The organism is Mesorhizobium sp. P3_A2 (assembly GCF_056403115.1).
In genome coordinates, this window is sequence record NZ_JBFUGC010000009.1 from 1 (window position 1) to 218539 (window position 218539).

Annotated in this window: 236 protein-coding genes, 2 tRNA genes, 2 pseudogenes and 1 riboswitch (1 of these 241 cut by a window edge); of the genes and pseudogenes, 122 read left to right on the forward strand and 118 right to left on the reverse strand. The window is 63.2% G+C overall.

Translation table 11 applies throughout. The annotated features are described in order from the left end of the window. A partial coding sequence (locus tag AC1DXM_RS20470) for a helix-turn-helix domain-containing protein (RefSeq protein WP_477235635.1) occupies positions 1-243 on the forward strand: 243 nt, incomplete at its 5' end. Positions 244-527: 284 nt separating this feature from the next. Here the strand turns inward: AC1DXM_RS20470 and AC1DXM_RS20475 are convergent. Beyond that, positions 528-1202 carry a peroxiredoxin-like family protein gene (locus tag AC1DXM_RS20475; protein WP_477235637.1) on the reverse strand — a complete coding sequence of 225 codons (675 nt, stop codon included), beginning with the start codon at positions 1200-1202 and terminating at the stop codon, positions 528-530. Between the two features lie 646 nt (positions 1203-1848). Between AC1DXM_RS20475 and AC1DXM_RS20480 the strand changes: the two genes are divergently transcribed. Together AC1DXM_RS20480 and AC1DXM_RS20485 are read left to right on the forward strand one after the other, a co-directional pair. Further along, positions 1849-2406 carry an OsmC family protein gene (locus AC1DXM_RS20480; protein ID WP_023679231.1) on the forward strand — a complete coding sequence of 186 codons (558 nt, stop codon included), beginning with the start codon at positions 1849-1851 and terminating at the stop codon, positions 2404-2406. A gap of 59 nt (positions 2407-2465) precedes the next feature. Continuing rightward, the gene (locus AC1DXM_RS20485) at positions 2466-3695 is read left to right on the forward strand and encodes an NAD(P)-binding domain-containing protein (RefSeq protein WP_477235640.1); all 1230 of its coding nucleotides are present in this window, start codon (positions 2466-2468) and stop codon (positions 3693-3695) included. 72 nt (positions 3696-3767) lie between these two features. Here AC1DXM_RS20485 and AC1DXM_RS20490 read toward each other — a convergent pair whose 3' ends face one another. From AC1DXM_RS20490 to AC1DXM_RS20505, 4 genes are all read right to left on the reverse strand, one after another. Further along, positions 3768-4217, reverse strand: a complete 450-nt coding sequence (locus AC1DXM_RS20490) for a CoA-binding protein (protein ID WP_477236129.1) — start codon at positions 4215-4217, stop codon at positions 3768-3770. Between the two features lie 5 nt (positions 4218-4222). Beyond that, on the reverse strand, positions 4223-4594 hold the full coding sequence (locus AC1DXM_RS20495) for a 2Fe-2S iron-sulfur cluster-binding protein (protein WP_477235642.1): 372 nt from the start codon (positions 4592-4594) through the stop codon (positions 4223-4225). Next, positions 4591-5946, reverse strand: a complete 1356-nt coding sequence (locus AC1DXM_RS20500) for a selenium-binding family protein (RefSeq protein ID WP_477235643.1) — start codon at positions 5944-5946, stop codon at positions 4591-4593. Before AC1DXM_RS20500 ends, AC1DXM_RS20495 begins: the two co-directional genes overlap by 4 nt. 555 nt (positions 5947-6501) lie before the next feature. Further along, positions 6502-7458, reverse strand: a complete 957-nt coding sequence (locus AC1DXM_RS20505) for a GlxA family transcriptional regulator (protein ID WP_477235645.1) — start codon at positions 7456-7458, stop codon at positions 6502-6504. Between the two features lie 398 nt (positions 7459-7856). Here AC1DXM_RS20505 and AC1DXM_RS20510 point away from each other — a divergent pair, with 398 nt between their 5' ends. From AC1DXM_RS20510 to AC1DXM_RS20535, 6 genes and pseudogenes are all read left to right on the forward strand, one after another. Beyond that, positions 7857-8729, forward strand: coding sequence for an alpha/beta fold hydrolase (locus AC1DXM_RS20510; RefSeq protein ID WP_477235647.1), 873 nt, complete (start codon positions 7857-7859; stop codon positions 8727-8729). After that, positions 8726-9169 (forward strand): hypothetical protein, encoded by a 444-nt coding sequence (locus AC1DXM_RS20515; protein WP_477235649.1) that lies wholly within the window; start codon positions 8726-8728, stop codon positions 9167-9169. The genes AC1DXM_RS20510 and AC1DXM_RS20515 overlap by 4 nt, the downstream gene beginning before the upstream one ends. Before the next feature lie 42 nt (positions 9170-9211). Then, on the forward strand, positions 9212-9586 hold the full coding sequence (locus AC1DXM_RS20520) for a hypothetical protein (RefSeq protein ID WP_477235651.1): 375 nt from the start codon (positions 9212-9214) through the stop codon (positions 9584-9586). A gap of 180 nt (positions 9587-9766) precedes the next feature. Beyond that, positions 9767-10777, forward strand: coding sequence for a nitrilase-related carbon-nitrogen hydrolase (locus AC1DXM_RS20525; protein ID WP_477235653.1), 1011 nt, complete (start codon positions 9767-9769; stop codon positions 10775-10777). A gap of 134 nt (positions 10778-10911) precedes the next feature. Beyond that, positions 10912-11733, forward strand: coding sequence for an alpha/beta fold hydrolase (locus AC1DXM_RS20530; protein WP_477235655.1), 822 nt, complete (start codon positions 10912-10914; stop codon positions 11731-11733). Between the two features lie 85 nt (positions 11734-11818). Continuing rightward, positions 11819-11977: pseudogene (locus AC1DXM_RS20535) on the forward strand (NmrA family NAD(P)-binding protein); the annotation flags it as partial. Positions 11978-12080: 103 nt separating this feature from the next. Here the strand turns inward: AC1DXM_RS20535 and AC1DXM_RS20540 are convergent. The 5 genes from AC1DXM_RS20540 to AC1DXM_RS20560 form a co-directional block, all read right to left on the reverse strand. After that, a complete protein-coding gene (locus AC1DXM_RS20540) occupies positions 12081-12326 on the reverse strand; it encodes a MoaD/ThiS family protein (RefSeq protein ID WP_023712829.1) in 246 nt (81 codons plus the stop codon). A 65-nt stretch (positions 12327-12391) separates the two neighbouring features. Then, positions 12392-14662, reverse strand: coding sequence for a xanthine dehydrogenase family protein molybdopterin-binding subunit (locus tag AC1DXM_RS20545; RefSeq protein ID WP_477235657.1), 2271 nt, complete (start codon positions 14660-14662; stop codon positions 12392-12394). Between the two features lie 3 nt (positions 14663-14665). Next, entirely contained in the window at positions 14666-15142 is a 477-nt protein-coding gene (locus tag AC1DXM_RS20550; protein WP_477235659.1) for a (2Fe-2S)-binding protein, read from the reverse strand. Then, positions 15142-16002, reverse strand: coding sequence for an FAD binding domain-containing protein (locus AC1DXM_RS20555; RefSeq protein ID WP_477235661.1), 861 nt, complete (start codon positions 16000-16002; stop codon positions 15142-15144). The genes AC1DXM_RS20550 and AC1DXM_RS20555 overlap by 1 nt, the downstream gene beginning before the upstream one ends. Before the next feature lie 141 nt (positions 16003-16143). Continuing rightward, positions 16144-17100 carry an SDR family oxidoreductase gene (locus AC1DXM_RS20560; protein WP_477235663.1) on the reverse strand — a complete coding sequence of 319 codons (957 nt, stop codon included), beginning with the start codon at positions 17098-17100 and terminating at the stop codon, positions 16144-16146. Positions 17101-17193: 93 nt separating this feature from the next. On the opposite strand from AC1DXM_RS20560, the gene AC1DXM_RS20565 reads away from it, so the two are divergent. Further along, complete coding sequence (locus AC1DXM_RS20565; RefSeq protein WP_477235665.1) at positions 17194-18102, forward strand: LysR family transcriptional regulator; 909 nt, start codon at positions 17194-17196, stop codon at positions 18100-18102. Here AC1DXM_RS20565 and AC1DXM_RS20570 read toward each other — a convergent pair. The 3 genes from AC1DXM_RS20570 to AC1DXM_RS20580 all read right to left on the reverse strand — a co-directional run bounded on the left by AC1DXM_RS20570 (position 18066) and on the right by AC1DXM_RS20580 (position 20791). Next, entirely contained in the window at positions 18066-19241 is a 1176-nt protein-coding gene (locus AC1DXM_RS20570; protein ID WP_477235667.1) for an MFS transporter, read from the reverse strand. The two genes, AC1DXM_RS20565 and AC1DXM_RS20570, sit on opposite strands and share 37 nt — an antisense overlap. A gap of 433 nt (positions 19242-19674) precedes the next feature. Then, on the reverse strand, positions 19675-19983 hold the full coding sequence (locus AC1DXM_RS20575; protein WP_477235669.1) for a DUF1244 domain-containing protein: 309 nt from the start codon (positions 19981-19983) through the stop codon (positions 19675-19677). Positions 19984-19993: 10 nt separating this feature from the next. Beyond that, positions 19994-20791 carry an N-formylglutamate amidohydrolase gene (locus AC1DXM_RS20580; RefSeq protein WP_477235671.1) on the reverse strand — a complete coding sequence of 266 codons (798 nt, stop codon included), beginning with the start codon at positions 20789-20791 and terminating at the stop codon, positions 19994-19996. Positions 20792-21036: 245 nt separating this feature from the next. Here AC1DXM_RS20580 and AC1DXM_RS20585 point away from each other — a divergent pair, with 245 nt between their 5' ends. Beyond that, positions 21037-21525, forward strand: coding sequence for a DUF1036 domain-containing protein (locus tag AC1DXM_RS20585; protein WP_477236131.1), 489 nt, complete (start codon positions 21037-21039; stop codon positions 21523-21525). Further along, positions 21522-22967 carry a pyruvate kinase gene (pyk, locus tag AC1DXM_RS20590; protein ID WP_477235673.1) on the forward strand — a complete coding sequence of 482 codons (1446 nt, stop codon included), beginning with the start codon at positions 21522-21524 and terminating at the stop codon, positions 22965-22967. Before AC1DXM_RS20585 ends, pyk begins: the two co-directional genes overlap by 4 nt. Before the next feature lie 9 nt (positions 22968-22976). On the opposite strand, the gene AC1DXM_RS20595 is transcribed toward pyk, so the two are convergent. The 4 genes from AC1DXM_RS20595 to ykgO all read right to left on the reverse strand — a co-directional run bounded on the left by AC1DXM_RS20595 (position 22977) and on the right by ykgO (position 25459). Beyond that, positions 22977-23441 carry a hypothetical protein gene (locus tag AC1DXM_RS20595; RefSeq protein ID WP_477235675.1) on the reverse strand — a complete coding sequence of 155 codons (465 nt, stop codon included), beginning with the start codon at positions 23439-23441 and terminating at the stop codon, positions 22977-22979. Positions 23442-23448: 7 nt separating this feature from the next. Beyond that, the gene (locus AC1DXM_RS20600; RefSeq protein ID WP_477235677.1) at positions 23449-24516 is read right to left on the reverse strand and encodes an alpha/beta fold hydrolase; all 1068 of its coding nucleotides are present in this window, start codon (positions 24514-24516) and stop codon (positions 23449-23451) included. Between the two features lie 116 nt (positions 24517-24632). Continuing rightward, positions 24633-25220 carry a tetratricopeptide repeat protein gene (locus tag AC1DXM_RS20605; protein WP_477235679.1) on the reverse strand — a complete coding sequence of 196 codons (588 nt, stop codon included), beginning with the start codon at positions 25218-25220 and terminating at the stop codon, positions 24633-24635. Between the two features lie 113 nt (positions 25221-25333). After that, positions 25334-25459 carry a type B 50S ribosomal protein L36 gene (gene ykgO / locus AC1DXM_RS20610; RefSeq protein ID WP_006327841.1) on the reverse strand — a complete coding sequence of 42 codons (126 nt, stop codon included), beginning with the start codon at positions 25457-25459 and terminating at the stop codon, positions 25334-25336. A 240-nt stretch (positions 25460-25699) separates the two neighbouring features. Here ykgO and AC1DXM_RS20615 point away from each other — a divergent pair, with 240 nt between their 5' ends. Next, entirely contained in the window at positions 25700-26128 is a 429-nt protein-coding gene (locus tag AC1DXM_RS20615) for a lysozyme inhibitor LprI family protein (RefSeq protein ID WP_477235681.1), read from the forward strand. Positions 26129-26174: 46 nt separating this feature from the next. Here AC1DXM_RS20615 and AC1DXM_RS20620 read toward each other — a convergent pair whose 3' ends face one another. The 17 genes from AC1DXM_RS20620 to AC1DXM_RS20700 all read right to left on the reverse strand — a co-directional run bounded on the left by AC1DXM_RS20620 (position 26175) and on the right by AC1DXM_RS20700 (position 41053). Beyond that, positions 26175-27251, reverse strand: coding sequence for a 5-(carboxyamino)imidazole ribonucleotide synthase (locus AC1DXM_RS20620; protein ID WP_477235683.1), 1077 nt, complete (start codon positions 27249-27251; stop codon positions 26175-26177). Beyond that, positions 27248-27745 carry a 5-(carboxyamino)imidazole ribonucleotide mutase gene (gene purE, locus AC1DXM_RS20625; RefSeq protein ID WP_112559807.1) on the reverse strand — a complete coding sequence of 166 codons (498 nt, stop codon included), beginning with the start codon at positions 27743-27745 and terminating at the stop codon, positions 27248-27250. Before purE ends, AC1DXM_RS20620 begins: the two co-directional genes overlap by 4 nt. 99 nt (positions 27746-27844) lie before the next feature. Then, entirely contained in the window at positions 27845-28732 is an 888-nt protein-coding gene (locus AC1DXM_RS20630; protein ID WP_477235685.1) for a ribokinase, read from the reverse strand. Then, positions 28729-29604, reverse strand: coding sequence for a MurR/RpiR family transcriptional regulator (locus AC1DXM_RS20635; protein ID WP_477235687.1), 876 nt, complete (start codon positions 29602-29604; stop codon positions 28729-28731). Before AC1DXM_RS20635 ends, AC1DXM_RS20630 begins: the two co-directional genes overlap by 4 nt. After that, a complete protein-coding gene (locus AC1DXM_RS20640; protein ID WP_477235689.1) occupies positions 29601-30578 on the reverse strand; it encodes an ABC transporter permease in 978 nt (325 codons plus the stop codon). Before AC1DXM_RS20640 ends, AC1DXM_RS20635 begins: the two co-directional genes overlap by 4 nt. Then, on the reverse strand, positions 30578-32101 hold the full coding sequence (locus tag AC1DXM_RS20645; protein ID WP_477235691.1) for a sugar ABC transporter ATP-binding protein: 1524 nt from the start codon (positions 32099-32101) through the stop codon (positions 30578-30580). The genes AC1DXM_RS20640 and AC1DXM_RS20645 overlap by 1 nt, the downstream gene beginning before the upstream one ends. Positions 32102-32170: 69 nt before the next feature. Next, a complete protein-coding gene (locus AC1DXM_RS20650; protein WP_477235693.1) occupies positions 32171-33229 on the reverse strand; it encodes a sugar ABC transporter substrate-binding protein in 1059 nt (352 codons plus the stop codon). 45 nt (positions 33230-33274) lie between these two features. Further along, positions 33275-34276, reverse strand: a complete 1002-nt coding sequence (locus tag AC1DXM_RS20655; RefSeq protein ID WP_477235695.1) for a sugar phosphate isomerase/epimerase family protein — start codon at positions 34274-34276, stop codon at positions 33275-33277. Positions 34277-34481: 205 nt separating this feature from the next. Further along, positions 34482-35366, reverse strand: a complete 885-nt coding sequence (locus AC1DXM_RS20660; protein WP_477235697.1) for an anti-sigma factor family protein — start codon at positions 35364-35366, stop codon at positions 34482-34484. Next, the gene (locus tag AC1DXM_RS20665; RefSeq protein ID WP_477235699.1) at positions 35363-35902 is read right to left on the reverse strand and encodes a sigma-70 family RNA polymerase sigma factor; all 540 of its coding nucleotides are present in this window, start codon (positions 35900-35902) and stop codon (positions 35363-35365) included. Before AC1DXM_RS20665 ends, AC1DXM_RS20660 begins: the two co-directional genes overlap by 4 nt. A 46-nt stretch (positions 35903-35948) precedes the next feature. After that, complete coding sequence (locus AC1DXM_RS20670) at positions 35949-36149, reverse strand: hypothetical protein (protein ID WP_477235701.1); 201 nt, start codon at positions 36147-36149, stop codon at positions 35949-35951. Between the two features lie 140 nt (positions 36150-36289). Then, entirely contained in the window at positions 36290-37495 is a 1206-nt protein-coding gene (locus AC1DXM_RS20675; RefSeq protein WP_477235703.1) for an aminotransferase class V-fold PLP-dependent enzyme, read from the reverse strand. Between the two features lie 21 nt (positions 37496-37516). Next, positions 37517-37978 (reverse strand): RidA family protein, encoded by a 462-nt coding sequence (locus AC1DXM_RS20680; RefSeq protein WP_477235705.1) that lies wholly within the window; start codon positions 37976-37978, stop codon positions 37517-37519. 37 nt (positions 37979-38015) lie between these two features. Further along, positions 38016-38810, reverse strand: a complete 795-nt coding sequence (locus AC1DXM_RS20685; protein ID WP_477235707.1) for an amino acid ABC transporter ATP-binding protein — start codon at positions 38808-38810, stop codon at positions 38016-38018. 4 nt (positions 38811-38814) lie between these two features. Beyond that, a complete protein-coding gene (locus AC1DXM_RS20690) occupies positions 38815-39465 on the reverse strand; it encodes an amino acid ABC transporter permease (RefSeq protein WP_477235709.1) in 651 nt (216 codons plus the stop codon). 1 nt (position 39466) lies between these two features. After that, positions 39467-40132 carry an amino acid ABC transporter permease gene (locus AC1DXM_RS20695; RefSeq protein ID WP_477235711.1) on the reverse strand — a complete coding sequence of 222 codons (666 nt, stop codon included), beginning with the start codon at positions 40130-40132 and terminating at the stop codon, positions 39467-39469. A 90-nt stretch (positions 40133-40222) separates the two neighbouring features. Next, positions 40223-41053: a transporter substrate-binding domain-containing protein gene (locus AC1DXM_RS20700; RefSeq protein WP_477236133.1), complete on the reverse strand. Its 831-nt coding sequence runs from the start codon at positions 41051-41053 to the stop codon at positions 40223-40225. A gap of 155 nt (positions 41054-41208) precedes the next feature. Here AC1DXM_RS20700 and AC1DXM_RS20705 point away from each other — a divergent pair, with 155 nt between their 5' ends. After that, the gene (locus AC1DXM_RS20705) at positions 41209-42012 is read left to right on the forward strand and encodes an IclR family transcriptional regulator (protein ID WP_477235713.1); all 804 of its coding nucleotides are present in this window, start codon (positions 41209-41211) and stop codon (positions 42010-42012) included. Positions 42013-42036: 24 nt separating this feature from the next. On the opposite strand, the gene AC1DXM_RS20710 is transcribed toward AC1DXM_RS20705, so the two are convergent. Further along, complete coding sequence (locus AC1DXM_RS20710; RefSeq protein ID WP_112559568.1) at positions 42037-42240, reverse strand: YdcH family protein; 204 nt, start codon at positions 42238-42240, stop codon at positions 42037-42039. A 240-nt stretch (positions 42241-42480) separates the two neighbouring features. On the opposite strand from AC1DXM_RS20710, the gene AC1DXM_RS20715 reads away from it, so the two are divergent. The 5 genes from AC1DXM_RS20715 (at position 42481) to AC1DXM_RS20735 (ending at position 46477) form a co-directional block, all read left to right on the forward strand. After that, positions 42481-42660, forward strand: a complete 180-nt coding sequence (locus tag AC1DXM_RS20715) for a YdcH family protein (RefSeq protein WP_095487303.1) — start codon at positions 42481-42483, stop codon at positions 42658-42660. A 297-nt stretch (positions 42661-42957) separates the two neighbouring features. Beyond that, complete coding sequence (ispG, locus tag AC1DXM_RS20720; RefSeq protein ID WP_477235716.1) at positions 42958-44211, forward strand: flavodoxin-dependent (E)-4-hydroxy-3-methylbut-2-enyl-diphosphate synthase; 1254 nt, start codon at positions 42958-42960, stop codon at positions 44209-44211. A gap of 4 nt (positions 44212-44215) precedes the next feature. Then, entirely contained in the window at positions 44216-45076 is an 861-nt protein-coding gene (locus tag AC1DXM_RS20725; RefSeq protein WP_477235718.1) for a transglycosylase SLT domain-containing protein, read from the forward strand. Between the two features lie 40 nt (positions 45077-45116). Then, the gene (locus tag AC1DXM_RS20730; RefSeq protein WP_477235720.1) at positions 45117-45668 is read left to right on the forward strand and encodes a chloramphenicol phosphotransferase CPT family protein; all 552 of its coding nucleotides are present in this window, start codon (positions 45117-45119) and stop codon (positions 45666-45668) included. A 56-nt stretch (positions 45669-45724) separates the two neighbouring features. After that, entirely contained in the window at positions 45725-46477 is a 753-nt protein-coding gene (locus AC1DXM_RS20735; RefSeq protein ID WP_477235722.1) for a Stf0 family sulfotransferase, read from the forward strand. Here AC1DXM_RS20735 and AC1DXM_RS20740 read toward each other — a convergent pair. Then, on the reverse strand, positions 46474-48816 hold the full coding sequence (locus tag AC1DXM_RS20740) for a response regulator (RefSeq protein ID WP_477235724.1): 2343 nt from the start codon (positions 48814-48816) through the stop codon (positions 46474-46476). The two genes, AC1DXM_RS20735 and AC1DXM_RS20740, sit on opposite strands and share 4 nt — an antisense overlap. Positions 48817-48944: 128 nt before the next feature. Further along, positions 48945-49160, reverse strand: a complete 216-nt coding sequence (locus tag AC1DXM_RS20745; RefSeq protein WP_112559562.1) for a tautomerase family protein — start codon at positions 49158-49160, stop codon at positions 48945-48947. Between the two features lie 110 nt (positions 49161-49270). Between AC1DXM_RS20745 and AC1DXM_RS20750 the strand changes: the two genes are divergently transcribed. The 3 genes from AC1DXM_RS20750 (at position 49271) to AC1DXM_RS20760 (ending at position 51613) form a co-directional block, all read left to right on the forward strand. Beyond that, complete coding sequence (locus AC1DXM_RS20750; protein ID WP_477235726.1) at positions 49271-50164, forward strand: LysR family transcriptional regulator; 894 nt, start codon at positions 49271-49273, stop codon at positions 50162-50164. Positions 50165-50279: 115 nt separating this feature from the next. Further along, a complete protein-coding gene (locus AC1DXM_RS20755; RefSeq protein ID WP_477235728.1) occupies positions 50280-50756 on the forward strand; it encodes a carboxymuconolactone decarboxylase family protein in 477 nt (158 codons plus the stop codon). Continuing rightward, positions 50756-51613, forward strand: a complete 858-nt coding sequence (locus AC1DXM_RS20760; RefSeq protein ID WP_477235730.1) for a sigma-70 family RNA polymerase sigma factor — start codon at positions 50756-50758, stop codon at positions 51611-51613. Before AC1DXM_RS20755 ends, AC1DXM_RS20760 begins: the two co-directional genes overlap by 1 nt. Positions 51614-51635: 22 nt before the next feature. On the opposite strand, the gene AC1DXM_RS20765 is transcribed toward AC1DXM_RS20760, so the two are convergent. After that, a complete protein-coding gene (locus AC1DXM_RS20765; RefSeq protein WP_477235732.1) occupies positions 51636-52592 on the reverse strand; it encodes an AraC family transcriptional regulator in 957 nt (318 codons plus the stop codon). Positions 52593-52706: 114 nt separating this feature from the next. Between AC1DXM_RS20765 and AC1DXM_RS20770 the strand changes: the two genes are divergently transcribed. Next, positions 52707-53756 (forward strand): SDR family oxidoreductase, encoded by a 1050-nt coding sequence (locus AC1DXM_RS20770; protein WP_477235734.1) that lies wholly within the window; start codon positions 52707-52709, stop codon positions 53754-53756. 87 nt (positions 53757-53843) lie between these two features. Here the strand turns inward: AC1DXM_RS20770 and AC1DXM_RS20775 are convergent, their stop codons facing one another. Continuing rightward, complete coding sequence (locus AC1DXM_RS20775; protein ID WP_477235736.1) at positions 53844-54428, reverse strand: TetR/AcrR family transcriptional regulator; 585 nt, start codon at positions 54426-54428, stop codon at positions 53844-53846. A 103-nt stretch (positions 54429-54531) separates the two neighbouring features. Here AC1DXM_RS20775 and AC1DXM_RS20780 point away from each other — a divergent pair, with 103 nt between their 5' ends. Together AC1DXM_RS20780 and AC1DXM_RS20785 are read left to right on the forward strand one after the other, a co-directional pair. Continuing rightward, on the forward strand, positions 54532-55347 hold the full coding sequence (locus AC1DXM_RS20780; protein WP_477235738.1) for an oxidoreductase: 816 nt from the start codon (positions 54532-54534) through the stop codon (positions 55345-55347). A 68-nt stretch (positions 55348-55415) separates the two neighbouring features. Then, a complete protein-coding gene (locus tag AC1DXM_RS20785; protein ID WP_477235740.1) occupies positions 55416-56417 on the forward strand; it encodes an NADP-dependent oxidoreductase in 1002 nt (333 codons plus the stop codon). A 99-nt stretch (positions 56418-56516) separates the two neighbouring features. Here AC1DXM_RS20785 and AC1DXM_RS20790 read toward each other — a convergent pair whose 3' ends face one another. After that, positions 56517-57434, reverse strand: coding sequence for a polyprenyl synthetase family protein (locus AC1DXM_RS20790; RefSeq protein WP_477235742.1), 918 nt, complete (start codon positions 57432-57434; stop codon positions 56517-56519). A gap of 131 nt (positions 57435-57565) precedes the next feature. Here AC1DXM_RS20790 and AC1DXM_RS20795 point away from each other — a divergent pair, with 131 nt between their 5' ends. From AC1DXM_RS20795 to AC1DXM_RS20810, 4 genes are all read left to right on the forward strand, one after another. Further along, positions 57566-58273, forward strand: a complete 708-nt coding sequence (locus tag AC1DXM_RS20795) for a biosynthetic peptidoglycan transglycosylase (RefSeq protein WP_477236135.1) — start codon at positions 57566-57568, stop codon at positions 58271-58273. Positions 58274-58471: 198 nt separating this feature from the next. Further along, on the forward strand, positions 58472-58654 hold the full coding sequence (gene rpmF / locus AC1DXM_RS20800; protein ID WP_008834724.1) for a 50S ribosomal protein L32: 183 nt from the start codon (positions 58472-58474) through the stop codon (positions 58652-58654). Between the two features lie 217 nt (positions 58655-58871). Beyond that, positions 58872-59819 carry an agmatinase gene (locus tag AC1DXM_RS20805; protein ID WP_477235744.1) on the forward strand — a complete coding sequence of 316 codons (948 nt, stop codon included), beginning with the start codon at positions 58872-58874 and terminating at the stop codon, positions 59817-59819. Positions 59820-59981: 162 nt separating this feature from the next. Next, on the forward strand, positions 59982-60383 hold the full coding sequence (locus AC1DXM_RS20810; protein WP_142869343.1) for a hypothetical protein: 402 nt from the start codon (positions 59982-59984) through the stop codon (positions 60381-60383). Between the two features lie 8 nt (positions 60384-60391). On the opposite strand, the gene AC1DXM_RS20815 is transcribed toward AC1DXM_RS20810, so the two are convergent. From AC1DXM_RS20815 to AC1DXM_RS20825, 3 genes are all read right to left on the reverse strand, one after another. Beyond that, entirely contained in the window at positions 60392-60823 is a 432-nt protein-coding gene (locus AC1DXM_RS20815; RefSeq protein WP_192259297.1) for a GlcG/HbpS family heme-binding protein, read from the reverse strand. A 166-nt stretch (positions 60824-60989) separates the two neighbouring features. Beyond that, positions 60990-61229: a hypothetical protein gene (locus AC1DXM_RS20820; RefSeq protein ID WP_477235747.1), complete on the reverse strand. Its 240-nt coding sequence runs from the start codon at positions 61227-61229 to the stop codon at positions 60990-60992. 79 nt (positions 61230-61308) lie between these two features. After that, a complete protein-coding gene (locus AC1DXM_RS20825) occupies positions 61309-61836 on the reverse strand; it encodes a winged helix-turn-helix transcriptional regulator (RefSeq protein ID WP_477235749.1) in 528 nt (175 codons plus the stop codon). A gap of 102 nt (positions 61837-61938) precedes the next feature. Between AC1DXM_RS20825 and AC1DXM_RS20830 the strand changes: the two genes are divergently transcribed. Further along, the gene (locus AC1DXM_RS20830; protein WP_477235751.1) at positions 61939-62772 is read left to right on the forward strand and encodes an alpha/beta fold hydrolase; all 834 of its coding nucleotides are present in this window, start codon (positions 61939-61941) and stop codon (positions 62770-62772) included. A 93-nt stretch (positions 62773-62865) separates the two neighbouring features. Continuing rightward, the gene (locus tag AC1DXM_RS20835) at positions 62866-63522 is read left to right on the forward strand and encodes a glutathione S-transferase family protein (RefSeq protein WP_477235752.1); all 657 of its coding nucleotides are present in this window, start codon (positions 62866-62868) and stop codon (positions 63520-63522) included. A gap of 15 nt (positions 63523-63537) precedes the next feature. Here AC1DXM_RS20835 and AC1DXM_RS20840 read toward each other — a convergent pair whose 3' ends face one another. The 4 genes from AC1DXM_RS20840 to AC1DXM_RS20855 all read right to left on the reverse strand — a co-directional run bounded on the left by AC1DXM_RS20840 (position 63538) and on the right by AC1DXM_RS20855 (position 65835). Continuing rightward, positions 63538-63927 (reverse strand): hypothetical protein, encoded by a 390-nt coding sequence (locus tag AC1DXM_RS20840; protein WP_477235754.1) that lies wholly within the window; start codon positions 63925-63927, stop codon positions 63538-63540. A 65-nt stretch (positions 63928-63992) separates the two neighbouring features. Further along, on the reverse strand, positions 63993-64256 hold the full coding sequence (locus AC1DXM_RS20845) for an ArsR/SmtB family transcription factor (RefSeq protein WP_023706277.1): 264 nt from the start codon (positions 64254-64256) through the stop codon (positions 63993-63995). Positions 64257-64288: 32 nt separating this feature from the next. After that, on the reverse strand, positions 64289-65632 hold the full coding sequence (locus AC1DXM_RS20850) for an MFS transporter (RefSeq protein WP_477235757.1): 1344 nt from the start codon (positions 65630-65632) through the stop codon (positions 64289-64291). An 8-nt stretch (positions 65633-65640) separates the two neighbouring features. Continuing rightward, positions 65641-65835: a DUF1192 domain-containing protein gene (locus AC1DXM_RS20855; RefSeq protein ID WP_477235759.1), complete on the reverse strand. Its 195-nt coding sequence runs from the start codon at positions 65833-65835 to the stop codon at positions 65641-65643. A 143-nt stretch (positions 65836-65978) separates the two neighbouring features. On the opposite strand from AC1DXM_RS20855, the gene AC1DXM_RS20860 reads away from it, so the two are divergent. The 3 genes from AC1DXM_RS20860 (at position 65979) to AC1DXM_RS20870 (ending at position 68443) form a co-directional block, all read left to right on the forward strand. Then, on the forward strand, positions 65979-66989 hold the full coding sequence (locus AC1DXM_RS20860; RefSeq protein ID WP_477235761.1) for an NAD(P)H-quinone oxidoreductase: 1011 nt from the start codon (positions 65979-65981) through the stop codon (positions 66987-66989). Positions 66990-67289: 300 nt separating this feature from the next. Further along, positions 67290-67430: a DUF1127 domain-containing protein gene (locus tag AC1DXM_RS20865; protein ID WP_023670143.1), complete on the forward strand. Its 141-nt coding sequence runs from the start codon at positions 67290-67292 to the stop codon at positions 67428-67430. Between the two features lie 320 nt (positions 67431-67750). Further along, the gene (locus AC1DXM_RS20870) at positions 67751-68443 is read left to right on the forward strand and encodes a DUF1013 domain-containing protein (protein WP_142869980.1); all 693 of its coding nucleotides are present in this window, start codon (positions 67751-67753) and stop codon (positions 68441-68443) included. Positions 68444-68497: 54 nt separating this feature from the next. Here the strand turns inward: AC1DXM_RS20870 and AC1DXM_RS20875 are convergent, their stop codons facing one another. The 4 genes from AC1DXM_RS20875 to AC1DXM_RS20890 all read right to left on the reverse strand — a co-directional run bounded on the left by AC1DXM_RS20875 (position 68498) and on the right by AC1DXM_RS20890 (position 70254). Beyond that, positions 68498-69217 (reverse strand): helix-turn-helix transcriptional regulator, encoded by a 720-nt coding sequence (locus AC1DXM_RS20875; protein WP_112559541.1) that lies wholly within the window; start codon positions 69215-69217, stop codon positions 68498-68500. A gap of 66 nt (positions 69218-69283) precedes the next feature. Next, positions 69284-69694: a hypothetical protein gene (locus tag AC1DXM_RS20880; protein WP_477235764.1), complete on the reverse strand. Its 411-nt coding sequence runs from the start codon at positions 69692-69694 to the stop codon at positions 69284-69286. A gap of 184 nt (positions 69695-69878) precedes the next feature. Further along, positions 69879-70049, reverse strand: coding sequence for a hypothetical protein (locus AC1DXM_RS20885; RefSeq protein ID WP_112559800.1), 171 nt, complete (start codon positions 70047-70049; stop codon positions 69879-69881). A 58-nt stretch (positions 70050-70107) separates the two neighbouring features. Continuing rightward, positions 70108-70254, reverse strand: a complete 147-nt coding sequence (locus AC1DXM_RS20890; RefSeq protein ID WP_477235766.1) for a hypothetical protein — start codon at positions 70252-70254, stop codon at positions 70108-70110. Here AC1DXM_RS20890 and AC1DXM_RS20895 point away from each other — a divergent pair. After that, positions 70253-70414, forward strand: coding sequence for a hypothetical protein (locus AC1DXM_RS20895; RefSeq protein ID WP_023737386.1), 162 nt, complete (start codon positions 70253-70255; stop codon positions 70412-70414). The two genes, AC1DXM_RS20890 and AC1DXM_RS20895, sit on opposite strands and share 2 nt — an antisense overlap. Positions 70415-70445: 31 nt before the next feature. On the opposite strand, the gene AC1DXM_RS20900 is transcribed toward AC1DXM_RS20895, so the two are convergent. The 10 genes from AC1DXM_RS20900 to tkt form a co-directional block, all read right to left on the reverse strand. Further along, complete coding sequence (locus tag AC1DXM_RS20900; RefSeq protein ID WP_477235768.1) at positions 70446-72080, reverse strand: Dyp-type peroxidase; 1635 nt, start codon at positions 72078-72080, stop codon at positions 70446-70448. Then, a complete protein-coding gene (locus AC1DXM_RS20905; protein ID WP_477235770.1) occupies positions 72077-73105 on the reverse strand; it encodes a hypothetical protein in 1029 nt (342 codons plus the stop codon). Before AC1DXM_RS20905 ends, AC1DXM_RS20900 begins: the two co-directional genes overlap by 4 nt. Continuing rightward, on the reverse strand, positions 73092-73766 hold the full coding sequence (locus tag AC1DXM_RS20910; protein ID WP_477235772.1) for a hypothetical protein: 675 nt from the start codon (positions 73764-73766) through the stop codon (positions 73092-73094). Before AC1DXM_RS20910 ends, AC1DXM_RS20905 begins: the two co-directional genes overlap by 14 nt. Positions 73767-73982: 216 nt before the next feature. Then, on the reverse strand, positions 73983-74696 hold the full coding sequence (locus AC1DXM_RS20915) for an SGNH/GDSL hydrolase family protein (RefSeq protein WP_477235774.1): 714 nt from the start codon (positions 74694-74696) through the stop codon (positions 73983-73985). A gap of 60 nt (positions 74697-74756) precedes the next feature. Then, a complete protein-coding gene (locus AC1DXM_RS20920; RefSeq protein WP_477235776.1) occupies positions 74757-75500 on the reverse strand; it encodes a DUF899 domain-containing protein in 744 nt (247 codons plus the stop codon). 175 nt (positions 75501-75675) lie between these two features. Then, a complete protein-coding gene (locus AC1DXM_RS20925; RefSeq protein ID WP_477235778.1) occupies positions 75676-76701 on the reverse strand; it encodes a class I fructose-bisphosphate aldolase in 1026 nt (341 codons plus the stop codon). 120 nt (positions 76702-76821) lie between these two features. Continuing rightward, entirely contained in the window at positions 76822-78024 is a 1203-nt protein-coding gene (locus AC1DXM_RS20930; RefSeq protein WP_477235780.1) for a phosphoglycerate kinase, read from the reverse strand. A gap of 123 nt (positions 78025-78147) precedes the next feature. Further along, on the reverse strand, positions 78148-80040 hold the full coding sequence (locus AC1DXM_RS20935; RefSeq protein ID WP_477235782.1) for a potassium/proton antiporter: 1893 nt from the start codon (positions 80038-80040) through the stop codon (positions 78148-78150). Positions 80041-80246: 206 nt separating this feature from the next. Continuing rightward, the gene (gene gap, locus AC1DXM_RS20940) at positions 80247-81257 is read right to left on the reverse strand and encodes a type I glyceraldehyde-3-phosphate dehydrogenase (protein ID WP_477235784.1); all 1011 of its coding nucleotides are present in this window, start codon (positions 81255-81257) and stop codon (positions 80247-80249) included. A 158-nt stretch (positions 81258-81415) separates the two neighbouring features. Continuing rightward, positions 81416-83407, reverse strand: a complete 1992-nt coding sequence (gene tkt, locus AC1DXM_RS20945) for a transketolase (RefSeq protein WP_477235785.1) — start codon at positions 83405-83407, stop codon at positions 81416-81418. 261 nt (positions 83408-83668) lie between these two features. On the opposite strand from tkt, the gene AC1DXM_RS20950 reads away from it, so the two are divergent. The 4 genes from AC1DXM_RS20950 to AC1DXM_RS20965 all read left to right on the forward strand — a co-directional run bounded on the left by AC1DXM_RS20950 (position 83669) and on the right by AC1DXM_RS20965 (position 86194). Further along, the gene (locus AC1DXM_RS20950; protein WP_477235786.1) at positions 83669-83941 is read left to right on the forward strand and encodes a DUF4164 domain-containing protein; all 273 of its coding nucleotides are present in this window, start codon (positions 83669-83671) and stop codon (positions 83939-83941) included. A 12-nt stretch (positions 83942-83953) separates the two neighbouring features. Continuing rightward, complete coding sequence (locus AC1DXM_RS20955; RefSeq protein WP_477235787.1) at positions 83954-84319, forward strand: cell division protein ZapA; 366 nt, start codon at positions 83954-83956, stop codon at positions 84317-84319. Positions 84320-84517: 198 nt separating this feature from the next. Then, on the forward strand, positions 84518-85177 hold the full coding sequence (locus tag AC1DXM_RS20960) for a peroxiredoxin (RefSeq protein WP_352556588.1): 660 nt from the start codon (positions 84518-84520) through the stop codon (positions 85175-85177). A 144-nt stretch (positions 85178-85321) separates the two neighbouring features. After that, on the forward strand, positions 85322-86194 hold the full coding sequence (locus tag AC1DXM_RS20965; protein ID WP_477235788.1) for an MBL fold metallo-hydrolase: 873 nt from the start codon (positions 85322-85324) through the stop codon (positions 86192-86194). A gap of 279 nt (positions 86195-86473) precedes the next feature. Here AC1DXM_RS20965 and rpoH read toward each other — a convergent pair whose 3' ends face one another. After that, positions 86474-87385, reverse strand: coding sequence for an RNA polymerase sigma factor RpoH (gene rpoH / locus AC1DXM_RS20970; protein WP_477235789.1), 912 nt, complete (start codon positions 87383-87385; stop codon positions 86474-86476). A gap of 188 nt (positions 87386-87573) precedes the next feature. Next, complete coding sequence (locus AC1DXM_RS20975; RefSeq protein ID WP_477235790.1) at positions 87574-88614, reverse strand: RluA family pseudouridine synthase; 1041 nt, start codon at positions 88612-88614, stop codon at positions 87574-87576. Between the two features lie 25 nt (positions 88615-88639). Between AC1DXM_RS20975 and AC1DXM_RS20980 the strand changes: the two genes are divergently transcribed. From AC1DXM_RS20980 to AC1DXM_RS20990, 3 genes are all read left to right on the forward strand, one after another. After that, complete coding sequence (locus AC1DXM_RS20980; RefSeq protein ID WP_477235791.1) at positions 88640-89020, forward strand: fimbrial protein; 381 nt, start codon at positions 88640-88642, stop codon at positions 89018-89020. Between the two features lie 10 nt (positions 89021-89030). Then, complete coding sequence (locus AC1DXM_RS20985) at positions 89031-89438, forward strand: VOC family protein (RefSeq protein WP_477235792.1); 408 nt, start codon at positions 89031-89033, stop codon at positions 89436-89438. A gap of 92 nt (positions 89439-89530) precedes the next feature. Continuing rightward, positions 89531-89605: transfer RNA gene (locus AC1DXM_RS20990), tRNA-Glu, on the forward strand. A gap of 1089 nt (positions 89606-90694) precedes the next feature. Here the strand turns inward: AC1DXM_RS20990 and AC1DXM_RS20995 are convergent. Beyond that, entirely contained in the window at positions 90695-91153 is a 459-nt protein-coding gene (locus AC1DXM_RS20995; RefSeq protein WP_477235793.1) for a hypothetical protein, read from the reverse strand. Positions 91154-91348: 195 nt separating this feature from the next. On the opposite strand from AC1DXM_RS20995, the gene AC1DXM_RS21000 reads away from it, so the two are divergent. Beyond that, positions 91349-91687, forward strand: coding sequence for a c-type cytochrome (locus AC1DXM_RS21000; RefSeq protein WP_477235794.1), 339 nt, complete (start codon positions 91349-91351; stop codon positions 91685-91687). 85 nt (positions 91688-91772) lie between these two features. On the opposite strand, the gene AC1DXM_RS21005 is transcribed toward AC1DXM_RS21000, so the two are convergent. After that, the gene (locus AC1DXM_RS21005; protein WP_477235795.1) at positions 91773-91922 is read right to left on the reverse strand and encodes a hypothetical protein; all 150 of its coding nucleotides are present in this window, start codon (positions 91920-91922) and stop codon (positions 91773-91775) included. A gap of 113 nt (positions 91923-92035) precedes the next feature. On the opposite strand from AC1DXM_RS21005, the gene AC1DXM_RS21010 reads away from it, so the two are divergent. From AC1DXM_RS21010 to AC1DXM_RS21025, 4 genes are all read left to right on the forward strand, one after another. Continuing rightward, on the forward strand, positions 92036-92248 hold the full coding sequence (locus AC1DXM_RS21010; protein WP_477235796.1) for a hypothetical protein: 213 nt from the start codon (positions 92036-92038) through the stop codon (positions 92246-92248). 51 nt (positions 92249-92299) lie between these two features. After that, the gene (locus AC1DXM_RS21015) at positions 92300-92434 is read left to right on the forward strand and encodes a hypothetical protein (protein WP_477235797.1); all 135 of its coding nucleotides are present in this window, start codon (positions 92300-92302) and stop codon (positions 92432-92434) included. Positions 92435-92796: 362 nt separating this feature from the next. Next, entirely contained in the window at positions 92797-93000 is a 204-nt protein-coding gene (locus tag AC1DXM_RS21020) for a hypothetical protein (protein ID WP_477235798.1), read from the forward strand. A 111-nt stretch (positions 93001-93111) separates the two neighbouring features. Next, positions 93112-93297, forward strand: coding sequence for a hypothetical protein (locus tag AC1DXM_RS21025; protein ID WP_477235799.1), 186 nt, complete (start codon positions 93112-93114; stop codon positions 93295-93297). Positions 93298-94202: 905 nt separating this feature from the next. On the opposite strand, the gene AC1DXM_RS21030 is transcribed toward AC1DXM_RS21025, so the two are convergent. Beyond that, a complete protein-coding gene (locus AC1DXM_RS21030; protein ID WP_477235800.1) occupies positions 94203-94355 on the reverse strand; it encodes a hypothetical protein in 153 nt (50 codons plus the stop codon). 98 nt (positions 94356-94453) lie between these two features. Between AC1DXM_RS21030 and AC1DXM_RS21035 the strand changes: the two genes are divergently transcribed. The 3 genes from AC1DXM_RS21035 (at position 94454) to AC1DXM_RS21045 (ending at position 96547) form a co-directional block, all read left to right on the forward strand. Continuing rightward, positions 94454-95035, forward strand: a complete 582-nt coding sequence (locus AC1DXM_RS21035; RefSeq protein WP_477235801.1) for a VOC family protein — start codon at positions 94454-94456, stop codon at positions 95033-95035. Between the two features lie 26 nt (positions 95036-95061). Next, positions 95062-95946 carry a glutathione S-transferase family protein gene (locus AC1DXM_RS21040; RefSeq protein ID WP_477235802.1) on the forward strand — a complete coding sequence of 295 codons (885 nt, stop codon included), beginning with the start codon at positions 95062-95064 and terminating at the stop codon, positions 95944-95946. 232 nt (positions 95947-96178) lie between these two features. After that, complete coding sequence (locus AC1DXM_RS21045; RefSeq protein ID WP_477235803.1) at positions 96179-96547, forward strand: hypothetical protein; 369 nt, start codon at positions 96179-96181, stop codon at positions 96545-96547. Positions 96548-96657: 110 nt separating this feature from the next. Here AC1DXM_RS21045 and AC1DXM_RS21050 read toward each other — a convergent pair whose 3' ends face one another. Beyond that, a complete protein-coding gene (locus tag AC1DXM_RS21050) occupies positions 96658-96873 on the reverse strand; it encodes a hypothetical protein (RefSeq protein WP_142869957.1) in 216 nt (71 codons plus the stop codon). A 290-nt stretch (positions 96874-97163) separates the two neighbouring features. Between AC1DXM_RS21050 and AC1DXM_RS21055 the strand changes: the two genes are divergently transcribed. Continuing rightward, positions 97164-98069: a DUF2865 domain-containing protein gene (locus tag AC1DXM_RS21055; RefSeq protein WP_477235805.1), complete on the forward strand. Its 906-nt coding sequence runs from the start codon at positions 97164-97166 to the stop codon at positions 98067-98069. Between the two features lie 81 nt (positions 98070-98150). On the opposite strand, the gene AC1DXM_RS21060 is transcribed toward AC1DXM_RS21055, so the two are convergent. Further along, complete coding sequence (locus AC1DXM_RS21060; RefSeq protein WP_477235807.1) at positions 98151-98504, reverse strand: hypothetical protein; 354 nt, start codon at positions 98502-98504, stop codon at positions 98151-98153. A gap of 416 nt (positions 98505-98920) precedes the next feature. Between AC1DXM_RS21060 and AC1DXM_RS21065 the strand changes: the two genes are divergently transcribed. The 7 genes from AC1DXM_RS21065 (at position 98921) to phoB (ending at position 110131) form a co-directional block, all read left to right on the forward strand. Further along, positions 98921-103444 carry a PAS domain-containing hybrid sensor histidine kinase/response regulator gene (locus AC1DXM_RS21065; protein WP_477236138.1) on the forward strand — a complete coding sequence of 1508 codons (4524 nt, stop codon included), beginning with the start codon at positions 98921-98923 and terminating at the stop codon, positions 103442-103444. 495 nt (positions 103445-103939) lie between these two features. Beyond that, on the forward strand, positions 103940-104968 hold the full coding sequence (locus tag AC1DXM_RS21070; RefSeq protein ID WP_192259343.1) for a substrate-binding domain-containing protein: 1029 nt from the start codon (positions 103940-103942) through the stop codon (positions 104966-104968). A gap of 95 nt (positions 104969-105063) precedes the next feature. Beyond that, positions 105064-106524, forward strand: coding sequence for a phosphate ABC transporter permease subunit PstC (pstC, locus tag AC1DXM_RS21075; protein WP_192259344.1), 1461 nt, complete (start codon positions 105064-105066; stop codon positions 106522-106524). Beyond that, complete coding sequence (gene pstA, locus AC1DXM_RS21080) at positions 106521-107837, forward strand: phosphate ABC transporter permease PstA (protein ID WP_477235809.1); 1317 nt, start codon at positions 106521-106523, stop codon at positions 107835-107837. The genes pstC and pstA overlap by 4 nt, the downstream gene beginning before the upstream one ends. Before the next feature lie 17 nt (positions 107838-107854). Beyond that, positions 107855-108679, forward strand: a complete 825-nt coding sequence (gene pstB, locus AC1DXM_RS21085; protein WP_112559514.1) for a phosphate ABC transporter ATP-binding protein PstB — start codon at positions 107855-107857, stop codon at positions 108677-108679. 41 nt (positions 108680-108720) lie between these two features. Next, complete coding sequence (gene phoU, locus AC1DXM_RS21090) at positions 108721-109425, forward strand: phosphate signaling complex protein PhoU (RefSeq protein ID WP_192259346.1); 705 nt, start codon at positions 108721-108723, stop codon at positions 109423-109425. A 16-nt stretch (positions 109426-109441) separates the two neighbouring features. Next, on the forward strand, positions 109442-110131 hold the full coding sequence (gene phoB / locus AC1DXM_RS21095) for a phosphate regulon transcriptional regulator PhoB (RefSeq protein ID WP_010911896.1): 690 nt from the start codon (positions 109442-109444) through the stop codon (positions 110129-110131). Between the two features lie 31 nt (positions 110132-110162). Here phoB and AC1DXM_RS21100 read toward each other — a convergent pair whose 3' ends face one another. Then, a complete protein-coding gene (locus AC1DXM_RS21100) occupies positions 110163-111398 on the reverse strand; it encodes an ROK family protein (RefSeq protein WP_477235812.1) in 1236 nt (411 codons plus the stop codon). A gap of 272 nt (positions 111399-111670) precedes the next feature. Here AC1DXM_RS21100 and xylF point away from each other — a divergent pair, with 272 nt between their 5' ends. From xylF to AC1DXM_RS21120, 4 genes are all read left to right on the forward strand, one after another. After that, on the forward strand, positions 111671-112711 hold the full coding sequence (gene xylF / locus AC1DXM_RS21105; protein WP_477235814.1) for a D-xylose ABC transporter substrate-binding protein: 1041 nt from the start codon (positions 111671-111673) through the stop codon (positions 112709-112711). Between the two features lie 150 nt (positions 112712-112861). Further along, positions 112862-114193, forward strand: coding sequence for a sugar ABC transporter permease (locus tag AC1DXM_RS21110; RefSeq protein ID WP_477235816.1), 1332 nt, complete (start codon positions 112862-112864; stop codon positions 114191-114193). A 13-nt stretch (positions 114194-114206) separates the two neighbouring features. Continuing rightward, the gene (locus tag AC1DXM_RS21115; RefSeq protein WP_352557734.1) at positions 114207-115004 is read left to right on the forward strand and encodes an ATP-binding cassette domain-containing protein; all 798 of its coding nucleotides are present in this window, start codon (positions 114207-114209) and stop codon (positions 115002-115004) included. A 165-nt stretch (positions 115005-115169) separates the two neighbouring features. Beyond that, a complete protein-coding gene (locus AC1DXM_RS21120) occupies positions 115170-116816 on the forward strand; it encodes a CHASE domain-containing protein (RefSeq protein ID WP_477235818.1) in 1647 nt (548 codons plus the stop codon). 39 nt (positions 116817-116855) lie between these two features. Here AC1DXM_RS21120 and AC1DXM_RS21125 read toward each other — a convergent pair whose 3' ends face one another. From AC1DXM_RS21125 to AC1DXM_RS21150, 6 genes are all read right to left on the reverse strand, one after another. Then, a complete protein-coding gene (locus tag AC1DXM_RS21125; protein WP_112559509.1) occupies positions 116856-117098 on the reverse strand; it encodes a YMGG-like glycine zipper-containing protein in 243 nt (80 codons plus the stop codon). An 83-nt stretch (positions 117099-117181) separates the two neighbouring features. After that, on the reverse strand, positions 117182-117508 hold the full coding sequence (locus AC1DXM_RS21130; RefSeq protein ID WP_477235820.1) for a hypothetical protein: 327 nt from the start codon (positions 117506-117508) through the stop codon (positions 117182-117184). A 151-nt stretch (positions 117509-117659) separates the two neighbouring features. Continuing rightward, a complete protein-coding gene (locus tag AC1DXM_RS21135; protein WP_477235822.1) occupies positions 117660-117836 on the reverse strand; it encodes a hypothetical protein in 177 nt (58 codons plus the stop codon). 188 nt (positions 117837-118024) lie between these two features. Further along, positions 118025-119065 carry a sensor histidine kinase gene (locus AC1DXM_RS21140; protein WP_477235824.1) on the reverse strand — a complete coding sequence of 347 codons (1041 nt, stop codon included), beginning with the start codon at positions 119063-119065 and terminating at the stop codon, positions 118025-118027. A gap of 138 nt (positions 119066-119203) precedes the next feature. Further along, positions 119204-119371, reverse strand: coding sequence for a DUF1328 domain-containing protein (locus tag AC1DXM_RS21145; protein WP_023670098.1), 168 nt, complete (start codon positions 119369-119371; stop codon positions 119204-119206). A gap of 324 nt (positions 119372-119695) precedes the next feature. Continuing rightward, positions 119696-120490 carry a response regulator gene (locus tag AC1DXM_RS21150; RefSeq protein WP_192259355.1) on the reverse strand — a complete coding sequence of 265 codons (795 nt, stop codon included), beginning with the start codon at positions 120488-120490 and terminating at the stop codon, positions 119696-119698. Between the two features lie 218 nt (positions 120491-120708). Here AC1DXM_RS21150 and AC1DXM_RS21155 point away from each other — a divergent pair, with 218 nt between their 5' ends. Both AC1DXM_RS21155 and AC1DXM_RS21160 read left to right on the forward strand, forming a co-directional pair. Next, positions 120709-120903, forward strand: coding sequence for a NepR family anti-sigma factor (locus tag AC1DXM_RS21155; RefSeq protein WP_142866552.1), 195 nt, complete (start codon positions 120709-120711; stop codon positions 120901-120903). A 3-nt stretch (positions 120904-120906) separates the two neighbouring features. Continuing rightward, complete coding sequence (locus AC1DXM_RS21160; protein ID WP_023670095.1) at positions 120907-121458, forward strand: sigma-70 family RNA polymerase sigma factor; 552 nt, start codon at positions 120907-120909, stop codon at positions 121456-121458. Between the two features lie 51 nt (positions 121459-121509). On the opposite strand, the gene AC1DXM_RS21165 is transcribed toward AC1DXM_RS21160, so the two are convergent. Beyond that, the gene (locus tag AC1DXM_RS21165; protein WP_477235828.1) at positions 121510-121887 is read right to left on the reverse strand and encodes a response regulator; all 378 of its coding nucleotides are present in this window, start codon (positions 121885-121887) and stop codon (positions 121510-121512) included. Between the two features lie 272 nt (positions 121888-122159). Between AC1DXM_RS21165 and AC1DXM_RS21170 the strand changes: the two genes are divergently transcribed. From AC1DXM_RS21170 to AC1DXM_RS21180, 3 genes are all read left to right on the forward strand, one after another. After that, positions 122160-122921 carry a Crp/Fnr family transcriptional regulator gene (locus tag AC1DXM_RS21170; protein WP_477235830.1) on the forward strand — a complete coding sequence of 254 codons (762 nt, stop codon included), beginning with the start codon at positions 122160-122162 and terminating at the stop codon, positions 122919-122921. Between the two features lie 142 nt (positions 122922-123063). Beyond that, on the forward strand, positions 123064-123390 hold the full coding sequence (locus tag AC1DXM_RS21175; protein WP_142866548.1) for an ElaB/YgaM/YqjD family protein: 327 nt from the start codon (positions 123064-123066) through the stop codon (positions 123388-123390). A gap of 12 nt (positions 123391-123402) precedes the next feature. Continuing rightward, a complete protein-coding gene (locus AC1DXM_RS21180) occupies positions 123403-123864 on the forward strand; it encodes a hypothetical protein (RefSeq protein WP_477235833.1) in 462 nt (153 codons plus the stop codon). 20 nt (positions 123865-123884) lie between these two features. Here the strand turns inward: AC1DXM_RS21180 and AC1DXM_RS21185 are convergent, their stop codons facing one another. After that, complete coding sequence (locus AC1DXM_RS21185; protein ID WP_477235835.1) at positions 123885-125411, reverse strand: sensor histidine kinase; 1527 nt, start codon at positions 125409-125411, stop codon at positions 123885-123887. 157 nt (positions 125412-125568) lie between these two features. Between AC1DXM_RS21185 and AC1DXM_RS21190 the strand changes: the two genes are divergently transcribed. Next, a complete protein-coding gene (locus AC1DXM_RS21190; RefSeq protein WP_477235837.1) occupies positions 125569-125745 on the forward strand; it encodes a hypothetical protein in 177 nt (58 codons plus the stop codon). Positions 125746-125771: 26 nt separating this feature from the next. Here the strand turns inward: AC1DXM_RS21190 and AC1DXM_RS21195 are convergent, their stop codons facing one another. Further along, a complete protein-coding gene (locus AC1DXM_RS21195; protein WP_477235838.1) occupies positions 125772-126692 on the reverse strand; it encodes a diacylglycerol/lipid kinase family protein in 921 nt (306 codons plus the stop codon). Between the two features lie 257 nt (positions 126693-126949). On the opposite strand from AC1DXM_RS21195, the gene AC1DXM_RS21200 reads away from it, so the two are divergent. Further along, positions 126950-128263 carry a PRC-barrel domain-containing protein gene (locus tag AC1DXM_RS21200; protein WP_477235840.1) on the forward strand — a complete coding sequence of 438 codons (1314 nt, stop codon included), beginning with the start codon at positions 126950-126952 and terminating at the stop codon, positions 128261-128263. An 83-nt stretch (positions 128264-128346) separates the two neighbouring features. Here the strand turns inward: AC1DXM_RS21200 and AC1DXM_RS21205 are convergent, their stop codons facing one another. Then, positions 128347-129903 carry an alkaline phosphatase family protein gene (locus AC1DXM_RS21205; protein WP_477235842.1) on the reverse strand — a complete coding sequence of 519 codons (1557 nt, stop codon included), beginning with the start codon at positions 129901-129903 and terminating at the stop codon, positions 128347-128349. 220 nt (positions 129904-130123) lie between these two features. Here AC1DXM_RS21205 and AC1DXM_RS21210 point away from each other — a divergent pair, with 220 nt between their 5' ends. The 5 genes from AC1DXM_RS21210 to AC1DXM_RS21230 all read left to right on the forward strand — a co-directional run bounded on the left by AC1DXM_RS21210 (position 130124) and on the right by AC1DXM_RS21230 (position 133696). Then, positions 130124-131056, forward strand: coding sequence for a VOC family protein (locus AC1DXM_RS21210; RefSeq protein ID WP_477235844.1), 933 nt, complete (start codon positions 130124-130126; stop codon positions 131054-131056). 4 nt (positions 131057-131060) lie between these two features. Continuing rightward, positions 131061-131693 carry an alpha/beta hydrolase gene (locus AC1DXM_RS21215; protein ID WP_477235846.1) on the forward strand — a complete coding sequence of 211 codons (633 nt, stop codon included), beginning with the start codon at positions 131061-131063 and terminating at the stop codon, positions 131691-131693. Then, positions 131686-131985 carry a GNAT family N-acetyltransferase gene (locus AC1DXM_RS21220; RefSeq protein ID WP_477235848.1) on the forward strand — a complete coding sequence of 100 codons (300 nt, stop codon included), beginning with the start codon at positions 131686-131688 and terminating at the stop codon, positions 131983-131985. Before AC1DXM_RS21215 ends, AC1DXM_RS21220 begins: the two co-directional genes overlap by 8 nt. A 223-nt stretch (positions 131986-132208) precedes the next feature. After that, positions 132209-133267: a dipeptidase gene (locus AC1DXM_RS21225; protein ID WP_477235850.1), complete on the forward strand. Its 1059-nt coding sequence runs from the start codon at positions 132209-132211 to the stop codon at positions 133265-133267. Positions 133268-133279: 12 nt separating this feature from the next. Further along, positions 133280-133696, forward strand: coding sequence for a VOC family protein (locus AC1DXM_RS21230; protein WP_477235852.1), 417 nt, complete (start codon positions 133280-133282; stop codon positions 133694-133696). Positions 133697-133706: 10 nt separating this feature from the next. On the opposite strand, the gene AC1DXM_RS21235 is transcribed toward AC1DXM_RS21230, so the two are convergent. Genes AC1DXM_RS21235 through AC1DXM_RS21250 form a run of 4 tightly spaced genes read right to left on the reverse strand, consistent with a single transcriptional unit; the run spans position 133707 to position 138395 of the window. Then, positions 133707-133958 (reverse strand): hypothetical protein, encoded by a 252-nt coding sequence (locus AC1DXM_RS21235; RefSeq protein WP_477235854.1) that lies wholly within the window; start codon positions 133956-133958, stop codon positions 133707-133709. 2 nt (positions 133959-133960) lie between these two features. After that, positions 133961-135220: an aminomethyl transferase family protein gene (locus AC1DXM_RS21240; protein ID WP_477235856.1), complete on the reverse strand. Its 1260-nt coding sequence runs from the start codon at positions 135218-135220 to the stop codon at positions 133961-133963. A 3-nt stretch (positions 135221-135223) separates the two neighbouring features. Continuing rightward, the gene (locus tag AC1DXM_RS21245; protein ID WP_477235858.1) at positions 135224-136789 is read right to left on the reverse strand and encodes a phytoene desaturase family protein; all 1566 of its coding nucleotides are present in this window, start codon (positions 136787-136789) and stop codon (positions 135224-135226) included. Then, positions 136776-138395 (reverse strand): phytoene desaturase family protein, encoded by a 1620-nt coding sequence (locus AC1DXM_RS21250; RefSeq protein ID WP_477235860.1) that lies wholly within the window; start codon positions 138393-138395, stop codon positions 136776-136778. Before AC1DXM_RS21250 ends, AC1DXM_RS21245 begins: the two co-directional genes overlap by 14 nt. A gap of 195 nt (positions 138396-138590) precedes the next feature. Here AC1DXM_RS21250 and AC1DXM_RS21255 point away from each other — a divergent pair, with 195 nt between their 5' ends. The 5 genes from AC1DXM_RS21255 (at position 138591) to AC1DXM_RS21275 (ending at position 143937) form a co-directional block, all read left to right on the forward strand. Beyond that, positions 138591-139391 (forward strand): class I SAM-dependent methyltransferase, encoded by an 801-nt coding sequence (locus tag AC1DXM_RS21255; RefSeq protein ID WP_477235862.1) that lies wholly within the window; start codon positions 138591-138593, stop codon positions 139389-139391. A 27-nt stretch (positions 139392-139418) separates the two neighbouring features. Beyond that, complete coding sequence (gene betI / locus AC1DXM_RS21260; protein WP_477235864.1) at positions 139419-140084, forward strand: transcriptional regulator BetI; 666 nt, start codon at positions 139419-139421, stop codon at positions 140082-140084. Between the two features lie 56 nt (positions 140085-140140). Then, entirely contained in the window at positions 140141-141223 is a 1083-nt protein-coding gene (locus AC1DXM_RS21265) for an ABC transporter substrate-binding protein (RefSeq protein ID WP_477235866.1), read from the forward strand. Between the two features lie 330 nt (positions 141224-141553). Continuing rightward, on the forward strand, positions 141554-142630 hold the full coding sequence (locus tag AC1DXM_RS21270; RefSeq protein ID WP_477235868.1) for an extracellular solute-binding protein: 1077 nt from the start codon (positions 141554-141556) through the stop codon (positions 142628-142630). Further along, a complete protein-coding gene (locus AC1DXM_RS21275) occupies positions 142627-143937 on the forward strand; it encodes a flavin monoamine oxidase family protein (RefSeq protein WP_477235870.1) in 1311 nt (436 codons plus the stop codon). Before AC1DXM_RS21270 ends, AC1DXM_RS21275 begins: the two co-directional genes overlap by 4 nt. Here the strand turns inward: AC1DXM_RS21275 and AC1DXM_RS21280 are convergent. The 3 genes from AC1DXM_RS21280 to AC1DXM_RS21290 are packed head-to-tail and all read right to left on the reverse strand — an operon-like array spanning position 143901 to position 146750. Then, entirely contained in the window at positions 143901-144974 is a 1074-nt protein-coding gene (locus AC1DXM_RS21280; RefSeq protein ID WP_477236140.1) for an ABC transporter ATP-binding protein, read from the reverse strand. The genes AC1DXM_RS21275 and AC1DXM_RS21280 overlap by 37 nt on opposite strands. Positions 144975-145011: 37 nt before the next feature. After that, positions 145012-145836 carry an ABC transporter permease gene (locus tag AC1DXM_RS21285; protein WP_477235872.1) on the reverse strand — a complete coding sequence of 275 codons (825 nt, stop codon included), beginning with the start codon at positions 145834-145836 and terminating at the stop codon, positions 145012-145014. Next, entirely contained in the window at positions 145833-146750 is a 918-nt protein-coding gene (locus tag AC1DXM_RS21290; protein ID WP_477235874.1) for an ABC transporter permease, read from the reverse strand. The genes AC1DXM_RS21285 and AC1DXM_RS21290 overlap by 4 nt, the downstream gene beginning before the upstream one ends. A 290-nt stretch (positions 146751-147040) precedes the next feature. Between AC1DXM_RS21290 and AC1DXM_RS21295 the strand changes: the two genes are divergently transcribed. Next, on the forward strand, positions 147041-148453 hold the full coding sequence (locus tag AC1DXM_RS21295) for an aminotransferase (protein ID WP_477235876.1): 1413 nt from the start codon (positions 147041-147043) through the stop codon (positions 148451-148453). A 56-nt stretch (positions 148454-148509) separates the two neighbouring features. Here AC1DXM_RS21295 and AC1DXM_RS21300 read toward each other — a convergent pair whose 3' ends face one another. Next, on the reverse strand, positions 148510-149712 hold the full coding sequence (locus tag AC1DXM_RS21300; protein WP_477235878.1) for an aromatic ring-hydroxylating oxygenase subunit alpha: 1203 nt from the start codon (positions 149710-149712) through the stop codon (positions 148510-148512). 515 nt (positions 149713-150227) lie between these two features. On the opposite strand from AC1DXM_RS21300, the gene AC1DXM_RS21305 reads away from it, so the two are divergent. Further along, complete coding sequence (locus AC1DXM_RS21305; protein ID WP_477235880.1) at positions 150228-150608, forward strand: hypothetical protein; 381 nt, start codon at positions 150228-150230, stop codon at positions 150606-150608. A gap of 200 nt (positions 150609-150808) precedes the next feature. On the opposite strand, the gene AC1DXM_RS21310 is transcribed toward AC1DXM_RS21305, so the two are convergent. Further along, entirely contained in the window at positions 150809-152896 is a 2088-nt protein-coding gene (locus AC1DXM_RS21310; protein ID WP_477235882.1) for a hybrid sensor histidine kinase/response regulator, read from the reverse strand. A gap of 115 nt (positions 152897-153011) precedes the next feature. Further along, positions 153012-153785: a response regulator transcription factor gene (locus AC1DXM_RS21315; RefSeq protein ID WP_477235884.1), complete on the reverse strand. Its 774-nt coding sequence runs from the start codon at positions 153783-153785 to the stop codon at positions 153012-153014. 45 nt (positions 153786-153830) lie between these two features. Here AC1DXM_RS21315 and AC1DXM_RS21320 point away from each other — a divergent pair, with 45 nt between their 5' ends. Then, positions 153831-154535 (forward strand): winged helix-turn-helix domain-containing protein, encoded by a 705-nt coding sequence (locus AC1DXM_RS21320; RefSeq protein WP_112559478.1) that lies wholly within the window; start codon positions 153831-153833, stop codon positions 154533-154535. A 71-nt stretch (positions 154536-154606) separates the two neighbouring features. On the opposite strand, the gene AC1DXM_RS21325 is transcribed toward AC1DXM_RS21320, so the two are convergent. Both AC1DXM_RS21325 and AC1DXM_RS21330 read right to left on the reverse strand, forming a co-directional pair. Further along, positions 154607-154777 (reverse strand): hypothetical protein, encoded by a 171-nt coding sequence (locus tag AC1DXM_RS21325; protein ID WP_185970250.1) that lies wholly within the window; start codon positions 154775-154777, stop codon positions 154607-154609. Positions 154778-154809: 32 nt separating this feature from the next. Next, on the reverse strand, positions 154810-155262 hold the full coding sequence (locus tag AC1DXM_RS21330; protein ID WP_477235887.1) for a hypothetical protein: 453 nt from the start codon (positions 155260-155262) through the stop codon (positions 154810-154812). Positions 155263-155486: 224 nt separating this feature from the next. Between AC1DXM_RS21330 and AC1DXM_RS21335 the strand changes: the two genes are divergently transcribed. After that, positions 155487-155948 carry a L,D-transpeptidase gene (locus tag AC1DXM_RS21335; RefSeq protein ID WP_477235889.1) on the forward strand — a complete coding sequence of 154 codons (462 nt, stop codon included), beginning with the start codon at positions 155487-155489 and terminating at the stop codon, positions 155946-155948. 170 nt (positions 155949-156118) lie between these two features. Here the strand turns inward: AC1DXM_RS21335 and AC1DXM_RS21340 are convergent, their stop codons facing one another. After that, positions 156119-159202: an efflux RND transporter permease subunit gene (locus AC1DXM_RS21340; RefSeq protein ID WP_352585318.1), complete on the reverse strand. Its 3084-nt coding sequence runs from the start codon at positions 159200-159202 to the stop codon at positions 156119-156121. Further along, on the reverse strand, positions 159199-160518 hold the full coding sequence (locus AC1DXM_RS21345) for an efflux RND transporter periplasmic adaptor subunit (protein WP_477235891.1): 1320 nt from the start codon (positions 160516-160518) through the stop codon (positions 159199-159201). Before AC1DXM_RS21345 ends, AC1DXM_RS21340 begins: the two co-directional genes overlap by 4 nt. A 151-nt stretch (positions 160519-160669) precedes the next feature. Here AC1DXM_RS21345 and AC1DXM_RS21350 point away from each other — a divergent pair, with 151 nt between their 5' ends. Beyond that, the gene (locus tag AC1DXM_RS21350; protein WP_477235893.1) at positions 160670-161206 is read left to right on the forward strand and encodes a TetR/AcrR family transcriptional regulator; all 537 of its coding nucleotides are present in this window, start codon (positions 160670-160672) and stop codon (positions 161204-161206) included. 151 nt (positions 161207-161357) lie between these two features. Next, a complete protein-coding gene (locus AC1DXM_RS21355; protein WP_477235895.1) occupies positions 161358-162959 on the forward strand; it encodes an inorganic phosphate transporter in 1602 nt (533 codons plus the stop codon). Between the two features lie 172 nt (positions 162960-163131). Here AC1DXM_RS21355 and AC1DXM_RS21360 read toward each other — a convergent pair whose 3' ends face one another. The 3 genes from AC1DXM_RS21360 to AC1DXM_RS21370 form a co-directional block, all read right to left on the reverse strand. Next, positions 163132-163977: an MFS transporter gene (locus AC1DXM_RS21360; protein WP_477235897.1), complete on the reverse strand. Its 846-nt coding sequence runs from the start codon at positions 163975-163977 to the stop codon at positions 163132-163134. Positions 163978-164334: 357 nt separating this feature from the next. After that, a complete protein-coding gene (locus tag AC1DXM_RS21365) occupies positions 164335-165495 on the reverse strand; it encodes a patatin-like phospholipase family protein (RefSeq protein ID WP_477235899.1) in 1161 nt (386 codons plus the stop codon). Continuing rightward, a complete protein-coding gene (locus AC1DXM_RS21370; protein WP_477236142.1) occupies positions 165488-166270 on the reverse strand; it encodes an acetoacetate decarboxylase in 783 nt (260 codons plus the stop codon). The genes AC1DXM_RS21365 and AC1DXM_RS21370 overlap by 8 nt, the downstream gene beginning before the upstream one ends. Before the next feature lie 220 nt (positions 166271-166490). On the opposite strand from AC1DXM_RS21370, the gene AC1DXM_RS21375 reads away from it, so the two are divergent. The 8 genes from AC1DXM_RS21375 (at position 166491) to AC1DXM_RS21410 (ending at position 173095) form a co-directional block, all read left to right on the forward strand. Next, positions 166491-167279 (forward strand): 3-hydroxybutyrate dehydrogenase, encoded by a 789-nt coding sequence (locus AC1DXM_RS21375; protein WP_477235901.1) that lies wholly within the window; start codon positions 166491-166493, stop codon positions 167277-167279. A gap of 74 nt (positions 167280-167353) precedes the next feature. Continuing rightward, positions 167354-167620, forward strand: coding sequence for a metal-sensing transcriptional repressor (locus tag AC1DXM_RS21380; RefSeq protein WP_477235903.1), 267 nt, complete (start codon positions 167354-167356; stop codon positions 167618-167620). Continuing rightward, the gene (locus AC1DXM_RS21385; RefSeq protein ID WP_477235905.1) at positions 167617-168657 is read left to right on the forward strand and encodes a cation diffusion facilitator family transporter; all 1041 of its coding nucleotides are present in this window, start codon (positions 167617-167619) and stop codon (positions 168655-168657) included. The genes AC1DXM_RS21380 and AC1DXM_RS21385 overlap by 4 nt, the downstream gene beginning before the upstream one ends. 39 nt (positions 168658-168696) lie before the next feature. Beyond that, a complete protein-coding gene (locus AC1DXM_RS21390) occupies positions 168697-169410 on the forward strand; it encodes a HoxN/HupN/NixA family nickel/cobalt transporter (protein ID WP_477235907.1) in 714 nt (237 codons plus the stop codon). Positions 169411-169554: 144 nt separating this feature from the next. Continuing rightward, positions 169555-170370 carry a chromate resistance protein ChrB domain-containing protein gene (locus tag AC1DXM_RS21395; RefSeq protein WP_477235909.1) on the forward strand — a complete coding sequence of 272 codons (816 nt, stop codon included), beginning with the start codon at positions 169555-169557 and terminating at the stop codon, positions 170368-170370. After that, positions 170367-171758, forward strand: coding sequence for a chromate efflux transporter (gene chrA / locus AC1DXM_RS21400; protein WP_477235911.1), 1392 nt, complete (start codon positions 170367-170369; stop codon positions 171756-171758). Before AC1DXM_RS21395 ends, chrA begins: the two co-directional genes overlap by 4 nt. Positions 171759-171913: 155 nt before the next feature. Next, positions 171914-172048 carry a hypothetical protein gene (locus tag AC1DXM_RS21405; protein ID WP_477235913.1) on the forward strand — a complete coding sequence of 45 codons (135 nt, stop codon included), beginning with the start codon at positions 171914-171916 and terminating at the stop codon, positions 172046-172048. Between the two features lie 60 nt (positions 172049-172108). After that, positions 172109-173095, forward strand: coding sequence for a methyltransferase (locus AC1DXM_RS21410; RefSeq protein WP_477235915.1), 987 nt, complete (start codon positions 172109-172111; stop codon positions 173093-173095). A gap of 64 nt (positions 173096-173159) precedes the next feature. On the opposite strand, the gene AC1DXM_RS21415 is transcribed toward AC1DXM_RS21410, so the two are convergent. Continuing rightward, positions 173160-173891, reverse strand: a complete 732-nt coding sequence (locus AC1DXM_RS21415) for a class I SAM-dependent methyltransferase (RefSeq protein ID WP_477235917.1) — start codon at positions 173889-173891, stop codon at positions 173160-173162. Between the two features lie 278 nt (positions 173892-174169). Between AC1DXM_RS21415 and AC1DXM_RS21420 the strand changes: the two genes are divergently transcribed. From AC1DXM_RS21420 to AC1DXM_RS21435, 4 genes are all read left to right on the forward strand, one after another. Next, positions 174170-175387 carry a pilus assembly protein TadG-related protein gene (locus AC1DXM_RS21420; RefSeq protein ID WP_477235919.1) on the forward strand — a complete coding sequence of 406 codons (1218 nt, stop codon included), beginning with the start codon at positions 174170-174172 and terminating at the stop codon, positions 175385-175387. Between the two features lie 4 nt (positions 175388-175391). Further along, the gene (locus tag AC1DXM_RS21425) at positions 175392-175832 is read left to right on the forward strand and encodes a TadE/TadG family type IV pilus assembly protein (RefSeq protein ID WP_477235921.1); all 441 of its coding nucleotides are present in this window, start codon (positions 175392-175394) and stop codon (positions 175830-175832) included. Between the two features lie 58 nt (positions 175833-175890). Then, positions 175891-176232, forward strand: coding sequence for a TadE/TadG family type IV pilus assembly protein (locus tag AC1DXM_RS21430; RefSeq protein ID WP_246501830.1), 342 nt, complete (start codon positions 175891-175893; stop codon positions 176230-176232). A gap of 514 nt (positions 176233-176746) precedes the next feature. Then, positions 176747-177664, forward strand: a complete 918-nt coding sequence (locus AC1DXM_RS21435) for an NADP-dependent oxidoreductase (RefSeq protein ID WP_477235923.1) — start codon at positions 176747-176749, stop codon at positions 177662-177664. Between the two features lie 96 nt (positions 177665-177760). On the opposite strand, the gene AC1DXM_RS21440 is transcribed toward AC1DXM_RS21435, so the two are convergent. The 3 genes from AC1DXM_RS21440 to AC1DXM_RS21450 form a co-directional block, all read right to left on the reverse strand. Next, positions 177761-178048 (reverse strand): hypothetical protein, encoded by a 288-nt coding sequence (locus AC1DXM_RS21440; RefSeq protein WP_477235925.1) that lies wholly within the window; start codon positions 178046-178048, stop codon positions 177761-177763. Between the two features lie 346 nt (positions 178049-178394). Further along, positions 178395-178471: transfer RNA gene (locus tag AC1DXM_RS21445), tRNA-Arg, on the reverse strand. A gap of 107 nt (positions 178472-178578) precedes the next feature. Next, complete coding sequence (locus tag AC1DXM_RS21450) at positions 178579-179742, reverse strand: M20 aminoacylase family protein (protein ID WP_477235927.1); 1164 nt, start codon at positions 179740-179742, stop codon at positions 178579-178581. A gap of 217 nt (positions 179743-179959) precedes the next feature. Between AC1DXM_RS21450 and AC1DXM_RS21455 the strand changes: the two genes are divergently transcribed. Further along, positions 179960-181141, forward strand: a complete 1182-nt coding sequence (locus AC1DXM_RS21455) for a D-alanyl-D-alanine carboxypeptidase family protein (RefSeq protein ID WP_477236144.1) — start codon at positions 179960-179962, stop codon at positions 181139-181141. Between the two features lie 4 nt (positions 181142-181145). After that, entirely contained in the window at positions 181146-182264 is a 1119-nt protein-coding gene (locus AC1DXM_RS21460; RefSeq protein ID WP_477235929.1) for a CobW family GTP-binding protein, read from the forward strand. 15 nt (positions 182265-182279) lie between these two features. On the opposite strand, the gene AC1DXM_RS21465 is transcribed toward AC1DXM_RS21460, so the two are convergent. From AC1DXM_RS21465 to AC1DXM_RS21485, 5 genes are all read right to left on the reverse strand, one after another. Next, positions 182280-182504 (reverse strand): sulfurtransferase TusA family protein, encoded by a 225-nt coding sequence (locus AC1DXM_RS21465; RefSeq protein WP_477235931.1) that lies wholly within the window; start codon positions 182502-182504, stop codon positions 182280-182282. A 9-nt stretch (positions 182505-182513) separates the two neighbouring features. Further along, positions 182514-183809, reverse strand: coding sequence for a L,D-transpeptidase family protein (locus AC1DXM_RS21470; protein ID WP_477235933.1), 1296 nt, complete (start codon positions 183807-183809; stop codon positions 182514-182516). Between the two features lie 236 nt (positions 183810-184045). After that, positions 184046-184996 carry an acetyl-CoA carboxylase carboxyltransferase subunit alpha gene (locus tag AC1DXM_RS21475; RefSeq protein ID WP_192258328.1) on the reverse strand — a complete coding sequence of 317 codons (951 nt, stop codon included), beginning with the start codon at positions 184994-184996 and terminating at the stop codon, positions 184046-184048. Positions 184997-185094: 98 nt separating this feature from the next. Continuing rightward, positions 185095-186006, reverse strand: a complete 912-nt coding sequence (locus AC1DXM_RS21480; protein ID WP_477235935.1) for a site-specific tyrosine recombinase XerD — start codon at positions 186004-186006, stop codon at positions 185095-185097. Between the two features lie 24 nt (positions 186007-186030). Next, positions 186031-186183 (reverse strand): histidine kinase, encoded by a 153-nt coding sequence (locus AC1DXM_RS21485; RefSeq protein ID WP_192258326.1) that lies wholly within the window; start codon positions 186181-186183, stop codon positions 186031-186033. Positions 186184-186398: 215 nt separating this feature from the next. Here AC1DXM_RS21485 and AC1DXM_RS21490 point away from each other — a divergent pair, with 215 nt between their 5' ends. The 5 genes and pseudogenes from AC1DXM_RS21490 to AC1DXM_RS21510 all read left to right on the forward strand — a co-directional run. Continuing rightward, on the forward strand, positions 186399-187010 hold the full coding sequence (locus tag AC1DXM_RS21490) for a shikimate kinase (protein ID WP_477235937.1): 612 nt from the start codon (positions 186399-186401) through the stop codon (positions 187008-187010). After that, positions 187007-188137 (forward strand): 3-dehydroquinate synthase, encoded by a 1131-nt coding sequence (gene aroB / locus AC1DXM_RS21495; protein ID WP_477235939.1) that lies wholly within the window; start codon positions 187007-187009, stop codon positions 188135-188137. Before AC1DXM_RS21490 ends, aroB begins: the two co-directional genes overlap by 4 nt. 1 nt (position 188138) lies before the next feature. Next, positions 188139-189029, forward strand: coding sequence for an HlyC/CorC family transporter (locus tag AC1DXM_RS21500; protein WP_477235941.1), 891 nt, complete (start codon positions 188139-188141; stop codon positions 189027-189029). 342 nt (positions 189030-189371) lie between these two features. Beyond that, entirely contained in the window at positions 189372-190172 is an 801-nt protein-coding gene (locus tag AC1DXM_RS21505) for an alpha/beta hydrolase (RefSeq protein WP_477235943.1), read from the forward strand. A 207-nt stretch (positions 190173-190379) separates the two neighbouring features. Continuing rightward, positions 190380-190613 (forward strand): annotated as a pseudogene (locus AC1DXM_RS21510) (thiamine pyrophosphate-dependent enzyme); the annotation flags it as partial. Positions 190614-190625: 12 nt separating this feature from the next. Here the strand turns inward: AC1DXM_RS21510 and AC1DXM_RS21515 are convergent. After that, the gene (locus AC1DXM_RS21515) at positions 190626-190931 is read right to left on the reverse strand and encodes a BolA family protein (RefSeq protein WP_477235945.1); all 306 of its coding nucleotides are present in this window, start codon (positions 190929-190931) and stop codon (positions 190626-190628) included. Between the two features lie 168 nt (positions 190932-191099). Here AC1DXM_RS21515 and AC1DXM_RS21520 point away from each other — a divergent pair, with 168 nt between their 5' ends. From AC1DXM_RS21520 to AC1DXM_RS21545, 6 genes are all read left to right on the forward strand, one after another. After that, positions 191100-191729: a J domain-containing protein gene (locus tag AC1DXM_RS21520; RefSeq protein WP_142866468.1), complete on the forward strand. Its 630-nt coding sequence runs from the start codon at positions 191100-191102 to the stop codon at positions 191727-191729. A gap of 123 nt (positions 191730-191852) precedes the next feature. Continuing rightward, on the forward strand, positions 191853-192839 hold the full coding sequence (gene cobS / locus AC1DXM_RS21525; RefSeq protein ID WP_112393311.1) for a cobaltochelatase subunit CobS: 987 nt from the start codon (positions 191853-191855) through the stop codon (positions 192837-192839). A 78-nt stretch (positions 192840-192917) separates the two neighbouring features. Continuing rightward, positions 192918-193304, forward strand: coding sequence for a hypothetical protein (locus AC1DXM_RS21530; RefSeq protein ID WP_477235948.1), 387 nt, complete (start codon positions 192918-192920; stop codon positions 193302-193304). Between the two features lie 9 nt (positions 193305-193313). Beyond that, positions 193314-195212: a cobaltochelatase subunit CobT gene (gene cobT, locus AC1DXM_RS21535; RefSeq protein WP_477235950.1), complete on the forward strand. Its 1899-nt coding sequence runs from the start codon at positions 193314-193316 to the stop codon at positions 195210-195212. Next, a complete protein-coding gene (locus AC1DXM_RS21540; RefSeq protein WP_477235952.1) occupies positions 195209-196231 on the forward strand; it encodes an esterase-like activity of phytase family protein in 1023 nt (340 codons plus the stop codon). Before cobT ends, AC1DXM_RS21540 begins: the two co-directional genes overlap by 4 nt. A gap of 131 nt (positions 196232-196362) precedes the next feature. Then, complete coding sequence (locus tag AC1DXM_RS21545) at positions 196363-197667, forward strand: calcium-binding protein (protein WP_477235954.1); 1305 nt, start codon at positions 196363-196365, stop codon at positions 197665-197667. Between the two features lie 53 nt (positions 197668-197720). On the opposite strand, the gene AC1DXM_RS21550 is transcribed toward AC1DXM_RS21545, so the two are convergent. The 3 genes from AC1DXM_RS21550 to rpmB form a co-directional block, all read right to left on the reverse strand. Then, the gene (locus tag AC1DXM_RS21550) at positions 197721-198395 is read right to left on the reverse strand and encodes a polyamine aminopropyltransferase (RefSeq protein WP_477235956.1); all 675 of its coding nucleotides are present in this window, start codon (positions 198393-198395) and stop codon (positions 197721-197723) included. A 4-nt stretch (positions 198396-198399) separates the two neighbouring features. Beyond that, positions 198400-199080: a queuosine precursor transporter gene (locus AC1DXM_RS21555; RefSeq protein ID WP_477235958.1), complete on the reverse strand. Its 681-nt coding sequence runs from the start codon at positions 199078-199080 to the stop codon at positions 198400-198402. A gap of 122 nt (positions 199081-199202) precedes the next feature. Beyond that, on the reverse strand, positions 199203-199499 hold the full coding sequence (rpmB, locus tag AC1DXM_RS21560; RefSeq protein WP_023670682.1) for a 50S ribosomal protein L28: 297 nt from the start codon (positions 199497-199499) through the stop codon (positions 199203-199205). A gap of 261 nt (positions 199500-199760) precedes the next feature. Here rpmB and AC1DXM_RS21565 point away from each other — a divergent pair, with 261 nt between their 5' ends. From AC1DXM_RS21565 to AC1DXM_RS21575, 3 genes are read left to right on the forward strand one after another with little or no spacing between them, the layout of a single operon-like run. Then, positions 199761-200561, forward strand: a complete 801-nt coding sequence (locus AC1DXM_RS21565) for a DUF3108 domain-containing protein (protein WP_477235961.1) — start codon at positions 199761-199763, stop codon at positions 200559-200561. Positions 200562-200606: 45 nt separating this feature from the next. After that, entirely contained in the window at positions 200607-201494 is an 888-nt protein-coding gene (gene yddG, locus AC1DXM_RS21570) for an aromatic amino acid exporter YddG (RefSeq protein ID WP_477235963.1), read from the forward strand. After that, positions 201491-202165: a lysoplasmalogenase gene (locus AC1DXM_RS21575; protein ID WP_477235965.1), complete on the forward strand. Its 675-nt coding sequence runs from the start codon at positions 201491-201493 to the stop codon at positions 202163-202165. The genes yddG and AC1DXM_RS21575 overlap by 4 nt, the downstream gene beginning before the upstream one ends. Here the strand turns inward: AC1DXM_RS21575 and AC1DXM_RS21580 are convergent. Together AC1DXM_RS21580 and gloB are read right to left on the reverse strand one after the other, a co-directional pair. Beyond that, positions 202140-202580, reverse strand: a complete 441-nt coding sequence (locus tag AC1DXM_RS21580; RefSeq protein WP_477235967.1) for a cupin domain-containing protein — start codon at positions 202578-202580, stop codon at positions 202140-202142. The two genes, AC1DXM_RS21575 and AC1DXM_RS21580, sit on opposite strands and share 26 nt — an antisense overlap. Before the next feature lie 25 nt (positions 202581-202605). Further along, complete coding sequence (gloB, locus tag AC1DXM_RS21585) at positions 202606-203373, reverse strand: hydroxyacylglutathione hydrolase (RefSeq protein ID WP_477235969.1); 768 nt, start codon at positions 203371-203373, stop codon at positions 202606-202608. 109 nt (positions 203374-203482) lie between these two features. Between gloB and AC1DXM_RS21590 the strand changes: the two genes are divergently transcribed. The 3 genes from AC1DXM_RS21590 to AC1DXM_RS21600 all read left to right on the forward strand — a co-directional run bounded on the left by AC1DXM_RS21590 (position 203483) and on the right by AC1DXM_RS21600 (position 207081). Then, the gene (locus tag AC1DXM_RS21590; RefSeq protein ID WP_477236146.1) at positions 203483-204265 is read left to right on the forward strand and encodes a class I SAM-dependent methyltransferase; all 783 of its coding nucleotides are present in this window, start codon (positions 203483-203485) and stop codon (positions 204263-204265) included. 129 nt (positions 204266-204394) lie between these two features. Then, positions 204395-206218 carry an ABC transporter ATP-binding protein/permease gene (locus AC1DXM_RS21595; protein ID WP_477235971.1) on the forward strand — a complete coding sequence of 608 codons (1824 nt, stop codon included), beginning with the start codon at positions 204395-204397 and terminating at the stop codon, positions 206216-206218. A 62-nt stretch (positions 206219-206280) separates the two neighbouring features. After that, positions 206281-207081 carry a DUF1194 domain-containing protein gene (locus AC1DXM_RS21600; RefSeq protein ID WP_477235973.1) on the forward strand — a complete coding sequence of 267 codons (801 nt, stop codon included), beginning with the start codon at positions 206281-206283 and terminating at the stop codon, positions 207079-207081. 27 nt (positions 207082-207108) lie between these two features. Here the strand turns inward: AC1DXM_RS21600 and AC1DXM_RS21605 are convergent, their stop codons facing one another. After that, positions 207109-208044 carry a glycosyltransferase family 2 protein gene (locus AC1DXM_RS21605; RefSeq protein ID WP_477235975.1) on the reverse strand — a complete coding sequence of 312 codons (936 nt, stop codon included), beginning with the start codon at positions 208042-208044 and terminating at the stop codon, positions 207109-207111. Positions 208045-208291: 247 nt separating this feature from the next. Between AC1DXM_RS21605 and AC1DXM_RS21610 the strand changes: the two genes are divergently transcribed. Beyond that, complete coding sequence (locus tag AC1DXM_RS21610) at positions 208292-208612, forward strand: DUF1330 domain-containing protein (RefSeq protein ID WP_477235977.1); 321 nt, start codon at positions 208292-208294, stop codon at positions 208610-208612. Between the two features lie 9 nt (positions 208613-208621). Here AC1DXM_RS21610 and metW read toward each other — a convergent pair whose 3' ends face one another. Next, positions 208622-209236, reverse strand: a complete 615-nt coding sequence (gene metW, locus AC1DXM_RS21615; protein ID WP_477235979.1) for a methionine biosynthesis protein MetW — start codon at positions 209234-209236, stop codon at positions 208622-208624. Beyond that, entirely contained in the window at positions 209233-210402 is a 1170-nt protein-coding gene (gene metX / locus AC1DXM_RS21620) for a homoserine O-acetyltransferase MetX (protein WP_477235981.1), read from the reverse strand. Before metX ends, metW begins: the two co-directional genes overlap by 4 nt. A 60-nt stretch (positions 210403-210462) precedes the next feature. Next, a riboswitch (SAM riboswitch) is annotated at positions 210463-210540 on the reverse strand. A gap of 129 nt (positions 210541-210669) precedes the next feature. Here metX and hisC point away from each other — a divergent pair. Together hisC and AC1DXM_RS21630 are read left to right on the forward strand one after the other, a co-directional pair. Next, entirely contained in the window at positions 210670-211779 is a 1110-nt protein-coding gene (hisC, locus tag AC1DXM_RS21625) for a histidinol-phosphate transaminase (RefSeq protein WP_477235983.1), read from the forward strand. Between the two features lie 4 nt (positions 211780-211783). Continuing rightward, complete coding sequence (locus tag AC1DXM_RS21630) at positions 211784-212719, forward strand: prephenate/arogenate dehydrogenase family protein (protein WP_477235985.1); 936 nt, start codon at positions 211784-211786, stop codon at positions 212717-212719. Between the two features lie 7 nt (positions 212720-212726). On the opposite strand, the gene AC1DXM_RS21635 is transcribed toward AC1DXM_RS21630, so the two are convergent. After that, a complete protein-coding gene (locus AC1DXM_RS21635; RefSeq protein ID WP_477235987.1) occupies positions 212727-213650 on the reverse strand; it encodes a sugar kinase in 924 nt (307 codons plus the stop codon). A 65-nt stretch (positions 213651-213715) separates the two neighbouring features. Continuing rightward, complete coding sequence (locus AC1DXM_RS21640) at positions 213716-214714, reverse strand: DUF2125 domain-containing protein (RefSeq protein WP_477235989.1); 999 nt, start codon at positions 214712-214714, stop codon at positions 213716-213718. Between the two features lie 123 nt (positions 214715-214837). Here AC1DXM_RS21640 and AC1DXM_RS21645 point away from each other — a divergent pair, with 123 nt between their 5' ends. The 3 genes from AC1DXM_RS21645 (at position 214838) to AC1DXM_RS21655 (ending at position 217144) form a co-directional block, all read left to right on the forward strand. Further along, positions 214838-215359, forward strand: a complete 522-nt coding sequence (locus tag AC1DXM_RS21645; RefSeq protein ID WP_477235991.1) for a gamma-glutamylcyclotransferase — start codon at positions 214838-214840, stop codon at positions 215357-215359. A gap of 117 nt (positions 215360-215476) precedes the next feature. Continuing rightward, positions 215477-216424 carry an aldo/keto reductase gene (locus tag AC1DXM_RS21650; protein ID WP_477235993.1) on the forward strand — a complete coding sequence of 316 codons (948 nt, stop codon included), beginning with the start codon at positions 215477-215479 and terminating at the stop codon, positions 216422-216424. Between the two features lie 93 nt (positions 216425-216517). Continuing rightward, on the forward strand, positions 216518-217144 hold the full coding sequence (locus tag AC1DXM_RS21655) for a LysE family translocator (protein WP_477235995.1): 627 nt from the start codon (positions 216518-216520) through the stop codon (positions 217142-217144). A gap of 24 nt (positions 217145-217168) precedes the next feature. Here AC1DXM_RS21655 and AC1DXM_RS21660 read toward each other — a convergent pair whose 3' ends face one another. Together AC1DXM_RS21660 and AC1DXM_RS21665 are read right to left on the reverse strand one after the other, a co-directional pair. Beyond that, positions 217169-217966, reverse strand: a complete 798-nt coding sequence (locus tag AC1DXM_RS21660; protein WP_477235997.1) for a lysophospholipid acyltransferase family protein — start codon at positions 217964-217966, stop codon at positions 217169-217171. Between the two features lie 115 nt (positions 217967-218081). Continuing rightward, positions 218082-218539: the 3' portion of a LysR family transcriptional regulator gene (locus AC1DXM_RS21665; RefSeq protein WP_477235999.1), read on the reverse strand. It continues 448 nt past the right edge of the window; only the last 458 of its 906 coding nucleotides appear in the window; its start codon lies off the right edge, out of view; its stop codon occupies positions 218082-218084.

Consider the following 218539-nt stretch of genomic DNA (forward strand, 5'->3'; position numbering starts at 1 on the left):
GTCGGTGAGTCCATGTATCGCTATCTGATCGCACGCCGGATGTCGGAGGCCGCGTTTCTGCTCGAAACCAGCGACGAAGGGATTGCACGGATTGCGACCCGTGTCGGCTACGAGACCGCGGCCGCGTTTTCGAAGCTGTTCCATCGACATCACGGCCTGTCGCCCGGCCGCTATCGAGCAGCTCGCCGGTCTGACGGTGGCCGAAGGCAAGGGGCCGTGCTGGAAGCAGAAGTCGCCGACTGACCTCGACCAAGGTGGCATCTGGAGGGTCTGGCGATGGGCGGCGGGGGCTCCGGCAGGATGAGGCGGAAGAGGCGCTGGAGGTGGATACGGAGCCGACGCTTGGGGGTGTAGAGGCCTCGGCAAAGTGCGCCGTTCGGCCTCATAGTAGCATTCGCCTGCTATTCAGGTCAGGCAGGTACTGCCGGCCGCTTTGCGCTTCATATCGGCCATCGAAGCGAACTCTGCCGCCGCCTGAAAGCAGTCACTAGCGGCAACCACGCTGGACGTCGCAGGTGCGCTGCTCCTTACCTTCCGATTTGCGACGCGACCGACATCATCGCCTCAGAGTTCGGGTGGGCGCCCAAGCCGCCATCGAAAACCTCGGAGAACGTCCAGCGAACGACGCCATTTCGGTCGAGCAGGAATTGGCCGACCAGCTGGCCCACGCCGGTCGCGATGACTTGGTGGTCCGCTTCAGTGATTTCGTAGCCGTCTTTTTTGTTCAGATATTCGAGCGTGGCAAACGGATCCATCGGCTCAGGCATTTCGCCCGGCACGTTGAGCCTCATCGCCTTCACATCGCTCATTGAGACCTTGTGCGGCCATGCGCTCTCGCCCTCGGTGATCTGCATATTGGGGAGCCCAAAAGCGCGGTGAGAAGCCCGCTCAGGATCAGACGCCGCGAGCAGAGCCGGCATCGGATGATAACGGAGATAAAGGCGTGCCCGTTCGATGGGCGTGTTCACCACCGTCAGGGTTTCGATGCCCTTTGCGTTAAGGGCTGGTGTGAGCAGCGAAACCGTCGCGATATGACGCCTGCAAAAAGGACAATGGAGACCTCGATACAATCCGACCAGCACTGGCTTCTCGCCGCGGAAATCGTCGATAGCTATCTTGCCCTCGCGAGTAATCGCGTCGAGCACGAAATTGGGCGCCGTTTCGCCAAGTTGCAGCGGGCCTATGTCGAGACGTTCTGACATGCTCATCCCTCCTCGCGGGCCAATCGACAACAGATGTGCGGGCGGGTGGCTTGAGCCCATGTTGCGGCACATACGTCCTTGGGCATGCTGAAATGGCGGTCGGCCTAGGACGGCGTCGACAATCCATTCATAGCACGGAGGGCCCGCTTTTACACTAGATGGCGCCCCACGAACGCTGCACCTTCTCGGGCATACGATCCCACAGCCAACTGCTGGGCCTCGTCACTCCATAACTCATTTCAAGTGCGCACCCGGCCGATATCCATTCTCACGGCCGCTCTCGCCCCAAAACCCAAATCGCTCCAAAAGGCAAAGTTCGACGACAACGATGACCTCATTGTTCGCATCGCGAATGGCAGCAAACGGTACTAGAGGGCCTGTCAGCTTTGCGCCGCATCTCGGCCATTGAGGCGAACTTTGCCTCCGCCCGGAAGCAGACACTGCAATTGACCACGCTGAAGGTCGTGGTCGCGCCAGAGCCCGCAAAGGCGCAACTCGGTACACGAGGGCGAACATTCTGCTGCGGAAACAACTTGAAGAAACGCTTCGCGACCCATAGCATGCCGCGCCATGGTGAAATCTGATCGGGAGGTCAGTGAGATCGGTCGGGTTTTTGAGCCAGTGCAAGGTAGGGAGGACAATAATTATGGCTTCCGAAGTACAGGCAAACAACGGCGTTAACGTAGAGGCGCTGCTCGGCGCACGCGAAGCGCTTACCAACGCCCCGGAGGCGGCGCAGTTCAAGTGGCGCGCGGCCTGCGAATGGAAGGATGGCACCCACAGCCACTCGTCGGTCGAGAGCTTCTACGGTCTCGGCGAGGATCAGCATCGCAAGACCACCTTCACATTCGACGCAGACCATCCGGAGGTCTTCGCTTCCCAGGACAAGGGCGCCACGCCCGTCGAATACGTGCTGGTCGGACTGGCGAGTTGCCTGACCGCCGGCATCGCCGCGGTTGCCCAGAACCGGAACATCCAGTTGAAGTCGGTGAAGGCGACCATCGAAGGCGACATGGATCTCGCCGGAATACTCGGCATCGACAGCGACGTGCGCAACGGCTTCAGCGGCATCACGGTGAAATACAACATCGACGCCGACGCCAAGCGCGAGGACATCGAGGCTATCGTCGCTCAGTCGCAGAAGCGGTCGGCGGTCTATGACATTGTCACCAATCCGACGAACGTCACGGTCGTGGTGAACTGAAAGGCGCTTCGAACCGTAGACTCTCCTGATGAGAGGGTGCGATTAGTTCCGTCACCACAGTGATCGTCGGCGCGGGGCACGCGGGGCTCGCTATGAGCCGCTGCCTGGCGGAGCGCTCTATCGACCATGTGCTGCTGGAGCGCGGCGAGATCGCCAATAGCTGGCGCACCGAGCGATGGGATTCACTGCGGCTGCTCACCCCGAACTGGCAGAGCCGGCTGCCGGGCTTCCGCTATGACGGTGACGATCCCGACGGCTACCGGACTATGCCTGAGGTGATCGACTTCCTCGGGAACTATGCCAAGGTGATCTCGGCTCCGGTCAGAACCCACACGACCGTTACCTCGGTTCGCAGCGACGGGGCGGGATATCTTGTGCGCACGGACCGCGGCGAGTGGCGGTGTCGGACCGTCGTGCTGGCGTCGGGCGCGTGCAACATCGCGCGCCTGCCCGACGTCGCGAGCCGCGTGCCACCGTCGGTCGCCATGCTGACGGCACAGTCCTACCGCAATCCGCGTCAGGTCGCCGACGGTGGCGTGATGGTGGTGGGCGCGTCGTCGAGCGGCACCCAGATCGCACAGGAGCTGCAGCGTTCGGGGCGTCAAGTGACCCTGTCGGTGGGCGAGCACATCCGGGCGCCCCGCGTCTATCGCGGCAAGGACCTGGAATGGTGGATGGACGCCGCCGGCGTGCTCGACGAGCGTTACGACGAGGTGGACGACATCAGGCGGGCGCGACGGGTTCCTTCGCTGCAGCTTGCCGGCACGCCCGACCGCACCACCCTTGACCTCAATGCGCTCGACGACCTCGGCGTCCGGCTCATCGGTCGTCTTGCCGGCATCACCGAAGACGGCAAGGCTCAGTTTGCGGGGTCGTTGCGCAACATGTGCGCGCTTTCCGACCTCAAGATGGCCCGGCTGCTCGACCTCATCGACGAATGGGCGCGCGCCAACGGCCTGGACGCTACGGTCGGGCCGCCGGATCGCCCGCCGCCGACCCGTGTCGAGGACAACCCGCCGCTCGGCCTCGATCTTGCCGGAGGCGCTATCAGGACGATCATCTGGGCCACCGGCTACCAGCCGGACTACTCCTGGCTGGAGCTGCCGGTCCTCGACCGCAAGGGCCACGTCCGTCACGACGGCGGTGTAGTGGAACATCCGGGCCTGTACCTGATGGGGACGCAATTTCTGCGCCGCCGCAAGTCTGCTCTGATCGACGGCGCTGGCGACGACGCGCGTGATCTCAGCGATCATCTGGCATCGTACCTCGGGCAAAATTCAGTCTGCTAGCAGAATCAACGTCTGAGACTTCAGAGGGGACAGGTTGGTTGCCGTGACAACCCCGAATTCTGCCCCCTGCAATCATATTCCCAAGTGCAACTTCGGCTTCCAGAAGGGACGGAACAACTCGATCTTGGGACAGCGGTTCATCACCACTTTCAGGCCCGCTTCCTCCGCCAACCGGGCGGCGGCGTCATCGCGCACCCCAATCTGACCCCACAGAACCTTGGCATTGATGGCGATAGCCTCCTGTGCAACTTCCAGCAGATCTTCGGAGCGGCGAAAAACCTCAACCATATCCACAGGCCGGTCGATGGCCGCTAGTGACGCGTACACCTTAAGCCCTCGAATTTCATCCAGACCGGGACTAGGGTTGACCGGGATCATGTCATAGCCGGTTTCGTGCAGCACCCTGAGAACACCATAGGAAAACTTGGTCTTGTCGGGGCTGGCCCCAACCATCGCGATGGTTTTGACCGATTTCAGAATGTCTTGCAGATAAGCCTCCGGATAGGGCTCATCATGATTCATATGGGTCATTTCTTTGCTTCCAACGGGGTCGCAATATCGGCTTTCAATTCATGAGCGGCCAGCGGGTCAAGGAAGGGGTTGCGATAGAGCTTGTCGTGGCTCTCAACGCCGACCTCCAGCGTGCAGTCGCTCATAGGGCGGGCGACGCAGAGGATTATATAGCCATTGTTAATCTGGCGGTTGTTCAGCGCCCGCTGCGCTTTTTGATCGACTTTGCCGCTGATTATTTTGGCTGCACAGGTTATGCAGCCGCCATACTTGCACCCATACGGCAGATCCACGCCCTGCTCGCGCAAGCTTTGCAAGAGGGGCTTGCGGTGATCGACCTCAAAGGCCGCACCGCCTTGATTGACGAGAGTGATGGTGAAGCTGGTCATACCCAGATGTCACTCGTGCAATCACCGCCGGGATAACGGGTTTCGTGGCAGCGGCTTGGTCCATTTGGTTCCTTACCAAAATCAACAACGAATAGCGGATCGATTTCCATGCCGCCGTTTTCCGTATCGCAATTGACCATTAGCATGCATCCGCCATTGGTGCGGATTTCCGGATAGAACTGATTATCCCAGGTTGAGAAGAGTGAGGTCGTCACATAGAGGCGCTTGCCGTCGAGGCTGAGCTGTATCATTTGAGGCCCGCCAGTCACTTTCACGCCATTGACCTCAGGCGCACGGCCGAGAAGTCCGCCCATCCACACTTGTCCGGTAAGCTTGGCGTTGTGAGGGTCCGAAATGTCGTATTGACGAATGTCACCATGCAACCAGTTGCACAGATAGAGGTATTTATCGTCCATGCTGAGCAGAATGACCGAGATCACGCCCGGTATTGGTATCGGCCATTCGGGATGCGGCTCATTGCCGACATCGACAATTTTTTCCCATTGCCAGTCACCCGCCGCGTCCTTCCACCAATGGATGATATTTGCAGAAAGGGCCGCGCCAACAAAGCCGTGACTGCTGTCGGGGTTATGATGGAATCGCACTTCCAGTGGGATCAAGCCATCTTCACCGAGATAGAATGTTTGCTTTGGCTCCTTCTTTTCAAAATCCCAGAAATGGATCTCTCGGCCATATTTCAGATGACCAACCTCTTCTAGGTCAAAGCCAGGCATGAAGGTATTGGGCGCGGCCCATTCCGAGCTGACCATTACGTTGTGTCGCGGCTGGTACCAGAAATCATAACCAAACTTGATACTGCCCATGGAATTTTCCCAGCGGCCGACAACCTCGAACTCCTTGCTGAGTTGCAAATAGCCGCCGGGGGCATTGCCCTGGGCGTCACCAAGCATGGAAACGATGATGTCTGAGCCGAGGCAATGCACCGTGTGTGGCGCCGACAGGTTGGTCCTAGCTTTGATTTCAGCGCCGTCTATCACCTTGAACAGTGTCGGGCTGCGCGGATCGGTACCGCAATCGACAATATGCAGATTTGACGAGCGCACACCTGGCACGATCAGATATTTTCGCTCCATGCTCGCATCGCCATGGCACGACGAACAGGCATTCCAGCCCGAGTGATGAAGCTCATCGCCAATGCCCGGCATTTGCAAACGCGAAATCACCTGGCTGTAGGTCGAACTCTCCGGGTCGACATCGATGGTGCACAGATAGTCCGGCTTCTGAATGCCCGTGCCGGTGTAGATGGCAATCGTATAGAGCAGCTTTTCGCGAGGTGCCGTCATCGCCTCGGCTGGAGAAGCATAGCCCGGTCCACAGCAATGATTGGTCATGGGTACTTCCCTTTGAACAGATCACTGGCCAGCCCCAACGGGGTCGAGTTGGAATGTTAGTGCATGCTTGGCATTGGCGCTATGGCCGAGGTGGCTTGTGAAGTGCGCACGTGACGTACAACTTGGCGAAAGAGCCCCCGTGGGACGCCACGTATTGACCGCCCGAGGGTTATTGAGGACCCTTGCAGGGCCCAATCATCATCGGAGCGTATGGCAGCGAACCATAACCAGGTCAGCAACTGGTCAGGTCACGTCAATATACGCACGGCGCTTAAAGGTCCGCTTCTGGCCTTCCGAGCCTCGAAGCCACGCAACGCTCTGAGCTCCACAGCGCATCTATCGCGCAGCCGGCTTCAGCTCGGATCGTAAATTCTCCCAGCCTTGATGTCGATCAAGGGGGCTCGCGGCCCTCTTCGCTATCAAACCGTGATGATCGAGAACTCAGCCTCCCCAACGTGGCACGGCGTGGGCGAGCCCTACTGGCCGCGACCGGATATCGAGGTGCTGCAGGAATGCCGCTCTCGGCCCACCGGGCTGACTTCGAAGGCCCCAAAATCAGGCGGCCGCCACCGCCTCTCGTCGCGCGTTCCTACGCAACATCTCCGCGGGCACACCGAAGGTCCGGAGGAATGCTCGACGCATGCGTTCGCGGTCGGCAAAACCTGTCTCCTGCGCCACAACGTTCACCGTGTGCCGCCCTTCTTCAATCATGAACCTGGCCGCTTCCAGCCGAAGTTGCTCGACGGCTTTTGCCGGTGACTGCCCGGTCTCGGCCAGAAAGGCGCGGCTGAACTGGCGGGGGCTGAGGTTGGCGACCGCCGCAAGCTCCTCGATCGTGAGCGGGTTCCGGAGATTTTGACGAATATGCGCCAGGACCAATTCAATGCGGTCGGATTTCGGCGTCATGTCGAGGAGCGCGGAATGCTGTTTTTGTCCGCCCATCCGACGCTGGTTCATGACCAGAAGCTTGGCGACCATCTTCGCGGTTTCAGGACCAAGATCATTGTCGATCAGCGCCAGAACGAGGTCGATCCCCGCGGTCATGCCAGCCGAGGTCCAAATCGGGCCATCGTTGATGAAGATCCGATCCTCTTCCGTCTTGACGTCGGGAAACCGGACCCTGAAGCTCGCTGCATGGGCCCAGTGCATCGTCGCGCGCCGGCCATTCAGAAGGCCCGCCTCAGCAAGCACAAATGCGCCGCTGCAGATGGAGGCTGTCCGCCTGGAGGCTTTGGCGGCTTCTCGTACGAACGCGATCACGCTCGCGTCTGAGGGCGGCATTTCCATCTCGGTGATCGAACCCACGATGACGGTGTCGAAGGAGGGATCTCCGAATGCCTCGGTTTCCAGCATCATGCCCGAGGAAGATCGAATTGGACCGCCATGTTCAGACAGCAAATGGATGCCGTAGCGCTGGTCAGCCGGAGGCAGGTTCACGATCTCGAACGCCGTTAGCGCCGCAAGGCTCATCAACTGGAATCCGCGCGGCACAATGAAACCAACCCGATGCATATTCACTCCTAGTGTCCGGAATTCACACACTACCCCAAAATAATGACATCCACGAGATGCGTTCAAAAACCGCTCCTCGGAGCCCACGAGGGAACTTCGAAGGCTCGCGCCTTCTATGTCACGAATGGTGGCAAGAACGACCTACGCCGAGACCACCAAAAGCGTTAAGACTTAAGCAACACACAGATCTCGTCCCGACTAACCAAGTTATTGCTCACCACCTGGGTAGTGAAGGGAGCGTCCAGTCCGTCGTCATCAATTCGAGTGATATGGCCACGCTGCCGAGTGCTCGCCGGGCATGGCTATTCCTGGACCTCGCTGGAGACGGATCGTGTTGCGGCACTAGCGACCAATCAAACGCCTACCTCAACCCTTCCGCGAGGAAGAAAGGATGATGCATGTCTTCTGATCACACCCCATTCACCGAGCACCGTATTCCGCGAGTCGAAGGAAGCGTGTACGCTCGAGACTATGCCGGCACCGGGCCAGCTTTCGTGCTCATGCACGGCTTCCCCGACAACCTGCATATCTGGGACGACCTGATCCCGCATTTGGTCGCGAGCGGACGTCGCGTTGTGACGTTCGATTTTCTGGGCTTCGGCGCCTCCGACAAACCCGCCGCCGCTGCGTACAGTTTCAAGCAGCAACTGGGTGACCTTGAAGCGGTTGTAGAGAGTCTAGGCCTGGGGAAGATCGTCCCGGTCGCTCACGATTCCTCCGGTATGGCGACCCTCAACTACGCGCTCACGCATCCGGACGCCCTCGACTCCGCGATCATGCTCAACTCGGCCTATAGCGAGGACTCCACTTTTCTTTGGCCAGAGATGATCACGCTCTTTGCGACCCGGAGCATCCAGCCCTTGGCCATGGCGGTTGCCCAGAGCCCCGAACAGTTTGGCTGGCTGCTGAGATGGCAGCAGAAGAAATTCCTGGACGCTTTGCCCGAGGCGCAAAAGCCCCATTTCAGCGCGTTCATCGGTTCGCTGATCAGCGACAACTTCATCGTCCAACCTGGCGCTGGGCCCGCCTTCGTGCAGTTGGCCGCGGAATTCTTCGAAGAACATGCCCGAAACGCCAAGCATCTGACGGCGCTCAAGGCGTTGGATATTCCGGTCAAACTGATCTGGGGACAGTACGATCCTTACTTCCCCGCCACCATGGCCGAGCGGCGCCAGTCTCAGCTCAAGAATGCGTCCCTCACCGTCATCCCGGCTGGCCATTGGCTGCAGGCCGACGAGCCCGCGCTAGTGGCGAAGGCAATGCTGTCATGAGCCGCGTCCTCGACAAATTTGCCGCGTGCGTGATGCTGGTGGCGTGTTTCAGCGCCCTCGTTGTGGCCCTGACCGCGATCGGCCCGATCGCTTCGTTCGCTCAATCGGCGCCACCGTCATCGAGCCTCGACGTGCCGACTACCAAATTGCTCGCGATCGGCACTTTCACGGCCAAAGGAACACCGGACAAGTGGAAGCCGCTTCTGCCTGCCGAAGTGCGCGACACCGTACGGCTCTATCTCGCTGGGAAAATCGACCAGTGGTACCTCAAGCAGGACCAGAGCGGCGTCGTGTTCATGATGAACGTCACTGACCCGAAGGAGGCTTTGGAGCTGCTGGGCAAGTTTCCCTTCGGCCAAGCGGGACTGATGGAGTTCCAGATAATCCCACTCGGCCCGATCGCCCCACTCCGCGTGCTTTTGACCGAACCTGCGAAGTAATTCGCGGTTCCCCGCACCAATTCAGCAAAAGGAAACAGAAAAATGCCCGACAACAAGAACCCGCGTGTTCATGCCGAGATGCTGCCCGCGCTTGCCGCCGTCGTCGTTCCGACGACCAAGATCCTGGCTATCGGCTCGGTAACAGCCAAGGGAACGCCTGAGGCGATCGCGCCCGTCCTGCCTCACGAAGTCCGCGCCACGGTTCGCAATCATCTCGCCGGCAAGATCGAGCAGTGGTTCTTCCAGACCGAGGGCTACGGCGTCGTCTTCATCGTGAACGCTACCAGCACCGCAGAGGCTCACGAACTCCTGGAAAAACTTCCGCTGGGCGTCGCGGGCATGATGGAATTCGAGTTGATCGCTCTCGGGCCGCTCGCCCCGCTCGCGATGCTCATCGGCGAACCGCCTCGCTCGTAACGTGACGCGCGGGCCTTGATGGTGGAGCTGGGTAGCGCTCCAGCCTTCCGCGACCGCTTTCGTCGACTTCGTGACTGCCCGATCGCCAACCGGTCTCGAAGCGCACTTCGAGACCTGGCGGAGCCATGTCGCAGCAGAGCGACGACGACATCAACAACCCGCCAATAAGGACCCGCCACGATGCCTGTTATCAAAGCCGCGGCCGTGCAGCTTAGCCCCGTTCTCTACAGTCGCGAAGGCACCGTCGGCAAAGTCGTCAAGAAGATCGTCGAGCTAGGCCGGCAAGGCGTCCAGTTCGCGACCTTTCCGGAAACGGTCGTTCCCTACTACCCCTATTTTTCCTTCGTCGAAGCGCCTTACCTGATGGGCGCGCAGCACTACAAGTTGCTCGATCAGGCGGTGACCGTGCCCTCTGACGCCACCAGGGCCATCGGCGAGGCCGCCAAGCAAGCTGGCATGGTCGTCTCCATCGGCGTCAACGAGCGCGATGGCGGCACGATCTATAACGCGCAACTGCTGTTCGATGCAGACGGCGCGCTCATCCAGCACCGTCGCAAGATTTCTCCGACCTATCATGAGCGCATGGTCTGGGGTCAAGGCGATGGCTCTGGGCTGCGCTGTGTGGACAGCGCCGTTGGCCGCATCGGTCAACTGGCCTGCTGGGAGCACTACAATCCGCTGGCCCGCTACGCCTTGATGGCCGATGGCGAGCAAATCCACTCGGCCATGTATCCGGGTTCGTTCGCCGGCGACGGCTTCTCCGAACAGATCGCGGTCAATATCCGTCAGCACGCGCTGGAGGCTGGGTGTTTCGTGGTCTGTGCAACCGCCTGGCTGGATGCCGAGCAGCAAGCCCAGATCATGAAGGACACCGGCTGCAGCATCGAGCCGATCTCCAGCGGCTGCTTCACGGCGATCGTCTCACCAGAGGGAGCGTTAATGGGCGCGCCACTGCGCTCGGGCGAAGGCGAGGTCATCGCCGATCTCGATTTCTGGGTCATCGACAAGCGTAAGCGCCTGATGGACTCGCGCGGCCATTATAGCCGGCCGGAACTGCTCAGCCTGCTGATCGACCGCAGGCCGAAGTCCCACGTCCATGAGCGCGGCGCGCAGCCGGCGCTGGAATCTCTCGACCAGGCCGACCACCTGGAAGAAGCCGGATCGCGTCCGGCAATGGCTGCAATCTCATGACCTCACGCCGGCATCTCCTTCTCGCTGGCGGCGGTCTTGTCGCCGCGCTCGGCCTCCCGAAAACGGCGCTTGCGGACGTGACGAAGGTCCCCAAGCCACCCGCCCACCAACCGGTTCACAAAGGATCGAAGCTCATGACGACCGCGACAATGAAGGACGGCGCGAAGATCTACTTCAAGGACTGGGGCGCCGGTCCAGTCGTGACCTTCTCCCATGGCTGGCCGCTTACCGCGGATGCCTGGGACGCCCAGATGCTGTTCCTGGCGAGCCACGGCTATCGCGTCATTGCCCATGATCGCCGCAGCCATGGTCGATCAGACCAGACGTGGACCGGCAATGACATGGATACCTACGCAGACGATCTTGCCACGCTGCTCGATATGCTCGACGTCAAGGGTGCAACGATGATCGGCCATTCGACCGGTGGAGGCGAGGTCGCGCGCTACATCGGCCGCCACGGCACGTCACGTGTGTCGAAGGCAGTCCTGATTTCCGCAGTGCCTCCCCATATGGCGCAGACGCCGACGAACCCGAACAGCGCGCCTATGAGCGTGTTTGACGGCCTGCGTTCGAGCCTGGTTGCCGATCGGGCGGGGTTCTTCAAGGAGCTGGCGATGCCGTTCTTTGGCTATAACCGTCCCAACGCGAAGGTTTCGCAGGGCCAGATCGACTCCTTCTGGCTTCAGGGCATGATGGGGAGCCTCCAAGGCGAGTATGATTGTATCAAGGCCTTCTCCGAGACCGATTTCACGGATGATCTCAAGAAGATGACGATCCCAACCCTGCTCCTGCAGGGCGAAGATGATCAGATCGTTCCTATCGACATTGCCTCCCGGCGTTCGGTGAAGATCCTGCCGAAGGCGAGCTTGAAGGAATATGCCGGGGCCCCGCATGGCCTGTGCGTCACCCATGCAGACCAAGTGAACGCAGACCTGTTGGCCTTCCTCAAAGGATGACGGGATGAAGCAATTTGCTCGATCGACCTATGGCCGAGGAGCTTCGCAGCGTGACGATGCAAGTTCATTCTGAGCGAGGTGGAAGATGAACGAGGCACAGCATGAGCTTCCGATCCTCGTGACCGGCGCGACCGGCCGGATCGGCTCGGTGGGACGCATGGTCACGGAGCTGCTTCTCGCACGCGGATTCCGGGTACGGGCGCAGGTGCGGGTCGACGACGAGCGGGCTGCCGTGCTGCGGGATCTGGGCGCTGAGGCAGACCTTCGGTTCCTTGAGCCGTCAGTCCGCTCTCGGCCCAACCACGACGTTCGAGGCCTTGATGCTAGCCGATGGCGGGGCGGTCCCGTCACCCCCCCGCCAGCCGCGGCAGCAGAAAAATCTCCGCCCCCTGCGGCAATTCCTTCGACCAGGTATCGCGATAGATCGTCCCGTCGATGGCCACCGCGATGCCCTTCTCGATCCAAGGCTCGATGCCGGGATACTGTTCAGCCAGCTTCCTGAACAGCTCCCTTATGTCCTTGGCCTCGACCTCGACCTTGCTCTGGCCGCCGGCGAGCTGGCCGAGGGCGCCCCAGAGGGTGACTTCGACCATTGCCAGACCTCGCTATTCTTGACCGAGCAGGATGTTATCCGAAAACTGCTTCACACTTTTCGGCATCATGCCCTGCCTTCGCGTTCCGCCTCGATTGCCGCGAGAACGCGTGGCGGCGACATCGGGATGTGGGTCATGCGCACGCCGGCGGCATTTGACATCGCATTGGCGATCGCCGCCAGCGGCGGCACGATCGAGGTTTCGCCGACGCCGCGCACGCCATAGGGGTGGTTGGGGTTGGGTATCTCGAGGATTTGCGTGTCGATCATCGGCAGGTCCGAGCAGACCGGGATGCGGTAGTCGAGGAAGCCGGCGTTCTGGAGACGCCCGTCCTTGCCGTAGATATACTCCTCGTTGAGCGCCCAGCCGATGCCTTGTGCCGCACCGCCCTGGTACTGGCCCTCGACATAGGTCGGGTGCACCGCCTTGCCGGCATCCTGGATCACCGTGTAGCGGATCACGCGCGCGGCACCCGTCTCGGGATCGACCTCGATGTCACAGATATGGGTGGCGAAGGAGACGCCGGCGCCGTCGGCGACGAGCTCGCTGTGGCCGGCGATCGGTCCGCCGGTCTTGCCGGACGCGGCGGCGATCTCCTTCAGCGAGAGTGCTGCAAGGTTGCCGTACTTCTCGCCCCTGGCGATGGCGTGGCCGTTTTCCCAGATCACGTCATCGACCGGGATGTCCCACATCTGGGCGGCGCGGTCGCGCAGGATCTTGATCGCGTTGCGGGCGGCCGAGATGGTCGCCATCGAGGACGAGAAGGTTCCGCGGCTGCCGTCGGTCATGTCGTTGTAGCCGAGCGAGGACGTGTCGGCGACCACCGCTTTGAGCTGGGCATAGTCTATGCCGAGCTCCTCCGCCGCCACCAGCGACAGCGAGGCGCGCGAACCGCCGACGTCCACCGTGCCGACGGCGAGCGACACCGAGCCATCCATGCCGATGTTCAAGTCCACGCAGGTCTGGCCGCCGAAGTTGAACCAGAAGCCGCAGGCCATGCCGCGGCCCTGGTTTTGCTTGAGCGGCGCCTTCATGTGCGGATGGGTCTTCGCCGCCTCCAGCGTCGGGCCGATGCCGATCGGGCCGTAGACCGGGCCGTAAGATGACCTTGTGCCTTCCTGCGCGGCGTTCTTGATGCGGAACTCGACCGGATCCATGCCGAGCTCCTTGGCGAGTTCGTCGACCGCGCTTTCCACCGCGAACGCCGCCATGGGTGCGGAGGGCGCGCGGTAGGCCGCGGTCTTCGGCCGGTTGACCAGCACTTCGAAGCCGACGGTCTTGACGTTATCGAGCTTGTAGCAAGCGAACGCCGTCATGGCGCCGATCTCGGCCCAGGTGCCGGCATAGGGGCCGCTGGAATAGCGCAGCGTCGCCTCTGCGGCGGTGATGGTGCCGTCCTTGCGAGCGCCGATCTTGACGTCGATCGAGGTGGCACTGGTCGGGCCCGAGGCCCGGAACACCTCGTCGCGCGTCATGACGAGTTTTACCGGCCGGCCGGCCTTGCGCGACAGCGCCAGCGCCACCGGTTCTGCCCAGACATGGGTCTTGCCGCCAAAGCCGCCGCCGATCTCCGACGAGGTGACGCGCAGCTTCGAGGCTTCCAGCCCGAGCAGTTGTGCGCAGTGCTGGCGGTAGACGAAATGGCCTTGCGTGCAGACCCACAGGTCCGCGGTGCCGTCGGAGCTGACGCTCGCCACGCAGGCATGCGGCTCGATATAGCCCTGATGCGTCTGCTCGGTCTTGAACGAGCGCTCGACGATGAAATCGGCATGGCCGAAACCCTGATGGACATCGCCATGGCCGAACTGGCTGCGCTTGGTGACATTGGACGGTTTTTTCGGCTTTTCCTCGAGGCCTTCGGTGAAGATCGTGTCGTTGATCAAGGGGGCTGTGTGCTTCATCGCCTCATCGACATCGGTGACATGCGGCAACAGCTCATAGTCGACCTGGATGAGCTTCAGCGCCTGTCTGGCCGTGCGGGCATCGACGGCGGCAACCGCGGCCACGGCATGGCCGTCATAGAGCGCCTTGCTGCGCGCCATGCAATTGTCGAGGACGTCGTACATGGCGGCATCACCATCGGTGAGATCCGGCAGGTCAGCCGCGGTGATCACCGCTTTCACGCCGGCCAGCTTTTCCGCCTTCGAGGTGTCGATCTTGAGGATCTTTGCGTGGGCATGCGGGCTGCGCAGAACACGCCCGACCAGCTGTCCCGCCATGTTGAAGTCGGCGCCGTAGCGGGCGCGCCCGGTCACCTTGTCGACGCCGTCAGGGCGAATGGGACGTGTGCCGACGGATGCGAATTTGCGGCCCGAAAAGCGCGGATCGAAATTCATGGCTTAGGCTCCCTTCATCACGATGGCCGCGTCCTGGACGGCGCGCACGATCTTGTCGTAGCCGGTGCAGCGGCAGAGATTGCCGGCCAGGCCGAAGCGGATTTCCTCTTCGGTCGGATCTGGGTTTTTCGCCAGCAGGTCCTTCGCCGCGATCAAAAAACCCGGCGTGCAGATGCCGCATTGCAGGGCGGCATGTTCGAGGAATTTCTGCTGCAGTGTGTGCAGCTTCTCGCCATGCGCCATGCCCTCGACAGTCTCGACCTGTCGGCCCTCTGCTTCCGCGCCAAGCACCAGGCACGAGCAGACCAGCCGGTTGTCGAGGATGATGCTGCAGGCGCCGCAGTCGCCGGTGCCGCAGCCTTCCTTGGCGCCGGTCAGCCCGAGCCGGTCGCGCAGGACGTCGAGCAATGTCTCGTCGGGTTGGCAAAGGTACTCGACGTGATCGCCGTTGATTGTCGTTGAAACTGCTACACCGGCCATCATTTGCCTCCTGCACGTGCATAGGCGGTCGTCGCGGCTCTCGTAGCCAGCACGCCCGCAACTTTCCGTCTGAACTCGATTGTGCCGCGCTTGTCGTCGATGGGCCGGCAGGCCCCAGCGCAGACCTTGGCGAGCCGCTCGAGCGCTGCTTCGTCGAGCTTCCTGCCGATGAGAGCCTCGGCGGCCTCTTCGACCAGAAGCACGGTCGGGGCCGCGGCGCCCAGCGCCACGCGGGCGGCCGTGATGACGCCATGCGCGTCGAGCATCAGGTTCACGCCGGCGCTGACCACGGCGATGTCCATCTCGGTGCGCGGAATGAAGCGGAGATAGGCATCGCCCGAACGTGGCGCGCGTTTGTCGAGCAGGATCGCCTCGATGATCTCGCCCTTGGCGAGCGAGGTCTTGCCCGGCCCGATCGGCACGGCCTCCACGGCAATGGTGCGCTTGCCCGAGGGACCGACAATCACTGCCCTGGCGCCGGCGGCCACCAAAGCCGGCACGCTGTCGGCGGCCGGCGACGCGTTGCAGAGATTGCCCGTTATGGTGCAGCGGCCCTGCACCTGCTTCGAGCCGATCAGCTTGGCCGCTTCGACGACGCCGGGCCATGCGTTCTTCAAAACCGAACTCTCGCCGAGGACAGCGCAGGGGACGGTGGCGCCGATGCTGAAGCCGTCGGGCGTTTCCCTGATCTCGCTCAGGCCAGCGATCGCCTTGATGTCGACGATCAGGTCGGGTTCGACAAAACCGCCCTTCATCCTGACAAGGAGGTCGCTGCCTCCCGCCAGAATGGCTGATGTGCCGGAAGCGCCGGCCAGCAGGCCAACGGCATCTTCGATTGAAAGCGGACGTATGTAACGCATCGTCTCCCCTTGGTCATCGTGATCTCGCCGACCGTTATAAACAGTCTCCTCATAATGACCATCCGGTTGCTCATTTCCGCGATTAGGCCAGGTGCGAGTTGGGTTCCATACCAGGCGTGGCTGACGCCCTACACTGTATGCCTACGCTGCATCTTTTGCACGAGGGGCGGTGATGCCGATGTCATCGAGCGCCTCTGCCACAGCTTGATCCAGCGGGGTGTGCGGAATCTCGCCGATGATGCCTTCCAGCCGGTCGGACACGAGCCGGTGCGGTTCGAAGCGCAGATAGGACATCGCGACGATCTCGCGCCACATCGCCACGAACGGGCTGCCGGCGCGCAGCACCCACCAGGGCATGAAGGTCAGCTTCAGCGGACGGCCCAGCGCCTTCTCGGCCTCGGCCTTGATGTCCATGTCGGTGACGGCATGGCCGGGGAAGTTGAGCGCCTCGTAGAAACCGAGCTTGCCCTGATTGCGCGCGAGCCCGACGAAGGCCACGGCGAAGTCCGGCAAATACGCCCATTCATGCACGAGGTTGGCCGGGCCGGGCGCGGTATAGACGCCCTTGTTCATCTTGGCGGCGACGACCAGGTCGAACCATGACCCGCTGCCGGTGCCGCCGAAGAAATCGCCGGCCCGCAGAATGATGGTGCGCACGCGGCCGGCATCCGCCTCGCGGCGAAACAGCGCTTCCATGGCGCAGCGGATGCGACCCTTTTCAGTCGTCGGACGGAACGGCGTGTCCTCGGTGACGACCTGAGGCATCGGCGAGCCGTAGTTATAAACGGTGCCGGGGAAGAGATGCAGCGCGCCATTGGCATCGCAGGCGGCCATGACGTTCTCCGCCATCGGCAGGCATTTGCCCCAGTCGGTGTAGATCGGGTTGAGGCCGTTGAAGACGATGTCGACACCCTCGGTCGCACGGATCAGCGACTGGCGGTCCATGGCGTCGCCCGCGACGGCCGTGGCGCCGTTGAGTTCGGCTGGCACCTTGCCGGTGCGGGTGACGGCGCGGACGTCGAAGCCGGCGTCGATGAAGGCCTTGCCAACCACGCGGCCGAGCCGGCCATTGGCACCCAGAATTGCGATCTTGGTCATTTGTCGTCTCCGTGTTGTGTTGCAGGCCGAATATGATGCCTTCACTTGCGAATGAAAATTGACTGAGATTGGCATTCTGATATTCATAAATGAATGAATGAAATCGACTGGAACCTGATCAAAAGCTTCGTCACCGTGGCGGAAACCGGCAGCCTGTCGGCCGCCGCGCGAAAACTGTCGGCCAGCCAGCCGACGCTTGGGCGTCACATCGGCGAACTCGAACAGGCGCTCGGCGTCACCCTGTTTCGGCGCGGGCGGCGCGGCTATGCGCTGACGGAAGCCGGCGCCACGTTGTTCGAGCGTGGCAGAGCGGTGAGCGAGCAGGCGAGTGCCTTTTCGCTGTTGGCGCTGGGCTCGGTCGAGGCGATCGAAGGCACGGTGCGCATTGCCGCCAGCGAGGTGGTGGCGGCCTATGTTCTGCCGCAGATGACGGCGCGGCTTGGCATCGAGGAGCCCGGCATCGAGGTCGAGATCGTTGCCTCGAACCAGGTCGAGAACCTCCTGCGCCGCGATGCCGACATCGCGATCCGTATGGTCAAGCCGGCACAGAACGAGCTGACGGCGCGCAAGGTCTGCGACATTCCGCTCTGCTGCTGCGCCGCCACATCCTATCTCGACCGGCGCGGCCGCCCGCTCAAGCCCGCCGACCTAGTCGATCACCCGCTGATCGGCTTCGACCGCAGCGACGAAATGATCCGCGGCTTTACCCAGTTCGGCATCCCCGTCACTCGCAGCAGCTTCCGCTTCAGGACCGACAACCAGATCGTTCTGTGGGAGGCGCTGCGGGCGGGAAACGGCATCGGTCTCGGCCAGGAGCCGCTGGCCGACAGCGACCCATTGCTGGAGAAACTGCTGTCCGGAATGCCGTTGCCCAGCCTGCCGGTGTGGCTGGCCATGCATCGCGACGTGCGCACCAGCGTGCGCATTCGCCGCGTCGCGGACTTTCTCTACGAGGAGCTGAAGCGTTATTCGGCGGGAGCGGCCGCGAATTCGGCGCGGTGAGCGAGCCCGGCCATCAACAGCACGACGATCAGCAGCCCCGACATGGCGACGAAGATCGGCCCGAAGCTGGAATGCTCCGCGACGAAGCCGATCGCCGACGGCGCCACCAATATGCCGGAATAGCCCATGGTGGTGACGACGCTCATGCCGGTGCCCGACGACATGCCTTCCTGGTTGCCGCCGGCCGAGAAGATGATCGGCACCATGTTGGCGATGCCGAAGCCGCAGAGGGCAAAAGCCGCGATGGCGATCCAGGGCGAAGGCGACAGGCCGGCGATCAACATGCCGGCGGCGGCGACAATGGCCGAGCCGCGCAGCGTCGCCACCGCGCCGAAGCGGTTGCGCACGCCGTCGCCGAAGAAGCGCATGACCGCCATGACACCGGAGAAGGCGGCGTAGGCAAGGCCGGCGATGGCGAGATCGGCGCCGAGCTCCTGTCTCAGATAAAGCGCTGCCCAGTCGAGCACCGCACCCTCGGAAATCATCGTCAGCAGCGCCATCAGCCCGACGAGATAGACCAGCGGGTTGGAGGGCAGCGCGAATTTGTTGTGCTCGGCGGCCTGCGGCTTGTCTTCGGCGATGAGGTAGCCGACCGCCACCGCGATGACGGCAAAAGCGATGACCGTGACGACAGCCGCATGGGCGAGGTGGCGGTAGGTCTGGATGGCGTAACCGCCCAAACCGCCACCGGCGAAACCGCCAAGGCTCCAGAAACCGTGCGAGGACGACATGATGGCGCGGGACAGCCGGCGCTCCACCACCACGGCATTGGCGTTCATGGCGACATCCATGCCGCCGATCGAGCCGCCGAAGATGACCATGGCGATGGCCGCCAGCGGCACGTTGGGCGCCAGCGCCACGACCAGCAGGCCGAGGCTGCCGCACAGACCGAACCAGCGCAGCACGGTGCGCGAGCCATGCTTGGAGATCAGATGGCCGCACCAGCTCATCGCCGCGACCGCGCCGACGCCGAACAACAGGATCAGCAGGCCGAGCGTGAATTTTGTGATGTCGAGCCGGGTCAGGAACACCGGAATCTGCGGCGCCCAGCTGCCGGTCAGGAAGCCGTTGGCGAGGAAGATGCTTGCTACGGCCCATCGCCCGCGAATGGCGCCCTGCATGGTGTTTTGCGCATCCATGGGTTCGAATCCGGTCAAAAATGGCTTTGCGCGGGAAATTAGATCGATTCAACTTTCAGTCAAGCGCTGTGGTTGAGGAAATGCTTGGACCAAAGGGCCAATGGAGTCGGTGCCGTTCGGTGGACCATCAGACGTTGGAGATTGGCGAAAACGCCCCATCCCTTCGTCATCCACGGGCGGAGCAAGGAGCGTAGCGACGCGGCGCAGACCCGAGGATCCATTCCGTGCCTTCTGTGCGATGCTACGGCGCAGAATCAGGCCTGGTGAGCGCGACCATCATTCTGAGCCGCTGTGTCCGTGCCGGCCGTCGCGGCATGGATCCTAGGGTTTCCGCGACGTCGCTGCGCGACTGCTCCACCCTAGGATGACGAAGTCGCGTAGGGCTCCGCCAATCGCGGGCGCGTGGACGCCTATTAGCGTTGCCCGCCGGGCGCTAATGATCCCTCGGCCGCCTCGCCTCGAACTCGGCCTTCTTGGCGTCCGAAGCCTCTGTCTGGTTCAGCGCCTGCCATTCGGCGTAAGGCATGCCGTAGACGATTTCGCGCGACTGATCCTTGCCGAGGTCGACGCCCTCGGCCTCAGCCGCCTCGCGGTACCAGTTGGACAGGCAGTTGCGGCAGAAGCCGGCGAGGTTCATCAGGTCGATGTTCTGCACATCGCTGCGCTCGCGCAGATGGTCGACCAGCCGGCGGAAGGCGGCGGCCTCGAAATCGCGTTTCTGTTCGTCGCTGAGTTCGGTCATGTCTTGATCCTCACAGCGGCCCGGTGCGCGAGCCGAACATCTTCACGTCATGTATATCGGGACGACGATCGATGGCGTCAACGATCGGCGCCAGCCGTTCAGCCCACGCGATCGCGCCCTTCTGATCAGCGATCAGGTCCTGACGGATCTCGATCAGCGCATGGGCAAAGCCGTTGACGATGGCGTGCTTGAACATGGTGTCGCCGCGCAGTGCGCCATCATAGGGTTCGTTGTCGCCGACGACGAGGTCTTTATCCTGCGCCAGCATGTCGATCAGCGGCCGCGCCACGCGGTCGTCGAGGTCCCACAGGATGCCGACATGCCAGGGCCTCGCAATGCCTTGCATGGCCGGGGTGAAGGAGTGCACGGAGAAGATGAAAGGCGCTTTGCCTGAAGCCTGCGCCACCGACGCGATCATGGCGCCGACCGCGTCGTGATAGGGCCGGTAGAAGCCGTCGAGCCGCCTTTCGCGTTCTGCCGGTGCAATCGGGTAGTTTCCCGGCACCACGGTGCCGTCATAGAGCTGACGGATCAGCGTCGGGTCGTCCTCGCCGCGATTGGGATCGATCAGCAGGCGCGAATAATTGGCGATCACCGCCGGCACGTCGAGCGCTGCCGCCAGTTCGCGCGTCACCGTCTCGACGCCGATGTCGTAAGCGATGTGACGCTCGAACTCCGCCGCCGGCAGGCCGAGGCTGCCATACTCCTCCGGCAGGTCGCGCCGGGCATGGTCGGCGACAAGCACGATGCCTCGCTTGCGGTCGCCCTCGACAAGATCGAAAGGCGCGAAAACTGTGGATCGGGTCATTGGCTGAAAAGGTCTGTTCGCTGGCTTCCGGGGAGGGTGCTATCGTCATTCCACGAAGAGGACGCTGGCGCAATGCCGTTGTTTGGCCACGGTTTCTGCGAAAATCCGGTCACGCGCGGCAGATTGCGTGTCGGGGGCCTTTCTAAATCGATTGGAATTGGACAGAACGGCGCGTTGACATGCGCCCGGACTTTTCCGAAAAGGGGCGTTGAGAGATGCAGATGACGTTGTTGAGGGGTTTCGGGATGGGTTCCGCCGGCAGGCCGCGCGCGCGAAGCGCCTTTGCCGTGCCGCTCCTGACCTTGACGGTGGGGCTTGCCGCGCTGGTCGCGGCCTCGCCCGCCCGGGCCGATTTCCGCGTCTGCAACGCCACGCAGAACCTGGTCGGCGTCGGCATCGGCTACCGCGCCAAGGCCGGCTGGATCACCGAGGGCTGGTGGCACATCGAAGGATCGAGCTGCAAGACGCTGATCGAAGGGCCGCTGTCATCAAGGTTTTACTATCTTTATGCAGAAGACGCCGAGCGTGGCGGGCGTTGGGACGGCCCGATCAACATGTGCGTGGCCGAAAAAGAGTTCAAGATCGCCGGCGTTACCGATTGCGTCGCCCGGGGCTTCCAGCGCGCCGGATTCCAGGAATATGACACGGGCGAGCAGGCAAGCTGGATGGTCCAGCTGACCGATGAGTCCACAACGGGAGGCGCACCAGCCGCCCCGGGAACAAACAGTCAATGAGACGTAGCCGCAAGGTCAAGATCCTCGCCACCATCGGCCCGGCCTCCTCGTCCGAGGAGATGCTGCAGAAGCTGTTCGAAGCCGGCGCCGATGTCTTCCGCATCAATATGAGCCACACCGACCATGAGCTGATGCGCACGCTGGTCGGCCGCATCCGCGCCGTCGAGGAAAAGGTTGGCCGTCCGATCGGCATCCTGGCCGATTTGCAGGGGCCGAAACTGCGTGTCGGCAAGTTCGCCAACGGCAAGGAGACGCTGACGGCTGGCCAGACCTTCACGCTCGACAACAATCCCGAGCCCGGCAATTCAACCAGGGTCTACCTGCCGCATCCCGAAATCCTGAGCTCGGTCGAGGCCGGCCACCGTCTGTTGATCGACGACGGCAAGCTGGAGCTGAAGGCTCTGAAGAGCGACGGCAAGTCGATCACCTGCACGGTGGTCGCCGGCACGACGATTTCCGACAAGAAGGGCGTCAGCCTGCCCGACACCGACCTGCCGGTCGGTGCGCTGACCGAGAAGGACCGTAAGGACCTGGATGCGGTGCTGGCGGCAAGCGTCGACTGGGTGGCGCTGTCCTTCGTGCAGCGGCCGGAAGATCTAGCCGAAGCCCGCAAGATCGCGCGCGGCCGGGCGCTGATCATGGCCAAGATCGAAAAGCCGCAGGCGGTCGCCCGGCTGGCGGAAATCATCGAATTGTCCGATGCGCTGATGGTCGCCCGCGGCGATCTCGGGGTCGAGATGCCGCTGGAAGCCGTGCCCGGCATCCAGAAGCAGATCACGCGCGCGGCGCGCCGCGCGGGCAAGCCGGTGGTGGTCGCCACGCAGATGCTGGAATCGATGATCACCGCGCCAGTGCCGACCCGCGCCGAAGTGTCCGACGTGTCGATTGCCGTGTTCGAAGGCGCCGACGCCATCATGCTGTCGGCGGAATCTGCGGCCGGCGCCTATCCGGTCGAGGCGGTGGCAATGATGAACCGCATCGCCACCAAGGTCGAAACCGACCCGACCTATGCCGGCATCATCAACGCGCAGCGCTCGGAACCCGAAGCAACCGGCGCCGACGCCATTTCGCTTGCCGCGCGCGAGATCGCCGAGACGCTGAAACTGTCGGCGATCATCACCTATACGGCGTCGGGCACCACTGGCCTGCGCGCCGCGCGCGAGCGGCCGCAAGTGCCGATCATCGCGCTGTCGCCGATCCTCAACACGGCGCGGCGGCTGTCGCTGCTGTGGGGCACACATTGCGTCGTCTCGCCCGATGCCATCGACCTCGACGACATGGTCGACCGCGCCTGCCGCATTGCTTTCGAAGAGGGGTTTGGGCAGCCGGGCGACAGGGTCATCATCACGGCAGGCGTGCCGCTGAGGACGCCGGGCTCGACCAACATGTTGCGCATCGCCTATGTCGGATCGGACGCGCAGGTCAGCCGCAACATAGGCTGAGAGAAGGCTTCAACGCGTCACAGTTCGCAGCGCTCTTGCCGCGGCTTCGGCGTGATCGATGCGCCGAAGGAACCGGCGAGCCCGGGGAACGGGGTCGTGCAGGTACTGGTCCGGACCCAGCATCTTTCGCTGGTTGAGTTCGACTGTGTCGAGCAGATCGAAATCGACTCTCTCCAGCGCGCGGTGCCATCCGGGGCTGTGCGATGCCCAGCTCCTTCCATGGTGTTCCAGCAGCCGCTGACGGGCTGAATAACCATGGTAGTCGAACGCGATCACGCCGTTGGTCACATAGATATGGTTTCCGGAAAAGCCCTCGCCTGGAATGATCCGTTCGCCATAAAATCCCTCGAGAGGGGGGTGCTCGAGAAAGGCGCCGGCGAGGATGGCGCAGCCGCCATGACCGAAGAAGATGCGGTCCGGCAACGCCCATCGCTTCTCCGGGTTTTTCTTGATGCCGTGCTTCAGGACATACATGCGGCGATCAGGTCGGGGCGAGTTCCGCGTCGGGCACTGTGATATCGGGGCATTGCCCCTCATTGTAGGCGTCGCCGGCGATCCGCGTCTCCACGGTTTTCGCCAGCGCCTGCAGGTCAACGTCCTTGCCGGCGACTTTTTCGATGGCGCCGACGACGAGGTCTGGTGCTATCCAGTCCGGCTTGTGGCCGAGATTGTGGACCCAGATCAGCTCGGCGCCCGGAATGTCCCTGACCAGGCCGACCGAATGGATCGAGGCATAGACCACCTTGTCACGATCACCCGAGATGACGATCGTCGGCGCCCTGATGTCGCGGTAATGCGGCGCGGCCCTGAGCGCATAGTCGTAGAGGCCGGCGACATCGATGGCGTTGGCGCGGAAAGCACCGGGACGCAGCACCATCGGGATCGAGGCGTTGCCGACATAGAAGTCCGGCACCTTGTTGGGAGAAAACACGCAAGCCGTGGCGCCGTTCATCTGCAGCGTGCCAGCCGGATAGGCCAATGTCTCCGAGAACAGCCAGCCAATGATGGGGGTGGCGGTCAGCTTGTAGTACCAGGCGGTCGCGCCGCCCGGCCAGGGGTGGCTGACCGGCGACAGGAAGACCAGGCCGAGCGTCTTGTCAGGATGCTCGCGGCCAAAGGCGGCGGTGATCACGCCGCCGAAGGAATGGCCGACGATGATGGCCCTCTGGATGCCGAGGCGGTCCATCAGCTTGGCGATGGTGTTGGCCTGCGCCGACGGGCTTTCATTGTTGCCGGAGCCGCGTTCCGACCAGCCGAACCCCGGCCGGTCGAGGAACACCATTTCGGCGCGGCCCTCGAGCAAAGGCCTGATCGGCAGCATTTGATCCCTGAGGTTGGCGCTGGCGCCATGGATCAAGACGATCGCCGGCAGCTCGGCATTTCGTGGCGCCGGCACATGGACATAGTGGATGCGGGTGCCGTCGATCTCGGCAAATTCGCCGGTCGGCGGATTGCGCCACTCGATCAGCCACGCGCCGGCGCGGGTGACACCGGCAAGGGCAAAGACGAGCGCGAGGAGAAAGGCACAGGCGGCGTAGATGAGGTTCATGAGGAGAGGTACGGGGGTGGAGGGGGATAAGTTTTGAGGGAATAGGGCAGTAGGGCGCGAGCCATTCCCGGCACTTCACATACTGCCTTACTGCCCTACTGTCTTATTCCCCTAACTTAGATGCCTTCGCCGGCAAGCTCTTCCGAAAGGGTTGCGACCTGGTCCTGGGCGCTGCGCATCATCGGGTAGATGGCCAGCACCTTCTGCCAGGCTTCGAGCGCCGATTGCTTGTGGCCGGTGGCGGCCATGATCTGCGCCAGGCCGGAAAGCGCGCCGAAATGGCGTGGTTCCAGCTGCAGCGTCTGGTCGATGTCGGACATCGATTTCCCGAAATTTCTCATCATGTAGTGCACGGTGGCGCGCCGGTTCCAGCCCTCGGCATATTTGGGCTGCAGGCTGACGACCTGGTCGAGGAAGTCGAGGGCGACGTCGAACTTCTGGTCATCCATCGCCTTTTGCGACCATTGCATCATCAGGTCGATCGAGGCGCTGCCTGACTGGAACCATTCGCCCCAGATGCGCCCGGCGATGCGCTCGGCAGCCTTTTCGTTGCGTTCGCGCTTCAGGTCCGCAAACAGCTGGTCGAGCCGGGCTTCCTTGGTCACGGCAACCGGCGGCGTCGTGGCGGCCGGTGGATCATCCGCTCGCACTGCTGTCGCGCTGAACAGGAAAAAGGCCGAGAAAAATGCAAAAAGAATCCGCATCGCCCGAATCTAACCCCGGACGGCGGATCGTCAAACTGAAATTAGCGTGAAAGTGCCGGATGTCCGGCAAATAACATCACAGGGACGGAGGCAACGAGCCTCCGGCCGAAAACTCAGCCCTGGCGCGCCTTGTAGCGCGGAGCGGTCTTGTTGATGATGTAGACGCGGCCCTTGCGGCGAACCAGCTGGTTGTCGCGGTGACGCGCCTTCAACGCCTTGAGCGAATTCTTGATCTTCATGGTCTTGCCCGTCGGTCTGGGCCCTGTCCGGGCCGAATTATTAAGGCGCGCCAGAAGACGCGCCTTTGAACTTGCGTGGCTCATAAACGAGGAGCCTTGCCCGTGTCAACCGCAAGCGTGCTGCATAGAGGCTGAGAACGGCTTTGGCCATCAAATATCCGCCATCTCGGCTCGACGCCATTGCGCCGCCGAAGGCGGGCTGGAATGGTGCGGCGCCCGCAAGCTGATTTGGAGAGGTCCATGCGCCTGTTGTTTGTGTCCGCCTGCCTTGCCGTTCTGGCGGCGGCCTCCACCGCACAGGCGCAGGAATGCGACCGCAACGACGACAGCCAGCAGATGATGAACATCTGTGCCGGCGAGGACTATCAGGCAGCCGATGCCAAGCTCAACCAGGCCTACAAGGATCTGATCGGCCGTAACGACGACAAGAGCAGGAAGCTGCTGCAGGTCGCGCAACGCGCCTGGATCGCCTTCCGCGACGCCGAATGCGCCTATACCACGACAGACAGCGAAGGCGGCTCCATCCATCCGATGGAGGTTTCGCAATGCCTGACCGAACTGACGGAGCAGCGCACCAAGCAGCTGACGTCCGGCGCCAATTGCCAGGAAGGCGACGCGAGTTGCGCCAGCCCTGACGAAGACGGGGATCTGAACAACGAGCTGCAATAGGATCCACGCCCCTCAGGCAAAGTGCTGCGCGCTTTCCCGGAATTGCTTAGCCGCGACGGCTGATGCGCGTGAAATGGCCCATCTTGCGGCCTGGGCGGGCTTCCGCCTTGCCGTAGAGATGCAGCATCAGATCGGGCTCGGCGAGCAGAGCGGGTACGCGCAGGACGTCGTCGCCGATCAAATTCTCCATGACGCAGGTGGAATGCCGGCCGGGGTTGCCCAGCGGCAGGCCCGCAATGGCGCGGATATGCTGCTCGAACTGTGAAACGATGCAGGCGGCTTCCGTCCAGTGGCCGGAATTGTGCACGCGCGGCGCCATTTCGTTGGCCAGCAGTGAGCCATCAGCAAGAACGAAGAACTCGACGCCGATGACGCCGACATAGTCGAGGGCCGACAGGATCTTTGCCGCCGCCGCTTGCGCCGCCGCTGCCGTTTCCAACCTGATTTGGGCCGGCAGGGTCGAGGTATGCAAGATGCCGTCGCGGTGGATATTCTCGGCCGGATCGTAGGCGGCGACCGCGCTGTCCAACCCGCGCGCGGCGATCACTGAAATCTCGCGCTCGAAAGCGACGAAGGATTCCAGGATCAGCGGCACATTGCCCATGGCCTCGCAGGTGCCAGCAAAGCCACCGGTCTCCATGTTGCGGAAAACCCGCTGGCCCTTGCCGTCATAGCCCATGCGGCGGGTCTTCAAGATGCCGCTGCCGTTGAACTCTCTCAGCGCCGCCGTCAGCTCGCCGTCATTGTCGACGGCGCGGAAATCGGCGGTCTTGATGCCGATGCCGTTGAGAAATTGCTTCTCCGCCACCCGGTCCTGCGCCACTTCCAGCGCACGCGGCGGCGGATAGACCGGCACCTTGGCGGCAAGCGCGCTGGCAGCCGCCACCGGTACGTTCTCGAATTCATATGTGACGACGGCCGTGGCTGCTGCAAGCTCGGCAAGAGCGTCCCCATCGTCATAGGCGGCGGTGATCTGGCGGTTAGCGACCTGAGCCGCCGGGCAATCGGCCTGCGGTTCGAGGATGATTGTGTGGTAGCCGAGGCGCGCTGCGGTAACAGCCAGCATACGGCCGAGCTGGCCGCCGCCGATGATCCCGATGGTCGATCCCGCGGGCAGGCTCACGGCGCGTCCGTCGGTTCGGCGGCGACCTTGGCGGTCTGGGCGGCGCGCCAGGCGTCGAGACGGGCGGCAAGCTTGTCGTCGTTGAGCGCCAGCACGGCGGCCGCGAGAAGGGCGGCGTTGGCCGCACCCGCCTTGCCGATGGCCAGCGTGCCGACCGGAATGCCGGCCGGCATCTGGACGATGGAGAGCAGAGAATCCTGACCGGACAGCGCCTTGGATTCCACCGGCACGCCGAACACCGGCAGCGGCGTCATCGCCGCCGTCATGCCGGGCAGGTGCGCGGCACCGCCGGCTCCGGCGATGATCACCTTGTAGCCGGCCGCCTTGGCGCCCTTGGCGAAATCATAGAGCCGGTCCGGGGTGCGGTGGGCGGAGACGATCAGCCGCTTGTGCGGGATGCCCAGCGCCTCCAGCGTTTCGGCGGCGTGGCGCATTGTCGCCCAGTCGGACTGGCTGCCCATGATGATGGCGACGTCGGCGCGGTGATCGGTCAAGCGCATGCTCCCGGCGGCAAAGGCGCGCCTTAGCGGAATTCGGCATCGACGGCAAGGATGCGCGGCGCCTGGTGTCTTTTGATGATGTCAAAGCGGCCGTCAGATGCGTTCGGCCTCCGGTGTCGAGACCAGCAAGGCCGAAGCGGCGTTGGCGGCGGCCAGGGCCGCCCGCATGGCCTGTCCGCTGGCAAGGGCTGCGGCCAGCGCGCCGACGAATTCGTCGCCCGCGCCATGCGTGCTGACAACCTTGACCGGAATGGCAGGGAGCGCGAAGGCTTCGCCCCTTCGGTCACAACAGGCGACACCTTCGCCGCCCGCCGTGACAATTGCCGTGGGGCAGAGATCGACAAGCCGTCGCGCAGCCTGCGCCGCACCGTCGAGCGTTTCGACCACCGCCATGCCGGCCAGGAATTCGGCCTCGATGGCGTTGACGATGAGGATGTCGACCAGCGCGATCAGATCATCGGAGAGTTTGCGGGCCGGAGCCGCGTTGAGCACGACCCGGCCGCCCCTCGTTTTCACCGCGCGCGCGGCGGCGATGTTGGCGGCCTCAGGCACTTCGTTCTGCAGCAACAGCACCGCCGTCTGGGCCACCACTTCGGGAGCCGAGGCAATGTCGGCCTCACCCAAAGTGACGTTGCTGCCCGAGACGATCACTGCGCCGTAATCGCCTTCCGCGTCGAAGATCGCGACGCTCATGCCGGAGCCTGTATTTCGCGCCACACGCACACAGCTGTGGTTGACGCCGGCGCGCGTGAGATTGGCCAGCAGAGCCGTGCCGAAATCATCGTCGCCGACGGCTCCGATCATCGCCGCACGCACGCCGGCGCGCGCCGCCGAGATCGCTTGATTGCCGCCCTTGCCGCCGCATTTCGGGTGCCAGGCGTGACCGGTTACCGTCTCGCCCTTGCGTGGCCGGTCAGGCGCATCGACCATGATGTCGTAGTGCAAGCTGCCAACCACGGTGACCAGTGGCGGATTGCTCATGAGCCGCGGTCTTTTCGTTTTGATTTCACCGCCGACATGGTGCGGCCAAGATTGCGCTCCGCCGCCTGGTAATCGCGCTGCGCCACCGCCACGAACAGCGCGTCGAGAATATTGAGCTGTGCAATGCGTGCCGCCGCGTTTTCTCCCATCAACGGCGAGCCCTGCGCGGTCGAGCACAGCACGATGTCGGCTAGCCCAGCGAGTGGAGAACTGTCGTAGTTGGTGATGGCGAGCGTGCGCGCGCCATTCTTGCGGGCCAGCTGAATGGCATCGATGACGGCCGACGTGTTGCCCGAATGCGAGAAGCCGACGGCGATGTCGTCGGCGCCGAGCAGCGAGGCCGACATCAGCATCATGTGCGAATCGTCATAGACCGATGCGCGGATGCCGATCCGCAGGAATTTGTGCGAGACGTCGCGTGCGATCTGCGCCGAGCCGCCGACGCCGTAGAAGTCGCGATTTGAAGCGCGGTAGAGCAGATCGGCGGCGCGGTCGAAATCCTCGATGTCGAGGATGGCGAGGGTTTCCTCCAGCGCCTGGATGGAGGTGCGAAACACCTTTTGCACGATCTCGGCCGAACTGTCGTCGACCGACAGTTCCTGGTGCATTTCGGCGGTCGGCAAGCGGCTGTACTCATAGACGGCGGTGCGAAAGTCGCGATAGCCGGAGAAGCCAAGCTTCTTGGCGATCTTGACCACCATCGCCTCCGACACGCCGGCTTCCTCGGCGATCTGCTTCAGCGGAATCGTCTCGTCGAAACCGCGCCGGCCAAAAACGGTTTCCACCACCTTGGCCTCGAGCGGGGTGAGATGCGGCATCATCATGCGGATGCGCGGCCCCACGGCTTTCAGATCGAGATTGCTCAAGGTCATCCACGTCCCCTCGTCACGCGATCGATAAGCATCGCGGCGAGGATTATAAGACCAGTTGCCAAGAGCTGATAGAAGGACTGGACATTCATCAGCGTCAGGCCGTTGCGCATAGTGCCGAGGATGACGGCGCCCAGAATGGTGCCGACGATGCTGCCCTTGCCACCCATCAGCGAAGCGCCGCCGATGGCCGCGGCAGCGATGGCGTCGAGCTCCCACAGATTGCCGAGAATGGGTTCGGCCGCCCCCAGCCGGCCCATCAGGATCTGCGCGGCAAGCGCGGCCAGCAGGCCTGAGATCATGTAGGCGGCGATCTTGGTGCGGGCGATCGGCACGCCGGCGATATAGGCCGCCTCCTCATTGCCGCCGACGGCAAGCAGATATTCGCCGAACGGCGTCTTCTTGAGGATGATCCATGCGATCAGCGCGACGAAGGCGACGATGACGACCGACAATGGCAGCCCGAACAGCGAGCCGTTGAAGATGGCGCGAAAGCTTGCCGGCAGTCCCAGCACCGGATTGCCACCGGTGTAGATCAGCGCCAGCGCGCGGTAGGTGCTGAGCGTTCCCAGCGTGACGATGAAGGGCTGCAGCCCGACATAGGCGACCAGCACGCCATTGAGCAGCCCGCACAAAAGGCCGATGGCGAAGCCGGCGGCGATGGCTAGCAAAAACGGCACGCCGGCGACCAGCATCGAGGCCGAGATGACGGCCGAAAGGGCTGCCGTCGGTCCGACGGAAAGATCGATGCCGCCGGAGATGATGACCAGCGTCATGCCCAGCGCCAGGCAGGCATTGATGCTCGACTGCTGCAGGATGTTGATCAGATTGCGTTCGGCAAAGAAGCCCGGCACGAGCGCGCCGAAGACGGCCAGGATGACGACAAGGCCAATCAGCGTGCCGGCGTCGCGCATGGAAAAGCGGTGCAGGAAATTTGCCCCTGAGCTCACTGTCGCATTTTCAGAAACGTCCGTCATCATTGCCTTGCCTGCGATCCGGTTTTGCCGGCCTGCATTGTCGTTTGCGGGATGGCGTGCGCCGCGATCGCCTGTTCACTGAGGTTTTCCCGGCCGAGTTCGGCGGCGATCGTGCCGTCACGCATGACCAGCACGCTGTCGGCCAGCCGGATCACTTCGGGGAGCTCCGACGAGACGACGATGACGCAATGGCCCTCGGCGGCGAGCTCCTCGATCAGGTGGTAGATCTCCGCCTTGGCGCCCACATCGATGCCGCGTGTCGGCTCGTCGAACAAAAGGATGCGCGTGCCCGCCGCCAGCCAGCGGCCGATGATCGCCTTCTGCTGGTTGCCGCCGCTGAACAGGCGGATCGGCCGGTCGAGCAGGAACGGGCGCAGATTGACGCGGCTCATCTTCTCGGCTGCGACCTTCTTCAGCCGTCGATGGTCTATCACGCCACGCGGCGCGAACACGCCCATCGACGCCAGCGCCATGTTGCTGGAGATCGAGCGCAGCGGCACGATGCCTTCGCGCTTGCGCTCTTCCGGCACAAGGCCGATGCCGGCGGCGATGGCATCGCGCGGACTGGACAATTTTATCGCCTTGCCGTCGATCTCGACCGTGCCTGCCGAGGTGCGGTCGGCGCCGGCCAGCAGCCTCAACAGCTCGGTGCGGCCGGACCCGACCAGGCCGGCAATGCCCAGCACCTCGCCGCGATGCAGGTCGAACGAGACGTCGCGAACCTTGGTCGCCGAGGCGAGACTGCGCACGCGCATCCGGACATCGCCGGTCGCGTGCGAACGGTGTTGTTCCTGCGCCAGTTCGCGGCCGACCATCATGGCGACGACAGCTTTTTCCGATATGTTTGCCAGATCGACTGAATCGACGACGACGCCGTCGCGCATGATGGTGGCGCGCTGGCAGATGCCGAACACCTCGTCCAGCTTGTGCGAGACATAGACGACGGCGACCCCGTCGCGGGCGAGCCCGGCAATGACTTCAGCCAGCCGCTCGAACTCGCTCGGCGTCAGGCTGGACGTCGGCTCGTCCATGGCGACGATTTTCGCACGGTCGAGCAGCGCCCGGGCGATCTCGACGATCTGCCGCTGCGCCACCTTCAGGCTGCCGAGCGGGGCCGCCGGATCGACGGACGGATCTATTGCCGCAAGGGCTTCAGCGGCGCGGCGCTCCTGCTCGCGCCGGGCGACGAAGACACCGCCACGCGTCAGCGGATGGCCGAGAAACATGTTCTGGGCGACGCTGAGCCGCGGCACCTGCTGCAATTCCTGATGGATCATGGCGACACCGGCGGCGCGTGCCGCGACCGGATTGTTCAGCGTCACCGGCCAGCCGTCGATCAGCACGCTTCCCGCGGTCGGCCGGTAAACCCCCGACAGGATGCGCAGCAGCGTCGACTTGCCGGCGCCGTTCTCGCCGAGCAGGCCGTGGATTTCACCGGCGCCGACCGAGAAGGACACGTCGTCGAGCGCCCGCACGGCCGGAAACAGCTTGGAAATGCCAGCGAATTGAAGCCGGGGTGACATTGTCTTTCTCCGGGCGAAGGTGCCGGCCGACCGAGCTGAATGCTCAGGCCGGCACCCGCCTTTTCGGCCTTACTGGCCCGCCGCAGCGTCTTCGAGCAGCGCCTTGCGCACGGCATCGCCCGCGCCGGAATAGCGGTCGGCATTGTCCTTGGTGATCAGCGCCTGCGGCGTGGCGACGACACGCGGCAGCTTCTGCCCGGCGACGAGCCGCAGCGCCGATTCCAGCGCCACCTCGCCGGTCAGCACCGGAAAACTATCGACGGTGCCGGTCAGCTCGCCGGCGCGGATCGAGGCATAGGCGTCGGAGATGCCGTCGGTGCCGAAGACGGCGACCTTGTCCTGCAGGCCGGCGGCCTTGACCGCTTCGACGATGCCCAGCGCCATGCCGTCATTGTTGGCATAGAAACCGATCAGGTCGGGGTGCTGCTGCAGGATGTTGGTAGCCGCGTCGTAGGAGGTCTGGCGGTCCCAGTTGCCGGGAACGCTGGCGACGACCTCGAACTTGCCGGCCTCGGTAATCGTGGTCTTGAAACCGTCGGTGCGCTGCACGGCGGCATAGACGCCGGCCTGGCCTTCGACGATGGCGACCTTGCCGCCATCCGGCCGGTTCTTGATGAACCATTTGGCGACGCGCACGCCATTGTCGCGCTGGACGTTGCCGACATAGTGCTCGGCCTGCGGGATGACGGCGTCATTGACGTTGACGACCGGCACGTTGGCGGCCTTGGCCTGTTCGATGATCGGCTGCAGATTGGAGTCGGTCTGCGGCGAGACGAGCAGCACGTTGTAGCCTTGCGTGACCAGGCCTTCAGCGATGGTCAGTTGTCCCAACTGGTCGCCCTCGCTCTGCGCCGCCTGATAGACGACGGGCACGCCGACGCGATCGCCGAAGGACTTGTAGCCCTCACCCAGCGAGCGCCAGTATTCGTTGGTCAGCGTCTTGGAGACGGCACCCGCCTTGGTGCCGTCGGGCAATTTGGGGAACGCCCCGAACTTGGCTTCCAGTTGCGACCAGTCGATGCGGTCCTTCTCGGTGTCGGAATTCAGCGGCGCGAGGTCGGCCGAGAATGCCGAACCGATGGACAGGGCCATCAGGGCAGCGGCAGCAGTGGCAAGCAGAAGTTTCATGGTCATTCCTCCCTAGTGAAACGGCGTGTGGCGACGCCGGGCGCTTCAGGTATCTCGTGGCGTGTCCGGTCCGAGCATGGCTTCCTGGACGATGGCCTGCGATGTCACGGCGTCCTGGCTGCCCATGGCGGCGGACAGCCGGTTGTCCTTTTCCAGCCGGTCGACGACGCGGAGCATGCGCTTGACGGTGGCGATGTTGACTTCGCATTCGTGCACCGGATCGAGACCGGTCATGTCGGGGAAGGTGTCGAAGTAGATGGCGCCGGCGTAGCCGTCGCGGCGGATCTGGCGCAGCAGTTCGATGGTCTGCAGCGTGTGCACCGCGCCGACCATCAGGCCGTCGTCGCGCTTGGCGTAACCATCGTTGAGATGCACGCCGAGCAGCTTGCTGTGGCGGGCGATCAGCGCCGCGGCGAAGGCCGGCTGTTCGTCGGCGTAAAGCACATGGGCGAAATCCAAGGTGACGCCAAGATTGGGCAGACCGACATCGCGGATCGCCAGCAAGGTGGTCGCCGCATCGGGCATCAGGCTGTAGGAGCGCGGCTCGTTGGGCTTGTATTCCAGGCTGATCTGACAGCCGGGATCATGCGCGGCAACTTCACGAATCCCATCGATTTCGTGTTGCCATAGCGTCGCATAGTCGGCCTGGAAGGCATAGTCGAAGCCATCCTGACCAAGCCACAGCGTCATCAGGCTGGCGCCAGCCTCGCGCGCGGCGTCGATACCAGCCTTGGTTAGGTCGATGGCTTCGCGGCGTACCACTGGGTCCGGGTTGGTGAAGGCGCCGAGCTTGAACGCCGGATTGGAGTAGTAGCGCATGGCGAAGCCATTGATGGAAAGCCCGAGATCACCAAGCTTGCGAGCAATTTCAGGTGGCCTTTCGCCGACATGGTCGGGGAAATTGAGATCAAGATCAGTCAGCCCTGCAACCTTGGCGGCGCGCGCCGCCATCTGCATTAGCGACGGCTTGCCCGAAAGATCGGGCCATTCGGCCTGCGGCCGTGAGGCAAAGGAGTTCAGGCGCGTGGCAAAACGATTGACTGTCATGATTGACCCTTCAAGACTCATAACTTCACATAAATAGAAATATTTGTAAAGTTATCGTTTTAAAGGGCTGCGAGCAGCGGCCAGGCCGTATCCCGGCCAGGTTGAGCCGCGCGAATGCGCGCCGGGAACCGGCTATTCTTAATTGCCGCTGTAGGCTGGAGAACCTGTCAGGGTGGCGGCGGGATCAGTGACGAGACTGGACTCCTCACACCGCCGCCTTGCGGAAGCGGGCAACGAAATCGTCGAGTTCGGGGCGCTCCATGTCGGAGATCGCCCAGTAGGAGAACGCGCCGTCGCTCCAGTGCACCATAGAGAAGCCGCCCGAGGAAACGTCCTTCGGTTCGGTGACGCGGCCGCCTTGCTGTGGCTCCGCGACCAGCGTAATCAGATGCTCGCGGTGGCGGTAGACCAGCGCCGGCACGGGACGGCCCGAGACCACCTCGACCCGACCGCCGATCAGCGCGAAGCCATCCGTGGCAAGATCGGGCGCCGGCGGTGACACGCCGATGCGGGCATCGAGCCATGGTTTCACCGTGTGGCGGTCGGACGAGACGATGTCGATCGGGCTGGCGGCCAGCAGGCTGCGGCGATGGTCGCCGGCGATCTCTGCTGCGACGCTGTCCGATGCGGCATTGAACATCACCCATTGCGTGGCGCCGCTGGCCAGCACTGCGGTCATGACGATCGACGCCGCCATGGCGCGCCAGTCGAACGAGCCGAAGCGGCGCACTCTTGGCGATGGCCTCGCCTGGGACGGCCGCGTATCGGTCGCTGGCCGTTGCTGGGCTGCACCGGCGATCAATCCCGGCAGCGCCGACGGTGCCTCGTCCTGCGGCCGTTGTGCCGATGCCGTACCGATCGCCGCGATGCGGGCCCGAAAGGCATCGCTGACATCGGGGCGCGGCAAGCGGCCGACCGCGCCTTGCAAGGCAAGGATGCGGGCATGTTCGGCGGCAAGTGCCGGATCGGCGGCGATGCGGCGTTCCACGGCAAGTGCGGCGGCCGCATCGAGTTCGCCATCAACCAGAGCGTGGATCATCAGCATGATGCCTTCGGGATCGTTGGGCAGTCCGTCATCATGGGCGGTCATGGTGCTCTCCCCAGTTCAGACGCAAGCAGGCCGCGAGCCCGCGCCAGCCGTGACATCACGGTGCCAATCGGCACGCTGAGCATCGTCCCTATTTCACGGTAGCTGAAGCCGTTGACGTCGCGCAGTACCAGTGTCTCGCGGAACGGCTGCGGCAGCGCGGCGATCGCGGCTTCCAGCGCCGCCGTATCGGCCTTGGCGATCAGGCTCGCCTCCGGGCCGTCCTCGTCCGGCACACTCGTGCCGTGTGCAGCGGCCATTTCGTCGAGATCGCCGAGGTCGCCGACGGCCATCATGGCGCGCGGCCGGTTGCGTGATATCCAGGTGTAGGCGGTGTTGCGCACGATGGTCAGCAGCCACGCGCGTGGGTTACCACCAGCATAGCCCGCCATCCCGGCATGCGCCTTGATGCAGGCATCCTGCACGACATCCTCGGCGTCGGCGGCATTGCCGGTCAGCCAACGGGCAAGCGCAAGCGCGTCGCCGAGATGCGGCAGCACCACTTCGTTGAAGCGTTCGGCCAGAGCCTTCTCGCTCAAAGCAGCACCATGATCGGACACTCCAGGACGAACAGGCCTTGCGCTCTCAGCCAGTGCCGGTCTCGCCCTGCGTGTGCGGGCGAACCCCGCAGAAACAGGCAAAGCCGCCTGCAGTAGCGAAAGTGAATTCATCTGCGTCACCAGTGTCAAGCGCCATGGAAAGGGGACTGGTGACGCTCATGCGGTCCAGTGCATGACGACGGCTGATGCCGTGGCCATGGTGGCTGTCCTCGTGTCGATGCGGCATATCCGTCTCCTCAACGCCAGCGATGGCGTATGCCGAGAAGACCTGTCGCGGCCGGGATTTATTCCCGCAGCGTGCAAATCCGGCTGTTCACAGTCGCGTGATCAGCCGGTTGCATCAGCTTTGTCTGACCTGGTTGGTGCTCAATCCGGCCAGCGCAAGGCGCCGGACGAATCCTTTCGCGGCTGTTTCATCGCATCCGCCGGCCGCTCGGCCGCCGTCAGCACGGCGCGCAGGCGCTCGGCGACGATCTCGGCCTCGCCGGGATGCAGGTTGCAGGGGTCAAGGAAGAAATGGCCGCGCTCGACCTCGTGGTTGCGCACGATGATCGGCGGCGAGCCTGCGGCAAGTGCCGAGGCGAGGCCGGCGGCGGTGAAGCGGCTTTCGGGCGAGATGAAGATCTGCAGCCGGTCGAGCGGGTTGGCGGTAGGGTCGGGAATGATGTGGGCAGCGATGCCCGGTATGCCTTGCAGCGCGCCCTTCCACAGATTGAGCGCCGCTTCCTCGCGCCGGCGGATGCCGGCATGGTCGCGCTTTTCCCAGGCTTCCAGTGCCGCCATGGTGCCGGCGATGCTTTCCTTGCCGACCTTCATGGCGCGGGCGACGCCGCGGTTTTGCAGATAGGCGGCGCGGACAAGATCCTTGCGGCCGGTGACGATGCCGCTGGTCGGCCCCGAGAGGAATTTATGGCCGCTGTAGACGACGATGTCGGCGCCGCGCGCCAGGAAACTGCGCAGATCATATTCGGAAGCCGCGTCGACGATCACCGGCACGCCCCTGGCGTGGCAGATTTCGCAGAATTCCTCGAGGGACAGCATGCCGTATTGCACGGTGTGGTGCGCCACGACGTAGAGTGCCGCCGCTGTGCGCTCGTTGATCGCTTCGCGCACGTGATAATCCTGGGTGACGCTGACAGTGCCCGCCGGAATGACCTTGGCGCCGGCCACACGGATCGACTGGTCGATCGGCGCGCCGTAGTTGACGATATGGCCAAGCTGGATGACGACTTCGGACTTCAGCCCTTCGGTGTCGTCGGGCAGCCGTTCGATCGCCAGCAAATTGGTGCCGGTCATTGCCCCGGCGATCGCCATGGTGATGCCTGAGGCGCAGCAGGCGGTGATGAAGCCGGCCTCGCCGCCGGTCAGGCGGGCGGTGATCACGCTTGCGGCGCGCTGCAGATCGTCCATCTCAACCCATTGGGAGGCGATCTCGGCCATGGCGCTGATCGCCTCGGGAACGATGATCGAGGCGCCGAGTGTCGTCATCGTGCCGGAGACGTTGATGATCGGCCTCAGTCCGAGCCGTTCCCGGATCGTGGTGTTGGAGCCGGTGTCGGAATAGGTTTTCATTTTGAGCAGGTCCCTTGACTGTCAGTCAGCGATCTCGACGACCGCTTCGATTTCGACGGTGATGTTTCCAGGCAGCGAGCCGACGCCGATCGCCGAGCGGGCATGGCCGCCGATCTTGTCGAAGACGTTGGCGAACAGATCCGAGCAGCCGTTGACCACTTTCGGGTGATCGCTGAAAGTCGGCGTCGCGTTGACGAAGCCGAGCAATTTGACGACGCGCACGATGCGGCCGAGATCGCCGGCCGCGGCATGCATGACGGCCAGCAGATTTAGGCCGGTGAGGCGGGCATGCTCGTAGGCCTGCTCGACGGTGACGTCGTCGCCGACCTTGCCGGTGCACAGCGTGCCGTCGGCGCGCAGCGGCCCCTGGCCCGAGAGAAAGATCAACCGGCCGCTTTCGGCATGGGTGACGAAATTGGCGATCGGCGTCGGCGGCTCGGGCAGCGTCAGGCCGAGTTCGGCGAGCCGGATGTAAGGCGTCATGGAAGAATTCTCCCTGGGGCGGCTTCAGCCGCCCATGTCAGAAATGCGAGGCGCGGAACCGCGCCAGGAAAGAGCGCAGGCGCTCATTGGTGGTCTCTTGGGCGAGGATCTCCTTCGGCGGGCCGACAGCGCTGACACCGCCATCGGCCATGAAGACGATGCGGCTCGAAGCGTCGCGGGCAAAGGCCATCTCGTGGGTGACCATCACCATGGTCATGCCGTCTTCGGCGAGGCTGCGCACAACGGCCAGCACCTCGCCGACCAGTTCGGGGTCGAGGGCCGAGGTGATCTCGTCGAGCAGCAGTATTTTGGGCTCCATGGCGACGGCGCGGGCTATGCCGACGCGCTGCTGCTGGCCGCCGGAGAGCTCCGCCGGCAGACTGTCGGCCTTGTGGGCGAGACCAACGCGGCCCAGCCAGTGCTCGGCGATCTGGCGCGCCTCGGCCTTGCTCTTGCCGCGCACCTTGGTGAGGCCGAGCATGATGTTGCCGGCGGCGGTGAGGTGCGGAAACAGGTTGAAGCTCTGGAATACCATGCCGGTCTCGGCGCGCATGGCGGCCAGATCGCGCTCGCTGCGCCGCTGGCGCGCGCCGGCTTCGCGAAAACCGACCTCCTTGCCGTCGATGCGGATCGAGCCCGAGTCGTAGCTTTCGAGGAAGTTGACGCAGCGCAAAAGGGTCGTCTTGCCGCTGCCCGAAGGCCCGATGACGGTGACCACCTCGCCCTTCTCAACCTTGAGGCTGACCGAACGCAGCACCTCGACCGAACCGAAGGCTTTCGAGACCCCGGCAATGTCGAGAAGGGCTGTAGTGTCGTTCGAGCTTGTGGCCATCGTGCTAGTCCCGGATGAAGGCGAAGCGCCGTTCCAGCCGCCGGCTGGCGTAGGAAAGCGCATAGTTGACGGCGAAATAGATCAAGGCGCCGAGGAGATAGAGCGGCATCGCCTCATAGGTGCGGCCGATGACCTGGTTGATCGCCTGCATCAGGTCGGTGATGCCGAGCAGCGAGACCAGCGCGCTGCCCTTGACCGCATCGGTCACGCCGTTGATCCAGGGTGGCAGGAAGCGGCGGAAGGCCTGCGGAAAGATGACGGAGGTGAGCCGTTGGCGAAAGGTCAGGCCGATCGCCATCGCCGCCTCGGACTGGCCTTTGGGAATGGAGCCGACGGCGCCGCGCACATATTCGACGACCTGCGCCGTCTTGAACAAGGTCAGCGCCAGCACGGCGGCCCAGAAGGACTGCAGGTGCAGCCCGGCGGCGGGCAGGCCGTAATAGACGAAGAACATCAGCACCAGGATCGGGATGCCGCGGATGGTGTCGGAGAAGATGCGCACTGCCCAGCGCAGCGGCGCCGGGCCATAGACCAGGCCGACGCCGAGCGCGACGCCGGCAATCAGCGACAGCACGACGACCAGCAGCGACACCCACAAGGTCACGGCGAAACCCTGGGCGAGGAACGGCAAGGCGTAGAGGATCTGGCTAAGCATGTCAGCGCGCCGCCCTGAACCGGCGCTCGACCAGCCGCAGGCCGAAAAGCATGATGTAACCGGTCACCAGATACATCGCCGTCGTCACCAGATAGACCTCGACGATGCGGAAGGTGTTGAAGTTGATCCACTGGGCGCCATAGGTCAGTTCGGGAACCGAGATGACCGAGGCGATGGACGTGTCCTTGAACAGCGAGATGAAGGTGTTGGAGAGTGCCGGCAAGGTGATGCGCAGCATCGTCGGCAGGCGCACGTGCACCAGCCTTTGCCATGGCGTGAGCCCGATCGCCTTGCCGGCATCGAGCTGGCCGCGCGGCACGGCTTCGAGCCCCGAGCGGAAAACCTCGACCAGATAGGCGCCGCTATAGACCGACAGCGTCAGCACGAACGAGGTCGGCGCGCTGTAGGCGAGATCTACCACCGTCGGCACGCCGTAGAAGACGAGATAGACCAGTAGGATCAGCGGTACGTTGCGGATGAATTCGACATAGGCCGCGATGATGGCGCGTACCACGCGACCGGCCGAGACATACCAGACCGCCAGCACCAGGCCGATGATGATGCCGATGGCAATCGAGATCACGGCAAGCTCGAGGCTCAGCAGCAGGCCGCCCCAGAGCTTGTCGAAATGCCGCCAGATCAGGTTGAAATTGAGCGTATAGCCCATGCGTCTCCCGCAATGGCCAAAGAGGCCGCAAACAAGGCAAGGAGTGGAAGGGCGCCGAGCACCCTTCCACCGACTAATGTCAGCTTGTTATCATACAACCGGGAAACCGGGGTGACGGGCCGGCGGCTCCTGGCCGAAATAGTCCTTGAAGGCGGCGTCGTAGAGCGCCGTCTCGTGGCCGAACATGGCGATGGTGAAGGTCTGGTTGACGTAGGTCAGCCAGTCGAGGTCGCCCTGCCTGACCGCCGCGCCGTAAAGCATCGAGTACCAGCTTTTGCCGGCATCGAAATATTTGTCGGGGTTGCGCGAGGCCAGCCAGCGCACGGTCGAAAGATCGACGGCGGCAGCATCGGCGCGCTTCGATTCCAGCGCCTGCAGCACGTTGGCCTGGGTGTCGATTTGCAACACCTGCGCCTCCGGCAACGCGAAATGGACCGAGTTTTCGGCATCGACATTCTGCAGGATCGAGATGCGCGTCGCCGAACCGCCGGCGAGCAGCTTGTCGAAGGTCTTGTTTTCCGCCGTCGGCAGCGTCAGCAGGGCAACACCCTCGACATAGTATGGCCTGGAGAAATGGATCAGCTGCGAGCGCTGCGCGGTCATGGTCATGAACTGGATGGTGATGTCGACCTTGTTGGTGGTGACATTGGGGATGCGCTGCGCCGGATCCTGCATGACGAACTCGACCTTGCTCGGGTCGTCGAACAGGCCCTTGGCCAGGATGCGGCCCATGGTGATGTCCATGCCGACCAGTTCGCCGGCATCGTTCTCGAAATGCCAGGGTGCATTGGTGCTGCCGGTGCCGACGATCAGCTTGCCGCGGTCGAGCGCGGTGCGCAGCACGCTGTCGGATGCGGCTTGTGCTGCCGCCTTCTCGGCGCTGACCGCGGTCATAACGCCGGCCGTTGCCAACCCGGCCATGCCCAGTTTCAGAAAATCTCGCTTGGATGTGTCGTTCACTGCGACCTCCTGTTCGTTTGAGTTCCCCTTACAGGCACATGTGTAGCATGCGATTTGTCTCTTACAAAAGACACATGTATCCTATACAAGACAGATACTAACATTAGGAATCGACAATGCAAGACGGCAATGACGTCACCGATCAGCCAGTTCTTGGCCCAGCCGCGGACAGGACATCAGGCTCGCGCGAAAAGGGTCTCAACCGGGTGCTGGAGATCCTGGAGTTCCTGCATGTCACGCAGCGCGCTATCGGCATTGGTGACCTCGCCAAGGGGGTGAATGCGCCGCGCTCCACCACCTACACGCTGGTGCGCTCGCTGGTCGATGCCGGGCTCCTGGAGATGGAGGGCGATGGCAACAGGGTCTATTTCGGCAAGAAGCTCTACCTCTACGGGATGGACTATGTCCGGGGCAACGACCTGCTCCGCAGGGGCCGGCAGGAGGTCGACAATCTGTCGCGCGAGACCGGCGAGACCTCCGAATTGTGCATGCTGCAAAGCGGCCGCTACACCATCGTCCATTCCAGCCCCGGCACCAGGCCGTTCCGCATCAGTTCGGCCACCGGCCTGCAGATCCCGCTGCCATGGACGGCATCAGGGCGGCTGCTCCTGGCCGGGCTGGAAAGGGCAACCATCCAGGACATGGTGTCGGAGAGCGACCTTTTGCTGCCGGACGGCCGCAGGCTCCAACTCGACGATTTCATCGCCGATATCGCGACGGCCAAGACGACCGGCTATTGCATCACTTCGGGGCTGGTCGACGCCTATACCAAATGCCTGGCCGCCCCGGTGTTTTCCGTCACAGGCAAGGTCGAGGCAACTATATGCCTGGTGGTTCCGATCGACACCGCGAAGGAAAAGACCGACGAGCTTGTTGCGCTGTTACGTGAACGCGCCGCAAGGCTTTCGATCCCGGGATAAGAGGTCGGGCTATGAGGCTACCGCTCAGGCGATGATGTCCGGAATGATCTTGTCTTCCAGCGCCATCAGCCGGTCCTTGAGGAACAGTTTTTTCTTCTTCATGCGCTGGATCTGCAAGGGATCACAACCCATGGCTATCATCGCATTGATGGCCGCGTCGAAATCGGCATGCTCTTGTTTCAGCCGAGAAAATTCGAGGCGGATATCAGCCTGTTCCTGTTCGGACATTATCTACCGTCTGCACGTCTGCGGCGCCCAATGATGGGCCTGATTGGGCGGGACCGGCGGGGTTTTGTAGCCGGCGCGCAGCCCATACCACATTTCACATTGTCGTGGAATGCTACCACGCAGCATTCGACATCTCAGTTGGATGGTGGCAGAGTGTCATGGTGCCGTCACAGATACGACCTGCGGTGGACGTGCCTTTGACGGCTGCAATCGAGGAAACCATGAAAGGGAGAACCAATCATGTCTCTTGCATCCCATCTTGATGAGTTGCAGCGGAAACACGGTGATATCGAGCGCGAGATCGATGATGCCATGAACCATCCATCGGTCGACGACCTCGAAATCGTGAATCTCAAGCGACGCAAGCTGGCACTCAAGGACGAGATTGAAAAACTGAAGGCGAAACCGACGACACACTGAAGCCCTTCCTGGATTAGACGCGCCGCTCTGGCGCGCATCCATCGCTCCGGTGGCGACACGCCGCCGGAGACCTGCTTTTGTTACTGTATCCGATACTGTTGGCCGGTCGACCCCGTCTGTGACGGGTCGCCGCGCCGCCGTGATTTGGCGGTTCTGCTCGCCTGTCGCCATTGACAAGCCATCTTTGCTCCTCCACCTCATGCCCGAACCTCAGCGCAATGCGCTGATAACTGTTTGAGCGTAGGTTTGCGCGTCAACGCAAACGCAGGTCGCTCAGGAGCTCAAGAGGCTGCCGGCATGACCGGATATTTTTCCTCTCCCTTTCCGCGCCGGGCTTCGGTCGGTGTCGATGTCGGCGGCGTGATCGTCGGCGGTGGCGCGCCGGTCGTCGTGCAGTCGATGACCAACACCGACACAGCCGATATCGACCAGACCGTGGCGCAAGTTGCAGCCCTTCACCGCGCCGGCTCCGAGATCGTGCGCATCACCGTCGACCGCGACGAGAGCGCTGCCGCCGTGCCGCGCATCCGCGAGCGGCTCGAACGGCTCGGCATCAATGTGCCGCTGGTCGGCGACTTCCACTATATCGGCCACAAGCTGCTCGCCGATCATCCGGCCTGCGCCGAAGCGCTGGCCAAATACCGCATCAATCCCGGCAATGTCGGCTTCAAGGACAAGAAGGACCGCCAGTTCGCGGCGATCGTCGAAATGGCGATCAGGCACGACAAGCCGGTGCGCATCGGCGTCAACTGGGGTTCGCTCGACCAGGAGCTTTTGACCCGGCTGATGGACGAGAACCAGCGCCAAGGCTTTCCGCTGACGGCGCAAGAGGTCACCCGCGAGGCGATCGTGCAGTCGGCGATCCTGTCGGCCGAAATGGCCGAAGAAATCGGCTTGGCCCGCGAAAAGATCATCCTGTCGGCCAAGGTCAGCGGCGTGCAGGATTTGATTGCCGTCTACACCGAGCTTGCGACGCGCTCCAACCATGCGCTGCATCTCGGCCTCACCGAAGCCGGCATGGGCTCCAAGGGCATTGTCGCCTCGTCGGCCGCGATGGGCATTCTGTTGCAGCAAGGCATTGGCGACACCATCCGCATTTCACTGACGCCGGAGCCGAATGGCGACCGCACGCGCGAGGTGCAGGTGTCGCAGGAGCTCTTGCAGACCATGGGCTTTCGCCAGTTCGTGCCGATCGTCGCCGCTTGCCCCGGCTGCGGCCGCACCACATCGACCGTGTTCCAGGAACTGGCGCAGAACATCCAGGCAGACTTGCGCAAGAACATGCCGGTGTGGCGCGAGAAATACCCGGGCGTCGAGAACCTCAAGGTCGCGGTGATGGGCTGCATCGTCAACGGCCCCGGCGAATCCAAGCATGCCGATATCGGCATTTCGCTGCCCGGCACCGGCGAAACGCCGACCGCACCTGTCTTCGTCGACGGCAAGAAGTCGGCGACGCTGCGCGGCCCGACGATCGCCGCCGATTTCGAGAAGATGGTCGCCGACTATATCGAGCAGCGGTTTGGACAGCACGGCAAAGCCGCGGCCGAATAGGCCGATGCGCGCGTTACTCAAAGCCGGTGTGATCCTGCTCTGCGGGTTGGGTTGCACCGGACAGGCACTCGCCGATCCACCACAATCGCGCTCGGCGGCGAAACGATTGATCGGCCGCGTTTGCGATCTGATCGAGGCGCATGCCGAGCAAAACGGCCTGCCCAAGGACTACTTCGCCAGGCTGATCTGGAAGGAGAGCCGCTTCGACCCCAATGCGGTGAGCCCTGTCGGCGCCGAAGGCATCGCCCAGTTCATGCCGGGCACGGCCAAGATGCGCGGGCTGGCCGACCCCTTCGACATCGACCAAGCAATCCCGGCCTCGGCAAAGTATCTTGGGGAGATGAAGCTCGCCTACGGCAATCTCGGCCTGGCGGCTGCGGCCTACAATGCCGGCGAGAACCGGGTGTCGCGCTGGCTCGGCTCCGGCGGCTTCCTGCCGATGGAAACCGAAAGCTACGTCTTCGACGTCATGGGCGAGCCGGTCGACAAGTTCTCCGACAGCGCTTACGCCGGAACGGTCGAGCCGCTCGATGCCAAGACGAGCTTTCCCGTCGCCTGCCGCAAGCTGCCGGTGATCATGTCCAGAACCGTGGCGATGGCTTCGATCAATGTGAAGCCATGGGGCGTGCAGGTGGCCGGCAATTTCCGCCGCGGTGCTGCGATCAATCAATGGCTGCGAGTACGGAGCCGGTTTCCGGCGCTGCTGGCCAGCCATGATCCGGTGGTCAGCCGGGTGCGCACGCCGATCGGCCGGCGGGGCGTTTATGCGGTCAGGATCGGTGTCGACGACCGCGCTGCGGCCAATGTCATCTGCCAAAAGCTGCAGAGGGTCGGCGGCGCCTGTATCGTCGTGCGCAACCGGTAGGTATGCGCGAGACGCGGCGGCTCTTTGGAAGGTGTGCGACATGATAGCCAGGATTGTCCTGCTCAATGGTGTCGGCAGCGCCGGCAAGAGCTCGATCGCCAAGGCCCTGCAGACGATCACCTCCACGCCCTTCCTGCATGTCCAGATGGATGCCTTCATCGACATGCTGCCGGAGGCGCTTCAGGATCATGCCGACGGGTTTTCTTTTGAGACCGTGCTGGAAGACGGCAAGCCGTCGGTGGTGATCAAGAGCGGGCCGGTCGGCGCGCGAGCCATGCGTGGCATGCGCCACGCCATCGCCGCCATGGCCGGGCAAGGCAGCGATCTTATCGTCGACGACGTGATCTTCAGTGACGGGATAGCGGAGTATCGCGAATTGCTGTCCGCTTTCGACTTACATGTCGTCGGCGTTATGGCGCCGTTGGACGTATTGGAAGCGCGGGAAGCCGCGCGTGCCGACAGGCTGCCCGGCCTGGCGCGCTGGCAATATCCTCGCGTCCACAAGGGCATGGATTACGACCTCGAAGTCGACACCAGCCAACTGACGCCGTTTGAATGCGCCCGTCGCATCCAGCAGGAATTTCAGCTATAGGCCGGCGCTTAAGTGGCCGGGCTTGCCTTGGCTCTGACGAACGACAAGAGCAGTGAATGTTAGACGGCTATATAATCTGCGGTACGCCGAGAACCGGAAGCACTTTGCTGTGCGGCCTGTTGGCATCGACGAAGACAGCGGGCGATCCGCACTCGTTCTACCGGCGGCAGAACATAGCGGAGTGGGCCGAAGAGTGGGGCCTGCCCAGTCGCGATACAATGAGCGCGCATGAATTCGATGTCGCCTATCTCGAAGAGGCAATCCGGGCCGGAACGGGCGGAACAGGCGTCTTCGGCCTGCGTCTGATGCGGGAGAATCTGGATGAACTCTCGGCGATCCTCGACCGGATTTTCCCGGATCTGCCGTCGGACAAAGCGCGCTTTGAAAAGGCCTTCGGCCGCGTTCTCTACATCCACCTTTCGCGCGAAAACAAGCTGGCGCAGGCGGTCTCGCTGATCAAGGCGGAGCAGACCGGTCTCTGGCATATCGCGCCTGACGGAACCGAGATCGAAAGGGTCGCGCCGCCGCAGGAACCCCGATACGATTTCGAGCGGATCCAACATGAGCTCGCCAAACTCGAAGCCTATGACGCGGCCTGGAACACATGGTTTGCGGAGCAGGGGATCGTACCGCTGCGTATCGGCTACGAGCGTCTCTCAGCCGATCCGGCCGCCACGTTGGCGGCCATCTGCGAGGCCCTGGGCGTCCCATCGCCCAATGCCGGCGATGTAAAGCCTGGCGTCGCCAGGCTCTCGGACGAAACCAGTCTCGACTGGATGCGGCGCTTTCGCCTGGACGCGGCCGTCTAAGCCGTCTTCGCCGCCACAGTCTCGCTGAGCCAGGTGCCGATCTTGCTGCCGAGGCGGTCGGGCGAAACGGGCTTGGGCAGATAGTCGTCCATGCCGGCCTCGATGCATTTGTCGCGGTCACCCTTCAGCGCGTGCGCGGTGACGCCGATGATCGGCGTATGGTTGCCGGTCCCCGCCTCCGCCGCCCGAATGGCGCGGGTCGCCTCGTAGCCGTTCATCTCCGGCATGGAGACGTCCATCAGGATCAGCTTCGGCCGCAGCGCCCGGTACATCTCGACGGCGGTGCGGCCATTGCCGGCGATGCGGTAGCTTAGGCCAAGCCCATTGAGGATCTGGCCGAACACCAGCTGGTTCACGTCATTGTCCTCGGCAATCAGGATATCGATCGGGCCGTTCGGCGTGGTCATCGATTCGGGCACTGTGGCCGCAGGCATCACCGGGCCGCGAATGACGGTGAAGGCCGGTGGTGCCACGGGTGCCGCCTGCGCAACAACCGGCTCGCGAACGAAGTGGGCCTTGCCGATCTGGGCCCGCGCCTTCTGGATGACCGAGATGACGGTGCCGAGCAGGATGGCCGAGCGCGCCGGCTTGGTCAGGTGCGCGGCAATACCGAAATCGATGACCATCTTGCCGAAATCGACCTGGTCGACCGAAGTCAGCAGCACCATCGGTATGGCGGAGAGACGGCTATCGGCGGCAATCGCCTTGGCGACATCGGCGCCGTTCATGCCGGGCATCTGGTAGTCGAGGATGATGCAATCAACCCCCGCACCCAGCTGGCTGGCCCGGTCGAGGAAGGCGAGGCCGACCGCGCCGCTTTCGGCGGCCGCGCAGTCGAAGCTCCAGCTTCTGAGCTGTTCCAGCAGGATCTCGCGGTTGACCGGGTTGTCGTCGATGACCAGCACGCGGGCGCCGGTGACGTCGACCGGCACGATCTCGTCGCGTGTATCCTGCTGATGCGCCGGCAGCGGCACGGCGAACCAGAACACCGAGCCGCGGCCGATCTCGCTTTCGACGCCGATCTTGCCGCCCATCAGGTCGACGAGGCGGGCGGCAATGGCAAGGCCGAGGCCCGTGCCTTCATGGCGGCGCGTCGACGAGCCGTCGACCTGGGCGAATTTCTCGAACACGTTCTCCAGCTTCTCGGCCGGAATGCCGATGCCGGTGTCCTCGACGCGAACCTTGAGCTGGACCAGACCGTCGACCACCTCGCCGCCGACATCGATCAGCACATGGCCCTTTTCGGTGAACTTTACCGCATTGCCGAGCAGATTGGTGACGATCTGGCGGAAGCGGCCGGCATCGCCGACGACATGGGCCGGCAGGCGCGGGTCGACACGCACGATCAGCTCGAGGTTCTTTTCGGCGACGCGCGCCGACACCAGCGTCGCCACGTCCTCGACCGCTTCGGCAAGGCGGAAGGGCGCCGGATCGAGCGTCAGCTGGCCGGCATTGATCTTGGAGAAATCGAGGATGTCGTTGATGATGGTGAGCAGCGCATTGCCGGATTTGACGATGACGTCGGTGAAGGTTTTCTGGCGCGCGGTGAGGTCGGTTTTGGCGAGCAGCTCGGCCATGCCCAGCACGCCGTTCATCGGCGTGCGGATCTCGTGGCTCATATTGGCCAGGAATTCCGATTTGGCGCGGTCTGCGGCCTCGGCCTTGAACAAGGATGCGGCGGATTCGGTGAAGGCGCGGCGGATCGCCTTTTCCATCGGCCGGAAGATCCACAAGGCCGCAATGGCAAGAACCGCGAACAAAAGGCCGCTTGCCCACAAAAGCAGCCGGTCGCTGGAGGCGTCGGCCAGATGGCGTTCACTGTCCATGGTGGTGCGCACCCGCACCAGCATCGGCTGGACGAACAGATCGTTCTGGTTGAGGATTTCGCGCGAACTCCATTCGTCGGTCTTTTGCGCCGCCGACATCAGGTTGAAGTTGCGCACCATATCGCGCGACGACCAGAACAGGTCGCCGTTGACGGAAGCAGAGGAGAGTTCGTTGAGGGTCCTGGCCGACAGGCTCGGCTTGATCGCGGCAAGCTGGGCCGAGAGCGTTTCGATCTCACCGGTCAGGCGTTGCGAATGGCCGCGCGCGGCGGCGGCAAGGCCGTCACGGGTTTCCGTGCGCCAGGCGGTGCTGGCGGTTTCGGCAAAACTGGAGGCATTGCGCAGATCGCGGGTGAAGACGACGAGATTGCTGCTCAGCGCGTCGACGTCGTGACGAAAGGAATTGACGCGATTGAGCGCAAACATCACGGCGGCGGAGGCCAGCGCGAAGATCAGCAATCCCGAGATATAGCGGATCCGGATCGAACGGATGAAGGAAGAGTATTCCGGCATGCGCAACCCCAACACATACGCATCATTTTAATGGTCGGGATTACGCTTGATTTACATTAAAATTTCGTTCGCTCCGGATCCGTTGCATTCCTATGTGCCAAGCACGGACTGAATGCGATATCCCGAACTCAGGCGTCCTTGGCCCGGTAGGCATCCGGAATGACGAAGACTTCGTCGGCGCGACCGTAGCCTCCGTCGGCGACTTCCTCGATCAGCACCATTGTGTAGGGGCGAACGCCTTCGCCGAAATACTCGACGAACATTTGCGTGGTCCTGTGAACGAGTTCTTCTTTCTGTGTCTTCGTCAGAGCGGCCTGCGGTGTCTTGAAGTTGGCAAACGGCATTTTCAGTTTCCTTCAGGTTGAATGCTGGAGGAATGGATATAGGTTGCCACGTTGTCCGAATAATCCGCCTCTCCTTGACAGCAGTATTCGGGCAGAGCGAACAATAGGCTATGGATCGACTCGACAGGATGCGGCTGTTCGTTCGCGTGGTGGAACGGCGCAATTTCACAGCGGCGGCGGCCGATCTCGGCTTGCCGCGTTCAACCGCGACCGAAGCAATCAAACACCTCGAGGATCATCTCGGGACGAGGTTGTTGGACAGGACCACGCGCCACGTCGCCACGACGCTTGACGGACAGGCCTATTACGAGCGCTGCCTCTCGATCCTGGGTGAAGTGGAGGATGCCGAGGCGGGATTCCGCAGCGCTGAACCGCGCGGCCTGTTGCGCATCGACGCGCATCCGCTGCTCACGCAGAGATTCCTGTTGCCGGAGTTGCCTGCGTTCCTCGAACGCTATCCCCAGATCGATCTTCATATCGGCCAGGGCGACCGGCTGGTCGATCTGGTGCGCGAAGGGGTGGATTGCGTCATCCGTGCGGGCGAACCACAAGACAGCGGCATGATCATGCGACGGCTGGCGATGATCGGCGAAATCACCTGCGCCAGCCCGATCTATCTGAAGCGCCAGGGGACGCCCGCATCGCCTGACGCCCTGGAAGGCCACCAGGCCGTCGGCTTCGTCTCCTCGCGCACGGGCGAAGTCCTGCCGCTGGAGTTCACGATCGGCACGAGGGTGCATCGGGTCACGCTGCCGGGCCGGGTGAAGGTCAACAATTCGGACACCGCGGCCGCGCTGGCGCGCCTGGGCTTCGGGCTTCTGCAAGCACCACGCTATCGGCTCGAAAAAGATCTGGCGGACGGGACATTGGTCGAGGTGTTGCAGGATTTTCCGCCGACGCCGACGCCATTATCGGCGCTCTATCCGCAGAACCGGCAGCTTGCTCCGCGGCTACGCGCTTTCCTGGAATGGGCGTCCCGCATCTTCGCCGAGGCAAGGCTGTGAAGCTCGGACCGGCGTCGCGTCAATCTCAGTTGTTGCGCAAAAAAATCTGGCCTGATGTCACACCAGCCGATCCTGTCTCGTCATGAGAGCGTACCCAACAACAAGGACTGCAATCATGACTGCCAAACTGGACCTCTTCGCCGCTGCCCCTGCGTTGATCAAGCAATGGCAGCGCGCATCGACCGAACTTTCTGTCGCCGCCGGGCTCGAGCACAGCCTCAACGAGCTGGTCAAGCTTCGGGCGTCGCAGATCAATGGCTGCGCCAACTGCATCAACCTGCATGCGACCGAAGCCCGCGAGAATGGCGAGACCGAGCAGCGCATCTACCTGCTGCCGGCTTGGCGCGAGGCGCCCTGCTACAGCGACCGCGAACGTGCCGCGCTCGGCTGGACCGATGCGCTCACGCGCCTCTCGGAAGGACAGGACCGCGAACGCGCCTATGATGATCTGAAGGCGCATTTCACCGAGGAGGAGCAGGTGAAGCTCACCGTGTTGATCAATATCATCAATGGCTGGAACCGCATCGCCGTCGGCTTCGGGCTTTACACCGATGCGGCAGCGATACGCTCCAGCGCCAAGGCGGCGGCCTGATGACGGAGGCGGCTCCTGAGGATGCTGCGGCGGGCTTCGGCCCGCTGCGGCCGAAGCTGATGCGGGTCGCATACCGCATGCTCGGTTCGGTGACCGACGCCGAGGATGTCGTGCAGGAGGCCTTCATTCGCTGGATGGGAACCGACCGGTCGCAGGTGCGCGAGCCCGAAGCGTTCCTGCGCCGTACCGTGACGCGGCTTTGCCTCGACCAGCTCAAATCCGCGCGGCGCCAGCGCGAGACCTATATCGGCCCTTGGCTGCCCGAGCCGATCGTGGAAGAGGACGACCTGGAAGACGTCACCTTGCCGCTGATGCTGGTGCTGGAGCGGCTTTCGCCGCTGGAGCGGGCGGCCTTTCTGCTGCACGATGTGTTCGGGCTGGAATTCGAGGAGGTCGCGACCGCTATCGAGCGCGACTCCGCAGCTTGCCGCCAACTTGCCGCGCGTGCCCGCGCCCATGTCCGCCAGGCCCGGCCCCGCTTCAAGGTGGAGAAGCAGCGCGGCCTCGAAATCGCCGAGGCCTTTTTCGCGGCGTCGCGCAGCGGCAATATGCAGGCGCTCGGCGCGCTGTTGACGGCCGATGTCAGTTCGCATGCCGATGGCGGCGGCAAGCGTCCGGCAGCCTTGGCGCCGGTGCTGGGTTTCGACGCCGTCATGAAGCAGTACGCGCAGGTGGCGGCCTGGCTGCGTGACAACCGCTCGACGCTGGTTCGCGTCGGTTTCATCAATGGATTGCCGGGGTTCATCACGCTGGAAGCCGATGGCGAACTGCAGACCACCGCCCTCGACATAGAGGACGGCAAGATCGCGGCCATCTATGTCATGCGCAATCCCGACAAGCTCAGGCATCTGCACTAGCCCTTCGGGCATCGGCAGGCTTTCAGGACACCAGGCTTAAGGGCTGGGGTGCGGTGTCCTCCGGGCGCTTGGCTTGCGTCGCGATTCGGTAGCGCTTGGGCGCGCTGCCGGTGACACGCTTGAAGGCATTGCTGAAGGCGCTTTCCGAGGTATAGCCGAGCGAGCGGGCAAGGACCGCCACTGGCGTGTCCTCCTCGCGCAGCGCGCGCTCGGCGAGATGCATGCGCCATTCCGTCAGGTAGGTCAGTGGCGCGACGCCGGCGGTCCGCCTGAAATGGAAGGCAAAGCTGGTGCGCGACATGGCGATCGCGCTGGCGAGTTCCTCAAGATGCCAGTCACGGCCGGGGTCGCCATGCATCAGCCGCAGCGCCGGCGCCAGGCGCTGGTCGGCGAGCGCGCGCAGCCAGCCGGCGGGCATCAGCTCCGATGTTTGTAAATGCGCCCTCAGCACCTGGATGAACAGAAGCTGCGCGAGCTGCGCCGAGGCAAGGCTGGCGCCCGGTTGGCCCTCGGCCTGTTCGCGCACCAACTGGTCAAGAATCCAGCGCAGGATCGCTGCCTGTGGCGAGGCGGCGTGGATGTGGATCCACGGCGGCAAGACATCGGCGAGCAGCCGTCCGCTCGCCTGGTCGAGCAACACATGGCCGCCAATATGCGCGAAGTCGTTGCCGTCACCGAGCTGCGCGATTTTGCAGCCGGAGAACACCGCCATCGCATCGAGCGGCGGTACGGACAAGTCGCTGGCAAGGATGAAGGAGCGCCGCGCAGCAAGCAGCAGCACGTCGCCGGTTTGCGCATGCACCGGCTCGTCCTCGCCCTCCAGGCGAATCCAGCAATTGCCCTTCACAACGGCGAAGAACTTGACTTTTTCAGGTGCCGGAAATCGCAGCGCCCATGGCCCGCCGGCGGTGAAGCCGCCTGTCACCATGGTTTGCGCGCTGGTGAATCTGAGGATGTCCGAGAAAGGGTCGTCGCTCATCTTTGTACTTTCGCGCAATTTATGTGGATTTTCAAGCATTCACAATCCGGCCGAGCGCGCATAGCTGATGGCAACAAACGACGCCGCTCTCGGCGGAGACATCAGGAGACGGACATGAACGAAGAATTGGTGCTGGTTACCGGCGGCTCCGGCTTCATTGCATCGCATTGCATCTTGAAGCTGCTCGACGCCGGCTATCGCGTGCGCACGACCGTGCGTTCGCTCAAGCGCGAAGCCGAGGTGCGCGCAATGCTGAGGGAAGGCGGCGCTGAACCCGGCGACCTGCTATCCTTCGTCGCAGCGGACCTGAATGCGGATGCGGGCTGGGCTGAGGCTGTGGCCGGTTGTGCCTATGTAATGCACGGCGCTTCGCCGACACCCTCCGGCAGCCAGACGCGCGAGGAGGATTGGGTGAGGCCGGCAGTCGACGGCGTGCTACGGGTGCTCAAGGCCGCGCTCAATGCCGGCGTCAAACGCGTGGTGTTGACCTCGGCCATCGGCGCTGTCGCCATGGGCCACAAGCCACAGACGAGACCATTCAACGAGACTGACTGGTCAGACCTCAGCGGCGATATCGCGCCATACCAGAAATCGAAGACGGTTTCGGAGCGCGCCGCCTGGGACTTCATCGCCCGGGAAGGGCGCGGCCTCGAACTCTCCGTCGTCAATCCGGTGGCTGTACTCGGTCCGGTTCTGGCCGCCGACTTCTCGCATTCGATCGGGCTGATCAAGCGGCTGATGGATGGGATGCCGGGCTGCCCGAAAGTCAATTCCGGTTATGTCGATGTGCGCGACCTGGCCGACCTGCACCTGCTGGCGATGACCAACCCTGCTGCAAAGGGCGAGCGGTTCATCGGCATTTCGGGCCATAGCCTGTGGATGGCCGAGGTCGCGAAAGTGCTGCGCCAACGCATGGGAGCCGCTGCCAGCAAGGTGCCGACGCGCGAAATTCCCAACTGGGTGGTCCGCCTGCTGGCGCTGCGCGGTGATCCGACGACAAAGATGCTGGCCAGGCATGTCGGCGTGATGATGGACGCCACCAGCGAAAAGGCGACACGTCTGCTCGGCTGGAACCCGCGCCCGGTCGAGGAAGCTATCGTCGCGACGGCCGAGAGCCTGCTGCGGCTGGGCTTGGTGGGTGGTTCGAAAGCTTCGACGCCATGAAGCAGTACGAGCGATCGCGGCGTGGCTGTGCGAGAACGGCTCGACGCAGGTTCGCGTCGGCTTCATTGCCACTGCCGCCGCCGACTTCTAGAATGCCTTTCCACCCTCACCTGGCTGGATCAGCCTGCGCGCCGCATCTGCTCCTGCGGCAAGGATGCGATCCGACAATTCCGTCCCTGCCACTGCGCGGGCCAGCTCAAGTGCGCCGATGAGGGTCGCAAAGACACCCATGGCGGCGCCTTCCGGATCCCTGGTCTGCGGAAGCGCTGCAGACAACTGGCGCACCAAAACCAGCAAGCGTTCGGTGTAGGCTTCGCGCATTTCAGGCGGCTGGCGCGCGATCTCCGGCAGCAGTGCGGCGGACGCGCAGCCTTTGTCCGGATTGTCCCGGTGCTCGGCCGACAGATACGCCTGAATGGCCATTTCCGGACCGCCCGAAGCCAACAACTCCTGAATTTGCTGCGACTGGGCATCCAGGGCCGCCGCCACGCTTTCGCGGATGAGCTCCGCCTTTGATTGAAAGTGCGGGTAGAAGGCTCCGTTGGTAAGCCCGGCGTCGCCCATGATGGTTGCCAGTCCAGACGCGGCTATGCCGTCCCTCCTAAAACGCTGGGCGGCGACCTCCACGATCCGATCGCGTGACGCGTCCTTTCGGCCCTTCTCGTAGCGCATGGCTGCTATTCCTCTTTGCTATTGCATTATGTTCGTAATTTGATATTATGATCGTAATTCAAACAATGGCAAAAAGCTAGCCCTCATGTCTCCGGAGTATCAAATGAGTACCCTTTCAGGAAGAACCGCGATTGTGACCGGAGCCTCCTCGGGCATCGGCCGCGCCAGCGCCGAGGCCCTGGCGCGGGCAGGATATACCGTCTTCGGGACAAGCCGCAGGGCGATAAGCAACGGCCCGGCGCAGGTATCCATGCTGACGTGCGACGTGACCGATGGCGACTCCGTCAGCGCCCTCGTTTCAACCGTGCTTGCGCAGACCGGCCGGATCGACCTCTTGGTCAACAATGCCGGTGTCGGCCTGCTTGGCGGCGCCGAGGAATCCTCGGTCGCACAGGTGAAAGCCCTGTTCGACGTCAATCTGTTCGGCGTCATCCGCATGACCAATGCGGTGCTGCCGTCGATGCGGCGGCGCGGCGAAGGGCGCATCATCAACATCGGCTCGATTCTGGGATTGGTACCCGCGCCATACTCAGCGCATTACTCGGCGGTCAAGCACGCGCTTGAGGGCTATTCGGAATCGCTCGATCATGAGGTTCGTGCCTTCAATATTCGCGTCTCGGTCATCGAGCCTGCATTCGTGCGCACCGTCTTCGACCAGAACGGCATTGAGCCCGATTCGGTGTTGAAAGAATACGATCAGGCCCGAGCCGGGGTCGAAGCGCTGCTTCGCGATGTCATGCCCAAAGCCGATCGGCCGGAGATGGTGGCGGATGTGGTCGTCAAGGCGGCGACCGATGCCCGTCCGCGACGGCGCTATACCGCAGGGAAGGCAGCGCGCCAGGTCAGCCTGCTGCGCCGCTTCGCCCCCGCAGAGATGTTCGACAAGACCTTGCGCAAGCAGTTCCGCCTGCCGGTCTGAACAACGGTGAGACGGAGAGTTTCACGCACAAACGGTACACCAACAGACATTTTCAGAAAGTCACTGCCATGAAGGCATTCGTTGTCGATAAATATAACAAAAAAGGCATTCTGCGGCTGGCCGAGATGCCGGAGCCGGAGCTGCTGGACAATGATGTCCTGGTCGAGGTCCATGCCGCAGGAGTGAACCTGCTGGATTCCAAGGTCAGGACGGGCGAATTCAAGCTCATCCTGCCCTATCGCCGGCCCTTCATCCTTGGCCACGACGTGGCTGGGAGGGTTGTCAGGGTGGGCTCGAAAGTCCGCAAATTCAAACCCGGCGACGCTGTCTATGCGCGGCCGCGCGACGGTCGGATCGGGACATTTGCCGAATTCATCGCAATCGACGAAGCCGATGTAGCCCTGAAGCCCGCAAACCTCAGCATGGAAGAAGCGGCTTCAATCCCTCTGGTGGGTCTGACCGCCTGGCAGGCTCTCATCGAGAGGGCAGGCCTGAAGAAGGGCCAGAAGATCTTCATCCAGGCTGGCTCCGGCGGCGTGGGGACATTCGCCATCCAACTGGCAAAGCACCTCGGCGCGACCGTTGCGACAACGGCGAGCGCGGCGAGTGCCGACCTGGTCAAGGGGCTCGGCGCCGATGTCGTCGTCGACTACAAGAAAGACGACTTCGAGAACGTCCTGTCGGGTTACGACGTCGTCCTGAACAGCCAGGACGCCAAGACGCTTGAAAAATCCCTGAATGTGCTGAAGCCGGGCGGCAAGCTCATCTCCATTTCCGGTCCGCCGGATCCCGAATTTGCCAGGAAGCAGGGACTGAACGTGGTGCTAAGGCTCCTGCTGGGCCTGCTGAGCCGCGGTATCCGGACCAAAGCCAAGCGCCGAGGCGTGAGATTTTCGTTCCTGTTCATGTGGGCGCAAGGTGAGCAGCTGAGCAAAATCACGTCCCTCATCGAAGATGGGGCGATCCGCCCGGTTGTCGACAGGGTCTTTCCCTTTGAAGCGACCAATGAGGCGCTGGCTTACGTCGAAACAGGACGTGCCAAGGGCAAGGTCGTGGTCAAGGTGAGATAGCGCACCCACTCGCTTCGGGGCAATCAAGTGACCCTGGGCAAAGCGCCGCAAAGCGGACAAATTTCGAGAACGGTGTCAGCTATCCAATTGGCCAAGACGTCAGTTGTTGCGGATTGCCACGAAGCTTGCCGCGGCCTTCAGCAGGGTCGCCTGGTCGCCATAGGGTTCGAGCAGCGCATGCGCCTGGTCGACGAGGCCGTGCAGCTGCTTGCGGGCCCAGGCGGCGCCGTGCAGCGCCACCAGTGTCGCCTTGCCGGCGGCGGCGTCCTTGCCGGTCGCCTTGCCCATCTGGCTGGAATCGGCGGTCAGGTCGAGCAGATCGTCGGCAAGCTGGAAGGCAAGCCCGACAGCCGAGCCGAATTCGGCCAGCCGGTCGCGATCCTGCGGGGCTGCGCCGGCAATGATAGCGCCGGCTTCGCAGGCGAAGCGGATCAGCGCGCCGGTCTTCATCGCCTGCAGCCGGATGATGCCGGCCTCGTCCGGCCGGCTGCGCTCGGCTTCAAGGTCGAGCGTCTGGCCGCCGACCATGCCGCCGGCGCCGGCCGCGCGCGCCAGCGCCAGCACCAGGGCTGCGCGTCGCTCCGCCGGCAAGGCCGTCGCCTCGTCGGCGAGGACGTCGAAAGCAAGCGTCAACAGCGCGTCGCCGGCCAGGATGGCGGTGGCCTCGTCGAAGGCCTTGTGCACGGTCGGCTGGCCGCGGCGCAGATCGTCGTCGTCCATGGACGGCAGGTCGTCATGGATCAGCGAATAGCAATGCACGCATTCGAGTGCGGCCGCCACGCGCGATGCGGCCTCGCCATCGGCGCCGAAAAGGGCGGCACTTTCCATGACCAGGAAGGGGCGCAACCGCTTGCCGCCGTTCAGCACGCCATGGCGCATGGCAGCCATCAGGCGCTCCGGCCGGGCGATTTCGCCGGCAAGTGTGCGGCCGTCGAGCAACAGCCTGAGTTCGGTCTCGATCGCCGCCGCCCGCACCAAAAGTGCGGCTTCAAAGGCCATTTGCTCGTCTTTCGTCATGGCCGGGAGCGGTAGCCGACACTCAGACGTTGCGCAAGAAGCCTCGCGCCATTATGCCGGAGGCGGGAGAGTGGCGCGGGTGGGGCGGCTTGACGGAACCGATCGTCGATCATGAAACCGAAGGGCTGGACATGGCGCGACCGAGGCGCGTGAACCCCGCCGGTCTGAAGCGCCTGGCTCGGCGCTGCCTGGTTGTCGCCGCCGTGCTGGTGGCGATACCCATTGTGCTGACCTTCCTTTATTTGCCGTCCTTCGTGCATCCGATATCGACCTTGATGGTGAAAGACCTCGCGACATTTTCCGGCTACGACCGGCGCTGGGTGTCGATCGACGATGTGTCGCCGGTGCTGGCCAATTCGGTGATCATGTCGGAGGACGGGCAGTTCTGCTTTCATCGCGGCGTCGACCTCGGCGAATTGCGCGGCGTCGTCGACGATGCGCTGGCCGGCGAGGCCACGCGCGGCGCCTCGACCATCACCATGCAGACGGTGAAGAACCTTTTCCTGTGGTCGCGGCCGCTGGGCTCGGTGCGCAAGGTGGTCGAACTGCCGCTGGCCGTTTATTTCGACGCGGTGATGTCGAAACGGCGGATCATGGAGATCTACCTCAACATCGCCGAGTGGGGCCCGGGCATTTATGGCATCGAGGCGGCGGCGCAGCATCATTTCGGCGTTTCGGCCAAACAGCTGTCGCGACGGCAGGCGGCCCTGCTCGCCGTCTCGCTGCCCAATCCGATTGCCCGCAATCCGGCCAAGCCGGGTCCCGGCTTGAGGCGGCTGGCCTCGCTGATCGAGCGCCGCGCCGGCCGCTCCGGCGCCTATGTCGGGTGTTTGGACTAAGCTGCACCGATATTCAGACGAGGCCGGCCTGACCTCAAATCCCGACACACCTTGTGGGGCCGGTAAAAAAATTCGCCGCAGTGCTGGCCAAAACGGCGTAGGGCGTGTATAGGCACCCGACTTTCTCAGATTATGGCCCTGACGCGGCTCTTTCACGAGGGCTATCGGGGCATTTTGACCATGTAGTGGAGCATATCCATGGCCGTTCCGAAACGAAAAACCTCTCCGTCCAAGCGCGGTATGCGCCGCTCGGCCGACGCTCTCAAGGCCCCGACCTATGTCGAGGACAAGAATTCCGGCGAAATGCGCCGCCCGCACCACATCGACCTGAAGACCGGCATGTATCGCGGCCGCCAGGTTTTGACGCCCAAGGAAAGCTGAGACCAGCTTTTCGAAGGTTGAATACCCAAAAGACCGGCCATTGGCCGGTCTTTTTGCGTTTGGTGGCTGCCTGGCTGCTTCGCGCCGTTCTCTATGCCAAAGGCCGGACCGTCGCTGGCGATACACGCAGCCGTCGCGGTGCTGTATTGCGTTGCGTCGCCGCGATTGCGGCTGAGGCACGTGCCTGCACCGTTGGTGGGGCGACAGGGGAAACCGCATGACGAAGCTCACCACAGCGCCGCGCGACGTCTTCCAGACGTTCCTGAACTTCCCGCTGGTCGAGGATCTCGATGCGCTGAAGGCCGATGTCGCCATCATAGGCATGCCCTATGGCGCTCCCTACACGATCGACGAGCTGATCAATGACCAGACCAACGCGCCGACCGCGGTTCGGCGCGCCTCGCAGCGCATCAGTCTCGGGCTCGACCGTTATGATTTCGACATTGGCGGGACCCTGTTCGACGGACAGGACGTCAAGGTGGTCGATGTCGGCGATGTCCCCGGCGATGCCGCCGGCGGCCACTACAGGCGGGCCGAAGCGGCGATCCGCAAGATCCGCGCCGCCGGCGCCTTGCCGATCACCATCGGCGGCGATCACGGCATTCCGATCCCGATCTTCCGGGCGTTTGATGGCGAAGGGCCGATCACCCTGGTGCAGATCGACGCCCATCTCGACTGGCGCGACAACGTCAATGGGGTCAGGGAAGGCTATTCCAGCCCTATCCGCCGCGCTTCGGAGATGGCGCATATCGCCGAGATTTTCCAGCTCGGCATCCGTGGCCAGGGCAGCGCCCGGCTTGAGGAGGTCGAGGCGGCCCGCGCCTACGGCTCCAACATCGTCACCGCCAATGAATGGCAAGACATCGGCACTGCGGCGCTGCTCAAGCGCATCCCGGATGGCGGCCGCTACTACCTGACCATCGACGCCGACGGTCTCGATCCCTCCGTGATGCCGGCGGTCGAAGGGCCGGCGCCTGGCGGCATCAGCTACCGGCAGACGATCGAGCTGATCAAGGGGCTGTTCGCCAAGGGGCGCGTGGTCGGCATGGACATTGTCGAGATCGCGCCGGCGCGCGACGTCAACGAGATCACATCGATGACCGCCGGCATCGTCATCCTCAATGCCATCGGCGCTGCCGTGCGCACCGGGCAGTTTAGGCGCTGAGCCGGGTGACACGGTTGTTGCACCCGGTCTTCGACCGTGTTCAAGGCTGTTAGCGAAAAATCTTGACGGCGTGCCTGCGGAGCATTCTACAGAAGGTGCCCCCATTGTTTACGCAATTCCGGACCGCTCACACTTTCCTGGAATTGCTAGAGGAGACGCCTGATGTTCGGTGCCATCCCGCTGCTGATCGTGCCCTTCGTGGCCTACAATCTCGGACTCCTCGGAATATTCGGCAGCGGCGACGATCCGTGGGCCACCGAAATCTTCTCATTCCGCATGATGTCGGGCGGGGTGTTTTCGATGACGCTCGGCGACCTGATGGTGGTGATCGGGCTGATCTTCCTGTTCCTCGAAATGGTGAAATCGGTGCGCACGACAAACGCCTCGATCATGGACCATCTGTTGTCGACGCTGGTCTTCGTGGCGTTCCTGGTCGAGTTCCTGCTGGTGAAGGGCGCGGCGCACTCCGTCTTCTTCACGCTGATGGTGATCGCCCTGTTCGACGTGCTGGCCGGTTTCTCGGTCTCGATGCGGTCGGCGAGCCGGGATATCAACCTGAACTAGCCGAAGCCTCAGCCCGGATCGGCGGTGAAGCCGGCGGCTTCGATGCCGGCGATGGCGGCAGCCTCGTCATTGTCCGACGTATCGCCCGAAATGCCGACGGCGCCGATGACGGCGCCTGACTTGTCGCGGATCAAAACACCGCCGACGACCGGCAGGACGCGCCCGCCCGAGACATCGGAAATGCCGGCAACGAGATGTGGCCGCTCCTTGGCGAAAGCCTCGACGCGGCGCGAACCCATGCCGATGGCGAGCGCGCCATAGGCCTTGCCGGCCGACATTTGCGGGCGCAGAAACGAGGCGCCGTCCTGACGCTGGAAGGCGACGAGATGAGCCCCGGCATCGAGCACGGAGACGCCGAGCGGCTTGAGCTTCAACTCGGCGCCCTTGGCGAAAGCTGCGTCGATGATGTGCTTGGCCTTTTCGAGGGTCAGTGCGGTCATGGCTGTCTCCTGTTCAAAACGCGTCAATCATCGGCCTGACACGCGAGATGCGAAATCCCGGTTGCGGTTGAAATTGCTTCGCGTGGGAAAGCGGAATGGCAGGCGGTTACAGGGGCGTGGCCGATATGCTCAGCCGCTTCCAGTCTGCCATCGACCATGGGGATCGTCAGGCGATTTTTTTCTTGGCCCGCGCTGGCTTCTTGACCGGGGCGGTGGGGGCATTGGCGAGGTCTTCGGCTTCCTTGGCAAGGCGCAATGCCCGGAGCTTGTTGGTCTTGGCCTGGCGGGCGTCGGCCTCGGCGACATACTCCGCCATCGCCTTTTGCCGCACCGTGGCTGCCTCTTCCTGCTTCTTGAAACGCATATCTGCCCGGGCGCGGGCAGTATCCTTAGAGTTCTCAACCAAGAGCGTTATCCAATCCCATAAATTATGCTTTTCAGCTCCTTGATAGCAGAGCCGCCCCATAAATGGGAAAATAAGTTGGTCAGGAAGCGGCGGCCTGGCCGGCGCTCGACGCCTTGCGAGCCACCACCGCCTCATATCCAGCCTGCAATGTGGCGCGGACGGAAGGCCGCCCCGGCGCTGCAACTGGCGTACCCAGATGGTCGTGGCGCAACTCGTCCATGAACTGCTCCCACATTGGCGGACCGCCCTTCTCCAGCAGTTCGGCGCGGATCGACAGCTCCTCGCTGACCGGCAGCCAGACGCGGCCCCAGGCACCGAGATGCGCCATGATCGGCACCAGCGTGATGGCCATCTCGGTCAGGCTGTAGATCGCCTTCTGCTTGTGCGAGGGATCGTCAGCCTTGGTCAGCATGCCGAGTTCCATCAGCCGCTTCAGCCGGTCGGCCAGGATGTTGGAAGCGATGCCCTCGATCGAGCCGTTGAGCAACTCGCGAAAGTGGCGTTTGCCGCCAAAAATCATGTCGCGCAGGATGATCAGGCTCCAGCGGTCGCCGAATACTTCCAGCGACAGATTGATCGGGCATCCCGAGCGGTGTTCGGTTTTCATCCGACTCTCCCCAAAAAACTGGTTGCATTATCGTATCAGTTTTATTATCGTGCAACCGATTGCAAAATGCAATCAGTTTGAAGCTTAAGCGAGGAGACTCCCATGACAAAGGCCGCAGCACCCGAAATCGTCTCCCAGACGTTTGGCGATCCCCGGGACCCAGCCGTGCTGCTGATCATGGGCGCCATGGCCTCGATGCTGTGGTGGCCGGAGGCGCTTTGCAAAAAACTTGCCGGCGAAGGCCGTTTCGTGATCCGCTATGACAACCGCGACACCGGCCTGTCGACCAAATATGCGCCTGGCGAGCCGCCCTACACGTTCGACGACATGGCGGACGATGCCGTCGGCGTCCTCGACAGCCATGGCATAGGGAAGGCGCATGTGGTCGGGATGTCGATGGGCGGCATGATCGCGCAACGACTGGTGTTGAAACATCCCTCGCGTGTCATCTCGCTGACGGTGATCAGCAGTTCGCCGGTGGGCATCGACACATCGCATCTGCCGGGGACGGCCGAGGCCTATATGGAGCACTCGGCCGACGGCGCCAAGGTCGACTGGTCGGACCGCGACCAGGTGATCGACTTCGTCATCAAGGACGCGCGCGCCATTGCAAGCACACCGCATCCGTTCGACGAGAAGGCGATGAGGGCGTTCATTGAACGGGACTATGACCGATCCGGCGGCTTTTTGAGCGCGACCAACCATTTCATGCTGAAAGGCGGCGAGGATCTGAAAGGGCGCCTGCACGAGATCAAGGCCCCGCTGCTCGTCATCCACGGGACGTCAGATCCGATCTTTCCAGTTGAGCATGGCGCGGCCCTTGCCGATGCCATCGCCGGCGCACGGCTTGTCCGCATCGAAGGCGGTGGCCACGAACTGCATCCCCAGGATTGGGACACGATTGCCGCAGCTGTCATTGCCCATACCAAGCCCTGACAGAGGCTTGACAGGCTCCCCTGCGGAAATAGCCAGGTGACATTTCGGTGTTGTCAGGCAGTGTCAACGAATTCGAAAACAAGCGAGCAAAGCATGTCCCTGACGTTTCATTTCCATCCGCTGGCATCGTTCTGCTGGAAACCGCTGATCGCGTTCTATGAGAACGACACGCCCTTCACGCCGGTCATCGTCGATCTCGGCAACGAGCAGTCGCGCGCGGCGTTCCTGAAGGTGTCGCCGACCGGCAAAATGCCGGCGCTGCGTGACGAAGCGCGCAAGCGCACGGTGCTGGAATCGACCATCGTCATCGAATATCTCGCCGCGCACTATCCAGGTCCGGTCGAGCTCATCCCCACAGACATCGATCGGGCGCTGGCCGTCCGCCAGGCCGACCGTTTCTATGATTTCTACGTCCAGGCGCCGATGCAAAAGATCGTCGGCGACAGGCTGCGGCCGCAGGACAAGACCGATCCGTTCGGGGTCGAGGAGGCGCGCGCGCAACTGCGCAACGCCTACGCGATCGTCGAGGAGGAAATGCGCTCGAAAATCTGGGCGGCCGGCCATAGCTTCACCATGGCCGACTGTGCGGCCTCGCCGGCGCTCTTCTACGCCAACAAGGTCGAGCCGTTCGGCGACAAATATCCGGCCGTGAAACGCTACCACGACCGCCTGCTCAAGCGGCCCTCTTTCGCCAGGGTGATCGAGGAAGCGCAGCCCTATTTCAAGTTCTTCCCCTACAATAACGGCTGATCCGCACGATCTCGCCTAGGGTGCGATCAGCTTCTCGCGTCCTTTCGGCTCCACCATCTTGAGCCGGGTTTCGGGTCCGTCGGCTTCGAGGATGACATAGCTTACATCGTCGCCGCCAACGAAGCTCAGCCCGGAGCTGGCGGTCGAGGCGGCGATCTTGACCGAGGGCTGACCGTTTTCGGGGATCAGCCGGAACAGCACGGTCTCGGCCTCGCCTGCCGTCGCCGGCAGGATCGAAATGCTGGAGCGCAGCCGGCCTTCGCTGTCGACGATCTCAAGCCCGCTGCCGCGCAGGATGCCTGCGCTGTCCTGCGCTTTGGCCGGGAGAATCTGCATCAAACCGGTGGCCGCGAACAAAACCAGATTAACCGCAGTCACGGCACCAAGAAGCGTTTCGCGTCGCATCGGTGGTCCTCCTGTCGTAAGGCAAGGGGGCAAGGACCGGCTGTATTTTCCGCGTCGCGCCCGGCCTATGCTTCCCAGAACTGGTCTAGCCAAATATTGAGCTTGAGGAACCCGGCACTGCTGACCGTATAGACCCGCCTCGTGCCTTCGGCCTTGGCCTGAACCAGACCGGCGTCCAGCAGCACTTTCAAATGCTGGGACACGGCCGGGCGAGAGACTGGCAGGCCCGAAGCCAGTTCGTTGACGGTTTTTGGGCCGCGCCGGAGCTCTTCCAGGAGATAGCGCCGGTTGGGATCGGCAATCGCCATGAAGGCGTCAGAAAAGATCATGCCTATACTTGTGGGGCAAAGCTTTTCAAATCTCAACCGTCAGCTTCCGCTTTTCTGAGCCGCAATGCTTCAGGGGTGACCGAGCGATCGGCCGGCTGGGTCTTGAATGCGTCGCGGTCTTCGATCGGCACCGGCGCGCGGCGGCTGATGCGCAGCAGCGTGTAGGCGGCGAGGCTGAGATGCGCCAGCGCGGTGGCCAGGAAAAGGCCCTCAGGCCGGAACCAGCCCATCAGGGCGGCGGCCAGCAAAGGCCCGATCATGGTGCCGAACCCGTACAGAAGCAGCAGGCCGCCCGAGACCTTGACGAAATCCTCGGCGCGCGCGTGGTCGTTGGCATGCGCCACGGCGATCGAATAGAGCGTGTAGGCAAAGGCGCCATAGGCGGCGGTTAGCACAATGACGAGAACCGAGGAGTGCGGTTCGAACAGGAAGATCAGGATGGCGAAGAGTGCGGCGCCGAAAGCGGCGCCAGCCAGCACGAAACGGCGGTCGGTCTTGTCGGAGAGGCGTCCGGCCGGAAGCTGCATGGCGGCACCGGCAACAACCACAAGGCTCATCATCAGCGCAATCTCGGCCGTGGAAATGCCGATGCGGGCGCCATAGACGGCGCCCAGCGTGCCCCAGGCGCCGTTGGCGATGCCGACCAACAGGCAGGCGACCGCCGACACCGGTGAGTTGGCATAAAGCCCTTTGACGTCGAGCTTGACGTCCTGCAACGGCTTGGGAGACGAGGCCGATGACACCGCAGTCGGGATCAGCGACAGGCAGAACAATATGCCGGTGATCATGAACAGCGATGCCGATTTGACGTCGCCGCCGGCAACGATCATCTGGCCGCCCATGATCGAGGCATAGGTGACCATCATATAGAGACCGAAGACGGTGCCGCGGTTCTCGTTGGTGGCCTTCTCGTTCAGCCAGCTTTCGATGACCATGAAGGCGCCGGCCATGGTGAAGCCGGTGAAGGCGCGCAGCAGGATCCAGACATATTCGTCGATGATCAGGCCGGTGAGCAGGGCGACGATAGCGCCCGACGCGGCAAAGGCGCCGAACGCCCTGACATGGCCGGCGCGGCGCACGAGGCGCGGTGCGAAGAAGCAGCCGGTGACGAAGCCACCGGCCCAGGCGGTGCCCATCAGGCCGAGCGATGCCGTCGAAAACCCTTCGAGCTGGCCACGCAGCGGCAACAGCAGCCCATGCAGTCCCGAAGCCGCGAGCAGGAAGGCGGTGCCGCGAAGCAGCGAGAGGATCGGTCTGTAACTTGCAAACATTGTTTGATCCGGCTGGAGGGGCATGTCAGTTCTGAAGACGGGAGCAGCTCTGAAGACAGGCGCATTCGGGCTTTTCGGCGGCGGATGCTCCGACGCCGAAACCAACGCGAAAACTAGACGCGGCGAAACAGGGCTTCGGCCGCCGATTTGGTGCTGCCCTTGGTCTGCAATTCGGCTTCCAGCCGGGCGATCTCGTCGCGCAATATGCCGATCCGCTCGGTCAGGTCACCGACCGAAAGCAGCGACAGATCCTGTCCGATTTCATGCGGTCTGGATTTCTTTTTGGGTTCGTCGTCGAAGATCGCCATCGTCGCTCCTCCCTGATCAGCATTTGGCCGATCCAACATTGGCCTGATTCAGCATTTGCCTGATCCGGCAATCAGCATACATAGGGCAGGGGTGCTGATGCAAACAGCCGGCGACAGACCGGCAGGATCGGGACGGAAACTTCATGGCGAGCGGACATAAAATTCCGACCAGGATGACGGCCATTGCAATTTCGCATCCGGGCGGCCCACGGGTGCTGAAACCGGAAACGCGCGACGTGCCGGTGCCCGGCCCCGGTGAAATCCTGATCCGGGTGCGCGCCGCCGGCGTCAATCGGCCCGACGTGCAGCAGCGCAAGGGCGCCTATCCGCCGCCGCCCGGCGCCTCGGACCTGCCCGGTCTCGAGGCATCGGGCGAAGTGGCGGCCCTTGGCGACGAGATATCGCGCTGGCGCCTCGGCGACCGGGTCTGCGCGCTGACGCCCGGCGGCGGTTATGCCGAATATGTCAAGGTTCATGCCGGCAGCGTGCTGCCGCTGCCTGCCGGCTTCACCCACACCGAAGCGGCTGCCGTGCCGGAGAACTATTTCACCGTCTGGCACAATGTGTTCGAGCGCGGCGGCCTGAAGAAGGGCGAGACGCTGCTCGTCCATGGCGGCTCGTCGGGCATCGGCACCACGGCGATCCAGCTGGCGTCGGCCTTCGGCGCCTATGTCGTCACCACCGCCGGCTCCAAGGAGAAATGCGACGCCTGTCTGAAGCTCGGCGCCGACCGGGCGATCAACTACCGCGAGGAGGATTTCGTCGCCGCGGTCAAGGATGCCACCGGCGGCAAAGGCGCCGACGTCATTCTCGACATGGTCGGCGGCGACTATGTCCAGCGCAACTACGAGGTGGCGGCGGTCGAGGGCCGGATCGTCCAGATCGCTGTCCAGGCCGGCGCGGTGGCGAGCGCCGATTTTTCAAAAATCATGGTCAAGCGGCTGACCCATACCGGCTCGACGCTGCGGCCCCGCACGGTCGAGTTCAAGGCAGCAATCGCTGCGGCGCTCGAAGCGCAGGTGTGGCCGCTGCTCGGCACACGCAAAGTGTCGCCGGTGATGGACATGATCTTCCCGCTGGCCGACGCCTGGCGGGCGCATGAGCGCATGGAAGAGGGCGAGCATATAGGCAAGATCGTGCTCGACGTCGGCTAGGACGGACGTACCGGTATTCAGGTGAGGCCGGCCTGCAAACGGCGGCTGCCTGCGCTTCCGGTGCTCACGTACCTAAGTACGCTCCGCTCCGGTTCTCGGCAGTCACCGTTTTCGGCTCGGCCTGACCTGAATCTCCGCACGTCCTAAGTGCGCGCGCCCCGCCAATAAGCTGAACAGAACCTTAATGGTGCAATGCAGCATTTGCATTGCGGCTATGCAAAGACGTCTGTTCAATTCGTGGGCAGCACTGCCTATCTAAGCGTCATCGAAACGATTTGATCCAACAACTGGAGGAATACCATGAACCCGATCCGCGCTTTCCGTAACTGGCGTATGTACAACGAAACCGTGCGCGAGCTGAACAAGCTCAACGCCCGTCAGCTCAGCGACCTCGGCATCAGCCGCGGCGACATCGAGCGGATTGCCCGCAAGGCTATCTAATTCGAGGCATGGCCGGCCGTAAGGCCTGGCCATGTGCTGGAAGCAAGAGCCGCAGCAGACGTTTACCGTCGCCGGTTCCGAGCCCGCTGGACCCTGTCCGGCGGGTTTTGTCGTTTTGGACCTTTTTTATGACTCGGCATCAATGATCGCCGAGGCCGAGGCTTTTCCGGCCTCCACGCAGTCTGCGTCCGGCGGGCACCCTGCGCCAAAAACATTGCGAAACGGCAGCGGAGCGGTTATACAGGCCGCGAATTTCCCATTTTGGTGGCTCCAAACCACCGCCCGCGCGGGAACGCGGGCGAACGAGAAGGATTTTTGAAATGGCCAATACGCTGCTGATGCCCAAGGCGACCGCCGTCTGGCTGGTCGACAACACCGCGCTCTCCTTCGAGCAGATTGCGCAGTTCTGCGGACTGCATCCGCTCGAGGTCAAGGCGATCGCCGACGGCGAATCGGCGCAAGGCATCAAGGGCATGGACCCGATCATGACGGGACAGCTGACCCGCGACGAGATTGCGCGCGCCGAGAAGGATCCGAACCAGCGCCTGAAACTGTCCGACCCCAAGGTGCGGGTGCCGGAATCCAAGCGCAAAGGTCCGCGCTACACGCCGCTGTCGAAGCGCCAGGACCGGCCCAATGCCATCCTGTGGCTGGTGCGCAACCACCCGGAATTGAAGGACGCGCAGATTTCGCGCCTGGTCGGTACGACCAAGTCGACGATCGAACAGATCCGCGAGCGCAAGCACTGGAACTCGGCCAATCTGCAGCCAATGGATCCGGTGACGCTGGGTCTCGCCTCGCAGATCGACCTCGACATGGAAGTCAACCGCGCCTCGCGCGGCCGCGAACAGGCGCAGCCTGTCGGTGACACGCTGCTGCCGGCGGCCCTGACCGAGCGCCTGGTGCCGGCGCCGGAGAAGCCGAAGGATGAGGATGCCGAGCTCGACGCCAACGCCGTGTTCGCCAAGCTCTCGGCGCTCAAGTCCAAGAACGAAGACGCCGACGAAGAGTAAGGTCTGCGACAGACCAACAAAAAGCCCGCTTCGCGCGGGCTTTTTTATTGATTGTCAGCTTCGAGCAGCCCGGTCCGGCGTCATGCCGTAATCCTCCGAGCGTTCGACCGCGCGGTAGAAATCGGCAAGCTGCTTGCCGCGTTCCGGCTTGAAGATACGGCCGGCGATGACCACGGAGCCGATGCGATCGATGCGGAAGGCGCGGAAATCGTCGCGCATCTCGCACCAGGCGACCAGCGTCCATACCTTGCCCCAGAACCACAGGCCGAGCGGGCGGATATCGCGCCCGGTGCCGCGGCCGGCCTCGTCGCGATAGTCGATGGTCAGCACCTGGCGCTTCTCGACGGCGCGCTCGATCAGGTCGATAGCCTCGCGGGCGGCGTCGCTCACCACCCACATCGGCGTGTGGATCTCGGTGCGGGCTATGCGGTCTTTCTCGGCGTCGGGCAGCACGGCGCCGATCTTGACCAGCGCCTCGTCGGCGGCACGCGCCATGGCCGCACCACCAAAGGCGCGCACCATGCGCGCGCCGGCGACCAGCGCGACGATCTCGTCACGCGTGAACATCAGCGGCGGAAGGTCGAAACCCTCCCTCATCATATAGCCAACGCCCGCCTCGCCGTCGATCGGCACCCCGGTCGACTGCAGGTCGGCAATGTCGCGGTAGATGGTTCGCTCGGAAACCTCGAGCCAGGTGCCGAGCTTCTGGGCGGTGACCAGCCGGCCACCGCGCAGATGCTGCACGATCTGGAAGAGCCTGTCGGCACGGCGCATCGTATGATCCCTCGGCTGCGTTTCTATGAATGTCGTTGTTCCCAAACCGGTTCCGGACGACATCCATTATGGTTTCAATCCTTCGCGCTTGCGCTGCGCGGCGACGAATTCCGCGCCGAAGGACAGTTTCTTCGTCGTCGGCGCGTTGGTGTCGAGCACGCGCCAGAACGGCGCAATCGCTGACAGTTCCATGCCGCGCTCGAGATCCTCATTGGCGGCTTCTGCAACAGTGCGCAGATGATAGCCGATGGTGACCGGACATGTCACTTGCGCCCCGTGATCGATGGCGAGAGCGGTGCGTAAGGCGCGGACGTCCATCTCGACGCCTTTGGGTATGGAGCGGATGAAATCATCGACCTGGCGCGCCGTCGGCACCAGCATCGGTTGGCCCTCGACGACGTCACCTATCGTGCGCGGCGTCGGCTTGACGCCATTGATGCCCGGCGTGTTCAGCCTGTCGTTCCAGCTTTCCACCATTCATGTCTCCTGACACGGTTATGGCATGGTGCTCCTGACAGCATTCTGTCAGGAGCCTTCAGCATCGTCGGTAGCGAGCACAAAAAAGGCTTTGCGCCAGCCCGGGGCATCGCTGGCCGAGTTCCATGTCAATGATCTGGGCGTTGCGGGGGCCGGATCCAAGCATTGTCATGGAAAAAACGCCTCAGACCTCGCGAATGCGGCTGCGACCCTCATACATATCGGGCCAGCCAATGTCCTTGCGGATGTCTGCCGGCAGAGAGTTCAAGAAGCGCTGGGTACGGACTTCATTGCGCATCGTGCGGATCTTGCCGACATAGTGCTGTACGCTGTTCAAAATACCAAAGCTGTTCATGACCGTCTCCTCTTCTTTGATGGAGACACTATCGCACACCCCTCCTGACAGCAGTCTGTCAGGAGCCTGTCAGGTCGCTGAAGAAAGCTGCGAGGTGCGTTGCGGGCGGCTCGGAAACGAGCCGTTTGTCAGGAATGGCCGGATTGGCAAAGACCATGGAAGAAGCGCTTTGACAGCCGTCCGCGATGCTGGTCAAAGGCAGCATGTCGAAACTGCTCGCCCTTGTCATCATCGGCATGATGGCCATCCAGCTGATCAAGCCGCTCGGCTGGCCGGGTCTAAAGCGGCGCGGCGATTTCTGGAAGCTGGCGCTGCTGGCCATGGCGGCCATCGCGCTGGCCGGCGCGCTGGGACACTGGACATAGCACCGCCCTTGCCGGAGCAGGCAGGCTTGTGTCAGGTCGGATCGACCGTTCCCATGGCGATCATGCGAATTGCGGTGAGGCTGGGGACGAAGAAGTAATCGCCACCGCGCGTCGTCACGAATTCAGGCAGGTTCGCTGCGATGAAGGGCGTGGCATTGGCCGGCCCGGCCGGAATGACGTGCTTGCTGGATTCGGCCCGGTTGCCGGTCAGCGGGCAGGTGTCGTTGCCGGCTTCGAAATCCAGGCCGTAGCTCATCCATTGCTGCTGGATGAATTCGAACTGCCGGAAAATGCTTGAACAGATCGCCATCATGATGACGCCCTGTTCGCCGTCGGGATCGGCATAGGGCAGCCCGCGGCGCAGGATGCGGCGGCGGTTGGTGAGCGTGCTTGCCCCATGCGTGTCGCTCAGCAAGGGGTCCAGCATGTCGCGCGGATTGGCGCGGCGAATATGGGCGCCGAACGGGCATTTGGCGCCGTCGGGGTCATCGCCGTAACGGAAGCCGGTGAGCAGCCGGGCAAACGCCGCCAGCCGTTCCTGGTGCCTGGCGTCGTCGCGCGGCTTGCGCAGCGCGGGGTCGATGCAATCCGCCCATTCGGTCATCAAGCGCTGATGATCGGCCCAACTCGGCGCGGCCAGCAGCGGAATGCCGGACCGCCAGCGGCCGACCAGCTTGGCCGAGACGGTCTCATAGGCCTCCACGTCGTCGGCGATGCCGGTAACCTGCTTCCACAGGGCCGCCTGCCGCCGCATCTCGGCCTCGAACCCAGGCACGTTCTGGCGCAGCTTGCGCCAGACCATGAAGGTGCCGTTTCGGGCAAAGCCGGGCGGCTGCGTGGCGACCGGAAATTCCTGGCCCTCGTCGACCTGGCCGAGGATGAACTCGCCGGTCTCCAGCGCTTTCCAACTGGTCTTGGGATCGTAGGGCCCCTCAGCGATCTTGCCGGCGCCAATCACGGCGCGCGCCTCTGCGTCGGCCTGGAATTGGCCGCGAAAGACCGGATCGCTGATGCCGTCGGTGAAGCCGAAGGGCTCCTTCGGCTGCGGGACCATCGTGCCGTCGGGACCGGGGCACATCAGCGCGGCGGAATCCTGCCAAAGGCCTTCTCCGTCAGATCCGTGTCCTGCAAGGAGAGCCACGCCGCCGTTGGACTTTGCCGCAAGTCCCTGCAGCCATGTCGTCCACTGGGCAAGCTCAGGCAGCGGCGTGCCGTCGGGATTGGCGCCCACATTGAGCGAGACCCAGACATGAACCGGGCGAACGCTGCCGTCGAGATGCGCGTGCCACACCGGGTCCCAATGCCTTGGCGCGCTGCCTTCGACGTCGCCGAGGATGTCGGCGCGGCAGCCCATGCCGTCAATGAACTCGTCGGGCAAAAGGCGCAGCGTGCGGGTCGGCAGATCAAGCGCGCGCAGGCCGAGATAGGTGAAGCCGATGTCGAGCGTGATCGGCGGCTTGCGCAGCAGCGTGGGTGCGGCGCCGCCAGCCTCCGACTTTCCCCATGGCTCGGCGGTGGTGATGCGCGGCCGGATGCCTTGCACGAACAGCCGGCCGGTAGCGGCGTCAGTGATGGTGAAAAACAGATGCCGGCTGTGTGGAAAGCCAAAACGGCCATAGGGGCGATGGATGTTGCCCTGGATGTCGGGAAGGTCGAGTTCGATCATCGCGCCCACTCCGCCGCCGGCGCCCGGATTTCACCGGCCTGCTGTGTAGGTTCCGTCGGATCGTCCGGCTTTATGGCGCTGAGAAAGGCACCGAAGCGGGCGTGAAGTGCTGTGTCGTCAAGGCCCTGCGCCTCAATGGCGAAACGGGTGAAATGCTGCTGGATGAACAGCGACTTCAGGACCGAAGGCAGGTCTGCGCCGGGCGCGGTTGGAAAGGGCGTCATGCCCTGGCGGAAGACCTTGCGATACAACCCCCAGGCCATGAGCAACGTCAGGATGACCAGCAGCGTAACCACGGCGACGCCCCAAGTGGCTGCCGTCGCGATCCATTGCGCAAAAGCACTGTGCACGCCGAAGACAGCGAAGACGCCGTGCAGGAGCAGGACCGCAAGCCAGATTAGGATCGACCCAGCGGCGGCGATGCCAACCGGCTTGAGCGCGCCGAGCGCCAGGGTCTTGTCGTTCACATCGAGCCCGTCCGGCCAGTAGTCGTTGAACGGCATCGTCGTCTCGATCTGGCAGCGCTTGATATAGGCGTGAAAATCCTCGGCCGTCTTGACCCCGTCAAAGCCGACGCAATGGCCGAAGATGACCATCAGATCGCTTTGCATGGTCGCCCACAATTGATCGGTGTAGGCGCGTAGCGCATCGCCGTCGGCCTGTGCGTCGATATCGGCCGCAAACAGCAGAAAGGGCGTGCCCAGCTGGTCGACAGGCTGTGGCGCCAGCGGATTGACGCTGCGTATGGCGCCGACCAGCGCATCGCCCGAAATGCGTCCGTTGAAGGCCGGCCCGTTGATGATGACGAAGCGCGCGAGATGGTTCAGCGTGTTGCGCGAGAAGGGCGACGGCCATGCATCCGGCGGCGATACCGCCGTCTGCTTTCCCGTGGCCATCAGCGCCAGCTTCTGCGCCAGCATCTGCCGGTGCGAGCGCGAACGGCCGATTTCCGGGTCGATCATCACGTCGACCCGGATGGGAGCCAGGACCGTCAGGAAATAGTGGCCGCCGTCAAGGTTTGGCATTGGCCGCCCCATGCTTCTGGTTCAGCATGTCGATGAATTCGTGCCGCGCCTTGTCGGCCTTGCGTGTCGCCACCGAAGCGATCGGGGCGAAGCCTGGCGAGGCCAGCGAATTGGCCACCTTCACAAGCGCCTGCCTGTAAGCCTGCGCGAAGGCCTTCGGTTCGGCGCTGGCATGAAGCCTGGCAAGCGTCAGCACTTCGTTGCGCACCCGCAGCGCCGCCTTGATGTCGCGCTGCGCGGCGCCCGGCGTGGCGTTGTAATAGTAGTTGGTATGAATCTGGTTGGCGCCGATATAGTCCTTGAAACTCGAGATCGGGATCGAGTGGGGATATTTGGTGCTGGCGTACCAGAACATGTCGAGGCCGCTCGGAATGCCGTCGGCGAAGGCGTCGATATACTGGTCCCAGGTGCCGTTGAAATTGGACAGGAACAGCATGTAGTCGTTTTGAATTGCTTGCTTGCCCTGGCCGAGATCAGGCCATTGGTCGCGCCGGATGATCACCCAACGCGCGAAATGAATGAGCTTCAGTCCAAGCAAACCTGACAGCTGCGCAGGCCCGGCGCGCGCCACCATGAAAATCAAGTGCTGGATCCACGTCCGCCAAGGCCGCATCGGCGTCAGCACGTTCATGGCATAAGCTTTGCCGGCAATGTTCGACATGCCACCCCAACCCCCTTGCCCAATGGCAGAATGACCCAGCAGTCGTGAATCCGCAAGGCGGTGTCGCAGAAGTAACGCCTGTTTGGCGCATCCATGTTGTTTTGATTTGAAATATTCTGCTGCCAATCCATTGGAGGAAGCCTGCAATCAGCAGTATTTCGAAATAATCGTGCCAGTTCTCTGGAGCCGACTAGTCCGAGCCGATGACCACTCCGGTCAATCGGCAAGCACCCATCCGACCAGATGTTCGGCCCAGGCGTGGTAGCCTGCTTCCGAGGCATGAAAACCATCGGAGGCAAAACCGGCCTCCGGATTGGTGATCGGCAGCCGCGGGGCGGGTACGGCGCCGCGCTCGAAACAAAGGCGCTCACCCATGCGGTTCATTGCGCCGGCGCGGATCTCGAGGATCTTGCCGAGCAGCGGCGGCATGGCCGGCGCACGGGTAAACTCCAGCACCGGCGACCAGACGACACGCGCCTCCGGCCATTTGGCCCGAAGTGCGTAAAGCAGGCCGCCGAACTCTTTCTTGAAGCGCGGCACCGAGTGGAAATTCTTGGTGTCGTTGGTGCCGATGGCGAGCACAATATGCGTCCATGGATCGGCCGACAGATTGGGCAGCACATGGTCGCGGATCTGCCCCGACGTTGCCGAGTTGAAGCCGGCGGCGCGCCAACGCACGGCGTTGCCGGTACGCTGCGCGATCATGACGGCGAGTTGCGCGGCCAGCCCGTCCTCGGAATTGCCGATGCCGACCGAGGCGGCCGAGGAATCGCCCAGCACCAGCAGCGAGATTGCCGGTGCCTTGCCCGATATCTCATGCATCACCGGCCCTTGTGCCGGCAACATGCGGGTGGTGCGGCGGCGCACGCCGAGCCCCTGCCAGACATAGACGGGGTAGGCGAGCCAGGTGAGGAGGGCCGGGAAGCGCATGGCGATACCGTTATAGATTGGCGGCAGGCTTAGCGCATGTTCGGGCTGAGGTGAACGCCTTCAATCGTCGCAGCAGTTCGGCTTGTCCGCGTGCCTGTCCTGATATTCGTCATGCAGCCGCACCCAGTCCATCAGGTTTTGATAGGGGCCATTTTCGTCGCGGCCCTTCGGCGTCATGTCGAGATAATCGTAAGCGCCGATCTGCGCCTCGCCGCCACGGGCGCGCGACGTGAAGGTGAGGAAAATGTCCCCGTTCTCGTCCTTGTAGAAAACACTGGTGCCGGGAAGATCCTTCGATGTCCGTGGACGTGTCTCGAAATTGTAGGTGGTGTCGCCGGCGGCGATCTGCTTGTCGGTGAACGAGACCTGCATGTCGAAATTGAAATCCGAGGCGTAGGACGACACCCAGTCGAATTTCCAGCCCATGCGCTGCTTGTAAGGCAGCAGCTCCGCCAGTGGCGCGCGCGCAACCACGACCAGAGACACGCCGTGATGCCTCAAATGCTGGTTGGCGCCGTCTATATGGTCGGCAAGGAAGGAGCAGCCTTCGCAGCGATGATCCGACCCTGGCGTCATCATGAAGTGATAGACGATGAGCTGGCTGCGGTTGGCGAACAGCCCGGCCAGGTTCTTCGGACCTTGCTCGGTCTCGAAGACATAGTCCTTGCGGATCTTCAGCCAAGGCAATTCACGCCGCTCGGCTGCGATGCGCTCGCGAAACCGCGTCAGTTCCTTCTCGCGCGCCAGATGCGCCTTGTGCGCCTCGAACCAGTCTTCGCGCGAAACCACCTTGTTGCTAGGCATGAACTTCTCCCTGTCTGTCATCCCAAGGACGTTCGGGATGGGCAGGAACCGACATCGCCGTCAGCTTTTGCCGAAGGGGAGATAAGGATGGACAAGCTCCATCCCAAGCCCGCACGCCACAAACAAAAACCCGGGCGCATCGGCCCGGGTTTGTATGACAACGGGAGGACTGCGCTCAGGCAGCCTGTTCGAGGCTCGCCTGCCATTTTCCCAGCGCCGCCAGATGGTTCATGTGGGCGCGATGGGTGAAGGCGGCCTGGCCGGCGGCGACGTTCGATGCCTTGCCGCTCCAGGCCTTTTGCGGGGCGGCCTGCAGGGCACGGCCGTAGGAGAAGGTCAGCTTCCAAGGATGCGGGCCGATGGCGTTGATGGCGTTGAGATTGGCCGTCGCCTCCTCGTCGGACTGTCCGCCCGAGAGGAAGGCGATGCCCGGCACTGCTGACGGCACCGTCTCGCGGAAAAGCTTGATCGTCTTCTCTGCGATCTCCTCGGGGCTGTTCGTCTTGCCGGATTTCTTGCCGGCAATGACCATGTTGGGCTTCAGGATCGAGCCTTCCAGCACCACGCGCGCCGCATGAAGCTCGTCATAGAGCTTGATCAGCGTGGCCTTCGAGACCGCGTAGCAGGTGTCGATGTCGTGGGCGCCGTCCATCAGCACTTCCGGTTCGACGATCGGCACGATGCCGGCTTCCTGGCACAGCGCGGCATAGCGGGCCAGCGCATGGGCATTGGAGGCGATGGAGTTGGCCGAGGGCACGCCCTTGCCGGTGTCGATGTCGATCACCGCGCGCCATTTGGCGAAGCGAGCGCCGAGCTTGTAATAATCGGCAAGGCGTTCGCGCAGGCCGTCGAGGCCTTCGGTGATGGTATCGCCCGGGAAGCCGGCCAGCGGCTTGGCGCCGGCATCGACCTTGATGCCGGGAATGGCGCCCGCGGCCCTGATGATATCGACCAGCGGCGTGCCGTCGGCGGCCTTCTGGCGAATGGTCTCGTCATAGAGAATGACGCCGGAGATGTATTTGGTCATCGCGTCCTTGGCGCGGAACATCATCTCGCGGTAGTCGCGGCGGCTGTCGGCGGTCGATTCGACGCCGATGACGTCGAAGCGCTTCTTGATGGTGCCGGAGCTTTCATCGGCGGCCAGCAGGCCCTTGCCGCCGGCCACGATCGCGGCGGCAATATCTTCGAGACGTTCGCTCATTTTTGCTTCTCCTGAAGGGTTTCTTCCGCGCTTAACGGAAGTCTACCGCCAAAGGAATGGCATCGGAAAGCTCGAATCGATTGAAAGTTTCCGGCGCGTCATTTGGCGCCGTCGTTCCGGTCAGGCTTGCTTTTTCAGCACGTCGACGCCGGGCAGCGGCTTGCCTTCCATCCATTCCAGGAAAGCGCCGCCGGCGGTCGAGACATAGGTGAAGTCGTCGGCGACGCCGGCATGGTTGAGTGCGGCCACCGTATCGCCGCCACCGGCGACCGAGACCAGCTTGCCGGCGTTGGTGCGGGCTGCCGCGTGCCTGGCCGCTGCCACCGTGGCATGGTCGAAAGGCTCGATCTCGAAGGCGCCGAGCGGGCCGTTCCAGACCAGCGTCGCGGCGCGATCGATCCATTCGCCGATCGCCTTCACGGTCTTTTCGCCGACATCGAGGATCATGCCGTCGGCCGGCACGTCCGAGATGGCGACGGTCTCGCAGGCCGCGCCCGCCTTGAATTCCTTGGCGACGACGCCGTCGACCGGCAGGATGATGGCGCAGCCGGCTTCGGCGGCCTCGATCATGATCTGCTTGGCGGTCGGGGCAAGGTCGTGCTCGCACAGCGACTTCCCGACAGCGGTGCCGCGCGCGGCAAGGAAGGTGTTGGCCATGCCGCCGCCGATCACCAGCGCGTCGACTTTCTTCACCAGGTTCATCAACAGGTCGATCTTGGTCGACACCTTGGCGCCGCCGACAATGGCAACGACAGGGCGGACCGGATTGCCCAGACCTTTCTCCAGTGCCTCGAGTTCGGCCTGCATGGTGCGGCCGGCATAGGCAGGCAACAGCCGCGCCAGGCCTTCGGTCGAGGAGTGCGCCCGATGCGCGGCCGAAAAGGCGTCGTTGACGAAAATGTCGCCATTGGCGGCAAGCCTTTCGGTGAAGGCCGGGTCGTTCTTTTCCTCGGTCTTGTAGAAGCGAGTGTTTTCCAAGAGCAGCACGTCGCCCTTGTTCATGGCGGCGACTGCACTTCCCGCCGTGTCGCCAACGCAATCCGAGGCAAAGCCAACGGGACGGCCGAGCACCTCGGCTGTGGCCTTGGCGATCGGCTCCAGCGAGAATTCGGGCGAGGGACCGTCCTTCGGCCGGCCGAAATGGGCGAGCAGGATGACCTTGGCGCCCTTGCCGGACAGTTCGGCGATGGTCGGCGCGATGCGTTCGATGCGGGTGGCGTCGGTGACCTTGCCGTCGGCGACGGGCACGTTGAGGTCGACCCGCACCAGCACGCGCTTGCCGCTGATATTGCCGATATCGTCGAGTGTCTTGAAGGCGGCCATGCTGGTTCCTTTCCGTGAAAATCGCCGGGACCATACCTCGCATCAATGACGATGCAAGGCTTGAGCCGGGATGGAAGCGAAAATTTGAGGGCTGGATCGAAGGGAGCGTAGACGATCGCCTTGTCAGCTCTCGGTCGTTGCCTTTTCCACCGTCGGCTCCGGGGCGGCGGGCTTCTCATCGGCTCGTACCTCGGCCAGCTGCGTTTCCGTCGGCTTGCGCCAGTTGCGGACGAAGGCGGAGACACGGTCACCGATCTCGCCGGCGCTGAGGAACACCGGGACCCGCGCCACCGGCGCGGTCGGCTCGAAGGACAGGCCGAGGCCTGTGATCTTGCCCTTGTCGTCGACGTCGCGGACGATCAGCTCGATCGGCCCGATCAGCACCCGGTCGGCATATTCGGCGTGGCCGCCGAGCCTTGCCGTCACCAGCGCGCCGACGGTGAGCTTCTGCTCGGCTTCGGTCAGGCCCGGCGTGTAGGCGGCTTCCAACTCGGCGGCGGAGCGCGCCGGATCGACAGCGAAGGCGCCGAAGAAATCGGCATCCTCGGGGTCGACCACGGCGCGGCTGGCGAACAGCTTGTCGAGCAGGCGCGGATAGCGGTCAGGCACGAAGATATAGACCTGGTCGCCGGCAGCGAGCCGGCCCATGTCCTGGAAGCGCATCGAGCGGCCGTCGCGAAGCACCAGCGAGGGCCTGGCCCAGCGCGGGATGCGCTCGCCGCGCGCCACCGGGCTGCCGGGCGCGACGCGATAGGCGAGAAGCTCGTGATGGGCCGAGCCCGGCAGTTCGAGTTCGACCTTGTCGAGAGGCCCGAGCCTCGCCGGCACGATCAGGCCGAGGCGGCGCGCCAGTGGCCCGACCGTCCAGCCCTGCACCACCAGCGAGACCAGCACGATGATGAAGGCGGTGTTGAAGATGACGCGGCCGTTCTCCAGCCCGCCGAGCAGCGGGGTGATGGCAAGCAGGATGGAGACGGCGCCGCGCAGGCCGACCCAGGATACGAAGGCGACCTCGGGACGCGGCAGGCGGAACGGGATCAGGCAGAGCCAGACGGCGACCGGGCGCGCGACAAACATCAGGAACAGGCCAAGCGCGATCGCCGGCAGCATGATGGCTGGGAATTGGGAGGGCGTCGCGAACAGGCCGAGGATCAGGAACATGATGATCTGCGCCAGCCACGACATGCCGTCCTGGAAGCGCTTCAGGATGGTGACGGCGCGGATGTCGGAATTGCCGGCAATCAGACCGGCGATATAGACGGCCAGAAAGCCCGAGCCGCCAATGGCGCCGGCGGCGGCGAACACCATCAGCGACAAGGTCAGCACGAAGATCGGCAGCAGGCCGTGGTCGAGATTGAGCCGATCGACGAGGCGTACGATGGCAAGGCCGCCAAGCACGCCGACAATGGCGCCGAGGCCCATATTGAGCACGAAGCCAAGGACCAGATTGGTGACCAGCACATGGGTCTCGGGATTGGCGTGGGCGGCGATGACCTCGACCAGCGTGATGGTCAGGAAGATGGCGATCGGGTCGTTGGTCCCGGATTCGACTTCCAGCGTGGCGCGCACGCGCTCGCGCAGGTTGATCTCGCCGGCACGCAGGAGGAAGAACACCGCGGCCGCGTCGGTCGAGGCGACGGCAGCCCCGAGCAGGAAGGATTCCAGCCAGCTGAGGTCGAGCAGGTAATAGGCGGCGGCGCCGAACAGGCCGGTGGTCAAAAGCACGCCGAAGGTCGCCAGCGACAGCGCCGGCCCGGCCGCCTGGCGCAGCGCATTGAGCGGCGTGCCGAAACCGGAATCGAACAAGATGACCGCCAGTGCCAGTGAGCCGGCAAAATAAGCCAAGCGCGCATTGTCGAATTCGATGCCAAGACCGTCAGTGCCGGTGGCGAGACCGATGCAGAGGAAGAGCAGCAGCAGGGGAGCGCCGAAGCGGAAGGCGATCAGGCTCGAAAACGCGGCGGCGACGACGAGCGCTGTGCCGACCAGCGTGACGAGATAGATCGCATGCTCCATCCGTGACTTGCCCCTCGAATTCCTCTTTCTCCCGATTTACGGGAGAGTGGGGCGAAGGCATGGCCAGTGCAAGGCGGGAGGGTGGTTTTTTGCCCTATGCCGCTGATTTTCGTGCATTTTGGCTGGTCGGGAAGGCTTGGCACGCGCCCTGACGAAAAACGCCCGGACAAGCCGGGCGCTTCAAAGCTGTGAGACGATGTTTGTGATCAGGCGATGGTCTTGCCGAAGGCGACGGAGGTGTCGGCCATGCGGTTGGAGAAGCCCCACTCATTGTCGTACCAGGACAGCACCGAAACGAAGTTGCCGTCCATGACCTTGGTCTGGTCGAGCGCCATGATCGAGGAGCGCGGATCGTGGTTGAAGTCGATCGACACATTCGGGTGATGGGTGACGCCCAAAATGCCCTTGAGCTTGCCGTTGGAAGCGGCGATCACCGCTTCGTTGATTTCCTGCACGGTGGTGGCGCGCTTGGCGATGAACTTGAAGTCGACGACCGAGACGTTCGGTGTCGGCACGCGGATCGAGATGCCGTCGAGCTTGCCCTTGAGGTCGGGCAGCACGAGGCCGATCGCCTTGGCGGCGCCGGTCGAGGTCGGGATCTGCGACAGCGCGGCGGCGCGGGCGCGGTAGAGGTCCTTGTGCATGGTGTCCAGCGTCGGCTGGTCGCCGGTGTAGGAGTGGATCGTCGTCATCATGCCTTTTTCGATGCCGACGGCCTCGTGCAGCACAGCGGCCAGCGGCGCGAGGCAATTGGTGGTGCAGGATGCGTTCGAGATGACGATATGGTCCTTGGTCAGCTTGTCGTGATTGATGCCGTAGACCACGGTGAGGTCAGCACCTTCGGCAGGCGCCGAGACGACGACGCGCTTGGCGCCGGCGGTCAGATGCGCCGCGGCCTTGTCGCGAGCGGTGAAGATGCCGGTGCATTCGAGCGCGATGTCGACGCCCAGTTCCTTCCACGGCAACTGCGCCGGGTCCTTGATCGCGGTGACCTTGAAGGTCTCCTTGCCGACGGTGATCTGGTCGCCGGACACCGAGACCTCATGCGGGAAGCGGCCGTGCACGCTGTCATAGCGCAGCAGATGGGCGTTGGTCTCGACCGGGCCGAGATCGTTGACGGCGACGACGTCGATGTCCTTGCGGCCGGATTCATGGATGGCGCGCAGGATGTTGCGGCCGATGCGGCCAAATCCGTTGATGGCAACTCTGACGGTCATTTTACTCTCCCTGGGAGCTCGAAAGGCGGCAGATGGGTCCGCAGCTTCATAGCTGCGGATGGCACAAGAATCCAGCCGCAGAAGGCCGAATTTAAATCGATTAGGTTGGTCCAGTCCCGCGAAACCGCCTTGAGCGGATCGCGAGACGGACCCTGATCTTACTTGCTATGCAGGCGGGCTTCAGCCGCCTTGGCCGCGGCTTCGGCGGTGATGCCGAAATGCGGGTAGAGTTGCTCGATGGTGCCGGAGGCGCCGAAGCCGTGCATGCCGACGAAGATGCCGTCGGAGCCGATCAGGTGATCCCAGCCCTGGCGGATGCCGGCCTCGATCGCCATCTTGATTGGCGCGTTACCGATGGTCTTCTTGCGGTAGGCGTCGCTCTGCTGGTCGAACAGTTCGAAGCAAGGCACCGAGACGACGCGGGTCGGATGACCGTGCTTTTCAAGCAGGTCGCGGGCGCCGAGAGCGACCTCGACCTCGGAGCCGGTGGCGAAGATCGTCACCGCGGCGTCACCACTGGCCGCGGCCAGTTCATAGGCGCCCTGGCTGCTCAGGTTCTTGGCCGAGTATTCGGTGCGCACAGTCGGCAGGTTCTGGCGGGTCAGCGCCAGGGTCGACGGCGTCTTTTCCGTCTCAATGGCGATCTGCCAGCATTCGGCCGTTTCCACCGCGTCGGCCGGACGGAAGACATTGTGGTTCGGGATGGCGCGCAGCGCCGCCAGATGCTCGACCGGCTGGTGGGTCGGGCCGTCTTCGCCGAGACCGATGGAATCATGGGTCATGACGAAGATCGAGCGAATGCCCATCAGCGACGCCAGCCGCATCGACGGGCGGGCATAGTCGGAGAAGCACATGAAGGTGCCGCCATAGGCGATGAGGCCGCCATGCAGCGTCAGGCCGTTTAGGGCGGCGGCCATGCCGTGCTCGCGTATGCCGTAGTGGACATAACGCTGGCCGTAATCGTCCGGCGTGATGTTCTTGGTCTGGCTGGTCTTGGTGTTGTTGGAGCCGGTGAGGTCGGCGGAGCCGCCGATGGTTTCGGGCACGGCGCCGTTGATGACTTCCAGCGCCATCTCCGACGATTTGCGGGTGGCGACCTTCGGCTTGTCGGCCGACAGCTTCTTCTTGTAGTCGGCGATGACGGCATCGAAGTTCGACGGCAGCTTGCCGGCGAGGCGGCGCTCGAACTCGGCCTTCAGCTCGGGCTTGGCCTTGGCCAGGCGGCCCTCCCAGTCGGTGCGCGGCTTGGCGCCGGCTTTGCCTGCGGTACGCCAGGCGTCGAGGATGTCGGCCGGAATCTCGAAGGGCGGCGAGTCCCAGTTGAAGAATTTGCGCGCGCCGGCAATTTCGTCGGCGCCGAGCGGCGAGCCATGCGCCTTGTTGGTGCCGGCCTTGGTCGGCGCGCCGAAGCCGATGGTCGTCTTACAAGCGATCATCGTCGGCTTGTCGGAATGGCGGGCGGCTTCAATGGCGTAGGCGATCGCTTCCGGATCGGTGCCGTCAATGTGGCTGGCGTTCCAGCCGGAGGCCTGGAAGCGGGCGACCTGGTCAGTGTTGTCGGCGAGCGAGACCGGGCCGTCGATCGAGATGTTGTTGTTGTCCCAGAAGATGATCAGCTTGTTGAGCTTGAGGTGGCCGGCAAGCGCGATGGCCTCCTGGGAGACGCCTTCCATCAGGCAGCCGTCACCAGCCAGAACGTAGGTGTAGTGGTCGACGAGGTCGTTGCCGAAGGCGGCGTTCATGATGCGCTCACCGAGCGCGAAGCCGACCGAATTGGCAAGACCCTGGCCGAGCGGGCCGGTCGTCGTCTCGATGCCGGTGGCGTGGCCGTATTCGGGATGGCCGGCGGTCTTCGAGCCGAGCTGGCGGAAATGCTTGATCTGGTCGATCGTCATGTCCTCGTAGCCCGTCAGGTGCAGCAGCGAATAGAGCAGCATCGAACCGTGGCCGGCCGACAGGATGAAGCGGTCGCGGTCGGGCCAATGGGGGTTCTTGGGATCATATTTCAGGAACTTCGTGAACAGCACGGTGGCGATGTCGGCGCAGCCCATGGGCAAGCCTGGATGGCCGGACTGGGCCTTTTCGACAGCGTCCATGGCGAGAAAACGGATCGCATTGGCCATCCGGTCATGTTGTTCACGCGACGTCATGGTACCTCCGGGGTGGGGATTTACGGGCTTGGCAGAGCCCTGGAAAGGGTGCGCGACACATAGCAGGCGCGGGCTTTTAGTCAACAAATCGGCTGCATATTTGCCGGTCTTGTGATGCCGGCGGCAGGCCAACATTAGTGTTAGCAGGGGACAGTCGCGAGAGCTTTGTTGACGTTGCCTTCACCCGGTGCCTAATGTTTCCGGTATAACGCGTTCTGAACGCGAGCGATTCGGTGATGGGCAGGGCACAGGACGAAGGCCATGACCGGGGAAACCACACTCAAGGAAGTCATCCACAGGCTGGGCAAGGCCATTGAGGGGCTGGAAAACGCCGTCGCGGCCAAGCTCGAGCACGAGCGCGACTATACCGAAGCCGAGGCTGAAGTGCAGCGCATGAACGCCGACCGTTCCCGGCTGGCGCAGGAACTCGACAATTCCGAAGCCCGCGCCGAAAGGCTGGAAGATGCCAACAAGGAAGTGTCGCGCCGCCTGGTGACCGCCATGGAAACCATCCGCGCGGTGCTGGACAGATAGGAGCTGCAGGCCATGGCACAGGTCACGGTTTCCATCGACGGCAAGCAGTACCGCATGGCTTGCGACGAGGGCCAGGAAGAGCATCTGATCGACCTGGCCGAACGCTTCGACCGTTATGTCTCGCATCTCAAGGATTCGTTCGGCGAGATCGGCGACCAGCGGCTGACGGTGATGGCCGGCATCATGGTGATGGACGAGCTGTCTGAGCTGCAGAAGCGCGTCAAGGGCATGGAGACCGAAGTGCAGACGCTGCGCAAGACGCGCGACGAAGCGCTGACCAAGGCCGACAAGAACGACACCGTGCTGACAAACGCGCTCGGCGCGCTCGCCCAGCGCATGGAAGACCTGGCTACGTCGCTGGCGGTCAACAAGGCCTGAGCGCAGGCTTTTCTCGCGGAAACGAAAGATTGTCGGGCCCAACGTTGGGTCCGTAGCACGAAAGTGCTCGTTCCGCCGCCGACAAGAGTTTCGTATTATCTCACAGCCGCAATTTATGCGCTAAGATGCGGCAATGCCGGAGCGTGGACGCCGCTTTGGTGCCGCTCCTAACGAAATCTGTTGCAGGGGAAATGTGCCATGAGCCTTCGTATCAACGACATCGCGCCCGACTTCACCGCCGAAACCACACAAGGGACGATCAATTTCCATGACTGGATCGGCGACGGCTGGGCGATCCTTTTCAGCCATCCGAAGAACTTCACCCCGGTGTGCACGACCGAGCTCGGCACGATGGCGGGTCTGGCGGGCGAGTTCAAAAAGCGCAACGTCAAGGTCATCGGCATCTCTGTCGACCCTGTTGCGAGCCACGACAAGTGGCAGGCCGACATCAAGACGGCGACCGGTCAGACGGTGAACTACCCGCTGATCGGCGACAAGGACCTCAAAGTGGCCAAGCTCTACGAGATGCTGCCGGCGGGGGCCGGCGAGACGTCTGAAGGCCGCACGCCGGCCGACAACGCCACGGTGCGCTCGGTCTATGTCATCGGGCCGGACAAGAAGATCAAGCTGGTGCTGACCTATCCGATGACCACCGGCCGCAACTTCGACGAGATCCTGCGCGCCGTCGATTCCATGCAGCTGACCGCCAAGCACCAGGTGGCGACACCGGCGAACTGGAAACAGGGCGAGGACGTCATCATCACGGCTGCCGTCTCCAACGAGGATGCGATCAAGCGCTTCGGCGCTTTTGACACGATCCTGCCCTATCTCAGGAAGACCAAACAGCCGTCCGCCTAGGTTTTCGCGACCCGGTCGTTTCGATTTTTGTCTTGTTTCTGGCAGGGTGTGCTTGACGGGTGCGCCTTGCTGGATGACCATGCTCCTGGTTCATTCTGGCAGGGAAAATCATTCCTGCTGGAGCGAGGGGCAGGGGGCCGGAAATTGGACGCAGCTTTGGCCAAGCCGCTGGTCAGCGGCTTCTACGACAAGCCAACCGGAGCCATACAGTATGTCGTCGCCGATCCGGCGACGAAGCGCTGCGCCATTATAGATCCGATCCTCGACTTCGACGAAAGGTCCGGCGCGACGGCGACGAAAAGCGCCGATGCCTTGCTGGATTTCATCCGGGCAAACGGACTGGAACTCGAATGGATCCTGGATACCCATCCGCATGCCGATCATTTCTCGGCGGCACGTTATCTTCATGAGAAGACCGGAGCGCCGACGGCGATCGGCGACAGGGTCGTCGAGGTCCAGAAACTGTGGAAGGCGATCTACAACTGGCCCGATTTTCCCGCCGACGGGTCGCAGTGGGACCGGCTGTTTGGCGAAGGCGAAACGTTCCTGATCGGCAGCCTTCCGGTCAAGGTGGTGTTCTCGCCGGGGCATACGCTCGCCTCGATCACCTATGTCATAGGTGACGCCGCCTTCATCCACGATACGCTGTTCATACCCGACAGCGGCACGGCGCGGGCCGATTTTCCCGGTGGCAGCGCGGCGCGGCTCTGGCGATCGATCCAGGATATCCTGGCGCTGCCGGACGACACGCGCGTATTCGTTGGCCACGACTACCAGGAAGGTGGCCGCGAGCCGCGTTGGGAAAGCACGGTGGCGGAGCAGAGGGAGAAGAATATCCACCTGGTTGCGGCGCACACCGAGGCCGAATTCGTCGCCTTGCGTGAGGGACGCGACAAGACACTGCCGATGCCGCGGCTGATCCTGCATGCGCTGCAGATCAACATGAATGGCGGACGGCTGCCGGAGCCGGAAGCCAATGGAAAGCGATATCTGAAATTTCCGCTGGATGGGCTTTGATAGCACGGTTAGTCCCTTCTCCCCGTCACTATACGGGGAGAAGGTGGCGGCAGCCGGGTGAGGGGCAGCGCCGACGTTTTTGTGATGATCACGCCGCCGGTTGCGGCGCCGGCAAACCCGCAATCTCTGCGCTGCCCCTCATTGTCCTGCCGGACATTTCTCCCCGTATAGTGACGGGGAGAAAGGGCTGTCGCGCCGGTTTCGCCAATCGCCAGCGGACACAAAAAAGGCGGCGCCGGTTTCCCGACGCCGCCTTTTTGTTCCTTGCCGGACCCGGCCTTAAGCCGCGGGCTGCGCCTCAATTGTGCGCAGGGCCTGCATCTGGCGCTTGGCAGCGGCTTTGACCGCGTCCTGCACCTTCTCGAAGGCGCGCACCTCGATCTGGCGCACGCGCTCGCGGCTGATGTCGAACTCGGCCGACAGCTCTTCCAAGGTCAGCGGCTCTTCGGCGAGGCGACGAGCCTCGAAGATGCGCCGTTCGCGATCGTTGAGCACAGCAAGAGCGCCCGACAGCATTCCGCGCCGGTTTTCCAGCTCGTCCTGCTCGATCAGCATGTCTTCCTGGCTTTCGTGGTCATCGACCAGCCAGTCCTGCCATTCGCCGGATTCGCCTTCGCTGGCGCGGATCGGCGCGTTGAGCGAGGCGTCGCCCGACAGGCGACGGTTCATCGACACGACTTCGGCTTCGGAGACGTTCAGCCTGGTGGCGATCTCGGTGATCTGTTCGGGCTTAAGGTCGCCATCGTCCAGCGCCTGGATCTTGCCCTTCACCTTGCGCAGGTTGAAGAACAGGCGTTTCTGATTGGCGGTCGTGCCCATCTTGACCAGGCTCCACGAACGCAGGATGTACTCCTGGATCGAGGCCTTGATCCACCACATGGCGTAGGTCGCGAGACGGAAGCCACGCTCGGGTTCGAATTTCTTGACGGCCTGCATCAGGCCGACATTGCCTTCCGAGATCACTTCGCCGATCGGCAGGCCGTAGCCGCGATAGCCCATGGCGATCTTGGCGACGAGCCGAAGGTGGCTGGTGACGAGCTTATGCGCAGCGGACGTGTCTTCATGCTCGGCGTAACGCTTGGCGAGCATGTACTCTTCCTGCGGCTGAAGCATGGGAAAGCGGCGGATTTCTTCCAGGTAACGGCTGAGGCCGCCTTCGCCGGAAACGATACTGGGTAATGACTGGGCCATGATAGCGCCCCCTCTCTATTGGAGTGATGCCCCCGAAACGCGGCGGGCATGTGACGCGAGCACCAAAAGGCTCGCCCGCGACAACCGATTTATATAGGAACAAAACCAGAAAAGACAGGCATTTGTTCAACACGAAACAGTGTGTCACGCCAAAGTGAACAATGCCGCTCAGGTTTTAGATGGCGGGTTCAGAGTTTGCGAAAACCGCCGACGAGTTCCTCCATGTCCCCCGGTATCGGCGCCTCGAACCTCATCGATAAATGGGTAGTCGGGTGACGAAATGCAAGGAGCCAGGCATGCAAAGCCTGGCGGGAAAATGCCTTGACCTGGCTTTTCAGCGGCTCGGGCAGCCGGTTGGCCTTGGTGCGGAAGGCCTGGCCGTAATCGGGGTCGCCAATGAGGGGATGGCCGATATGAGCCATGTGGACGCGTATCTGGTGGGTGCGGCCGGTTTCCAGCCGGCATTCGACCAGGCTGGCGGTGGCGAATTCCTGCTGGTCCTCGCCGAAACGCTCCTGCACGGTGAAATGGGTGATGGCGTGGCGGGCGTCGTCGCGGCCTTCCGGCACCACGGCGCGACGCACGCGGTCGGCGGCGCGGCCGAGCGGCGCGTCGACCGTTCCGGCCGGCCGGGGCGGGATGCCCCAGACCAACGCCAGATAAGCGCGTTCGAGGTCGCCGGTGCGGCCATGGTCGGCAAAGGCCTCCGACAGCGCCTTGTGGGCGCGGTCGGTCTTGGCCACCACCATGACGCCGCTGGTCTCCTTGTCAAGGCGATGGACGATGCCCGGGCGCCTGACACCGCCAATGCCTGAGAGACTGTCGCCGCAATGATGGATCAGGGCGTTGACCAGCGTGCCGGTCCAGTTGCCGGCGCCGGGATGGACGACGAGGCCGGCCGGCTTGTTGATGACGATCAGCTCGTCGTCCTCATAAAGCACGTCGAGCGCGATGGCCTCGCCTTGCGGCTCGGCCGGTTCGGGTTCGGGCATGACGACCGAGACGCGCTCGCCAGCGCTCATCTTGCGCTTGGTCTCGTCGACCGGTTTGCCGTCGATCGTGACGGCTCCCTGTTTAATCAGCATCTGCACGCGGCTGCGCGACATATCAGGGCCGAGGCTCGCCGCCAGCCACTGGTCGAGGCGCTGGCCGGCCGCTTCCGCGCCGGCTTCGAGCACGGTTGGCGCCGCCTCTATGAATTGTCTGGTCTCTTCGCTATGAGCGCTCATCGAAAAAAGTTCCGGAAGTTCTGCCATGGCCCGGCCCGTTGCCGACGAAGAAGAAAAGCCGCTCGATCCCGAGATCGAAAAGGTGCGCGGCAGGCTCATCCGCTTCATGGCCATCAATCTCGGCCTGCTTTTGCTGGCCCTTATGGTGGTGATCGCGGCCATTGTCTACAAATCGCGCAAAGCGCCGTCCACAACCCCGCCGCTCGCCAACGATATTCCAGTGCCGCCCGGCGAGCCGCTCGCGGCCGACATCGTTCTGCCGGTGGGAGCCAAGGTGATCAGCCAGGCGCTGTCGGGCAATCGCATCTCGATCGACGCCGAGCTTGCCGACGGCAGCCGCACCATCTTCGTCTACGACATCGGCGAGCGCCGCATCATCGGCCGCTTTGCAATCCGCAACAAATGAGCCTGCAGGCATGACCGGGTTTGCCAAGCATCGCCGGGTCGCGACCGTCACGCTCGTTGTCGGCAGTTACGATGAGGCGATCGCCTGGTATGTCGAACGGCTGGGCTTTCTGCTGACCGAAGACGTCGATCTTGGCGGTGGCAAGCGCTGGGTGACGGTGGCGCCGGCGAACGGGCAGGGCGCCAGGCTGCTTCTGGCTGAAGCTGACGGCGAGGCGCAAGAGAAGAGCATCGGCAACCAGACCGGCGGTCGCGTCTTCCTGTTCCTCGAAACCGACGATTTTGCCCGCGACCACAGAGCGATGCTGGAAAAGGGCGTCGGCTTCCGCGAAGCGCCGCGCTTCGAGCCTTACGGCACGGTGGCGGTTTTTGCCGATCTCTACGGCAATCTGTGGGACCTGATCGAGCCGAAAGGCTAGGTCCGCAAACCTACACTCCACAGAAGCGGTCCGGCCGCTCGAAGCCCAGTTGCTTTTTCCAAACCGTCAGCCTATATCGCCGGTTCTTGAACGCGCCCATCGTCTAGCGGTCAGGACACCGCCCTCTCACGGCGGGAACAGGGGTTCGATTCCCCTTGGGCGTACCAAGTAACGGCTCGGCCGTTTCTCCCCTCGACAATTTCAGGTAAGCAGTCCTGCGGATCGCGTTTGACCGCGGGGGTCGGCGGCATCAGCGAAACCCGGCTAGTCCGTATGCCCGATGCACCCAATTTAAGTCAGGCCGCGACGCGAGCGTCCGAGGGAGCAGCGCCGAGTTTGACAAAACAATCTCTGCGGAAGACGTTCCAGTCAATTGAAAGAAAGCCCGCTGCCGAACCTTGAGGGGTTAGACGGCAGCGGGCTCCGATCGTCCACGGAGGTCCGATCTACAGCGGAGGAGAAAGCCATTTCATTCCACTGCCCCATGCCAACATCGCTGCTTGCCCTAGGTTCCCGGCTCAAAGAAAAAAGCCCGCCGGCGCCAGCCAGATGAGCTTACGGAAAGACCCGCCGCTCCATTCACGGCAGCGGCGGGTCCAGACGATGCCTGGGGGTTGAGTGACCCGACGCAAACGAACGGTCGAGACGCTCAGATGTTCCGGCGGCTTCAATTTCCAAGGTGGGTCATTGGCACCTGGCCAAGGCGATGGGCCTAGCTGTCGGCCTAGGCGTCGGCATTGGGATGGCGATCGCCGCTCAGGGGTTAAAGGTACACGGCGTGAACTAAGCGGGCTAACGGAAGCCAGCCCAGGACGCGCGGCGTGGTATACCATCACTATCCGGGGAAGCATTGGATACGCAGCCGCTCAGCGCCATCAAAATCAACACCAAAAATAGTCGCATCTTTCCCTCCGAATTGGGGGCACTTAGCACGGATGTCATGCTGGTGACTGGCCGCCGACCGAAAGCGAGGCCCGTTCAGAAACTTATGGAGACCGACATTCCCCGGATGAACCCGGTTTCTGGCGACACAGTAGGCGTCATGGCCGCCCCAGGCAAGTTTGAGCGCGGTGCCCAGCGCGCGTTCTTGCCGGCCGCTCTCCTACACCGGCGAAGCGTCCCGCGCGTCCTGGCGCCCGTCTGTGGCCTGCAGGAAGCGCGCATTCGACCTTGCCCGGAATAGATCGACAGCGGCTTGTTTCTCCGCTTCGCGCGCCAGCCTATAGACCTCCGGCAACGGTTGCCAGTCGGCCGGCTTAAGCTTCATCGTCCATTTCTCTTGGCGATGTCCCCAATGCCAGATGCCGACGACTTCCGAGCCGTCGAACCATGTCGAGGACGTTCAGCTTGGGAAAATGCAGAACGCGCGCCGCCCACCAGACCTTTTCAATGTCGTAGTCGCCTGGACCCTTCGCCCATGGCGTCCAGCCTTTGCCGGGACGCTCGGTAAGCTCGGCATCGCGCATATTAGCAACCTCTTGACGAACCAGTTGGCCGCACCAGAATCTATGCATGGCGCGGGATATCAACATCGGTGACAAGGTGGCGATCTTCGCCACGGTAGGCAAACGCATCGAGGATCGCGTGATCCTGTACATCCTTACGGCCAACAATCCTATTCGATCGTCGATCCAAAGGCGAAGCCAGGCGACAGGATGAGATTCGAGGGCGATGTCGTCTTTGTCGACGAGGATCTGGGCCGTGTCACTGTCCAAGTGCTCGGCCGTGTCACGGTCGAAGCCAGTACGGTCGAGCTGGTGAGGAAGTTCCGACGGCCGAAGGGTACAGAGTCGCTACTCGACAAGCACTTATAGATGCCGCGAACTGGGAGCAACGATGCCCGAGCGGCGACTGAAATGGCAAAAGACCATTCAGATTGAACATGTTCGTCAACCGATGGGAGGACTTCGATGATCAATAGTATACGTGGTTTGATCCTTGGCTTGGCTGCCCTCGTGGTCACCTCGTCATTTGCGCAGGCAGCAGGCGACATCACCGCCGGCCGGAAAGTCATGGTGCAATGCCAAGCGTGCCACGGCAAGGATGGCCTAGGCAAAATGACTTACACGCCCAATATCGCCGGGCAGAAGTACGAATATCTCGTCCACGCTCTTATGGCTTACAAGGCCGGAGAGCGCAGGAGTCAAATGATGTCGGCGGTCACCAAGAACCTGAGCCAGGAAGACATCGCCAATGCTGCGGCTTACTATGCCGCGATCAAGATTACCGTCGAAGTTCCGCAGGAGTAGGCGCCGCTGCGCAGACAGTGCGTCTAAAACGGCCATGCCAGCGCCAGGACGACGCCAGCGGCGATGGTGAAGGCGAGGAACGGCATCATGCGGCGTCGTCCGGCTGTTTGCCGCCGGGAACGACCGTGAACATCGGCTTACTGCCCTCCAGGATGCTGACACCGATCGTGCCCGCGAATAGGTGCTGGAGGCGCGGCATCACCTGCTCGAGCTTCGGGTCCATCTGCCCGGTCATGCAGCATCCCCGACTAGCAGCTGGCCGTCGCCGTCGCGTTCGCCCGCGGGAACCAAAGCAGTCGACGGGTGTTGGTTTATCGAAGGGACCTCGAACCGGAAGGATTCGGAACGATGGTCGAAATCTATGACTTTGAAGCGGCGAAGGCCCGGCTGCGCGTGAAGCGTGCGGAGCGTTCGCTTGATCAAGCAAATCAGGCTTTGGACGACGATGCCGGCGTTTGTCTCAGCCTCGCGACGCTCTGTAGTCCAATCGGATCCGATCAGCTGCGCCTTAAGGATGATCCAAAGCGACGCCTGGTCACGCTCAATCGCCCGCCCAATTGAGGGGGTACGATGCTCCCGAACTTCCACATTGTGACCGCAAGGACCGGCAGCTTGTTTCGCGAAGCTAGGCTGGCGATGCTGACGCACCGTATGATTTTTCAAATGGATATGACCGAGGCTGCGGCCGACAAGGTCGAGGCCGCGCTGGCGGAATTGCTCGATGCGACTGCGGCCGAGCGACATTAGGCACGGCGCTCTGTGATGGATTACCTCAAATCGGTACTTCGGGAACTGCTGCCGGCCTGGCTGATGCGAAGATCGATCGACGTGGACGTGCGCCCCGTCGAGCAGCAGCCACCAATCCGCGAGCTTGTAGGAGCTGCGCCGCCGCGGCGGTATCGCGGTCCCGTCAGACCGGAATCCAACGATAATCGGGCACACGGCTCGCAAATGTAGCGGTGGCGAGATCATCAGCCGCCCCACGACGCTGGCGCGACATTGCGCCTTGGAACAAAAGTGCTGAGTGACCATTCCGAAAGTATGCGGCGCACGACAGCGCATCGGGAATAAGCTCTACCCCGACAGCGCACTATTGAGGAGCCGTCACCATGCCCAATTTGTTTGAACCGCTCAACTCGGACGGACACAAGCGCAGCGTGATTTACCATGCCGCCCGGTTGACGTTGCTCCACGATCGAATGATCAAGCGTTTCGAAAAGGTCGACGATGCGGCTGACAGAGTTCAGGCAGCGGCGGAAATGCTCGCAGATGTTGTTCGGCCCGCCGGAAGCACACAAACGCTCCGCATGTGATTCCGTCTCCGCGACGACGTGTGACAGGCTGTAGCCAACCGTGACGGAACTTACACAGCCGGGATATGTTTCACCTGCCTGTAGCTCAAACCAGCGCAGCGAGGTTGTCCCGTGATCCCGAACTTTGAGACGATTGCAGATGCCGAGGAGCAGATCCACTCCGCCGAACTCGCACTTCAGCGCACAGAAGAGATGCTGGCCGAAAACATCGCGCTCCGCCGCAAAATGCGGTGTCTGGTCGATGCCGCAGACCAGAAGATCGATCCCCCCAACAACCAAGGACGTCGCGCCGGCTGAACCAGGCCGGCGTCTCATTCGTCCCGGCCTTCCGGAAACCTGCGCCACCACTCGCGCTCGAGCACAGATGCCACCATGTCGACGGCCGGCGAGCGCGGCTCGTCATGCGGCCTGGTGCCTCGCCAAGAAATCGCTCTTCTGGCATGCGCTCGACGGCCTCGGCCAAGCACGCCAGCGATTGCTCAATCCAGACAGCGGCGGAACGGTAGGCCCTACAATCCGACACCATTTTCCCTTTCTGCACAGCTGCGCCCTTTCCGCCTTGAGGTATGGCCCTTGGCCTCCTTCACGCTCCGACGAGGGAGAGGACCGAAGTCCCGCGTACTCACTTTCCCTTCCCCTCCCGCAAGAGGGGACGCGTATTGTCCCTACGCGCTCCGCCAGCAGTTTTTTTCGGCGCTGCTACGTCGCTTGCTGGTCAGGTCGTCATCCCGATGACAGCGAAGCGCCGGTCGATACCGTTCCGGGGATTGCCCGGTCTCAAGGCTGCGGGGTGTAATGGGCACAACAGAGCCCGCATTTTTTTCTGGTTCCGCGTTTCGTCGAAGGCCGCGGCGAGGGTCGGCGGCATCAGCGAAACCCGGCTAGTCCGTATGCCCCGATGCACCCAATTTAAGTCAGGCCGCGACGCTTGAAAGCGTAGCAATCTCTGTTACTTGCGGTGCGGGATAGCATCTGCGGCAACGCGGATTTGGGTCGGGTAGAGCAGGTATGACCTCGGTGAGAATGACGTGCCCGCACTGCCACGGCAGCGGGAAGGTTTTCGATTGCTTGAAATGGTGTGAGTCGAAAGGGCACTGCTGCCCGCAAGGCACGCATCGAGCCGGCTGTCCGGGGCAGACCATGGCGTGCGCCGAATGCGCGGGTCTCGGCACACTGGCGGAAGCCGAGCTCAGAGCCGTCGCTTAGCCAAGGTTTTGCAACCTTACCCCCGGCTCTTTTTCACTGCCACGCAGCGGCGTCGCTTCTGGCGCGTCGGTGCCAATTGCACTAGCATCATTGTAGGACGCCGTTACGGCGCGCAGAACGCCGGGGAACGGATCGGGAAAAGCCGCCATGCATGCACATCCGCCGCGCGCATGGCGTGCGGCGATGCTATGATTTGGCAAGTTCTAAGCTCGCCCAAGAAGGCGAGGAGTCGGCGGGGAGGAGACCGATGCAGAAACTGCAATCGCAGGGCGTCCATCACATCACGCTGGTCGGCGCTGGCCGCCAGACGTCGATCGATTTCTGGGAGGGCGTGCTCGGCATGCCGTTCATCTTCGAGCAGCCGAATCTCGACAAGGCCAGCGAAAGCCATCTCTATTTCGATCCCGGCGACGGCAGGCTGATCACCATCTTCACCGATGAAAGCCGCACGCCGGTCCAGCGGCGCACGCCGACAGAGCCGGGCTGCGTCCACCACATCGCCTTTGCCGTGTCGCGCGTCACCTTCCTGCAGGCGGTCGCCCGGCTCGACGAGCGCGCCATCAAGCACAGCGGCGTCAAGGATCGCGGCTTCATGGACTCGATCTATTTCGAGGATCCGCTCGGCCTTTTGATCGAGCTCGCGTCCTACCGCTTCGAGCCGCCGGCGGGCTTCACCCATGCCGACGTCTTGATGCAGGCACACAAGCTGCGCGTCGCGCGCGGCGACTACGCAATAGCCGAAGTGCATCTCGCCGACGCGATCCAGACGCTGGTCGAATGGTCACGCGCGACCTTGTCGGACGACCGGACGCCCAAGAATCCATACTGACGACCAACAAAAAGGGGAGAACCACGATGGCAAAGACTGCAAAGAGCCCTGGGAAATCTGCGGCCAAGGCCGTGCCGAAAACCGCCGCCAAGCCGGCAGCAAAAGCGGCTGCCAAGCCTGCGGCGAAGGCATCCGCAAAGCCGGCTGCGAAAGCCGCGGCGAAGCCGGCCGCCAAGAAGTCCGCACCGAAGACGGCCAAGGCTGCGAAGAAGCCGGCATTGAAGATCAGCATGCTGAAGCCGAGCGTCAACAACATGACGGTCCGTGTGTTTGCGCGTGCGGCCGGGTTCGACCCCGCCGAGACCGACGCCTGGGGCCACACGCGTTCGCCCGAATATATGGCGCGCAATCCGGCGCATCTGACACCGATGATCGAGGACAAGGGTCTCCCCAGAGGCGTGCTCTGGGAAAGCTGCGCCATCATGCAGTATCTCGCCAACAAGCACGGGTTGGAGAAATTCTACCCGAAGGCGCCGGCCAAGCGGGCGATGGTCGACAGCGCCATGTTCTACCTCATCGGCACGCTCTACCCCTATGTCGCGCGCGCCACCTATCCGGCACTCAACTTCCCGCAGTATGCCGGCGAAGTCGGCCACAGCGACGCCCATCCGGACAAGAAATCCGAAGCGCAGAAGGCTGCGATGGCGGCGATTGCCGAGCCGCTGGAAGTGTTCCACTCCTTCTTCAGGGACGGCAAGCCGTTCATCGGCGGCAAGCACCCGTCGATCGCCGATATCCGCCTGGCATCGACGCTCGAGTTCCTGGCCGTCATCGACTACCCGCTGCCCAAATGGGCGAAGGAGTACATGGCGGCGATCGAGAAGAAACTGGGCAAAGCCTATGCCGAGCCGGCCGGCGATGTCAGAGGCTATATCGCCTATGTGAAATCACAGGCCAGCGCGCAAAGCTAAGGATTCGTTAACCAAAGACCTGTCTATTGAGGGCAATCCACCCCGCGACCACGGATGTACTGGCGCCGAAGTGGAAGGAAAGGTCGGCGCAATGCCGGCCTTTTTGCTTTTCGCCGATGCACTGTCAGGCGCGCCTCCGCGCTCTGCCATAAAGTCTGACATCAGGCATATTGCCATTGCTGGCGTCGACCCTACCATCATCCTTGGCGGCCGAGATACGAGGAGCTTTGCGATGAAGGGCGTGGCGAGATTGTTTGCGATTGCCGGTGTTGTGTTGGCCGGAGGCTACCCGTCAAATGCCGCGCCGCTCGACACCATGAGCGACGTCGGCGATGCGATCCAGGCGTGCTGGACGCCGCCGGCGGATGCTGGAAATGCCAGCGTCACCTTGAGCTTCAGCTTCAAACGCGACGGCACGCTGATCGGTCCGCCGCGGCCGACGGCGATCAAGGTCGATGGCGACGCCAATGCCAAGAAAGCGTTTGTCGACGCCGCGACCACGGCTTTACAGAAATGTCTTCCCCTGAGCTTTTCGCCCAAGCTTGCACAAGGCGTCGCTGGCAATGTCTTCACCATGCAGTTCGCCTCGCCCAAGCAATAGGAGAGCGGTAGAGCGTTTCACCGTTTCACAGAAACGGCGACCCGCTCTCTCGTTGTTTTGACGCAATTCCGGACGAAAAACCGCTCACACTTTTCCTGGAATTGCTCTGATCAGTTGTGCCGGCGCCTGATGTCGACATGCCGCTGCAGGTCGGGTGTCTCGAAGACGTAGTCGGCCCAGGCGGATTCGGGAATCTGCCCGGCCAGATAGCATTCCAAAAGCAGGCTCTGTTCGGGATCGAGCGCTCTCGGCGCCCGCTCATGGTCCAGCCCCAGCGAATGGAACAGGTTCCTGGTCAGGCCAGAGACAGTGAAGTGAATAGACATCTTCGGTCTCCTTTGCCCGATACAACGCGAGACAGCGGAGAAAGGTTTCAACCGCAAGGGCCGATAAAGCGGGATTGATCATGGCGACGCCCAGCCATCGTCGATGCCTGGCTTCGTCTCAATCTTGAAACAAAAGTGTAATAGCGAATTTACAAGAGACGGCCTAATACACTTGGTGTAAATACCTGGCTGTTGCTGGTTTCTTCTGAATTAGACTTGCCTCATATACTGAGGCTCAATCGGCTGGAGCGGCTATCGGCTCCACAGGGTACAAGGACCAGAGGCCGATGATGCGTTTGTGGCCAGTCGTGATCTTTGCACTGGTGATGACGGCGACCGTCCTCGGAAGCTCGGCTGCCCTTGCCGATGCTTGCGCCGCACTCAGGGGCCAGATGGCGTCGTCCGGCCGCGGCGGCGGGATCAGCCCCGAGCTTGCGCAGCTGCGCCGCCAGCTTGCGGCGATCCAGGGCCTGGAGAGGCAACGCCGCTGCACGGCGCAAAGTGCGATGGGCGGCTTCTTCAACGCTTGCGCCGACCTCGCCAAAAGCCGCACCCAGGTGCAACGCCAGATCGCCGGCGCCGCGATTTCGGGCCGGGATACGTCCGGGCTGCAGGCCAGGCTCGTCGCGCTCGGCTGCGCGCCGGCCGCCAGGCAACAGAAACAGCGTCCGGCGGGCACCATGATCGGCAGCAATTCTATGCTGTTTTGTGTTCGCCTGTCCGACGGCTATTTCTTCCCGGCGCCGAAGTCGCAGTTCGTGCAAGGCGACGATGTCAAGGAGATGGTCGATCAGTGCCGCTACATCTGCGACGATGCCGGCGTCGACCTGTACACGCTGGGCGACCCAAGCCTTGAAACCGAAGAGATGGTCGCGCTCGATACGCGCAAACCCTACAAGGATCTGCCGGCGGCCTTCAAATACCGCGACGACGCGACTTTCAAAGCCTGTGACGTCAAGCGCTACTCCAGGCGTGTCGCCGAGCTGAGAGCGCGCACGGTAACCCCGGCCAATATGAGCAACACCATCATTCCCCTGCCGTCGGCAAAGCCGGATCTCGTGACCGTTGCGCAAATCCCCCAGACCGGCGCCGATGTCCCAGACGCCACGGGCGCTGCCCAGCAGCAGTCGGTCGAAGCTTTGGCCGGCTCGCGGCCGGTCAGGATGGTCGGGCCGGCTTTCTTCCCGGCGGACTGAGCCGCGCGGCGCCGAAATACCCTGTTTTATCCATGTCTTGATCCCAAAACCGCGGGCCGCTCTTGGGCGACATGCATCAGGCTATTCGCAGACCATCTTGTAGCGTTTGCCGGGTTGGCTGACATTCTTGCAGGTGAGCGGGTTGGCCGGTTCGGAAGTCATCGCGGGCGGGCTGGACCTGACGTGCCGTCTCGGCGGAGCCGATGTCCTCTGTCGGCGCGCCGTCGGCCGGTACGGCTCCTGCGGCGGCGGCGTCGGAAACACGCCAGCTGCCGCCTGCATCTTGCTGGCCTCGGTCAGCGACGGATCGCGATCCCAGACCCGCCTGATATCGAGCGGCCTCGGGATCACAACCGTGCCGTCATAGCTGCGCGCGCAGCCGCTGCTGGCAAGCAGCGCCACGCCCAGGAAACAAGGCACGATCCAACCAGTCATCCGCAATACCCCTGCCAACTTATAGCCCGGCCGGGGTTCCGCCGACAACCGGCGGAATACCGCAGGGCAATGTGGGCTCTGGTTGGAGTTTGGATGCGTTATGGTTAGCGGATCATTAATGCTTCTCGGGCACATTTCGCCGGCGAACCGCTGAGGGGTTCGGCCTTGGCTTTCGGGGTGGGAACGGAATGGCTGACGGGACTGTTGGAACACGCGGCGGACGCGGTTCCCGAGAGGGGGCTGTGAACGGCGAGGATACGTCCGTCGGGGGTTCACCCGAAGCGCCGCATGAGCCGGTCGAGGCCGGTTTGCATGGCGAGGACGATTCCGCCGGGGCTTCGCCCGAAGCGCTGCGCGCGCTGTTCGAGGCCGCTTTGCGTGGCGAGGACACTCCTGGCGAGGATTCGCCCGAAGCGCTGCGCCGGCTGGTCGAGATTGCTTTGTGTGGCGAGAACGCGTCCGCCGGGGCTTCACCCGAAGCGCTGCGCGAACTGGTCGAGGCCGGTGCTGACTGGGTCTGGGAAACCGACGCGGAACTGCGCTTTTCCTGGCTTTCGGAAAATTACCAGGCCGCCACTGGCATCGATCCCGCCACCATTCTTGGTCGCTTCCGCTTCGATTTCCTCAAGCAGATGGTGCATGGCAATCGACACGCCGCCGCACATCTGGAGGATCTGCAGGCGCATCGGCCATTTCGCGACTTCGTTTACGAATTGAAGGGCGGCCGCCCTGGCTGCCGCTGGGTTTCGATCACCGGCTCTCCCCGTTTCGACAGCGAGGGCGAGTTTACCGGCTATCGCGGCATTGGCCGCAACGTCACGGCGCTGGCCGGTGCGCTGGACGACCTTCGGCAGGTGCCGCCAGCCGCAGACGAGAGCACGCAGCATCTTGCCGATCTCGAGCGGACGATGGATGCCATGCATATGGGCGTCGTGCTGCTCGACGCCAAGCTCGACACGCTCATTGTCAACAAGGCCTATCTCGACCTCTCAAGGATTCCCGACGGCGCCATCACTGTCGGCGCGCCGTTCAGCCTCCTGATGGAGCTCAACCGCCGCAACGGCATCTATGGCGATCTCGACGAACAGCAGTGGCAGCACTACCTCGCCACCCGTATCGAGGAGATCCGCGCCGGCTCGGTTGCGCCACGCGAGTTCACCCATGCCAATGGCCGCACCATGATGTTCTCGGTGACGGCGCTGTCCGGCGGCAAGCGGCTCCTGACCTATTACGACATCACCGAGCTGACGCTTCGCGACGCCGCGATCGAAAGCGCCAACGCCAGGACTGCCGAGACCTTCGCCAATCTGCGCACGATGGTCGATCAGATGCCGATCGGCGTGCTTGTCCTCGATGCGGACATGCGCACGGAGGTGATCAACCGCGCCTTCTATGATTTCTGGGAAATCGATCCCCGACGCGCCGGGATCGGCTGCGGCTTCCGCGAGCTGATGCAGGCCAGCCGCGATATGGACCCCTACGGCGCCGACGACGCCGAATGGCAGCGCCACATCGCCGAGCGCGAAGCAGAAATCTCGGCCGGCGTGGTGGGCTCCAGGCAATTGCCGCGCAATGACGGCCGTACGCTGATTGCATCGCTGGCGCCACTCGCCGGCGGCAAAAGGCTGATCTCCTATGTCGATGTCACCGACATGAAGGACCGCGAGGCCGAGCTTGCCGAGGCGCTGGAAAAATCACGGCTGGCCGAGGCGGTGATCAACGCCGTCGAGGACCCGATCTTCGTCAAGGACGACAATCTGCGCTTCGTCTTCGTCAACGAGGCGTTCTCGGCCCTGTTCGGGCAGACGCCGCAAGCGATGCTGGGCAGGCCTGGCGGTGACTTCATGCCGGGGAAGGATGCCGCACTGTTCGAAGACAGCGAACGCGCCGTGCTGGCGACCGGCACGCCTTACGAGATCGAGGAGAATTTCGAGGTCGAGGGCGCCAGGCGTTCGCGCATCGTGCGCAAGAACCGCGTCGGCATGCCAAGTGGCCGCAACTATGTCGCCGGTTTCCTGTTCGACATCTCCGACATGAAGCGCCGCGAGACGGAAGCCGAGGACGCGCGCAAGAACCTTGCCACGGTGCTGGAATCGCTGCCCGCGGCCGTCATCATCTACGACCGCGACGACAAGTTCGTCTTCGCCAACCGCAAGCTGCAGGACACCCTGCCGGCGCTGGTGCCGGCATGGCAGCCCGGCAGCAGCTTCCGCGACGCGCTGGAACTGGGACACTCGGTCGGCTATTTTCGATCGAGCGGCGATCCCGAGATCGACAGACTCTATGACGGCGACCGCGAGGTCTGGCTCAATGCCATCCTCGCCCGCTATCACTTGCCGAACACCTCCTACGAGCGCCTCAATCCGGACGGCCGCTGGTACCAGGTCTACGACATGCGGACCGAGGACGGTACGTTCATCGGCGTGCGCGTCGACATTTCGGAGATCAAAAGCCGCGAAAAGGCGCTGCAGGAAAGCATGCGTCAGATCGACCTTTTCCGCCACGTCATGGACGAATTGCCGGTCGCCGCCTTCATCAAGGCGCAGGATCTGAGCATGGAATTCGTCAACAAGGCCTGGTGCGCGCTGACCGGCATCCCCAAGGAGGAGGTTATCGGCCGGACCGATCTCCAGCTTTTCAACATAGACGACGCCGAAACCTACACCCATGACGACACCGAGGTCGTCGTCACCGGCCGCGGTCGCGAGATCGAGGAGCCCGTTACCCATCGCGACGGCACGGTGCGGCAATTGATGACGCGCAAGAGCCGGCTGGTGGCGCTCGACGGGTCGGTGCATCTGGTCGGCTCCAGCACCGATATCACCGACGTCAAGGCGCGCGAGCAGGCGCTGGAAGAAAGCATGCGCGAGAACGAGGTGTTCCGCAATCTCATCGACAACGTGCCGGTGTCGATCTACGCCAAGCGCTCAGATCTTCGCCAGTTTTACGTCAACAAGGGCTGGTGCGACCTGACAGGCCTGAGCAAGGAGGAGGCGATCGGCAAGACCGACGTCGAGATTTTCGGCGCGGACGGCGAGGCCTTCGTCGCCGGCGATCTGGCCGTGCTGCGCACAGGCGAGACCCAGGAGATCGAGGAGACGGTGACGCTTGCCGACGGCAATGTGCGTCATCAGTTCGCGCGCAAGGGCGCGATGATCGCCTCCGACGGTTCGCTCTATCTCATCGGATCGACCACCGACATCACCGAATTGAAGATGCGTGAAGCCGAGCTGCGCGAGGCGCGTCAGCGCGCCGTGCTCGCCGACCGCGCCAAGTCGGAATTCCTGGCCAATATGAGCCACGAGATCCGCACGCCGATGAACGGCGTGCTCGGTATGGCCGAGCTGCTCGCCAAATCCGACCTCGATCCCAAGCAGAAGACGTTCACCGACATCATCGTCAAGTCGGGCAACGCGCTTTTGACCATCATCAACGACATCCTCGATTTCTCCAAGATCGATGCCGGCCAGCTCGTGCTCGACCCGGCGCCGTTCAACCTGCCCGAGGCGATCGAGGATGTGGCGACATTGGTGTCGACACGCGCCAAGGAGAAGGATCTCGAACTGATCGTGCGCGTCGAGCCGGGCCTGGAAAGCCAGTTCATCGGCGATGTCGGCCGCTTCAGGCAGATCGTCACCAATCTGCTCGGCAATGCGGTGAAGTTCACCGACGAAGGCCATGTGCTGGTCGATGTCACGGGGACAAGGGTTGCGGCCGGAACCAGGCTCACCATCTCGGTCACCGACACCGGCATCGGCATTCCGGAGGACAAGCTGAAGGCTGTCTTCGAAAAGTTCAATCAGGTCGATACCTCGTCGACCAGGCGCCACGAAGGCACCGGCCTCGGTCTTGCCATCACCTCGCGGCTGGTCGAGCTGATGGACGGCGAGATCGGCGTCGAGAGCGCCGAGGGCAAGGGCTCGACGTTCTGGTTCACCGTCACGCTGCCCAGGGCCGGCCAGCAGACGGTGCAGCGCATCATGCCCGTCGACGTCACTGGCGCACGGGTGCTGATCGTCGACGACAACGCCGTCAACCGCTCGATCCTGACCGAGCAGATGGTGTCGTGGACGTTCGATTCCTGCGCCGCCGAAAGCGGTGCCGAAGGGCTGAAGGTGCTGGTCGCCGCGGCTGCCTATGGCGTGCCTGTCGACTGCGTCGTCCTCGACTATCAGATGCCGGGGATGAGCGGCGCCGAAATGGCGCGCATCGTGCGCAACACCGCAGGGCTGGCCGACACACCGATCATCATGCTGACCTCGGTCGACCAGTCGCTCGCCAACACCAGCTACCGCGACCTCGGCATCGACGCGCAGCTGATCAAGCCTGCGCGCTCCTCGGTGTTGCTGGAGACGCTGGTCGCGACCATCCAGCGCCATCGCCACGGCACGACAGGTCAGGCGCCGGAAGCCGCAAGCGGCGGTTCCGGCGAAGCGATGGTACAGCGGGTGTCGGCGCCGCCGGCACGCGCCGCGTCCGAGCGGGCGCAGTTGCATCCGCCGCCAGTGCGCGCCCGCGCCCGGGCCGGCGGCAACGAACGCGGGCTCGATATCCTCGTTGCCGAGGACAATGAGGTGAACCAGATGGTGTTCACGCAGATCCTCGGTGAAACCGGCTACAGTTTCGAGATCGTTGGCAACGGCCGCAAGGCGCTCGACGCTTTCGGCCGGCTCAATCCGCGCATGATCCTGATGGATGTCTCGATGCCGGAGATGAACGGGCTCGAAGCCACGGCCGCGATTCGCCGGCTGGAGCAAGAGAGCGGCACGCATATCCCGATCGTCGGCGTCACCGCGCATGCCTTGAAGGGCGATCGCGAGCGCTGCCTGGAAGCCGGCATGGACGACTATCTGCCCAAGCCGATTAGTCCCAAGGCGCTGCTCGAAAAGGTCGAGCGCTGGGCCGGCATCGCGAGCGAAGCCCAGCGAGACGCCGGCTAGCTGATATCAGCGCCGGGATTCGGCGGTGCCGCGACGTCCAGGGATATGGTGCGATCGCACCATATCAAAGCTTGCGCCCAGTCGGGAAAATGGCGGCGACTCAACCGCTCATTCAGTTACGGGCGGGAGCAAGCGACCGCCGACAAAGAAACAGCGTCGAAATCTACCCCAACGGACCTGTTTTTGGCGATGGCTCGGCCAAGATACGCTCTGGCCACGGGCAACGCGCTCCCGTCCGGTTTTTCTTTCCCGGCATCGCACTCTGCGATCCGCCGGGACAAATGTCGGCGCAAAATCCCGCAAGCTCATGATTCCAGCGGCAAAGTGCGGCTCTCGCGGAGAGGCCGGACGGTTGCGGTTTTCAGTGCATCCATCCGACGTTACCGGGCTGACACGAAACTGTCATGCGACTGTAATAATCGAAGGCTATTGGCCTCAGCGGGCGCCGGCTGAAGAGGGCGCCGAGAGACCATCTTCCGAACAGGAGCAGGCCACATGAAGAAATTCCTCGTTACGGCATCGGCCGTGGCGGTAGCGTTCGCCGCATCGTCGGGTGTCGCCGCCGCGCGCGACCAGATCCAGGTCGCCGGTTCGTCGACCGTGCTACCTTACGCCAAGATCGTCGCCGAGCAGTTCGGCGAAACCTTCACCAACTTCAAGACCCCGGTTGTCGAGTCCGGCGGCAGTGGCGCCGGCATCAAGGAATTCTGCAAGGGCGTCGGCGAAGACACTATCGACATCGCCAACTCCTCGCGTCCGATCAAGAAGGACGAGCTGAAGTCCTGCGCCGACGCCGGCGTCAAGGAAGTCCAGGAAGTCCGCATCGGCTATGACGGCATCGTCTTCGCCACCGACATCAAGGGCCCGGATTGGGCGCTGGTTCCCGCCGACATCTACAAGGCGCTCGCCGCCAAGCTGGTCGTTGACGGCAAGCTGGTCGACAATCCGAACACCAAGTGGAGCCAGGTCAATCCGAAGCTCCCCGACTGGGATATCGCTGCTTACATCCCCGGTGAAAAGCACGGCACCCGCGAAGTGTTCGAGACCAAGCTTCTCGACGCCGGCTGCGACAAGGCCGCCATCAAGGCCACCGGCATTGCCGACGACAAGGAAATCAGCAAGACCTGCGTCGCCATCCGCAAGGACGGCAAGGCTGTCGACATCGACGGCGACTACACCGAGACGCTTGCCCGCATCGACTCCAACAAGACCGGCGTCGGCGTGTTCGGCCTCGCCTTCTACGAGAACAATGCCGACAAGCTGAAGGTCGCCACCGTGGAAGGCGTCGTGCCTTCGACCGAGACGATCGCGACCGGCAAGTATCCGGTTTCTCGCCCGCTGTTCTTCTACGTCAAGAAGGCGCATCTCGGCGTCGTTCCCGGTCTCAAGGAATATGTCGAGTTCTTCCTTGACGACCAGATGATCGGCCCGGAAAGCCCGCTCGCCCAGTACGGCCTGGTTTCGGCTCCGGATGCCGAACGTCAGGCGCAGCGCGACGCGTTCGCTGCCGGGAAGAGCATGTAATCAACGACTGGATCAGGGCGCGGACCAAATCCGCGCCCTGATTTCGCTGCATGCCGCAACGGCGGCGGCGATCTGAATTTTCCCTGGGGTGGGTGATGTCGTCCTTGCTCGTACTCGCCATAGTCATCGCCATCGGCGTGGTCGCCTTCGTGATCGGCCGCCAGCGCGCCACGGCGCACGAAACCGGCAAGGTAAAGCCGCATTCGCGCGCCCACTATCACGGCTGGTGGGCCTTTCTGCTCGCCGTCCTGCCCGCCGTCCTGCTGCTCGCCGTCTGGGACATCGGATCGTCCTTCTATCTTGACCGGCACATCCACGCCGCTCTGCCCGAGCGCACCGTCGACTCCAAGGTCGCCAGCGAAGCGCTCGACGCCAGCCTGGTGAAGAGCCTCGCCAAGGGCCTGCGCAGGCTCGATGCCGGTACGCCGCTTCCCGCCACCTTCGCTGAATTGCAGCCGTTGCTCATCGCCAAGGGCGTGGCGCTGGCGACGGATACCCAGGACTACATGATCCCGATCGCGGTCGAGGCGAATGCCGTTCAGGACCGGCTTGGGCTGTTCGGCGCCGTCATCACGTTGGCATTGTCGATCGCCGGCGCCTTCTACGCGATCAGGCAAATTGCGCCGCGCGCAAGGGCGCGCAACAATGTCGAGAGGCTGATGCTGTGGGGGCTGCTTGCGGCGTCGACCATCGCCATCCTGACCACGGTCGGCATCGTGCTGTCCATGTTGTTCCAGACGATCACCTTTTTCGAGAGCGTGTCGCCGATGAGCTTCTTCTTCGGCACGGTCTGGGACCCGCGTTTCGCCGCCGCGGGCTCGGGCGGCAGCCAGGGTCAGTTCGGTCTGATCCCGCTTCTGGCCGGAACGCTTTACATAGCATTCATTGCATTGCTGGTCGCGGTGCCGATCGGCCTGCTGTCGGCGGTCTACATGGCCGAATATGCATCGCCCAGGCTGCGCTCGGTGGTCAAACCGGCGCTTGAATTGCTGGCCGGTATCCCGACCATCGTCTACGGCATCTTCGCCGTCGTCACACTGGGGCCGTTCCTGCGCGACCTGTCGGCGGCGCTGACCGGTGGTTCGCCGTTCATCCAGGGCCAGAGCATCTTCACCGCCGGCCTGGTCATGGGCGTAATGCTGATCCCGGTCGTGTCATCGCTGTCCGACGACATCATCACCGCGGTGCCACGCGCCATGCGTGACGGCTCGCTTGGCCTGGGTGCGACGCGCTCGGAGACGATCAAACGGGTGATCCTGCCGGCGGCACTTCCCGGCATCGTCGGCGCCATCCTGCTAACCGCGTCGCGCGCCATCGGCGAAACAATGATTGTCGTGCTGGCGGCGGGTGTCGCCGCCAATCTTACCATCAATCCGTTCGAGGCGATGACGACCATCACCGTCAAGATCGTCAACCAGTTGACCGGCGATCTCGAGTTCAACTCGCCGCAGACGCTGGTCGCCTTCGCGCTCGGCCTGACGTTGTTCGCGCTGACGCTGGTGATGAACATCGTCGCCCTCTACATCGTGCGCAAGTACCGGGAGCAGTACGAATGACCGACATTCCCCTGGATACGATGGCGGGTGCCGTTGCGCGTCCGCGCCGCGACATAGGCCTCAAGGCCCGTTATGCCGCCGAGCGCCGCTTCCGCATCTATGGCATGGTGGCGATCTCCATCGGTCTGGCGTTTCTGGCGATTATCCTGCTCACCATCGTCTCGAAAGGCTATACCGCCTTCTGGCAGACGACGGTGACGCTGCCGATCACTTTCGACGAGAAGGTCATCGACCCTTCCGGCAAGCGCGCGACCGATCCGAGCGTGCTGATCAAGGCAAACTATCCCAAGCTTGCCGATACGGCGCTGATGGCCAAGCTCGGCATCGACCCAAGCAACAAGCCCATGGTCATGAAGCTCAAGGGCTTCCTGTCGGAAGGCGCCCGCGTCCAGCTGCGCGACATCGTCGCCGCCGATCCGTCGGTGATCGGCACGACGCGCGACGTCAACATCCTGGCCGCGGCCAATCTCGACTCCGCCTTCAAGGGCCAGATCGACCTCAGCGTCGATGAAGCGCGCCGCAAGGTGTCCAACCAGCAGATCGACTGGATGAACAAACTCAAGGCCGACGGCGTGATGGCCGAGCATTTCAACACCGGCCTGTTCACCTACGGCGCCTCCAGCCGGCCCGAGACGTCGGGTATGGGCGTGGCGATCATCGGCTCGTTCTACATGATGGTGATCGTGCTGCTTTTGGCGCTGCCGATCGGCGTCGCGGCCTCGATCTATCTCGAGGAGTTCGCCAAGAAGAACCGCTTCACCGACCTGATCGAAGTCAACATCAACAATCTGGCGGCGGTGCCGTCGATCGTCTTCGGCCTGCTCGGCCTTGCCGTGTTCATCAATTTCCTCGGCATGCCGCGTTCCGCCGCTTTCGTCGGCGGTCTGGTGCTGACCCTGATGACGCTGCCGACCATCATCATCGCGACGCGCGCCGCTCTTGCCGCGGTGCCGCCATCGATCCGTTCGGCAGCGCTCGGCCTCGGCGCCTCCAAGATGCAGATGGTGTTCCAGCACATCCTGCCGCTTGCCGCTCCCGGCATCCTGACCGGCACGATCATCGGCCTGGCGCGCGCTCTTGGCGAAACAGCACCGCTGCTTCTGATCGGCATGGTTGCCTTCGTCGCCGACTATCCGAAGACGCCTTTCGATCCCTCGACCGCGCTGCCGGTGCAGATCTATCTGTGGGCGAACGAGGCTGAACGCGCTTTTGTCGAGCGTATGTCGGGCGCCATCATCATTCTGCTCGTCTTCCTCATGGCCATGAACATCACCGCGATCGTGCTTCGGCGCCGGTTCGAGCGGCGCTGGTAGAAAAAAGGCAATTTGGTATGAACATCATGACCGAACAGTCCCTTGAAAACGCAGTGGGCGACAAAATGAACGCCAAATCGAACGAAGTCATCAAGATGCGCGGCGACAAGGTCGGCGTGTTCTACGGCGAGAAGCAGGCGCTGTTCGACGTCAATCTCGACGTCCGCCAGAACCAGGTGACGGCGCTGATCGGCCCGTCCGGCTGCGGCAAGTCGACCTTCCTGCGCTGCCTCAACCGCATGAACGACACCATCGATTCGGCGCGGGTGACCGGCAAGATCACGCTCGACGAGGACGATATCTACGACAAGAACATCGACGTCGTCGAACTCAGGGCTCGCGTCGGCATGGTGTTCCAGAAGCCCAATCCTTTCCCGAAGTCGATCTACGAGAACGTTGCCTACGGCCCGCGCATCCATGGGCTGGCCAAGCGCAAGTCCGACATGGACCAGATCGTCGAGTCGAGCTTGAAGAAGGCGGCGATCTGGAACGAGGTCAAGGACCGCCTGCAGGAGCCCGGCACCGGACTGTCCGGCGGCCAGCAGCAGCGCCTGTGCATCGCGCGCGCCATTGCGGTGTCGCCGGAAGTGATCCTGATGGACGAACCCTGCTCGGCGCTCGACCCGATCGCCACCGCACGTGTCGAGGAGCTGATCGACGAGCTGCGCCAGAATTACACGATCGTCATCGTCACCCACTCGATGCAGCAGGCGGCGCGCGTGTCGCAGCGCACGGCGATGTTCCACCTCGGCTACCTCGTCGAGGAGGGCGCCACCGACAAGATGTTCACCAATCCCGACGACAAGCGCACCCAGGACTACATTACCGGCCGCTTCGGCTGAGCCGTCCAGCGGTTGAATTTTCAGGCACGAGGATCAGGATCATGGGTGAACATACCGTCGCCTCCTTCGATGAAGAGTTGGGCCAGATCAGCAAGCTGATCCGCGACATGGGCGATCTGGCCGGGTCGATGGTCAGCGGCTCGACCAAAGCGTTGCTCAATTCCGACAATGCGCTGGCGCAACGTGTCGTGTCCGACGACGCCATCATGGACGCGCGCCAGCGGGAACTCGACGATCGCGCCATCACGCTCATCGCCAAGCGCCAGCCGATGGCCAACGATCTGCGTGCCGTGGTCGGCTCGATCCGCATGGCCGGAGACCTCGAGCGCATCGGCGATCTCGCCAAGAACATCGCCAAGCGCGTCGGCACCGTGGGCCTCAGCGTCACGCCGCGCGACCTCTCGCATTCCATCGATGCGATGGCGCAGCTGGTGCTGATCCAGGTGCAAGGGGTGGTCGAGGAATATGCCGCCGCGGATGCGGCAGCACTGGCAAAGCTCAGGAATGAGGACGAACGTATCGACGTCAAATACACGTCGGTGTTTCGTGAACTCTTGACCTACATGATGGAAGACCCGCGCAACATCACCGCCTGCACGCATCTCCTGTTCTGCGCCAAGAATCTGGAGCGCATCGGTGATCATGTCACCAACATCGCTGAAAATGCGTATTATGTGCTGACCGGCCAGCAATTGCCCGCCAATCGCCCGAAGCAGGACGAGACGGCGATGGCCACTTCGGCCTGACAAGGGTGAACTGCTGATGATCGCGCCACGCATCATGGTCGTGGAGGACGAGGAGCCGCTGGGCGTGCTTCTCCGCTACAACCTCGAATCCGAAGGCTACCAGGTCGAGGTGGTGACGCGCGGCGACGAGGCCGAAATCCGGCTGCAGGAAAACGTTCCCGACCTGCTGGTGCTCGACTGGATGGTGCCGGCGGTGTCCGGCATCGAGCTCTGCCGGCGGCTGCGCATGCGGCCCGAGACCGAACGGCTGCCGATCATCATGCTGACCGCGCGTGGCGAGGAGAGCGACCGTGTGCGTGGCCTGTCCACCGGCGCCGACGACTATCTGGTCAAGCCGTTTTCCACGCCGGAGTTCATGGCGCGCGTGAAAGCGCTGCTGCGCCGCGCCAAGCCGGAAGTGCTCTCCAGCGTGCTCAAGGTCGGCGACATCGTGCTCGATCGTGAATCGCACCGCGTTTACCGCAAGAAGAGCGAAATCAGGCTCGGACCGACCGAGTTCCGCCTGCTCGAATTCATGATGCGCCATCCCGGCCGCGTGTTCTCGCGCAGCCAGCTGCTCGACAATGTCTGGGGCGAGACGATCTATATCGACGAGCGCACCGTCGACGTGCATGTCGGGCGCCTGCGCAAGGCGGTCAACAATGGTCGCATGCCCGATGTGATCCGCACCATCCGCGGCGCTGGCTACGCAATCCGGGAAGACTAAGGCCCGGCGCGCCGTGCCGTCGCCGGCCCTCTCAGGCGACGTGCTTGCCCGTCTTCGCTTGAATCCCCGGTGCGAAAATCTCTTGGTCGACGAAGCTGAGCGCGCGCATGGCGCAGCCTTCGCGGATCAGCGGCAGTTCGTTGGGCTCGGTGTCGAAGGAGATCGATTTCGAGTGCTGGCCGCCGGCGGTCTGAGCAATCGCTTCGCGCAATGCCGGTTCGATCAGATCGAACGCGGCGGCGCTGACTCCGACCATGGCGACAGGTGCTGGATCGATCAGCGCGAACAGGCTGCCGAGGCCGAAGCCAAGCGCCTCGCCGGCCTTGCGGTAGGCTTCGCGCTCGGGGCCATCGGTCTCGCGGGCACGTGCGGCGAGCGCCCGCATGTCGGCGTCGCCGACATCGACCGGTTCGGCATCCTCGCTCATCATTTTGGCGCTGCGCCAGATGGCGTAGTTGCCGGCATAGGCCTCGACGCAGCCGCGCCGCCCGCAACGGCACAGCGCGCCCCCGGGCCGGTGGATCATGTGGCCGAACTCGCCGCCCGAGGAATGGGTGCCGGTGAACAGCGCGCCCTTCAGCACCAGCCCCATGCCGATGCCATGCGAGAGCAGGATAGCGATGAAATTGTCGCGGTAGCGCTCAGGCTGGCGCCATTGCAGCGCCACTGCCATCATGTTGCAATCGTTTTCCATGGTGGCCGGAATGCCGAATTCCGCTTCCAGTATGTCGGCGAAGGCAATGTCGGTCAGCGGCGTGATCGGCGACCACAGCATGGCGCGCGCCTGCGAATCGGTGATGCCCTGGATGCCCATGGCAATGCGGGCGATGCTCTGAACATCGAGGTCTGGATCCTCGAGCCGCCGCCGCACGATTGCCGTGCATTCGCCGATCAACTCGTCGCGCGGCATGGTCAGCGTATCCAGCCGGCGCTGCTCCTCGGCGACCACCTGGCCGGCATAGTCGATGACGGTGACGGAAAGGAAATTCAGCGACAGCACCACGGTCATCACCGCGGCGGCCTCCGGGTTGAGGCCAAGGCCGACCTGAGGCCGGCCGCGCTTCAGCGCACCGGTCTCGCCAGGCTTGCTCTCGGCCAGGATGCCTTCTTGAATCAGATCAGACGAGATCGCCGATATGGTCGAATGGCTGAGGCCTGTGGTCGCCGCAATCTCGGTCCGCGACGGCTGGCCGGCCCGGCGCACGGCCGAAATCACCATCGCGCGGTTGCGACGACGCAGATCATCGTGGCGGATTCCAACCGACATCGTTTTTGTTTTCCTCCCGGTCCTCCTCGCGCCTCATGATAGTGGAGGCATTTGGTGGTGCCAGCCAAATATTGGCAGAAGCAGGCCGCGCTGTCATTGTTTATTGCGGGTCTCGAAAAAATTCGGCGAAGCCATCAGAATCCATCAGAATCGATGTTGACAGCGCCTCGCCGTTGGACCAGTATTTTTTCGAGGCTCGAAAAAATAGAGCCTCTGTGTGCCGGCCTTCGGGCCAGTTTTGTCGCGCCGCGCGCGGCGCAGGGAGGATTATCATGAACAGATTTGCAGCCGCCATGCTGGCGGGTGTCGCCATGTCGCTGACGCTGGTGTCGGTCGCGCAGGCGAAGGACAAGGTCATCGGCGTGTCGTGGTCGAACTTCCAGGAAGAGCGCTGGAAGACCGACGAAGCGGCGATGAAGGCGGCGATCGAGGCGGCCGGCGACAAGTACATTTCCGCCGACGCGCAGTCCAATCCCGGCAAGCAGTTGACCGACGTCGAGAGCCTGATCTCGCAGGGCGCCAACTCGCTGATCATCCTGGCGCAGGACGCCTCGGCCATCGGCCCGGCGGTGCAGAAGGCGCTGGACGAAGGCATTCCGGTCGTCGGCTATGACCGTCTGATCGAGAACAAGGACGTCTTCTATCTGACCTTCGACAACAAGGAAGTCGGCCGCATGCAGGCCCGCGAAGTGTTCAAGGCCAAGCCGGAAGGCAACTACGTCTTCATCAAGGGCTCGGGTGCCGATCCGAATGCCGATTTCCTGTTCGCCGGCTCGATGGAAGTGCTGAAAGAGGCCATCGACAGCGGCAAGATCAAGAATGTTGGCGAAGCCTATACGGATGGCTGGCTGCCGGCCAATGCCCAGAAGAACATGGAACAGTTCCTGACCGCGAACGACAACAAGGTCGATGCGGTGGTCGCGGCCAATGACGGCACCGCCGGTGGCGTCGTCGCCGCGCTGACGGCGCAGGGTCTTGCCGGCACGGTTCCGGTATCCGGCCAGGACGGCGACCATGCCGCGCTGAACCGCATCGCGCTCGGCACACAAACCGTGTCCGTGTGGAAGGATGCGCGCGAACTCGGCAAGAACGCCGCCGAGATCGCCTCGCAGCTGGCCGACGGCAAGAAGACGAGCGACATTGCCGGCGCCAAGGACTTCACCACACCTGGCGGCAACACCGTCAAGTCGCTGTTCCTGACCCCGGTCGCGATCACCAAGGACAACCTCAACGTCGTCATCGACGCCGGCTGGATCAAGAAGGACGAAGTCTGCGCCGGCGTCACTGCCGGCAGCGTTGCAGCCTGCAACTAAAACCGGACCGCTATCGGTTCGAAATCTCGGCGCCGCGGCCCAAAAGCCGCGGCGTTTCTCCAAGGGCTTTCCGCTTCAAATGACCACGGAAAGCAAATAGCATCCATGTTCCGGCATCCGCGCCAGACGGCAAACCGGTGGGAGGATAGCATGACCGACACGACCTCTAATCAGCCGGTCGCCAGCACTGCCGCGGACCGGGCGCGCGCATCCGAGCTCAGCGCCGTCGGGCGGTTCCTCAAGGCTACCGAACTCGACACGCGCATGCTCGGCATGGTCGGCGCCCTGCTGGTCATCTGGGTCGGCATACACATCCTGTCGGGCGGGCTTTTCCTGACGCCACGCAATCTGTGGAACCTGTCGGTGCAGACCTCCTCGGTCGCGATCATGGCGACCGGCATGGTGCTGGTCATCGTCATGCGCAACATCGACCTTTCGGTTGGCTCCGTCGAAGGCGTGATCGGTATGGTCATGGGCGTGGCGCAGGCCGAATTCCTCATTCGCGTCATCGGCTTCCAGCTCGGAAATCCCTGGCTCTGGATCATCGCGCTGGCCGCCGGCGTGATGCTTGGTCTGCTGATCGGCGCGTTCCAGGGCTTCATCATCGCCTATATGGAGGTTCCGGCTTTCATCGTGACGCTGGGCGGCCTACTGGTGTGGCGCGGCATGGCGTGGCTGATCACCAGCGGGCGCACGGTCGCGCCGCTCGACGCCACCTTCCAGCTGATGGGTGGCGGACCACGCGGCTCGATCGGCGCTACCGCCAGCTGGATCGTCGGCATCGTCGCCTGTGCGGCGGTTGCCTTCGCGCTGCTCAACGGCCGCTCGCAGCGCAAGCGGTTCAGCTTTCCGCTGCGCCCCGTGTGGGCTGAGATCTTGCTTGGCGTGGTCGCTTGCGCGGCCATCCTCGGCGCCGTCTGGATCGCCAATTCCTATCCATGGCCGATCGGCATCGTGCGCCAGTATGCGCTGCAGAACGGCATCACCCTTCCCGAAGGCGGGCTGTTTATCGCGCATGGCATCGCCATACCGGTGCTGATGGCGGTGGCCACGGGCATCATCATGACCTTCATCACCAAGCGCACGCGTTTCGGCCGCTATGTCTTCGCCATCGGTGGCAATCCGGAAGCAGCAGAACTTGCCGGCATCAACACGCGCTGGGTGACCATGAAGGTGTTCATGATCATGGGGGTGCTGGCGGCGATCAGCGCGGCGATCTCGTCGGCCCGCCTCAACGCGTCGACCAACGCGCTGGGCACGCTGGACGAGCTGCTGGTCATCGCCGCCGCCGTCATCGGCGGCACGTCGCTGGCCGGCGGCGCCGGAACGGTGATGGGCGCCATGCTCGGCGCGCTTCTGATGCAGTCGCTGCAATCCGGCATGGTGCTGCTCGGCATCGACTCGCCGCTGCAGAGCATCGTCGTTGGCGCCGTGCTGGTCATCGCCGTGTGGCTCGACACCGTCTACCGCAAGCGGGTCTAGGGGAGGAACGATCATGGAAAAAACTGCTCCCACGGGCACAGCGCTGATCGACATGCGCAACATCTCGATCGCCTTCGGCGGCATCCGCGCCGTCGACGATGCGTCCATCGATCTTTTCCCGGGCGAGGTCGTGGCGCTGCTCGGCCATAACGGCGCCGGCAAGTCGACCCTGATCAAGATTCTGTCGGGCGCCTACAAGCGCGACGCGGGCCAGATCTTCGTCAACGGCCAGGAGGCTTCGATCTCCAACCCCCGCGACGCCAAGAAATACGGCATCGAAACCATCTATCAGACGCTGGCGCTGGCCGACAATGTCGACGCCGCCGCCAACCTCTTCCTCGGCCGCGAGCTGATGACCGGCTGGGGCACGCTCGACGATGTCGCCATGGAAGCCGAGGCGCGCAAGGTCATGGGCCGGCTCAATCCGCGTTTCCAGCGCTTCAAGGAGCCGGTGATCAAGCTGTCGGGCGGCCAGCGCCAATCGGTGGCGATCGCGCGCGCCATCCTGTTCAACGCCCGCATCCTGATCATGGACGAACCGACGGCGGCCCTTGGTCCGCAGGAAACGGCGCAGGTCGGTGAACTGGTCAAGCAACTCAAGGCCGACGGCATCGGCATCTTCCTGATCAGCCACGACATCCACGACGTGTTCGAGCTTGCCGACCGCGTCTGCGTGATGAAGAACGGCCAGGTCGTAGGCACTGCACGCACCACCGACGTCACCCAGGACGAGGTGCTCGGCATGATCATCCTCGGCAAGTGTCCGCCTGGCGCCATTCCCGGGCCGGGCGCGCTGAAGATCGCCGCCTGAGACAAGCGCCATCATCGGCTGACGGTCATCTTCTCCGATGTGCGATCGATAAGCCGGCTAATATCTGGAACGTGATGTGCCAGCTGTCACGATGGTTTGGCCTCGCCATTGTGTTGGCGCGGTGACATGCCATAAAGGTCCCAGACACATGGGCCGCAGCATCCTTTGAAGAAGTTTTTCCCGATCGTCGCCTTCATTGCCGTCGCGCTGATCAGCATGACGATGGCAGGCTTCGCCTACTTCGCCACCCAGGAGGCGGCACGGATCAAATTCGAGGCGACGGCCGACGATGCGCTCAACCGAATCGAAAGCCGCATCGACCTGCATCTGTCGCTGCTGCGCTCGACGCAGGCGCTGTTCGCCGCCCGCAATGGCGAGATTTCGCGAAGCGAATTCAAGGCTTTCTTCAGCGCGCTCGACCTCGACAGCAATTTCGCCGGCCTGCGCGGCATAGGTTATCTGAGGTTGGCAAAAACCGGCGACGAAGCGGCGGTCGAGCGCGACATGTTGCGCGACCGTGGCGTGCCCCACGCTGTCTATCCGGACACGGCACAGTCCTGGCGCACCCCCGTCGTGCTGTTCGAGCCGCTCGATCCTGCCAACGAGTCGACCATCGGCTACGACATGTTCACCGAACCGGCGCGGCGCCAAGCGATCGAAAAGGCGATGGCCGATGACGCACAGCATGCAAGCGGTCTGGTGCAACTCGGCCAGGGCACGGGCGCGGCACAGACCTTTACCGGCTTCCTGGTCTTCGTCAGGCTCAATGTCGAAACCGCGCCGGATGGCATTAACGCCTCCAGGTCGTCGACATCAGGCTTTCTCTACGCCGCTTTCCGCGCCCGCGACCTGTTCCAGACCGCGCTCAGCCGCACGCCGCTGCTGCCGGTCAACACCGAGGTCTATGACGGCAAGGTCGACGCCGGCAATCTTCTGTTCCAGTCGGAAACGCCGCCGGTTGCGAGCTTCGGCGACAGACTGTTGGTGACGCGCAAGATCATCGTCGCCGGCCGGCCGTGGACGGTGCTGTTTCGGCCGACCAGCGCTTTCTCGCAGCCGTCTTCACGCGCTATTCCGGTGATGCTCGGCCTGTTGGGGTTGCTCCTGGCGGGCGCGATCGCGCTGGTGGCGCGCTACCAGGAGCGTGCCTATGACGCCAAGTCGCTGTTGCACGAGACGACGGAAAAGAGCCTGCTCGAAAAGGATCTGATGCTGCAGGAGATGAAGCATCGGATCAAGAATTCGATTACGCGGGTGCTGGCGATCGCGCGCCAGACAGCAGCGCACGCCACCGACGTAAAGGAGTTCTCCTCTTCCTTCTCGGCCCGCCTGCAGGCAATGGCGGCGTCCCAGGACATGCTGACGCGCTCGCGGTGGCAGAAGGCCGACCTTGGCGATCTCTTGCGGATCGAGCTTGGCCAGGTGTTCGGCAAGGAGCTTCCGGAAGGAATATTGTCAGGCCCTCAGGTGCTGCTCAACGAGACGACAACGCAGGCGCTTGGCCTTACCTTCCACGAACTGGCGACCAATGCGCTGAAATATGGCGAGGCCGGCAATTCGGTTGGCGCGCTGAAGGTCGACTGGTCGTTCCAGGGGCGCGGATCCGACAGGATGCTGGTTCTGAATTGGCGCGAAGCCGGGCAAAAGCAACTCGAAGCGCCGGTCAAGACCGGCTTCGGCACCAAGCTGATCGATCTCAATGTCACGCGCGAATTGCGCGGCACGATCAGCAGGGATTTTCGCGCCGACGGGCTTACGGTGGAAATCAGGATTCCGCCGCCCGACACAGGCAAACAAACGGAGACCGGCTAACCGGTCTCCGTCTCGATTGTTTGACGCTTTTGAAGCGGATCAGCAGCGAGCGGTGTAGAGCCGGCCGCGATTGTCGCGATACTGGCAATAACCATTGCGCAGGTTGCGCACCAGCAGACCGGAACCGGCACCAACGGCTGCGCCGATGAGCGCACCCTTGCCACCGCCAACCAGGCCGCCGACGCCGGCGCCAACCAACGTACCGACACCCACGTCCTGCTCGGTCGTGCTGCAGCCGCTGACGGCGACCACGGCAACCATGGCAATAATCAATTTCCGCATAGAGTCTCTCCTCACTTTCGTCCTCACTTTAATAAGCTTCAGCCGCCATTTAGCATGAAATGACGGCCTTTGCCCGCTCGATCTTATTGTTGGCTAAGATAGTCTTTTTCTGGGCGCGATACATTCGACGCGACCGTGACGTTGGAAATCTGCAAGGATGCGTCGAGCGAACCGTCCGGGCGCACGTTCCAGACGATCTGGTCGTAGTCGTCCTCGAGTGCCGGGTCGACGGCAAGACATTTGGAAACGACGTGCTCAGCCTGGCCTTGCACGTCGCCCATGGCGAAAGGCCGCTCGGCGGTGCATGCGTCCGCAGTCTCGAACACGCTGACCGGCACCGGCAGTTCGCGGCATTCGGTCATGCTGTTTGAACAGCCGATAACCAGAAGCAAAGCGGCGATGTGTTCCACGGCGAAAGATCCTCTCGCCATAAGAACGGTCAACAGTCGTCAAAGTTCCTGTGATGCAAGCCGGAGACGTTAATAATCGGCTCGCCAGGAGCCAGACCAGCCTTCAGCTTAGCCAGATTTGGGAGCAGCGTGAACCCGAAGCGAACGTGGCTCAGCCCAGCTGCGACGCCACGATCAGAACGATGGCGGCGACGAGCGCGACAGCGGCGAAGCGAAGCAAGGGATGCCAGGCGTGCGGCGCCGGCGAGGCGGATGCATCAGGATCCTGAAAGCCGCTCATCGAAACGCGGGCGGCCTGCTCCAGCCTGTTCATATCGGCAACCGTCAAGATCCATTCCTCCCATAGTTGGGTCGCAAGCCAGGGCCGAAGCGTCGGTTGAATCGGTCAAGAGCCGGCAATCTCTGGGAGCCTCAGCATCAGACTTTATGGTGAACAGCCGGTTAAGGGATCCGGCGTTCCGGGCTCTCTGTTTGACGCAATTCGGGACGGAATTGCTCTGAGGCACATCCGGCCGCTCACTCGGTTTCGAAATTGCCGTGCGGAACGAGAAGCCGATATTCGAGGCGGTCGCCGGTGATTTCCAGCGTCGCCGTGCCGTTCAGCGATACCGGCACAACGCGTTCGAGAGCAACGCTGCCGAAGCGTTTCTCGGTGCGCCTGTTGTCATTGGCGACAATGGCCTCGACCCAGGTCAGCGACAAAGCCGGCTTCTCAGCGGCCCCTGTGACGCTCGACAGATTGGCGGTTACCTCGACGAAGCCATCCGGCCGCGCCAAGGCGCCGTAACTGAATGAATTGACCGCGAGCTCGTGCATGGCCAGGCCGATATGAAGAGCGGCGTTGGGATTGAGGTAGGGATTGACGCCATTGAAGCGCAGGCTCTGCGCGGGATCGGCGCCGTAGCGCACGACCTGGCCGCGGACAAGCTCGCGCAGCGCGGCACCTCGCCAGTTCGACGACGTCACCAGATCCTGGGAGGAGGCCAGTGACTGCAACCGGCCGCGAAAGCGCGTCAGGAAATCGTCCGATGTCTCGGAATAGCGGCCAGTCTGGGTGGCAATGCTCTGGATGATGGCCAACAGGTTCTTGGAGCGGTGGCTGACCTCGCGCAGCAGCGTCTTCAACGTCTGTTCGCGGCGTTTCTGCTCGGTTGTCTCGACCATTGTGGTGACAACGCCCTGAACATCGCCACCATCGCCACGATCGGCATCGACCCAGACCTGGAACCAGCGGATGCCTTCGGCCGTGGGAACGTTGAGCTCGAGGTGTTCGGGATTGCCGGAAGCTATGACATGGCGTTTGGCGGCATCGATGTGTTCGGCCTGCGCCGGCGGCAGTATGCCGTTGCTGTCCGCGGTGTCGGAAGCCCATGGCTCGCGCATGTTGCGCGCCCACACGGTCTTCATCTCACGGTCCTGGTACAGAACGGAAATGCCGGCATTGTGCAGAGCGTGGAGCAAGGCACGGCCGAGCTGCATGCCGCTTTCAGCGGGATGCAGGGCGAGGACTTCGTCATTCCGCCCGCTTTCGTCTGTCTCTCCGCTTCTGGAACGCATCAGTCACCTGTCCACCCCTCCAGCTGAAATAAGCCCCAAAACAGGTCCGCCGGACGATGTCCCTTGAAGGACACCGCCCGGCGGTGGCTGGAAACCGTTTGAGGGGTGCGGCTTCCAGTGTTGGCTCGCTACCGGGTCTTACGACGCCCGCCTGAACAGGCCGGCCAGAAGCGAGATGACCAGGAAGGCGAGAAAGATGAAGAACAGGATTTGCGCAATGCCGGCCGACGTGCCGGCGATACCGCCGAAACCAAGCGCGCCGGCGATAATCGCCACGACCAGAAATACGAGCGCCCAGTAGAGCATGATCTGTCTCCTTCCGATGCTGAGATAAAAACGTGGGTGGTAGGTGTTTGTTCCACCATTTGCCGAAAAAGACAGGCTTTGGAAGAGGCCCGGACGCGAATTGATTCAGGCACGCGAGCGCGACCCGCAAGCGCGGCATGGAGCGACCGACAACCGGCGATCACCGGGTGAACGATCGCCAGTGCTTGGCAACGCCGGGATGCGGCGACGTTGGAGATTGTGCTAGAGCCGTTCACCGTTTCACGGAAACGGCGACCGCTCTATCTCTCTGTTTTTTTCGCAATTCCGGACGGAAAACCGCTTCACACTTTTCCTGGAATTGCTTTAGGCGGCGGCCTTGGCTTGCCGGTCAAAGAACAGCGCCTGGCTGATCAGCGCCTTGACCATGTCAGGGTTGAACGGCTTGGTGACGAGGAAAGCGGGTTCGGGCCGCTCGCCGGTCAGCAGACGCTCAGGGAAGGCGGTGATGAAGATCACCGGCACCGAGGTCGACGACAGGATTTCGTTGACGGCATCGATGCCCGAGCTGCCGTCGGCAAGCTGGATGTCGGCCAGCACCATCTTCGGCCTTGTCTTGCCGAACATCGCCACCGCCTCGGCATGGGTCCGGGCGGTGCCGACGACACGGTGGCCGAGGCTCTCGACCATTTCCTCGATGTCCATGGCGATCAGCGGCTCGTCCTCGATGATCAGCACGTCGGTCGCCACCTGGCGGGAGATCTCGTTGCTCGCCTGGGCCAGCAGTTCGGAGAATTCCCTGGCGTCGACATCGAGAATTTCAGCCGCCTCGTCCTCGCTAAAGCCTTCGACGGCGACCAGCAGGAAGGCCTGACGTGGCCGTGGCGCAATGGCGTTCAGATTGGCGGCGGCGCGCTGCTCCCATGCCGATTGCGCATGCTCCTGCGGAACGCGGATGGCAATGGAGGTGAACAATTTTGCGAAAACCTTGTAGATCGCGATGCGATCGTTCGACGCTTCGGGGAAGATGTCGACGTCGGCGATGATGGCTTCGAGCATCGCGGCGACCAGCGCATCGCCACTCTCCTGCGATCCCGAAACGGCGCGCGAGAAGCGGCGCAGGAACGGCAGGTGCGGAGCAATGGTTGCGGAAAGGCTCATGATAGACGTCTCCCTCAGATGACGTAATTGCATAGATTCCAGGTCAAGCTGATTGCAAGCCCCGGCAAACAACGCGGGTTTTATGAAAAAGTTCCGAGGGTTGTGGAACGAATCTCCAAGGACGACGTTTGTGGTGCGATGGGCAACCAGACGAGGGGGCCGCTTTGTGTTGTGTGATAGGGCGGCTAGAGCGCTGGAATTAAGGGCGAAATGAGGACATGAATAAAGAAACACTGGCTGGCGCCGCTGACAGGCGCCGGGCCAATTCCGGTGACCCGCTCGGGGCGAATTCGGAAATCGGCCGCAAACTCAAACAATATTATGACGAGCTGGTCTCCGACAATGTGCCGGATCGCTTCGCCCAGTTGCTCAGGCAACTGGAACAGGCCGAACCCGCACAGAAGAAGGACTGAGGCATGGCAGCTGTCTCACAAGGGTTCAAGACCGATCTGCTCGGCTCGATCCCGAGCCTGCGGGCCTTTGCCGTGTCGCTGACGCAGAATGCCGACAAGGCCGACGATCTGGTGCAAGAGACGCTGGTCAAGGCCTGGGACAAGCATGAGAGCTTCCAGCCGGGCACCAATCTCAAGGCATGGTTGTTCACCATCCTGCGCAACGAGTTCTATTCGCAGATGCGCAAGCGCGGCCGCGAGGTGCAGGACAGCGACGGCATCATGACCGCCAGGCTCGCCGTTCATCCGGCCCAGCACGGCCAGCTCGACCTCAAGGATTTTCGCGGCGCGCTCGAGCAACTGCCCGAGGACCAGCGCGAAGCCATCATCCTCATCGGCGCTTCCGGCTTTTCCTATGAGGAGGCCGCCGAGATTTGCGGCTGCGCGGTCGGAACCATCAAGAGCCGGGTCAGTCGGGCTCGCACGCGGTTGCAGGAGATCCTGAAAATCTCCGGCGAAGACGAATACGGGCCGGATGCCATCTCGTCCCAGGTCACGGGCTCAAACGCCGCCTGAGAGTGGAGGCCGTTTGCGCGCTCGGGCTCTCAAGTACCGATCGAAGGCATTTCAGACTGGCGCGCGGCCGCAGGCCACCGCCAGCGCCTCGACGAGATCGTCTCCCGAATATGGCTTGGTTACCAGTCGCACGCCGGGGAAAGACGCCCTGATCTCGTCCGCGTCCGAATAGCCGGAGGCAAAGACGAAGGGCATGCCCGCATGGCGCAGTTGCGCGGCGAAGTCGAGCGTCGACGTCCCACTCAGCATCAGGTCGACGATAACGCCGTCGAACCTGTCGGCGACCGTCTGCTCGTCGATCTCTGCCAGGTCGCGGGCAATCACCACGTCGCCGGCGCCATGGTCGCGGCAAAGCTGCTCGACATCCATGGCGATCAGGAATTCATCCTCTAGGACAAGAATTCGCAATCCCTCGAGCAATGGCGGCACCTCGCAAATTCTCCTCGTTCCGGCAGCACTTCAAATCAACACCACACTGGATCGCAACAATCCACCAGTGGCTTGCATCCTGAATTCGCTTGCCGGGGCTGCTCCAACGTCAGACGAACTGGATTCGTCTCACTGGAGTGGGGCAAGTCATGATCGGTATTCGACACCCTGTCATTTAAAAAAGACATGCCCCAATCGCCGACGCCGGAACCACAGCCCCTGCAAGCCGTTGCAGTCAGTCTGCCACAAAGGCTTTCGAAAGAGGGATCGAAATGTCTGGCCAGAATGGTCGTTCTTTTTCCAGCCGTCAGTACCCCTGCGAGAATTGCCCGCTTCGGCCATTGCCGGTGTTCCGGGAGTTCGAGAAGCAGGAGCTCGACTTCGTCAGTAAGTTCAAGAAGGGCGAACTGGCCGTCGACAAGGGCGCAACGGTGCTGGTCGAAGGCAGCCACAGCGCTCATCTCTATACGGTGCTTTCGGGCTGGGCCTTCCGCTACAAATTGCTGTCGGACGGCAGGCGCCAGATTCTCAACTATTCGATGCCCGGCGATCTCATCGGCCTGCAAGGCAGCGTGATGGGTGAAATGCAGCACTCGATCGAGGCGCTGTCGCCGATGCTGTTGTGCGTCTTCGAGCGCGAAAACCTTCACGAGCTCTACCGCAACCATCCGGGCCTAGCCTACGACATCACCTGGCTGGCATCGCGCGAGGAGCGCATGCTGGACGAGAATTTGCTCAGCATCGGCAGGCGCACGGCGCTCGAGCGCACCGCCTATCTCATCGCTTTCATCGCCAGCCGCGCGGCGATAGTCGGGCTCAACGGCAAGGCGCCGGTGCAAATCCCGATCACGCAGCAACACGTCGCCGATACGCTCGGCCTGTCTCTGGTCCACACCAACAAGACCATCCGCATGCTGATCGACCGCAAGCTGATTGTCTGGCGCGACGGCGGTTGCGAAGTGGTCGACCGGGAGGCGCTGAAGGACCTCGCACGCTGGGAGGGCTTGAGTGAGGGCCGCCGGCCGCTGATCTGATGCAGCTAATCCAGCAGGGAAACCAGTCCAGCCGGGGCTGGACTCGCAGAGGCAAACACCCTTTCATGGATATGGTCTCCGATTTCGGAACCTTGGAGTGTGTGGGGCGTTTGAAACCAAGCAAACGCAAGGAGTTATGGGAATGGCAACTGCCACAGGAAAAACCGCTGGTGAAACCCAGACGAACGCCGATCTCGAAGCCGATATCCGGCAGTTGAAGGCCGACATCGAAAAGCTGACCAAGCAATTGGCCAAGACCGGCGAGCATGGCTACGGAACGGCACGGCGCGCTGCCGCTGAAGGCGTCGAGCAATTGCGCGCCCAGGGTGAGGCTGCCTTCGACAGCCTGCGCGGCAACGCCAAGGACATCGAAGCCCAGATCACCGCCAATGTGCGCGAAAAGCCGGTGACGTCGCTGGCCATCGCAGCCGGCGTTGGCTTTCTGTTCGCGCTTCTCGCCCGGCGCTAGTTTTCGCTAGAGATGGGGACGCTGGCATCGTTGATTTCGGCTTTGGCCTCGGGTGAAGCCATTGCCGCCATGCGCCGCGCGCGCACGGCGGCAATCGTCTATGGGCTCGCCGCGGTTGCGTCTCTGTGCGGGCTCGGATTTCTCCTGGGGGCGGCCTATATCTGGGCCGCCGACCGCTATGGGTCGATGGCGGCCTGCCTGGGCATCGCGGCCGGCTTCCTGGTGCTTGCCGGGCTCATCCTGCTCATCCATCAACTGGCGGCCGGTACGCGCGCCCGTAGACGTGCGCGAAGGCGCAATGCCGACCTCAAGGCACTCGGCATCGCGGCGGCCCTTGCCGTATTGCCCTCGCTGCTCAAGGGGAAAGGCGGCAAGGAACTTGTCCTTGGACCGATCATCGCGCTGGTGGCCTATGCCATCTACAAGGAAAACGTCAAACCGCGGCCGGGCGATCCGGACGACGAGGCCGAGTAGGCCCGAACTCCCCCGACGCTTCAGCTCGGCAAATCTTCCAGCGGCATCGATATTTCCGCGAACACACCTTCCCGACGGAACTCGTGCACAACCTCGCTGGACAAGACCTTGGCGAGGCTGCGGCGGATCAGGATCGAGCCGAATCCCTGGCGTTCCGGCGGCTGGACCTGCGGCCCACCGCTTTCGCGCCAGGTCAGCACAAGGCGGCGTGCGCCCTTCTTGCCCAGCGCCTTCCAGTCGACGCCGACCTTTCCCGAGCCCACCGACAGCGATCCGTATTGCAGCGCGTTGCTGGCCAGTTCGTGCATGATCAGGCCGAGCCCCACCGCCTGGTCGGGCGAAAGCAGCAGATCCGGGCCGGAAATCGCGATGCGCGGCTGTTCGGTTGAATCGAACGGCTTGACCTCGATCTGCATCAGTTCGCGAATGCCGATGCCGCGCCATTCGCGATCGGACAAGAGGTTATGGGCAGCCCCCAGCGCCTGCAGTCTGGCGCCGAAGGCTTCGAGGAATTCGCTTGGGCGGCGGGCGTGGCGAACGGTCTGCGTTGCCAGCGCCTGCACCGTCGCCAGCGTGTTCTTGACCCGGTGGTTCAGCTCGCGCAGCAACAGCCTTTGCCGCTCCTCACCGAGCTTGCGTTCCGATATGTCGTAGTTGACGCCGAAGATCAGCGTCGGCTTTCCCTCGCCGTCGCGCTCGATGACGCGGCCGCGGGTGGCGATCCAGCGCGGCGGATCGAAGCCTTTGACCCGGTATTCGCCGAAATAATCGTCGCTGCCGGTCAGGGCGTCGCGAAAGCGCGTCTCGGTCTGGTATACGTCGCGCGGGTCGATGGCGCCCAATATGTCGCGCGCCCGCAACCGGTTCGAGCGCGGCAGATTGAACAGTTCCGACAGGCGCACATCGCATTCGATCATGTCGGTGCGGATATCCCAGGCCCAGCTGGCAAGCGAGGCGGCATCGAGCGCGATGGCGCGGCGCTTTTCCTCCTGCGCCAAAGCTGCGGCGGCGATGGCGCCGCTGCGGGTGGCGTTTTTGAGCGTAAACAGGCTGGCGGCGAGACTGGCCAACGCCTTCAGTTGATCGAGTGCGGCACGAGAGGGAAAGTCATGCGGTTCCCGGTCGAGTACGCATACGGTGCCAATGCGCGCACCGGCCACCACCATTGGCGCGCCGACATAGAACCGCAGATGATGCTTACCGGTCACGAGCGGATTGGCGGCGAAGCGGGGATCGATGCTGGCATCGGCCACCACCATAGGCTCGTCGCCGGCGGCAATCGCGTGCGCGCAAAACGAGAAGTCGGTGGCGGTCTCGGTCTCGTCCAGACCGACGCAGGACTTGAACCATTGTCGTTCGGTATCGAGCAATGTGACCAGCGCGATTGGCGCCTGCATCACGGCGGCGGCAAGACCGGTGATGTGATCGAAGTCGGGATCGGAGGCCGTGTCGATCGCGTCGAGCCCGTGCAGCATGGCAAGCCGCTCCGGCGCCGCCACGGCGCGTCGAACGTCGGCCGGCAGACCCTTCTCCACCTTCTTATCCACCAAGTCCCCTCGCTTGCAGGTCCCATCCGCGGTGCCGCGCGTTGTGCGCTGCCGTCGGGACCCGGAACTTTTGTAGCAAGCAATCGTTACCCGACCATGTTTCGCCAGACATGGCTTTGTCCGCCACGCCTGCAGTCGCATGATGGGAACGCCGCCAATGACCAAGATCATCCCTGAGAACAAGGCCCGCCAGGGGCGCTGGGGCTGGCATGGGCTGCGCATCCTGATCGCAGCGCTGCTGTTGGCCTTCATCGCCTGGGGCATCGCCGAAATCTATGGTGAAAAGATCGACAACAGCGCGCCCGCCAGTCAGAGCCAGCCGGCCGGCGGCTAAAGCGCTCGTCGTCTTCGGCGCTCGCATCAGGCGGCCTTTGCCTGCGCAGCGCGCGCCGGCACCAGCACGTTCAAAGCGCCGGGATGGATTTTGAATGTCGTTTCGCGCTCCAGCTTGACCAGTTCGCCGTCGATGACGGCGCCGAACTTCTTGCTTCCCGTGTGGATTTTCACGACTGCCTTGTCGGCCTGATGGATCTCGACATGGTCGCTGTCGCGCCATCTGCCGCGTGCCATGTCGAAGAGGGCCCTGGCCAGTTCGCCGCGCCGCCGTGCCACGGTGACATAGATGCCGAGCACGCCGCCGGCAGGATTGTCGGCATAGGGCAGGTGACCCTCGCCGAACAGGTTGTTGGAGATGCCGATGCCGCTGATGCGGGTCACGATCTCGGCGTCGCCGACCGTCAACGTCACCTTCATGGCGGGCGGATTGTTGATCGTCGTCCACGCGGCCTTTGCCGAAGCACGGATCTTTCCCAGGCGCGAGGCGAACTCCATGGTGTCGCGCAGCCTCACCATCCTGGCGTGCAGGCCGATGGAGAACTGATGCACGAAAGGTCGGCCATTGGCGCTGGCGACGTCGATCGCGATGACCTCGCCGTCGGCAAAGGAAGTCAGGGCTCCGTCGAGGGTCTGCGGAATGCCCAGGCCGCGGGCGAATAGGTTCATGGTCCCGGCCGGCAGGACAGCCAGCGCCTTCTTCGTGTTCATCAGCCGCGCCGCCGCGGCCGAAATGGTGCCGTCGCCGCCACCGGCCAGCACCACATCGATGCCGCGCCGCGAGGCGACCTTGTCGAGCGCCGCGACAATGTCCTTGCCTTCGACGATGTCGATATCGACAGTGTGGCCAGCCGCCTCAAGCGTCTGGCGCATCCGGTCCGAAAAAGCGGAAACATCGGTCGTCCGCAAGGTGCCGCCGTCCCGGTTCAGCACCGCCGCAAATCGCATGCCCGCTCCGTATCCATTTTAGCGGCTGGAATGCCCAGCCGCAGGCTGAAACGGCGAAGCCTTACAAAGGTTCCATCGGCCGGCCGGAAATGTCGGGCGATTCCACGGACTTGCCCGAGGTATCCCGATGCCCCCGTTTTTTCGGAACAAGCGCCTTGTCACGACGTTGTGAACGCATTGGAGGCGCCGCTTTCGGCCTCCCGGTAACGGTCTGCCGGTAGCGGCGCGCACGAGATCACGCAAGAGGAGACTTAATCATGATCCGCACTCTTTTCGCGACGACCGCGCTCGCAACGCTTATCGCAACCGGTGCGTTTGCGCAGTCAACGACCGCCCCGGCGACGACCCCGGCACCGGCTGAAGCCCCCGCCACCATCGCGCCGGCCGCGCAGCGGGCCGAGGGCGCCCTGATGACCAATATTATCGGCGAATCCGTCTACAACGGCACCGCCGATGACGCGCAAAAAATAGGCGACGTCAGCGATGTCGTCTTCGATGAAAATGGCCAGGCGAAATCCGCCATCATCGGCGTCGGCGGCTTTCTCGGCATAGGCAGCAAGAATGTCGCTTTCGACTACGGCAAGCTCAAATGGGTCGAAAAGAATGGCGACCGCTGGCTGGTTGCCGAGACGAGCAAGGAAGCGCTCACTGCGCTGCCGAACTTCGACCGCAAACCTTATGATCCGGCGCCGGCGCCCGCCACTACGGACAGCGCGCAGAATGATCCGCAGAAGCCTGTCGATCTGAACGCCGCGCCGTCAGAGCCGGAGGTGAAACGCGCCGACGGCAATCTCGCCACCAACATCATCGGCGAGAGCGTCTATAACGGCACCGCCGACGATGCCCAGAATATCGGCGACGTCAACGACATCGTACTGACCAAGGAGGGCAAGGCGCAATCACTGGTGATTGGCGTCGGTGGCTTCCTCGGCCTGGGCGAAAAGAATGTCACCTACGATTTCGCCAAGGCCGAGTGGGCGCAGAAGAACGGCGATCGCTGGCTGGTGGCGCACACCACGAAGGAGGAACTGCAGGCACAGCCTGATTTCGACCGCAAGGTCTATGATCCGGTGCCGGTGACGACGATGTCCGACGCCGGGACGCCCGCCGCCCCTGCAGCCACCGCTCCGGCTGACACGGCTGCGCCGATGGACAAGACGGCCGAGGCTCCGGCGGCCGAGTCGCCTGATGTGAAGGCCACGGACCCGACCCAGACGGCAGCGATCGACAAATCGACGCTGACCGAAATGCCGGTCGGTGAAATAAGGGGCGACGATCTGAAAGGCACGACCGTCTATGGCGCCAACGACGCCAAAGTCGGCGAGATCGGCGACGTCGTGCTGGCACCCGACAGCAAGCCGGATGCGGTGATTGTCGATGTCGGCGGGTTCCTCGGCATCGGCGCCAAGGAGGTTGCGGTCGGCATGGACAAGCTCAAATTCATGACCGACAAGGACGGCAAGAAGTATCTCTACACCAACTTCACCAAGGAGCAGCTGCAGGCGCAGGCTGCCTACGACAAGGGCAGCTATGCGGAGAAGCGCGATCAGCAGCGGATGATGATGCAGTAAAGGAAAGGAGTAGGGCAGTAAGGCAATAGGGATAAAAATTAGGGAGCGCGGCAGCACCGCCTATCCCATAATTTCCTACTGCCCTACTGCCCTACTGCCCTACCCACATATCCAGCCACCCCATCCTCGGTCAGCTCCGCCAGCGCCAGCGACTGGTCGAGATGTTCGGCGCGCCAGGCAAGCAGACGCTCGGCAAATTCAAGCCGCACGCTGAGATAGGTCGGGTCGGTGGCGACATTGGCCAGCTCGCCCGGATCCTTTTTCAGATCGAACAGTAAGGGCGGCAAACCACCACCGAAATGCACATATTTGAAGTCTTCCGTGCGGATGACGGCGAGGTTGCACTGGCGCGAGCCGATGCCGAAATGCCGTTCTGCTTCACCCTCGGCAATCGAGCGGAAATCGAACTCCCAATGCGCCGCGTCACGCCAATGCTTGGGCGGCTGACCTTCCAGGAACGGTTTCAGCGAGCGGCCGTCGAGATGCGGCTGGGCGTCGGCATCCAGCAGATCGAGCAAGGTCGGGAAGATGTCGACGGCCTCGGTGAAGCGATCGACGGTCGAGCCCGCCGCCTTGCCGCGGCGCGGGTCGCGGACGATCAGCGGGATGTGATAGCTGCCGTCAAAGAAACCGCCTTTGCCGAGCATGAAATGGTCGCCCATCATCTCTGCGTGGTCCGATGTCAGGATGACGATCGTGTCGTCCCAGGCTCCCGCCGCCTTGATCGCCTGCCAGATGCGGCCAAGCTGCGCGTCGACCTCCGAGATCATGCCGTAATAGATCGCGCGGATGGCACCGATGTTGTCGTCCCCCCAGTCGCGCACCTTGCCGTCCGTGCCGGGGCGGAAGTTCTTACGCTTTTGCCGGCCGAGATCGTAGGCCAGATAGGGATGGCTTTCCGCCTCCGCCTGCCAGCTTTCGCCACGAGGGAAGGCCGGGCCGTCCGTGGGATCATACAGCGTGTTGTAAGGTGCCGGCACGATGAAAGGCGGATGTGGGCTGATGAAGGACACATGCGCGAACCAGGGCGCATCCTGTTCGCCCAGCCAGCGGATGAATTCGCCGGCGAGGAAAGCCGTCGGCGTCTCGTCCCTGGAATAGACCGGCGGCGCATTGGTCACGGCGTTGCCGGCTTCCTCGCCCACGGGGCGGTGAATGCCGGGAGAGCCGGCCCTGGTGTCGAGCCCGCGCGCCTTCAGCCATGACAGCCACGGTTTCTGATGCTCGGGCAGGAACTGGCGCACGCTGAAGCCGGGCAGCACGCCCTCATAGGTTTTCAGCCTGGGATCGCCCGGCGCCAACGTGCGCGGATCGGACGAGACGTCGGTGTAGCCGAACAGCGTCGGATCGTAGCCGAGGGCGCGGCCCGAAAGCGCGATATTGCCGTGACGGGCGTCGAGTGGCGTGCCATTGCGGCAGACGCGGTTGTTCATCTGGTAGAGGCCGGTGTAGAGACAGGCGCGAGCCGGAGAGCAGGGCGCCGCGCCGCCGTAATGTCGCTTGAAAAGGACGCCCTCGGCGGCCAGCGCATCGGCGTTCGGTGTCCTCACCGTGGAATGGCCGGCAGCCGACAGGCAGTCGCCGCGCCACTGGTCGCAGGAGATCAATAGGATGTTCGGACGTCTGCTTTTCGCGGCCAATGGCTGTATCCTGTCACGTCGGGAAGACGTTCAATGAACCGGATTCTGGCGGCGGCGCAAGGCCGTCAGCTTTACTGAAATGGTGAACGTAATTTTTCTACTGTTCACGATTGGGATACAGTCCATTCTGAGTTTGCCGCCTTTGCCGTTGCCGGGCGGCCCCTCATATAGGCGTGGACAGCGGCGAGGGCCGCACAAACACCAAGGAAGGAGCAAGAGAATGCTCGACCAGATCAAGGGCTTGCATCACGTCACGTCAATGGCCGGCGATGCGCGCCAGAACAATGATTTCTTTACACACAAGCTCGGTCTGCGCCGGGTCAAGAAGACCGTCAACTTCGACGCGCCCGATGTCTATCACCTCTACTATGGCGACGAGCACGGCACGCCGGGCTCGGTGATGACCTATTTTCCGTTTCCAGACATTGCCAGGGGCCGGCACGGCGTCGGCGAGGTCGGCACCACAGCCTATTCGGTGCCGGCGGGTACACTCGGCTATTGGGAAAAGCGCTTCGCCGATGAGGGCGTTGCGGGTGTTTCCCGTGCAGAGACGTTCGGCGAAAAGCGACTCACTTTTGCTGGCCCCGACGGCGACGGCTTCGCGCTGGTCGAAGACAAGGCGGACAGCCGTGCGCCATGGCTGAAGGGCGGTGTTCCCGCCGACGAGGCGATCCGCGGCTTTCACTCGGTGTCGCTGCGCCTCAAGGATGGTGGTGCCACCGAGGAGCTGTTGAAGTTCATGGGTTACGAGCAAGTCGACAAATCCGGCAATGTCAGCCGGCTCGCGATCAAGAATGGCAACGGCGCCGATGTCGTCGACATCGAATCGCTGCCGACGGCTGGCTTTGCCAATCTCGGCGCCGGCTCGGTGCATCATGTCGCCTTCGCGGTGGAGAACCGTGCCAAGCAGCTCGAAGTGCGCAAGGCGCTGATCGATACGGGCTACGGCGTGACACCGGTGATCGACCGCGACTATTTCTGGGCGATCTACTTCCGCACGCCGGGCGGCGTGCTGTTCGAAGTCGCCACCAATGAGCCGGGATTCGACCGCGACGAGGACACCGCCCATCTCGGCGAGGCGCTGAAGCTGCCGACGCAGCACCAGCATCTCAGGCCCTATCTCGAAGAACATCTGCAGAAGCTGGAAGGCTAAGACAATGAGCAAGGACGCTTACATCCATAAGGCGCTGCCGGGTTCGCCCGGCGGCCCGCTGCTCTTCGTCTTCCACGGCACCGGAGCCGACGAAAGCCAGCTGCTGTCGCTGGGGCGCGACCTCGCGCCTCAGGCGACCATCGTGTCGCCGCGCGGCGATGTCTCTGAATATGGTGCTGCCCGCTTCTTCCGCCGCGCCGGCGAGGGTGTCTACGACATGGACGACCTTGGCCGGGCGACCGCAAAGATGACCGGCTTCATCAAGGCGCAGATCGCGGCGGCAAAGCCGTCTTCGGTGCTCGGCCTGGGCTATTCCAACGGCGCCAACATCCTGGCTTCCGTCATGTTCGCTGCACCTGATCTGTTCGATGCGGCCGTGCTGATGCATCCGCTGATCCCATTCGAACCTGAGGTGAAAGGCAGCCTTGCCGGCCGTCGTATTCTGGTGACCGCCGGCAAGCGCGACCCGATCTGCCCGCCCAATCTGACGTCGCGGCTGGAAGCCTATTTGCGCGCCGATGGCGCCGATGTCACAGTGGAATGGCACGGTGGCGGCCACGAGGTGCAGCCAAACGAGATCGAAGCGGCAAGGCGGCTTTTTGCTGCCGAGCCGGTTGAAGGAGCAAGCAATGCCTGACCAATCGCCTGAAATCGAACTGGAGGACCGCGGCTCGAAGGGCCGCTATGTCCTGCGCGGACCGGGCGGCGCCGAGGCGGAGATGACCTTCACCAAGATCGGCGAGCACCAGATCATCATCGACCACACCGAAGTGCCGGACGTGTTTCGCGGCCAGGGTGCCGGGCTTCGGCTCGTCACCCGCGCCGTCGAGGATGCGCGCGCAGCGGACAAGAAGATCATCCCGCTCTGCCCCTTCGCCAATGCCCAGTTCCGCCGCCATCCGGAATGGGCCGATGTGCTGAAGCAATAGGGTGAGCCGCCGGTTCGCGAAGCGAATTCATCGTGCCGGTGGCACGATGAAAGGCCGGCGAACGCCCGGACGCTGCGAAGCAGCGGGACCCGGCAGGTGGATCGGAGCCGCTCAGCCACAAGAGCGAACACGTCTCTGGCATTTGCGCAGTTCAGCCTTCTTGCCTAAGTACACAGTTCGCTGCGGTTCGTCCGCTCCTGCCAACTGACCGAATGGCTTCCTGATGACCGAATCCGATCTCGTCCCCGTCTTCGACGGCCACAACGACACGCTGCTGCGACTGTACCAGTCGAAGGACACCGACGTCGAAAAGCTGTTCATCGAGGGGACGCAGGGCGGCCATATCGATCTGCCGCGCGCCAAGAAGGGTGGCTTTGCCGGCGGCATGTTTGCGATCTTCCCGCCGCCGGTCGAGAAGGCCAAGCGCTCAGCGGTGCCACCGGCGCCGAGCGACAACGAGCCGTTGCCGCCGGAATTGCCGCGCGCTGACGCGTTGAGGTCCACCATTGGCATGGCTTCGATCCTGTTTCGGCTGGAGCGGGCGGGAGCGCTGACCGTCTGCCGCAGCGCCGGTGACATTCGCGCGGCGATGGCGAAAGAATCGATCGCGGCGGTGTTCCACATCGAAGGCGTCGAGGCGATAGACCCCGAGCTCACGCTGCTCGATGTGCTCCATGAAGCCGGCCTGCGCTCGCTCGGCATCGTCTGGAGCCGTCCCAACGCCTTCGGCCATGGCGTGCCGTTCCGCTTTCCCTCATCGCCCGACACCGGTCCGGGACTGACCGATGCCGGCAAGGCGCTGGTCAAGGCCTGCAATCAGCTGAAGATCATGATCGACCTGTCGCATCTCAACGAAAAAGGCTTTCGCGATGTCGCCGCGCTCAGCGACGCACCGCTGGTCGCTACCCATTCGAACGTGCATGCGCTGTGCACCCATTCGCGCAATCTGACCGACTGGCAGCTCGGCGCCATCCGCGAGACCGGCGGCATGGTCGGGTTGAATTTTGCCACCGGCTTCCTGCGCGAGGACGGGCGGATGAATTCCGACACCAGCCTCGACATCATGGTGCGCCATGTCGATTCGCTGCTGCAGGCGCTGGGCGAGGACGGGGTCGGTCTCGGCTCGGATTTCGACGGCGCCATGATCCCGGCGGTCATCGGCGACGTCGCAGGCCTGCCGAAGCTGATCGATGCGCTCGCCGCGCGCGGTTTCGGCCGCGCGCTGATCGAGAAGATCGCCTATCGGAACTGGCTGAGCGTGCTGGAAAGAACCATAGGGTGAAGTGGGTGCGCCATGCTCACATATGTCTACTTCGGAACAAATGACCTGAAGCGGGCCACAGTGTTCTATGATGCCGCGCTAGTGCCGCTAGGCATGGAACGCTGCATCACCGGCGATCCCGACTGGGACAGCACTTCCGCTGGATGGGGCACCTACGAGGACGGCGGTGTGCGCGAACTGGCGTTCTGGATTGGAAAGCCATTCGACCAACAGGCAGCGACAACAGGAAATGGCAGCATGGTCGCGTTCAGAGCGCGATCATGGAAACAGGTCGACGACTTTTATGTTGCGGCCATCGCCAATGGAGGACGCTGCGAAGGTCCCCCGGGCCTACGATTGCACTACAGTCCGGACTTCTATGCAGCGTATGTGCGCGATCCAGACGGCAACAAGCTCGCCGCAGTCTGTCGCGGCGTGCGGGCGCCCTGATGCGCGGTGCTTATTCAAAACCCACACGCTTCAGCCAGTCCCGGCCGGTGCCGCGATCCCGGATGATGGGCAGTGGGTTCTCCGAATCCAGCCGCGCGCAGATGCGGTAGACCTCGAGCGTCTCGGCGCTCATCTCGCCGCGCTTGTAGAAGTACATGGCGGCGGCATAGCGTGTGCGGCCCGACCATTTTTCGCCCAGCGGCGTGTTCACCAGCTGCCACTGTTCGGCGGCTTCCGCCGCATCATCCGGTTCGTCAGCCATGATCAGAAATCCGCCGGCGGATTGGCGGTGCGGCGGTCGAGCTTGATGAACGGCCGCGCCACCACCTTGGCCCGCTTCATCAGCTTCTGGTATCGCAACTCGCGCATGGCATAGATCTCGACCCAGAGGTCTTCCACCATCGTATCACCGTAGGGCCGCGCCAGCGAGGCGATGGCGATGTTGCGCTTGGCCATCGGCGACCACATGGCGGCGCTGACCAGACCGACCTCCTGGCGTTTCTTGTAGTAGACGATGGCGTGTTCGGCCGGGATATTGCCCTCGATCTCCAGCCCGACCAGCACATGGCGCAGCTTGCGCTTGGCGCGGGCTTCAAGGATGGCGCGGCGGCCGTTGAAATGGCCCTTCTCCAAATCGATCATGAAGCCGAGGCCGATCTCGTCCGGCATCCGCAGACGATCGGCGCGGATGGCATGCTCGGCGGTGGTGAAATCGGCATTGGCGACAATCAGCCCCGCCTCGAGGCGGGCGCGGTTGAGCGCGGTGTAGCCGATGGTGCGGATGCCGCGCAGTTCGCCTGCCGCCATCAACCGGTCCCACAGGCTCAGCGCCTTGTCCGCCGGTACGAATAGTTCGTAGCCGAGATCGCCGGTAAAGCCGGTGCGGGAAATGGTGACGGTGCCGCCATCATGCGGAAACTCGGCGAGGTCGAATATCTTGAGTTTCTCGACACCGGCAAAGCCGGCATCGCGCAGCACGGCAAAGGAGGTCGGGCCTTGCAAGGCAAGACCGGCGACGCTTTCGGTCTCTTCCTCGACCGCGACGTTGAAGCCAATTGCACTGTCGAGCAGCCAAGGCAGATGCCGCTCCTGCGAGCACAGCCTAAAGCGTGTCGGCGACAGGCGGAACAAAGTGCCGTCGTCGAGCACAAAACCTTCGTCGTCGCACCAGGCGGTGTAGTGGACGCGGCCGGGCTTCAGCTTGGTCACATCGCGCAAGGTGACACGATCAAGAAAGGCTTCGGCATCCGGCCCCTCAACGCGGTATTTCGTCATCGGCGAGATGTCGAACAAAGCGGCTTGGCTGCGGATAGCGAAATATTCGAGCTCCTCGTCCCAAAGCGAATGCGGAGCGCGGTAGCCGGCCCAATTGTACCAATCCTGGGTTCTGGCCAGCGCATCGATGCGCGGCTGGAACGGGGTGCCAAGGCGAAGCGTGCGGAAATGCGATTGCGCTGCGATGCGGGGCGGGATGAGCTGGCTTGTCGTTGTCGGGCCGGATTTCTTTTTGGTTGCTTGCGCCATGACCTAGCCCTTCATCGCGATAATGCGCCTGGCCCCGTTCAACCCCGGAGCACCCGAAACGCCGCCGCCGGGATGCGAGCCGGCCCCGGCGAGGAACAGCCCTTCGACCGGCGTATCGTAGCCCGACCAGCCGGAGACCGGCCGCGACATCAGCATCTGGTCAGCCTGCAATTCGCCATGGTGCCAGTGGCCGCCAGGCATGCGGTAGCGCGCCTCGATGTCGGCCGGTGTCAAAAGCTCGGCGTGCAGGACGGATTTGCCGATGCCTGGCGCATAAGGCTCGAGTTGCGCCATGACAGCCCTAAGGAATTTTGGTTTGCCGGCGTCCCAACCTTCTTTCAGTGCATAGGGCGCGTATTGCACCACCGCCGAGAGCACGCAGGCGCCAGCAGGTGCGAGCGACGGGTCGGAGAGCGAGGGCAGAGTGATTTCCATCACCGGTTCGGCTGAGAACTCACCGTATTTCGACGGGTTGAAGGCGCGTTCGACATGGTCGGGCGAGGGCGCGATGACCAGGCGGCCTTTGTGGCTGGCGGCGTCGACCCCGGAAAATTGCGGCGGCCGGTCGAGCGCCAGATGGAGCTTGGCCGCATCGCCCTTCATGCGGATGTTCTTCACCTTGCGCACAAAGCCGGTGTCGATATCGCGCGGCCCGACGAGGTCGAGCATGGTGGTGGCGGGATTGATGGCGGAGACGATGGTTCTGGCGTGCAGCATCTCGCCGCTGTCCAGCGCGATGCCGACAGCGCGCCCTTTCTCGACGATGATCTTGGCCACCGGCGCTGCCGTGCGGATGGTGGCGCCGGCTTTCTCCGCCGCAGACCTGATGGCGGTGATGACCGCGCCCATGCCGCCCTTCGGCAGCATCTGCGCGCCGGCCGCACCGTCGGTCTCGCCTGCCAGCCTATAGTAGAGGCCGAGCAGCGAGGTCGGCGATCGCGGGCCGAGATGGCTGCCCAGCGTGGCGTCGAAGGCGAGCAGGCCCTTCAGCCTGATATCGGCTAGCTGCTCATCGAGCAGGTCGGCGACGTTCATCAGGAGCACGCGCAGGAAATCGCGCATGTCTTCCTTGCCGAGTTTTTTCAACGCCAGAGCGGTCTGGCCGAGCGCCGCTGTCTCCTTGAGCGACATGCCGGCGAGATCGGGCGGGCGGCGGGAGAGGAATGGTTTCAATATGCCGGCATAGCGGAGCAACTGCGCGCGCAATTCCTTCCAGGCGGATTGCTCGGACGGAGTGGAGCCTGTCAGCACCTCACCATAGGCGCCATGCAGGACCAGCGGCGGGCCATCCTTCGATAAGGCAACTGATGGCATGAAGTCGGTGCGCGCGACTTGCAGCCCGTGCTTTTCCAGCTCCAGTGTCTTGATGACATCGGGATGCAGGCGGTTGAGCACATGGGCGATCGAGGAGACGCGAAAGCCCGGCGCGAAGCCTTCGGTGCGCGCGGCGCCGCCGACATCGCCAGCGGCTTCCAGCACCAGCACCTTGCGGCCGGCCTTCGCCAGCGTGGCGGCAGCGACAAGGCCATTATGGCCACCGCCGATGACGATGGCATCAAATGACGTCATGGGCCGGGCTCATATGCGAAGTTGACTTGGCGAGGTCGCGCAGGATTTCAGCTGCCGCATTGCGGCCGGGTGCGCCCATGACGCCGCCGCCGGGATGGGTCGAGGAGCCGCACATATAGAGCCCGCCAACCGGCGAGCGGTACTGTGCGTAGCCCGGTATCGGGCGGTTGAACAGCAACTGGTCGAAGGTCAATTCGCCCTGGAAAATATTGCCTTCGGTGAGGCCGACCTCGGCCTCGATCTCTCGCGGCGTGCGCACCTCCATGTGCACGATGCGATCGCGGAAGCCGGGCGAGTATTCGGCGATCTGCGAAACCACGCTTTCCGCAAAGCCGTCACGGTCGGCGTCGGTCCAGTCTTGGCCGTTCACCTTGGGCGGCGCGTATTGCACGAAGCAGCTCATGAAGTGCTTGCCTGGTGGCGCCATGGTCGGGTCGAGCGTCGTCGGGATGACCATGTCGAGGAACGGATCGGCCGACCAGCGCCCGGCCTTCCAGTCGTCATAGGCGCGCTCCATGCGCTCCATCGAATCGGTGAAATGCATGTCGCCGCGATAGACCGGCGAATCCTTCGGTAAAGCCGGGAATTCCGGCAGCGAATCCAGCGCAATGTTGACCTTGCCGGACGAGCCGCGGATCTTGAAGTTCTTCACCCGACGCAGAAAAATGTCGGGCAGTTCCTTTTCCTCGACCAGTTTCAGGAAGGTGCGTTTGACGTCGGCGTTGGAGACGACGAGCTTGCCGTAAATCTCTTCGCCGCCAGCCAGCACCACGCCCTTCGCCTTGCCCCTGCCAACCAGCACATGGTCGACCTCGGCGCCGGTGCGGATGGTGCCTCCGCTGGCCTTGAACGAGGCGGCGAGCGCCTTGGTGACGGCGCCCATGCCGCCGCGCGCATAGCCCCAGGCGCCGACCGAGCCGTCGACCTCGCCCATATAGTGGTGCAGCAGCACATAGGCCGTGCCGGGCGACATCGGCCCGAGCGCGGTGCCGATGATGCCGGACAGAGCGAAGTTCGCCTTGATGACGTCGGTCTCGAAATATTCGTCGAGGAATTCCGAGATCGACATCGTCCAGAAGCGCAGTGTCAGCGCCATTTCCTCGGCCGACAGGCCGGCGAATTTCTTGCCGAGATAAAGCAGTTCGCCGAGGTCGCGTGGCTTGAGGCTGGTCGGGTCGGGCGCGGTGCGCATCAGCAGCGGCTGGATGAAGCGGCACTGCCGCGTTACGTCGCGGGAATAGCGGTTATAGGCTTCGGCGTCGCGCTTGGAGAAGCGGGCGAATTCGCGCCGGTGCGCATCGTGGTCGCGGTAGTTGGCGAGGTAGTCGCCGTCGCGCGTAAACACCGCGCCGCCTTCATAGGAGATGACCTGCAGGCCGAAACGCGGCAGTTCGAGGTCGCGCATGATCTCGGGGCGAAACAGCGAGCAGACATAGGAGCAGTTGGAGTAGACGAAGCCCGGCGTCAGTTCGCGGCTGGTAGCAGCGCCGCCGACCCAGTCGTTCTTCTCGACGACCAGCACGTCGAGGCCGGCGCGCTGCAGGTAGCAGGCGTTGACCAGGCCATTGTGTCCGCCGCCGATGATGATCGCATCCCAAGCTTTCATTCAGTGTTCCCTTGCGATCCGCGTTCATTTTTGCGCGATCTCGTTCCCGAATGCGCGGAATTTGGCATGGCAGCCGCCATTTTGTCCAGCCATATTGAATGAATGTTCAACAAATGGTCTTGCGTTTTCTCTGGTATGCGCTACGCTTTGCCGGCAATCGAACGTGTTGAATTCGGCTGACGGGACCGAGGTTCGATGATCGAAGCGGCAGATGCCGAGCCGGAATATGACGACACCGCCATCCGCTTCCTCGAGGCGCTGTGGGGCGAGGGTTATCTGTCGCCGGGCGGACCTGATGAGGTCGACCGGGTCATCGAAGGGCTCTCGCTGAAGGGCAAGACCATCCTAGATATCGGCTGCGGTTCCGGCGGTATCGCGCTGCATCTGCTTGAGCGCCACGGCGCTGCCCATGCCACCGGCTTCGACATCGAACGGCCGGTGATCGAGTCGGCCAGGAAGCGTGCCGCGGCGCGTGGGCTTTCGGACCGAACCAGTTTTGTCCAGGCGCCGCCGGGGCCGCTGCCTTTCGCCGATGCTTCGTTCGATGTCGTCTTCTCCAAGGATGCGCTGTTGCATGTGCCCGACAAGGACGCGCTGTTTGCCGAGATTTTTCGCGTGCTGAAACCGGGCGGCGTCTTTGCCGCCTCCGATTGGTTGATTGGCCATGACGGAGAGCCGTCATCGGAGATGAAGGCCTATGTCGCGGCTGAAGACCTGTCCTTCGCCATGGCGTCGCCGGCGCGCTATGCGCAGGCGATGCAGCGCGCCGGCTTTGCCGATGTGGTCGTTAAGGACCGCAATCCCTGGTATCGCGAGGTCGCGCGCGGCGAGCTGGAGAGGCTGAAAGGCGCGCTCTACGAGACAGCGGCGGCGGCCGTCGGGGCGGCCTATGTCGACAAGAACATCAAGACCTGGGAAGCCATGCAGAAGGTGCTTGACAGTGGCGAGCACCGTCCCACTCATCTTCGCGGGTGGAAGCCGGCTATGGTGGGATAGCCGGCAATGTGGAGCATGACGGCACCGATGAAAGCTGCAGCGCGCGAAGAGCGGTCCTCCGACACGTCCGGAAAAACCGAACCGGAAAAACGCGGCCGCAAGGCGTCGAAGGAGGTCAGGCAGCAGCAACTGATCGAGGCGACCATCGATTCGCTGGCCAAGCGCGGCTATGCGGAGACAACAATGGCCGATGTCGCCGATGGCGCCGGCCTCTCGCGCGGCATCGTCAACTTTCATTTCGAGAGCAAGGAGAAGCTGCTGATCGCCACGCTGCAGTATATGTATGACGAGTATTCGGCGCATTGGCGTGCTGCCCTGCAGAAAGCCGGTGATGATCCGGCCCGCCAACTGCAGGTGCTGGTGTGCGCCGACTTCGACCGCTCGATCTGCAACAAGCGCAAGCTCGCCGCCTGGCTCGCTTTCTGGGGCGAGGCCAAGTCGCGGCCGGTTTATCAGGCGCTGAGCAGTTCCCGCGACGCGTATTACCAGCAGGTCTTCATCGATCTCTGCGCGACGCTCAAAGAGAGCGGCGGCTATGGCTATGAGCCGCAGGTGATGGCGCTGGCGCTGTCGGCCATGCTGGAAGGCTTGTGGCTGCGGCTGATGATGGGAACCGAGGACACCACGCGCGAGACCGCCCTGCAGGCGGCGAATGCGTTCCTCGCGGCGGCCTTTCCCAAGCACTACGGATAACCGGAAGCCGGCCAGTCGAGCCGGCGGGCGCAACGACAAGAGAGGATGGAACAGCAATGAAAAGACTAACCAGACGCCTGACGCTGACATTGGCGCTGACGGCAACGCTGGCGGCTTCGGCTGCAGCGCTCGCTGTTGCCGCCGACAAAGACCTGATTGTATTCGACTGGTCCGGCTATGAGGATCCGAGCTTCCACCCGAAATATGTCGAGAAGAACGGCGACTCGCCGACCTTCGCCTTCTTCGGCGACGAGGACGAAGCCTTCGAGAAGGTGCGCTCCGGCTTCAAGGCCGATCTCGGCCATCCCTGTTCGCAGAGCGTGACGAAGTGGCGTGAGGCAGGCCTGTTGCAGCCGCTCGACACGTCGAAGATTGCCGGCTGGAAAGACCTCAATCCCGGCATCATGGCGATGAAGGATCTGGCCACCACCCCGGATGGCAAGGCCTGGTTCATGCCCTGGGACTGGGGCAACACCCAGCTCACCTATAACTCCGACAAGATCGACGCGAAGGATGTGCAGTCGCTAAAGGCCTTCGCCGATCCCAAGTTCAAGGGCCGGGTCTCGATCGGCGACAATGTCGACGACGCCTATGCGCTGGCCAGCCTTGCCATCGGCCTCAAGGACTGGACCAAGATGACGGATGACCAATTCAAACAAGCATCCGACTTCCTGCGCCAGGTGCACAAGAATGTCCGCTCCTATTGGGCCGACACCACCGATATCGTGCAACTCCTCTCCGGCGGCGAGGTTGATCTCGCTTGGGCGTGGAACGACGCGACGGTCCAGTCCGTGGCGGCCGGCGTGCCGATCAAGTCCAGGAAGGACACGGATGAAGGCATTTCGACCTGGGTCTGTGGCTATGTCCTGTTCAAGGACGCGCCCGGCAATATCGACAAGGCTTATGACTATCTGAACGCCGTCAACGATCCGGAGACGGCCAAGGTACTGGTCAAGGACTGGGGCTATGGACAGGCCAACGCCAAGGGGATGGCCGGTGTCGACCAGGCGATCCTGAAGGAAAAGGGCTATGACGACGTGCAGAAATTCGTCGACAAGACGCTGTTCCAGTCGCCTCTGCCGTCCGACCTCAAGCTCAAGATGATTGCCGAATTCGAGAAGATTAAAGCGGGCTATTGAGCTGGGCTGGTGCGTTTGATGCAGGTGCGTTAGGCCAGATATTGAATGCTCGGTTTCTTTTCCGAGCGTTTGTGCTGCCCCTCACCTGCCTGCCGGCATCCTCTCCCCGTATAGTGACGGGGAGAGGGATGCTGTCATCGATGATTTCGCCAATCTCCAGCGTTGCAAGAAATAGTGCCGAGGATGCGGTCAGCCCTTTCTCCCCGTCGCTATACGGGGAGAAATGTCCGGCAGGACAATGAGGGGCGGCGCCGGCTTTTGCAGGCTCGCCAAAACCGGGGAATTCTCCTAACCTCGCCTGAGATCCTTGCGACGGGGGAGTTTCACATCATGAATTCCATGCTTCGCAGCCTTGCCCTTGCCGCTGCCCTAACATTGGGCGCCGGCGCCGTGCTGGCTTATGCCGAGGGTGATGGCGACCTCGTCGTGTTCGACTGGTCGGGCTATGAGGATCCGCTGCTGCATCCCGACTACACCGCCAAATATGGCGCCGAGCCGACTTTCGCTTTCTTCGGCGACGAGGACGAAGCCTTCGAGAAGATGCGGGCCGGCTTCAAAGCCGACATCGCCCACCCCTGCTCGCAAAGCGTGGCCAAATGGCGCGCGGCCGGCATTCTACAGCCGCTCGACACCTCCAGGATCGCCGGCTGGAAGGACCTCAATCCCGGCATCATGGCGATGAAGGATCTCGCCGTTGCCGCCGACGGCAAGGCCTGGTTCATGCCGTTCGACTGGGGCAACACCTCGCTGCTGTACCGCACCGACAAGGTGACAGCGCAAGAGGCGCAGTCGCTGAGGATTTTCGCCGACCCGAAATTCAAGGGCCGCGTCACCATCGGCGACAATGTCGACGATGCCTATGCGCTGGCAAGCCTGGTCGTCGGCCTCAAGGACTGGACCAAGATGACCGACGCGCAGTTCCAGGAGGCGTCCGCCTTCCTGCGCGACGTGCACAAGAATGTCCGCTTCTACTGGACCGACGACACCGATCTCAACCAGGCCTTTACCGGCAATGAGGTCGACCTCGTCTGGGGCTGGAACGAAACCTTCGTGACGCTCAAGGGTCAGGGCATGCCGATCGCCATGAACCGCGACACCAAGGAAGGCATTTCGACCTGGGTGTGCGGCTATGTGCTGATGAAGGACGCGCCGGGCAAGCTTGACCAGGCCTATGATTTCCTGAGCGCGGTCAACGCGCATGCCGTGTCCGACTATCTGGTGAAGACTTTCGGTTACGGTCACGGCAACAGCGCCGGCATGGCGGCGATCGACCACCAGGTGCTGACCGACCGCGGCTTCGACAATCTCGACAAGTTCCTCGACAAGACGCTGTTCCAACAGCCGGTGCCGCCAGAGCTCAAGCAGCGCATGGTCACCGAATTCGAGAAGATCAAGGCGGGCTATTGAGCGACAAGACCGAAAGAACCGACGTCGTCATCGTCGGCGCCGGTTTCACCGGGCTGTCGGCCGCGCTTGTGCTGAAGAAGGCTGACATCGATTTCGTGCTGCTCGAAGCGCGCGACCGTGTCGGCGGCAGGGTCGAAGCGGTTCGCAACGGGCTTGGCGAACGGATCGACAGCGGCGGTCAGTTTTTCTGCGAAGACATGCCGGAGGTGACGGCGCTGGCGGCGGCCCGCGGCAAGGCCTTCGTCGAGACCTATGTGGATGGCGATTTGATCACCCATCCGTCACTGTCGGTCGAACAGGCCGAACGCACCTATTACGGCGCGATGGCGATCCGCGAGCGGATGAATGCGATCGAGCCGGACGACCCTGCGATCGCCGGCATGAGTGTTGCCACCTGGCTCGAACATCAGCCTGATCCCACTGACGCCAAGACGGCTTTCCGGTCGATGATCGAAGGCCTGTGGTGCCTGGCGATGGACAAGGTGCCGCTGTGGCACCTGATCGACAATGACCGGCGCATCACCAACGAGGTGCCGGAATTGCAATATTCGCTGCGCGAGACCATGCAGTCGCTGGCCGAGGATGTTGCAGGCGATCTCGGTGACCGGGTCAGGCTCAGCGAACCCGTGACGCGCGTCGAGCACGGGCCGCACGGGGTTCGTGTCGTCTCGGCAAACGGCGCGATCGAAGCGCGAAAAGTGCTGGTCGCACTGCCGCCGGTGACGGCCGCAAAGCTCGATTTCGCGCCGGCCTTGCCGGCGGTCCTCGAGAATGCGCTTGGCGTCTGGGAAAGCGGCGCGGTCATCAAGATCCTGGTGCGCTATGCCACGCCGTTCTGGCGCGAGCGCGACCTGTGCGGCATGGTGATGTGGCGCGATTTGCCGGGCCTGTTTGCCTGTGACGCCAGCAAGGATGTGGACCATGCGGCGCTGGTTGTGTTCGTCGGCGGACCGCTGGCCCTGCGCTGGCGCCCGTTCGACGATGCTGCGTTGCGCGCGGAAGTAACGGCGAGGCTGGTGGGCGCCCTTGGTCCGGACGCGGCCGACATTATCGATTTCAGCCAGCGCGACTGGATCCAAGACCGCTGGAGCGGCGGCGCCTACAGCGACCTCATTGTCGATGTGACGGCACGGGATGCCGAACACACGATCCGTGCCGGCGCAGCTCCTGTCCATTTCGCATCATCGGAACTGTCGCCCTCATTTCCGGGCTATGTCGAGGGTGCGATCGTGATGGGGCGCATCGCCGCCAAAGAGATCGTAGCCGAGCTTCAGTCAGCCATAGCCACCAGGGCCTCGGGATCGTAGGCAAGGCGGATGGAGGTGCCGACAGGGATATCGTCGGCGCCGAAATCATTGGTCTCGGTCACCGACAGCGGCTTTTCCAATCCCGGTATCTCGACGATCAGATGGGTGATCTCGCCGAAATAGTGGCGTTCGACCACCTTGCCGGCGACCTCGAACTTTGCCGTCGCATTGTCCCACAGCACGCGGAGGCGCTCCGGTCGGATGCCGAGCGTGGCGCCGCCGCCATTGCGCACAAAGGCCTTCGGCTTGTCGGTTCGGACGCGGCCGAAGCCCAGCGTGTCGACGACCAGCGAGGCGGCATTCTCCTCGATGATCTCAGCCTTGACGAAATTCATGCCGCCGAGGAAGTCGGCGACCTGGCGGTTGACCGGCCGCTGGTAGATTTCCTTGGGCGAGGCGACCTGGGCGATCTTGCCGCCGAACATCACCGCGATGCGGTCGGACATGGCCAGCGCCTCATACTGGTCGTGGGTGACCAGCACGAAGGTGATGCCGACCGCCTGCTGCAGCCGGCGCAACTCGACCTGCATCTGCTCGCGCAGTTTCTTGTCCAGTGCCGACAGTGGCTCGTCGAGCAGCAGCACCTTGGGCCGCATCACCAGGGCGCGGGCGAGTGCAACGCGCTGGCGCTGACCGCCCGAAAGCTCGGTGGCGAGGCGCTTACCGAGGCCGGTCAGCGACACCTGCGCCAGCGCTTCCTCGACGCGGCGCTTTTCTTCCGGTGCGCCCAGCTTCAGCCGCTTCAGCCCATAGGCGACATTCTGCTCGACATTGAGATGCGGGAAGATGGCGTAGCTCTGGAAGACCATGTTGGTTGGCCGGCGGTTGGCCGGAATGCCTTCCATCGACTGGCCGCCGACCGAGATCGAACCGCTGGTCGGGCTGTCGAAGCCGGCAATCATGCGCAGCAGCGTTGTCTTGCCGCAGCCGGAGGGGCCGAGCAGCGAAAAGAACTCGCCTTCCCGGATGGTCAGTGTCGCGTCGTCGAGCGCCTTGAAGGCGCCGTAGCTGCGGGTGACGCTGCGGATCTCGATCATCGCTCGGTCGGTTTGGGGCCGTTCGGCCTGGTTTGACTCAGGCATAGAGGCCTCCCTCGCTCTGCGTACGCCTGGCTGCACGGCGGCGCAGGACTTCGGCAACGGTCATCAAGACAAAGGAGGCAACCAACAGCAGCGTGCCCAGCGCCAGCACACCCGGCAGCTTGGCTGCGAAGCGCAGCTGGCCCCAGATATAGATCGGCAGCGTCGTCTCGGTTCCGGTCAGGAAGAAGGCAATGACGAACTCGTCGAGCGAGATGGTGAAGCAGACGAGCAGGCTGGAAATGATCGCCGGTGCCACCATCGGCAGCGTCACCCGACGGAAGGTGCCGAAGGCGCTTTCGCCGAGATCGGCGGAGGCTTCTTCCAGGCTGCGGTCGAAGCCCTCAAAGCCTGCGGTCAGCACCGTCATCGAATAGGGAATGCAGATCAGGACATGGCCGAGCACGACGGTGAACAGCGACAGGCTGAGGCCCAGTTGCAGCATGACCAGCAGCATGGAGATGGCGAGGATGATTTCCGGCAGCACCAGCGGCGCCATGATCAGGCCGTTGATGGTGCGGCGGCCGGGATAGCGGTAGCGGGTGATGGAACGGGCGGCGAGGATACCGAGGAGCGTCGCCAGCACCGATGCCGAGACACCGACGATTAGGCTGTTCCAGGCGGCATCAAGCAGTGCCGGCGTCTTGGGCAGGTCTTCGTACCATTTCAGCGTATAGCCGGTGAGAGGAAACTTCGGCGTCGGCGCGGTGTTGATCGAGAAGATCGGCAGGAAGATCACGGGCAGATAGAGAAAGACGATGTAGAGGAAGGCGTAGGCGGACAGCCAGCCGTCGGCAAGGAAGCGCCGCATCGCCGTCATCGCGCCAGCCTCTGAATGGCGCGGATGATGAGCACCGTGGCGCCCGCCATCAGCGACACCACCAGCATGGTGGTGACCGAAAGTGCCGCGCCGAGCGGCCAGTTGGCGGCCTTGCCGAACTGCGCCTGGATGGCATTGGCGATCATCACGCCGTCCTTGCCGCCGACCAGCTTCGGGGTGACGTAATCGCCGACCGTCGGGATCATGACGATGAGCGCCGCCGAAATGACGCCAGGCGCCGACAGCGGCAGCGTCACCCGCAGGAAGGAGCGCAGCGGGCCGTCGCCTAGATCGGTGGCCGCTTCGACCAGCGTGCGGTCGACCTTTTCCAGCGAGACGAAGATCGGCAGGATGGCGAAGGCCGCCCAGGCATGGGTCAGCGTGATGATGACGGCGCTGGAATTGTAGAGCAGTGCTGTCGATGGCTCGTCGATGATGCCGAGGCCCATCAGGCCGGAATTGAGCACGCCATTATAGCCGAGGATCACCTTCCACGACATCACGCGCAGGAGATAGCTGGTCCAGAACGGGATGGTGATCAGGAACAGCCACAGGCTCTTGTGGCGGCCGCCGTGGAACGAGATGAAATAGGCAATCGGATAGGCCAGGATAACGGTAAAGAAGCTTACCGTCAGCGAGATGTAGAGCGAGCGCCAGAGGAGATCGCGGTAGATCGGCTCGGTCAGCGCGACGCGGTAGTTTTCCAGTGTAAAAGTGTGGTCGATGTCGAGGTAGTGCTGCGTCCAGAACGAATGGGCGAGCACCACCAGGATCGGCAGCACAAGCAGGATCAAAGCGTAGACGAAGGTCGGGCTGATCAGGGCAAAGCCCTGAACGGATTCGGACTGCAGAAGGGCGTTTCGCCTGGCCCGCGTCATGCCGAACACGGGCGACCCTTCGGCAGCAGCTGTCATTGCAGCGCTCCGGGCGTGATCTCGGTTGCTGGCTCGTGTCCCGCCATGATGCTCCCATTGACCGGGCCGGCTGCCTGTTCCCAATCTTTTGCGAAGCGCGATTTCTGGCCGCGCTCCAAGCTTGCCGGCTTTCTTTCATCATGAGCGCATCCGTGGATTGAAATCAAGCGCTATTTCTGCAATATTGATTGAACGGACATTCAAAACGAAGTGAAGAAAGCCCGCTTTTCAACGCTTCGCGCTTCGTTTCGTGTCCGGCGAAAATGACGCTCCAGACCTGCGAGGCAATGATGGCGGCTGCAAGAGACCTAAGAGCGATGGAGATGGCTGGCGACGGCGACGCGGTCGAGCTTGCCAAGCGCCATCTTGTCCAGCCCTGGCCTTATGCCGGCTCGGTCGGCAATGAAGCACGTGCGCTGATCGGCGAAGGCGACGGCATCTACATCACCGATGTGACAGGCAAGCGGCTGATCGACGGTCCCGCCGGCATGTGGTGCATCAATATCGGCCATCGCCGCGAGGAACTGGCCCGGGTGATGTACGACCAGGCGATGATGCTATCCTACAACACGCCCTGGTACACGATGAATGCTCCCTCGGCCGAACTCGCCAAGCGCATTGCCGATCATGCACCGGGCGATCTCAGCCATACCTTCTTCACCACCGGCGGTTCGTCGGCTGTCGAGACGGCGCTGCGTTTCATGCAGTTCTACAACAATGTGCGTGGACGCCCGGAAAAGAAGCTGATCCTCAGCCGCGGCGCCGCCTATCACGGCTCGACCTATCTGTCGGCCTCGCTCAACGGCCGGCCGCGCGACCGCGACTGGATGGACGGCGCCGACGATCTGGTGGTCAAACTGTCCTCGCCCGACCCGTTCCGGCGGCCGAAAGGCACTGATATCGCCGTCTTCACCGATTTCCTGGTCGATCAGTTCCGCGACACGGTCGCCCGTGTCGGCGCTGAGAAGATCGGGGCTTTCGTCGGCGAGCCCGTGCAGGCCTCGGGCGGCGTCGTCGTGCCGCCGGACGGCTATCTCAAGCGCATCCGCGAGATCTGCAGGGACAATGACATCCTCTATGTCTCCGACGAGGTGGTGACCGGCTTCGGCCGGCTCGGCCATGTCTTTGCCTCCGGCGACGTGTTCGGCATCGACCCCGACATGATCACCTTCGCCAAGGGCGTCACCTCAGGCTATTTCCCGCTCGGCGGCGTCATCATCTCGGAGCGGCTGCTCCAGGACATGCGCCGCTCCAACCATCCCGACGCGCTGTTCGGCCACGGCCTGACCTATACCAGCCATCCGATCGGTTGTGCGGTGGCGCTGAAGAACCTGGACATCCTCGAAGACAGCGTGCTTGCCCATACGCGCGAGGTCGCGCCCTATTTCCAGGCGCAGCTGAAGACGCTTGAGGAACTGCCGCTGGTCGGCGAAGTCCGCGGCATGGGGCTGATGGGCTGCGTCGAATGCGTCGCCGACCGCGAAAGCAAGGACCCGCTGCAGCTCGACAAGGATGTCGGCAAACGCATCGACGCCCATTGCCACGAGCTTGGCCTCTTGGTGCGGCCGCTGATCAACATGTGCGTGATGTCGCCGCCGCTGATCATTACGCGCGCGCAGATCGACGACATGGTGGCGATCCTGCGCGAAGGCATTTCGCGGACCATGGATGATCTGAGGAAAGAGGGCGTTTGGCAGGGGTGAGTAGCGTTCCTCGCCCCGTTCTACGGGGAGAGGGGCGCTCTCACCGACTCCCCACCCTACACCTGCGACCGCATGGCCTCGTTGAGGTTCCACATGTCCTTTTCCTCAGGTGCCGTCTCCAGGCCCAGAATCGGAATCTGCTTGCGCAGATGGTCGTGGTGGGTGCGCACGCCATATTCGAGGTCGGAGAGATAAAAACCCTCGAAGGCGTCTGAAATCATGGACTCGTTCGACCACACGGAAAGCTGCACATCCTCGTTCATGGTGTCGCGGTCGATGCGGTAGGCGAGGTAGCGGGCCGCGGCCTGTTCGCGCGTCTCGTCGGGGTAGCGATAGATAGCGCCGCGCAGCAGCGTCTGCCCGGTCGACAGCGGGAACTCCTGATAGAACTGCACCGATTCCGGCATGATCGACAGCGCGTTGTTGGGGAAGATGCCGTAATAGATCCAGGCCCTGCGCAGATGCTCCGGCAGATGCGACGCATCGGGCGTGAGCTTGATGTATTCGCGCACGCTCCAGCGCCGTCCCGCATGCGGATTGTAGGTAGCGAAGGAGCGCGACACGCCGTTGATGAACGGCTCGTCGAAATAGGTCGCGCCGTAGAGATCCTGCAGCGCCGGATGCGCCATGGCGACGTGGTAGCCTTCGTTGTCGACGTCGCGCACCGACTTCCAGTTAACCGGCGACTTCTGCGTCCAGATACCCCAGGACGGCACCATCTCGGCCACATTGTAGTGAGCCATCTCGGCTTCGATCGGCTTCAGCAGTTCGGCCACCGAGGCTTGAGGTCCGCCTTTGCGAAAGCGGATGAAGATGAAGCCCATCCAGATTTCGAGGTCGAGCGGCATCAGGCCGAATTCGGTCTTGTCGAGTTCGGGGAAGGAGCGCGGGCGGGCGGCGCCGCGCAGCGTGCCGTCGAGGTTGTAGACCCAGCCATGGAACGGGCAGACCAGCGCGTTCTTGCAGGTGCCCTGGCTGTCGGCGACGACGCGGCTTCCGCGATGCCGGCACATATTGTTGAAGGCGCGCACGACGCCGTCCTTGCCGCGCACGATCAGCGCCCGCTCGCCGACCACGTCCATGGTCAGATAGTCGCCGGCATTCGGCACATCGGAGACATGGCCGGCGATCTGCCAATGGTTGCGGAAGACGTATTCCTTCTCGAGTTCGAGAAGCGCGTCGGAGTGATAAGCCCAGCCTGGCAGGCCCCGCCGGTCCCAATCATTGGGGATCGCCACGTCACGGAGGTGCGGGTTCATAGAAAGCTCTTTTTTTGTTGAATACTCATTCAATAAAATCACATTTTGCATTGAAATGCAATGGTTTGTGGAAATCAGGAGGTTTCTCAATGGTGTAGTCGAGCCAGCTCGGAGCCGGCTCTATCGAAGAAAATCCCGGAAAATCCGGGCGTTAGCCCAGGTCGTGAAATGGCCGTCTCGTATACGGATTTGGACGCGCCGGACCGAAAAAGCGGCCCTGTCCGGAGATGAAAAAATGCCTGCCGTCGCAAATTCAGTCCGCAGTGTGAGCTTGTTCATAGTTTGACTGGCCAGCAGTAGGCTTTGCTGCGTTCACGGCCCGCCTGTCGTCAACGTTTTGATTGTGCGCATGAAACAGCACCGCAAACGAACCCTGCCGTCGGCACATGACCGGATTTGCCCGGATATGCCCGAATTTCTTGTTTCAAACCTGTTACGCGGGCAAGCCAAGCGCATCATTCGCCCGTTACCAGGCGCGTTTAAATTCGTTTCATAAGAAATCGAAGGGGAGCAATATGTATACGAAAGCCAAGATCGCCAGGAATGAACGGCGCGCCAAACTGGCACTGCGCCAGCGCGCCAGCGACCATCCGGTCGTGATGTTCTCGATGCTGGGCGCCTGCGCGCTTGCCGTCCTGTTCCTGACGCCGACTTCCGGTCCGGCCTTCGCTTCGCTCAACCCGCCGGCCAATGTCGTCGATGGCGCGCCGACCACCATCAAGACCGCCCGGCTGCCGGTGCCGGAAATCGATTTTGCCTGCAAGGGCCAGGCCTGGGGCGCCGAGAGCGCGGAGTGCCTGCGCGTCATCGCCGCCCAGTCCGGCGTGCACAAGGCACGTGCTATCCGCATGATCGCCAACGCCGCGCCGCTGACCACGACACCCAACGTTTTTTGAACCTCCCGAGCGCTTCCTCCCGCGCTCTTTCTTGGCTCCCGCCACCCTGCCGGTCGGGAGCCTCTTTTTTTTCCGGGTCAGGCGATATTCAGGTGAGCCCGGCCTGCGGATGGCGCTCAGCTCCGGTTCTCGGAAGCCGCCGTTCTCGACTCGGCTGACCTGAATCTCGACTGGCTCTGGGGTGGCCCCGGAAAGAAAAATCAGCCGGCGGCGGCGACCTGGTCGGCGATGGCGGAGAGGACGCCACGGACGTCGAGCGTCGAGAACGGCTTTTCCAGGATCTGCGGCCGCTGCTGCGCCGGCAAGGCTTCGATCTCGGCCTTGGCGCCGATCAGGTCGCCGGTGACCAGAACGAAGCGTTTGGCGAGCGCCGATTGCTCGGCCAACAGCTCGCGGTAGATGGAGATGCCGCTGATGCCGGGCATGCGCAGGTCGGAAAAGACGATGTCGGGTGGCATGTGGCCGATCAGGGTTGCGGCCGCGGACGTCCAGGCCGGCACGATGCGCGACTTGATGCCCATCAATTCCAGAATGTCGGAGAGCGAGCCGGCGACGTCGGGTTCGTCGTCGATGATCAGCGCATGGCGCAAGCCGCTGGAACGGGCCGGGCTGTCGCCGACCGTGGCCGCACCGCTGCTGATCGCCGGCAGCTGGACGACAAAGCGCGCGCCGCGCGGCAGCACCTCCTCGAACCAGACATTGCCATTGTGCCGCTCGATGATTGACTTCGAGATCGACAGGCCGATGCCGGTGCCGACGCCAACCGGCTTCGTGGTGAAATAGGATTCGAAGATGCGGCCGCGGATCGCCTCCGGAATGCCCGGTCCATTGTCCTCGACCGAAAAGCCGGGATTGCCGCGGTCGCTGCGGAATGTCCGCACCTTGATCAGGCGGTCGCCACCAATGCCGGCCAGAGCGTGCTGGGAGTTGATCAGGAAATTGGCGGCCACCTGCGTCACATGGTCGGCATCGGCCATCGCCAGCAGCGGCCCCGGCGCAAAATCGGTGTCGATGATGATGCCGCTCGAGCGCGCGCCATAGGCTGTCACTTCGAGTGCGGCGCGGATCACCTGGTTGAGATCGGTCTCGGCCTGGGCCGCCGGATGCAGGCGCACCATCGACAGGAAGCTCTTGACGATGCGGCCGCAGCGCTCGGCGGCGGCGCGCACTTTTTCGGCGCGTACCTTGGTCTGCGGGTCGGTGGCGAATTCGTGCAGCAGCGTCGACTGAGCGACGACCACGGCGAGCGGGTTGTTGAGCTCGTGCGAAACGCCGGCCAGCAGCGAACCCATCGCCGCCATCTTCTCGTTCTGGTGCAGTTTCTCGCGTTGGCGGTTGATCTCTTCCTCGGCGCGCAGTTTGTCACGCAGGTCGCGGATCGAGCCGAAGATGAGGCGGCGGTCGGCAACCCGCATCTCGGTCGCGGTCAATTCGATTGGAAAAACCTCGCCGGCGGCATTCTGGGTCACCGTCTCCAGGCGCTGTCCGACCATCGGCGCGCCGCGGCCAGACATGTACTCGGCCCCCGAGACATAGCCCTTGCGATAATATTCCGGCACCACCGTATCGAGCAGGTCCTTGCCGAGAATGTCGCTGCGCTGGAAGCCGAACATCTTTTCAGCGGCCGGATTGAATTCGATGATCGAGCCGGTCTCGTCGATGACGATGATGGCGTCGAGCGAGGCCTGCAGCATGGTGCGGCGAATGACTTCGCTGGCATGGGCATCCGACGGCGACCGCTCGATGGCGTCACCGATGGCCAGCGCGATGATGTGCAGCGCCGCCTCTTCCTCATCGGTCCACTCACGCTCATTGACGCAGTCATTGACCGCAAGCGTCCCCCACAGATGGCCGTGGGCGAACACCGACACCGACAGGAACGATTTGATGTGCTGCTTTTCGAAATCGGTCCTGAGAAAACCGTCGAGGTTGCGCGTGTGGCCGGCGAAGATCTTGCCTTGCCGTTCGTCCTCCGCAACCCGCTCCAGCAGCGGGTCGTTGTCGACGATCGATTGCATGATCACTGTCGGCGAGGCCAACTCGCCGCCGAAGCGCGGGTCGATCCAGTAGGCGGCGACCGACTGGGCAAAACCCTGGCCGGGCAATTCGCGCAGCCTGAACAGAATGCCGCGCTGGCAGTGCATGGCGACGCACAGCGTCTCCAGAATGGTGTGCATCTCGCGCTGCCAGTCGCCGGCTTCGCGCAGCCGGCGCACGACACGCACGGCCGCCATTGCGGCGCCCTGGCGAACGCCCTTCAGGTCCATGCGTGCTGGGTCAGCGGTCATGTCAGCCATCTATACAGGGCCGTGGGTGTAGGGCTCTAGAACGGTGCACCCGTTCCATCTCTTTGTTCCGACGCAATTCCGGACGGAAAACCGCTACGCACTTTTCCTGGAATTGCTAGTGTCCGTCGCCGGTCGGCAGCGAGAAGATATAGCCTTCGCCGCGCACCGTGCGCAAAAATTTTGGATTGGCCGGGTCGGCTTCGATCTTCTTGCGCAGCCGCATGATGCGGATGTCGACCGCACGCGACGATTCCGGATCTTCGACGAAGCCGATCGCCTCGGAGATCGCCGCCCGCGTCAACAGCCGGTTGGCACGGGTCAGGAAAACCTCCAGCACGTCGAACTCGCTCTTGGCCATGTCGATGACGGCGCCATTGGCGCCGGTGACAAGCCTGCCGTCGAGGTCAGCCTGGAATTGACCGAAGCTCAGCCGGCGCCCGCCGGCTTGCGCCTTCGCGGCCTGCGGCGGGCTCGGTTGCGGCACCCGGCGCAGCACGGAGCGGACACGGGCCAGCACCTCACGCAATTCATAGGGCTTGACGATGTAGTCGTCGGCGCCAAGCTCCAGCCCGACAATGCGGTCGAGCGCGGTGCCGGCAGCAGTGGCATAGATGATGCCGATCGGCATTTTCGAGCGCAGCCAGCGGCCGAGCGAGAGGCCATCCTCGCCGGGCATGGCGATGTCGAGGATGGCTAGGTTGAACGCTTCGGTCTCCAGCAAGGTGCGCGCCTCGGCAGCGCTTCCGACCTGGGTCACATCGTAACCATTGGCGCCGAGATACTCGGCGACCGCGTCCCTGAGATCGGGCTCGTCCTCGACGATGACAATTCGTGCCCGCACTATGGCCTCGCTCCCGCTTTCAGCAGAAAGTAGATTGGGTATAAACATGATGTCCAGCACTCATATCCGGTTGCAGGGGCAGGGGAAGAAAATATGGCTGCACGATCCGTCATCGCGCTGGTTTCCGTCGCTGATGTGGTGGCCGGCGATCTCGCCGACCATCTCGACCGGCGTGGCCATGACGTGCGCGAGGCGCGGCAGCCCTGGGAAGCCGAATCCCTGCTCTCGGCCGGAGGCATCGACGTCGTCATCGTCGGTGACAGCGTCAGCCAGGCGGAGGGGCGGGACCTGCTCAGGCGTTATGGCGGCGGCAAGAGCGTGGACGGGAAGGCCGGGCCCGATTTCATCCTGATCTGCCGACCGGCCGATCTGGTCGACAAGGTGCTGGCGCTCGAGCTTGGCGCCGCCGACGTCGTTGAAAGCCCGCTCAATGTCCGGGAGCTTGCCGCGCGCATCGGCGGCCTGCTGACGCGACGCGGCAGGTCTGCCCAGGAACTGATCGTGCTGGAAAATGCCACCGTCGATTTGCGGTCGGCTATCGTCATGCACCGCTCGGGTGCGGAAGAGCAGCTGTCGCCGGGTCAGGTGGCGTTGCTCAGGCTGTTTCTGGCCAGCCCGCGCAAGGTGCTGACGCGCGACGACATCATTGCGGCGGCGCCGGCTGAAAATGCCGATGCCTTCGACCGCTCGATCGATTCGCGCATCGTGCGGTTGCGCCGCAAGCTCGACACCGAAACCATCATCACCATACGCGGCGCCGGTTACCGGTTCGACCCGCCGACGCAGCGCGCCGACTGAGAGCAGTAAGGCTGGATTGTTACGCGGCTCGCCCAAAACCGCTGCGCAATTTTGGGCGGCATGCATAGGCGTCAGCGCACCACCAGAAGCGATGGTCCCGACGGCAATTCACTGGCGACCACGATGTCGCTGGAAGCCTGCGCGCGGTCCTTCAGGAGAACTGTGGCGAGACCGGCAAAGCCGAGCAGGCCCTGTGCGTAGAGCAGTGCCGAAAGCACCGTGGCAGCAGATTTCGTCTTCATCGGTATCCCCAAAAATCAAAACCGCGGGTGCTTCAGGATAAACCCGAAGTGCCCGCGCCGCCCACGGAGCCCCCCGCTGCGGCGCGGGCCTTCGGTCCTCTCGGCAGCAAGTTGCCGGAGGGGCCGCGCATCCACTTCAATCCAAGGCCGACCCGCCAGAAGGCCTTGAGGCGGTTGATGCGCAGACTGGAGACAATCCAGACCAAGGCTATGAACAGCGCGGCATGCAGCGTCGAAACCTCACCCGAATTCATGGCCGCCAGTTTCGTCATCGGGGTGCCGGCTACTGTGCCGATGCCGCCGACAACAAATGCGGCAATGCTGATCCTGAAAAGCCAGGACAGGGTGGTCGATCTGATGCTCATTTTCGTTTGGCGCCGGCTGTTCTCGTTGGGATGACTGTGCGGTTGGCCTGTAACCAGATCATGCCGCCCCGACCGCGCTTTGTTGCAAGTGGGTTTCGAGCGAAGCCAAACCTCTTTCATATAAGGATATCCGCGCCTTCGTTTGGCGAACTGGCCACAGCCGGAGTGCGCAGGACGGACGGGACGCTCCTCCTCGGCTTCTCCCTTGCCCGCCTTGCTTGTTAACCAGAGGAAACAGATTCGAAACACAAACGAGTATCAAGCGAAGTCAGTCTGAAACATGACGCAGGGATAAGGCGGTCATCGAATTGACGCCGGCCGGGCCGGCAAAAAGGGGAGCCATCATGTACAGAGCCATTTCCGCCAAACTCATCAACGTCACCGTCGCCGCTGCCGGCGCCGCGCTCCTGCTTGGCGCCGCCAACAGCGCCGCCCATGCTGCGGCAAACCAGATCGTGGCGCGTGTTTCGCTGTCGCAGCAGACCATGGAAGTGCTGGTCGACGGCCGGCCGACCTTCGCCTGGAAGGTCTCGACCGGCGACAGGGCGCATGTCACGCCGACCGGCTCGTTCAAGCCGACCCGCATGCATGAGATGTGGTACTCGAAGAAATACGATAACGCGCCGATGCCGCATTCGGTGTTCTTCAGCGGCGGCTACGCCGTGCATGCGACGTACGCCATCAAGCGGCTGGGACAGCCGGCGTCGCATGGTTGCGTGCGGCTGCATCCCGACAATGCCGCCGACTTCTACCAGCTGGTTGAAACCTTCGGCCCGACCAACACCAGCATCGTCATCGTCAAGTAGCAGACTGCGGTTGGAGTGGTCGTGCAGCGCAGCCAGACGGCCGTGCCGCACCGCAAGCTCCCGCCTGAGGCTCCATCAGGGCTTCGCGGTAAATCAATCCAGTCAAAAAAGAGGCCGGAAGTTTCCGGCCTCTTTTCGTTTGTTCGCTTCGCAGTTCGACTGGGGCAGTTTTAGTCCACGGGCACCGGCATCAGCTTCGGGTCCGGCTTCTCGGCGTGATGCGGAAGGTCCTTGCTGGCGATGAAGGTGTAGAACATCGGCACCACGAACAGGGTGAACATGGTTCCGACCAGGATGCCGGTGAAGATCACCAGGCCCATCGAATAACGCGCCGCCGCACCCGCGCCGCTGGACACGATCAGCGGCACGACGCCGAGCGCCATTGCCGCCGTCGTCATCAGGATCGGCCGCAGGCGCACCTTGGCCGAGGCGATGATGGCCTCCCTTCGCGACATCTTGTGCTTCTCGCGTTGCTGGTTGGCGAACTCGACCAGGAGAATGCCGTGCTTGGTGATCAGGCCGATCAGCGTGATCAGGCCGACCTGCGTGTAGATGTTAAGCGTTCCAAGCCCCAGATTGAGCGGCACGATGGCGCCGAAGATCGACAGCGGCACCGCCATCATGATGATCAGCGGATCGCGGAAGCTTTCGAACTGCGCCGCCAGCACCAGGTAGATGACGATCACGGCGGCCGCGAACGCGATCAGGATCGTGTTGCCCTGTTCCTTCTCCTGCCGGGACTGGCCGGAATAATCGATGAAAAAGCTTTCGGGCAAGCTCTCCTTGGCAAGGTTCTCCAGGGTCTGCAGCCCGTCGCCCGTGGTGACGCCTGGAAGCGGCAGCGCTGATATCGTCGCCGAGTTCAGTTGGTTGAACTGCTCGATCGCGGCCGGCGAGGCGTTGGTCGAAATCTTCACAACCGCCGAAAGCGGCACCATCTCGCCGGTCACGCTGCGCACGAAATATTCGCCGAGCTTGTCGGGATTGTCGCGGAATTCCTGCGGCACCTGCGGGATGATGTCATAGCTGTTGGAGTCGCGGTCGAACTGCGCCACTTCGGCGCCGCCGACCAGCAGCGTCAGCGTCTGGCCGATGTCGGCAATCGGCAGGTTGAGAGCCGCGGCGCGGTCGCGGTCGATGGTCACCGTCACCTGCGGCGCGTCAAAGGACATCGAGTTCTGCACGACGATGAAGCGGCCGGAGGCCTGCGCCTTGTTCTTGATCTGCTCGGCCGCCTCGTAGACCTCCGCCGAACCGCCGGTCGAGCGAACCACCATGGAGATCGGCAGCCCGCCGCCGGAGCCGGGCAGCGTCGGCGGCGCGAAGACGAAGGCCTCGACGCCGGCGACCTTGGCGAGACGTCCCTGGATGTCGGCCTGAAGCTCCTTTGAACTGCGCTGACGCTCGGCCCAATCCTTGAAGGCGAAGCCGACAAAGGCGCCGTTGGTCGCGCCGCCAAAGGCAACGGCGGAGAATTGCGCCCTGGTTTCAGGAATGTCCTTCACCAGGCCGAGGATCTGGTTGACATAGGTCTCGGTGTAGTCGGATGTCGCATAGCGCGGTGCCGTCACGATCGACAGCAGGAAGCCCTGGTCCTCTTCCGGCGCCAGTTCGCTTGAAGTCTTGGTGAACATGAAGCCGGTGAGCGCAACCAGCGCCACGACCATCAGCAGGGTCACCGGCCGATTTCTCAACGAGGCGGTGACCGCCCGCTCGTAGACGTGCTCGACACGGCTGAAGGTGCCGTCGACGATGCGCTGGAAGCGGCCGGGGGCGCCGGCCTTCAGCAGGCGCGCCGCCATCATCGGCGTGATGGTGACGGCGATGACGCCGGACAGCACCACCGATCCGGCCAGCGTCACCGCGAACTCGCGGAACAGCGCACCGGTCAGGCCGCCGGTGAAGGCCAGCGGCGCGAACACGGCGGCCAACGTAATGGTCATGGCCACGATGGCGGAGAAAATCTCGCGCATGCCGTTGAAGGCCGCCTGCATCGGCGACATGTGGTCTTCCTCCATGTGGCGATGGATATTCTCCACCACCACGATGGCGTCATCGACGACAAGGCCGATGGCCAGCACCATGGCCAGCAGCGACAGAAGGTTGATCGAATATCCGACCGCAAACAAAAGGAAGCAGACGCCGACCAGCGACAGCGGGATGGTCACGATCGGCATCATCACCGAGCGGAACGAGCCGAGGAACAACAGGATGACCACGATGACGATGGCGACGGCCTCGGCGATCGTCTTGAACACCTCGTCGATCGAGGCGCTGATCTGCTCGGTGGAATCGTAGACGATCTCGATGGTCATGCCTTTCGGCAGCGTGTCCTGAATCAAAGGCACGATCTTGTGGATCGCTTCCGCCGTCGTCAGCGGGTTTGCGGCCGGCGTCGGGAAGATGGCGAGGAAGGTGCCCGGCTTGCCATTGAAACTCACCCTGGTGTCGGTGCTCTCGGCGGCAAGCTCGACGCGCGCCACGTCGCGCAATCGCACCACCTGGCCGTCGGTCGAACGCAGCGGAAGTTCGGCAAAGGCCTCTGGCGTCTGCAAAGTCGAGCGAACGGTGATCGAGGATACGACATACTCGTTCTCGGTGTTGCCAGGCGCCGACAGGAAGTTGGAGTTGTTGATCGCGGTCAGCACTTCGGCCGCGGTGACGCCGCGCGCGGCGAGCTTGACCGGGTCGATCCAGACGCGCATCGAATATTCCTCGGCGCCGAAGATCTGCACGTCGGCGACGCCCTCCACCGTCGATATGCGCGGCCGCACCACGCGCTCGATATATTCGGTGAGCTGCTCCTTCGTCATGTTCGGATTCTGCATCGAGATGTACATCATCGCGAATTCTTGGCCGGTACCCTTGACGATGACAGGGTCCTTCGAGGCGTCAGGCAAGGTGCCGCGCACGCCCTGCACCTTCGACAGCACCTCGGTCAGCGCGACATCCGGGTTGGAGCCGAGCTTCATCTGCACAACCACGGTGCTGGAAGAGGGCCGGCTGGACGAGGTGACGTAGTCGATGTTCTCGGTCGATGCGACGGCACGCGCGATCGGGGCGGAGATGAAGCCCTGGATCAGGTCGGCACTGGCGCCGGGATAGGCGGTCGTGATGGTTATCGCCGTCTCGTCGACCTTCGGATACTGCCGGATCGACAGGTTGAAGATGCCCTGGAAACCCAGGAGCAGGATCATGCAGGCCAGCACGGTGGAGAGCACCGGCCGGCGAATGAAGATATCGGAAACGTTCATTGCTGAGCCTGCTGGTTAGCCGACTTGCTGGGGTCAATGGTGTTGTCGACAGCAACGGACATGCCGTTGAAGAGACGGTTCTGACCGGCGGTGACAACCTCGTCGCCGGCCTTGATGCCTTCCACGATCTCGACCATGCCGTCGTTGCGGCGGCCGGGCTTCACGAACACCTGCGACAGGACAAGCGCCGGCTTCTCCTCGTCAGCGGCGGGTTTGCCGGCGTCAGCAGGAGCGGGCTTTTCGGCGGCCTTGTCCGTGGACTTCGCCGCGTCGGCGGCGGGCTTGGCGGCCTCGGCCTGCGGCTTTGCGGCGTCGTCGGCTGGCTTGTCGGCGGTCGGCTTCTGATCCTCGGCCTTTGCCGGCGGAGCCGCGCCCGCCTCGGCGGGCTTTGCCGGAACGACCACGAAGACGAAGTCGCCATAGAGGCTCGACGTCAATGCCGTTTGCGGCAAGGACAGGATATTTTTCTCCTGCGGCAGCTCGACGCGAACCTGGACGAACTGGCCGGGCGTCAGCTTGCCATCAGGGTTGGCGACTTCCCCCCGGACGGACACCAGGCGGCTCGAAGCGTCGATCTTGGGGTCGATGCCGCGAATGGCGCCGGCAAATGGCATGTCGGCGCCGCCGCCGCTGCCGCCGATGCCGAGCCGCACGGTCTGGCCGATCTTGAGCAGCGGCAGCTGCTGTTCGGGCACGGTGAAATCGACCCGCATGGTGTCCAGATCTTGCAAGGTTACCACCGCGTTGCCGGGCGAGAGATATTGGCCGAGATCGATCTTGGGGATACCGACCGTGCCGCTGAAAGGCGCCGTCAGCCGCTTCTGGTCGAGCACCGCCTGCAGTTTGGCCACTTGGGCTTCGGTGGCTGTTGCGGTTGCACGTGCCGTGTCGAGCGTAGCTTCCGGATTAACGCCGCGCTTCTGCAGTTCGATGGCGCGCTCCAGCGCCGTCTGGACGACCGCCACTTGCGCCTTCGTTGCTTCGAGATCGGCGCGCTCGACTGCGTCGTCGAGCTGCAACAGGACTGCACCGTCTGCAACCTTCTGATTGGCGTGAAACAGGATCTCCTTGACAACGCCGCTGGTCTCGACGGTCAGGTCGACGCCGCGCACGGCGCGCACCGTGCCGATCGCCTCGACGCCCGGCGTCCAGTCGGAAGGTTTGACGACAACCGTCGACACGGTCGTCGCCGGCGGCTTCATGGTGGCAAAATACTGTTTGATGGCGCTGTCACGGAACAGGTTGAAGCCGACGACGCCGACGCACACCAGAGCGAGCAGAAGCAGAATTGCTGTGATAGAGATGAAGCGCTTCACGAACTGTCCCCTGGGCCGGTGTCCGGCAAAATAGCCGAATTTCGGGACACCTATCCACGGGTAGGTCCCGATTACAAATGACGGCGAACTTACTGTACCGTCTGGACGGTCTTGTCAATTCCGCCTAGGCTCGTGTGGGGGGAGGGGACCGATGAAGACCCGAAGGGCAAATTCGCGCGACAAGATACTCGCCGCCGCTGCCGACGTAGCACGCGAGACCGGCCCCGGCAGCCTGTCGCTGGATGCCGTCGCCAGCCGCGCCGGCGTGTCGAAAGGCGGCTTGCTTTACAACTTTCCGACCAAGGCCAAATTGATGCAGGGCCTGGTGGAGAATTACCTGCGCGCCTTCGAGCTGGCGCTGGAATCGGGCCGTGTCGCCGGCGCCAGCTGCGAGAGCCTGCTTGCCACTTATATCCGGCTCTCGGCGGCTGATTGCGAGGAACCGAAGCCGACGGCCTCGTGGATCTTCTCGGCGATCGCCGAGGATCCGGATTTCCTGACGCCGATAAAAGCCTTCAAGTCGCAGCTTCTGCAGCGGCTGAAGAGCGAGACACCGGACCTCAAGACGCTGCTGGTCTGCTTTCTGGCCATCGAAGGGATGCGCAGCATGAACCTCTTCGATTCCGATGTGCTTTCTGCCGACGAACGCCGCTTGCTCGTATCGGCGCTGCTCGAGATTGCGGGATAGTTCCATCAGGGCGATGCAAGCGGGCGGGTCAAATTCCGGCGCTGCTGCGCCTCCTTGCGCGATCAAAAAGACCATAGCCGTCACATCAGCTTCATCGTCCAGTCATAGCGTCACCCGTGGTTCTTTGCTGCAGTGCAAACGGAGTGGGACGATGGTGGACGTTGTTTCTAGCGAGGCGGGTATTCCGAGACCGGACCATCCGCTCAATCGATCAGGCGGCGCGAAGTGGTTCCTGCCGGCCTTCGGCGTGCTGGTGCTCGTCGGTGTCATTTATGTCGGCTACGCGCTCAGCCAGGATCTGGCGGTGGCCAAGACCGTGCCGTGGATCCTGCTTGGCATTGCCTTGCTGATTGCGCTGGGTTTCGAGTTCGTCAACGGCTTCCACGACACCGCCAATGCGGTGGCGACCGTCATCTACACCCGCTCCATGCCGGCTGAATTCGCCGTCATGTGGTCGGGTGTCTTCAACTTCCTTGGCGTTTTGACCTCGAGCGGCGCGGTTGCGTTCGGCATCCTGTCGCTGCTGCCGGTCGAGCTCATCCTTCAGGTCGGTTCTTCCTCGGGCTTCGCCATGGTGTTCGCGCTGCTTGTCGCGGCGATCCTGTGGAACCTCGGCACCTGGTTCCTCGGTCTGCCGGCTTCCAGCTCGCACACGATGGTCGGCTCGATCATCGGCGTTGGCCTCGCCAATCAGTTCATGGCGCCGGCCGGCAGTGCCACCAGCGGCGTCGACTGGGGTCAAGCGACCAATGTCGGCATCACGCTTCTGGTGTCGCCGATCGTCGGCTTCTTCGCCGCCTTTGTCCTGCTCTATGTGATGAAGCTGCTGGTCCGAAATCCTGCTCTCTATGAGGCGCCGAAGGGCAACACACCGCCACCATGGTGGATCCGCGGCCTGCTGATCTTCACCTGCACCGGCGTGAGCTTCGCGCACGGTTCCAATGACGGCCAGAAAGGCATGGGCCTGATCATGCTGATCCTGATCGGCGTCGTGCCGACGGCCTATGCGCTCAACCGCACGCCCGACATCAACTATCTCGAGGCCTACAAGGCGGCTTCGGTCAGCGTCGAGACGGCGCTCGGCAAATACGTCAAGCCGGGCGCCACCGTCACCGACGCCAAGGCTGCCGTCCAGGATGCCGTACGCACCCGGACCTGGAGCGATCAGACGACCGTTGCGCTGCAGACCTACATCCACAACACCACGACTTCGCTGCAGCCCTATGCCTCGGTCGACAATGTGCCGACTGACCTCGTCAGCAATGCGCGCAACGACATCTATCTGATCGGCGAGGCGCTGAAGCTGATCGACAAGAAGAAACTGCTGCCGATGGAAGCCGCCGACCTGAAGGCGGTCACCGACTATCACAAGGCCGTCGACAACGCGACGAAGTTCATCCCGCTATGGGTGAAGATCGCGGTGGCGTTGGCGCTCGGTCTGGGCACCATGGTCGGTTGGAAGCGCATCGTCGTCACCGTCGGCGAGAAGATCGGCAAGAGCCACCTGACCTATGGCCAGGGCGCTGCCGCCGAGCTGGTGGCGATGGTGACCATCGGCATGGCCGACCGCTTCGGCCTGCCGGTTTCGACCACCCATGTGCTGTCCTCGGGCGTTGCCGGCACCATGGCAGCCAACGGGTCGGGCCTGCAATGGTCGACGGTGCGCAACCTGTTGCTGGCCTGGGTGCTGACGTTGCCCTGTTCGATCACGCTCGCCTTCGTGCTGTTCGTGATCTTCCGCCAGGTTTTCTGAGCGGCGGACCCTCAAAGGAAGCGGCGCCGCTTGCGGCGCCGTTTCCTTTTGTCGGCCTATCCTGCGAAGACCCATGAAGAGTCAGAGCGTGCGCCTGCCCGCAAGCGGGCCACCACTTCGAACGGTTCAGCTTTTGATGGAATTGTTGGCCGGCTCCAGCCGGGGCTCATTCCTACCGCCGCGCAACTTCCGCCCTGTTACGGCGGCGCAGCTGGCGTAGCGACAACATGTGCAGCAGGATCGAGCTCGGCACCACGAAAGCAGGGGTCAGCACACCCGGATAATCGCCTGCGCCGATGCTCTGCACATCCGGGACAATCAACTGCCACGGGCCGGGCGAGGTGATTATGCCCATGGTGATCGCGACAGCGAAGTCGGCAAGGCCCAGGATGTTCCAGAGAGTTGCCGCCCTCCGGCCCTCGGCTGTGCCAGTTGCCACTGCGATCGCAGCCGGCAACGCGAATAATCCGGTCAGCATGTCGCCGATGCCTGCCGGCGCTGCGAACGCGCCGGGCAGCGCACCGCGCAGCCAGGCCGCGATAGCCCAGGTGCCGAATACGCGGTAGAGCTGAAGCATGACGAGCCAGCTCGCTGGCATCGCATCGAGCACCAGCCCGATCCGCTTCGAGAGCAGCAAGAGCGGCGCCCCGATGATCACCGGTAGGAAGATCGCGGATGGCAATACCGGAAAAGACGCGGTGCCCACGTGAAAGACGCCGTTGATCGCGGCGCTCCAGGCGAAGGCTAGCCACAGCGTGTCCGGGATCATGATCGCCAGCCAGGTCGCGCGGCGTTGAGCTGGCGTCAGGCTCGTGTGTTCGAGGCCGAGCCACAATCCCAGCGCGATGAGCCCGTGGGCTGCGAGCTGGTGGGCCGTGGTCGGAACGCCGGTGGCCGGGATCGCCGGCCATCTGTAGATCACCAGGAGCCAAAGCGCCGTGAGCGGCGCAAACCAGAGCAGGCCGCGCCAGGCGTCACGCGATGGAACGATAGCAGGGGAAACAGCTTCGGCAGTCATCAGCGGCACTCCATTGAGCCCAGCGCATTTGTTTGCGCTCAGATGTACGCCTGCTTTCCGCGAGCGAATATTCGCGACAATGTTGATATGCCATGAAGAAGAACTTCACAGTCCGGCAGAGCTTGCTCGATGGCGTGAAGGCGTGCCCACGCGTTGCACCGTCGTTTCGTCGAGCTGCCGCGGAGCTCATGGTGACTTTATCGGATCGGCCGAGCGGATCGCATCCTTGTCCCGCATGTCGGGGCAGCGCTCGTGATAGACACGATGCGCGGCGTCGGTTCGACCAACCGGTGCAGGATTCCGTTCGCGGGCGATGTCCGCTTTGTAAGATTGCTCCGCCTGTGCCGGACGCAAATGTCAGGTCGGATCCTCGCGGTGCAGATCGTGGATGGTGACGCCGTCGGCATTGGTCGGCAGCATCAGCCATTTCTTATGGCGCAGCGTGCGTTCCGTGTCTTCCTGGCCCATCTCCCAGTGCTCGCGCATCGAGGTGCCGGAGAATTCATAATCCTTGGCGTGGCCTTCGTAGCCTTTGTGCTGGTAGATCAGGTGGACGATGTTGACCACGCCGGCATCCGAATAATCGGCGATCAATTCCTTCTCGCCGTCCTTAAGCTGCTCCGGCGGCACGCGCTTCAGCGCATCGAGCAACTTCATCTTCAGCGCATGGATGCGCTGGAAATTGTCGGTGTTCTGGCGTGTGCGGCTGGAATACATGATGTCCTTGTGGCGCGACAGCACGTCAGCCATGCCGCGCGGCAGCACGCCGCGGGCGCTGAACAGGTCGACCTGGAACACCAGCGAGGAGCGGTCCTCTTCCTGGTCGAGCAGATATTGAAGCGGCGTGTTGGAGACGATGCCGCCGTCCCAGTAATATTCGCCCTCGATGCGAATCGACGGGAAGGCCGGCGGCAGCGCGCCGCTGGCCATGATGTGCTCCGGCTCGATGCGCACCTTCTCGGTGTCGAAATAGACGAAATTGCCGGTCCGGACATTGACGGCGCCGACGCTCAGCCGCTTCTTGCCGTCGTTCAGCACGTCGAAGTCGATCAGGCTTTCCAGCGTGTCCTTGAGCTCGGCGGTGTCATAGAAAGAGGTAGCGCCTTCGGCGCCCGACAGCTGGAGCCAGGGATTGGGCGAGCGCGGCTTGAAGAAGCCGGGCTGGCCCATCGCCATCGTCATGAAGGACGAGGTCCGGTTGCGGATGTCGCGGTAGATGTCGCCTTCCGGCGTGTAGGGCCAGATCTTGCGGCCCGAGACCGTCTGCCAGAACTGTTCCAGCCGCTGCAGCCGGCGGCTCGCCTCGTTGCCGGCAATGATGGCGGCATTGATGGCGCCGATCGAGACGCCGGACAGCCAGGTCGGCTCGCACCCGGCATCGGCCAGCGCCTGATAGACGCCGGCCTGATAGGCGCCGAGCGCGCCGCCGCCCTGGAACACCAGGGCGATGCGATCGTATTGCGCGGTGATTTCCGCGATCGTGGCGGCAGCTGCCTTGCTGCGGTTACGCTCAAGCACTGACTTTCTCCAGTCTGGTCGCGCCGGCAGCAGACTGGTCGGCGAGGTAATCATGCACGACTTCGCCGAGGCCAAGCGTCAGATCTGCTTTGAAGTGGACGGCCGAGACGATGTCGAGCACCGGCAATTTCGCCACATCGGCCATCACGTGCGGGCGAAGGTCGAGCGCGGCCGGCGCCGTCCAGGCTTCCTTCAGCGTGATGTCGGTCAGGTAATAGCGCACCAGCTCGCAGATGCGCGGGGTTCCGTCGACATGCGGTATGATCTTGATCAGGAAGTTTGGCGCGGCGAGCGAGGCGAGCACCTGGTCGTGGTCGGCCTCGCGATGCTTGTAACCCATGGTTCCGGTGGCGCAGAGAACGCTGCCATAATGCAGCGTGCCGACCACCACTTCGCCCTCGTGCACGATCTTGGGGTTCGCGAGCTTTTTGGGAAATCCCCAGAGTTCACGGCCGCCGGCGATCGGCGCGTCGTCGTCGAGATACATGGAATGGACGTAGCCGCCATGCTGGCCCTTGTAGCGGACGGGGATGACCTGGCCGGTCTCGGTGTAGTCGCCGAAGCCGGTTGAGTCAGGCATGCGGATGAATTCGTATTTGACCAGCGGCTCGTCGATCTCCAGCGGCGCCGGCACCACTGCTTCGAGCGCCTCGCGCGTCGTGCGGTAGGTGATGATGACGTATTCGCGATCGAAGAAACGGTATGGGCCGGGCGGGAAGGAAGGGTTGGTCAGCGGCATCGCATAGGCGCGCTTCACGACATCGGCGATTTCCAAATTGCTCACCCATCGGTTCAGGAACGATCTTGCGGACGTGCAGGACGATTATGTTGCACGGCAGCATGACAGTGCCATGTCGTGTCACTTCGATGCCAGCGCATGGCGCGCGTGAAGGATCACAACATTGTAATCGCAATGACATATGGTCATGCCATTGTTATGTTGCGATGCACAAACCATCTGCGTCAAAGCTCCTCCCACCAGTCGCGAGATCTCCATGGGTTCTCTGTCTTCGAAGAATGCGCTCGTCACCGGCTCGACCAGCGGCATCGGCCTGGCCATTGCCCGTGCCTTTGCCGCCGAGGGCGCCAACGTCACCATCAACGGGCTCGGCGACGCCGCCGCGATCGAGCAGGAGCGCGCCGGCATCGAGAAGAATTTCGGCGTCAAGTGCCGCTACTCCGGCGCCAACATGATGGACGGCGCCGCGGTGACCGCCATGGTGCACGAGGCTGAAGCTGCCTTCGGCAGCCTCGACATTCTGGTCAACAATGCCGGGATACAGCACGTCGCGCCGATCGAGGAATTCCCCGACGACAAGTGGGAAGCCATCATCCGCATCAACCTGCTGGCTGCCTTCTACGCCATCAAGGCGGTGGTGCCGGGCATGAAGGCGCGCAAATGGGGGCGCATCATCAATACCGCGTCGGCGCATGCGCTGGTCGCCTCGCCGTTCAAGTCGGCTTATGTCTCGGCCAAACACGGCATTGCCGGCCTGACCAAGACGGTGGCGCTCGAAGTCGCGCAGGACGGTATCACCGTCAACGCCATCGCGCCTGGCTATGTCTGGACACCGCTGGTCGAAAAGCAGATCCCCGACACGATGAAGGCGCGCGGCATGACCGAGGAGCAGGTCAAGCACGACGTGCTCCTCGCGGCGCAGCCGACCAAGGAATTCGTAACCGTCGAGGAGCTTGCCGCGCTGACGCTTTTCCTGTGCTCTGACGCGGCCAGGCAGATCACCGGCACGACCTTGCCGATGGATGGCGGCTGGACGGCGCAATAGGGCTGTCCCCGAGATCAACTCGCCATCACAGACTGCAGATTGACTCATCCTCCCGGGGGGGATAGTCGACTGGCATGACAGACAACACGCACCGGTCGCATCCCGCTATCGTGAAGCGTCTAAAGCGCGCGCAAGGCCACCTTGCGGCAGTGCTCTCCATGTTCGAAGCTCATCGTTCCTGTGTTGACCTCGCACAGCAACTCCATGCCGTGGAAAGCGCCATAAGCAGCGCCAAGCGAGAACTGATCCACGATCATATCGAACATTGCCTGACCGACACCGCCGAGAGCGGAGCGCACGACTCGCTGACGGAACTCAAGCAGTTGGCCAAGTATCTATGAGCGGTCTCGGCAGGCGCACCCTCGACTGGTTCGGCTTCGGTTCGCACGGTCGTGCCGGCCACGATCACGACCACCACGGTCCGCATGGTCATACACACGGCGTCATCGATGCAACCATCGCGACGACCGATCGGGGCATCTGGGCCATAAAATGGTCGTTTGTCATCCTGGCGGTCACCGCAGCGATGCAAATGGCCGTAGTGGTTCTCTCGGGCAGCGTGGCGCTTCTTGCCGACACCATTCACAATGTTGGAGACGCAACCACTGCCATCCCCTTGTGGGTCGCCTTTATGCTGGCGAGGCGCAAGCCGTCATCAACCTTCACCTATGGACTGGGTCGGGTCGAAGACCTCGCCGGTATCGTCATCGTCCTGATCATTCTGTTCAGCGCCATCGTCGCGGGATACCAGGCTATCGAGCGCCTGATCCATCCGCAGGCAGTGACGCATCTTGGCTGGCTGACGGCGGCGGGTATCGTTGGTTTCCTCGGCAATGAGGCCGTCGCGGTGTTTCGCATCCGCATCGGCAGGGAAATCAACAGTGCGGCGCTCGTCGCTGACGGCTACCATGCCCGTACCGACGGGCTCACCAGCCTTGCCGTGGTCATTGGCGCTATCGGCGTCTGGCTCGGATTTCCGCTGGCCGACCCGATTATCGGGCTCCTCATCACGGTCGCCATTTTTGCTATCGTCTGGCAGTCGGCGCGCTCGGTGCTCACCCGTATGCTCGACGGCGTCGAGCCGGGTGTGATGGCCGAAATTCATCATGCTGGCGAGCATGTGACAGGTGCTCACATCGTCGATGCCAAGGCCCGCTGGATTGGCCACAAGTTGCACGCCGACATCGCCATCGCTGCGGACGAAACGTTGCCGCTCGCGGAAGCAAACAAGATCACGACAGCGCTGGAGAATGAGCTGTTCGAACACATGCCTGCACTCGCGACTGCCAACATCCGGTTTTCGAGCGAACATGGCGCGCACGAGCATCCACATCCTCACGACCACAATCATGGCGAACACGGCGACCACCAACACTGACGTGCGCAGAAATCCATCCGCTTCTGCCGGTCCAGGCTGATGCTCCAGACGCTTGTCGAATTCCAGCGCACGATCTACCTGGCGCTCGCCGATCAGATAAAGCTGCTCTCGGCTGGCGGTGGCTGGCTTGCGTTCCTCGCCTTTCTGCCGATGGGCGTGCTTTTCGGTGCGGCCCATGCCCTGACGCCGGGACATAGCAAGGCCGTCCTGGCCACGTATCTGGCCGGTTCGGACGCGAAGGTTTCACGCGGCCTTCTGGTGTCACTGACGCTTTCCTTCACGCATGTGACGATCGCGGTGCTGATCGCGGTGTTCTCGTTACCGCTGGTATCGATTGCCTTGGGAAGCGTTGGCCGAGCGCCGCTGCTGGAAGACGTCAGCCGTGGGTTGCTTGGCCTGATTGGCGTCTGGATGTTGTGGCGCGCATTGAGCCACGGCCACCATCACAAGCATGAGGGCGAAGCCGTTGGAGTCATGGCCGGCCTGATTCCATGCCCGCTGACCCTGTTCGTGATGACCTTCGCGATATCCAGAGGCGTTCCGCTTGCCGGTATTCTGTTTGCGGTCACCATGATGGCCGGCGTGGCGCTGACCTTGTCCTGCGTGGCGGTGTTGTCGATCCTGTTTCGGGAACGGCTGGTGCATTTTTTCGACAGCCGGCCACGCTTGTTCGACATAGTATCCAGAAGCATCGAAGGTTTCGCCGGCCTCATTCTTGCTGGCGTGGCGGTTTGGCAAATTTCTTCGCGCTGAAGACGTTGAAACGAACAGCCGGGTTGTGGATTGACAAGCACGAAGGATCATTCCAGCATAGTGACAAGGGGTTCCCTTCGCGACGACCCCGTGAGGCGTCAGCCCAACGATCGCGTCCAAACTCTCACTCTGGAGGTGGACGCCATGCCGTCAACAACCGCAATCACCGTAGCGCAACTCTCCCGCCTCGTCGGCCTGCCGGACGCGCCTGTTCTTGTCGATGTCCGCATCAACGAGGATTATGACGCCGATCCGCGCCTGCTGCCGGCCTCGTCCCGGCGCGACTTCAAGACCGTTTCCACCTGGGCGGCCGAGTTCGCCGGACGCCACGTCGTCGTCATCTGTCAAAGGGGCCAAAAACTCTCGCAAGGCGTTGCCGCATGGCTGCGCCATGAGGGCATCGCTGCCGAATCCCTGGAAGGCGGCTTCGAGGCCTGGTTGGCGGCCAAGGGTCTTGTGATCAAGACCGACAAGATGCCGCGCCGCGACGACAAGGGCCGCACGGTCTGGGTGACGCGCGCCCGCCCCAAGGTCGACCGCATCGCCTGCCCATGGCTGATCCGCCGCTTCATTGATCCTTCAGCGGTGTTCCTGTTCGTCGAACCGGCCGAAGTGCTGGCTGCCGCTGACCGTTTCGCGGCGATCCCCTTCGACATCGACGATGTGTTCTGGAGCCATCGCGGCGAGCGCTGCACCTTCGACACAATGATCGAGGAATTCGGGCTGCGCTCCGAGGCGCTCGACCGTCTTGCTTTGATCGTGCGTGCAGCCGACACGGCGCGCCTTGATCTCATACCGCAGGCGGCAGGGTTCCTGGCGGCATCGCTCGGCCTGTCGCGCATGTTCCGCGACGATCTCGAACAGCTCGAGGCCGGCATGCTGCTCTACGATGCGTTTTTCAGGTGGTGCCGCGACGCCACCGACGAAACCCACAACTGGCCGAGCGGGGGCAAAACATGAGCGCCGTTGCCGCCGGCGAAAAGGCTCATGGTGTCGAGGCGCCCCCAGCGCCGACCTTCGGGCAAGCCACAAAACTGTGGGCGAAGATCGGTCTGCTCTCCTTCGGCGGGCCGGCCGGACAGATCGCGCTGATGCACAAGGAACTGGTCGAGGAGCGGCGCTGGATCGGCGAGCAGCGTTTTTTGCATGCGCTCAATTATTGCATGCTGTTGCCCGGACCCGAGGCGCAGCAGCTGGCGATTTATATCGGCTGGCTGCTGCACCGGACCGCCGGCGGCCTCGTTGCCGGCATCCTGTTCGTGCTGCCCGGCGCCCTGGTCATGCTGGGTCTCAGCATCTTCTACGTGCTCTACAATGATGCCCCTGTCATCGATGCGCTGTTCTTCGGCATCAAGGCTGCGGTGCTGGCCGTCGTCGTCGAGGCGGTCATCCGCATCGGCAAACGGGCGCTCAAGAACCGGGTGATGGTGGCGATCGCGGTGATCGCCTTCCTTGCTATCTACGTCGTCAGGCTGCCGTTCCCGCTCATCATCCTGTTTGCAGGGCTGACCGGCTGGATCGGCAATCGCCTGGCGCCGGCCTGGTTTTCCGGAGCCGCACACGGCAAGGACAATTTGCCTGATGTCAGAGGCGCGGTCGACCTGATGTTCGAGCGCGGCGAACTTACCCATACCAGGCCGACGAAATGGCACGCGCCGCGCACCATCGCGATCTGGCTGCCGATCTGGCTCGGACCGGTCGTGCTGATCCTGGCGCTGACCGGCCCAGCCAGTGTGTGGACACAGCTCGGCGGCTTCTTCAGCCTGATGGCGGTGGTCACCTTCGGCGGTGCCTATGCAGCGCTCTCCTATGTCGCCCAGGCGGCCGTGACGTCATTCGGCTGGCTGGCGCCCGGTGAAATGGTCGACGGCCTTGGCCTTGCCGAGACGACGCCGGGACCGCTGATCCTCGTGCTGCAATTCGTCGGCTTCATCGCCGCCTACCGGCATGCCGGCGCGATGATTCCGCTCGTCGCTGGATCGCTCGGCGCACTGCTGACGCTCTGGGTGACGTTCGTGCCCTGCTTCTTCTGGATATTTCTCGGGGCGCCCTACATCGAGGCGCTGCGCGGCAACAAGGCTCTGTCGGCGGCACTGAGCGCGATCACGGCGGCTGTCGTCGGCGTGGTGATGAACCTTGCGCTGTGGTTTGCGCTGCATGTCGTCTTCGGCGCGGTGCACCGCGTCGGCCTCGGGATGGAGGTGCCGGTGCTGTCGTCGCTGGACTGGCGTGCAGCACTGCTTTCGGCAGCCGCGATGGTCGCCATGCTGAAACTGAAGATCGGCATGCTGCCGACATTAGCCGGCTCAGCACTGGCCGGACTGGCATTGCTGGCTTTGTCTGCGTAGCGCTCGAGGCAAGCAAAGCTCGATCGGCAACGGCACGTCAAAAAGGCCGGTATCCCCGGCCGCGTCGGCGCGGTCCTTGATGTCGTCGGTCTCAGCGGCTTTGAAAAGCGCCGCATCGAGGAATTGTCCCGCGGCCAACCCAGGTCCATCTGACAATGGCCGGCGTGCCGGCGGTCGCCGTGTTTCCCGAAAGGATCAGCGCGCGTCCGGGCGATGCGCTTTACGTCGAACCCGACACCGCCAAGCTGAACCTCTTCGACGCCGAGAGCGGGCGAGCGCTGGTAAGCTGATTTGACGAGGTTAGCCGAGCTGTTTCAAAGTCGGTCCCGGATCGCGCAACGGGATACGACATGGTGGATTTTGAGCGGATCGACAAGCTGATCGCAGGGGTGCCCCCGGCCTTGGCGCTTCGCGCCGGGCTGGATCTCGGCATTTTCACCCGGCTCGGCGGCAATGCGATGACTGCCGACAGCCTTGGGGCGGCGCTTAAAGTCGAGCCCGATCGTCTGTCGCGGCTCCTCTACGCGCTCGCCAGCATCGCTCTCCTCGAAGTCGAGGATGGTCAATTTCGCAACGGAGCCGAAGCGTCGGAGTTCCTCGACGCGTCCAAGCCGACCTATCGCGGTGGCGACCATGCGCTGCTGCGCGAGCTCTGGGGAGCCGACCTTTTGACCGCAGAATCGCTGCGGCAGAACCGGCCGGCTGCGCTGCACGACTTTTCCGAGGCAGGGCCTGAGTCCGCGGCGGCCTTCAGCCGAATGCTCGCACCGGGCGGGGTGTTTTTCGGCCGAAATCTGGCCCGCGCGTTGAACCTGTCGGCGATCGGCTCGGTGATCGACATTGGCGGCGGCGCCGGGACCATTCTTGTCGGACTTCGCGAGCGGTGGCCGCACATTGCGGCGACGCTGATGGAACTGCCAACGGTCGCAGCGGTCGCGCCAGCCATCCTGTCGGAATACGGCGCCGGCGACGTGGCTGTCGAAGAAGGCGACATAACGGTCGCGCCATCGATCGGCCGGCACGATCTGGCGATCCTGAAGGCCGTCGTCCAGGTCCTGCCGCCGGACCAGGCGCGCAGTTCGATCCTGAACGCGGCGCGTTGCCTCACACAGGGCGGCGAGATCGCAATTGCAGGGTGGGGCGTCGTCGATGACGACCGCCTCGGCCCGCGTGAGGGCGTCTTTCTCAATCTCACCTTCCTGAACCTCTATCGCGCAGGCGAATCGTACACCGAAGGTCAGTATCGGGCGTGGATGAGCGAGGCTGGATTTCGGGATATCTCCAGGTCGCGCCTGACCGATGGCTGCACGTTGTTTCGTGGGCGCCTCACGAGCTGATTGCCGCGGAATGGCTGGTTTCGGATGGAACGTCTGTCCGAGGCGCGTCCCGTCGCCGTGGCTCTCAAAGCCAGCCCTGGATGGATTGCACAAAGGCCCTGAGGCGGCGGGAGCCGATCTTTCCCCTTACCGGGCACCGTGGGGTATCGGCGGTCTTCTTTACGATGAGCTGTTTGGTGCGCGAGATCTCCTGAAACTCTTGCGAGTAGGCGACCAGGAAGCCATCGACGGCGGACGTGGGACGCTCCCAATTTGCCTTGTCGTCCTTATAGTCGGTGTAGTCGTCCCAAATGAGCATGCCGCCAAGCTTGAGCATCCCCCATGCCAGGACGCTATCCATCATGACGCTTTCGCGCTCATGACAGCCATCGATATAGACCAGGTCGAATTCCGCCCCTGCCTGGCGTAGTCTGATCAGCGCCGGCAGCGAGAAGTCGCGAATCTTCGTCACCCGATCGGCGTAGCGCTTCAAATTCCTGTCGAACCGTTTCCCCCGTTTGTGGAAGGGATCGACGCAGGTGATGACGGCCTTTCGCAAATAGCTGGCAAAGAAGAGCGCGGAGCGACCTTCCATGGAGCCAATTTCCAGAATCGAAAGCGGCGTGTCCCTTAGAGGTTCAAGAATGGGCATCCACGTCGACAGCTTGTTCGTCACGTAGTCGCGCTCGGCAAACGAAGCTGAAGCGTTGATGCTTTGCCAATCAAAATCCATTCCTGTCAGGCGCCCCTTCAGTGTACCCGTGATTGTCGTTCCGGCCTCGCCGCACATTTGAACAATTTTGCGTCTTGAAACCATCCCCCTGTCTTCTCGATAGCTTCGTCTCTGACGGGTAAAATGTCATTTTGGTCGACAACAAAGTTCGCGATAGCGGCGTATGACCTCTTCATGAAAACGATGTTTCGCATTCATCGTTTCTGGGGCGATACCTCCGACGGTCAAGCGGCGGCATGAGGCGCGATCGCAACAATTGCGCCTGGCCCGTCGGACTACGTCGAATCGGAATGGAGTTTTTAGACATTCGTTTATCTATTCGTGGTTTCTAATAACATATGGCATTCAATGCGTTCACATGGATGTGGTTTGTTTTCGGCCGCCTAAAACGCGCCGCGAACGGTAACGTTGCCGTCACCTTTGCCTTCACCTTGCCGATCGTGGTCGGCGGCGCCGGCCTCGGTGTGGAGACGTCCTTCTGGTACTACAGCAGCCTTAAGCTGCAGGCCGTCGCCGATGCCGCGGCCTATGCCGGTGCGCTTGAGAAAGTCGCGGGTTCCGACAACCCGACCATCGTCGCCGCCGCCACGCAGTCGGCGACCTCGAACAATTTTGCCACACCGGGCACGATCCAGGTCAACACGCCGCCGTTGTCCGGCCCGAACACCGCGAAGAAGGCGGTGGAGGTCATCGTCAAGCAGAACCTCGATCGCTACTTCACGGCGATCTTCAACAGCACGCCGGTTCCGGAACAGGCCAGGGCCGTGGCGCTCATCACCGACGCCTCGAAAGCCTGCGTGCTGGCGCTCAGCCCGTCGGCCCCCCAAGCTGCGCTCTTTTCCGGCAACACCACCGTCAACCTCAACGGCTGCTCGGTCATGTCGGACTCGATTGCCTCGGACGCCATAAAGACGCAAGGCTCGGCGGTGCTCAAGGCCGACTGCCTGATCACGGTGGGCGGCATGGTGCTGAACAATCCAGCGACCACGGTCTGCAAGTCCAACATCACCAAAGCCTTGCCGGCATCCGATCCTTTCTCCAGCCTAGCGACGCCCGCGGCCGGCAACCCGTGTAAGAATGTCAACGGCAACAAGACGTCGCAAACACTCCAGCCTGGCACCTACTGCAGCGGCATGAGCCTCAGCGGCAACGTCACCCTGCAGCCCGGCGTCTATGTCGTGCAGGGCAGCATGAAGGTCAACGCCAACGCTGTCGTCGCGGGCAGCGGGGTAACCATCTTCATGGCAGGCAGCAACACCGTCAGCATGAACGGCAACGCCAAGGTGACGCTGAGCGCGCCGACATCCGGAACCTATTCCGGCGTGCTGTTCTACGGCGACAGGACCGGGACTGCGGCGCAGAGCACCTTCAATGGCACCGCGGACTCGCTTTTGACCGGCGCCATCTATTTCCCCAGGCAGCAGGTCAACTACCTCGGCAACTTCTCAGGGAACGGCGGCTGCACTCAGGTCATCGCCGACACCATCCAGTGGTCCGGTAGTACGACCATCAAGCAGGACTGCACCAGCCTCGGGATGAAGGACATTCCGGCGACGCAGTCCGTTCAGCTCGTCGAGTAGCGCGATGGGAGGGCGGACCTTGCGCATTGTCCGGGACAAATCCGGTATAGCTGCCGTGGAATTTGCCATGTTGCTGCCCGTCCTGTGCTTGGTCTGCTTCGGCATCGCCGACGGCTGGTCCTACGTGACGAGTTACCTGCAGATGCGCGCCGGCGTCAAAACCGCGGCCAATCTCGTGATGGCCGGCGCGTCCAATGACACGGGAACGCAGGCGGTGGCGCTTTCGAGCTGGAACAACAAGCCCGATGACGCCGCGGTCGTGCTGGTCCGCTCCTATTTGTGCGGCGCCACTGTCGTGGATGAGACCACCATCTGCGGCGGAACGAAGCTGCCGACCGTCTTCGTCCAGATAACGGCGACGGGCACCTGGGTGCCCCCGTTCAATTTCGGTGTCTTCCCGGACCCGCGCGCGATCAGTCATCAGCAGGTGATCCGTGTCCGCTGAAAGGATCTGGTCCAGATGGCGCCGTGACTGCTCCGGCGGAGCAGGGCTGGAATTCGCCTTGATCGCGCCGATCCTGGTGATGCTCTTGTTCGGAATCTTCGCCTTCGGCTGGGCCATGAATGCCGTGTCGACCGTCCGCTATACGCTGGAGACCTCTTCTCGGGCGCTGCAACTGAACAACACGCTTTCGCAGAGCGACATCCAGGCCATCGCTACGGAGAAATTGGCGAACCTGGGTCTGCAGAACGTCGTTGTGACGATCGCGATCGACCCTGCCAGCGGCGGCTTCAAGATGGCGCATCTGACCGCCAGCTATGCCTTCGTCATCGCCTTCCCGTATTTCGACCAATATCCGATAAATTACGCTACGACCGTCACCGTTCCGCTGGTTGCCAGCTAGGTTGCGGCCGGCTTTCGTTGAGTTGGCGGCGCCCAACTCAGACCGTAACGGAACCACCGGGAGCCATAGCCGCCCATTCGAGTTGTACTTGCAAGGCGGTCGATTTCCTTTCTGGATGTAGCCCTTAAAAGCCCGCTGCTGGCACCTCAGTGGTGGGCTTTTTCTCTATCGGACTAAAGTCTTGCTGCTTGCTCTCGAAGGTCTGATGTAACCGCTTTGGTTCTGTTCCTGTCCATTTGATGTTCCGAACTTTTTAGTGAATCCTCATACATTTTCGTTGGTCTGGATGATGCTACCCAGCCTTAGGTCAAGTGGCCCGAAGTCTCTGGGGATGCTTCGCAACTTTCCGCACGTCGAACAGTACAGGTTGGAGGTCGCTCCGTTATAGCCTCATGCCGGGGCGGCTGGCTCGCTGAGAATTCGGGTGGGGTTCTCTCGGCGAGCCTGCAGGGGCAGAACTTACGGAAGCCTACCGGCTATCGCCACGTGACAAACAACGGAGGAGACAATTCCGATGAAGGCAATTGTTGTGACGGACCAGGCCGCGGGAACGGCCGGGATGAAGCTAGTGGAACGCCCCGAGCCACAGGCGGCTATAAACGACGTCGTCGTTCAGGTTCATGCGTCGGGATTCGTTCCGACTGAACTGACATGGCCCTCGACCTGGACTGATCGGGTTGGCCGTGACCGAACGCCATCGATCCCCGGGCACGAGCTGGCCGGAGTGATTACCGCCCTTGGCTACGGCACGACCGGGCTGTCGGTGGGCCAGCGGGTGTTCGGTCTCACCGATTGGTATCGCGACGGCACCCTTGCGGAGTATGTGGCCGTCGAGGCGCGTAACCTTGCGCCGCTGCCGGGCGACGTCGACTTTACGGTAGGCGCTAGTTTGCCGATCTCAGGCCTGACTGCGTGGCAGGGTCTGTTCGATCACGGCCGCCTTCAGGCCGGGCGAAGCGTCCTTGCGCATGGTGCGGCCGGCGCGGTTGGATCGATGGTGACACAACTCGCACGGGAGGCCGGCGCCTACGTCATTGGCACCGGACGCGCTGCCGACCGTCAGAAGGCGCTCGACTTCGGCGCGAACGAGTTCGTCGACCTCGAGAAGGACGCCCTGGAAGACGTCGGCGGCGTCGACCTGGTGTTCGATGTCATCGGCGGCGACATCCAGAAGCGGTCAGCAGGCCTGATTCGAGCCGGAGGAACACTGGTGACCGTCGTCGGGCCGCCCGACGCACAGCCCGCCAAGGGCCTGGCGGTCGACTTCGTTGTCGAGTCCGATCGTGCTCAACTGAATGAGATCATCCAGCGGGTGCGGGACGGTCGACTGCGGACGAACATCGGCAACATCTCGACCCTCGACGATGCCGTTTCCGCCTTCAACCCGACCGAGCGACGCTCGGGGAAGACAGTCATCCGCGTTCGTCCGTGAGCGACACGCGCGTATCGATGCACGCACCCGGCCGGCACTATACTGATCGGCTGGGTGCCGCAGGCGATCGACGGGCGCCAAGAGTCGTATCTGAATCTATGCCCCCTTCACGATTCTCGGTTTGGTCGGTCGTCGGGATTGAGCGGCGCTCTCGATGGCCAAGGCCAGCCGCTTCTCGTCTTCGATGGCGCGATCGACTGCCTCAATTTCCTCTTGAAGCGCCTTCAGCTCGGCTCCGTAGCTGGAGCCGTCGCTGTCCCCGATCTGAAAGCCACTTGCCCGCATTGCGTCGCGAGTATGGTGCACGTTACGGACTCCTTCGCGTCGAGTCGCGACCAGGATCTCCCTGAACTCATCAAGACGTTCAACGTGACTGCGAGTCATTGCGTTCTCCTATTTCTTCGTCATCGTCGCCGACGGCAATCCTGAACGGCGGATCCTTGCGGCGCAGAAGGTCTAAATGACTACAGGAGATACTCTCGACAAAGCATGAGTGCGGAAGCTCAAATTTGAACGTCTTGCAATAAAGTAGAGTGCGGCAGGCGGAAATTGGCTTGGCAAAACAGTCGGGCGCGTAAATTGCCCTGCAGAGACGCCTGCTAGGAATCGAACAGAACGGAGACTTTTGGCCAGCGCTCCGCCAACAGTCAGGGTATCCTTATCGCTAACAAGCGGAAATGTCCGCCCAATTCCGGGGCCGTTCAACGCCGCCAAAATGGCAGTGACTGAGTGGTGATCCCGACAGGAATCGAACCTGTGACCTACAGATTAGGAATCTGCCGCTCTATCCTACTGAGCTACGGGACCACGCGGCCCGACACATAGCCGCTTCAGACCGTTTCGCCAAGAGGCTCGCCGAAGGCAAATCAAGAGGCCGGCCGAAGGCAAATCGGCCGGCCTTTCGGCGGCATAGGTTAGGCGGCGAGCGCTGTTTCGGCCAGTTTCACCCAGTAGCTCATGCCGTGCGGGATGACTTCGTCGTTGAAGTCGTAGGCCGGGTGGTGGAGGCCGGCGGTCTCGCCATTACCGATGAAGATGAAGGCGCCGGGCCGGGCTTCCAGCATGTAGGAGAAATCCTCGCCGCCCATCACCGGCTGGATGGCGCGGTGGACCTGGGTGTCGCCGGCGACACTTGCCGCGACATCGCTGGCAAAGACGGTTTCTTCCGGATTGTTGAAGGTCACGGGGTAGTTGGCGTCATAGTCGACAGTGATCGTCGCGCCGAAGGCGGTGGCAATACCGTCGCAAATAGCGCGGATGCGCTCTTCCGACTTCTTGGCGATCTCCTTTTTCAGCGTGCGCACCGTGCCGGCGATCTCGGCGGTCTCCGGAATCACGTTGTAGGCGTCGCCGGCGTGGAATTTGGTCACCGACACCACCACGGCCTCGACCGGATCGGTGCTGCGCGAGGCAACGGTCTGCAAAGCGCCGACGAGTTGGCTGGCGATGACGATCGGGTCGATCGTGCCGTGCGGCATAGCCGCATGGCCGCCGCGGCCCTTGACCGTGATGGTGAACTCGGCCGTCGCCGCCATGATGGGGCCCGGCCGGATGGCGAACTGGCCGACCGGCAGGCCCGGCATGTTGTGCATGCCGAACACTCTGGAAATGTCGAAGCGCTCCATCATGCCGTCCTTGACCATCTCGTTGCCGCCGCCGCCGCCTTCCTCCGCCGGCTGGAAGATGACAGCCACGGAGCCGGCGAAATTGCGCGTCTCGGTTAGGTATTTGGCTGCGCCCAGCAGCATTGCCGTGTGGCCGTCATGGCCGCAGGCGTGCATTTTGCCGGGAACGGTCGAGGCGTAGGACTTGCCGGTGATCTCGTTGATCGGCAGCGCGTCCATGTCGGCGCGCAAGCCAATGGTCGCGCCATCGCCCTTGCGGCCATGGATGATGCCGACGACGCCGGTCTTGCCGAGGCCCGTCACCACGTCGTCGCAGCCGAACTCCTTCAGCTTCTCGGTGACGAAGGCCGCGGTCTTGAAGACATCGAAATTCAGTTCTGGCGTCTGGTGCAGATGACGTCGCCAGCCGGCAACTTCATCCTGCATCTCGGCGGCGCGGTTCAGAATCGGCATAATGGTTCCATCTCGCTGTTGGAGCAGACGGTCTGGCCTGCTGCTTTGCAATTGTGATTGCCAGGCACTTTGCCATCTTGGCGTCACATAGGGTAAATAGCACCGCAAACAACGTGATCCGGAAATTGAGGGCCGGATCTCATCATGCTGGCCATCGCGTAACGAAATCTTACGGAGCCAGGGGCGACTACGGCAAGAGGCGATTTCGGATTCCATGATGCGGCACAGCCATATCCTCAAATTACTGCTAACGGGCGCCTTGGCGCTGCCGATGCTGGCTGGGCCGGCTTCGGCCAATCCGATTGTCCTGTTCGACCTGAACAGCGGCAAGGTCCTGCAGCATCAGGACGCCTTCAGCCGCTGGTATCCGGCTTCGCTGAGCAAGCTGATGACTGCCTATGTCACCTTCCGGGCGATTGCCGCCGGCGAGGTCCAACTCGATTCACCGATCAAGGTGACCAAGCATTCGGCCGGCGAACCGCCGAGCAAGATGGGCTTCAAGCCTGGTTCGGTGATGCGGCTCGACAATGCGCTGAAGATGATGCTGGTCAAATCGGCCAACGACATCGCGATGGCCGTCGGCGAGAATATAGGCGGCTCGCAGGCCGGCTTCGCCATCCGCATGAACGCTGAAGCCGCGCGGCTCGGCATGACCGGGACGCATTTCGTCAACCCGAACGGGCTGTTTTCGCCGGAGCAGTATACGACGGCGCGTGACCTTGCCTTGCTGGTGATGGCGATCCGCAAGGAATTCCCGCAATATGCGCCCTGGTTCTCGATCGAAGGCCTTGCCGTCGGCAAGAAGGCGATCTCAAACTACAATCTCTTGATCGGCCGCTATCCCGGCGCCGACGGCATGAAAACCGGCTTCGTCTGTCCCTCGGGCTTCAACATGATCGGCTCTGCGACGCGCAATGGCCGCACGCTGGTCGCTGTCGTGCTTGGCGAAAAATCGGCGATCAGCCGCGCCGAGACCGCCGCCAGGCTGCTCGACCAGGGCTTTGCCATGTCCGAGCCGAACTGGCTCACGGTCGCGGCCATGCCTTCCTATGGCGATACCATGTCGCCTAACGACATGCATGACGAGATTTGCAAGAAGAAGGCGCGCGAAGAACAGTCCGAGGCAGCACCGCCGGTGGCCGCGAAAGACGCCGCGGCCGCACCGAAATCGCCCTATCAGGAAAAGCTCGACCACGTGCCGACGCTGGTTGCCGTCGGCCTCGGCGGCGCCACCGGGCCGGCGCCGAAGGCAATGCTCGACCAGGGCGGCCAGGAATTCGCCGATGTGCCGCTGCCGAGCTGGCGGCCCGACATCCCGGCTCCAAAGGGCTCGGAACCGATCGTGGTGGGTTCGGCAAGCCCGGTGCAAGGCGACCAGCCGGTCAAGGCCGCGAACTAGGCCGATGGCCAGCTTTCCGATACCCGTCACTGTGCTCACCGGCTTCCTCGGCGCCGGCAAGACGACATTGCTCAACCGGCTTCTCAAAGACCCGGCGCTGGTCGACACCGCCGTCATCATCAACGAATTCGGCGAGGTTGCGATCGACCATCTCTTGGTCGAGCAGGCCTCCGACGGCATCATCCAGCTGTCCGATGGGTGCCTGTGCTGCACGGTGCGCGGCGAACTGGTCGACACGCTGGCCGACCTCGTCGACAGGCTGCAGACAGGTCGTATAGCCCGCCTTGCCCGCGTCGTTGTCGAGACCACGGGGCTCGCGGATCCGGCGCCGGTGCTGCAGTCGATCATGGCGCATCCCGCCCTGGTCCAGGCCTTCCGGCTCGACGGCGTCATCACGCTGGTCGACGCGGTCAACGGCAATGTCACGCTCGATGGTCATGTCGAGGCGGTCAAACAGGTGGCGATGGCCGACCGTATCGTGCTGACCAAGGTTGATCTGGCCGGCGATCCCGCCGATCTCAAGGCCCTGCGGGCGCGGCTCCATCAGCTCAATCCGGGAGCCAGAGTGCTGGAGGCCGGTGACAGCCAAACCGGCGTCGCGGCGCTGTTCGATTGCGGCCTCTACAATCCGGCGACCAAATCCGCCGATGTCCAGCGCTGGCTCGGCGAAGAAGCCGCGCATGAACATCACCATGATCATGGCGACCACCATCACCATGGCCACGGCGATCATGATCACGCCGAGCACCGCCACGATTCCCGTGTGCGTTCCTATTCGCTGGTCCATGACGGGCCCGTGCCGTTTTCGGCGATCGAGATGTTCCTCGACCTGTTGCGCTCGGCGCATGGCGACAAGCTGTTGCGCATGAAGGGCGTCATCGAGCTTGCGGAAGATCCGTCACGGCCGCTGGTCGTCCACGGCGTGCAGAGGATCCTGCATCCGCCGGCGCGGCTGCCGTCCTGGCCGGACGGCCAGCGCGGCACCAGGCTGGTGCTGATCACGCTCGACATGCCGGAAGACTATGTGCGCCGGCTGTTTGCCGCCTTCACCAACCGCCCGTCGATCGACACGCCGGATCGTGCGGCGCTGGAGAGCAATCCGCTGGCGATTGCCGGGGGCTAGAGCATTTCCAGGGCGCTAAGCGCCGCGCTCGACCAGAAAGCGATGGCCGCCGGTGACGGCCACTGTTTCAACCAACTGGTGGCCGGCGTCGGCGCAAAAGGCGGGGATATCGATGACCGCCAGCGGGTCGGTGGTCTCCAGCCACAGCCGGCTGCCCGGCTGCATCGCCGCCAGGCGTTTTTTCGCCTTGAGAACGGGCAAGGGGCAGTTCAGACCCTTGAGATCATAGATCGCGGCCAAGGTGAAACCTCAGCCGCCGAACATGCCGAGCAGCTTGTTCTTGATCTTTGACAGCCGGCTTTCGTCGGCCTGCGGCTCGGCCGGGGCTGCTTCGACGCTGGCGGTGGCGACCGGCTGCTGGGCGGCCTGCTTGGCTGCTTCCTTCTCGGCCAGCGCCTGGGCCTTGGCCGCTTCCTTTTCAGCCAGTGCCTGGGCCTTGGCGGCTTTCGCGGCTTCGATGGCCGCAACCCGCTGTTCCTCGGCCTTGCGCTTGGCTTCCTTCTCGGCGTCGAGCGCGGCCATCTTGCGACCGGCCGGCGAATCGATGCGGCCCATGCGCGCCGTCTCGGTCACCGTGCCGTCGGAATTGAGCGACGGCGGATCGATCGGCACGCGCTCACCGCGGGCGCGGCGCTTCGACCAGTCGGAAACGATGCTGGCTTCCTTGATGCCGGCGATCGTCGGCTTGGGCGCCGGCACGCTGGCCTTGACGGCGCCGCTGAAGGCCGCGTCATAGCTGCTTTGATAGGCGTTGTAGGCGCTCTTCAACGAATCCGGCTGCGTGGTCGGAGGGCAGGCGCCGGTCGGATCGAAGGTCGTGCCTTCGGGCGCCACCTGGTTGAAGACATAGCGCTTCTCGCAGACATCGACCTTCGGCGGCACCTTGGTGATCTCGAAATTGTCGTAGCCGACCTTCAGCATCTTCCAGAACTCGTAGTTCGGGTCGTTGCGGTAGCGCGCCATGTTGGCGGCGGTCATGCGGAACGGAAAGGCCTGGATCTGGAACTCGGTCTGGCCACCCTGGAAGGCGTCGCGGCCGAAGGCGTAGATCTGTTCGATCTGCGGGTCGGTCATCGAATAGCAGCCCGATGACGAGCAGGCGCCGTGCACCATGAGATTGGCGCCGGTCCGGCCATTGGCACGGTCATAGGCGTTGGGATAGCCGATGTTGAAGGACAGGTGATAGTTCGAGCGCGGGTTCATCTGCGATGGGCGAACCGTGTAAAAACCTTCCGGCGCCTGGCGGTCGCCCTCGGTGTATTTCGGTCCGAGCTTGCCCGACCATTTGCAGATGTCGTAGCTGGCGACCATCTCGTAGCGGCCGTTGGTCTTGGCCTTCCAGATCTCGAGCTTGCCTTCTTCCTTGAAGATGCGGGCCATCACCGACGAGGTGCGGATCATGCCCTTGGCCTTCATGTCGGCGAGGATCTTGTCCGGCAGCGGCTTGTTAGCCTCCGGCGCGAAATCCTTCATCGAGGAATCGTTGCAGCCGGCAACGCCGAGGGCGGCGATCAGTATTCCGGTGCGGGCAAGCTTGGCAAACATGGTTACGGCTATGTCTTTTTCCCGGGGCGTGGGGCTTCGCAGCCGCAGGCCAACACACTAAACCTTCACGGACCCTAAGCCCGTTAACCTTGAAAATTCCTTACCGCAAGCTCCGGACGGCTGCCCCCACGGCATTTCGCTCGATGTCACGGACTTTTCATTGAACCGAATGCGGCGGCATTTTTGTGGCGAAATTGCTCGCTGACGCCACATTGCGGCGCCCGGCCGGCCTGAAATCAGAGGCTGCGGCCCATCGCCAGGTATTTTTCGCGGCGCTGCTCGCGAAAATCGGTGTTGGCGCCGGCAAAATCCTTCATCGTCTTGGCGATGAGGTCGCCGGTGGCGGCGATCACCGTTTCGGGCGCGCGCTGGGCGCCGCCGAGCGGCTCGGGGATGATGGCGTCGATGATCTTCATTTCCAGAAGATCCTGGGCGGTGATCTTCATGTTGGTCGCCGCATCCTTCGAACGCGTGGTGTCGCGCCACAGGATCGAGGCGGCGCCCTCCGGCGAGATCACCGAATAGATGGCGTGTTCCAGCATGTAGACGCGGTTGGCCGTGGCGATGGCGATGGCGCCGCCCGAGCCGCCTTCGCCGATGACGACCGAGATCGACGGCACTTTGAGGCCGAGGCAGGCCGAGGTCGAACGGGCGATGGCTTCGGCCTGGCCGCGTTCCTCGGCGCCGACACCGGGATAGGCGCCGGCGGTGTCGACCAGAGTCAGAAGCGGGATCTTGAAGCGGTCGGCAAGCTCCATCAGCCGCACCGCTTTGCGGTAGCCTTCAGGCCGGACCGAGCCGAAATTATGCTTGAGCCGGCTCGCCGTGTCCGAGCCTTTTTCCTGACCGATGACGGCCACCGGTTCGCCGCGGAAGCGGGCGAAGCCGCCGATGATCGCCTGGTCCTCGCCGAAATTGCGGTCGCCGGCGAGCGGCGTGAAATCGCTGAACAGGCCCTTGATGTAGTCGACACAATGCGGCCTGTCGGTGTGACGCGCCACCTGCACCTTCTGCCACGGCGTCAGCGCCTTGTAGATATCGCGCAGCGCGTCGCGTACGCGCTTCTCAAGCCGGCTGATTTCGTCGCCGACATCGACCGCCTCGCCATTCTCGGCAAGCTTCTTCAGCTCGAGGATCTTGAGTTCAAGGTCCTGCACCGGCTTTTCGAAATCGAGGTAATTGTACATTCTTGAGCGGACCGATGCGTCGGAAGGCAAAGACTGACGGAACCCTGAAAAGCGGGGCGCCGCGCGGTGGAACGTGCCCTCACATAGCGATATGAGGCCTAGTCGGCAAGCGGATGATGATCGTTGACCAGCCGCACCAGCCGCTCTTCCAGCACATGGGTGTAAATCTGCGTGGTCGAGATATCGGCATGGCCGAGCAGTTGCTGCACCGCCCTGAGATCGGCGCCGTTCTGCAGGAGATGGCTGGCGAAAGCATGGCGCAGCACGTGCGGCGATATTTTCGCCGCCGATATGCCGGCCCGTGCCGCAAGGCCTTTGAGGTCGCGGGCAAAGACCTGCCGGGAGAGATAGCCGCTGTCGCCGGCGGCCGGAAACAGGAACGGGCTGTCGGCGAAAGCCGGCACCGTTTTGCGGGCCGCGAGCCAGGCCCGCATCGCCGTGCGCGCTTTGGCCGACAGCGGCACCATGCGCTCCTTGTCGCCCTTGCCACGCACCATGAAGAAGCGGTCGTCGCGCTGGGCGACGGTCACCGGCAGGCCGACCAGTTCGGAGACGCGCAGGCCGGTGGCATAGAGCACCTCCACCAGCGCGTGCAGGCGCAATGCCGCCAGCCGGTCGCCATTGACACCATCACCTGCTTCGAGGGCCGCGCGGTCGAGCAGCCGGCCGGTATCGGCCTCGCTCATCGTCTTGGGTAGCGGCCGGCCCTTTTTCGGGCTGTCGAGCGTGCCGGTCGGGTCGTCGCCGCGCAGGCCCTCGGCATAGAGAAATTTGAAGAACTGGCGGATCGCCGACAGTTTCCGCGCCTGCGAGGTCGGGGCAAAGCCGCGTGCGGCGATGTCGTCGAGATAGGCGCGGATGTCGGCCGCAGCAGCACCGGCAAGCCCGCCGCCAATCTGCTGCGAGGCATCCTCGAGATCGCGGCGATAGGAGGACAGCGTGTTTTCGGCGGCACCGCGTTCGGCGCTCATCATTTCGAGAAAGGCTTCGATGCGAGCCGCGCTGTTCATGTCCTTGCGGTCAGTTTCTTCGGGTCAGTTTTTCTTGGGGTTCAGCTTTTCCGGCGGAATGCGCACGGTGATTTCCGCCTTTTTCGGCTCGACGAACATCGCCAGCGCCACCATCATACCATAGGCAATGCCGGCAAGAATCATCATCGTCACGACAAAGCGGAACAGTGTCGGCATCAATTTTCGCCCGTCTTCTTGTTCTGCGATTCCAAACCCTGAGCCCTTATGGGACGCCAATCCGGCCAATTCAAGGACGAAGGGTTTTGTCTAACGCAGGTCCATACGGAAAAACCACTGCACTTTCCGGGACCTGCTCAGGGCGCCATGCTTGACGCAAACCGGCTTTTGATGTCGATACGCCAGCAAAGACGGCTTAGAAACAGCATGGTTTCATGAACGCGTTACAAGCTAATCCTCCTGGCGAGAGCCATGCTACGCTGCTCGACAGGCTGGGCAGTCGTTCGATTGTCTTTGTCGGCCTGATGGGCGCCGGCAAGACAGCGATCGGCCGCAAGGTGGCGACCATGCTGTCACTGCCGTTCATCGACAGCGACCAGGAGATTGAAAGCGTGTCGCGCATGACCGTGCCGGAGCTGTTCGAACGCTATGGTGAGACCGAATTCCGGGCGCTGGAGCAGCGCGTCATCCTGCGCCTGTTGGAGAACGGCCCGCAGGTGCTGTCGACCGGCGGCGGCGCCTTCATGAATGCGCACACGCGCGACGCGATCGCGTCGCATGGCGTCTCGGTGTGGCTGAAGGCCGAGCTCGATCTGTTGATGGAGCGCGTCTCCAAGAAGCAGAACCGGCCCTTGCTCAAAAACCCCGATCCGCGCGCCGTGCTGGAGCGGCTGATGGGCGAACGCTATCCGGTCTATGCCACGTCAAACGTCACCGTGCCGACCCGCGACGACCGCAAGGAAGTCATTGCGACCGAGGTCGTCGACGCATTGTGCGGGCATTTCGGCATTCCGGCCACCACGGCGCCGGGCGAGGTGCGGCCATGAGCGAGCCTGTCATTGTCGAGGTCGGCCTTGGCGAGCGCGCCTATGACATACTGATCGGCCCCGGCCTTTTGGCGCGTGCCGGCGCCGAGATATCGCGCCGCCTGCCCGGCACAAGGGCCGCGGTGGTCACCGACGACAATGTCGCGGCGACACATCTCGACGCACTGAAGGCCGGTCTGGAAAAAGGCGACATCCAGCCTGCCGTGATTACTCTGCCGGCCGGCGAAAAGACCAAGAGCTTTGCCCATCTCGAAGAGGTAGTAGACGGCGTGCTGGCCGCCAGACTGGAGCGTGGCGATGTCGTCATCGCTCTCGGCGGCGGGGTCATCGGTGACCTCACCGGCTTTGCCGCCGGGATCGTGCGGCGCGGCATGAATTTCGTCCAGATCCCGACGTCGCTCTTGGCGCAGGTCGATTCCTCCGTCGGCGGCAAGACCGGCATCAACAGTCCGCGCGGCAAGAATCTGGTTGGCGTCTTCCACCAGCCGAAGCTGGTGTTGGCCGACACCGAGGTGCTCGACACGCTGCCGATCCGCGAATTTCGCGCCGGCTATGCCGAGCTTGCCAAATACGGGCTGATCGACCGGCCGGCGTTTTTCGCCTGGCTGGAAGAGAACTGGACAAAAGTATTCGCCGGCGGTGCGGAGCGGGCCGAGGCCATTGCCGAAGCCTGCCGCGCCAAGGCCGATGTCGTTGCCCGCGACGAGTTCGAAACCGGCGACCGCGCGCTGCTCAATCTCGGTCACACATTCGGCCATGCGCTGGAAGCCGCCACACAGTATGACGGCTCCCGTCTGGTCCACGGCGAAGGTGTCGCCATCGGCATGGCGCTGGCGCATCGGTTCTCCGCGCGGCTCAACCTGGCAAGCCCGGACGACGCGGCAAGGGTCGAGGCGCATCTGCGCGCCGTCGGCCTGCCGTGGCGGATGTCCGACATCGCTGGCGAACTGCCCGACGCCGAGGCGCTGCTTGGCTTCATCACCCAGGACAAGAAAGTCTCGCGCGGCGCGCTGACCTTCATCCTGACGCGCGGCATCGGCCAGGCCTTCATCGCCAAGGATGTGCCGGCGTCGGAAGTGCTGTCATTCCTCAGGGAAAATCATCCGGACAACGGGAAAGCCGGCTGAGATGGACATTGGCTGGATCGTCGTTGCCGTCCTCGCCATCCTCATCCTGTTTTTCATTGCCGTGCGCACGCGCCTGCTTGCCATGTTCGGCTATGAGTTGTCGCGCATCGAGCCGCAGCGGTCGACCCAGGACGAATTGCGCGGCGCGGTCGACGATTTCCGCCGTGACGGCCAGGTGGTGCGCGAGGACCGCGACCGTGTCGGCGGCCTGTTCGACCTTGACGAGCTCGAAGTCTCCGACATCATGGTCCACCGCACTAATATGCGCTCGGTCAATGCCGACAATGCGCCGGAAGCCGTGGTGCGCGAGATCCTGCAGAGCCCGCACACCCGCATGCCGCTGTGGAAGGGCTCGCTCGACAACATTGTCGGCGTGCTGCACGCCAAGGATTTGCTGCGGGCGCTGAATGAGGTCGGCAACGACTTTACCAAGATCGACGTGATGAAGATCGCGTCGAAGCCTTGGTTCGTGCCCGACACCACGACCTTGCAGGAACAGCTCAACGCCTTCCTGCGCGCCAAGGCGCATTTCGCCATCGTCGTCGACGAGTATGGCGAGGTCGAAGGTCTGGTGACACTGGAGGACATCATCGAGGAGATCGTCGGCGAGATCGCCGACGAGCACGATGTCGACATCCAGGGCGTCAAGCAGGAAGCCGACGGCTCCGTCGTCGTCGAGGGCACGGTGCCGATCAGGGATCTCAACCGGGCGCTCGACTGGAACCTGCCGGACGAGGAAGCCACCACCATTGCCGGCCTGGTCATCCACGAGACGCAGTCGATCCCCGAGGAAAAGCAGGCTTTCACCTTCCACGGCAAGCGCTTCGTGGTGATGAAGCGCGACAAGAACCGGATCGCCAGGATCAGGATCCGGCCGGCGGGAGACGCTTAGCAAGGGCGACCAGTACCATCACTTCGTCATCCACGGGCGGAGCAGCCGCGAAGCGGCGTCGCGAAGACCCGAGGATCCATGCCGTGACGTTTGTCGTAAAGTGCAGCAGAGCAGAAATCTGCACCGTGGCAACGCTCCGAGGTCGCGGCATGGATCCTGGGGTCTGCGCTGCGTCGCTTCGCTCCTTGCTACGCCCCAGGATGACGACACGATGGGCGCTGCCGCGAATCGCCAAGGTATGTGACCCCGTCGAACGTTGGTATCGAGGACTAAGTTACCAATCCTTCATTGGAACTCCGCGGCGGCGCAGGGCATTCTGCGACGGGCGGCCAGGAGAGAATGATGATCGACCGGCGAACATTGCTGTTGGGCTCCTTGGCGGCTTTTCTGCCGACAGGCGCTTTCGCGTCCTCGGAGCGGCCGTCTGCCCAGACCTTCGATTACGGACCGGCCAAGCTCGACATCTATGCACCCGAAAACGCCAGCGGCCTGCCGGTGGTGTTTTTCGTTCATGGCGGCACCTGGCAGTTCGGCAAACGCAGCCAGGTCGGCGCCAAGCCCGCCTTCCTGCTCGCCAACGGCTTCTGCTTCGTCTCCATCGACTATCGAATGTTGCCCGAGGCCGATGTCGCCGCCCAGGCCGGCGATGTTGAGAAGGCCTATGCCTATGTCAGGGCCAACATCGCCAAACATGGCGGCGATCCCGACCGCATCGTCGGCATGGGCCATTCGGCCGGCTGCCATTTGATCGCGCTTACCGGCATGCGCGGCGGGCTGCCCGGTGTGGCCGGGCTGATCCTCGACGATACCAGGGCTTATGATCTTGCGGCGCTTGAGAAAAGTGGCGGCATGGTCCGCGCTTATGCCCGCGTCTTTTCCGATCCTTCGCAATGGGCGACCCTGTCGCCGGCGAGCTATGTCGACGGGCGCAAGCATCCGCCGACCTTCATCGCCTACTCTCGCGCCGATGGCCGTGACGAGCAATCGACGGCCTTTGCCAAGCGCCTGCGCGCCACCGGCACAGCGGTGACGCTGTTCGACGGCAGCGCCTACACGCATATGTCGATCAACCATGATTTTGGCGAGGACGGCGATGCGTTGACGGCCGCCGCGCTGGCGTTCCTCAAATCGACGGTCAGCTGATCGCCGCGAGCGTGCTGGATCAGACCAAAAGTGCCGGGGGATATTGCCGAGCCGGCGCTTGCAGGTGCTATTGCACTCTTCGACTGTCGACGGGAGAGAATTCATGAAGGTGCCGACCTGCTGTGCGACGTGCTCCTGAGATGCGGTGCGTGCTCGGCCTGTTCGAGGGCCTAGTCACGGCTGCCGCCGACGGCTATGCGCGCATAGCTCGACGTGGTCACAATCATCCTGCATGGTGAAATGACAAATGTCGGTGTGAATTCGATCGGCGAGAACGCCAGGCGCATGCTCGATCTCGACCATCCCGCGCTGGACTGGGTTGCACTGGCCAATGGCATGGGCGTCGAGGCGGACCGCGCCGATACGTGCGAACGCTTCGACGCGCTGCTCGACAGCGCGCTGTCGCGACCCGGGCCGTTTCTGATCGACGCAGTGATCTAAGGCGAAATCCGCCTACCAGCGGGTCTTTTCGCCGGGGGCGGCCGGTTCGATGGCCAGAGCATGGACGCCGGCCTTCAGCTCCGCCGCCAGCAATTCGTTGACGGCGCGGTGGCGGTCGATGCGACTCATGCCGGCAAAGACGGGCGAGACGATGCGGACGCGAAAATGCGTCTCGCCGGTGCCGTCATAGGCGCCGTGATGGTGGTCGGAGCCGTGGTGATGGTGGCCGGCATGGAGGTGGCTTTCGTTGACGATAACCAGCCGCTCCGGCGAAAACGCCTTGTTCAGCTTGTCTTCCATGGTCGCCTGTATGGACATCGCCGTTTCCCTTCACCATATCTGCAAGGCGTGATCGGGAAATCGGGATCGATCTCGCCGGGCCGCCTCAAAAATCACCATTCGCCCTGCTTTATGCCGCGATTCAGCGGTTAGGGCGATCATCGCGAAAATGTCAATTCTTGTTTCGCACGTGCGAACAGCCCATAAATGGGTGAGATGAAACCGTACCCCAAATATTTCGAGAAGATTCGGATCCGTCCCGAAAAGGACGCGGAGCTGAAGTCGCGCTCGCCGATCTGCCAGTGGGACGGCTGCAAGGAGGCCGGCACCCACCGCGCGCCGGTTGGTCGCATGAAGGAAGGCGAGTATTTTCAGTTCTGCTTCGACCACGTGCGCGAATACAACAAGGGTTTCAACTACTTCTCCGGCGTGCCGGACACCGAGATCGCCCGCTTCCAGAAGGAGGCGATGACCGGCCACCGGCCGACATGGAAGATGGGCCTCGCCGGCGCTTCGACGCGCTCCTCCCCCGATATGGCGCAGATGCGCTCCGGCCGCGCCGGCTACTACAACCGCATGCGCGACCCTTTCGACCTGTTCAAAGGGCCGAAGGACCCGCGCGAGGCGCGCGAACGCAAGGCCAAGCCGCTTGAGGCCAAGGCGCTGGAAACGCTTGGCCTTGATACAAAGGCGACTGGCAAGGACATCAAGGCGCGCTATAAGGAACTGGTGAAGCGTCACCATCCGGATGCGAATGGCGGCGACAGAGGTTCGGAAGACCGGTTCCGCGATGTGCTGCAGGCCTATCGCGTGCTCAAGCAGGCGGGTTTGTGCTGAGCAACCCAACGGTTCGTGTCGTTTTCCAACTTTCATAAGGGTGGAAAAGGCTCTAAGACCGCCCCCGGACAAAATCGATTGCCGGCGAAATCAGGCTTTTCGCCCGTGGAGACGTGGATAGAGATGAACAAGGTCGATCGCGACATCGCCAATTTGCCGGACACGACGGTGTCGGTGAAGGAAAAATTCGGCTTCGAGTCCAAGATGGTGGTGCCGGCCTATTCGGTGACATCAGAGCATGTGCCGGACATCGATCCGGACTATCTGTTCGACAAGGCGACGACGCTGGCGATCCTTGCCGGCTTTGCCTACAACCGCCGCGTCATGGTGTCTGGCTATCACGGCACCGGCAAGTCGACGCATATCGAACAGGTCGCCGCCCGCCTCAACTGGCCTTGCGTGCGCGTCAACCTCGACAGCCATGTCAGCCGCATCGACCTTGTCGGCAAGGATGCCATCGTCGTCAAGGACGGGCTGCAAATCACTGAATTCCGCGACGGCATCCTGCCCTGGGCCTACCAGCACAATGTCGCGCTGTGCTTCGACGAGTATGATGCCGGCCGTCCCGATGTGATGTTCGTCATCCAGCGCGTGCTGGAATCGTCGGGCCGCCTGACGCTGCTCGACCAGAGCCGGGTCATCCGTCCGCATCCGGCGTTCCGGCTGTTTTCGACCGCCAACACGGTCGGTCTCGGCGACACCACGGGCCTCTATCACGGCACGCAGCAGATCAACCAGGCGCAGATGGATCGCTGGTCGATCGTCACGACGCTGAACTATTTGCCGCACGACAATGAGGTGAACATCGTTCTGGCCAAGGCCAAGCACTATCGCGACGGCAAGGGCAAGGACATCGTCAACAAGATGGTGCGCGTCGCCGACATGACGCGCTCGGCCTTCATCAATGGCGACTTGTCGACCGTGATGAGCCCGCGTACTGTCATCACCTGGGCCGAAAATGCCGAGATCTTCGGCAATATCGGCATGGCGTTCCGGCTGACCTTCCTCAACAAATGCGACGAGCTGGAGCGGTCGGTGGTGGCCGAGTTCTACCAGCGCGCCTTCGGCGAGGATTTGCCCGAGAGCGCCGCCAACGTGGTGCTGGGGTAACATCGCTCCATGGGAACAACCGGTCGGACGTTCCTGTGGGGCTTCTCAATCCTCTGCTTTGGTCTCTCTCAGGCAGCTATGGCCCAGAACGAACCCTTCAAACCTGGGCAGACCTGGACCTATCACGGTGCGACGCCAATATCGTCGCGGGTGATCATAGGCGCAGTCGACAATCTGGAAGGCGAAGATCAACCGATCGTGTCGATTTCAGTTACCGATGCGCCGATACCGAATGACGGAAAGCCGCTGCAAACCGTTCCCCACCTTCCTGTAGCGGCTGACGTGCTCAGAGAGAGTGTGGTTGAGCTTGAGGGGACTGCACCAATTCCCGATGGCTTCGGCCATGGATACAGCCTGTGGAGACAGGCATATGACAGTGGCAAGGGAGGCTATTTTACAATCTCGGTGCAAGAGATTGTTGGCATCCTGCGCACTCAGCTCGGCCAGCAGCCGGCGGCGAATTAGAGATAGATAATGGCGGGTCCGGGCGACAATACGCGCAACAAGTCAAAGACGGGGTCTGAAGCCGACAGCTTCAAGCGCGCCGTCACGGTCTGCATGCGCGCCATTGCCGGCGACAAGGAGCTCGAGGTCGGTTTCGCCAAGGATAGGCCCGCCCTTGCCGGCAGCCGCGCCCGGTTGCCGGAACTGCCGAAGAAAGCCTCGAAAGAGGATATCGCGATTACCCGCGGTCTCGGCGATTCCATGGCGCTGAAGCGGGCCTGCCATGATCAGCGCATCCACACCAAGCTGGCGCCGGAAGGCAAGTTGGCGCGCTCGATCTATGACGCGGTCGAACAGGCGCGTGTCGAGGCGATCGGCAGCCGTGCCATGCAAGGCGTTGCCGACAATATCGGCTCGATGCTGGAAGACAAATACGCCAAGGCCAACCTTGTCGACGTCAAGGACAAGGCCGACGCGCCGATCGAGGAAGCACTCGCGCTCATGGTGCGCGAGAAGCTGACCGGCCGCCCGATCCCGAAGAGCGGCGAGCGGCTGGTCGAACTTTGGCGGCCCTGGGTCGAGGAGAAGGCCAAGGCCGACCTCGATGGTCTCTCGGCCAAACTCGGCGACCAGCAGGCCTTCGCCCGCGTCGTGCGTGACATGCTGGCGTCCATGGAGATGGCCGAGGAACTCGGCGACGACCAGGAGACCGAAGACTCCGAGGACAATGACGAGAACCAGCCCCAAGGCGAGGAGCAAAGCGAGGAGGGCGGCGAAGACGATTCCGGCTCCGAGCAGTCGCAGTCCGAGGATGCCGAAGCGTCAGCCGACGACGAACAGTCGTCCGAGACGGAGGCGTCAGACGCCACCGCCGACGATCTCTCCGACGATGACGATGCAGACGCCGAGACGCCCGGCGAAGCGCGCCGCAACGACAATCCCTTCACCAATCTGCCAAAAGAGATCGACTACAAGGTCTTTACCACTGCCTTCGACGAGACGGTCGGCGCGGAAGAGCTATGCGAGGAGGAAGAACTCGACCGGCTGCGTGCCTTCCTCGACAAGCAACTGGCCAATCTCTCCGGCGTCGTCGGCCGGCTCGCCAACCGGCTGCAACGGCGCCTGATGGCGCAGCAGAACCGCTCCTGGGATTTCGACCTCGAAGAGGGCTACCTCGATCCGGCCCGGCTGGTGCGTGTCGTCATCGACCCGATGCAGCCGCTGTCGTTCAAGCAGGAGCGCGATACCAAATTCCGCGACACGGTGGTGACGCTGGTGCTCGACAATTCGGGCTCGATGCGCGGCCGGCCGATCACGGTCGCCGCGACCTGCGCCGACATTCTGGCGCGCACGCTGGAGCGTTGTGGCGTCTCGGTCGAGATTCTCGGCTTCACCACGCGGGCGTGGAAGGGCGGCCAGGCGCGCGAGAAGTGGCTGAAGGACAGCAAGCCGCCGAACCCCGGCCGGCTCAACGATCTGCGCCACATCATCTACAAATCCGCCGACCATCCTTGGCGGCGGGCCAGGCGCAATCTCGGCCTGATGATGCGCGAGGGCCTGCTCAAGGAAAACATCGACGGCGAGGCGTTGCTGTGGGCGCACAACCGGCTGATCGCCCGGCCCGAACAGCGCAAGATCCTGATGATGATCTCGGACGGCGCGCCGGTCGACGATTCGACGCTGTCGGTCAATCCGGGCAATTATCTCGAGCGCCATCTGCGCGCCGTCATCGAGCTGATCGAGACGCGCTCGCCGGTGGAGCTTCTAGCCATCGGCATCGGCCACGACGTCACCCGCTATTACCGGCGCGCCGTCACCATTGTCGATGCCGAGGAACTGGCCGGCGCCATGACCGAGCAGCTGGCCTCGCTGTTTGCCGAGGAAAACGCGCGCGACACGCGCCGCGGCGGCTATCGGCGCGCCGGATGATCTTTTTGCGCGGTGGCTTCAGGCAGACGTTTTTCGCCGCCACTGCCTTGTTTGGCATGGCTCTGCCGGCATTTGCTGCGGGACGTACTCCGGTCGAGTCGGTCGAAGTCTCGGCACGCCCGATCAGCGCCTTCCATATAGGCAGCGCCGACAAACAGTTCGGGCCGCTGGAATTTGTCGGCGGGCTGGAAATGACCTCGCCAACGCGCGATTTCGGCGCGCTGTCGGCGTTTCGCTTCCTCAAACCCGGCGGCGATTTCATCGGCGTCGCCGATACAGGCTTCTGGTTCTTCGGTACATTGACCCACGATGCCGAGCGGCGGCCGTCCGGCATCCAGAATTTCCGCATGCAGCAGATGGTCGATGCCTCGGGCCGGCCGATCGACAAGAAATGGCAGGTCGACGCCGAAGGCCTGGCGGTCAAGGATGGCATCGCTACCGTCGGCTTCGAGCGCGACCAGCGCGTCGCCCAGTTCAAGATCGACCCCGACAATATGAAGGCGCCGTTCAAGCAGCTGAATTTCCTGGTTCCAGCCCGGGAACTCAGGCAGAACCGAGGCTTCGAGACTGTCACTCACGCCAATCCCTACGGCCAGCACGAGGGCGGGTTGGTCGTGGTCTCCGAAAAGAGCCTGGACAAATCAGGCAATATCTATGCGGCCATCATCGAAGGGCCGCACAAGGGTGTCTTCACCGTCAAGCGCAATGGCGATTTCGACATTACCGACGGCGCCTTCCTGCCGGATGGCGATCTGCTGCTCCTGGAGCGCAGTTTTTCGATGGCCGGCGGAGTGAAGATGCGGCTCAGACGCATCTATGGCGAAAGCGTCGAGAAGGGCGCTGTCGCCGACGGACCGGTGCTGATGGAAGCCGATATGGGCTACCAGATCGACAATATGGAAGGGCTCGACGTCTGGACCCGCGACGACGGCGCGGTGATGGTGTCGCTGATCTCGGACGACAACCATTCGATCCTGCAACGCAACCTCTATCTGGAATTCATCCTGCACCAGGATTGAGCCGACCGGATTTCTGCTTTCCCGTCTGCAACCATGCACGGTTTGGTAACGCCGAATCGGCAAACTGCCTTGCAATCCCTGGTTTCAGTCGGGCGACGCCTGTCTGGAACCGTGCAACCGGTTCCGGACCCATGACGAGCGTCTCATCCGTATCCCGACAGCAGGTGGCCCTGCAATTGCTGCTCAGAGGCGGTTCCGGTGAGAAGCCGAAACCGATCGGCCTCCTGACCGATGGCCCAAGCCTTCGCAGAGGCGACAGCGCCCAGCAAAGTGCGTTGGCGAGGATCATCAAGCTGTCGATTGAAGGCGCCGGGAGCAGCGACGGCTTCCTGCTCGTTATGCCCGTCAATGCCGAGTTTATCGAAACCGGATCCGGCAACGACACCGTCAACATCATGTCGTCCGGCGACGATACCGCACCGAACTACGTCTCGCTGGGCGACGGAAACGATCGGCTCAATCTGGTGTCGACTGAAGACGCCACCTCCGACTATTGGCAGGGAAAGACCGCACCGGGCGCTGTCGTGACGAACACGATGGTCGGTGGCAAAGAAATCGCCGTCGTCATACCCAGTGGTCGTGGCATCTTCGCCGGCGCCGGCAATGATGTCGTCAACATTGCTGCCGGACGGGATGTCTATAACGTCTCCGCCGGCGAAGGCGATGACGCGCTCGCCGTTTCCGCAGGACGGGATATCTCGGGAATCTGGGGCGGCGACGGACGCGATGTGCTTGCCCTTGCGGGCGGAATGAACATCGACAACATAACCGGCGACGCCGGCGACGACATCATCACCGTTGCTGCGGGCAACGAAGCGCGCGGTATTTCAGGCGGCCAAGGCCGCGACATCATCACCGCCGCCGCCGGGCAGAGGGTCGATGGCATCTCCGGCGGCCAGGGCTCCGACATCATCACGATCGCGAGCGGTCAGGCCGTCTTTGGCGTCTACGGAGGCGATGATGACGACGCCATCGCCATCGCCGCCGCCAAGGTCGATCGCGTCGAGGGTGGCAGCGGCGACGATACGATCAGGATCAACGCGCGCACCGCCGACGCCATTTCAGGCGGGCTGGGCGACGATCGGATCGATCTCACCGGCACGGACAAGGCCAAGCTGTTCTTCGATCGCGGCGACGGTAAGGATGTCGTCCGGGTTGCCGGAGAGACAACGATCGTCTTCGCCGAGCGTTCAATCGACGACGCCGACATCAGCTATGGCGACGGCAAGATCACCATCTCCTTTGCCGACACTGGCGACTCCGTGACGCTGGATTACAGCGGCGCGACGTTGAAAGGACCCACGCCCGAGTTGAGCTTCGAGGACCCAGATCACCTCGAAGTCCGCCGCGAGGCGCCGCATGGCTGGAATGCTTCCACCTTGTACCGGTATTTCGACGCGCACGGCGCGGGCGGCTTCTCGCTCACCCTGAGATAAGGCGCCGGCTCCCTGGCTCTTGCTGCCGATGATCTCAGTTTCGCCCGGCAGGCTTATCGCGGGTTGGTTGCGATCCAGATGACATGGCGGGCGCCGCGCTTGCCATTGGCGCGCGTCTTCACCTCGTCCACGGCAAAACCAGCCTGCTTCAGCCTGCGCGTGAAGCCGCTGTCCGGCCCTTGCGACCACACCGCCAGCACACCGCCGGGCTTCAATGCGGCACGCGCCGCGCCGAGGCCGGCGGCGCCGTAGAGGGCGTCATTGCTCTTGTAGACGATGCCATCGGGACCATTGTCGACGTCGAGCAGGATGGCGTCCCAGGCCGCCTTGTCGGATGTTATGACGTGTCCGACATCGGCCTCGCGGACGCTCACACGGGGATCGTCGAGACAGCCGGCAAACAGCGCTGCCAAAGGGCCGCGCGCCCACGCAATGACCGCCGGGACAAGCTCGGCGACGGTGATGCCTGCGTCGGCGCCAAGTTCGGCAAGCGCTGCGCGCAGCGTAAAGCCCATGCCGAGGCCGCCGATCAGGATTTTCGGTCGGCTGTGTCCGGCAATCCTGTCGCAGGACAGTTTTGCCAGCGCCTCTTCTGAGCCGCTGAGGCGGCTGTTCATCAGCTCGTTTGTACCGAGCATGATCGAAAATTCAGTTCCGCGCTGCTTGAGGCGCAATTCCTGGCCGCCGTCCGGCGTTTTGGCCGAGTCGAGCTGGACCCAGGGGATCACAGCGTTAAGCGGCCACGGCCGGCTGGCTCCAGCGAGCGGCGAGCAGCCGGTAGGGGATCAGCGCCACCACGGCGATGATCAGCTTCACTGAGAGGTCGCCGAGCGCCCAGGACACCCAGCGCATGGTCTCGACCGGCAGCACGCCCATCAGCGGCGCCGTCTCCAGCGCGAAGCTGTCGTTCGGGCCGGCGAAGGCGAAGAGGGCGGAAAAGGCGACGCTGAAGAACACCAGCGTGTCGAACACCGAGCCGACCAGCGTGCCGACGATCGGGGCGCGCCACCAGCTCTGCCGGCGCAGCCGGTTGAACACGGTGACGTCGAGCAATTGCGCGCAAAGGAACGCCGCACCCGAAGCCGCCGCAATGCGCACCAGCCGGTCGGCTGCAGTCTCGAATTCGATCAGGCCGTGGCGAAACAGGAAGGGCGGGACGAGGATCGAGCAGATCACCGCGGTCATGAAGCCGACAAAGACGATGCGGCGCGCCACGGTCGGGCCGTAGCGGCGGTTGGCAAGGTCGGTGACCAGGAAGGAGAAGGGGTAGGTGAAGGCGCCCCAGGTCAGGATGTCGGCCAGCGACAGGCGGCCGACCTGGCCCTGCATCGGGAACTGCACGAGGATGTTCGATGCCACGACAACAAGCGCCATGGCGGCCACAAAGGGCAGATATCGCGAGAAGGAAGTCATTTTTTTATCCTGGGTGATGGAACCAGCCAGGCGCTATCCGAAATGCGGATCGCGCTGCCTTGCAAGTTTTGAGCATCGGATCGCTCCGATGCTCAAGGCGGTCGTCCCCCGCCTTAAAATCTTCAAGCGGCGGGCTGGTCGGCCAGCTTCTTGGCGATCTGCTTCTTCAAGAGGCGCGCGCGCTGCGACAGCTCCTTGGCGTCGGCCTTGGCCAGGAAGGCATCGAGGCCACCGCGATGCTCGACCGAACGCAGCGCGTTGGCCGAAATGCGCAGGCGCACATTCTGGTTCAGCGCTTCCGAAATCAGCGTCACATTGACGAGGTTCGGCAGGAAGCGGCGCTTGGTCTTGTTGTTGGCGTGGCTCACATTGTTGCCGGTCTGGACTGCCTTGGCAGTGAGTTCGCAGGTACGGGACATGGTTCTAACCTTCAGTTCTTTCTAAGCCTGCCAAACCATTTTCGCCCGCGCCGGGCGGCGCGCGGTTTCGGTCAGGCGGCCTTATGGAAAAGTTGGCGTTCCATAGTTGCATTTCGCCGAGGCGTCAAGCTCGGGCTTCCCTCGGGATGCGGCGGTCCTTTCATATAAAGGCCGAAATTCAGCCTATAAGCGGGCGCATAGGGACATGCCAGGCCGGAGTTGCCCATCTGCGGCCTGAAAATTCAAGGAACGATCCCCGCCATGCTTCGTCCGTCACATGCCGTTGTCGCCGTGCTTGCCGCTGCCATGCCGACGTCAGCCCTCGCCGCCGCACCGGCAACTGCCCCGCAGTCCTTCAAGGGCGAATATACCGTGTCGTTCCTCGGCCTTTCGGTGGCCAAGGCGAAATTTAACAGCCACTACGAAGGCGATAGCTATTCCATCGACGGCACCGTCTCCAGCGCCGGTATCGCCACCTTGTTCGACGATACGAGCGGCACGATCTCGTCAACGGGCAAGATCCTGGGCAAGCAGATGCAGCCGCAGGCGTTTCGCGCCGATTACAAGTCCGGCAAGAAGGCTTCCGTCGTCGATATCCGCTTTGCCAATGGCGCGGTTACCGCCACCCAGGTCATCCCCGAACCGAAGAAGCGCAATCCCAAGACCTGGATACCGCTGGGTGGCAACGATCTGACATCGGTGCTCGACCCGATGGCCGCCACCGTCATCCATGCCGACAGCCTCGACAAGGTCTGCGGGCGCAAGGTGAAGTTCTATGATGGCGAGATGCGCGCCGACCTGACGCTGACCTATGCCTCGAAAGGCTCGATCTCGGTCAAGGGCTACAAGGGCGACACCGTCACCTGCAAGATGAGCTTCGAGCCGGTGGCGGGCTACCGAAAGGGCCGCAAGGCGCTGAATTACCTGAAGAACAAGAGCAAGATGATGGTGACGTTTGCACCGCTCGGCCAAACCGGCGTATATGCGCCGATCCACGCCACGGTCGGGACGCAGATAGGCACCTTGACCGTCAGCGCGGGGCGGTTCGAAGCAACAGAATAGGCGCGCCCACCCGAATTGAAATGGGGCGCGCCGCCGGAGACGGGCATGGGGCGCGCAACACTGATCGGGTTCTCGGCGGTCGCCATGTGGGCGCTGCTGGCGTTGCTCACCGACGCCTCGGGCGCCGTGCCGCCATTCCTGTTGTCGGCCATCACCTTCGCCATCGGCACCGCGGTCGGGCTGGTCGCGCGGCTGTTCATGCCGGCGACCGATAAGGGCCAGAAGATCCCGCGCCAGGTCTGGCTGATCGGCATAGCCGGCCTGTTCGGCTACCACTTCTTCTACTTCACCGCGCTGCGCAACGCGCCGGCGGTGGAGGCAAGCCTGATCGCCTATCTGTGGCCGCTGCTGATCGTGCTCGGTTCAGCGCTGATGCCGGGCGAGAAGCTGGCCTGGAACCATGTCGTCGGCGCGCTGCTCGGGCTTGCCGGCACGGTTCTGATCGTCACCAAGGGCGGCGGCCTTGCCTTCGATGCGCGCTACGCCTTCGGCTATGCGATGGCGGCGGTCTGCGCGCTGCTGTGGTCGTCCTATTCGCTGCTGTCGCGGCGTTTTCCGGCGGTGCCGACCTCGGTCGTCACCTGGTTCTGTGCAGCCACGGCAGCGCTGTCCCTCGTCTGCCATCTGTTGCTGGAAAAGACGGTGCTGCCCGATGGCCCCGGCCAGTGGCTGGCCGTGCTTGGTCTCGGGCTGATGCCGGTGGGTGCCGCCTTCTACGCCTGGGATATCGGCGTCAAGCGCGGTAACATCCAGGTGCTCGGTGCGGCCAGCTATGCGGCGCCGCTACTCTCGACGCTGGTGCTGATCGCGGCCGGCGTCGCCGAGCCGTCGCTGCGCATCCTCGCCGCCTGCGTGCTGATCACCGGCGGCGCGGCTCTCGCGGCGAAATCGCTGTTCCTGCGCAGGCCGGCTGAGATTGGAGCCAAGGCATGACGATGCCGTTTGCCGGCGGCATCGACGCCAATGCCAATGCGACATTGATTTTTTCGCTGGTGGCGGCGGTGATCTACGCCTTCACCCTGGATATGCGGCCGACGCTGGCCCGCTCGGCGGCAAAGACGCTGGCCGTGGCCATGCTTGCGGTGCTGGCCTTCATGCAAGGTGGGCCGTTGCTGCTCGTCGCGGCGCTGGCCCTCAGCGCCGTCGGCGATGCCTTTCTGTCGCGTGACGGCGAGACGCTTTTCCTCGGCGGGCTGGCCAGTTTCCTGGCGGCGCATATCCTCTATGTGCCGCTCTTCCTGCGCAGCGGCGGCGGGCTGGATGTGCTGGGCACCGAGACATGGCGCGGCGCCATCGCACTCGCCATGGCGGCTTTCGTGGTCGTCATGCTGGCGGCACTCTGGCGCCGTGTCGGCCCCGGCCTGCGCACGCCGATTGCCGTCTATATCGCCGCCATTCTGGCGATGGGCATTTCGGCGCTGACGCTGGACAATCCGTGGGTCATCGGCGGTGCCGTGCTGTTCATGGCGTCGGACGGGCTGCTTGCCACGGAAAAATTCCTGGTGCCGGCCATCGCGCCCTATCGCGCCGGCATCCGCTATGCCGTCTGGGTGCTGTATTACGCAGCCCAGCTGGCGATTACGCTTGGCTTTTTGCTGAGCTAGGTTCCCAGCCGGGTTCTGCCATCTCGAAGGCGGCGAAGTCGAAGCCCGGCGCCACGGTGCAGCCGACCAGGGTCCATTCGCCGAGGCTGCGTGCCGATTGCCACCAGCCGGCCGGCACCACGATCTGCGGCCGCTCGCCCGCCGCAAGTTCAATGCCGAGCACCTGCTCGATCACGGCACTGCCTTCCTCGCACATCGACAGCGCCAGCGGCGCACCGGCGTGGAAATGCCAGACCTCGGCCGCGTCCTTGACCCGGTGCCAGACCGACAACCGATCCTCTTCCAGGAGGAAGTAAATCGCCGTCGAATGGCCGCGCGCGCCGCCGGCGCCGTCGCGAAAGGTCTCGGCATACCAGCCGCCTTCCGGATGCGCCTTGAGGCCAAGCGTGGCGATGATTTCAGCGGCGCTGGTCATGGCTGCTCCCGGAATGTCACGATGGTCAGAAATTGTCCTTACGCTTGCGAATCTCGGCGAACACGTCGGCATCGCTGGCCTTTTCCATGCCGAGATGCTTGCGGATCGCCGGGTCGTGCCAGCGCAGGAACGGATTGGTCGACAGTTCCTCGCCGATCGTCGTCGGCAGCGTCGCCTTGTTGTCGGCGCGCAGCGTCTCGATCTTCGCCGCCCGCTCCTTCAGCGCAGAATTGGTCGGGTCCACAGTCAGCGCGAAGCGGGCATTGGAGAGCGTATATTCGTGGCCGCAATAGATGACCGTGTCGGCCGGAAGTGCCGCCAGCTTCTTCAACGACTCGTACATCACTGGCGGCTTGCATTCGAACAGCCGGCCGCAGCCGAGCGCGAACAGCGTGTCGGCGGTGAACGCCACTTTCGAGGCCGGCAGGTGATAGGAGACGTGGCCCGCCGTGTGGCCGGGTGTGGCGATGACATCGATCCGCTCGCCGCCGAGATGGACGACCGAGCCCTGGCCGACGGTCTCATCGATGCCGGGGATCTTTTCCTTTTCCGCCTCCGGTCCGACGATGCGCAGCTTGAAGCGCTCCTTCAGCGCCAGATTGGCCTCGACATGGTCGACATGGTGGTGGGTGGTCAGGATCAGCGTCGGCTTCCAGCCGGTACGCTCGATCGCGGCCAGGATCGGCGCCTCCTCAGGCGCGTCGATGATGGCGGTCTCGCCGCTCTTGGGGTCATGCACCAGCACGCCGAAATTGTCGCTGCGGCACATGAACTGTTCGATTTCGACCGGCATTTTCATCTCTCCATCTGTCGCCGCAGACATAGGGCGCTTGCCCGCCGATGTCATCCGGAACTTGGCACCTTTGTTGAACTTCAGCGGCATCGCAGCTACCGTCCCGCGCATGCATTCCGATATCGTCGATCTCCGTTCCTTCTATTCGACCACGCTCGGCCGCCTGGCCGAACGCTCGATCACCATGGCGCTGTCCTCGATATGGGCTGCCGTGCCCAATGAGCGGCTGGTTGGGCTCGGCTATACCTTGCCGTGGCTGGAGCGGTTCGGCACCGATGCCGAGCGGGTCTTTGCCTTCATGCCGGCCACCCAAGGTGCGGTGGTCTGGCCGGCGAGCGGGCCGACGTCGACGGCGCTGGTGTTCGACGAGGAACTGCCGCTGGTCGATTCCTGCATCGACCGCATGTTGCTGGTGCATTCGCTTGAGCATGTCGAAAACCCGCGCGAGACGCTGAACGAGATCTGGCGGGTGCTGTCGCCGGCGGGGCGTGTCGTCATCGTCGTGCCCAACCGGCGCGGTGTCTGGGCCCGGTTCGAGCACACGCCGTTCGGCAATGGCCGGCCGTTCTCGCGCGGCCAGCTCACCGAATTGCTGCGCGAGGCGAACTTCACGCCGGCCTCCTGGTCCGACGCGCTGTTCTTCCCGCCATCGCCGCGGCGCTTCATGATGCGGTTCCACAATGTGCTGGAGCGCGCCGGCAGGCGGTTCTGGCCGATCTTTTCCGGTGTCATCGTGGTCGAGGCGCAGAAGCGGCTCTATCAGGGCGTGCCGGTCGCCCAGCGCGCCTCGCGCCGTGTCTTCGTGCCGGTGCTGTCGCCCCACGGCGCGACAAGGCTTGGCCGTCGGGCCGACGGGGTGACACCGACCACACGCCGGATGACACTTTCGTGATCATGAGGTGTTGCGTGGGGATTTCCCACCTATCTGTCGCCGATGCATTCGCAGTCCGTTTGAGCGGCCGATGCCTTCACGTCCCTCCATCCGGTTTCAGCAACGCTTCTGAACGCAAGGACCTCGCGCATGGCTGATCAACCGGACACGAACGCCACCGCTCAGCCGGTAACCGTCGAAGCCAGCAGCCTGCGCGATCAGGTGGCGACGATCAAACGGGCTTTGGTCGGGTCGCCGGTGCGCAACTGGCTGCTGTGGACGTCGGTCGGCATCATGGCCGTCATCGTCGCGACGTCGATCGGCCAAGTTCTGCTCAACCGCTGGAACCAGCCCTTCTACGATGCGCTGGCGCGCCGCGACATGGCGGCCTTCCTGCACCAGCTGCTCATCTTTGCGATGATCGCCGGCACGCTGCTGGTGCTCAACATCGCTCAGACCTGGCTCAACCAGATGATCCGGCTGAAGCTGCGCGAGGCACTGACGCTGGACCTGATTGACCAGTGGATGCGACCGGCGCGCGCCTTCCGTCTGGCCAATGCCGGCGCCATCGGCGTCAATCCCGACCAGCGCATGCAGCAGGATGCCGCGCATCTGTCCGATCTGACGACGGATCTCGGCGTCGGCCTGCTGCAATCATTCATCCTGCTCGTGTCCTTCGTCGGCGTGTTGTGGCAATTGTCGTCGGGCTTCGTCTTCCACATTGGCGGCTGGTCGCTGGCGATACCGGGCTACATGGTCTGGGCAGCGTTCCTCTATGCCGGAATCGCCTCCTGGCTGAGCTGGCTGGTCGGGCGGCCGCTGATCCGCCTCAACAGCGATCGCTACACGCGTGAAGCCGAGCTGCGCTCCTCGATGGTGCGCGTCAATGAAAATGTCGATGCCATTGCGCTCTACCATGGCGAAGCCGACGCCAAACGACGGCTCGAAATCGACCTCGGCACGGTGCTGGGCGCGATGCGGCGTATCTACACCGCGCAGATCAACCTGTCCTGGGTGACCGACACCTATGGCTGGATCACCGTGGTGGCGCCGATCCTGGTGGCATCGCCGGTCTATTTCTCGGGCGATATCAGCTTCGGCGGGCTGATGATGGCGGTCGGCGCCTTCAACCACGTGCATTCGTCGCTGCGCTGGTTCATCAACAATATCGGCGGCATCGCCGACTGGCGCGCGACGCTGATGCGTGTCGCCGACTTCCGCATCGCGCTCGATGAAACCGATGTGCTGCACGACAAGGAAAGGCGCATCGAATTCGGCGACAGCGCCAATGGCAGCCTGACGTTCGAAAAGCTCCAGGTGGCCTCGCCCGAGGGCTGCACCAAGCTTGCCGACAGCCATGTCGAAATCCATCCCGGCGAGCGCGTCATGATCACCGGCGAGCCGGGCGCCGGCAAGACGCTGTTCTTCCGTGCCATCGCCGGCCTGTGGCCATGGGGCAGCGGACGCATCGGCCTGCCGGCGGGAGAGGTCCCGATCTTCGTGCCGCGCGTGCCGTATTTCCCGGTCGGCACTCTGCGCGAGGTCCTCGACCACCCGAATGGACCTGCGCCGGCGAGCGATGCCGACATTTCGGCGGTGCTCGCCGAGGTCGGTCTCGAGCGGCTGTCGTCCTCACTCGGCCGCACGGCGCGGTGGGATCACGAACTGGGCGATGACGAGCAACGTGCGCTCGCCTTCGCCAGGCTTGCCTTGCGGCAGCCGAAATGGGTGATCATCGACGAGGCGATGGATGCGTTCGACGGCCCGTCGCTGCGGCGCGTGCTGTCGATGCTGGAGAAACGCCTGCCAGACACCGCGATCCTCAATATCGGACGCGGCCTGCACAACGCTCATTTCTTTCCACGCGCGTTGAGCATCGTGAAGGATTTGGGCGCACCAGCGCTGAAACCGGCCCGCGTCAGGGCCGGCGCCATCGACCCGCCGCCGAAGGCGGTCGCGCGGCGAAAGAAGTAGGCGGGGCTTTATTTCGCCGCGATCGCGGGGAAGATTCCGGTGGAAACGTCGTGGGTCCGGCCATGCTCGACGCGCTTAGCCTGCTTGCCTGCCTTGCCTGCACCCCGGCAACGCCTGTGGCTGTCTCGGCCGACAGCACTGCCGTCGATGTCGAGCTGGTGCTGGCGGTCGACATCTCGCTGTCGATGGATGAGAGGGAGTTCGCCCTGCAGCGCGCCGGCTATGTCGAGGCGCTCAGGCATCCCGATTTCATCAAGGCCGTGCGCTCGGGCACGACCGGCCGCATCGCGCTTGCCTATTTCGAATGGGCGGGCGTCGTGCGCGAGGATGGCGTCATCGCCTGGCAGGTGATCGACAGCGTAGAGAGCGCCAACGCCTTCGCCGACAAAATTGCCGCGCGGCCCTTCCGCAGCTTTCGCGGCACCTCGATTTCCGGCGCGCTTGCCTTCGGCGCCGGGCTTTTCGACGGCACCGGCTTCGATGCGCCACGCAGCGTTATCGACATTTCTGGCGACGGTCCCAACAACACCGGGCTGCCGGTCGCCACCACACGCGATGCCGCGGTGGCCAAGGGCATCGTCATCAACGGCCTGCCGATCCTGATCAGCCCGTCACCGACCTTCAGCCATCTCGACCAGTACTATGACGATTGCGTCACCGGTGGGCCCGGCTCCTTCGTGCTGCCGATCTACGCGGCCTCCGAATTCGCCACCGCCATACGCCGCAAGCTTATCCTGGAGGTGAGCGGCATTGCCGATGCGACCGTGGCCACGATCGACGCGGCCGCACCGATGGATTGCCTGCAGGGTGAACGCGACCGGCGGCTTTATTCCGACCCTTATTTCCCGGAACTCGACAAATGAGGCCTAGAGACAGTCCCGAGGGACGCTTCAGGCCGGCCGCGCACCGTATTTGTCGCGAAATTCGGCGTGGAGATCGCGGCGCCAGCGCCGGCCGCCGACATAGCCGCGCAACAATTGCGGCAGCGAATAGCCGAGCGCCTTCGACGACCGGTTGGCCAGATAGCCGGAGAACGCCTGCGCAACCCTGCCCTTGAGCGCGTCGGCGATGAGCTGCCGGGCGATCATGTAAGGCGGAATGTGAGGGTAGCGGTCGGCGATATAGGGGTGCTTGTCGATCAAACTGGCATAGGCTTCGACATAGCCATCGCGCTGTCCGGAGATGGAATTCTCCGAATTGTATTTTTTCCAGTCGATCACTTCGGACAACTGCGCGCCGCTGCGCCGGGCAAAGCGCAGCAGCAATTCGCGATCCTGCATGCGCGTGACGTCGCTGTCGTAACCGCCAATGGCAAGCAGCGACTCGCGCCGGGCGGTGATTGCGGAGCCTGCAATGAAGATGGTCTGCGCGACAAGGGCACGTTCCAGCGAGTCGCGGCTCAGGAGAGCTTCGCGGTTGACGCAATTGGTGCGGCGATTGCCCTTCAGCGACACGAAGGAACTGATCAGCACTTCGAGCGAGGGATTGTTGTCGAACTGCTCCAGCGTCCGCACCAGCCGATCCGGCAAATAGACGTCGTCGGAATCGAGGAATGTCACCACCGGCGCTCGTGCCCGCTCGATGCCGGCATTGCGGGCGGCATTGGCGCCGCGCCATTTCGAGCCGACATAGATCAGCCGTGGATCGCGGATTTCGGCGAGTGCGGCGGCCGTACCGTCGGTCGAGCCGTCATCGACGACGATGTGCTCGAACCGGGCAAAATTCTGCGCCAGCACGCTCTCGACGGCGCGCACCACCTTGCTGCGGCGATTGTGCGTCGGCGTGATCACCGAGATCAGCGGAGCGAGATCGGTTGTCTTGGACATGTTGCTTCGATTATGCCCCGAATTCCCTGGAGGCCGGATGCTTTGATGGGTCGCCTTCCAAGCCTACTCGGGATGGCATTCGATTCGACGCTACAAAAAACCGGCGGCAATGTCATCACAAACTGTTGAGCCAGAATGCCCGTAGGCCAGCCGATTACCCCTGACGTAATCGACCGATGGCCGTCATTTCCGCAGATTGCGCCACCGGAGCCGGTTATTGCGCTTCGATCGAACAGGGAGTTCAGCCATGACCGCCTACGCCGTCGCCCATATGCGCCAAGTCACAATGGGCCCGCAGATTGTCGAGTATCTGCAGAGGATCGACGGAACATTGGAGCCGTTCGGAGGGCGCTTTCTTGTCCATGGCGGCGACCTGGACGTGATCGAGAACGAATGGCCCGGGCATCTGATCGTCATCGAGTTTCCGGACAGGGAGAATGCGCGCGGCTGGTACGATTCATCAGCCTATCGGGAGATTCTGGCCTTGCGCACCGACAACTCCCACGCCGATGTTGTCATTGCCGACGGCGTTCGGCACCCGCACAAGGCCGCGGACGTGCTGGAATAGGGGCAAACCCTACCGCTTCAGCAAGAACACCGCCTGCTGGCCGAAGAAATTCCAGAACCACCATGGCATCGACAGGCCGATCTTCTGGCCATTGCCGTCGAGGGCGGTGGCTTTCTCGACCGAGGCGCCGAGTTCCTCGACCAGATTGACGAAGTCGCGGATGGTGCAGAAATGGATGTTGGGCGTGTCGTACCAGGAATAGGGCAGGTCCTCGGTCACCGGCATCCGTCCCTTGAAAAACAGCGACAGCCGCACCCGCCAGTGGCCGAAATTGGGGAAGGAGACGATGGCGCGGTTGCCGATCCTCAGGAGTTCGTCGAGCACCAGCTTCGGGTTGCGGGTGGCCTGCAGCGTCTGCGACAGGACGACGAAGTCAAAACCCTTGTCGGGATAGAATTCGAGGTCGGTGTCGGCATCGCCCTGGATGACCGAGAGGCCGCGCGCCACGCATTCGTTGACGCCGCGCTGCGACAGTTCCAGGCCGCGGCCGTCGACCTGCTTGGTTTCCTGCAGGAGTTCGAGCAGCAGGCCGTCGCCGGAGCCAACATCGAGCACCCTGGACTGCGGCGGTATGAGGTTGGCGACGACTTCGAGGTCGACGCGCTGGCTGCCGTTGACGCTCATGAGGCGAGCCCCTTGGCGCGAGCCGCCGAGCCGATGAAGCCCTTGATGGCGGCGAACAATTCCGGCTCGTCGAGCAGGAAGGCATCATGGCCGCGGTCGGTGTCGATCTCGACGAAAGAGACGGACGCGCCGGCAGCGTTCAGCGCATGCACGATCGAGCGGCTCTCTTCGGTCGGGAACAGCCAGTCCGAAGTGAACGACACTAGGCAAAAGCGAGTCTTGGTGCCGGCAAAGGCATCGGCCAACCGGCCGCCATGGTCGGCGGCGAGGTCGAAATAGTCCATCGAACGGGTCATGTAGAGGTAGGAATTGGCGTCGAAGCGGTCGACGAAGGTCATGCCCTGATGGCGCAGATAGCTCTCGATCTGAAAGTCGGCGTCGAAACCGAAGGTCAGCGCTTCGCGGTCCTGCAGATTGCGGCCGAACTTGCGGTGCAGTGCCGCTTCCGACAGATAGGTGATGTGGGCCGCCATGCGCGCCACCGCCAGCCCCTTTTCCGGGCGCTTGCCGTGCTCGAAATACTTGCCGCCATGCCAGTCCGGGTCGGCCATGACGGCCTGGCGGCCGACCTCGTGGAAGGCGATGTTCTGCGAGGAATGGCGCGCGCCGGTGGCGATCGGCAGCGCCGAGAAGACGCGATCGGAATAGCACGACGCCCATTCCAGCACCTGCATGCCGCCCATCGAGCCGCCGAGCACGCAAAACAGCTTTTCGATGCCGAAATGGTCGACCAGCATCAATTGCGCCCGCACCATGTCGCGAATGGTGATGATTGGCAGGTCGAGCCCGTAGGGCTTGCCGGTGGCCGGGTTGGTCGAGGCCGGACCCGTGGAGCCGAGGCAGCCGCCGATGACGTTGGAGCAGATGACGAAGAAGCGGTTGGTGTCGATGATCTTGCCGGGGCCGATCAGCACTTCCCACCAGCCAGGCTTGCCGGTCACCGGATTGGTGTTGGCGACGTGCTGGTCGCCGGTCAGCGCGTGGCAGACCAGAATGGCGTTGGAGCGGGCGTCGTTCAGCGTGCCGTAGGTCTGGTAGGCGATCTGGAATGGCGACAACAGCGTGCCGGCGTCGAGCTTGAGCGGCTTGTCAGGGCCAAAACGCAACACCGGGCTCGACGGGTTGTCGGCCTCGTTGTTGGTTTTTGCGGCGCGGAGCGCGGTCATGTGACTCTCCTTGCCCGCCGTCAGGCAACAAAAAACCGGCAATGCGATCGCAAAGCCGGTTACGTCACGCAAACGGCCCTTTAGCGAGTTGTTTAACGTGGCTGCAAGCCGACCGGCCAAATCACCACGGAACTGTTCCCGTTCTTCTAGAACTCGCGCGGGCCGGCGTCAACGGCCACCTATTGCCGCCGCCTCTCGACATTCGCGGCTACGGCTTGTATTTCCGCTGCGGCCTCCGGACGGAGGCATTCTCGACGGATTTGCGACATGGACAAGACAGCGGACAAGGCACGGCCAACGCCCCGCGCGGGCATCATGGACATCGACGCCTATGTGCCGGGCAAGAGCACGGCACCGGCCGGCGTCGCCAAGGTCCATAAATTGTCGTCGAACGAGAACCCGCTCGGCCCGTCACCGAAAGCAATCGAGGCCGCGCGCGAGGTCGCTGCCAAGCTTGATGTCTATCCCGATGGCACCGCCCGCCGGCTGCGCGAGGCGATCGCCGAAGTGCATGGCCTGAACCCGGCGAACATCATCTGCTCCAACGGTTCTGACGAGATTCTCGGCCTTCTGGCCCAGACCTATCTGGCGCCCGGCGATGAGGCCATCATCACCGAACACGCCTTCATGATCTACAAGATCTACATCCAGTCGGCCGGCGGGACACCGGTGACGGTCAAGGAGACCGACGAGCGCGCCGATGTCGACGCGATCCTCGCCGCGGTGACGCCGCGGACCAAAATCGTCTTCCTTGCCAATCCCAACAATCCGACCGGCACCTATCTGCCGTTCCAGGAGGTCCGTCGCCTGCATGCCGCGTTGCCCGGCAACGTGCTTCTGGTGCTCGATGCTGCCTACGCCGAATATGTCCGGCGCAACGATTATGAGGCCGGCATCGAGCTGGCGGGCAGCGCGCAGAACGTTGTCATGACCCGCACCTTCTCCAAGCTCGGCCTTGGCGGCGCGCGCATCGGCTGGATGTATGGCCCGCTGCACATTGTCGATGCGATCAACCGCATCCGCGGCCCTTTCAATGTCAACGCAACCGCCATCGAGGCCGGCATTGCCGCCATCCGCGACCGCGCGCATGTCGAGCGCAGCGCCGTGCACAACGAGACGTGGCTCACCTGGCTGAATGAAGAGCTGACGAAGCTTGGTCTCAGGGTGACGCCTAGCGTCGGCAATTTCGTGCTCATCCATTTCCCTGAGGACAAGAAGCATTCGGCAGAGGCGGCGGACGAGTACCTCACCCAGCGCGGCTATATCTTGCGACGCGTTACCGGCTATGGCTTTCCCAACGCGCTGCGCATGAGCGTCGGCACCGAAGAAGCCAATCGCGGCGTCATCGACGCCCTCACGACATTCCTGAAAAGCTGAAGACATGACGTCACCGATGTTCGAGAAAATCGCGCTGGTCGGCATCGGCCTGATCGGCTCGTCGCTGGCCCGCATCATCCGCCGCGAGGGCCTCGCCCGCCATGTCGCCATCGCGACGCGCAGCCCGGCCACGCTGGCGCGTGCGAAGGAACTCGGTCTCGGTGAGTCCTACACCACGGACGCAAAAGAAGCGGTTCGCGATGCCGACCTCATCATCGTCTCGGTGCCTGTGGGATCGTCGGGCGAGGTGGCGCAAGAGATCGCGCCGGCGCTGAAAAAGGGCGCCATCCTCACCGATGTCGGTTCGACCAAGGCCTCCGTTATCGCGCAGATGCAGCCCCACGTGCCGGACGGCGTGCATTTCATCCCCGGACATCCGCTGGCGGGTACCGAGAAGTCGGGACCGGATGCGGGTTTCGCCGAGCTGTTCGAAAACCGCTGGTGCATCTTCACGCCGCTGTCGGGCACCGACCCGCAGGCACTGGAAAAGCTGTCTGAGTTCTGGCGGCGCTGCGGCTCGAACATCGACACGATGGACCCGCAGCATCACGACATGACGCTGGCCATCGTCTCGCATCTGCCGCACATCATCGCCTACAACATCGTCGGCACCGCCGACGACCTGGAATCGGTGACAAAGACCGAGGTCATCAAATATTCGGCCTCGGGTTTCCGCGACTTCACCCGTCTTGCCGCCTCCGACCCGACCATGTGGCGCGATGTGTGCCTGCACAACAAGGACGCCATCCTCGAAATGCTGGCGCGCTTCTCGGAGGATCTGGCTTTCCTGCAGCGGGCGATCCGCTGGGGCGACGGCGACAAGCTGTTCGACCTCTTCACCCGCACGCGTGCCGTGCGCCGCTCGATCATCGAGGCCGGCCAGGACATTGACGTGCCGGATTTTGGCCGGCAGGCGGTCGAACACCCCGTCAAGAGCTAAATCCGTTTCAGGCAGGCCATGTCGCCGCGACCATGGCCATTGTCTCGGCGCGATCCGGCGCGCCCAGCCGGCCGCCGAAGCGCTGGCATTTGAGCGCGGCAGCAGCACTGGCAAAGCGCAAGGCCTGCTCGATCGGCATGGCTTCGGCGAGCCCAACGGCAAAGGCGCCGTGAAAGATGTCGCCGGCGGCCAGCGTGTCGGTGGCCTTGATCTTCGGCGCTGCGATGTGGCGCACGCAGCCGGCGGAATGGTCATGCCACCAGCTTCCCGCCGCGCCGCCGGTGACCGCAACGAAGGCATCGGTGCGGCTGGCTAGGTCGGCACAGGCGGTTTCAGGGTCCAGCGCATGGCCACAGACGATGCGCGCCGCCGTCTCCGAAGCGACGATGTGCGAGGCCAGCGGCAACAGAAGCTCCAGCACTTCGAGCGGCGCTGTGTCGGCGTCGAGGATCGCCGGACGGCCGGCGCTACGCGCGGCGGTCAAGGCAAGGGCGGCAGCGCCCGGCCAGCGCACATCGACCAGAACGGCGTCGAAGCCGGAAAGATCGGCGACAGGCAGCGCCTGAGGGTCGGCCTGCGCCTTCAGGTCGTAGAAAGGCACGATGATGCGCTCGCCATGGGCGTCGACCAGGATCGAGGCCAGCGCCGAACGCGCACCTTCAACGCGCCGGACAAAACTGCAATCGACGCCCTCGGCCTCGATGCCGGCCAGCAGATGGTCGCCGATGGCATCGTCACCCGCACTTGCCCACAAAAACACCTCGGCGCCGAGACGGTGTGCGGCGCAGGCGGCACTTGTCGCCATGCCGGCGGCGAGCTGGACGCCGTCCGAGGCGATGAACTTGCCCTGATGCCTGGGCAGGGTCTCGACGCGCAGAATGGTGTCCAGCGTCAGCGCGCCGACACTCAGCAGTTTCACCGGCCGGCTCATGTGTTGTTGGCTTGGCTAAGCATGGATCTTCCCCCGAAAGCGGTTCCCGCCTTTGGGATCATGGTCTAATCGAGCGGCTTGATCTTGCCCAGCGGAATGAAGCCGAGCGAGGCCTTGCCCTTCACCACCTTGAGCGGCATCGACGGTTCGTTGCCGAGCAGCGCCAGGCCGGCAAAGCCTTGTTCGATCTGGCTCTTCTGCTCGGGGATGGCGGTGGCGAGGATTGCCGCCACGGCTTTGGGATCCTTGAGCTTGATCGTCAGGTCGGCGTTGACCAGGCCATTGGCGTCGACCGATACCGGGCCGGAAACGGTGATGCGCGCGGTTCCCGACGACAGATCGAGCTTGTGGATGTCGGCCGCCTGGCCGCGCAGGCTCCTGGCCTCGGTTCGCATCAGCGCCACGCCGTTCTTCAGCGTCGCGTCGCCGCTGCCGTCGAGTGGCGGCAGCACGCGCCCGCCGATCGCATCGGCATCGATCTCAAGATCGGTGAAGTTTCCGACATAACCAAGGTCCTGGCCATCGGGGCGCAACTCTCCTGCCGCGGTCCCAGCGCTGAACAGAGATACCGGATCGGTGTCATCGGCCGGATCGGTCTGGCCGGACAGTCCCTCGGCCTGCAGCGAAATGCTGCGGGGCAAGGGCCAGGACAGCTTTGCACCGGCCTGCAGTTTGTCCCAGTCGATCCAGAGCGGGGCCATTCCGGGCACCGATGTGCGCAGCGGTCCGCGCAACTTCGCGGCGGGCGACAGCGGGCGGATGAGTTCGGCCACGAAGTTGAAGCTGCCGGTCGAGGCGGCGACGTTCCTGGTGTCGTCCTCGTAGGCCAGCGTGTCACAGGATACGGCAAAGCTCAGGGGATAGCCGCTAACCGTAAGGTTGGCGCAGCCGGCTTCGATGCCTTTGGTGTTCAGCTGCGCCACCGCCTTGTCGGCTTCGATTCTGACGCGGCTGGCAACATAGAACCAGACCGCGCTGTAGGCGCCGAACAGCATCACGACGAAAGCGGCGAGCCAGAACAGCCGGCGGCGAAATTTTGACGGACGCTCGTCAGTTGACGTCATGCTGTGGCTTTCATTAACGCGGGCGTGTTGCGGGTGGACTGTGGTTTACGCAACAAGCAAATAGACAGAAGAGCACCGATTCCGATGCGGTGTCGTCACTCTCGTGCAATCAGGCTTGGCGATATGGGCGATTTTTGGGTTTTTGGCTACGGCTCGCTGATCTGGCGGCCGGGATTCGCGCATGTCGAGACCCGGCGCGCCCGCCTTTACGGCTACCGCCGGTCGCTCTGCGTCTACTCCTTCGTGCATCGCGGCACGCGCGAGCGGCCGGGCCTGGTGCTTGGCCTCGACCGTGGCGGCTCCTGCATCGGGCTGGCGTTTCGCGTGCCCGGTGAGTTGCGCGATGAGGTGCTTGCCTATCTGCGCGAGCGCGAACTGGTGACCAGCGTCTACCTTGAGCGCGTGCTCGACATCCGCCTCGACGGCGGCGAAACGGTCCCAGCGGTTGCCTATATCGTCGACCGCCAGCATCAGCAGTATGCCGGCGGTCTCGACGCGGCGCATGCGGCAAGCGTCGTCCGCGGCGCCATCGGCCAGTCCGGAAACAATGAGGATTATGTGCTGAGCGCGGTCGAGCACCTCGAAGCGCTCGGTATCAGCGATCACTGGCTGGAAGAGGTGGCGAAACGGGTCGCGCCTTTGTGAAGCGCTGGTCCGCTGGAAAAATTGGCTGAGGCCTTTGACCTCGGCGCGGCGAGACCTAGCTTAGCTGCGGCCCGAAGCATTCGGGGTCGCCCGCCGCCAGCCTCACGGAGCCAGATCTTGCAGAAACGCCGTCTCGGTCAAACCGACCTTTCCATCACGCCGCTGGTTCTGGGCGGCAATGTTTTCGGCTGGACCGCCGACGAGAAGACCTCCTTCGACCTGCTCGACCGGTTCGCCGGCGCCGGCCTCAACGCCATCGACACGGCCGACGCCTATTCGCGCTGGGTGCCCGGCAACAAGGGCGGCGAGTCCGAGACGATCATCGGCAAATGGATGAAAGGTCGCGGCAACCGCGACAAGATCGTCGTCATCACCAAGGTCGGCTCGGATATGGGGCAAGGCAAGAAGGATTTATCGGCCGCCCATATCGAGAGGGCGGTCGAGGCATCGCTCAAGCGGCTGCAGACCGACGTCATCGACCTTTATCTGTCGCATTGGCCTGACCCGACCACGCCTTACGAGGAGACGCTCGGCGCCTACGAGAAGCTGCTCGCCGCGGGCAAGGTGCGCCATATCGGCGCCTCCAACCTCGACGCCGGCCAGTTGCGTGCGGCGCTCGATGTGGCCAGCCTGCGCGGGCTGCCGCGCTATGCCGTGCTGCAGCCGGAATACAATCTCTACGACCGCTCTTCCTTCGACGGACCGCTGCATGATCTCTGCGCGGCGGAGGATATCGGCGTCATCACCTATTTCGCCCTCGCCAAGGGGTTTTTGAGCGGCAAATACCGCAGCGAGGCCGATCTCGGCAAAAGCGCGCGCGGCAGTGGCGTGAAGGCCTATCTGAACACGCGCGGCATGCGCATCCTGGCGGCACTCGACACTGTGGCGGCGCGGCATTCGGCCAGCCAGGCGGAAGTCGCGCTCGCCTGGGTGATGGCGCAGCCCGGCATCACCGCGCCGATCGCCAGCGCCACGACGCTCGAGCAGGTCGACAGCCTGGTGCGCGCAGCATCGCTGAAGCTCGGCGCGGAGGATCTCGCGGCGCTGGACAAGGCCAGCGCCTAGCGAAGGCTGCCGATCAGGTTCGGCACGATCGTTCAAGACGACGGAAGTCCGGCTCGCCACACTGCTCTCCACTGTCGTGGGAGAGGGAGCATCGTGGCCATAGAAATCCTTTCGCAGACGCAGCCCTGGCAGCAATTGCTGGCGCTGGTGCTGGCGGCAAGCGTCGTCATGGGCAGTCCAGGCCCGGCGACAATCAGCGTCACGGCGATAGGCGCCGCCTTCGGCCTGCGCAATTCGCTCCGCTATGCCTGGGGGATCATTCTCGGCACGGTTGCGGTGCTGCTGGTGGTGGCCACCGGCATCACGGCTATCCTCACCTCGATGCCGGGGGTGGCGCCCGTGCTAGCGGTCGCTTCCGCCGCCTACATCCTCTATCTCGCCTTCAGAATAGCGACGGCGCCGCCGCTGGCGGCACGCGACAGCGGGGCTGTGCTGCCAACCTTCCTCGGCGGCTTCCTGCTCGCCGTCGCCAATCCGAAGGCCTATGTCGCGATTGCCGCGGTCCTTGCCGGCTCCGCGACGGCGGCCGGCGCCGATGCTCTCGGCGTTCCGGCGAGGCTCGCGGTTCTCACCCTGATGATCGTCGCCATTCATGTGCTGTGGCTGCTGGCCGGCGCTGCCTTCGCCCGCACCCTGCGCCAGCCGCTGGCGTCGCGGATCATCAACCTGGTGTTCGCGGCAACGCTGGTGCTGACCACGGCTCTGGCGGCGTGGCCGTGAGCCCGAGCGGTAGATCTGATGAGATCAGGCCTTCGCCTTCGCGGCAGCGAGTTCGGCCAACCGGTTTACCGCGGTCGGCGGCATTGGCGGCGGATTCGGCGAACGCGACGCCTCGATCAGCAACTGATCGCAGGCGGCTTCGGTCTCGCCGATCAGCCGGTCCATGAATTCGTCCTTGCCGAGCCCGGGCGGGATCGGCGGCAGGAAGCGGGCCTTGATGGTGCCGGGAAAGCGCATGAATTTGCGGCGCGGCCAGTAGAGACCGGCGACATGGGCAACCGGCACCACCGGCACGCCAAGCTGCGCGTAAAGTTCGACAATGCCGTATTTGTAGGCCGGCTCGTCGCCAGGTGCGCGGCGCGTGCCTTCGGGATAGATGATCAGCTGGCGCGGATTGCGTGCCATTTCCTGCCTGGTCGAGGCAACGACCTGCTTCAGCGCCTTGGAGCGGCTGCCGCGGTCGACCGGGATCATCCGCATCTTCATGATGTACCATCCGAAGAAGGGGATCCAGGTCAGCTCGCGCTTGAGGATGTAAAGCGGGTCCTGGAGAAGCGGAAAGAAAGCGATCGCGTCCCAGAACGATTGGTGTTTCGGCGCCAGGATGAAGGAGCCCTCCGGCAGGTTCTCCAGACCGGTGATGTCGCTCCTGGTGCCGGCGATCTTGTCGTAGAGCCACAGGCTGGTGCGCGACCAGAATTTCGGCACGAACCAGGCGCGGTGGCGCGGCGACAGGAAATAGTACGGGGTCCAGAGGATCATCTGGACGATCAGGTTGACGTAGAAGACGAAGTTGAACGCCAGCGAGCGGATATAGAGCATGCGGGGAAGGGCCTGTTGAGGAGGTGTGCGTTGGTTACACCAAGCGCGGGCAAAAAGGAAACGCCGCAAAGGCCTGACATCGGCCGGCTCGCCATCGATCGCAGCCAGCCTCGGCTCACCACATCGCCTGCAGCAGCCGCTGCTTCAGCCGCGGTGCGGCGAAATCGAGGAAGGCACGCAGTTTCACCGGCAGCAGGCCCTGGCCGGCATGGACCAGGCTCACCGGCCATGGCTGTGGCTCGAAGGGCTGCAAGACCGGGACAAGCGCGCCGGAGTGTATCGCGTCGGCGATCTGGTAGGACAGCACCCGTGTCATCCCGGCGCCGGCAATCGCCGCATCGATCGCCGCTTCCGCGGTGTTGACGCGCAGCCGCGAGCGGATCGGCACGATCAGTTCGCCCTTGCCGCCGGCAAAGCTCCAACTGGCGAGCGCGGCTGGCCCTTCGAAACTGATGCATTCATGCGCGGCCAGATCGTCCGGCGCCTGTGGCATGCCATGCGCGGCGAGATAGGCGGGGCTGGCGCAAACGACGCGGCGGATCGCGCCGACGCGGATGGCGACCAGGCTCGAAG

Bases quoted from the DNA above. Each gene is read 5' to 3' on its own strand.
- AC1DXM_RS20475 (WP_477235637.1), bottom strand. From the start codon at position 1,202: ATGTCAGAACGTCTCGACATAGGCCCGCTGCAACTTGGCGAAACGGCG.
- AC1DXM_RS20480 (WP_023679231.1), top strand. From the start codon at position 1,849: ATGGCTTCCGAAGTACAGGCAAACAACGGCGTTAACGTAGAGGCGCTG.
- AC1DXM_RS20490 (WP_477236129.1), bottom strand. From the start codon at position 4,217: ATGAATCATGATGAGCCCTATCCGGAGGCTTATCTGCAAGACATTCTG.
- AC1DXM_RS20495 (WP_477235642.1), bottom strand. From the start codon at position 4,594: ATGACCAGCTTCACCATCACTCTCGTCAATCAAGGCGGTGCGGCCTTT.
- AC1DXM_RS20500 (WP_477235643.1), bottom strand. From the start codon at position 5,946: ATGACCAATCATTGCTGTGGACCGGGCTATGCTTCTCCAGCCGAGGCG.
- AC1DXM_RS20505 (WP_477235645.1), bottom strand. From the start codon at position 7,458: ATGCATCGGGTTGGTTTCATTGTGCCGCGCGGATTCCAGTTGATGAGC.
- AC1DXM_RS20510 (WP_477235647.1), top strand. From the start codon at position 7,857: ATGTCTTCTGATCACACCCCATTCACCGAGCACCGTATTCCGCGAGTC.
- AC1DXM_RS20515 (WP_477235649.1), top strand. From the start codon at position 8,726: ATGAGCCGCGTCCTCGACAAATTTGCCGCGTGCGTGATGCTGGTGGCG.
- AC1DXM_RS20520 (WP_477235651.1), top strand. From the start codon at position 9,212: ATGCCCGACAACAAGAACCCGCGTGTTCATGCCGAGATGCTGCCCGCG.
- AC1DXM_RS20525 (WP_477235653.1), top strand. From the start codon at position 9,767: ATGCCTGTTATCAAAGCCGCGGCCGTGCAGCTTAGCCCCGTTCTCTAC.
- AC1DXM_RS20530 (WP_477235655.1), top strand. From the start codon at position 10,912: ATGACGACCGCGACAATGAAGGACGGCGCGAAGATCTACTTCAAGGAC.
- AC1DXM_RS20540 (WP_023712829.1), bottom strand. From the start codon at position 12,326: ATGGTCGAAGTCACCCTCTGGGGCGCCCTCGGCCAGCTCGCCGGCGGC.
- AC1DXM_RS20545 (WP_477235657.1), bottom strand. From the start codon at position 14,662: ATGAATTTCGATCCGCGCTTTTCGGGCCGCAAATTCGCATCCGTCGGC.
- AC1DXM_RS20550 (WP_477235659.1), bottom strand. From the start codon at position 15,142: ATGGCCGGTGTAGCAGTTTCAACGACAATCAACGGCGATCACGTCGAG.
- AC1DXM_RS20555 (WP_477235661.1), bottom strand. From the start codon at position 16,002: ATGCGTTACATACGTCCGCTTTCAATCGAAGATGCCGTTGGCCTGCTG.
- AC1DXM_RS20560 (WP_477235663.1), bottom strand. From the start codon at position 17,100: ATGACCAAGATCGCAATTCTGGGTGCCAATGGCCGGCTCGGCCGCGTG.
- AC1DXM_RS20565 (WP_477235665.1), top strand. From the start codon at position 17,194: ATGAATGAAATCGACTGGAACCTGATCAAAAGCTTCGTCACCGTGGCG.
- AC1DXM_RS20570 (WP_477235667.1), bottom strand. From the start codon at position 19,241: ATGGATGCGCAAAACACCATGCAGGGCGCCATTCGCGGGCGATGGGCC.
- AC1DXM_RS20575 (WP_477235669.1), bottom strand. From the start codon at position 19,983: ATGACCGAACTCAGCGACGAACAGAAACGCGATTTCGAGGCCGCCGCC.
- AC1DXM_RS20580 (WP_477235671.1), bottom strand. From the start codon at position 20,791: ATGACCCGATCCACAGTTTTCGCGCCTTTCGATCTTGTCGAGGGCGAC.
- AC1DXM_RS20585 (WP_477236131.1), top strand. From the start codon at position 21,037: ATGGGTTCCGCCGGCAGGCCGCGCGCGCGAAGCGCCTTTGCCGTGCCG.
- pyk (WP_477235673.1), top strand. From the start codon at position 21,522: ATGAGACGTAGCCGCAAGGTCAAGATCCTCGCCACCATCGGCCCGGCC.
- AC1DXM_RS20595 (WP_477235675.1), bottom strand. From the start codon at position 23,441: ATGTATGTCCTGAAGCACGGCATCAAGAAAAACCCGGAGAAGCGATGG.
- AC1DXM_RS20600 (WP_477235677.1), bottom strand. From the start codon at position 24,516: ATGAACCTCATCTACGCCGCCTGTGCCTTTCTCCTCGCGCTCGTCTTT.
- AC1DXM_RS20605 (WP_477235679.1), bottom strand. From the start codon at position 25,220: ATGCGGATTCTTTTTGCATTTTTCTCGGCCTTTTTCCTGTTCAGCGCG.
- ykgO (WP_006327841.1), bottom strand. From the start codon at position 25,459: ATGAAGATCAAGAATTCGCTCAAGGCGTTGAAGGCGCGTCACCGCGAC.
- AC1DXM_RS20615 (WP_477235681.1), top strand. From the start codon at position 25,700: ATGCGCCTGTTGTTTGTGTCCGCCTGCCTTGCCGTTCTGGCGGCGGCC.
- AC1DXM_RS20630 (WP_477235685.1), bottom strand. From the start codon at position 28,732: ATGAGCAATCCGCCACTGGTCACCGTGGTTGGCAGCTTGCACTACGAC.
- AC1DXM_RS20635 (WP_477235687.1), bottom strand. From the start codon at position 29,604: ATGACCTTGAGCAATCTCGATCTGAAAGCCGTGGGGCCGCGCATCCGC.
- AC1DXM_RS20640 (WP_477235689.1), bottom strand. From the start codon at position 30,578: ATGACGGACGTTTCTGAAAATGCGACAGTGAGCTCAGGGGCAAATTTC.
- AC1DXM_RS20645 (WP_477235691.1), bottom strand. From the start codon at position 32,101: ATGTCACCCCGGCTTCAATTCGCTGGCATTTCCAAGCTGTTTCCGGCC.
- AC1DXM_RS20650 (WP_477235693.1), bottom strand. From the start codon at position 33,229: ATGAAACTTCTGCTTGCCACTGCTGCCGCTGCCCTGATGGCCCTGTCC.
- AC1DXM_RS20655 (WP_477235695.1), bottom strand. From the start codon at position 34,276: ATGACAGTCAATCGTTTTGCCACGCGCCTGAACTCCTTTGCCTCACGG.
- AC1DXM_RS20660 (WP_477235697.1), bottom strand. From the start codon at position 35,366: ATGACCGCCCATGATGACGGACTGCCCAACGATCCCGAAGGCATCATG.
- AC1DXM_RS20670 (WP_477235701.1), bottom strand. From the start codon at position 36,149: ATGCCGCATCGACACGAGGACAGCCACCATGGCCACGGCATCAGCCGT.
- AC1DXM_RS20675 (WP_477235703.1), bottom strand. From the start codon at position 37,495: ATGAAAACCTATTCCGACACCGGCTCCAACACCACGATCCGGGAACGG.
- AC1DXM_RS20680 (WP_477235705.1), bottom strand. From the start codon at position 37,978: ATGACGCCTTACATCCGGCTCGCCGAACTCGGCCTGACGCTGCCCGAG.
- AC1DXM_RS20685 (WP_477235707.1), bottom strand. From the start codon at position 38,810: ATGGCCACAAGCTCGAACGACACTACAGCCCTTCTCGACATTGCCGGG.
- AC1DXM_RS20690 (WP_477235709.1), bottom strand. From the start codon at position 39,465: ATGCTTAGCCAGATCCTCTACGCCTTGCCGTTCCTCGCCCAGGGTTTC.
- AC1DXM_RS20695 (WP_477235711.1), bottom strand. From the start codon at position 40,132: ATGGGCTATACGCTCAATTTCAACCTGATCTGGCGGCATTTCGACAAG.
- AC1DXM_RS20700 (WP_477236133.1), bottom strand. From the start codon at position 41,053: ATGGCCGGGTTGGCAACGGCCGGCGTTATGACCGCGGTCAGCGCCGAG.
- AC1DXM_RS20705 (WP_477235713.1), top strand. From the start codon at position 41,209: ATGCAAGACGGCAATGACGTCACCGATCAGCCAGTTCTTGGCCCAGCC.
- AC1DXM_RS20710 (WP_112559568.1), bottom strand. From the start codon at position 42,240: ATGTCCGAACAGGAACAGGCTGATATCCGCCTCGAATTTTCTCGGCTG.
- AC1DXM_RS20715 (WP_095487303.1), top strand. From the start codon at position 42,481: ATGTCTCTTGCATCCCATCTTGATGAGTTGCAGCGGAAACACGGTGAT.
- ispG (WP_477235716.1), top strand. From the start codon at position 42,958: ATGACCGGATATTTTTCCTCTCCCTTTCCGCGCCGGGCTTCGGTCGGT.
- AC1DXM_RS20725 (WP_477235718.1), top strand. From the start codon at position 44,216: ATGCGCGCGTTACTCAAAGCCGGTGTGATCCTGCTCTGCGGGTTGGGT.
- AC1DXM_RS20730 (WP_477235720.1), top strand. From the start codon at position 45,117: ATGATAGCCAGGATTGTCCTGCTCAATGGTGTCGGCAGCGCCGGCAAG.
- AC1DXM_RS20735 (WP_477235722.1), top strand. From the start codon at position 45,725: ATGTTAGACGGCTATATAATCTGCGGTACGCCGAGAACCGGAAGCACT.
- AC1DXM_RS20740 (WP_477235724.1), bottom strand. From the start codon at position 48,816: ATGCCGGAATACTCTTCCTTCATCCGTTCGATCCGGATCCGCTATATC.
- AC1DXM_RS20745 (WP_112559562.1), bottom strand. From the start codon at position 49,160: ATGCCGTTTGCCAACTTCAAGACACCGCAGGCCGCTCTGACGAAGACA.
- AC1DXM_RS20750 (WP_477235726.1), top strand. From the start codon at position 49,271: ATGGATCGACTCGACAGGATGCGGCTGTTCGTTCGCGTGGTGGAACGG.
- AC1DXM_RS20755 (WP_477235728.1), top strand. From the start codon at position 50,280: ATGACTGCCAAACTGGACCTCTTCGCCGCTGCCCCTGCGTTGATCAAG.
- AC1DXM_RS20760 (WP_477235730.1), top strand. From the start codon at position 50,756: ATGACGGAGGCGGCTCCTGAGGATGCTGCGGCGGGCTTCGGCCCGCTG.
- AC1DXM_RS20765 (WP_477235732.1), bottom strand. From the start codon at position 52,592: ATGAGCGACGACCCTTTCTCGGACATCCTCAGATTCACCAGCGCGCAA.
- AC1DXM_RS20770 (WP_477235734.1), top strand. From the start codon at position 52,707: ATGAACGAAGAATTGGTGCTGGTTACCGGCGGCTCCGGCTTCATTGCA.
- AC1DXM_RS20775 (WP_477235736.1), bottom strand. From the start codon at position 54,428: ATGCGCTACGAGAAGGGCCGAAAGGACGCGTCACGCGATCGGATCGTG.
- AC1DXM_RS20780 (WP_477235738.1), top strand. From the start codon at position 54,532: ATGAGTACCCTTTCAGGAAGAACCGCGATTGTGACCGGAGCCTCCTCG.
- AC1DXM_RS20785 (WP_477235740.1), top strand. From the start codon at position 55,416: ATGAAGGCATTCGTTGTCGATAAATATAACAAAAAAGGCATTCTGCGG.
- AC1DXM_RS20790 (WP_477235742.1), bottom strand. From the start codon at position 57,434: ATGACGAAAGACGAGCAAATGGCCTTTGAAGCCGCACTTTTGGTGCGG.
- AC1DXM_RS20795 (WP_477236135.1), top strand. From the start codon at position 57,566: ATGGCGCGACCGAGGCGCGTGAACCCCGCCGGTCTGAAGCGCCTGGCT.
- rpmF (WP_008834724.1), top strand. From the start codon at position 58,472: ATGGCCGTTCCGAAACGAAAAACCTCTCCGTCCAAGCGCGGTATGCGC.
- AC1DXM_RS20805 (WP_477235744.1), top strand. From the start codon at position 58,872: ATGACGAAGCTCACCACAGCGCCGCGCGACGTCTTCCAGACGTTCCTG.
- AC1DXM_RS20810 (WP_142869343.1), top strand. From the start codon at position 59,982: ATGTTCGGTGCCATCCCGCTGCTGATCGTGCCCTTCGTGGCCTACAAT.
- AC1DXM_RS20815 (WP_192259297.1), bottom strand. From the start codon at position 60,823: ATGACCGCACTGACCCTCGAAAAGGCCAAGCACATCATCGACGCAGCT.
- AC1DXM_RS20825 (WP_477235749.1), bottom strand. From the start codon at position 61,836: ATGAAAACCGAACACCGCTCGGGATGCCCGATCAATCTGTCGCTGGAA.
- AC1DXM_RS20830 (WP_477235751.1), top strand. From the start codon at position 61,939: ATGACAAAGGCCGCAGCACCCGAAATCGTCTCCCAGACGTTTGGCGAT.
- AC1DXM_RS20835 (WP_477235752.1), top strand. From the start codon at position 62,866: ATGTCCCTGACGTTTCATTTCCATCCGCTGGCATCGTTCTGCTGGAAA.
- AC1DXM_RS20840 (WP_477235754.1), bottom strand. From the start codon at position 63,927: ATGCGACGCGAAACGCTTCTTGGTGCCGTGACTGCGGTTAATCTGGTT.
- AC1DXM_RS20845 (WP_023706277.1), bottom strand. From the start codon at position 64,256: ATGATCTTTTCTGACGCCTTCATGGCGATTGCCGATCCCAACCGGCGC.
- AC1DXM_RS20855 (WP_477235759.1), bottom strand. From the start codon at position 65,835: ATGGCGATCTTCGACGACGAACCCAAAAAGAAATCCAGACCGCATGAA.
- AC1DXM_RS20860 (WP_477235761.1), top strand. From the start codon at position 65,979: ATGGCGAGCGGACATAAAATTCCGACCAGGATGACGGCCATTGCAATT.
- AC1DXM_RS20865 (WP_023670143.1), top strand. From the start codon at position 67,290: ATGAACCCGATCCGCGCTTTCCGTAACTGGCGTATGTACAACGAAACC.
- AC1DXM_RS20870 (WP_142869980.1), top strand. From the start codon at position 67,751: ATGGCCAATACGCTGCTGATGCCCAAGGCGACCGCCGTCTGGCTGGTC.
- AC1DXM_RS20875 (WP_112559541.1), bottom strand. From the start codon at position 69,217: ATGCGCCGTGCCGACAGGCTCTTCCAGATCGTGCAGCATCTGCGCGGT.
- AC1DXM_RS20880 (WP_477235764.1), bottom strand. From the start codon at position 69,694: ATGGTGGAAAGCTGGAACGACAGGCTGAACACGCCGGGCATCAATGGC.
- AC1DXM_RS20885 (WP_112559800.1), bottom strand. From the start codon at position 70,049: ATGAACAGCTTTGGTATTTTGAACAGCGTACAGCACTATGTCGGCAAG.
- AC1DXM_RS20895 (WP_023737386.1), top strand. From the start codon at position 70,253: ATGTCGAAACTGCTCGCCCTTGTCATCATCGGCATGATGGCCATCCAG.
- AC1DXM_RS20890 (WP_477235766.1), bottom strand. From the start codon at position 70,254: ATGCTGCCTTTGACCAGCATCGCGGACGGCTGTCAAAGCGCTTCTTCC.
- AC1DXM_RS20900 (WP_477235768.1), bottom strand. From the start codon at position 72,080: ATGATCGAACTCGACCTTCCCGACATCCAGGGCAACATCCATCGCCCC.
- AC1DXM_RS20905 (WP_477235770.1), bottom strand. From the start codon at position 73,105: ATGCCAAACCTTGACGGCGGCCACTATTTCCTGACGGTCCTGGCTCCC.
- AC1DXM_RS20910 (WP_477235772.1), bottom strand. From the start codon at position 73,766: ATGTCGAACATTGCCGGCAAAGCTTATGCCATGAACGTGCTGACGCCG.
- AC1DXM_RS20915 (WP_477235774.1), bottom strand. From the start codon at position 74,696: ATGCGCTTCCCGGCCCTCCTCACCTGGCTCGCCTACCCCGTCTATGTC.
- AC1DXM_RS20920 (WP_477235776.1), bottom strand. From the start codon at position 75,500: ATGCCTAGCAACAAGGTGGTTTCGCGCGAAGACTGGTTCGAGGCGCAC.
- AC1DXM_RS20925 (WP_477235778.1), bottom strand. From the start codon at position 76,701: ATGAGCGAACGTCTCGAAGATATTGCCGCCGCGATCGTGGCCGGCGGC.
- AC1DXM_RS20930 (WP_477235780.1), bottom strand. From the start codon at position 78,024: ATGGCCGCCTTCAAGACACTCGACGATATCGGCAATATCAGCGGCAAG.
- AC1DXM_RS20935 (WP_477235782.1), bottom strand. From the start codon at position 80,040: ATGGAGCATGCGATCTATCTCGTCACGCTGGTCGGCACAGCGCTCGTC.
- gap (WP_477235784.1), bottom strand. From the start codon at position 81,257: ATGACCGTCAGAGTTGCCATCAACGGATTTGGCCGCATCGGCCGCAAC.
- tkt (WP_477235785.1), bottom strand. From the start codon at position 83,407: ATGACGTCGCGTGAACAACATGACCGGATGGCCAATGCGATCCGTTTT.
- AC1DXM_RS20950 (WP_477235786.1), top strand. From the start codon at position 83,669: ATGACCGGGGAAACCACACTCAAGGAAGTCATCCACAGGCTGGGCAAG.
- AC1DXM_RS20955 (WP_477235787.1), top strand. From the start codon at position 83,954: ATGGCACAGGTCACGGTTTCCATCGACGGCAAGCAGTACCGCATGGCT.
- AC1DXM_RS20960 (WP_352556588.1), top strand. From the start codon at position 84,518: ATGAGCCTTCGTATCAACGACATCGCGCCCGACTTCACCGCCGAAACC.
- rpoH (WP_477235789.1), bottom strand. From the start codon at position 87,385: ATGGCCCAGTCATTACCCAGTATCGTTTCCGGCGAAGGCGGCCTCAGC.
- AC1DXM_RS20975 (WP_477235790.1), bottom strand. From the start codon at position 88,614: ATGAGCGCTCATAGCGAAGAGACCAGACAATTCATAGAGGCGGCGCCA.
- AC1DXM_RS20980 (WP_477235791.1), top strand. From the start codon at position 88,640: ATGGCCCGGCCCGTTGCCGACGAAGAAGAAAAGCCGCTCGATCCCGAG.
- AC1DXM_RS20985 (WP_477235792.1), top strand. From the start codon at position 89,031: ATGACCGGGTTTGCCAAGCATCGCCGGGTCGCGACCGTCACGCTCGTT.
- AC1DXM_RS21000 (WP_477235794.1), top strand. From the start codon at position 91,349: ATGATCAATAGTATACGTGGTTTGATCCTTGGCTTGGCTGCCCTCGTG.
- AC1DXM_RS21005 (WP_477235795.1), bottom strand. From the start codon at position 91,922: ATGACCGGGCAGATGGACCCGAAGCTCGAGCAGGTGATGCCGCGCCTC.
- AC1DXM_RS21010 (WP_477235796.1), top strand. From the start codon at position 92,036: ATGGTCGAAATCTATGACTTTGAAGCGGCGAAGGCCCGGCTGCGCGTG.
- AC1DXM_RS21020 (WP_477235798.1), top strand. From the start codon at position 92,797: ATGCCCAATTTGTTTGAACCGCTCAACTCGGACGGACACAAGCGCAGC.
- AC1DXM_RS21030 (WP_477235800.1), bottom strand. From the start codon at position 94,355: ATGGCGGCTTTTCCCGATCCGTTCCCCGGCGTTCTGCGCGCCGTAACG.
- AC1DXM_RS21035 (WP_477235801.1), top strand. From the start codon at position 94,454: ATGCAGAAACTGCAATCGCAGGGCGTCCATCACATCACGCTGGTCGGC.
- AC1DXM_RS21040 (WP_477235802.1), top strand. From the start codon at position 95,062: ATGGCAAAGACTGCAAAGAGCCCTGGGAAATCTGCGGCCAAGGCCGTG.
- AC1DXM_RS21045 (WP_477235803.1), top strand. From the start codon at position 96,179: ATGAAGGGCGTGGCGAGATTGTTTGCGATTGCCGGTGTTGTGTTGGCC.
- AC1DXM_RS21050 (WP_142869957.1), bottom strand. From the start codon at position 96,873: ATGTCTATTCACTTCACTGTCTCTGGCCTGACCAGGAACCTGTTCCAT.
- AC1DXM_RS21055 (WP_477235805.1), top strand. From the start codon at position 97,164: ATGCGTTTGTGGCCAGTCGTGATCTTTGCACTGGTGATGACGGCGACC.
- AC1DXM_RS21060 (WP_477235807.1), bottom strand. From the start codon at position 98,504: ATGACTGGTTGGATCGTGCCTTGTTTCCTGGGCGTGGCGCTGCTTGCC.
- AC1DXM_RS21070 (WP_192259343.1), top strand. From the start codon at position 103,940: ATGAAGAAATTCCTCGTTACGGCATCGGCCGTGGCGGTAGCGTTCGCC.
- pstC (WP_192259344.1), top strand. From the start codon at position 105,064: ATGTCGTCCTTGCTCGTACTCGCCATAGTCATCGCCATCGGCGTGGTC.
- pstA (WP_477235809.1), top strand. From the start codon at position 106,521: ATGACCGACATTCCCCTGGATACGATGGCGGGTGCCGTTGCGCGTCCG.
- pstB (WP_112559514.1), top strand. From the start codon at position 107,855: ATGAACATCATGACCGAACAGTCCCTTGAAAACGCAGTGGGCGACAAA.
- phoU (WP_192259346.1), top strand. From the start codon at position 108,721: ATGGGTGAACATACCGTCGCCTCCTTCGATGAAGAGTTGGGCCAGATC.
- phoB (WP_010911896.1), top strand. From the start codon at position 109,442: ATGATCGCGCCACGCATCATGGTCGTGGAGGACGAGGAGCCGCTGGGC.
- AC1DXM_RS21100 (WP_477235812.1), bottom strand. From the start codon at position 111,398: ATGTCGGTTGGAATCCGCCACGATGATCTGCGTCGTCGCAACCGCGCG.
- xylF (WP_477235814.1), top strand. From the start codon at position 111,671: ATGAACAGATTTGCAGCCGCCATGCTGGCGGGTGTCGCCATGTCGCTG.
- AC1DXM_RS21110 (WP_477235816.1), top strand. From the start codon at position 112,862: ATGACCGACACGACCTCTAATCAGCCGGTCGCCAGCACTGCCGCGGAC.
- AC1DXM_RS21115 (WP_352557734.1), top strand. From the start codon at position 114,207: ATGGAAAAAACTGCTCCCACGGGCACAGCGCTGATCGACATGCGCAAC.
- AC1DXM_RS21125 (WP_112559509.1), bottom strand. From the start codon at position 117,098: ATGCGGAAATTGATTATTGCCATGGTTGCCGTGGTCGCCGTCAGCGGC.
- AC1DXM_RS21140 (WP_477235824.1), bottom strand. From the start codon at position 119,065: ATGCGTTCCAGAAGCGGAGAGACAGACGAAAGCGGGCGGAATGACGAA.
- AC1DXM_RS21145 (WP_023670098.1), bottom strand. From the start codon at position 119,371: ATGCTCTACTGGGCGCTCGTATTTCTGGTCGTGGCGATTATCGCCGGC.
- AC1DXM_RS21150 (WP_192259355.1), bottom strand. From the start codon at position 120,490: ATGAGCCTTTCCGCAACCATTGCTCCGCACCTGCCGTTCCTGCGCCGC.
- AC1DXM_RS21155 (WP_142866552.1), top strand. From the start codon at position 120,709: ATGAATAAAGAAACACTGGCTGGCGCCGCTGACAGGCGCCGGGCCAAT.
- AC1DXM_RS21160 (WP_023670095.1), top strand. From the start codon at position 120,907: ATGGCAGCTGTCTCACAAGGGTTCAAGACCGATCTGCTCGGCTCGATC.
- AC1DXM_RS21170 (WP_477235830.1), top strand. From the start codon at position 122,160: ATGTCTGGCCAGAATGGTCGTTCTTTTTCCAGCCGTCAGTACCCCTGC.
- AC1DXM_RS21175 (WP_142866548.1), top strand. From the start codon at position 123,064: ATGGCAACTGCCACAGGAAAAACCGCTGGTGAAACCCAGACGAACGCC.
- AC1DXM_RS21180 (WP_477235833.1), top strand. From the start codon at position 123,403: ATGGGGACGCTGGCATCGTTGATTTCGGCTTTGGCCTCGGGTGAAGCC.
- AC1DXM_RS21190 (WP_477235837.1), top strand. From the start codon at position 125,569: ATGACCAAGATCATCCCTGAGAACAAGGCCCGCCAGGGGCGCTGGGGC.
- AC1DXM_RS21195 (WP_477235838.1), bottom strand. From the start codon at position 126,692: ATGCGATTTGCGGCGGTGCTGAACCGGGACGGCGGCACCTTGCGGACG.
- AC1DXM_RS21200 (WP_477235840.1), top strand. From the start codon at position 126,950: ATGATCCGCACTCTTTTCGCGACGACCGCGCTCGCAACGCTTATCGCA.
- AC1DXM_RS21210 (WP_477235844.1), top strand. From the start codon at position 130,124: ATGCTCGACCAGATCAAGGGCTTGCATCACGTCACGTCAATGGCCGGC.
- AC1DXM_RS21215 (WP_477235846.1), top strand. From the start codon at position 131,061: ATGAGCAAGGACGCTTACATCCATAAGGCGCTGCCGGGTTCGCCCGGC.
- AC1DXM_RS21220 (WP_477235848.1), top strand. From the start codon at position 131,686: ATGCCTGACCAATCGCCTGAAATCGAACTGGAGGACCGCGGCTCGAAG.
- AC1DXM_RS21225 (WP_477235850.1), top strand. From the start codon at position 132,209: ATGACCGAATCCGATCTCGTCCCCGTCTTCGACGGCCACAACGACACG.
- AC1DXM_RS21230 (WP_477235852.1), top strand. From the start codon at position 133,280: ATGCTCACATATGTCTACTTCGGAACAAATGACCTGAAGCGGGCCACA.
- AC1DXM_RS21235 (WP_477235854.1), bottom strand. From the start codon at position 133,958: ATGGCTGACGAACCGGATGATGCGGCGGAAGCCGCCGAACAGTGGCAG.
- AC1DXM_RS21240 (WP_477235856.1), bottom strand. From the start codon at position 135,220: ATGGCGCAAGCAACCAAAAAGAAATCCGGCCCGACAACGACAAGCCAG.
- AC1DXM_RS21245 (WP_477235858.1), bottom strand. From the start codon at position 136,789: ATGACGTCATTTGATGCCATCGTCATCGGCGGTGGCCATAATGGCCTT.
- AC1DXM_RS21250 (WP_477235860.1), bottom strand. From the start codon at position 138,395: ATGAAAGCTTGGGATGCGATCATCATCGGCGGCGGACACAATGGCCTG.
- AC1DXM_RS21255 (WP_477235862.1), top strand. From the start codon at position 138,591: ATGATCGAAGCGGCAGATGCCGAGCCGGAATATGACGACACCGCCATC.
- betI (WP_477235864.1), top strand. From the start codon at position 139,419: ATGAAAGCTGCAGCGCGCGAAGAGCGGTCCTCCGACACGTCCGGAAAA.
- AC1DXM_RS21265 (WP_477235866.1), top strand. From the start codon at position 140,141: ATGAAAAGACTAACCAGACGCCTGACGCTGACATTGGCGCTGACGGCA.
- AC1DXM_RS21270 (WP_477235868.1), top strand. From the start codon at position 141,554: ATGAATTCCATGCTTCGCAGCCTTGCCCTTGCCGCTGCCCTAACATTG.
- AC1DXM_RS21280 (WP_477236140.1), bottom strand. From the start codon at position 144,974: ATGATCGAGATCCGCAGCGTCACCCGCAGCTACGGCGCCTTCAAGGCG.
- AC1DXM_RS21285 (WP_477235872.1), bottom strand. From the start codon at position 145,836: ATGACGGCGATGCGGCGCTTCCTTGCCGACGGCTGGCTGTCCGCCTAC.
- AC1DXM_RS21290 (WP_477235874.1), bottom strand. From the start codon at position 146,750: ATGACAGCTGCTGCCGAAGGGTCGCCCGTGTTCGGCATGACGCGGGCC.
- AC1DXM_RS21295 (WP_477235876.1), top strand. From the start codon at position 147,041: ATGGCGGCTGCAAGAGACCTAAGAGCGATGGAGATGGCTGGCGACGGC.
- AC1DXM_RS21300 (WP_477235878.1), bottom strand. From the start codon at position 149,712: ATGAACCCGCACCTCCGTGACGTGGCGATCCCCAATGATTGGGACCGG.
- AC1DXM_RS21305 (WP_477235880.1), top strand. From the start codon at position 150,228: ATGTATACGAAAGCCAAGATCGCCAGGAATGAACGGCGCGCCAAACTG.
- AC1DXM_RS21310 (WP_477235882.1), bottom strand. From the start codon at position 152,896: ATGACCGCTGACCCAGCACGCATGGACCTGAAGGGCGTTCGCCAGGGC.
- AC1DXM_RS21315 (WP_477235884.1), bottom strand. From the start codon at position 153,785: ATGTTTATACCCAATCTACTTTCTGCTGAAAGCGGGAGCGAGGCCATA.
- AC1DXM_RS21320 (WP_112559478.1), top strand. From the start codon at position 153,831: ATGGCTGCACGATCCGTCATCGCGCTGGTTTCCGTCGCTGATGTGGTG.
- AC1DXM_RS21325 (WP_185970250.1), bottom strand. From the start codon at position 154,777: ATGAAGACGAAATCTGCTGCCACGGTGCTTTCGGCACTGCTCTACGCA.
- AC1DXM_RS21330 (WP_477235887.1), bottom strand. From the start codon at position 155,262: ATGAAAGAGGTTTGGCTTCGCTCGAAACCCACTTGCAACAAAGCGCGG.
- AC1DXM_RS21335 (WP_477235889.1), top strand. From the start codon at position 155,487: ATGTACAGAGCCATTTCCGCCAAACTCATCAACGTCACCGTCGCCGCT.
- AC1DXM_RS21340 (WP_352585318.1), bottom strand. From the start codon at position 159,202: ATGAACGTTTCCGATATCTTCATTCGCCGGCCGGTGCTCTCCACCGTG.
- AC1DXM_RS21350 (WP_477235893.1), top strand. From the start codon at position 160,670: ATGAAGACCCGAAGGGCAAATTCGCGCGACAAGATACTCGCCGCCGCT.
- AC1DXM_RS21355 (WP_477235895.1), top strand. From the start codon at position 161,358: ATGGTGGACGTTGTTTCTAGCGAGGCGGGTATTCCGAGACCGGACCAT.
- AC1DXM_RS21360 (WP_477235897.1), bottom strand. From the start codon at position 163,977: ATGACTGCCGAAGCTGTTTCCCCTGCTATCGTTCCATCGCGTGACGCC.
- AC1DXM_RS21375 (WP_477235901.1), top strand. From the start codon at position 166,491: ATGGGTTCTCTGTCTTCGAAGAATGCGCTCGTCACCGGCTCGACCAGC.
- AC1DXM_RS21380 (WP_477235903.1), top strand. From the start codon at position 167,354: ATGACAGACAACACGCACCGGTCGCATCCCGCTATCGTGAAGCGTCTA.
- AC1DXM_RS21385 (WP_477235905.1), top strand. From the start codon at position 167,617: ATGAGCGGTCTCGGCAGGCGCACCCTCGACTGGTTCGGCTTCGGTTCG.
- AC1DXM_RS21390 (WP_477235907.1), top strand. From the start codon at position 168,697: ATGCTCCAGACGCTTGTCGAATTCCAGCGCACGATCTACCTGGCGCTC.
- AC1DXM_RS21395 (WP_477235909.1), top strand. From the start codon at position 169,555: ATGCCGTCAACAACCGCAATCACCGTAGCGCAACTCTCCCGCCTCGTC.
- chrA (WP_477235911.1), top strand. From the start codon at position 170,367: ATGAGCGCCGTTGCCGCCGGCGAAAAGGCTCATGGTGTCGAGGCGCCC.
- AC1DXM_RS21405 (WP_477235913.1), top strand. From the start codon at position 171,914: ATGGCCGGCGTGCCGGCGGTCGCCGTGTTTCCCGAAAGGATCAGCGCG.
- AC1DXM_RS21410 (WP_477235915.1), top strand. From the start codon at position 172,109: ATGGTGGATTTTGAGCGGATCGACAAGCTGATCGCAGGGGTGCCCCCG.
- AC1DXM_RS21415 (WP_477235917.1), bottom strand. From the start codon at position 173,891: ATGGTTTCAAGACGCAAAATTGTTCAAATGTGCGGCGAGGCCGGAACG.
- AC1DXM_RS21420 (WP_477235919.1), top strand. From the start codon at position 174,170: ATGTGGTTTGTTTTCGGCCGCCTAAAACGCGCCGCGAACGGTAACGTT.
- AC1DXM_RS21425 (WP_477235921.1), top strand. From the start codon at position 175,392: ATGGGAGGGCGGACCTTGCGCATTGTCCGGGACAAATCCGGTATAGCT.
- AC1DXM_RS21435 (WP_477235923.1), top strand. From the start codon at position 176,747: ATGAAGGCAATTGTTGTGACGGACCAGGCCGCGGGAACGGCCGGGATG.
- AC1DXM_RS21440 (WP_477235925.1), bottom strand. From the start codon at position 178,048: ATGACTCGCAGTCACGTTGAACGTCTTGATGAGTTCAGGGAGATCCTG.
- AC1DXM_RS21450 (WP_477235927.1), bottom strand. From the start codon at position 179,742: ATGCCGATTCTGAACCGCGCCGCCGAGATGCAGGATGAAGTTGCCGGC.
- AC1DXM_RS21455 (WP_477236144.1), top strand. From the start codon at position 179,960: ATGCGGCACAGCCATATCCTCAAATTACTGCTAACGGGCGCCTTGGCG.
- AC1DXM_RS21460 (WP_477235929.1), top strand. From the start codon at position 181,146: ATGGCCAGCTTTCCGATACCCGTCACTGTGCTCACCGGCTTCCTCGGC.
- AC1DXM_RS21470 (WP_477235933.1), bottom strand. From the start codon at position 183,809: ATGTTTGCCAAGCTTGCCCGCACCGGAATACTGATCGCCGCCCTCGGC.
- AC1DXM_RS21475 (WP_192258328.1), bottom strand. From the start codon at position 184,996: ATGTACAATTACCTCGATTTCGAAAAGCCGGTGCAGGACCTTGAACTC.
- AC1DXM_RS21480 (WP_477235935.1), bottom strand. From the start codon at position 186,006: ATGAACAGCGCGGCTCGCATCGAAGCCTTTCTCGAAATGATGAGCGCC.
- AC1DXM_RS21485 (WP_192258326.1), bottom strand. From the start codon at position 186,183: ATGCCGACACTGTTCCGCTTTGTCGTGACGATGATGATTCTTGCCGGC.
- AC1DXM_RS21490 (WP_477235937.1), top strand. From the start codon at position 186,399: ATGAACGCGTTACAAGCTAATCCTCCTGGCGAGAGCCATGCTACGCTG.
- aroB (WP_477235939.1), top strand. From the start codon at position 187,007: ATGAGCGAGCCTGTCATTGTCGAGGTCGGCCTTGGCGAGCGCGCCTAT.
- AC1DXM_RS21500 (WP_477235941.1), top strand. From the start codon at position 188,139: ATGGACATTGGCTGGATCGTCGTTGCCGTCCTCGCCATCCTCATCCTG.
- AC1DXM_RS21505 (WP_477235943.1), top strand. From the start codon at position 189,372: ATGATCGACCGGCGAACATTGCTGTTGGGCTCCTTGGCGGCTTTTCTG.
- AC1DXM_RS21515 (WP_477235945.1), bottom strand. From the start codon at position 190,931: ATGTCCATACAGGCGACCATGGAAGACAAGCTGAACAAGGCGTTTTCG.
- AC1DXM_RS21520 (WP_142866468.1), top strand. From the start codon at position 191,100: ATGGGTGAGATGAAACCGTACCCCAAATATTTCGAGAAGATTCGGATC.
- cobS (WP_112393311.1), top strand. From the start codon at position 191,853: ATGAACAAGGTCGATCGCGACATCGCCAATTTGCCGGACACGACGGTG.
- AC1DXM_RS21530 (WP_477235948.1), top strand. From the start codon at position 192,918: ATGGCCCAGAACGAACCCTTCAAACCTGGGCAGACCTGGACCTATCAC.
- cobT (WP_477235950.1), top strand. From the start codon at position 193,314: ATGGCGGGTCCGGGCGACAATACGCGCAACAAGTCAAAGACGGGGTCT.
- AC1DXM_RS21540 (WP_477235952.1), top strand. From the start codon at position 195,209: ATGATCTTTTTGCGCGGTGGCTTCAGGCAGACGTTTTTCGCCGCCACT.
- AC1DXM_RS21545 (WP_477235954.1), top strand. From the start codon at position 196,363: ATGACGAGCGTCTCATCCGTATCCCGACAGCAGGTGGCCCTGCAATTG.
- AC1DXM_RS21555 (WP_477235958.1), bottom strand. From the start codon at position 199,080: ATGACTTCCTTCTCGCGATATCTGCCCTTTGTGGCCGCCATGGCGCTT.
- rpmB (WP_023670682.1), bottom strand. From the start codon at position 199,499: ATGTCCCGTACCTGCGAACTCACTGCCAAGGCAGTCCAGACCGGCAAC.
- AC1DXM_RS21565 (WP_477235961.1), top strand. From the start codon at position 199,761: ATGCTTCGTCCGTCACATGCCGTTGTCGCCGTGCTTGCCGCTGCCATG.
- yddG (WP_477235963.1), top strand. From the start codon at position 200,607: ATGGGGCGCGCAACACTGATCGGGTTCTCGGCGGTCGCCATGTGGGCG.
- AC1DXM_RS21575 (WP_477235965.1), top strand. From the start codon at position 201,491: ATGACGATGCCGTTTGCCGGCGGCATCGACGCCAATGCCAATGCGACA.
- AC1DXM_RS21580 (WP_477235967.1), bottom strand. From the start codon at position 202,580: ATGACCAGCGCCGCTGAAATCATCGCCACGCTTGGCCTCAAGGCGCAT.
- gloB (WP_477235969.1), bottom strand. From the start codon at position 203,373: ATGCCGGTCGAAATCGAACAGTTCATGTGCCGCAGCGACAATTTCGGC.
- AC1DXM_RS21590 (WP_477236146.1), top strand. From the start codon at position 203,483: ATGCATTCCGATATCGTCGATCTCCGTTCCTTCTATTCGACCACGCTC.
- AC1DXM_RS21595 (WP_477235971.1), top strand. From the start codon at position 204,395: ATGGCTGATCAACCGGACACGAACGCCACCGCTCAGCCGGTAACCGTC.
- AC1DXM_RS21600 (WP_477235973.1), top strand. From the start codon at position 206,281: ATGCTCGACGCGCTTAGCCTGCTTGCCTGCCTTGCCTGCACCCCGGCA.
- AC1DXM_RS21605 (WP_477235975.1), bottom strand. From the start codon at position 208,044: ATGTCCAAGACAACCGATCTCGCTCCGCTGATCTCGGTGATCACGCCG.
- AC1DXM_RS21610 (WP_477235977.1), top strand. From the start codon at position 208,292: ATGACCGCCTACGCCGTCGCCCATATGCGCCAAGTCACAATGGGCCCG.
- metW (WP_477235979.1), bottom strand. From the start codon at position 209,236: ATGAGCGTCAACGGCAGCCAGCGCGTCGACCTCGAAGTCGTCGCCAAC.
- metX (WP_477235981.1), bottom strand. From the start codon at position 210,402: ATGACCGCGCTCCGCGCCGCAAAAACCAACAACGAGGCCGACAACCCG.
- hisC (WP_477235983.1), top strand. From the start codon at position 210,670: ATGGACAAGACAGCGGACAAGGCACGGCCAACGCCCCGCGCGGGCATC.
- AC1DXM_RS21630 (WP_477235985.1), top strand. From the start codon at position 211,784: ATGACGTCACCGATGTTCGAGAAAATCGCGCTGGTCGGCATCGGCCTG.
- AC1DXM_RS21635 (WP_477235987.1), bottom strand. From the start codon at position 213,650: ATGAGCCGGCCGGTGAAACTGCTGAGTGTCGGCGCGCTGACGCTGGAC.
- AC1DXM_RS21640 (WP_477235989.1), bottom strand. From the start codon at position 214,714: ATGACGTCAACTGACGAGCGTCCGTCAAAATTTCGCCGCCGGCTGTTC.
- AC1DXM_RS21645 (WP_477235991.1), top strand. From the start codon at position 214,838: ATGGGCGATTTTTGGGTTTTTGGCTACGGCTCGCTGATCTGGCGGCCG.
- AC1DXM_RS21660 (WP_477235997.1), bottom strand. From the start codon at position 217,966: ATGCTCTATATCCGCTCGCTGGCGTTCAACTTCGTCTTCTACGTCAAC.